The organism is Marinobacter sp. L-13, from assembly GCF_056857715.1.
In genome coordinates, this window is record NZ_JBSXNQ010000059.1 from 1 (window position 1) to 180,579 (window position 180,579).

Sequence of the window (180,579 nt, forward strand, 5' to 3'; positions counted from 1 at the left end):
GTGAGATTCCATAGTTACTGCCATCACCGGCAGAGCCACTTGTGAACGACTGCCAGGCCACTACAAAATTGCCACCCGGCAGGCCTGCGATGGCCGGTGACGCCTGAGTGCTTGCGGTTTCGGTATTGACCCTGAACTCGCGATCAATACGATTACCGGCCGCGTCATACTGTTGCGCGAAAATATCGTCTGCAGTGTTGCCATCGCGCCAGGCAACCGCAAAGCGTCCGTTGTCCAAAGCGGCAATAGCCGGTTCAGTCTGTAAATTGGACCTGGTCTCATTGACCCGGAATTCCCCGCCGACCGGGGCACCGCCGGCATCATAAAGCTGGGCAAAGATGCCACTACCCCTGCCATCGAGGCCACTGTCATCCCGCGAGGTGACCACAAAGGCGCCACCGGTCAGACCGGTAACAACCGCTTCATACTGAGAGCTCTGGATGTTGGTATTGACCTGGAATTCACCGCCAACCGCATTACCGGCTGCGTCAAAACGCTGGCCGAAGGTGCCCCAGCCATCACCATCACCGGCGCTGCCACTGGTCACCGACGTCCAGACCACCACAAACCCATCATCGGCCAGCGACGCCACGCCTGGATCGAACTGGTTGGAACTGGTCTGGGTGTTGACCTGGAACTCGCTACCCACAGTAGCGCCGGAGGCGTCGTAGCGCTGGGCGAATACACCGTCAGCGCTGCCATCAGCGTTACCGCCATCGCGGTAGGCGATTACGTAGCCACCATCATTCAATGCGGCGATGGCCGGCTCATACTGGGTGCTGGAGGTGATAGTGTTGACAATAAATTCCGAACCAACCGCTGAGCCATCGGCAGCATACTGCTGAGCCTTGATGCCCCAGCTTGACCCGTCGGCATTGGAATCCTGGTCCGTCCAGGTGACGACAAACCCGCCCCCGACAAGACCGGTGACCTGAGGATCCACCTGACTGCCCAGCACATTGCTGTTGACCAGAAATTCCGGTCCCACCAATACACCATCGGCGTTATAGCGCTGACCGAATACCCCGCTGGCAGAGCCATCCTGATCGTCAGATCCCCAGACGATGACATAACCACCATCGGCCAGAGCCGCCACGGCCGGATCTTCCTGCGATCCGCTGACAAAGCTGTTGGTCTGGCGTTCACCAAACACAGGTGCTGCGCCGTCGATCTCAGGCTCTATGTTTATGGTGAACAGATGGGGGTCGGAACTGCCGCCGTCGCCATCGCTAATCTGGACAGTGTACTGGCGAGAGGTAATCGGATCACTGGAGGTGTTCTGATAGGTCAGATTTTCGGCCAGTGCCTCCACCGCTTCAGCAGCGGCATTACTGTTGAACTCAACAATCAGGTCATCCCCATTATTGCCGTCGCTCAGGATGCTGCCTATAACGGTGCCACCATAAGACACACTGCTGCCGCTCACCCCGATCTCGCCGTTGGCGTTACCCTGGTTGCGGATACCCAACTGTTCCTGTGATTCGGCATCCAAACCAAACTGATCGGCCGAACCAAAACCAACCAGCCGGCTGACCACCAACTGGCCGCCCTCGAAATCGGCTGAATCCATATCGCTGACCGCGACAGCGCCGTTGGTATCAATCAGCTGAGGTGCTGCATTCAGGTCGTTTTCCAGGTAACTGACGACGCTGGGCAGGCCTTCCAGCTCAGGATCCGCCTGCACCGTGAAATCGGCGGCATCGCCGAATAAACGCTGGAACACCCCGTAACCACTGCCATCGCCAGCTGACCCGCTGGTGAAAGAACTCCAGGCGACGGCAAAGGTGTCGTTTGCAAGACCGGTAACCGTCGGCTGGTACTGGGTGCTGGTGAACTCCTGGTTGACCTGGAACTCCGCCCCCACTGGGGTGCCGGCGGCGTCGAATTCCTGCCCAAAGACGCCCCAGCCACTGCCATCCGAGCCGCTATTATCGGTCCAGGTCACCACAAAGCCGCCACCGGACAAGGCAGCAATAGAAGCGTCTTCCTGATTGGAAGCAGTCGTGGTATTCACCAACACCTCACCGGTCAACGCGGTGCCCGCAGCATCAAAAAGCCGGGCAAACACGCCATTACTGCTGCCATCTCCTGCGGAACCGCTGGTCGTAGATGTCCAGACCACCGCGAAATTGCCACCGGCCAGTTCGACAACCTCGGACTCGTCCTGCGTAGAAGCTGTTTCGACATTAACCTGGAACTCGGTGCCCAACGGCGTGCCGCTGGCATCATAACGTTGGGCGAACACGCCCAGACCGCTGCCGTCGCCGGCACTGCCCGAGGTGTTGGAGGTCCAGGTCACGATAAATCCAGTGCCCAGCGCCGACACCGCCGGATCATTCTGATTACTGGAAAACTCGGTATTTACCTGAAACTCGGAGCCGACCGGGCTACCGGCGGCATCATATCGTTGACCAAAAACCCCGTCGCCACTGCCATCACCTGCAGTGCCACTGTTGTTGGAATCCCAGATCACGACAAAGCCACCGCCGCTGAGGCCAGCGACCACCGGGCTATCCTGAGTACTGCTGGTTTCGGTGTTAACCTGGAATTCGCCACCGACACTCGCTCCCGCAGCATCGTAGCGCTGGGCAAACACACCCGAACCACTGCCGTCCTGACCGGTATTGGCGGTCCAGGAAATGACAAACCCGCCGTCATTCAACGCGCCGATTTCCGCCTGATACTGCTGCCCGATGGGTTGGGTATTGGCCTGAAATTCCGGCCCGATACGTTCGCCGGAGGCATTGAAACGCTGGGCGAAGATGCCATCGCCGTCGCCGTCCTGACCGGCAGACGTCCATACCAGCACGTAACTTCCATCCGTCAGGGTGGCAGAGGCTGGAGCATCCTGATCTGCGCTGGTGAACACATTCACTGGCCGTTCATTCAGCAGATCAGACGGCGGCTCATAAGGCGCCGGCGAGGCATCCTGGAAGCGCTGCATGAAGATACCGGAGGAGCTGCCATCCCCCGCAGTACCACTCGTTAACGAGCTCCACAGGGCGACGAAACCACCGCCTGCCGAGTGGGTCAGCGCCGGTTCGTACTGACTGCTGCTGAATTCGGTGTTGACCTGAAACTCACCGTCAACCCGGGCGGCACTGGCATCATACTGCTGCCCAAACACACCTGCACCGCTGCCATCGCGGCCGCTGTCGTCGCGCCAACTAATCACAAAACCGCCGTTATCAATGGCGGTAATCGCCGGTTCGTACTGGTTGCTGGATGTGCTTTCATTGACCCGGAATTGCTCACCCAACGGCGTGCCATCTGCCGCAAAGTGCTGGCCAAATACGCCCCAGGACGAGGCATCCAGAGCGGCCCGATCCGTCCAGGCCACCACAAAGGTGCCGTCAGCCAAGCCCGCCACCACCGACTCCCGCTGATCACCGGACACTCCGGTGTTCACCAAAAACTCGCTACCCACAGGGTTACCAGCCGCGTCGTAGCGCTGGGCAAAAATGCCTTGGCCGCTGCCGTCACCGGCAGAACCGGAGGTAGAGGACGTCCAGGTAACAACAAAACCGCCACCAGCGAGGCTGCTCACACCCGGCTCATACTGGAATGAACCGGTTTCCGTGTTGACCTGAAACTCAGTGCCGACAGGATTACCCGCCGCGTCAAATCGTTGACCTTGAACACCGGAAGAGCTGCCGTCCGAGCCACTATCATCACGATAGACGACAACAAAACCACCATCATTGAGTTCGGCAATCGCCGGTTCATACTGACCGCTAGATGTTGTGCTGTTAACCACAAACTCGCTGCCCTGAGACACGCCCGCATTGTCAAAACGCTGGGCAGACACCGCACTGGACGAACCATCGGTGCTGCTATTTTGATCCCTCCAGGTCACGACAAAACCGCCGCCCGTCAACGCAGCCACATCCGGTTGATCCTGGGCATTCACCGCTTGTGTATTGATCTGGAACTCCGTGCCGAGCGGCGAGCCGTCAGCGGCAAAGCGCTGGCCAAAGATACCGAAGCCACTGCCATCCGCACTGCCACCGCTGCTATCGGAGCGCCAAACGACAATGTAACTGCCATCAGACAAGGTCGCTGCTGACGGCTCGGATTGTTCCGCCGCCGTTTCTGTGTTGACCTGAGTTTCTGCCCCTATGGCTTCAACACCATCAACTTCCGGAATGATATTGACGTTAACTAACGCCGGTTCGCTTGTGCCGCCATCTCCATCGCTTACCTGAATACGGAACTGGCGGGTGTCTACCGGGTCATCTGAGGGGTTGGCATAGGTCAGGTTTTCGACCAGCGCTTCAACCGCCTCTACCGTCGCATTGCTGTTCAGGTCAATCTGCAGGTTGGATCCATTACTGCCATCGGAGGCAATGGTTCCGATGACGATGCCCCCATAGGTAACCGCTGTACCGGATACTCCAATCTGTCCTGCGCCGGGACCCTCATTCCTGACGCCCAACTGATCCTGTGTGGCGTCATCCGGTACGTTGAGCTGGCCCAATAAAGGCACGGGAATAATCTGCCGGGAAACCAGCACCATGCCGCCGTCAAAATCGCTGCTGTCCAGATCACTCAAAGCGACTGCCCCGTTGGCATCCAGCAGCTGCGGCGTCGTGTTGACATCCCCCTCAAACAAATCCAATTCAGTGTTAACGCCTTCCAGCGTCGGCGAGGCTTGGCTGCCGAAGTCTGCCGGCTCCCCAAACAACTGCTGGAAGATGCCGCCGCCACTGCCATCGCCAGCGGTGCCGCTGTTCTGAGAACGCCAAACCGCCACAAAGTTGTCGCCAGAAAGTCCCGCCAGTGCCACCTGGCTCTGGGTACTGGAGAATTCGGTATTGACCTGAAACTCGCCGTCGACCCGGCTGGCTGCCGCATCATACTGCTGCGCAAAGACGCCCGTGCCACTGCCGTCGCGACCACTGTCATCCCGCCAGCTAATGACAAACCCGCCGCCGTCCAACGCAGTGATGGCCGGTTCGTACTGGTTGCTGGAAACGTTTTCGTTGACCCGGAATTGGCCGCCCAGAACACTGCCATCCGCCGCATAATGCTGGGCATAGACACCGTAGTTAGAGGTGTCCAGCCCGCTCTGATCCGTCCAGGCCACCACAAAGGTGCCATCGGCCAGACCCGCCACCACCGATTCTCTCTGCTCGCCGGTCACTTCGGTGTTGACCAGAAACTCGCCACCCAGGGGGTTACCGGCTGCATCGTAACGCTGGGCAAAGATGCCCTGCCCGCTGCCGTCACCGGCAGACCCGGACGTAGCAGACGTCCAGGTCACCACAAAACCGCCGCCACTCAAGCCACTGACGCTGGGCTCGTATTGAAAAGAGCTGAATTCGGTATTGACCTGAAATTCACCCCCAACCGGGTTACCCGCCGAATCGAACCGCTGCCCCAGCACTCCAGAGCTACTGCCGTCCGCACCCCCATTATCCTGCCAGACTGCGACAAAGCCGCCGTCATTCAATGCGGCAATGGCCGATTCCTGCTGAGAGGAGCTGGTGGTGGTATTCACCAGGAACTCGCCGCCCGCGGGCAGACCGTCTGCGCCAAAACGCTGGGCGAAGATTCCCCAACTAGACCCATCTGCATTCGACGACTGATCGGTCCAGCTTACGACAAACCCGCCACCGTTAAGGCCAGTAACCTGGGCTTCAACCTGATCACCAAAAATCTGGGAATTGACGATGAACTCCGGCCCGGTGATCACCCCCTCGGCGGTATACCGCTGACCAAAAATGCCATAGCCGGAACCGTCCTCCCCGTCTGAATCCCAAACCACCACGTAACCGCCATCGGCCAGAGAAGCAACTGACGGCTCACGCTGTTCACCTTCCACAAAGCTGTTGACCTGGCGTTCGCCAAACACGGGTGCAACACCGTCCTGTTCCGGCGTGACGTTGACCTTGACCACCACGGGTTCAGATGTACCACCATCACCATCGCTGATTTGAATCCGGAACTGCCGGAATGGCACCGGATCGTCGGAGGTATTGGCGTAGGTTAGGCGCTCGACCAGCGCTTCTACGGCGGCTGCATCGGCATTACTGTTGAAGGTGATCTCCAGTCGGCTACCGTTGCTGCCATCTGAAACGATGGTGCCGATGACTCCCCCTTCGTAGGTTACACTGCTTCCGCTGACACCGATCTGGCCGGCGCCGACGCCCTGATTCTGAACGCTCAACTGATCCTGAGTACCATCATCGGGGCTCTCAAACTGATCGAGTATTGGTTCGAGCAGGCCCAGTCGAGTGACCAGCAGACTACCGCCGTCAAAGTCAGCTGAATCACTGTCCGCCACGTAGACAGACTGATTCGCATCCAGCAGCAGTGCGCCGGCATTCAGTGCTGCTTCCGAGAATGTCACTTCGGGCGTGAACTCCGATAAGATGGGCGAGGCTTGGCTACCAAAGTCTGCCGGCTCCCCAAACAACTGCTGGAAGATGCCGCCGCCACTGCCATCGCCGGCGGTGCCGCTATTCTGAGAACGCCAAACCGCCACGAAGTTGTCGCCAGAAAGTCCGGCCAGTGCCACCTGGCTCTGGGTACTGGAGAATTCGGTATTGACCTGAAACTCGCCGTCGACCCGGCTGGCTGTCGCATCATACTGCTGCGCAAAGACGCCCGTGCCACTGCCGTCGCGGCCACTGTCATCCCGCCAACTGATCACAAACCCGCCACCGTCCAACGCGGTGATAGCCGGTTCGTACTGGTTGCTGGAAACGTTTTCATTCACCCGGAACTGGCCGCCCAAGGCACTGCCATCCGCCGCATAATGCTGGGCATAGACACCGTAGTTAGAGGTGTCCAGCCCGCTCTGATCCGTCCAGGCCACCACAAAGGTGCCATCGGCCAGACCCGCCACCACCGATTCTCTCTGATCGCCAGTCACTTCGGTGTTGACCAGGAACTCACCACCCTGGGGGTTACCGGCTGCATCGTAACGCTGGGCAAAGATGCCCTGACCGCTGCCGTCCCCGGCAGACCCGGACGTGAAGGACGTCCAGGTCACCACAAACCCGCCGCCACTCAGGCCACTGACGCTGGGCTCATACTGAAAAGAGCTGAATTCGGTATTGACCTGAAATTCACCTCCGACCGGATTACCTGCCGCGTCGAACCGTTGCCCTTGCACACCGGCAGAGCTGCCGTCCGAGCCACTATCATCCCGCCAGACCGCGACAAAACCACCGTCATTCAGTGCGGCAATCGCCGATTCATACTGAAAGGAACTGGTCGTGGTATTGACCAGAAACTCACTGCCCGCGGGCAGCCCATCCGCACCAAAGCGCTGGGCAAAAACCCCATAGCCCGAGCCATCGGCGCTGGACACCTGGTCGGTCCAGCTCACGACAAAACCACCACCATCAAGGCCGGTGACCCGCGCGTCGACCTGATCACCAAAAATTTGGGAATTGACGATGAACTCCGGCCCGGTAATCACGCCCTCCGCAGTATAACGCTGAGCAAAAATCCCATAGCCGGAGCCGTCTTCGTTATCCGATTCCCAAATCACGACATAACCGCCATCGGCCAAAGAGGCGACCGACGGCTCACGCTGCTCCCCCTCCACAAAGCTGTTGACCTGACGTTCACCAAACACCGGTCCAACGCCGTCCGTGGATGGCGTGATATTGATGGTTACTATGACCGGCTCAGAAGTACCGCCGTCACCGTCGCTGAGCTGAATGGTGATATCCCGGGAAGCCACCGGATCGTCCGACGTATTCTCATAGGTGAGATTTTCAACCAACGCTTCAACACTGGTGGGATTGGCACTGGCATTGAGCGTGACCACCAGATCACCGCCGTTGCTGCCGTCTGACGTGATGGATCCGATAACGATGCCGCCATAAGTTACGTCGGTGCCTGACACACCAATCTGGCCGGCAGCGGTGCCCTGATTGCGGATACCGAACTGTTCCTGAGACTCTGCATCCTGTCCGAACTGATCAAAGATACCGAAACCGGTGATCCGGCTGACAATCAGGGTGCCTCCATCAAAGTTGGCCGAGTCTGCATCGCTGACTGCCGACGCACCGTTGGTATCAATCAGCTGCGGAGCGCTGTTGAGGTCGTTCTCATCATAGGTGACGTTGGTGTGAATGCCGTCCACTTCCGGGCTGGCCTGAATCGAAAAAGCAGCAGGATCGCCAAAGGTCTTGCTGAAGATGCCGTAACCACTGCCGTCACCGGCAGAGCCACTGGTAAAGGAAGACCAGGCGACCACATAACCGCCATTATCCAGCGCAGTCACCGTGGGCTGGTACTGGACACTGCTGATCTCTTCGTTCACCTGGAACTCAGAACCTACTGGATTGCCGGACGCGTCAAACTCCTGACCAAAAACCCCACTGCTACTGCCGTCTGCGCCACTCTGATCGGTCCAGACAATAACGAAACCACCGCCTGCAAGGGCGGTAATGGCGGAGTCCTGCTGGTTACTGCTCGTGGTGGTATTGACCTGTATCTCGCCACTAAGCGGTGTGCCACTGGCATTGAATAAACGCGCGAACACCCCGTCACTGGAACCATCCCCGGCAGACCCACTGGTTGCAGAAGTCCAGACCACCACAAAGTTACCGCTGGCGAGTTCAGTAACCCTCGGCTCGGTCTGATTGCCCGATGTTTCCAGATTGATCTGGACCTCCCCGCCGAGCGCTGTCCCCGTATCGCTGTAGCGCTGCACAAAAATGCCGTAGCCGCTGCCGTCGCCGGCAGTGCCACTGGTAAAAGACGCCCAGGCCACCACAAAACCATCCCCGAGAGGGCTGACACTGGGTTGAAACTGGGAGCTGGAAAATTCGGTATTGACCTGGAATTCACTTCCCACGGCATTGCCGGCGGCATCGTAGCGTTGCGCAAAAACCCCGTCGCCACTGCCGTCCAGGCTGCCGCCATCACGCCAAACCACCACATATCCGCCATCGGTCAGCCCTGTCACCTGCGCCTCATACTGAGAGCTAGAGGTGGAGGTATTGACCAACGCGACGCCACCTAAAGGCTGGTCGCTGGCATCAAACTGCTGTTTGTAGATGCCGGTTCCGCTCCCATCGGCGGCTTCCCAGGTCACCACATAACCACCTCCCGACAGAGCGGCCACTGCCGCTGTGTTCTGATCCCCGATGGCGGAGTCACTGATCTGAAATTCCGCACCGAGGCGGGCGCCGGACTCGCTGAAACGCTGCGCAAAGATACCGTCGCCACTGCCATCCTGATTCTGCGACGTCCAGACCAGGATATAGCTGCCATCGGCCAACGTGCGTATGACGGGCTCATCCTGATCACCACTGGTGTAGAGGTTCACCTTGCCCTCATCAAAGGGGTTGTCATCGAGTGAGTACTCATAGGTGGCCATGGCAAAGGATGAAAGCGGGAGAGTGGAAGTCGTACCCGAATTATCCATAATCGCCCAGTTTCTGCCCGCTTCGGTATGACCCAATTTGGTTGGGGATGCAGAAACCCTAACGCCCCAATGCTGGCCCAATGCCTCCAGCAGACGCACCCCACACTCCTGAGCTGAGACGCTGCACGCGATCAGCCCTAATCTCTTCCCGCGCATCCACTTTGAAAGCCCCAGGTTCAGACTTGTTCGCACTGCCAACTGGTTCGTATCAATCTCATGTGCCCCCAACTTTAATTTTCCGGGGGCGCCGTGACACAAAATAAAGTATTGACTGAATTCGCGACCTGCCGAGTTCAGATAGCGCTCCAATTTAAACAAGGCGTCATCATCACGCTGGACTAGCAAGATGTGGTCGGCTTTCAGTTCACCGGACAGGAGTAGTTCTATGCCTTTCAGTTCGGCGTCAGCAATGAGTAGGGTTTTGGATGGGTTATTGGTCTGAGAATTGAGTACCATGTTCACGTCGAGAACCCCTTCTAGAGTTTCAATCCATGAAGAACCCGGCGGCATGACACACGAATGCGCAGCACGAAATCCGGATGCGGGTGTTATTGGCACAAGGATTTACTGATCCATAATCCTTTACAGCATGCCCTCGGGTCGAGACGGCTTAAATCCCAATAATTCACTCAGGCAGGGTAATCGACCACTTGATGTGCTTGAGCAAAAACCAAACCACAAAGTTTTTTTTGCTGCGAAACAATAATTTATTTCTTAAAGATATTTGAAAACACCCTGTTTGGCCCAGATGCACGAGGATGGTGTAAATTTTTTGGACATTTCGTCATTCACCCCACACACCCAACCGACGCCTTAAGCAGGGGATATATTCAATAGGTTAAATACTGAATTAGTTGCACGGCTGCATGTCTCGGCATGCTCACGGCATGTAAAGTTCCTGGACAGTTGGAAACCTTTGCTGCTGAGTATTCAGTATATGAGTCACCACGACTTGTTGTTCCTATTTTTCTGGCATCACGTAAAGGCATTGGTGGAGGGGCGTAAAACAGCTAGACAGTCTAATTGGATAGGGCCTTTACATAACTCAATTTGATAAACCACGACCATGTCAACTTTCAGATGTTGTATGACCCAGATCGAATCTGATTGGTCCACTGATCCTAGAGGTTCTCGTCATGCTCCACTATGATCAACTCTTCCAGATCAAATCCCTCTTCTATTACCCGCTCCCTGAACGCCTCAATCGCCCCTTCGCTGACTTCCGGCGTGCGTGAGAGAAACCAGAGATAGTCCCGATCGTAACCGGTCACATAGGCATACGAATACTCTTTCTTGTCGAGCTCGAACACCACGTAAGAGGCGTAAAAGGGCCCAAAGAAAGACACCTTCAGATGGCCTGTGTTTTCGTCTTCGACAAATACGGCGCGGCCGTCAGCTTCCTCCCATTTCTCTTCTTCAGCGTTATACCCGCGGTTGATGACCTTTATGCTGCCGTCATCATTACGGCTGTATTCGGCACGAACATTGGTGAGACCGCGCTCGAAAGAATGGTCCAGGCGGGCGATTTCGTACCAGGTACCCAGGTAGCGGTCGCCATCAAAACCGGTGACTGGCTCCATGTCCTCCGGAAGGCCGGTGCAACCGGACAGGGCTACAAGCCCGGCTATCAAGGACCATCTTCTTAACACTGCCATCATCGTTAGCGCACCATTTTTAAATATCAGATACGAGAAGGGCCAGCAGTTGCTGGCCCTTGATTCATACGTTGTAAAAGTCCCGATACCAGTCTACAAATCGGGCAATCCCCTCCTCTACGGGAGTGGCCGGCTTGTACCCTACGTCGTCGATCAGATCATCGACATTGGCGTAGGTGGCGGGAACATCGCCGGGCTGCAAAGGAAGCAGGTTTTTCTCCGCTTTCTTGCCAACCCGTTCCTCAATAATCTCGATGAACCGGGACAGCTCAACCGGGTTGTTACTTCCGATGTTATACAACCGGTACGGCGCCTTGCTGGTGCCGGGGTCCGGAGTTGCACCGCTCCACTGATCGTTGGGCTCGGCCACATGATCCAGGGTGCGAATCACGCCTTCCACAATGTCGTCAATGTAAGTGAAATCCCGACGATGGTGGCCGTGATTGAAAACGTCGATGGGCTCTCCGGCGAGTATCTTCTTGGTGAAGATAAACAACGCCATATCCGGTCGGCCCCAGGGACCATAGACAGTAAAAAACCGCAGACCAGTGGTCGGCAGATTATAGAGATGGCTGTATGTATGGGCCATGAGCTCATTGGCCTTCTTGGAGGCCGCGTAGAGACTCAGCGGGTGATCCACGTTGTCGTGCACCGAGAACGGCATGGTCTCGTTGGCACCGTACACCGAGCTGCTGGACGCATAGACGAGGTGCTCGACCTTATTGTGCCTGCACCCTTCAAGGATGTTCATGAAACCAACGAGGTTGGCGTCCACATAAGCGTGAGGATTCTCGATGGAATACCGGACACCCGCCTGGGCCGCCAGGTGCACTACCCGCTCGGGTTTGTGCTCGGCGAAAAGGGCTTCCATGGCAGCGCGGTCAGCCACATCCTGACGGACTTCGGTAAAACCGGCTTTGTCGGTCAGGCGCTTCAGCCGCGCTTCCTTCAGGTTCACATCGTAGTAATCATTGACGTTATCAACGCCAATGACTTCATCACCCCGATCAAGAAGGCGATGAGCCAGGTGTGAGCCGATAAAACCGGCCGTTCCGGTAACAAGAATCTTCACGTGTCTCTCCCTGAAAAGACTGCCGGTCTCAGAACGAGACCCCGGCACTCACGAACGGTCCGCCTATCTCGACATCAAGCCGGTCATTGCCATCTTCGTAATCAATAGACATCTGACGATAGCCTGCGCGGAACTGGATCAATGAGATCTCGTACTGGCCGTAGGCGTTGAAATCGTGCAGAGAGTCACCGTCGAAGCTGATGAAGTTGCCCTCAGCACCTACGGAAACACCCGTTAGTGGCAGGTCGAAACGAGCGGCGAGGTAGCCCATGGGTATGACCGCATCGACCGTGGTTTCGTTCGAAGGCGTGCCTGTTAAGGCCTCTTTAACAATAAGCTCTCCGGACAGATCCCGTGCGGTAAGGCCAAGATCCAGGTTCACCCAGTTATCAAGCACCTCGTAGTAAAGAGTCAGATCCAGTTGCTCCAAATCGAGATCAGACTGAACATCAAGGCCACCAAAATTCACGCCGCCAAAGTTACCATTTACCTGGCCACGACCACTCTGCTGTACCAGAGTGTAGTTCAATCGAACATTGGGAAGCACCGGAATCGGATGCTCAAGATACAGGGACGCATTCGCATTCGAATCGCTGTCCAGGTTGAGGTCATTTTCTACATCAACCACATCACCGTTGTCAGCAGCCTGGCCGGACAGATCCGAATCCCAGTAACTTACACTGGCTCCAAGACCAACCACATCTGCCTGTGACACAGGCGCCACCAGAAACAGTGAACCACCTACAGCAAGCATCAGTTTACGCATGACACACCTTTTGAATTTGTTGTCAGTTTCAGTCAGTCGAACTGGATTCCCAGACGGCGCCCGACTTCTTCGTACGTTTCGATCACTTCGCCAAGCCCCTGACGGAAACGATCCTTATCCATTTTCTTGCGGGTTTCCTTGTCCCAGATCCGGCAACCGTCCGGACTGAATTCGTCACCCAGAACGATCTTGCCCTCGCAGCGACCAAACTCCAGCTTGTAATCCACAAGCAGCATGCCTGCCTCATCAAACAGGGCCTTGAGCACGTCGTTAACCCGATAGGTCAACGATTTCATCTGCTCCAGCTCATCCGCCGCGGCCCAGCCAAAGCTGACGGCCAGGGATTCGTTGACCATCGGATCGTGGAGTGCGTCGTTCTTGAGGAACAGTTCGTAGGTGGGCGGATTCAGTTCCTGCCCCTCCGCCACGCCAAGACGACGGCAGAGACTGCCGGCGGAAACATTGCGAACCACGCATTCAACCGGAATCATATCCAGCTTCTTGACGAGCGATTCGGTGGACGACAGCAACCCTTCAAAATGGGTCGGCACACCTGCCGCCTCCAGCTTCTCCATGATGAACGCATTGAACTTGTTGTTCACCATGCCCTTGCGATTGAGCTGTTCCTTTTTCTCACCGTCGAAGGCGGATGTGTCGTCACGGAATACCAGCACGAAACGTTCGGGGTTGTCGGTACGGTAGACGGATTTTGCCTTGCCGGCGTAGAGTTCTTCGCGTTTTTCCATTGGGGTCTCCGAAAAGCGGCCGCCTCTGGCGGCCTCTTCCTGAATCAGTATAGGTAATCGAACAGTTGCTCGAGCAGATCCGGCGTCGTCCGGCTGCCAGTGTAACCCGGAACGTCCTCGGCAGAGATGACAATGGCGTCGCTCTGCTGGCTAAGGCTGACTGTGTGAGTATGCTGGGGTGCGTCCTTGTCACTGAACCAGCTGAACCAGCCCGGATCCCGCTCGTCTTCGGTGCGGAAATCGACATGGAACCAGCCTTCACTGCGGTTCAGATCGACAACGGGAATGCCGGAATCTGTAAGTGCCCGGCTTACTTCCGCCCAGGAACGACCATAATCAAGCTCCATGCGGATCGCGACGGCTTCATCGTTTTCCGAGATCAGGCGAACCAACGGATCGCTGACCATTCCGGATGCCGCCCGGGAAAAGGACTTGGTTTCTTCACGCGCCCTGAGAAAGTCACCCAGATCGGACAGCAGGCGTCTCTGCAATTCCAGAGCCTGCTCGGAGGGATCAGAAACGCCAGTCCAGGGGATCAGCTCATCCGGCTGATCTTCAACATCAAGCCGGCGTACCTGCATCTCTGTGGTCTTGCGTCGCACACCGGGAGCCATCCGAACTTGAAGAACGACTTTCTGTTCGCCGGCAGATGGGTTATCCGACAGCTCTACAAGGTTTCGGGCACGCTTGCTGAAATTTGCAAGTTCGGTCTGCAGGATGCCCAACTGTGGACTGTCGAAGCCGACGCCAAGACCCCGCTCGGACAGATAGCTGTTTACCGCAGGCCAGATTCTGCCCGGCACGTCATTGACCAGGAGCCAGAGCCGACCATCCAGCTCTTCGATAACGTAGTTTTCATCAAGGATGTCCGATGTCATGTCCGGCGGACGCGGAATATCGGACGGATACATTTTGCTGGCGTCGGCCGGCTGGACATCACGGATGGGCATGGTCTGACTGAAACGGGAATCGTCGGCGGTCTCCGGCAATTCCAGTGGTTGTCCTTCCGTGGCATTCACATAGCGTTCGGAGCGGTCTTCAACCAGACTGCAGCCCGAGGCTGCTGCCAGAAGCAACAGCCCGGATGCGACAACAACGGGTTTGAACATCAGGGTACTACCGGTTCCTTTTAGAACCTGCATCAGGTTACTCCGGTGATGGGATAATTTAAGCAAACTCAGAGAACACCTGAGGCCTTGAGGGCATCTTCCACTTCGCCATGGAACTTTTCGCTGAGCACGGTCAGCGGCAGGCGGATGCCTTCCCCAATCATTCCCATATGATGGAGCGCCCATTTCACCGGGATAGGATTCGCTTCGAGGAACAGCTTCCGGTTAAGGGGCATGAGCAGTTCGTTCAAACGCTCGGTTTCTTCACGATTTCCGGCAACAGCGGCTTCGCACAGCTGGGACATTGCCTTCGGGGCGACGTTCGCGGTGACGGACACGTTGCCCTTGGCACCGGCCAGCATAAGTTCCGCTGCCGTTGCGTCATCACCTGAATAGACAGCCAGACGGCCGTCCAACGCTTCAATCAGTTCGGCACCCCGGGGAATGTTGCCGGTGGCGTCTTTGATGCCCACGATATTCGGAATATCGGCAAGCCGGAGCACGGTCTCGTTCAGCATGTCGCACGCTGTCCTGCCGGGCACGTTGTACAGCATCTGGTTCATGCCGGGGACGGCTTCGGCAATCGCCTTGAAGTGCTGATACAGGCCTTCCTGGGTCGGCTTGTTGTAGTAGGGAACAACGAGCAGGCAGGCATCTGCGCCAAGCTTATGGGCCTCGGCCGTCAGTTCAATGGCCTCACGGGTGCTGTTGCCGCCGGTGCCCGCAATAACCGGGATGCGACCATTAACACGTTTGATGATGTGGCCAATGGTCTGGCAATGCTCTTCCGGGTCGAGCGTTGCGGATTCGCCGGTGGTGCCCACAGCAACGATGCCGTGTGTGCCGTTTTCAATATGAAAGTCTACCAGCTTGTCCAGATCCTCCCAGTGGATGTCACCGTTTGGATGCATGGGCGTGACCAGTGCGACAAGGCTACCCGTAATCATAAAAGCTCCGTCCGAATAAAACCGATATGGTAATGTTGGGCACGAACTGACACAAGGGAATTAAAGGAGATGTCATGCCATCCGTTGAGTTAAACAAACCCGTACCGGATTTTGAAGCACCCGCTACCGGAGACCAGACTGTTCGCCTGGACAATCTGAAAGGTCAGAACGTGGTGATTTATTTCTATCCGAAAGACAACACCCCTGGCTGTACTACTGAGGGACAGGACTTCCGGGACCGGATGAAGCAATTTGAGGAGCTTGATACGGTGATTCTCGGCGTATCGAGGGACGGCCTGAAAGCCCATGAGAATTTCCGGGCCAAGCATGAGTTTCCCTTTCACCTGATTTCAGACAAGGACGAGGCCCTGTGCACCCTCTTCGACGTGATCAAGCTGAAAAAGCTTTACGGGAAGGAGTACATGGGAGTTGACCGGAGCACCTTCCTGATCGACAAGGATGGCGTGCTGCGGGCTGAATGGCGCGGCGTAAAAGTGAAAGGCCACGCTGACGAGGTGCTAGAGGCTGTCAAGGCACTTTAAGTGCCTGTCAGGCGCTTCCGGGTTCCGCCGGCGGCGCCGACTCCTTCACTGGCCAGGCAGCAAACACCGCCTTGAGCATGGTAGCCAGTGGAATTGCAAAGAAAACACCCCACAAGCCCCAGATTCCCCCGAAGAACAGCACCGCGACGATAATGGCCACCGGGTGCAGATTGTTCACCTCCGAGAACAGAATGGGCACCAGAACATTGCCGTCAAGCGCCTGAATGACACCGTAAATGACCATCACCCAGATGAACTGGCTGCCCCAGCCGAAGGCGAACAGGGCAATCACCGCAACAGGGATGGTGACGACGGCCGCGCCGATATAAGGAATCACCACACTCAGCCCCACCAACAGCGAGAGCAGCGCAGCGTAAGGCATCCCCAGCAGCTTGAAGGCAATGTAGGTGGCGCCGCCCACAATCAGGATCTCGACGGCTTTGCCGCGCACGTAGTTGGCGCACTGGAGGTTCACCTCGTGCCAGATCTGCAGCATCATCGGGCGCTGGGGTGGCAGCAGCCGGGCGATGGAGTTGAGCAGCACCTCCCTGTCCTTCAGGAAAAAGAACACCAGGATAGGCACCAGCACCATGTAGATCAGCAACGCCACGAGATCTGGAATACTGGACAGCGAGAACGACACCAGCCATTGGGTCATGTGCCCCACTTCCGTACTCACCTGACTGTAAACGGTGCTGACAGCTTCTCCGGAGATCAGGTGGGGATACTGCTGTGGCAACAGCTCAAGATAGGATTGCAGCTCCCGGATAATGCGTGGCGCCTCGCCGGCCAGGTTGCTCAACTGCGTCCAGATCAGCGGAAGCAGGCCAAACAGGAAGCCAACAAGCACGCCGAGGAAAACCAGGAAAACCCCAATAATGGAAACCGTCTCCGGGACGCCCAGCTTGTTGAGCTTGGTGACCAGACCCTGCAGAATAAAGGCCACAATCAGCGAGGCAATGGCCGGCGCAAGCATGGCACCGAACCAGATAACAAAAATGGTTCCTGTCACCAGTATCAGGAACAGGATGACCGCTTCTTCATCCGAGAAGTATTTGTGCGCGAGACCGCGTAATGTCCTGATCATTTACAGCTCCGAAATCTTAACCGCCGCACTTTATCACAAACCGGTACTGCCCGGCGGTTTCAGAACTGCTCATCAACTTGTGATCGGACATCTGCAGAAAGGCCGGAATATCCCTGGCGGAACCTGCGTCCGTAGCAATCACCTCGAGTTCTTCACCGGGCGCCATGCTGTTCAGTTCCAGCTTTGTCTTCAGCAGCGGCATCGGGCAGCGCAACCCTGAGGCATCAAGCGTTCGATCAACCATACTAGCGATTCACCATCACAAAATAATAAGCGGATTTAACAAGCAGGCATTATGCCGACAGTGATAATGTATTGCATCACAATCCTCGTTAACCAGAGGATCAGAACTTTTTATCGCAAACCGCTGTCAAACCGGCGATTTAGACCACAGGCACCCGGCTTTACATGATTGCTATCCAACCCAGATCCCTAACGCTACCGGCAATGGCCATCACCGCCCTGCTGGCCCTACTGCTCTTTTCAATGCCGGGCCATGCTCAGGAGAGCAGGCTGCCGAGCATTGGCGGTTCCGGTGGAGGCCTGATCGCGGGCCAGCAGGAATCGGATATTGGCCAGCAGGTAATGGTATCTATCCGCCGATCCGCCCCGAGGATCAGCGACCCCCTGGTGTATGACTACCTCAGCGCCATTACCTACCGCCTGGTGCCCTCGGCCCCACTCCAGAATCGGGACCTGACCCTGGCCTTGATCGACAGTCCTGCTATCAACGCATTTGCGGTGCCCGGTGGCATTGTAGGCGTTAATGGCGGTCTGTTTCTCAATGCTGCGACCGAGCAACAATTTGCGTCCGTTCTCGCCCACGAACTTGCTCACCTCAGCCAGCGGCATTTTGCACGGCGCATGGAGCAGCAGGAAACCAGCGCTCCGCTCACACTCGCCGGTATGATTGCGGGCATTGTTCTGTCGGCGGTCACCCAGTCTGACATCGGTTTTGCCGCCATTGCCGGGACCCAGGCCCTGGCCGCCCAGAACATGCTTGCCTACAGCCGCTCCCATGAACAGGAAGCGGACCGGGTCGGGCTGGACATTCTGGCCAGCGCCGGGATGGACCCTCGCGGCATGCCGGAAATGTTTGAAATCATGATGCGCCAGAACCGCATGCAGGGAAATCGACTGCCAGAGTATCTGTCTACGCACCCGTTAACCCAGAGCCGCGTGGCCGACACCCGGAATCGTGCCGAACAGTATCCAGATGAAAACATCCGGGACGGCCAGGAATACCATCTGATGCGCAGCCGGCTGCAAGTGCATTACGCGCCCTCCCCCGACGTAGCCGTCGAAACCTTTGAAGCCTACCTCGATCGGCCGGATGCCCAGAGAAACGATGCCATCCGGTATGGCTTGTCCGTGGCCTACCTCGAGGACCGGCAATACGAGAAGGCAGTGGATATACTGAACGATCTGCTGGCCACGAATCCGGGCCGAATCACCTTCCAGGTAACCCTCGCAGAGGTCAGGCTTGCACAAGATCGTGTGGACGAGGCTCGATCCACTCTGAAAGACGCACTGGCGAGGAATCCGGGGAACTATCCAATCACCCACACCCTCGCCCTCACGGAAATAGCCGATGGTAATGGCGCCGCTGCGGCGGAGCATCTCAAACAGCTGACCCGTCAGCTACCGGGACAGGAGCATCTCTGGCTGAAACTGGCCGAGGCGGAGGGCATGGCAAGGAATATTGTGGGCGTGCATCGTGCCCGGGCAGAGTACGATGTTCTGATGGGCGATCTGGAGTCTGCCGAGCGTCAGCTAAGGCAGGCTCAGGAGAAGTTGCCGGCCGGGGCGCCACAGAGGCAGATTGTGACCGAGCGGCTGGCAGAAATCACCAGCCGTCTGCACGCCAGGGCCAACAGCTGATCAGGCGTTGCCAGCAGCCTTGAGATTCATGTTGGCGGTAAAATCCAACATGCGCTGCAGAGGCTGCAGCGCTTTCTCTCTCAGTTCCGGGTCCACGAACACTTCCTGATCGCCCCTCTCCAGTACCTGTAGCAGATTCTGAAGGCCGTTCATCGCCATCCAGGGGCAATGGGCGCAGCTACGACAGGTAGCTCCATTGCCTGCGGTGGGCGCTTCAATCAGCGTTTTGTTCGGAGCCAGTTGCTGCATCTTATAGAAAATGCCGTTGTCAGTGGCAACAATGAACTTTTCGTTGGGCATGGTCTGGACAGCATGAATCAGCTGCGAGGTTGAACCCACAACATCCGCCATCTCAACAACGGCATCGGGCGATTCCGGGTGGACCAGTACCGCCGCGTCCGGATAAAGGGCCTTCAGATCCTCCAGCCCGCGGGATTTGAATTCCTCATGAACGATGCAGGAACCGTCCCAGAGCAGCATATCAGCACCCGTCGTTTTCTGGACGTAGTGCCCCAGGTGCTTGTCCGGCGCCCAGAGGATTTTTTCGCCGCGGGCATCCAGATCTTCAACAATAGCCTGGGCACAGCTTGAGGTAACCACCCAGTCCGCCCTCGCCTTCACGGCCGCAGACGTATTGGCGTAGACCACGACCGTGCGATCCGGGTGCTGGTCACAAAACTCGGCGAACTCATCGGCAGGACAGCCCACATCCAGGGAACAGGTCGCCTCAAGCGTCGGCATCAGAACGCGCTTTTCAGGATTCAGGATCTTGGCGGTTTCGCCCATGAACCTCACGCCGGCAACCACGATGGTGGAAGCCGAATGTTGGTTGCCAAAACGGGCCATCTCGAGGGAGTCCGCAACACAGCCACCGGTTTCCTCGGCAAGCCGCTGGATATCGGGATCGGTGTAATAGTGAGCCACAAGCACCGCATCCTGCTCCTTCAGAGCCGATTTTATACGAGCCTCCAGGTCGGACTTTTCGTCCGCGCTGAGCGGCTTCGGCTCGGCAGCATGCGCCAGGTGCTCTTGAACAAGGATACGGTCTTCAGCGTAAGTCATTACTGCGTCTCTGTATTGCGTGAACCCGGACATTATAACATTCATGCCCCAGGCTTAATGTTTCTGAAACAGTGCGATCATACACTTGTGATCGCTTTGCCTGTTCCCTGTTTACCTAGGTAGGAACGTATACGCAAAAAAAAAGAGCCCGGAGGCTCTTTTTTCACAAAAACCCGCAGGCTTCTGTTATTTGGTGGGTCGTGAAGGATTCGAACCTTCGACCAATTGGTTAAAAGCCAACTGCTCTACCAACTGAGCTAACGACCCGTAACTGGCGACCGAAGCCTTGACTTCAATCTATACCGAATGACTCAGCCCACCCGGTATTTCGTGTTTGGTGGGTCGTGAAGGATTCGAACCTTCGACCAATTGGTTAAAAGCCAACTGCTCTACCAACTGAGCTAACGACCCAAACGAGGCGCATATAGTAATGATTTTTGGCCGTTGATCAACCCCTTTTTCTCAGGTTTCTCAATATTTTTGCCGCGCCATACAATCAGCCGTTCTGGGACTCGAGAAACTTCCGTGCGAGGTCAGCAGCACTGCTGGACGGGTAATCATCAATCACAGTTTGCATGCTGCGCCGAGCCTGTTCTTTTTCGCCCAGGCGATCATGAGTTACGCCCAGCTTATAGACCGCATCCGGAGCCTTGCGATGGTCGGCAAAACGGGTAGCGACAATCGTGAACGCCTGTTTTGCCTGTTCGAGCTGCGGCTTGACCAGATAGACCTCGCCGAGCCAGTAATAGGCGTTGACCGTCAGATCCCCTTCCGGATATTCATCGATAAATTCGTATATCCGACTAATGGCCTCATCGTATTTTTTCTGATTACGAATCAGGTCCTGGATCTGCTCGTAGGCCTTTCGTTCTTCCGCATCGGGCTGGCGGTATTCCCTGGCCTCCCGGGCCTGGCCTGAGGCAGCAGAGCCACCACCTTCGCTGGCTTCGGGAGCCGGCTGTGATGCGACGTTTTCCGAGAGATCCAGAATACGCTGATCCAGATCGATATAACGGTCGCGCCCTTGCTGCTGCAGGCGGTTAATCAGGTGCCGCTGCTCCTCCACTTCGCCCTGAAGCCGTCTGACTTCACCCTGAAGCTGCTGGATCATGTAGAACAGTTCCGACGTCGCCTGACTGCTGTTGGCGTTACGCTGACTGTCCTGGGCTGATTGCGCCAGGGCCACTCCCGCCTGCCCGAGGGCAAGCGGAAGCACCACTGTCGCCATGAGGATTTTTCTCATGGTCGTTCCTGTGTGATTACTCAAATACGAGTTCTACACGACGATTCTGGGCCCAGGCGCTCTCGCTGGAACCCATCACGGCCGGCTTCTCTTCGCCATAGCTTACGGTCTCGAGCTGGCCACGTGAAGCACCGTTTACAATCAGGAAACGCTGAACGGCGTTAGCACGACGCTCGCCAAGGGCCAGGTTGTATTCCTTGGTACCGCGCTCGTCGGCGTGACCCTCAATGCGGACGTTCTGACCCGGGTTGTTGGCGAGGAAACGGGCATGTGCCACCAGGACATCGCGGGCTTCCTGCTTGATTTCAGCCGTATCGAAATCAAAGTAGAAGGTGGTGATTTCACGCAGGGCCTGTTGTTCGGCCTGCTTGCGAGCTTCCATACGCTCTTCTTCGGTCATGGCTGAAGAAGAAACACCGCCCTGGTCGTCACCTCCGTAAACAGTGGATCCACCTTCCTGGTCTACAGCAGCCACATCGGAACCATACTCGCCGCCTTCTTCGGAGGTACCACCGGTAGAGCTACAGCCCGCTACCAGACCGACGGACAACAACAGTGCGAACGCTTTTGATTGAGCTGAAAAATTCATGTTTTCTTCCTTTCAGTTGAGTGACGTTATTGCTTGAACAATGGCCAACACCGGAAAGCTCCGGGAGTCAGCGAACCAAAGGTCCCCAGGCGGGCTCACGGACATCGCCTTCGGATGCCGGCAAGCTGTATGCTGCTCCACCATCCGCGGAAATAACCGTGAGCACGTTGCTGCCATTCTGCCGGGTAGCGTAGATCAGCATCCGGCCATTGGGCGCGACACTGGGAGACTCATCAGACTCGGTGCGGGTTAGGATCGTTTCCTCCCCGGTTTTCAGTTCGGTACGGGCAATGTGAAATGCCCGATCGCGCTGGTGAACGTAATACACATAGTTACCGTCATTGTCGGGCCTTGGCCGAGCATTGTAACGGCTGCCGAAGGTGATACGACGAGGCTCCGCACCCGGTGTATCCATGTGGTAAATCTGCGGACCTCCGGACCGGTCCGACGTAAAGAAAATGCCCTTGCCAGTGGCGTCATAGCTCGGTTCGGTATCAATCGCCCAGTGGTTCGTAAGCTTGGTCAACTGCCGGGTATCGAGGTTCATCCGGTAGATCTCGGCATTTCCGTCTTTCGAGAGGGTCATCAGCAACGATCGGCCATCGTCGGACCAGGCCGGCGCCGAGTTGAGCCCCGGAAAGTCTGCCACTTTGGTGCGATTGCCGGTTGCAAGCTCATGAACAAAAATCACCGGTTTCCCTGTTTCGAACGACACATAGGCCAGCTTTTCCCCGTCTGGCGACCATGCCGGTGACAGGATGGGCTCCTGGCTTTCAAGCCGGATTCTGGCGCGTTTGCCGTCCACGTCGCTGACCTGCAGTCGGTAACGTGGTTTGCCATTGGCGGTATCAAGCGTGATGTAGGCAAGCTTAGTTGAGAAGGCACCCGGCACACCCGTGATGGCCTCATATACCTTGTCGCTGATGTGGTGAGCGAGCGAGCGCATATTGGAGGCAGGTGCCGCCGCAGTTTCACCGAGAATCCGTTCCTCGCGGTTTACATCGAACAGCTCATACCGGGCCTGAACACGGTCACCGCTTCGGCTGAGGGCCCCCACCAGGACATAGCGCTGGCCCAGCAGGCGCCAGTCCCGGAAATACACTTCCTCCCGCCTGGATGGCAGGCTCAGCATCTTCTCCGGAGGCAGAGTCCGGAATTCGCCTGTCATGGTCAGATCCGCCTGAACAATGCTGCTGACCTTGTCGCCAGCGGGCATCTGTCCAGACTCGGCGAAAGGCACCACTGCAACAGGAATGGCCGAATCCGCGCCTTCAGTAATCCGGATCAACAGCTCCGCCCGGGCTGCCGAAACCGCGAAAAAGATCAGGGCCGTGGCGGCAAGAAGCGTTCTGGACGGTTTGTGCCAAATCCGATGTGTCATGGTGTTATCCGCATCCTTATCTCAACCGGCGTGGGTTGAATTCAATCGTAAACTGTCGGAAATACCGTTCAAAGGTATCCCGATCATTGGGTATCGGGTAACGACTCAGGGAGCGCACCGCCCCCAGAGCAGAGTTATCGAACGCTGTATTCCCGCTGCTACTGACCAGCCGCACCCCGGCCAGCTCACCCGTCGGTAACAGCGTAATCTGGAGCCGCGCGGTCATCTCTTCAGTAGCCGAACTGGGCGGATACCACGCCTGGCTCAAGCGCTCACGGATCAGAGCCTGGTACTTCTCACTCTCCGACAGCATCTGGGCTTCCCGGGCTTTCGCAGCAGCCGCCTCTCTCTGGCGACGCGCTTCTTCCTCCCGAGCTCTCTGGGCTGCCTCCGCCTGGGCCTCCAACTGCTGTTCCCGGAGCTTGCGCTCTGCCTCGAGGCGCTTGCGTTCAGCTTCCTGGCGAGCCTGCTCCTCCTGGCGCTTGCGTTCGGCCTCTTCCCGCTTCCGCTGCTCTTCCTGGCGCCGCTTCTCTTCCTCGGCTTTTCGTTTTGCCTCTTCCTGACGGCGTTTTTCTTCCTCAGCTTTCTGCCTGGCTCGCTCCTTGGCCTCCGCCTCCGCCTTTTGACGGGCAGCCTCCGCTTCACGGGCTTTCCGGGCTTCGAGTTCTTTCGCCTCTGCTTCCTGACGCTCCTGCTCTTTCTGCTGCTGAAGCCTCTTTTGTTCTTCCTGCCGCTTCTGCTCTGCAATGCGACGGGCTTCTTCCTCCTGCCTTTGTCGTTCAGCTTCTTCCTTGCGACGCTGCTCTTCGGCCCGGCGTTCTTCGTCCCGCTTTTGCTGATCGACCGGCTCTACCACCGGGCTCGGTTCCGGCTCCTGCTGGGTAATCAGCCGGGCCGATATGCTCCTGGGTGCCGGCTCATGATCGGTGCTGGTCCACGACCAACCCGCAAGCGCAATGCCCAGAATCAACAGGTGCAACGTGACCGAGAGCGCCACCGGTGATTTCCATGGTGGCACGCCAGTTGTGGTTACTTCACGCTGGTGATCTCTCACAACACTCCTGCCCGCACCACTATCAATTGTCGTCCCGGGGTGATTCGGTGATCAGGCCGATACTACTCGCCCCGGCACCCTGCAATTCCGCCATCAACCGAACAACCGTGCCGTACGGAACATTTTCATCGCCGCGAACCAGAATCTCACTTGAGGCCCGTTGCGAGAGGATCTTGGAAACCTGGGCCCGCAAGTCAGACAGCGTCATAGGGTCACTGCCCTCGTCTCCGATCTCGACGTAGTACGCTCCGTTTGCATCAACCGAAACAATGATGGACTCAACATCCTTGTCAGACTGAATAGGATCGGAAGTGGTCTGGGGCAGATCAACCTTCACCCCCTGCGTCAGCATCGGGGCGGTGACCATGAAGATGATCAGCAACACCAGCATGACATCAATGTACGGAACCACATTGATTTCCGACATTGGCTTGCGCCGGTTTTCCGGCATCATTCCCATGCCCTTCATAAAGCAGTGCTCCCAAGCTGATCCCTGCCCATGAATTCAGCCACCATCATGCGGCACCCTTTTCGCTCTGATGCACGCGACGGTGAAGAATGCTGGAAAACTCATCGGCAAAGGTTTCATAGTTCTTCAGCAGCGCATCGGACATGGCCGAGAAACGGTTATAGGCGATAACGGCCGGTATTGCCGCGAACAGGCCCATGGCGGTCGCGATCAGGGCCTCGGAAATGCCCGGGGCCACCGTGGCCAAGGTTGCCTGCTGAACCTGGGCCAGGCCGCGGAAAGAATTCATAATGCCCCAGACGGTGCCAAATAGACCGATGTACGGACTGGTAGAGCCGACAGTCGCCAGAAACGGCAGGCTGGCTTCCAGGCGCTCATGCTCCCGGGAAAAGGCCACCCGCATTGCCCGCTGGGTACCTTCCATGACCGCATCGGCATCCCGGCTTTGCTGGCGCAACCGGGAAAACTCCTTGAAACCGGCCCGGAACAGGGATTCCATACCGGAAAACGGTGTTGGATCGGCGTTCACCTCCCGGTACAACTGCCCCAGATCCATGCCGGACCAGAAACGCTCCTCAAACGCCAACTGGGCCCTCTTGGCCTTCCGGAATACCTGTAGGCGCTGGAAAATCAGGGCCCAGGACATGATTGACGCCAGGGCCAGCAAAAGCATGACCAGCTGTACCAAGACACCGGCATTGGCAATGAGGTACCAGACTGAAAGTTCTGAATCCACTTCTTACTCCTGGCTCGTTCTGTTTATCGTTTCAGTGGGCTGGACATTCCTGGCCAGCAATTCCTGCATATTCGTCGGTAACCGGCGGGGACGACCGGAATCAAGCGCGATGCAGGCTACCCGCACATCACTGTCACTCAGCAACTTTCGGTCTTCGGCCCGCATCACACGCTGACGGAAATCCATCCAGACTCTACCAAAAGCCACGGGTTCCGCAGTAACCAGCAGTTCGTCATCAAGCTTGGCCGGCACCGCATAATGAATGGTCAGCCGTTGCACCACATAACTGATATTGTCTGCCAGACCCGCCCTGAGGCCAACGCCGCAACTGCGCACCCATTCGGTTCGGGCCCGCTCCATGTAATGGAGATATTTGGCATGAAATACGATGCCGCCAGCGTCGGTGTCCTCGATATAGACCCGAATCGGCAGTTCGAACCTTCCCTCTGGCGCCTGTTCAACCAAAAAGATCGTCCTCCCTGCCCGACTTCGGCGGAATCACGCCGAAATGCTGATAGGCGTTGGAGGTCACCATCCGCCCCCTGGGAGTCCGGACCATATAACCCTGCTGGATCAGGAAGGGCTCAAGCACATCCTCAATGGTGCCGCGCTCTTCACTGATCGCGGCAGCAAGGCTCTCGACCCCCACAGGGCCACCGTCGAATTTCTCGATCATGGCCAGCAGCAGGCGCCGATCCATGTGATCGAAACCCTGGTTATCCACTTTCAGCATGTTCAGTGCCTGATCGGCGATGTCAGAGGTGATACGACCGTCTGAGCGGACTTCCGCAAAATCGCGGACACGGCGCAACAGGCGATTGGCGATACGCGGGGTACCCCGGGACCGGCGGGCAATTTCGAACGCGCCTGCCTCATCGACGGCTACCGAAGACAATCGCGCGGAGCGCAGAATGATGCTGGTAAGATCTTCGGTGTTATAGAACTCCAGCCGTTGCACGATGCCGAAGCGGTCTCGCAGCGGCGAAGTCAGCAAGCCTGCCCGGGTGGTCGCCCCGACGAGGGTGAACGGCGGCAGGTCAAGTTTGATGGAGCGGGCGGCCGGGCCCTCACCGATCATGATGTCGAGCTGGTAATCTTCCATCGCCGGATACAGCACTTCTTCCACTGCCGCGCTGAGACGGTGGATCTCGTCAATGAAGAGAACGTCTCCTTCTTCGAGATTGGTCAGCATCGCGGCCAGGTCGCCGGCTTTTTCAAGCACAGGTCCAGACGTTGTCTTGATGGATACGCCCATCTCATTGGCGATGATATTGGCAAGGGTTGTTTTGCCCAGACCGGGCGGGCCAAAGATCAGAACGTGGTCCAGCGCTTCCTGACGACCCCGGGCCGCGGATATGAAAATATCCATCTGCTCACGGACCGTGGGCTGGCCAACATACTCGGCCAGCAGGGTCGGGCGAATGGCCCTGTCCTGTACTTCCTCATATTCACCGGCCCGGGCCGAGATCAACCGGTCGGATTCGATCATGGCATCACCCATAGTGTGGGAATCAACATCGTGCCTCACGTTTGCCCGCTATTCCAGCGCAGCCCCAATTGTACAAAGGGGTTAGCAGGTGTCACGTTACGCTCTCTACAGGTTCGCGACAGGTTCTGACGATCAGGCCGGAATCATGTTTCGCAGGGCCAGACGGATGAGCGTTTCACTACTCATTCCCTCCTCGGCCACTTTGCTGATGGCCTTGGCAGCCTCCTGGGGCTTGTAACCCAGAGCGATCAGTGCGGCTTCCGCCTCTTCAGTGGCCGCCGGCCCGCCAGCGGGGCCTTGTCCGCCCGGCTGCCCCACGCCTGTCGTCTCGGGCGACGTTGGCACAAATTGCCCTTCAAGTTGCCCTATCCGGTCCGCCATTTCAATAAGAAGCCGTTCTGCGGTCTTCTTGCCAACGCCGGGGAGCTTGACCAGTGAGGCGGAGTCACGATTCTCAACGCAGCGAATGAACTGCTGTGCGTCCAATCCGGAAAGAATGCCAACGGCTAGCTTCGGGCCAACCCCATTAACCTTGATTAGCAGTCGGAACAGGTCCCGGTCCAGGCTGGAAGCAAAGCCGTAGAGGCTCTGGGCGTCTTCTCGGACGGCAAAATGGGTGTGCAGGGTGACTTCATCGCCGGTCTCCGGCAAATGAAAGAAGGTGGTATAGGGGATGTCGACTTCATAGCCCAGGCCCGCGCACTCAACCAGCGCCTGGCCCGGAGCCTTTTCGACCAGAATACCTCGGATACGACCAATCAAGCTGAATCTCCTGTCGCTCCTGGGAGCGGTTTATTGTTGTCGCACGCGACCGCTTCGGACCTTTCCGGCGCCACTGGCCACCCGCAGGATACTCTGACTCATGTGGGCATGGCACATGGCGATGGCGAGCGCATCGGCCGCGTCTGCCTGGGGTTTGCGTGAAAGCGAAAGCAACACCTGAACCATGTGCTGAACCTGGGATTTGTCAGCGCCGCCCTTGCCGACCACCGCCTGCTTTACCTGCCTCGCCGAGTATTCATGAACCGCCAAGCCACTGTTGGCGGCACTGACGATGGCCGCGCCGCGGGCCTGACCGAGCTTCAGAGCCGAGTCAGGATTGCGGGCCATGAACACCTGCTCGATGGCAAATTCTTCCGGCCGATACTCTCCGATCAGGGTGGCAAGGCTCTGGAATATGGTCTGAAGGCGTTCAGCCATGGGCTTCTCGCCCACCCGGATACAACCACTGTCGATGTACTCGATGTGTCGACCATCTGCCCGAATGACGCCGTAACCGGTAATTCGTGACCCCGGATCAACGCCCAGAATTATCGCCACATCAATGCTCCTGACTGGTCAAAGCGATTCCATGATGTCGCCGGAGATATCCGCGTTATGGTAGACATTCTGAACATCGTCCAGATCTTCGAGCATATCAATAAGCTTGAGGATGGTTTCCGCGCCGTCCCGATCCAGCTCAACCCGCGTGGATGGAACCATGGTTACTTCAGCATTGTCCGGCACCAGTCCCGCATTGACCAGAGATTCCTTGACGTCCAGAAACTGCTCGGGTGTGGTTACGATTTCCCAGGAACCGTCGTCCTGGGCCGCAAGGTCTTCGGCGCCGGCGCTGAGTACGGCTTCCACCAGCCTGTCTTCTTCCCACTCCGGACCGTAGCTGATGATGCCCTGCTTGCTGAACAGGTAGGCGACCGATCCGTCGGTACCGAGATTGCCACCCATCTTGTTGAACGCGTGGCGGATTTCAGCCACAGACCGGTTTTTGTTGTCGGTCATGACTTCCACGAATATCGCCACACCACCGGGGCCATAGCCTTCGTAGGTCAGCTCTTCGTAGTTGTCATCATCGCCACCACCGGCGCCACGCTCAACCGCGCGCTCGATGGTGTCTTTTTTCATATTGGCGGTGAGCGCCTTGTCGATGACGGCGCGCAGGCGGGGATTATCATCGGGATTCCCCCCGCCCTGGCGCGCGGCCACGGTCAGCTCACGAATGATTTTGGTGAAGATCTTGCCCCGCTTGGCATCCTGTGCCGCCTTGCGGTGCTTGATGTTGGCCCACTTACTGTGACCCGCCATACAGCTCCTCCCTCAAATCACTGGTTTACTCGTTGCCCTCACCGGCTTCCGCCTTGTTGCCTTCAACCGGCTTTGACGGTTTACGCAGACGGATATGCAACTCACGCAACTGCTTCTCGTCCACTTCGCCAGGCGCCTGGGTCATCAGGCAGGTGGCACTCTGGGTTTTCGGGAACGCAATTACGTCACGGATGGACGTAGCGCCGGTCATCAGCATGACCAGGCGGTCCAGGCCGAATGCCAGACCACCATGGGGCGGGCAACCAAACTTCAGGGCATCCAGCAGGAAGCCGAACTTGGCGCGGGCTTCCTCTTCACCGATACCCAGGATGCGGAACACCGCTTCCTGCATTTTCTCATCGTGAATACGGATGGAACCGCCACCCAATTCGGTGCCGTTCAGAACCATATCGTAGGCACGGGACAGCGCGTTAGCGGGATCTGCGGCCAGATCTTCCGGGCTGCAGGAGGGCGCGGTGAACGGGTGGTGAATCGCCGTCAGGCTACCGTCCGGGGTTTCTTCGAACATCGGGAAATCCACAACCCACAGCGGTGCCCACTCGGACGTCAGCATGTCCAGATCGTGACCGATCTTGATGCGCAGTGCGCCCAGGGCCTCGTTGACCACATTGGTCTTGTCCGCGCCGAAGAACACGATGTCGCCGTCTTCGGCACCCACGCGCTCCATGATAGCGAGCGCAACGTCATCACCCAGGAACTTGATGATCGGGGATTGCAGGCCTTCTACGCCCTTGGAGAGGTCATTGACCTTGATGTAAGCCAGCCCTTTGGCACCGTAGATGCCTACAAACTTGGTGTAGTCGTCAATCTGCTTGCGAGTCAGCTCGCCACCTTTCGGTACGCGCAAAGCGGCTACACGGCCTTTCGGATCTTTTGCCGGGCCCGCGAATACCTTGAAGTCCACGCCTTCAACCAGATCGTTCACATCCAGCAACTCAAGCGGGATCCGCAGATCCGGCTTGTCGCTGCCATAACGCTGCATGGCCTCGGCATAAGGCATCTGCGGGAAGGACGGAAGCTCTACATCCAGAACATCCTTGAACAGCGAACGGATCATGTCCTCGTTCAACTTCATCAGGGTCTCTTCGTCAATAAAAGAGGCCTCAATGTCCACCTGGGTAAACTCCGGCTGACGATCCGCACGCAGGTCTTCATCCCGGAAACACTTGGCAATCTGGTAGTAACGGTCGACACCAGACACCATCAGCAGCTGCTTGAACAGCTGCGGCGACTGCGGCAGTGCGAAAAAAGAACCCTCATGGGTACGGCTCGGCACCAGGTAATCCCGCGCACCTTCCGGCGTAGCACGGGTCAGGATGGGCGTTTCCACATCCATGAAGCCGTTGCTGTCCAGATAGTTACGGATGTAGCTGGTTACCCGGGAACGGAAACGCAGGCGGTTGATCATTTCCGGGCGACGCAGGTCTACAAACCGGTAGCGCAGACGCACGTCCTCGCCAACGTCGACATGCTCATCCAGCGGGAACGGCGGGGTCGCTGCGGCGTTCAGAATGCTCAGCTCCTTGCCCAGAAGCTCAACCTGCCCGGTCGGCATGTTGTTGTTTTCTGTGCCAGCAGGACGGCGACGCACCCGACCGGTTACCTTGATCACGAACTCGCTACGGACTTTTTCCGCAAGCGCAAAGCTCTCAGGGGTATCAGGATCAACAACCACCTGAGACATACCATCCCGATCCCGCAGATCCAGGAAGATAACCCCACCGTGGTCACGACGGCGGTGGACCCATCCGCAAAGTGTGACTTCCTGATCGATGTGGGATTCGTTGATCCCACCGCAATAATGACTGCGCATACCGGTTCCCGTTACGTTTAATGTGTTCAAATATGGTGCGTGTTCTGGATCGCTTGAAAAATCGTGCGACCATAGCGGAAAAGCCGCCCATTATAAACACAATGGCGGTGAAAATCAGGCGTGCGGGCACGCAAATCAAGCGGTCGGATGACTGCAGGTTGGCAGCCGGCTAGAATGCTTCTTTTTTACCAGCAGATGGAGTCTGAACTTGGCCACCAGAGCGGAGCAAAAACAGAAAACCCGGCGGGCACTGATGGATGCGGCGCTCTCGCAACTGAGTGCGGACCGGGGCTTTGGCAGTCTGAGTTTGCGGGAGGTTGCTCGGGAAGCCGGCATCGCCCCCACGTCGTTCTACCGGCACTTTGCCGAGCTTGATGAACTGGGCCTGGCTCTGGTGGACGAAGGCGGCGTTGCCCTGAGACAACTAATGCGTCAGGCCCGCAAGCGGATTGCCCGTGATGGTGGCAGCGCCATTTCCACTTCTGTAGAAACCTTCATGGAGTACCTGGGCAACAATGCCAACCTGTTCCGGCTGATGCTTCGGGAAAGGACCGGGGTCTCCAAGCCTTTTCGGACAGCCGTAAAGGCCGAGATTGACCACTTTGTGACCGAACTGGCCGATGACCTGCGGCGGATCGCCGACGAGCAGAACAAGCCCCTCTCAGAAGCCAGGCTGGTGGCTGAGGCCATGGTAACGCTGGTATTCAACCAGGGGGCTGAAGCGCTGGATGCGACCGCTTCCGAACGTGATGAGCTGAAGGCCAAGCTGAAAACCGAGCTCAGAATGATCCTGGTCGGCTCCCAAACTCTGGCGAAACGCAACTGACCTCACTTTCGAACTAGACACCGGCCTCAAGCTCAGTAAGAACCGGGGCCAGTCTTAAGCGAACCTGCTCCAGCTCCTCATCGGAATAAGCAACCGGCGCCTGCTTGCCCCACACAGGGCCCGGCCAGGCCGGGTCGCCTTCGAACCGCACGATATGATGAAGATGAAGCTGGGGTACCATGTTGCCAAGGGCTGCGACGTTCATCTTGTCGCCGCCGAAGACATCCATCATGGCTTCGCTGAGCGCGGAGGACTCGCGGGCCAGCTGGTGCTGCTGGTCCGCCGACAACTGGTAGATCTCACGGATGCCGGCGACCACCGGCACCAACAGCACCCAAGGCCAGGTGCTGTCATTCATCAGTCGGATTTCACAAAGCGAGGTGCTTCCAAGGCCAATCGTGTCGGCCTTCAGTCGCTCGTGTAACCGGAAAACTGCCGGTTCGCTCATACTCATCCTCCGATTATCTGGGTTTACTCGGAGTGGAACTGGGTGCGGCCACGGCCAATGGCGTAGTAAATGAGGCCGTAGCGATCCAGCATTTCCGGCTCGTAGAGATTGCGGCCATCAAAGACCACAGGTTCACGAATGGTCGCAGCAATAGATTCGAAGTCTGGGGACCGGAACTCTTTCCACTCGGTGCAGATAGCGAGAACATCTGCCCCTTTAAGCGCCTGCTCTTTCGTGCCGCACAGTGTCAGGCCTTCCTGATCACCGTAGATTCGCTGGGTTTCCTCCATGGCCTCCGGGTCGAAAGCCTGTACCCTGGCGCCGGCTTTCCAGAGATCTTCCATCAATGTGCGGGAAGAAGCTTCGCGCATATCGTCGGTATTCGGCTTGAACGCCAGCCCCCAAAGCGCAACGACCTTGCCATTGAGATCACCACCAAAATAGTGGCTGATCTTGTCGAACAACACGTGTTTCTGGGCGTAGTTGACCGATTCAACCGCATTCAGCAAGCGTGCTTCGTAACCGCAGTCGCTGGCGGTTCGGGCCAGGGCCTGAACATCTTTCGGGAAGCAGGAACCGCCGTAACCGCAACCAGGGTAGATGAAGTGATAGCCAATCCGCGGGTCGGAACCAATGCCCCGGCGCACGGCTTCGATATCAGCGCCCAGTCGCTCTGCCAGGTTGGCGATTTCGTTCATAAAGCTGATTTTGGTGGCCAGCATGGAGTTGGCCGCGTACTTGGTGAGCTCGGCAGACCGCAGGTCCATAAAGATCATGCGGTCATGATTCCGGTTGAACGGGTAGTAGACCTCCCGCAGCAGTTCCGCAGCCCGCTCGCTGTCGGTACCGACAACAATGCGGTCAGGCTTCATGAAATCGTTGATAGCCGCCCCTTCCTTGAGAAACTCGGGGTTCGACACCACGTCAAAATCCAGCTCCAGGCCACGTCGGTCCAGCTGGGCGCGAACCGCAGCCCGGACCTTGTCGCCGGTACCCACCGGTACCGTGGACTTGTCGACAACCACCTTGTAGTCCTCCATGTGTTCACCAATGGAACGGGCTACGGCAGTAACATACTGGAGGTCGGCAGAACCGTCTTCATCCGGGGGGGTGCCCACGGCGATAAACTGGAGTGTGCCGTGACGAACGGCCTCCGCGCTATCTGTGGTGAAGGAAAGGCGGCCCGCCTCAACGGTGTGCTTTACGATATTTTCAAGGCCTGGCTCATAGATGGGAATCTGGCCATTCTTGAGCTTTTCAATTTTGCCCTGGTCAACGTCCATACACAAAACGTTGTGACCTACATCCGCCAGGCATGCGCCAGTAACCAGACCGACATAGCCGGTCCCAAAAATCGTAATTTTCATCCGTTAAATCCCGATACAAATACAGAAAAGTTATGGGGCGTCGTCAGCTTTTTTCTTCTGCCAGATCGCTTCCCAAGCCAGAGCTGTGCCGACAATGGTATCCAGATTGTCGTAATCCGGCTGCCAGCCCAGGGTCTGGCGGATAAGTGTGTTGTCAGCCATCAATGCTGCCGGGTCGCCGGCGCGGCGGCCGGTTTCGGTGACCGGAAAATCAACGCCGGATTGCGCCTTGACCACATCAATCACTTCCCGGACCGTAAAGCCGCGACCATAACCGCAGTTCATGACCTTCGAATGACCACCATCTGCCATGTAGTCCAGCGCCATCACGTGGGCCTTGGCCAGGTCTTCCACGTGGATGTAGTCGCGAATGCAGGTGCCGTCCCGGGTATCGTAATCGGTGCCGAAGACACTCATGCCTTCCCGCTGTTCCGTCACGCACTCACAGGCGACCTTGATCAGATGCGTGGCTTCAGGTGTGGCCTGCCCCAGCAGCCCTTCCGGATTCGCGCCTGCCACATTGAAGTAACGGAGAATCACATAATTGAGGCTGGAGGCTGCGGCCAGATCCATGATCATCCGCTCGCTCATCATCTTGGACGCGCCGTAGGGGTTGATCGGGGCCAGCGGCAGATCCTCAGTGAGCACCGTCTGCTTGGGCATACCATAGACGGCCGCGGTGGAGGAAAACACCATGTACGGCACTTCGTGCTTTTCGACCGCTTTCAGGAGGTTCAGGGTATTGCGGGTATTGTTGCCGTAGTACTTCAGGGGGTTGGCGACAGACTCCGGCACCACAATATTGGCCGCGAAATGCAGAACCGCCTCAAACCGGTGACGGGAGAACAGATCTTCGATTGCCGCTTCGTCGGCCAGATCCCCGACCACCAGTTCTCCGGCGGTGACCGCCCAGCGGTAGCCAGTGGAAAGGTTATCGAAAACAACGATATCGTGACCGGCCCGGCCCAGCTGACGGACCACGTGACTGCCAATATACCCGGCTCCGCCGGTAACGAGGACTTTCATAGGCGAAAACTACTCCTTCCCTGAATTCTGTTTGCGCAGACGCCGGATCTCTGCCCGTCGCCAACTGAAAAACTCACTGATCACCTGGCTGCACTTGTCGGACAACACGCCGCCAACGGCGGTCACGTCCCAGTTCAGATGGGGCTCTTCGAGTGTCCGGCGTGCAGACTCTATTGCACCGGCCTTGGGCTCACGTGCCCCATAGACAAGCCGACTGATTCTGCCGTGGACGATAGCACCCACGCACATGGTACAGGGCTCCAGAGTAACGTAAAGCGTGGCATCCGGCAGCCGATAATTGCCCACCCGGGCGGCGGCATCGCGCAGCGCCCTGATTTCGGCATGGGCCGTGGGATCGCAACCGGAAATCGGCGCGTTAAAACCCGCGCCGATTTCCTTGCCGTCCAGAACCACCACGGCACCAACAGGCACCTCGCCCTTTGCTGCAGCCTCACCAGCCAGCTGGAGCGCGCGATTCATCCAGCGCTCGTCTTCCGGCGTCGCCTCAGACATCGGACCGGCTCACCCGTCGATTATTCCCACTCGATGGTTGCAGGCGGCTTGGACGAAACATCGTAGGTCACCCGGGATACACCGGTGATCTCATTGATGATCCGGTTGGAAACGGTCTCAAGGAGATCGTAAGGCAGATGCGCCCAGCGGGCGGTCATGAAATCGATGGTTTCAACAGCACGAAGAGCCACCACGTATTCATAGCGGCGGGCGTCACCTACCACGCCAACCGACTTGACCGGCAGGAATACTGCAAAGGCCTGGCTCGTCTTGTGGTAGAAATCCGCACGGTGGAGTTCCTCCAGGAAAATGGCGTCGGCGCGGCGCAGGATATCGGCATATTCCTTTTTAACTTCACCGAGAATACGCACGCCCAGGCCCGGCCCCGGGAACGGGTGGCGGTAAACCATGTCGTAGGGCAAACCAAGCTCAAGGCCGATCCGGCGCACCTCATCCTTGAACAGCTCCCGCAGCGGCTCCACCAACTTCATTTTCATGGTTTCCGGCAGGCCGCCCACATTGTGGTGGGACTTGATAACGTGCGCCTTGCCGGTCTTGGACGCAGCAGACTCGATCACGTCCGGATAGATCGTGCCCTGTGCCAGCCAGTTCACGTCCTTGATATTGGCCGCTTCATCGTCGAACACGTCGATAAAGGTATTGCCGATGATCTTGCGTTTCTGCTCTGGATCATTGACCCCTTTGAGCTTCGACAGGAACAGGTCTTCAGCATCAACCCGAATCACTTTTACGCCCATGTTGCTGGCGAACATGTCCATCACCTGGTCGCCTTCATGAAGACGCAGGAGACCGTTGTCCACAAACACACAAGTCAGCTGATCACCGATTGCCCGGTGCAGCAGTGCTGCCGTCACCGAGGAATCGACGCCACCGGACAAACCAAGCAATACCTTGTCGTTGCCCACCTGCTCGCGAATTTGCTGAACCGCATCATCGACGATCTTGGCCGGCGTCCAGAGGGCTTCGCATTTGCAGATAGTCAGGATGAAATGCTCGAGAATCCGCTTGCCCTGCAGGGTGTGGGTTACTTCGGGGTGGAACTGGACGCCATACAGGTTCCGGCTGAGATCCTGCATTGCGGAAATTGGCGCGCTCTCGGTGGAGGCCAGCAGCTCGAAGCCTTCAGGCATCGCCACCACCTTGTCACCGTGGCTCATCCACACGTCCAGCAGCGACTCACCAGCCGGCGTCAGATGATCGGTAATATCCGCCAGCAGCGGACCCTTGGCGCGAACCTTCACCTGGGCATAACCGAACTCGCGTTTCTCGGAACTGGCAACGCGGCCTCCAAGCTGCTCCGCCATAGTCTGCATGCCGTAGCAGATGCCGAGAATCGGGATACCGCGGTCAAACAGCCCTTCCGGCGCCCGGGGACCGCCCAGCTGAGTTACCGACTCCGGACCGCCTGCAAGAATAATCCCCTTCGGATTGAACTCATTAAGCTCGTCATCGGTGATATCGAACGCTTTGATCTCACAGTAAACGCCGATCTCGCGAACACGGCGGGCAATCAGCTGGGTGTACTGGGAACCGAAATCGAGAATCAGGATGCGGTGGTCGTGGATGTTCTGGGCCATGGAGTCCTCGGGGCTGAATAAACAACGCGGCCCTCTGGGGGCCGCGTCTGGTAGGGCAATGGTTAACCGATACGGTAGTTGGGCGATTCTTTGGTGATGGTCACATCGTGCACATGGCTCTCACGCATACCCGCGTTGGTGATGCGCACGAATTCAGGCTTGGTGCGCATTTCTTCCATGGTGGCGCTACCGGTGTAGCCCATGGCAGCCCGCAGGCCACCAACCAGCTGGTGAACGATGTTACGCATCGGACCTTTGCAGGCAACGCGGCCTTCGATGCCTTCAGGAACCAGTTTCTCGATACCCTTACTGGCGTCCTGGAAGTAACGATCGCTGGAGCCCTGCCCCATGGCGCCGATGGAACCCATGCCACGATAGGCCTTGTAACTGCGGCCCTGGAACAGCTCCACTTCGCCAGGTGCCTCATCGGTACCTGCCAAAAGGCTACCGATCATGACGCTATGGGCGCCTGCGGCAATGGCTTTGGCAATATCACCGGAGAAACGGATACCGCCATCAGCGATTACCGGGACTCCGTGCTCTTTCAGCGCTGCTGCCACGTTGGAAACCGCAGAAATCTGGGGCACGCCAATACCCGCCACAATACGGGTGGTGCAGATGGAACCGGGGCCAATGCCTACCTTTACTGCATCCGCGCCGGCTTCCGCCAGGGCGAGCGCCGCGTGTGACGTGGCGATGTTGCCGCCAATCACCTGCACATCGGGGAAATTCTTCTTGATAAAGCGCACGCGTTCCATCACGCCACGGGAATGACCGTGGGCGGTATCCACCACGATCACGTCGACCCCGGCTTCGGCCAGTGCGGTAATACGGGCTTCGGTGTCGCCACCGGTGCTCACGGCCGCGCCAACTCTCAAACGACCCTGATCGTCTTTACACGCCAGCGGGTAATCTTTCGCCTTCTGGATATCCTTGACCGTGATCAGGCCGCGCAGCTCGAAGTTATCGTTAACAACCAGAACCTTCTCGATCCGATGGCGATGCAGCAGCTCTTTCACTTCCTCGAGACAGGCGCCTTCCTTGACCGTAACCAGCTTTTCCTTGGGCGTCATGATATCCCGAACCAGCGTGTCCATCCGGCTTTCAAAACGGATGTCGCGGCCAGTGACGATACCGATCAGGTCGTGGCCGTCCACCACCGGAAGACCGGAGATGCTGTTCGCCATGGTGATATCTACCAGTTCGCGAACCGTTGTCTCGGGCGAAACTGTAATCGGATCCTTCACCACGCCACTCTCGAACTTCTTGACCTTGCGGACGGCTGCCGCCTGTTGCTCAACGGTCATGTTCTTGTGCATGATGCCGATACCGCCTTCCTGAGCCATGGCGATGGCCAATTCTGCCTCGGTAACGGTATCCATGGCGGAAGACAGAAGAGGAATGTTGAGGGTAATACCCTTGGTCAGCTGGGTTTGCAGGCTAACCTCGTGAGGCAGCACTTCTGAATATCCGGGAACCAGCAGAACGTCATCAAATGTGAGGGCTTCTTCGGCAATTCGCAGCATTGGGATCCGCCTTTTGATCGTGCTAAGTTGGGAATTTCCGTGCCGTACCCGCGGCGGTACGACAAAGCAAAATCCTTAATCGATCTATTATAATGGGGCTCTCGAAGACAGTAAACCGGCCCTTTTTTAAGGTTCGATTGCATCTTTTTGAAATTTCGCTATTTTTACCCTCCCTCTTTTCGGCTATTGCGTATGTATAACGACGGATCAGGACCGGCGACGCCGCATCTTCAGGACACCCGCCCCCGGGCACTCAGCGTCAGCGAGCTCAACCACCAGGCCAGACACCTGCTGGAGTCCAGCTTCATGCAGGTATGGGTGGAAGGCGAACTCTCCGGATTTTCACGCCCCTCCTCCGGCCATTGGTACTTCTCCCTGAAGGACCGCAAATGCCAGGTTCGCTGCGCCATGTTCCGGGGCATGAACCAGCGTATCCGCGCGCTACCAAAAGAGGGTGATCAGGTACGGATCCGCGGCAAGGTGACCCTCTATGAGAACCGGGGCGATTTCCAGATCATCGTTGAGCATATTGAGCCGGCCGGGCTCGGCGCTTTGCAGCAGGCCTTCGAGGAGCTCAAGCGCAAGCTGCTGGCGGAGGGCCTGTTTGATCAGGCGAGGAAGAAACCACTGCCGTCCCTGCCCCGGCACATCGGTGTGGTTACCTCACCCACCGGCGCCGCGATCCACGACATACTGACTGTCCTGGCCCGTCGCTGCCCCGCCATTCCTATAACACTTTACCCCACGGCGGTGCAGGGCAAGGCCGCCACGGCCGATATTGTTGGCGCCATTGAAGCCGCCCAGAGCCACGGGGTTGCCGACGTGCTGATTATCGGTCGCGGCGGTGGCTCCCTGGAAGATCTCTGGTGCTTCAACGAAGAAGCGGTAGCCCGGGCCATTGCCGCTTGCCGGATTCCCACCGTTAGCGCGGTTGGCCACGAGGTGGATGTCACCATTGCGGATTTCGTCGCGGATCTCCGGGCGCCGACACCTTCGGCGGCGGCGGAAAAGATTTCACCGGACCAGTCTGACTGGCTCAGGCAACTCCGCGAGCGGCAATTCCGTCTTTCCAACGCCATGAGCCTTGCCCTGAAGCGCCTTGGCACCCAGCTCGGGCACCTGGGCGCACGGTTGCGGGACCCGCGACGGGAACTTCTGGAGAAAGCCCAGCGCATGGATGAACTGGAGCTGCGACTTCAGAAGGCTATCCGACAGCGCCTGACAACGGTGGGCGTGCGCAATGATCACCTGCGCCAGAGACTGGTCATGCAGTCACCCCGCCGCCAGCTTTCAGAGAGCCAGGAAGCGTTGCAGCGCGTGAGCGAACGACTGACCTATACCATCCAGCAGGGCCTGAAGCAGCGCCGGGACGACCTTGAACACGCGGCGCAGACCCTGAACGTGGTCAGCCCCCTGGCCACCCTTGGCAGGGGCTATGCCATAGTACGCGACAGCCAGGGGACGATTATCCGGGACACCTCGGAAATAGGCCCGGGCGATACCGTTTCCGCCCGGGTTGCCAGGGGTGAAATGACGGCAAAGGTGACTTCGGTCAAATCTGCAGACATAAACCCGCCAGACTAAGCCAATGGTCTACTAGTCCATGATTTCAAACGGCCTAAAGTTGTCAGGAAACGTATTAAAACAACAACAGGCACGATGAGGTGGAATGTATGGACTACCACTCAGAGTTCCGGCGGTCGATAGACAAACCGGACGATTTCTGGCGTGAACAGGCGGAAAAGATTGACTGGATTGAACCGCCCAAAACCATCTGGCAGCCAACGGACAATGGCCACGGGGAGTGGTTTCCCGACGGCACCCTGAACACCTGCGATGTCGCCCTGGATGCGAACATCCGGGCGGGCCGGGGCGACCAGAAAGCCCTGATCTACGATTCCCCGGTTACCGATACCCAGCGCTCGTACACCTATAACGAACTGACTGATGAAGTTGCCCGCTTCGCCGGCGCTCTGAAAGACCGAGGCATCACCAAGGGTGACCGGGTCATCATCTACATGCCCATGATCCCGGAAGCGGTCATTGCGATGCTGGGCTGCGCGCGGATCGGCGCTATTCACTCTGTGGTCTTTGGCGGCTTTGCTGCCCACGAACTGGCCGTGCGTATTGATGACGCCAAACCCAAGGCCGTGATTACCGCCTCTTGCGGCATCGAAGTCACCAAGCTCATTGAGTACAAGCCTCTGGTCAACAAAGCCATCGACCAGGCCAGCCACAAACCGGAAACCTGCATTGTTTACCAGCGCCCCCAGGTGAAGGCCGACCTTCAGGCTGGCCGTGACCATGACTGGAACGAGTTGATGAAGACAGCTGCACCGGCCGACCCGGTGCCCGTCAAGTCAACAGACCCGCTCTATATCCTTTATACCTCAGGCACTACCGGCAAACCCAAGGGTGTGGTGCGTGATAATGGGGGTCACGCGGTTGCGCTCAACTACAGCATGCAGCTGGTCTACGACGCCAAACCCGGTGATGTTTACTGGGCCGCCTCCGACGTTGGCTGGGTTGTTGGCCACAGCTACATCGTTTATGCCCCGCTGTTTGCCGGTTGCACCACCATCATGTACGAGGGCAAACCGGTGAAAACACCGGATGCCGGCGCATTCTGGCGGGTGGTTCAGGACCACAAGGTCAACATGCTGTTTACCGCCCCCACCGCATTCCGAGCCGTCCGCAAGGAAGATCCGGAAGCGGACCAGCTGTCACGCTACGACATCAGTTCACTGAAACGCCTGTTCCTGGCCGGCGAGCGCCTGGATCCTGCCACCTATGAATGGCTTAAGGAACATACCGGCCTGCCGGTCCTTGACCACTGGTGGCAGACCGAGACCGGCTGGGCTATCTGCTGCAATCCGGTGGGTATTGAAATGATGGCCACCAAGCCGGGCTCGGCGACCGTGCCCTCGCCCGGTTACAACGTTCAGGTCGTGGACATGAACGGCAGCCAGAAACCCGCCGGCGAGCAGGGCCAGATTGCGGTGAAACTGCCCCTGCCGCCGGGCTGCATGATGACGGTCTGGGGCGACGACGAGCGCTTCCGCAAAACCTATCTGGAGCCCATACCCGGGTTCTACAGTTCCGGCGACGGCGGCTTCATTGACGACGACGGCTATGTGTTTGTCATGGGCCGCACCGATGATGTAATCAATGTGGCCGGGCACCGCCTTTCCACTGGCGAGATGGAAGAAGTCGTAGCCTCTCATCCCGCCATAGCCGAGTGCTGCGTGGTGGGTGCTCACGATGACATGAAAGGGCAAATCCCCATCGGGCTGGTTCTCATCAAGGATGGCGCAACCATCGACCACGACGAACTGGAAGACGAACTGGTGGAGATGGTTCGCGACAAGATCGGCGCCATCGCCTGTTTCCGTCGCGCATTGGTGGTGGATCGACTGCCCAAGACCCGCTCCGGCAAGATCCTGAGACGGGTTATACGCCAGATCGCTGATGGCGAGGAATACTCGGTGCCCAGCACCATTGATGATCCGGCCATTCTGGAAGAAATCAGCGAGCAATTCCGCCACTGACAAAGGCGGCCTGCCCCATACCCGCCCCCGGTTAACGGGGAGCGGGCATTTTTTGTTCAATCAAATCCCAAGCCGTTGTTTTTGCCGACAATAAAACCTGCACGAAAGGTGCAAAAATTTCGTTGACGCCCCCCAAAGTCGGTCTATACTGAAATTGCTGTGAAAATACAGCGGTATTTGGTGAATGCGTTTCAACGTCCTGCCGAAGTGCTCTTCGTTGCCCCTTCCTCAGTACTCTCTGGATTTCTCAGCAACGATTCCATGTGGAATTTTGAAGGTCCCGTGAGGGCAAATTACAGAAAGACAGGAAAGATCAATGTCCGATACTAAAACCGGCCACGTTAAGTGGTTTAACGAGTCCAAAGGCTTTGGCTTCATCGCTCAGGACGGTGGCAGCGACGTGTTTGTTCACTACAGCGCAATCAACGCAAGCGGTTTCCGTACCCTGACCGAAGGTCAGCAGGTACAGTTCACCGTGACACAGGGTCCGAAAGGCCCGCAGGCGGAAAACGTTACCCCGGTCTGAGGGTTTACGCTCCGTCCTTTGCCCCTCACGGGCATCGGAAAACCAACAAGCCGGCACTCGTGCCGGCTTGTGTCGTCAGGACGGCAGGTTTTTCAGGCACCCGCCGATTCAGGTTCGGCTTCCGTCTCAGGCATTTCGATACCCACTGCCTGGGCGACTGCCGAAAACAAGGCCTGCAGGGTGGCAGATGTCGTGTCTTCGGCCAGTGCCGCAGCGCTGCAATGCATACCGTTTGCGGTCAAGCGAATACAGGCCAGTGCGTTGGCATTGGTGCCCTCACCCAGCGCAAACTCGTCGTAAGCCTCGATAGCAATGGAGATATCAAAGCGCATCTCCAGCGCCTCAGATACAGCCTCCACTGCGCCCAGCCCATGGCCATCCAGACGAACCGGCGATGCATCGCGACCCACCGACACCTCGGCATGCACACCCTCTTCGTCCCGGTGCAGATCGTAGGAGCGCAGTGCCCAATCGGCGTGGACTTTCAGATAGCGATCCTCGAACAGGCGATGAATGGTCAGTGAGTCAATCTCGCCACCGTTGGTTTCCGCCTCTCTCTGGACCACCTTGCTGAACTCGATCTGCAACCAGCGTGGCAGACTGATGTTATAATCCCGCTCCAGTACATAGGCGACACCGCCCTTGCCAGACTGACTGTTGATGCGAACCACTTCCTCATAGCGGCGACCAACATCGAACGGGTCGATGGGCAGATACGCGACGTTCCAGGTTTCGCCATCCTTTCGGCGCGCCAGACACTTGCGAATGGCATCCTGATGGCTGCCTGAGAAGGCGGTGAACACCAGTTCGCCGGCGTAGGGATGGCGTGGATGAGTGGAAATCTCCGTACAGGCCTCAACCACTTCGGTGATCTCCGCCATGCCCGACAGATCCAGCGTGGGATCAATGCCCTGGGAGTAAAGGTTCATGGCCATGGTCACCAGATCCATGTTGCCGGTGCGCTCACCGTTGCCCATCAATGTGCCCTCGACCCGATCGGCCCCTGCCATTACGGCCAGTTCGGCGGCGGCCACGGCACAGCCGCGATCATTGTGGGTATGCACACTGATGCTGATGTGTTCACGGCGCTGGATGTTGTCGCAGATCCACTCGATCTGGTCCGCAAACACGTTCGGTGTCGCCATTTCAACGGTGGCAGGCAGGTTGATAATCATCGGCTGGCCCTCTTCCGGACGCCAGACCTCACTCACGGCATCAATCACTTCCGCGGCGAAATCCAGCTCGGTACCGGTAAAGCTCTCCGGTGAATACTGGAACGTCCACTCGGTCTCCGGGTGGCGCGCGGCGATGTCGCGAACCAGTTTGGCTCCGTTGACGGCAATGTCCCTGATACCGTCACGATCCAGACCAAACACCTGCTCCCGCTGAACCGTGGAAGTAGAATTGTAGACATGCACGATTGCCTTTCGGGCGCCGGCCAATGCTTCATAGGTACGCTCGATCAGCTCAGGACGGGCCTGGGTCAGCACCTGTATCTTCACATCCTCGGGGATGCGATTTTCTTCAATCAGCTTGCGGCAGAAATCGAAATCCGGCTGGCTGGCAGCGGGAAAGCCAATCTCGATTTCCTTGAAACCCAACTTCACCAGCAATTCGAACATCCGCGTTTTCTGGGCAACAGACATGGGCTTCACCAGTGCCTGATTACCATCCCGAAGATCCACGGCACACCAGGTTGGCGCCTTCTCGATGACCTTGTCCGGCCAGCGACGATCGGTTTTGGCAACAGGTTTGAACGCAACGTATTTGCGATGATCGAAAGCCATGCGTGTAATTCCTTGCGGTTTCAGAAGTGAACTCTTTGATGGGTACAGGTTAACGCGAAAAAGCTGGTATTTGATTGCGAACTTGAGCGGGGAAGCGTATTTTCTAACCTATAAATTGCCTGATAAACGCCATTCTTGGAATTTTATGACCGAAAACAAGAAAACCCTCGCCAAAATTGACAAGATGGACCGCCGAATCCTCGAACAGATCCAGCAGGATGGCTCCCTGACCAACCAGGAGCTGGCTGAGAAAGTCGGGCTATCCCCTTCGCCCTGTCTCCGTCGTGTGCGGGCACTGGAGGATGCCGGTATCATCGTCAGAACCGTCACCATTCTGGACCACAAGAAACTTGGCCTTTCTCTGACGGCAATCATTCTGATTGGCATGGATCGGCATACACCCGAGCGTTTTGCGGCGTTTGAAGAGCAGGTTGCAGAGTACCCGGAGGTGCAGGAGTGCTATCTGATTACGGGCCAGGACGCCGATTACATGCTGAAGGTGGTGGTACCGGACATGGACCATTACCACCATTTCCTGCTGAACCGCATTACCCGCATTCAGGGCGTCAGCGGCGTGCACTCCAGCTTCGTACTCCGCCGAGTAATCGACAGTACTGCCCTGCCATTGGGGTACCTTTCCTGATTCAGGCGACAAGCTCGCGCACGTAAGCCCTTGCCATGCATTTGAGTTCTTCCACAAGTTGTCGACCCTGGGCGTCGGGCAGAGTTACCGCCAGCCGCAGGACAGTGCCGGCGGACCTTGGTAGCAAAAGGCTTGCTGTCCAGCGCCGATCATCAGGAATCCGTGGACATTCCTCCTTGAGTTTCCGGTCCAGATCGCGGGCGTTGGTGTACAGCTCTCTCAGATCCAGCTCCCTCAGCTCAGGCATTGCCTCTACACCACTCCAGATCGCCGAGTAGGCGGGCTCGTGGCGATAGAACTCATAAAACTGATCGATGAGAACGTCTACCGCATCGCTGAGGTTCAGTTCCTGCAACCGCTCCCGCAGAGCCAGCTCCATCTTCTCCACGTGCTGTTCGGCAATGGCATGGACGATGGCTGCCTTGTTGGGAAAGTAGCGGTAGAGAGAAGCCAGCGACATGCCCGATTGTCGGGCAATGGCTGACATGCTCGCAGCATCGACACCGGTCTCATGAAAAATGGCGGCGGCATGGCGAAGGATGGTGTTGACGCGCTCCCGGCTGCGGGCCTGAACCGGCCGGCGCCGCGGGGCGACATCAATAGATTCGTCGGTCATCATCTGTACCTTGTGCAACAGGCTCCGTACAATAATGGCCACTTTACGACAAATAAAGGCTCCGGCGGGCCAACCGCCGCCTGTCCATTAGTCTAACACTTCAGATTTATTACAAACGGAAGACACGATGCGAGCAAGCCGCTACCTGATTGCCACCCAGAAAGAGACCCCCGCCGACGCCGAGATCATCAGTCATCAGTTGATGTTGCGTGCCGGCATGATTCGCAAACTGGCCGCCGGGCTATACACCTGGTTGCCAATGGGCCTGCGTACCCTGCGCAAGGTCGAGCGAATCGTTCGCGAAGAAATGGACAAGAGTGGCGCTCAGGAAGTGTTGATGCCTGCGGTCCAGCCGGCCGAACTCTGGGAGGAATCCGGACGCTGGACCCAGTACGGCGGCGAACTGCTGCGAATGAAAGACCGTCATGGCCGTGATTTCTGTTTCGGACCGACCCACGAAGAGGTCATTACCGACCTGATCCGGAATGAGATCAGCAGCTACAAGGAGTTGCCAGCCAACTTCTACCAGGTCCAGACCAAATTCCGGGACGAGCGTCGCCCCCGGTTTGGCGTGATGCGCGCCCGGGAATTCCTGATGAAGGACGCTTATTCCTTCCATCTGAACGCCGAGTCCCTGAACGAAACCTACGAATTGATGCACCGCACCTACTGCGCCATTTTCGACCGTTTCGGCCTGGATTACCGTGCGGTACAGGCGGACTCCGGCGCCATTGGTGGCAGCGCATCCCACGAGTTCCATGTGCTCGCATCTTCGGGTGAAGATGACATCGTGTTCAGCACCGGGAGCGATTACGCAGCCAACATCGAGAAAGCAGAAGCAGTAGCCCCGAGCGGCACCCGCCCTGCCCCGGCCGAGGAACTCAAGGAAGTCGCCACACCGGATGAGAAAACCATCGAGGCGGTATCGCAGTTGCTGGGCATTGACGCCACCCGCACGGTCAAAACCCTGCTGGTGAAGGCGGAAGCCGACGAGGACGGCAACTCCGGGCTGGTTGCACTGGTTCTGCGGGGCGATCACACCCTGAACGAGATCAAGGCCGAAAACCTGGCCGGCGTTGCCGAGCCTCTGACAATGGCCACCGATGAGGAAATCGAACAGGCTGTCGGCTGCAAGCCCGGATCTATCGGACCGGTAAACCTCAACTTGCCCGTCATTGTGGACCGCAGTGCCGCGCATCTGGCTGACTTTGTCTGCGGCGCCAACCGGGAAGGCTTCCACCTTACCGGCGTGAACTGGGAGAGAGACGCTGCGCTTGAACGGGTGGAAGACCTGCGCAACGTGGTTGAGGGCGACCCAAGCCCGGATGGCAAGGGCACTCTGGAGATCCGGCGCGGCATTGAAGTGGGCCACATCTTCAAACTTGGCAACAAGTACAGCACTGCCATGAACGCCACGGTTCTCGATGAAAACGGCAAAACCGTGATTATGGACATGGGCTGTTACGGCCTGGGTGTTTCCCGGGTTGTTGCCGCAGCCATTGAACAGAACCACGATGAAAACGGCATCATCTGGCCCGATGCCATTGCGCCTTTCCAGGTGGCCATTGTTACCCTGAACGCCCATAAGTCACCGACCGTTGCCGAGGCCGGCGAAAAGCTTTATGAACAGCTACGCCAGGCCGGTTACGATGTGCTTCTGGACGACCGCAAAGAGCGCCCGGGCGTGAAGTTTGCCGATATGGAATTGATTGGTATCCCGCACCGGTTCGTGGTTTCCGAGCGTGGTCTGGCAGCCGGAACCCTGGAGTACAAGGGCAGAAAGGATGCGGAAAAACAGGATGTACCGGTGGCTGAAGCGCTGCCATTCCTGGTCAACGCATCGCCCCGAAAAGGGCTCTGATCGCTGTCCGCATGCGCGGACAAGCCTCTGACGGCACTTGCATAAAGCAGTGCCGTCAGGGATTTTCCCTTCCCGAACCACCGACAATCCCTGGCTCCATTTCCAGGGTGACACCGAACCGGTCAACCACTGACTGACGAACTTCTCTGGCGAGCTCCAGTATGTCGGCACCTGTGCCGCCCGAGTGGTTAATCAGAACCAGCGCCTGTCGGTTATGCACGCCCACCCGGGCATTCCGGAAGCCTTTCCAGCCACTCTGATCGATCAGCCAGGCCGCTGCCAATTTAACCCCCTGCTCCTGAGGATAAGCGACAATATCCGGGTGCCGCTCGCTGAGTGCCTCGAATGTTTCTCCGTCAACCACCGGGTTCTTGAAGAAACTTCCGGCGTTCGGAATCATATCCGGGTCCGGCAACTTTCGTCGGCGAATGGCCATTATGGCCTCTGCCACATGCAAAGGGTCGAGGGCGGTTTCCGCTGTATCACCGAGGTACTCCCGGAGATCCCGATATCCGAGCACCAGAGCACGTGAGCGGGACAGGCCCAAACGGATTTCGGTGATCACATAGCGACCCGGCATCTGTTTGAACAGGCTGTCGCGGTAGGAAAAACGGCACTGGGCGTTATTGAGAACAACCAGCTCACCCGAATTGCGATCCAGTGCAGTGACGGATTCCAGGCAATCGCCGAGCTCGACACCATAGGCACCAATATTCTGGACGGGCGCCGCTCCGGCCGTGCCCGGGATAAGCGCCAGATTCTCGATACCGCGATAACCGGCCCGGGCAGCATACAGGACCGCCTCATGCCAGTTTTCACCCGCACCAAGCACCAGGGTCGCCCTGTGGTCCTCAATGTGCTCCCAACGGCGGCCACGAATCGCCAGACGCACCACCAGCCCCGCGAAGTCACCCGCGAACACCAGGTTACTGCCGCCCCCCAGAATCAGGACTTCCTGATCCTCCGATGAGGCCCAGTCCAGGGACCTGACCAGCTCATCTGCGGTGTGAGCTTCGACATAAAAACGGGCTTTGGCCGGCACGTGCAGGGTATTCAGCGCCTCCAGCTCTATGTTTTCCCGAATTTCCGGCTGCTGACTCAAGCCAGGCGCCCCCGGATGTCCGCCAGCAGGCCCTCGCCGGCTTCCTGGATCAGGTCAAGCACGGTTTCAAAACCTGCGTCACCACCGTAATAGGGATCTGGCACTTCCTGATGGGCCGACTGACCGAACTCCAGAAACAGGGCTGGCCGGGTGCCGCCATTCTGATGCCATACGTCCTTGATGTCCGCCAGGTTCTGGCGATCCATCACCAGCACGTAGTCAAAGGTGTCCAGATCCTCCGGACTGAACTGGCGGGCTCGCAATCCACTGATGTCGATACCCCGGCGCCGGGCAGCCTCCTGGGCGCGGGCGTCAGGACTCTTGCCAATGTGCCAGTCACCGGTGCCGCAGGAATCGATGTGGACCTGCTCTGCAAGGCCCGCCTGCTCCACCAGTGAGCGAAACACACCTTCAGCACTGGGCGATCGACAGATGTTGCCCAGGCACACGAAAAGAACGTTTACCGGTTCAGCCATTCTCGCTATTCCTCTTCTCCAGCCAGCCTCGGACCCTATGCAAATCGGCATCGGTATCAACGCCGCCCGGCGGGTTGACCGCGGCCACATCCACGTGAATACGGGCACCGTTATAGAGCGCCCTCAACTGTTCCAGAGATTCGGTTACCTCGGTCGGCGCAGGCGCCCAGCTGACAAACTCGGCCAGGACGGAAGCACGGTAACCATAGATGCCGATATGCCGGAAATATCCGACATTATCCGGCAAGGCAGCGTCTAGCCCCGTCAGAGGTGTGCCCTCCTGCCACTGGTCCCGGGCCCACGGGATCGGCGCACGGCTGAAATAATGGGCGATCCCCCTGTGATCGAACACCACCTTGACCACATTGGGATTGAACACGTGCTCCGGATCGTGGATCCGCTCACACAGTGTGGCAATGGCGGCTTCAGGATAAAATTCCAGATTGTCGGCCACCTGATTGATCAGTTCGGGCGGGATCAGGGGCTCGTCACCCTGCACGTTAACGACCCGGTGATCCGGCCCAAAACCCAGCACCCGTGCAACCTCCTCAAGGCGGTCTGTGCCGCTGGCGTGATTGGGTGATGTCATCACTACTTCTGCACCAAAGCCTTCGCATGCGGTCCGGATCCGATCATCGTCCGTGGCGACAACGACCCTGCCTGCACGGCTTTCCGCGGCACGCTCACAGACATGCTGGATCATCGGCTTGCCGGCAATGTCTGCCAGAGGCTTGCCCGGAAGGCGGCTGGACGCATAGCGGGCCGGAATCACAACGGTAAAAGACATTTAGTAACCACCTGGCTGACTTGGGTTTAGCGCTTGTGCAGACGCTCATCAGTAGAGAGCGTCCGGGCCTCGGTAGCCAACATCACAGGAATCCCCTCGCGGATCGGGAACGCCATGGCGTCCTGGTAACAGACCAGCTCGGTTCTGTCCTCGTTGAGTTTCAGATCGCCCTTACACACCGGACAGGCCAACAGCGCCAACAGTTTTTTATCCATGTTGCTTACTCACTTGATATCAGGAAGTTAACGGCTCGGAACATTGGCGAACCCGGGCCAGAAACGCGTCCCGGAACGGCCCCGGCAATCTGGCCTCAACGGTGAGGCTCCAGGCATTATCGGGTGCAAATTCCCGGCATTTCACCGCGTCTTTTGCGGTCATGACTATCAACTCATCGGTATCACTGTTCAGATCCTCAGGACGGAAACGATGGTGATCCGGAAAGGCCGCTTCGGTAACATCGGCGCCAAGGGTTCTGAGTGTATCGAAAAACCGGGCCGGGTTTCCGATCCCGGCCACAGCTCTCACGGCCTTGCCCCTGAGATCGCCAACGGCTCTCGACTCCCCTGTTTTCAGGTGAACAAGGGTTGCAGGCTCAAGAATCATGGAAAATATCGCAGGGTGGTCAATGCCAACAAAGCTTTCCATGGCCTGCTCTGAAAGCTCTTTGCCATTTACAATAACAAAGTCCACAGAAGCCAGTCGCGAAACCGGCTCCCGAAGCGGGCCAACGGGGATCAAGGCGCCGTTACCGATGCCCCTTTGCCCATCAAATACCGACAGCTCCAGGTCTCTGGGCAACTTGTAGTGTTGAAGGCCGTCGTCACAAATCAGCACATCACCCAGGTTTTTCTCAAGAGCGTAATCGGCGCCCCGTCGGCGGCGCGGATCAACAACAACCGGGCACCCGGTGCTCAGCGCCAGCATGACAGGCTCGTCACCGGCTTCGGAAGGACTGGTCTCCGCCGCAACTTCCAGCGGGTACTGGACAGCATCGCCACCATAACCCCTGCTGAGAATAACCGGCCGCCAGCCATCGGATGCCAGTGCGGAAACCAGCCAGGCGGTGAGCGGCGATTTGCCGGTTCCACCGGCAGTGATGTTGCCAACCACAATGACCGGAACCGGGAGCGACGCATCTCTCGCATCCCAGGCGGCCCGACGGCGGGCTTCCGCGATGCTCCGGTACAGCCAAGACAGCGGTGCCAGAAAAGCCAGAGGGCGCTTCCTTCCATACCAGAGACGCTCAACCAGCGAACTCATGGCAGATTGCACCGCGCTCATGACTGCTCGCTGAACTGCATCTGGTGCAATTGAGCGTAAGCGCCGCCAGCGGCAAGGAGTTCGTCATGTCGACCGGATTCGGCGATCCGGCCGTTGTCCATCACCAGAATTCGGTCTGCTTTCTCGATGGTGGAAAGACGATGCGCAATGACCAGAGTGGTACGGCCCTGCATAACCGTTTCCAGCGCTTCCTGGATGTGACGCTCAGATTCCGTATCCAGCGCCGATGTCGCCTCATCAAGGATCAGAATCGGGGCGTTCTTGAGCAGCGCCCGGGCGATGGCGAGCCGCTGTCGCTGCCCACCGGAAAGCATGACTCCATTGTCACCGATCATGGTGTCCAGGCCTTCGGGCATACGATCAATAAATTCCAGCGCATGAGCCTTGGCGGCAGCCTCGCGGATTTCTTCGCGCGTGCAGTTCCGGAGAGAGCCATAAGCTATGTTGGCCGCGATACTATCGTTAAAAAGCACTACATTCTGGTTCACGAGTGCAATCTGGGACCGAAGCCCTTTCAGGGAAAACTCCTTTAGCGAATGCCCATCGATACGAATGTCACCGCCGGTGTATTCATAGAATCTTGGAATGAGACTCACCAGGGTGGACTTTCCGCTCCCTGAACGACCGACAAGTGCCACACTCTGACCGGCAGGAATGCTAAAGGAGATACCTTCCAGAACATTATCGAGCTGATCCCGGTACCGAAAGGCCACCTCATCAAACTCGATGTCGCCCTCAACGCGATCCGGCGAATACGTACCCGGATCCTGTTCCGGCGATTCGTCGATTGTTTCGAACACATCGTAAGCGGCTGCAACGCCCTTCTGGATCTTGGCGTGAACAGAGGTAACCTGACGGATGGGCTTGGCCATGGTCGTCGCTGCCGTAATGAATGCTACCAGCTGACCCGTGGTCATCTCACCGCGAATTTCAGGCGCCAGCATCATCCAGACCAATCCGGCAATGGCGATGGCCACCAGTACCTGAATCACCGGAACACTGATCGCCTGAGTGGATGCCATCTTCAAACTTTGCTTGAGGTTTCTATTGTTAACCTCTTGAAAACGAACACGTTCATAATCCTCACCACCAAAGGTGCGAACAACGCGATAGCCGGTAATCGATTCAGAGGCCACATGGGTTATATCGCCCATCGAGCCCTGGATCCGCTGACTGATCTTGCGGAAGCGTTTGCTGGCATAGCTTACAACCGCGGCAATGAGCGGCCCCACCGCCAGGAAAATCAGCGTGAGTTTCCAGTTGGTGTAGAACATGTAACCCAGCAGACCGACGATGGTCAGACCTTCACGGAGCGTGATGGTCACGGCGTTGGTCGTCGCCTCCGCCACCTGCTCGACGTTAAAGGTAAGCTTGGACACCAGCCGTCCCGCCGCGTTGTCATCGAAATAGCGGGAAGGCAGTGTCATCAGTCGATCAAACACATCGTTACGAAGCGCATTGATGACCTGACGCCCGACATAGCTGATGAAGTACTGGCTCAGGAAGGTGCCCAGCCCACGGAATGCGAAGACGCCAACGATAACCAGCGTCAGCATCAGACGATTCTGCTCGGTCGGATTCTCGATCGCCGCAATGACGTATTCCATGGCTGCCGCCATACCAGTCGATGCAGCGGCATAGATAATGTTGCCGAGTACTGCAAGGGAGAAGGCCAGCAGGAACGGCTTTACATAAGCGAGAAGGCGCTTGTAGGTATCCCAACTGCCCGCCGGCAGGCCGGCCGCAGGGTCTGGTATAGGCTCGGACACCTTCACTGGCTATCAGCCTCCCGCTCGGTAGTAATGCTGAGCTTGGCAAATCCGAGACGGCCGGCAACGTCCATGGCACGCACCACAAATTCATGGGGTGTGCGGGCGTCAGCGGTAATGATGAACGGAAGCGAGTTATTGCCTTCAGCCAGTTCACGGACACCCCGCTCAAGGGTTTCCCGCCGATTATTGACCAATGTGCGGTCGTTCAGGATGTACTGCCCCTCGGCATTGATCACCACGTCGATCTGCTGCACTTCGGATGCCGGCGCAGGCTCGCCACTGGCCTCAGGCAATTCAACCTGCAGATGGCTCTCGCGGGTAAAGGTCGTGGAAACCATAAAGAAAATCAGCAACAGAAACACCACGTCGATCAGTGGCGTCAGGTCTACCCCGACTTCCTGGCTCCTCTGGCGCTTGAACTTCACGGCGTTCAGGCTCCTTCCACGTCGATTTCGCGGTCTCCGTGCACTACCTCAACCAGCTTGATCGCTTCCTGCTCCATGCCGACGACCAGCTCATCCACTCTCCGGATAAAGTAGCGGTGGCAGATAAGTGCCGGGATGGCGACGCTCAGGCCAGCGGCCGTAGTAATAAGCGCTTCAGAAATACCACCGGCGAGGTTGCCGGCGTTGCCAACCCCGGCCAATTGGATCTCGGCAAATACCTTGATCATGCCAATGACGGTACCAAGCAGTCCCAGCAGAGGGGTGATCGTCGCAACGGTACCCAGCGGGTTAAGGAAACGCTCCAGATCATGGATGACCTGGCTTGCCTCGTGCTCGATGCTCTCTTTCATGATTTCGCGGCCATGCTTGGCGTTAAGCAGGCCACCGGCAAGAATCCGGCCCAGGGGTGATGACCCCTGCAGGGCTTTCAGTTTCCGGCCATTGAGTTCTTTCTTCTTGATCCAGCGCCATAACTCATTGATGGTCTGGGGGGGCGCGACCCTGGAGGCGCGAAGGGTCCAGAAACGCTCCAGAATGATGGCCAGCGCCAGAATGGAGCAGGCAACAATTGGCACCATCAGAATGCCACCGGCTTTCAACAGCTCGAACACGCTTGGTCTCCCTGATTGTTTGCAAGCCGCGCTACTTTAGCATAGCTACCCGTGGAGGCCACACCTGCAATGTCACGGTATTTTACATTGGTCACGGGCAAGCCCCGAACCACCGATCCAGAACGACGAGCCATGCCGCATTTCCTTTAATACCAGCTTTTTATCGACAACGGTCATCTCGACGCTGCCTGAACATGCTGTGTTCAGCGGCACCGCTCCGACCCCGGCGTAACGTGCGGTTACCGTCGGGTGGGGATGACCGTACCGGTGGCGATAACCAGCGGTATAGATGACCCGATCTGGTCTCAGCACGCGCACCCAGGGTTCGGAAGATGAGGTTTTGCTCCCGTGGTGGGGCGCAACGAGCACGCGAGTCGAAGGAACCTGAACGTCCTCTCGGCCAGCTATATAAGCCAGATACTCTGCCTCCACGGGTTCGGTAATATCTCCCGGCAAGAGCCACTCAGTTCCGGAGTCAGGGTGGTAGATACGCAACACACAGGAAGCGTCGTTGCCCTCTTGAGCGCCTTCACCCTGCCAGAACTCGAGGACCAATCCTCCCAGCCTTTCTTCAGCCTGTTTGCAGGCTTGCACAGGCAGTTCGCCAACCTGCTGTCTGACCGGCGCAGGCTCACCAGCAATCACACGGCCGACACTGACGTTCCGGGAAAGCTCCGAGATGCCACCGGCATGATCGCTGTCGGCGTGGCTGATCACGAGGGTGTCAATTCGCTTGATTCCTTCAGCCGCCAGATTGGGCACAAGCGTGGATTCGACGGCCGAAAACACGCCGGGCACGGCGGGACCGGTATCGTAGACAAGAACCTCGCGCCCGTGTCGGACCAGAACTGAAAGACCCTGCCCAACATCCCATACCCTTACAACTGGCACTGCCACGTACGAATTCCTTTCGGAAGAAGGAGCCGGATACACCAGCCACAACACCGCAGAAAGGACCGCCACAAGCCGGAACATGGCGAACGGCATACACAATACCGCGACGCTCAGCAACGCCCAGCCAAACAGCTCCGGGACACCAGCCCGGATGTCCGGCGCCTGCCACTGCGCAAGCCACATGAGCCATTGCCACAGAACACCGAGGGTTAGATCGAATATTGGCAGGAACAGCTGGGCGGTGCCTGGGACTACGGCGGCAAGCAACCCACCCGCGACAAGCACTGGCATAACCACAAGGGATACCCAGGGAATTGCGACCAGGTTGGCCAATAAACCTACCAGGGGCTGACCCTGCCCCAGTATTTCGAGGATTGGCCATAATCCGCCAAAAACCGCGAGCTGGGCCAGGACGAGTCCTCTCAGCCACCCGGTTCCAGCCAGTCGCGACGAGAATACAGTGATCAGGGTGGCAACCGCAGCGAACGAAAGCCAGAATCCCTGGTCCAGGGGCGCGAAAGGGTCCAGCACAAGAACGGCAGCCAACGCGGCCAGGAAAACGTTCCAGACCGGGGCCTGACGACTCATCAGTACCAGCCACCCACCGGCCACAACCATCACCAGAGCCCTCTGGGTTGGAACGGTAAATCCCGCCGCCAGGGCATAAACCAGACAGCAGAGGATAACCGCCAGGAAGGCAAACCAACGCCTTGAGCTATCGCTGACTATTTGTGCCGGAACAGTCAGCAACAGTCGCCGGCACAGAAACCCTGCCCCCAGGGCGATCAGACCCAGGTGCAGGCCCGATATGGCAACCAGGTGAATGGTGCCGGTCGCCTTGAGCACATCCCAGTGCTTCTGTTCCATGTGGCCGCGATGACCTATGAGCAACGAAGAAACCAGCGGAAAATGACGGGCACCGCCAAATTGCTCGATGGTCCATTGGTGAAGCAAACGATGCAGCTTCCGGTACTGGCAATGGACGAAACACCCGACATCCCGGTCAACCTTCACGCTACGAATGCTGCCCGTGGCCCGGTAGCCCTTGCGAAACAGCCAGTCCTCGTAGCGAAAGCCCGCGGGGTTCAGGGAGCCGTGGGGGCGCTTGAGCACAACTTCCAGCCGCAAACGTTGGCCCGGGAGCCGCTCCATTCCGTGACCGTACCAGGACAACCTGAGCAGGTCCGGCATCCTTGCTTCCTCTCGGGTCGGGATGGGAAGGTTGTGCCACTGGGTGACACAGAAACTGAAACGTAAACTGTTGAAGCTACCGGGCGAAGGAATATCACATACGTATCCCGAGACAGAGAGACGCTCGCGTTCCAGGCTTGCCGGCAGAACCGTTGAAAGCCGGTCACTGGCATGCCACGAGGCCCAGGAGAGTCCGACCATGAGGCCAAGAGCAGATACGAATGCGGAGCTGGCAAAGGTCGGGGAAACGCAGATCCGGCCGAAGGCCAGCAGTGGTATCGCGGCTATCAACCACGTGGGAGGTGGCAGTATCGACAACCAATACAGTAAGATAACGCCACAAGAGAAGGCGATAACGCCCAGCGCTGCGGAACCGGAGTCGCCCGAAGGGCCCACCGGTCTGTTGATACTTCCGGACAATCCTTGTCCTCCTGTATGTCACAAACACCGGCAACATCCGATGAGCCGGTCTACTAACTCCGTCTAAAGGCAGAACTTCCAATGCCAAAGAAGTTCATGAAACGCTATCTGCCCTCACCAGAGAAGGTGCAAGCGATGCAGTCGCTGAGCTTTCTGGGCGATATCCTTCATGAACCGAACCTGTGGCACATCAACCGTCATAGTGTTGCGCGGGCCTTTCTCGTCGGCATCTGGTTCTGCTTTATTCCCATGCCCTTCCAGATGCTCGCGGCGGCCTTTTTTGCCATCTGGTTCAATGCCAACCTGCCGCTTTCAGTGGTCCTGGTATGGATCAGCAACCCTGTAACCATGCCGCCGATGTTCTATTTCAACTACAAGATTGGCGCCTGGGCTCTGGATCGGCCTGTACTCAGTTTTGATTTTGAGCTCTCGTGGTCCTGGATCAGCGAGCGGCTGCTGGATATCGGCATTCCCCTCTATCTCGGGTCCCTGGTGGTCGCAACGGTTTCCGCTTGCGTGGCCTACCTGATTATCCAGTATCTATGGCGCCGGAAAATTCGCTCTGACTGGCAGGTGCGACGCACCGCACGACTCAGACGCCGTCGTGAGGCTGATCAGGCTTCCTGAATCAGGCGACCCTGCTCAAGCCGCATAACACGCCCCAGGCTTCTGGCCATTTTCATGTCATGGGTGACCATGACAAAGGCAATACCCAGCTGATCCCTCAATGACTCGATCAGCGCCTGCACCCCTTCTCCGGTATGTTCATCCAGGTTGCCCGTCGGTTCGTCCATCAGAACACAGTCCGGTTCGTTGACCAGTGCCCGGGCAATGGCCACCCGCTGGCGTTCGCCACCGGACAGCTCGCCGGGTTTGTGATCCAGCCGTTCGGCAAGCCCAACCCGCTGCAGCAGGCTGGCCGCCTTGTCCCTCGACCTGGATACCGCCATACCGCCCAACGCACAAGGCATCATCACGTTTTCCAGAGCGGTGAACTCCGGCAACAGGTGATGGAACTGATAGACAAACCCGAGATGGGCATTCCGGAACCGGGCGCGCCGTCCCTCGGAAAGCCGGTGAATGTCTTCGCCACAAATGGAAATCTGGCCGGAAGATGGCTTGTCGAGCCCGCCCAACAAGTTGAGCAACGTGGTTTTTCCGGCACCACTGCTGCCCACAATGGCAACCGTCTCCCCCTGTGCGACTTCGAGCGAGATATCCGAAAAAATGGTGAGCTTGCCGAGACCCTCGTTATAGGTCCGGGTCACCTGACGGCAGTCTATTACCAGGGCAGAGTGTGCCATTGCGGATTGTTCCTTACTCATAACGAAGCGCCTCCGCCGGATCCACCCTGGAAGCCCGCCAGGCCGGATAAATCGTTGCCAACAGACTCATGGCGAGGCCGGCGCCACTGATGATAAACACGTCCTGCCATTGCAGCTGGGAAGGCAGATAGCTGATGAAGTAAACGTCCGCGCTCAGGAACTGGTGGCCGAGCGCTCCCTCCAGCCAGGAAATAAAGGCACTGATGTTGAGCGCTCCGAAAACGCCCAGCGCCGTGCCAACAATGGTTCCGAAGATACCGATGACCGCCCCCTGAACAATGAAGATCCGCATGATGCGTCCCGGTGTTGCCCCCATGGTCCTGAGGATGGCGATGTCACCGGTTTTATCGGTAACCACCATCACCAACGTGGACACGATATTGAATGCAGCGACAGCCACGATAAACATCAGCAGCAGGCCGATCATGGTTTTCTCCATGCGGATGGCCTGGAACAGGTTGCCGTGGGTTCGGGTCCAGTCGGATACGTAATACCGGCCGCCCAGCGACTCAGCAGCCTGCTGCGACACCCTGGGAGCGGCAAAAAGGTCATCCACCAGCAGGCGAATACCCTCGGCTTTGCCCCCGGTCCGCATGAGCTTGGCGGCATCATCCATGTGAATCAGGGTGTAATTGCCATCCAGTTCTGCCCCGACACTGAAGATGCCTTTGACCGTGAACCTTTTGAGCCTGGGCAGGACCCCGGCCGGCGTAACCGAGGCTTCCGGCAGGACCACGGTTACCTTGTCACCGATCTGAAGACGCAGGCTGGCCGCCATCAACCGACCGATGATGATGCCGAATTCACCAGAAACCAGATCGTTGAGACTGCCTTCGACCATGTGGTTTTCAATGATGGAGACCGTTCGTTCCTCCTCCGGGAGAATGCCGTTAAGCACGACCCCGCGAACATTTCCACCGCCGGTAACCATACCCTGCCCCTGTATGAAAGGCGCAGCAGCCAGCACGCGGGGGTGCTGCTGCATCTTCGCGTCGATTGATTGCCAGTCGTCGAGCGGCCCGGCGCCCTGAATGGTAGCGTGGGGCACCATCCCGAGAATTCTCTGCTTAAGCTCCCGATCGAAACCGTTCATGACCGAGAGCACGATGATCAGAACCGCAACTCCCAGCATCAGCCCGATTATGGAGGTCAGGGAAATAAAGGAAATGAAGTGATTGCGGCGTTTGGCGGCCGTGTAACGCAAGCCAATATAGAATGATAAGGGTCTGAACATTGAGAGGTGCCTATTGCTACCTTCCGGTCTGTCGTGGTCTGGTTTTCCCGGGTACCTTCCAGCACGACGGGAAACTGCTAAACTGTTCTGTACCAAATAAAAAATCAGCCTTCCGGAGCCGCGATGCAGTCGTCCGACATCCCCAACGAACCGGTGGACTATTCACCCGAACGGCGGGACTTTTTCCGCATTGAAGACCGGATCGGCCTGGAGATCCGCAAGCTGGCGCCTGGCACCGCAATGGAAGAAGATGCCTTCGACGGCGACCATCTTGAGAGCCTGAAAGCTGAATTCAGGCGGCTGGATCAGGACGTTAAATCCCAGCTTGCCAGCCTTGCCGACAAAGACCGGCTGCTTACCGGACTGATCAAATCCCTGAACGGCAAGCTGGACACGCTTGCGCGCATTATGGCCTTTGAGCAAAATCCGTTGCAACCTGAGGACTGGCAGGAAGTAACCCTGAGCGAGGGTGGGCTGTCGTTCTTTAGCAGCACCCCTGCCTGGCAGCCGGGAGACCGGCTCGCTGTTCGAATGACCCTCCCACCCGAACTTTTCCAGCCCCGCGCAGTTGCCCGAGTTATTGAGGTACACCCCGATTCGTCAGGCGGAGCAAGGGTCCACACCGAATTCGCCCGGATTGAGGACAGCGATCGCCAGCAAATCGCACGACATGTGATGCGGTGGCAGATTCGACAGCGTCAAAAGGAGTAGACTGGGGAAAAACGAGTGACTTTTGCTAATCTTTTTCGGATATTACGCTTTATCCATGTCCTCCCGAGGACATCAGTTTTCATGGAGACCCATCAATGAGAAAGCAAACTACCCTGTTCGGCGCACTGGCAGTGACTGCCACACTGGCCCTTTTCCCGATGATGTCCGCGGTAGCTGAAGAAGTCCGCGTGCCAGTTGGCACCCAGGCCGATCGCGACCAGGCCAGCTTCCCCGGCTCTGGCATGAGCCAGTCATCAGTGCGCGCTTCCTGGGGTGCACCCGTGGAAATTGAAGGTCCCGTGGGCCAGCCACCGATTACTCAGTGGCACTATCAGGGCTTTATCGTGTATTTCGAAGGCGACCGGGTTATCCATACCGTTCTCAAGCCGAATCGCTGAAGGCCCGAGGGGCCTTTCCAGGCTGGAAATTCCCTTCCCATGTCCTGACGTTCAACCAATCGTTGGTTAGAATGGCGTCTTTTATGATTCAAGGTGACGTAGTGACAACCAAACGAGTGTTGCCCGCAGAGTGGGCGCCGCAGAGTGCCATCATGCTGACCTGGCCCCACCCGGGAACCGACTGGGCAGGCCTGATCGACGAAGTTGAACCGGTGTTCCTCGACATCGCGAAAGCCGTACTCCCACACGAACACCTTGTCATCAGTTGCGAACACGTTGTCCGCCTTCAGGAGCTAGAACGGGACCTCAATCGGTACGCCGAGGACAATGGCTTTCCGGGACGCGTGAGATCGGTTCCGGCACCGGCGAATGACACCTGGGCCCGCGACCATGGACCCATCACCATTCTTACCGATGAAGGGCCGACACTGCTGGATTTCAGGTTCAACGCCTGGGGCGGAAAGTTCCCCTGGGAAAAGGACGATGCGTTAAATAATCACCTTTTCAATGCTGGCGTCTTCGGCACAACCAGGATGCAGCAGGTCGGTTTTGTGCTGGAAGGGGGTTCATTTGAATCGGATGGTGAAGGCACCCTGCTGACCACATCCGAGTGCCTGCTGACGCCCACCCGAAATCCGGCCATGGATCGCACGGCGATTGAACAGCTGCTTTCCGAGGTGCTGGGAATCCGGCGGATTCTCTGGCTCAACCACGGCTATCTTGCCGGGGATGACACCGACAGCCACATCGATACCCTCGCCCGATTTTGCGCCCCGGATCACATCTGCTACGTGAGTTGCCCAGATGTGGCGGATGAACACTACAGCGCGTTGGCGGCCATGGAGGAGGAACTTCAGGAGTTCCGCCAGGCCGACGGCGCCCCCTACAAGCTGACGCCTCTGCCCTGGCCTGATGCCATTCATGATGAGGATGGTGAGCGTCTTCCGGCCACCTATGCCAACTTCCTGATCATCAACGAAGCGGTTTTGCTTCCCGTTTACGGCGTTGATCAGGATCAGGACGCCATTGCTGTCATGAAAGAGATCTTTCCGACAAGAGCAATAGTGCTGATCAATTGCCGGCCCTTGATTCGTCAGCATGGCAGCCTTCACTGTGTAACCATGCAAATTCCGGCCGGAGTAGTCAGTTGATGAGCAGTGAGTTGCGCAAAAGCCAAATCAATGTTGCCGCCATCCAGCAGGCCTGTAGCAGCGACAAGGCCGCCAGCCTCGCCACTACCGAGAAACTGGTTCGTGAGGCCGTAGCCAGTGGCGCCAACCTGGTGATCCTCCAGGAACTTCACGCCACCTTATATTTTTGCCAGACCGAGGAAACGTCTGTTTTCGAGCTGGCAGAGCCGATTCCCGGCCCTACCAGCAAGCGCCTGTCTGACCTGGCCCGGGAACTGGGTATTGTGCTGGTTGGATCCATTTTCGAACGTCGTATGAACGGCGTGTACCACAACACGGCGGTTGTATTTGAGAAAGACGGCTCCCTGGCAGGGCTGTACCGGAAAATGCACATTCCGGACGACCCGGGTTTCTATGAAAAATTCTACTTCACGCCCGGTGACGCCCAGTTCAACGATGGCCGCAGCGGTTTCACGCCTATCGATACGTCTGTCGGCAGGCTCGGCGTGCTGGTGTGCTGGGACCAGTGGTACCCCGAGGCCGCAAGGCTGATGGCTCTGGCTGGCGCCGAGATCCTGATCTACCCCACTGCGATCGGCTGGGATGTAACGGATGACCCCGATGAACAGGCGCGTCAACTGGACGCCTGGGTCACCGTGCAAAGGGGCCATGCCGTTGCCAACAACCTGCCAGTCGTGGCTCCGAACCGGGTAGGCACCGAACCCGACCCCTCCGGGCACAGCGACGGCATCCGTTTCTGGGGCAACAGTTTTATCTGTGGCCCGCAGGGTGAGTTGCTGGCCCGGGGCGATGACAGCTCCGAATGCATCCTTGCCGTCACCCTGGATCGCAACCGCAGTGAATCGGTTCGCCGTATCTGGCCGTATTTGAGAGATCGCCGAATAGACGCCTACGGCGACATCCTCAAACGCGTAAGAGACTGAGCCCCGAATGAAAAGACTGGTCGATACCGTAGTCAGTGAACTGAACCAGATACTCCTGGGCAAAGACCAACAGGTACGCCTTGCCCTCTGCGGGCTTCTGGCCCGGGGGCACCTGCTGATCGAAGATATCCCCGGCATGGGCAAAACCACTCTTTCTCATGCCCTGGCCAAGGTGATGGGGCTGACGTACCAGCGCATCCAGTTCACCAACGACCTGCTTCCGGCGGATGTGCTGGGTTACTCCATGTACGACAAACAGGCCGGCAGCCTGGTATTCCACCCCGGCCCGATCTTTGCCCAGGTGGTGTTGGCTGATGAAATCAACCGGGCATCACCGCGAACGCAGAGCGCTCTGCTCGAAGCCATGGAAGAACGGCAAGTGTCCATCGAGGGCGAGACCCGGCCACTGCCCCATCCGTTCTTCGTGATTGCCACGCAGAATCCCATTGAGCAGGGCGGCACCTATCCCCTGCCCGAGTCCCAACTGGACCGGTTCCTTATGCGTCTTCGCCTCGGCTATCCGGACCCACGGGCCGAGCGGGAGCTGCTGGAGGGCGAAGACCGTCGTGCCATGATCGAAAAGCTGCCGACCCTGCTCTCCCAGGCCGACCTGAAAACCCTGCAGGAAGGCGTCACCCGGATAACCGCCAGCCCGGCTCTTCTGGATTACGTGCAACGGTTGCTGGAACAGAGCCGGAGAATGCCCGGCCTTCTCTACGGGCTTTCGCCCCGGGCGGGATTGGGACTGGTGCGGGCCGCCAAGGCGTGGGCTCTGATGGAGGGGCGTCATCACGTGCTGCCTGACGACATCCAGGCCGTGTTCCCTGCAGTGGCGGCCCACCGTCTCGAACAGGGCGAGTCCGGCAAAAGCGCGGAAAGGGTTCGTCAGCTGTTGGCAACTGTTTCTGTGCTTGAGTAAATAGCAAGGTTTTATAAGCGGAATTGGCCAAAACGAATGGCAGACCGCGCCTTTCATGTTAGCCTTTGCTCCTTTCCCCGAAGCGTCTGGCCCTGAAACCGGGGCCCGGCAACGTACGGCTTTTTCAGTGAGAGAATTCCCAATGAGCGACACCAAACATTCCCGACTGATCATCCTCGGTTCCGGCCCCGCAGGTTACACCGCTGCCGTTTACGCAGCCCGCGCCAACCTGAACCCGACCCTGATTACCGGTATTGAAGTCGGCGGCCAGCTCACCACCACCACCGACGTCGACAACTGGCCCGGCGACAACGACGGCGTTCAGGGCCCGGAGCTCATGCAGCGCATGCTCAAGCACGCCGAACGCTTCGAAACCAGCATCGTCTACGACACCATCAACGAAGCCGACCTCCGTAACCGCCCATTCCGCCTCAAGGGCGATGGCGGCGAGTACACCTGCGACGCCCTGATCATTGCTACCGGCGCCTCCGCCATGTATCTCGGCCTCGAGTCTGAAGAGAAATTCAAAGGCCAGGGCGTCTCCGCCTGCGCCACCTGCGACGGCTTCTTCTACAAGAAGCAGAAAGTTGCCGTTATTGGCGGCGGTAACACCGCGGTGGAAGAGGCTCTGTACCTCTCCAACATTGCCGACGAAGTGACCCTGGTGCACCGCCGCGACAGCCTGCGTGCCGAAAAGATCCTCCAGGACAAACTGTTTGAAAAGGCCGAAAACGGCAACGTCAAGATCGTCTGGGACCACACCCTCGACGAAGTCCTCGGCGACGGCACCGGTGTCACCGGTATGCGCATCAAAAGCACCAAAGACGACTCCACCCGGGAAATGGACCTGGCTGGCGTATTCATCGCCATCGGCCACAAGCCCAACACCGACCTGTTCCAGGGCCAGCTGGACATGGAAAACGGCTACATCCGCATCCGCTCCGGCCTCGAAGGCATGGCCACCCAGAGCAGCATTCCCGGCGTATTCGCCGCCGGCGACGTAGCCGACCACGTCTACCGCCAGGCCGTCACCTCCGCCGGCTTCGGTTGCATGGCCGCCCTGGATGCGGAAAAGTTTCTGGATCAGCAAGACTGATTATGCTTGAGTAAAGAAAAGGAACGCGAACTCAAAAGTTTGCGAAGGTCGGTGGGAGCCGCCTTCTGAAACTGTGCGGAGCCATGGATGGCGGAGCCAAGCGTACAAGGACGTATTCACAGCGTGTTTCAGAAGGCGGCTCCCACCGGCCGGTACTCTGTAAAATAGAACCGAAACATTGCAGTAATTGCCGGAGAAGGATGACCTCACTACCCTGGCTAGACCCGGACCAACTCTGGTTCCCCCCCGCCAACGAAGCCCTGGACGACCCGGACGGCCTTCTTGCCCTCGGCGGCGACCTTTCCACCGAGCGACTCATACTGGCCTACCGGAACGGCATCTTCCCCTGGTACAGCGACGACCAGCCCATTTTGTGGTGGTCACCGAATCCGCGGTGTGTCCTTTTTCCGAACGAAATCCACGTTTCACGGAGCCTGCGCCGGACCCTGAACCAACAACGCTTCCAGGTAACCGCAGACAGACACTTCGGACGAATCATCCGCCTTTGCGCCTCAACCCGTGCCGAAGGTACCTGGATTACCGAGGAAATGATTGCCAGCTACTCAGAGCTGCATCGCATGGGCGTCGCCCACTCCATCGAAATCTGGAACCAGCGTGGTGAATTGGCCGGTGGCATGTACGGACTGGCCATTGGCAGGTGTTTCTTCGGTGAATCCATGTTTTCTCTGGAAACCAACGCGTCCAAAGTTCTCATGGTTCACCTGGCGCACCAGTTACAGCTCTGGGGCTACCGGATCATGGATTGCCAGGTAGAGAGCCGGCATCTGCTTACCATGGGCGCACGGACTATTCCACGGGAAGAGTTTTTATCTATACTCAGGATGAGCATCGATCAGAAACCGGATCAGACCGACTGGACCTTCCGATGGCGTTGGCCCGGGCCGGAGGAGTGAATGAGCAATCTCAGAACCCTGGTGTTCTTCGCGACACCACCGCACGATTGCAGCTACCTGCCAGACCGCGAGGCCACCACCATGTTTGTGGATCCGCGGGCTCATATCGACAAAAAGCTTTACAGCCAACTCACGGCTCTCGGCTTTCGCCGCAGCGGATCCCACTACTACCGCCCTCACTGTGAGCAGTGCAATGCCTGCATACCGGTTCGGTTGAAAGTTGATGATTTCAAGCCGGACAGAAGCCAGCGGCGTGTTCTCCGGAAAAACAAGGATTTGCAGTGCACCATGGTGCCCGCCACCTTTGCGGAAAGGTATTACCAGCTCTACGCCAATTACATCGAACAAAGGCACAAGGACGGAGACATGTACCCGCCGACCAGGGAACAGTTCACCTCGTTTCTGGTAGAAGGCGCAACCGATTCCTGGTTTCTGGAAATCCACCAGGGCGAACGGCTGGTAGGGCTGGCAGCAGTCGATCTTCTGGACGATGGCCTTTCGGCCATCTATACAGTTTTCGATCCTGATCTGGAGGACCGCAGCCTCGGCACCTTCGCAATCCTCTGGCAAATTGAGGAAGCCCGCCGCAGGGGGCTTCCTCACCTGTACCTCGGTTACTGGATCAAGCAGTGCCGAAAAATGAATTACAAAACACGCTTCCGACCCATCGAAGCACTGAGAGACGGGCACTGGCGTGAACTGGACGCAGGCTAACTTTGCCAAACGCCGATAAATCAGGCAGAATTGCGCAATTTAGAATCACCAGAAGCATATTCAAACGAGGTTTCTACTGAATGCCGAAATCAGATGCCATTGAAATGGAAGGCGTTATTATCGATACCCTTCCAAACACCATGTTCCGCGTTGAGCTGAGCAACGGTCATGTTGTGACAGCCCATATCTCCGGAAAGATGCGCAAGAACTACATCCGCATCCTGACAGGTGACAAGGTCAAGGTTGAGCTGACTCCCTATGACCTGAGCAAGGGCCGGATCGTATATCGCGCCCGTTGATGCTCCCATGACATCTGAAAGCCCCTTCGGGGGCTTTTTTTCGTCAGGGCACAAAAAAACCGCTGCCGGTTACCCGGACAGCGGTTTTTCTTTAATCGAGCCTGCCTCAGACCGCCTCTGCAGGCTCGTCCTCGTACTCGAATACCAGCTCGTCATCCCGCAGGTGGATGAAGACATCCCCGCCTTTCTCTGAAAGGCGCCCGAACAGGATCTGCTCGGCCAGCGGCCGCTTGATCTTGTCCTGGATCAGGCGGGACATCGGGCGGGCGCCCATGGTGACGTCATAGCCCTTCTCGGCCAGCCAGGCCTTCGCCTCGTCATCCACATGCAGAACAACATGCTTCTCGTCCAACTGCGCCTGCAGCTCGGTGAGGAACTTGTCCACCACGTGGGTGATGGTATCGATCTGCAGGTCGCCGAACTGGATGATACCGTCCAGGCGATTGCGGAATTCCGGCGTGAAGGTCTTGCTGATAATTTCCATGCCGTCGGTGCTGTGATCCTGCTCGCTGAAGCCAATAGAGCGACGAGCCATGCTCTCGGCACCGGCATTGGTGGTCATTACCAGAATCACGTGGCGGAAATCTGCCTTGCGGCCGTTGTTATCCGTCAGCGTGCCGTGATCCATGACCTGCAACAGGAGGTTGAACACTTCCGGATGAGCCTTCTCGATCTCGTCCAGCAGCAGGACACAGTGCGGATGCTTGTTTACCGACTCGGTCAACAGGCCGCCCTGATCGTACCCAACGTAGCCGGGAGGCGCACCGATCAGCCGTGATACGGTGTGCCGCTCCATATACTCCGACATATCAAAGCGTACCAGTTCGATACCCAGAACCTTCGCCAACTGCTTGGTAACCTCGGTTTTACCGACACCGGTCGGCCCTGCGAAGAGGAAGGCACCCTCAGGCTTCTCGGGGGCCTTGAGCCCGGCGCGAGCCAGCTTGATAGCAGTGGACAGCGATTCGATGGCCGGATCCTGACCAAAGACCGTCATCTTCAGATCCCGCTCCAGATTCCGCAGCAGATCCTTGTCGCTGGTAGACACGTTCTTCGGTGGGATACGGGCAATATTTGCAACCACATCCTCGATCTCGGTGACATCAACGGTCTTCTTTCGCTTGCCTTCCGGCTGCAGCCGCTGGCGCGCGCCCGCCTCGTCAATGACGTCAATCGCCTTGTCCGGCAAGTGCCGATCGGTGATGTAACGGTCGGACAGCTCTGCAGCCACCCGAAGCGCCTTGTCGGTGTATTTGAGATCGTGGTGCTTTTCAAAATTCGGCTTGAGGCCCTTCAGGATCTGGTAGGTGTCCTCAACACTGGGCTCGTTCACATCGATTTTCTGGAAACGGCGCGCCAGGGCGCTGTCTTTCTCGAAAATACCCCGGAACTCCTGGAACGTCGTTGAGCCAATGCACCGGATTTCACCCGAACTGAGCATGGGCTTCAACAGATTCGACGCATCCATCACGCCGCCGGAGGCAGAGCCCGCTCCGATGATGGTGTGGATCTCGTCGATGAACAGGATCGCGTGGTTTTCTTTCTTGAGTTCGGCAAGCAGACCTTTCAGACGCTTTTCGAAATCGCCGCGGTACTTGGTTCCGGCCAGCAGGGCACCCAGATCCAGCGAGTAGACCACCGCATCGGAAATAATATCGGGGACCTGTCCGTCGACGATACGCTTGGCGAGCCCCTCTGCGATGGCGGTTTTGCCAACCCCGGCCTCGCCGACCAGAAGCGGATTGTTCTTCCGGCGGCGTACAAGGATCTGCACCACCCGCTCGACTTCGTGTTCACGGCCGATCAGCGGATCAATGCGGCCCTGACGGGCCTGCTCGTTCAGGTTGGTGGCGTAGCTTTCAAGCGGCTTGGATTGTCCGCCTTCCTCGCCAGCCTCCTCGTGGGACGCCTGATCGTGACTTTCCTGATCTTCTGCGCCCTGAACCCTGGAAATGCCGTGGGAAACAAAGTTGACCACATCAATGCGGGCGATGCTCTGTTTCTTGAGCACATACACCGCCTGGCTTTCCTGTTCACTGAAGATGGCCACCAGCACATTGGCGCCGGTTACCTCTTTCTTGCCCGAGGACTGCACATGGAACACAGCCCTTTGCAGGACTCGCTGGAACCCCAGTGTTGGCTGGGTCTCGCGCTCACTGTCGCTGCTCGGAATCAAAGGTGTGGTGGAGTCCACGAATTCGACAAGCTCTTCCTGAAGCCGCTTGAGGTCTGCACCACAGGCTTTCAGGACGCCCACTGCCGATTCATTATCCAGTAGGGCCAGCAACAAATGCTCCACAGTCATGAACTCATGACGCTTGTCCCGGGCATTCTTGAAGGCCGTATTCAGCGTAATTTCTAGATCTTTGCTCAGCATGGGCCACCCCAACGTCTATCAGTCCGCACGTTCAATCTCGCAAAGGAGCGGATGTTCGCATTCCGAAGAATACTGGTTCACCTGTGCCGCCTTTGTTTCCGCGATGTCCCGGGTATATACCCCGCATACAGCTTTTCCCTGTGTATGGACGAGCAGCATCACCTGCGTCGCCTTTTCCTCATTCATTCCGAAGAACTTCATCAACACATCGACCACAAAATCCATGGGCGTGTAATCATCGTTCAGAAGCACCACCCTGTATCGCGCCGGGCGCTTGAGAGCGGGCTTCTCGGGAGCAACGCTGAGGTCATCCTGTCGCCCCGGTTGTTCGTCCTCCCCCTGATTGAATACTAGTAGAGAATTTTCGATAGTCCGCATCATTCCTTACCGGTTTATCGGTGCCCTTGTTAAATGTGGATGTCCGCCCCGGGGTTTTCAAGCGGGGCATGAGATATTTATCAATACGAACATGATACCGCTTCCAGACTGCGTTCAACCACACATTCCAGGCATAGAAACTATTGACTCACCGCAATGATTGGCCGAAAGTTAAGTTGCAATGTAAAATAATGTAAATCCATGCAAGGTTTGTGTAACAGGATTCGGACCGACTGTGCGACGGCGCCGATAGGCACACAGAGAATTAACAAAAATAGAGACAGCAAAAGAACAGGGGAGTTCATCATGCCAAGAGGCAAGGTCAAGTGGTTCAACAATGCCAAAGGGTACGGATTCATCATCGAGGATGGCTGCAGTGACGACCTGTTTGCGCACTTCTCTTCGGTGCAAATGGACGGCTACAAGACCTTAAAAGCCGGCCAGGCCGTAACCTTCGACAAAAAGCCCAGCGACAAGGGCATTCACGCAGTCAACATAGTTCCCGACGAGCTGCCTGCCAGCAAGGCGCAAACTGACGCCAGCAGCGACTCTGCCGGACAATCCGGCCAGCAGGAATCAGGCAGGGACGGCTATCCGCCCCGTGCAGTCAACGCCTGACCTGTTCTGGTAACGCAAAATCACACCCACCGGTCGTCTGCTGGTGGGGGTCTCTTTTTTTGTCCTTCAAAAAACGTCGGGTGACAGGTCCCCCTGGGCGGTGGCGCCCGCCCTACTTTGCCAGCCTTCCTGTTTGCAGTACGCTGCACTGCTCAAAGACAGCGGATATCCGGGAAAGACCTGCGCATGGCCGAACTCGTGCTTTTCAATAAACCCTTTCATGTTCTGAGCCAATTCACAGACGATGGCGCTTCCGGAAGTAAACCACCTCGCGCTACCCTGGCAGATTACGTGCACATCCCGGGCATATATCCGGCCGGACGTCTGGACTACGATTCCGAGGGCCTGCTCCTTCTGACCGCTGAAGGCTCCCTGCAACACCGCATAGCGTCACCATCACTGAAGATGCCAAAGACCTACTGGGTGCAGGTAGAAGGAAACATTTCTGAAGAAGCACTGAGACACCTGGCTAGCGGTGTGCAGCTCAAGGATGGTCTGACCCGGCCGGCAAAAGCCGACAGAATGCCTGCCCCGACGGTCTGGCCGAGAGTGCCTCCGGTGCGTCATCGGGATAACATTCCGACGAGCTGGATTGAACTGACGATAACCGAGGGCAAGAACCGGCAGGTACGTCGAATGACCGCTGCCGTCGGGTTTCCGACACTTCGCCTGATCCGGTATCGGATTGGTGACTGGACCCTTGACGGCCTCGAATCCGGAGCCCATCGAACGGTCACCGTCAATTTACCCGCTTCACCAAAACCAACCCGCCGCGGCAACGCCGCTGGCGCCCGAACCAGGAGAAACCGGAAATCATGACCTGGACACCCCATGCTACCGTGGCCGTCATAGTCGAGGATGAAGCCGGCCGTTACCTGATGGTTGAAGAGATCAGCGGCGGCAAGGTTGTTTTCAACCAGCCGGCTGGCCATATCGAAGAAGATGAAGCCATTCTGGATGCCGTTCGACGGGAAACCCTTGAAGAGACAGGCTGGAACATAGAGCCCATACACTTCCTTGGCATTTACACCTACAAGGCTCCGGCCAACGGCGTTACCTACTATCGTTTCTGCTACGCTGCGCGGGCTGGCGACCGGGTTACTGAACAGCTGGACGATGGCATCATCGCCGCCCACTGGCTCACCCTGGATGAAATCCGCGCGCTGGGGGACAAACTGCGCAGTCCGCTGGTCATCCAGTGCATAGAAGATTACCGAAACGGCCGGCGATACCCGCTGGACGTGGTGGTGGACGCGCAGACGCCACCCTCGGAAAGATGATAAACTCGCGGTTTTTTAGTCGGTAACGAAGCTGTCATGACCAACGCACCCGAAGCCTCCTCTCCAAACAGTAACGCCAACACGCGTGTGATCGTCGGCATGTCCGGCGGCGTGGATTCTTCAGTGGCCGCCTGGCTTCTGAAAGACCAGGGCTATCAGGTTGAAGGCCTGTTCATGAAAAATTGGGACGAGGATGACGGCACCGAGTACTGCACAGCCATGACAGATCTGGCCGACGCCCAGGCCGTTGCCGTTGCCATCGGCATCAAACTGCACACCGCCAGTTTTGCAGCCGAGTACTGGGACCGGGTTTTTGAGCACTTCCTCTCTGAATATCAGGCCGGACGAACACCCAATCCGGATATTCTTTGTAACAAAGAAGTGAAATTCCGGGCTTTTCTGGACTATGCCATCACCCTTGGTGCCGACTATATTGCAACGGGCCACTACGCCCGGCAACGGCCGATTGCTGGTTCAACGGGCAAGGCCCAACTCCTGAAGGGACTGGATCCGAACAAGGACCAGAGCTATTTCCTGCATGCCGTCTCCGGCGACCGCATTGCGCGGACCCTTTTCCCGGTCGGCGAGCTGGAAAAACCGGAAGTCCGCCGTATTGCCGAGCAACAGGGTTTCGTTACCCATGATAAAAAAGACTCCACCGGTATCTGCTTTATCGGCGAACGCAAGTTCAAAGACTTCCTGAAGCAATACCTTCCGGCCCAGCCCGGCGACATTGAAACACCGGACGGCCAGAAAATTGGCCGGCACCAGGGCCTTATGTATCACACCATCGGCCAGAGACAGGGCCTGGGCATTGGCGGTCTCAGTGAATTCGGGGACGAGCCCTGGTATGTGGCGGAGAAAGACCTCAGCCGCAATGTGCTTGTTGCGGTTCAGGGCAAACACCATCCCCTGCTCTTTTCCCGTGGCCTCGTATCCGGTCCGATCGACTGGGTTGCCGGAGAGGCACCTGCTGGACATTTCCGCTGCAAGGCCAAGACCCGTTATCGCCAGCCGGATCAGGATTGCCAGGTTCTGTTGATCGACGGCGGTGTCCGCGTCGATTTTGACGACGCCCAGCGGGCTGTCACGCCCGGGCAGTCCGTGGTTTTCTACGACGGCGAGGTGTGCCTTGGTGGCGGCGTTATTGAGCAGACCTGGCGTGACGACGAACCACTTCCAGACCGTCTGACCGGCACACGTTCCGAGGAACAGACCGCATGAGCCGCTCACTCAAGGATCAGACCCTGGCGTTGGCCGGGGTATTCCAGGCCGCCAACCTGGTCCAGCAGATTGCCCACAATGGCCAGTGCAACGAGGCCAGCCTGGAAACATCTATCCGTTCCCTGTTTGCCACCAACCCCGAGAACACACTGGACGTCTACGGAGGCGAGCTTCGCGATATCCGCGAAGGCCTCGTCACCCTGTCCTCGGTGCTCAGCCAGCAGTCACGGCAGCAGGACATCGAAGTTCTGCGCTACGCCCTCAACCTGATCCAGCTCGAATCCAAACTGAATCGCCGCTCTGACATGCTGGACGTGATTGGCAGTCGCATTGATCAGGCCAGGCACACCGCCAGCCACTTCGGGTACACACACCCGAACCTGATCAGCAATCTGGCTTCCGTCTACGCCGATACCATCAGCACCTTTCGCCAGCGTATCCAGGTGAGCGGTAACCCCTCTGTGCTCCAACGCGAGGAGAATGCCGCGAAAGTGCGGGCACTGCTGCTGGCGGGTATCCGTTCCGCAGTGCTCTGGCGCCAGACCGGCGGCCGACGCTGGCAACTGATCTTTGCCCGCAAGAAAGTGATCGGGCTTGCCAAAGAGCTTGCCGAAGAAGCCAATCGCTCCCTCTACCACTGACGGCGCTGATTCAGAGCCGGCGGTGGTGTATGATATGCACCCCTATTTTCTTTTGATCCGATTCTTTGATGACTTGAGAGGTTTTCGATGGAACTCACCGCCCTGACCGCCATTTCCCCGGTCGATGGACGCTATGGCAACAAGGTCAGCGTCTTCCGTGAAATTTTCAGTGAGTATGGCCTGATCCGGAACCGGGTGACCGTCGAGATCCGCTGGCTACAGAAACTGGCCGCTCACCCTGGCGTGGCCGAGGTTCCTGCGTTTTCCGCCGACGCCAACGGCTTCCTGGACCGTCTGGTGAGCGAATTCAGCCTGGAAGACGCAGAGCGTATCAAGGACATCGAACGCACCACCAATCACGATGTGAAAGCGGTGGAGTACTTCATCAAGGAAAAGATCGCCAGCGTTCCTGAGCTGCACGCTGTCACGGAATTTGTTCACTTCGCCTGCACTTCTGAAGACATCAATAACCTCTCCCATGCGCTGATGCTGCGGGAAGGCCTGGACCACGGCCTGCTACCGGCCATGGACCGCGTTGTCGACAAGTTGGCGCAGCTTTCTCATGACCATGCCGAACAACCGATGCTGTCGCGCACTCACGGCCAGACGGCCTCGCCCACGACCGTGGGCAAAGAGCTGGCGAACGTCGTTCACCGTCTGCGGCGCCAGGTAAAACAGATCGGGGAAACCGAGCTGTTGGGCAAGATCAACGGTGCCGTGGGTAATTACAACGCCCATCTCTCCGCCTATCCGGAAATCGACTGGGCCCAGAACGCACGGGAGTTCATCGAGAGCCTCGGGCTCGACTGGAACCCTTACACCACCCAGATCGAACCGCACGATTACATTGCCGAGCTGTATGACTCCGTCGCTCGCTTCAACACCATCCTGATCGATCTGGACCGTGACGTCTGGGGCTATATTTCCCTCGGCTACTTCAAGCAGAAAACGGTAGAAGGCGAAGTAGGCTCTTCGACCATGCCCCACAAGGTCAATCCCATCGATTTCGAGAACTCCGAGGGCAACCTTGGCATCGCCAATGCGCTGTTCAGCCACCTCTCTGCCAAACTGCCTATATCACGCTGGCAGCGGGATCTGACCGACTCCACCGTACTGCGTAACCTGGGTGTTGGCTTTGCGCACAGCTTGATTGCCTACGAAGCCACCCTAAAAGGCCTGGGCAAACTGGAAATCAATCCGGCCCGACTGGATGAAGACCTGGACCATGCCTGGGAAGTGCTTGCCGAGCCGATCCAGACGGTGATGCGCCGGTACAATATCGAAAAGCCCTATGAAAAACTCAAGGCATTGACCCGTGGCAAGGCAATGACGCCGGAAGTGATCAAGAATTTCGTTGAGAGCCTCGACATTCCAGATCAGGCCAAGGCCGAACTGATGGCTTTGACGCCGGGCCGTTACATCGGTAACGCAGTCGATCAGGCACAAAACATCTGAAACCGGGAGTAACACCCATGGACATGCTTGGCGGACTCACACCCTCTGAATTTCTGCGGGACTATTGGCAGAAAAAGCCGCTGGTTATCCGTCAGGCGTTTCCCGATTTCCAGTGCCCGGTCAGCGCTGATGAACTGGCCGGCCTGGCCTGTGAGGAGGGCGTCGAGTCCCGGATTGTGATCGAAAATGACGATGGCAAGCCCTGGCAGCTCCACAACGGCCCCTTTTCGCCGGACCGGTTCAGCAGCCTGCCCGAACAGGACTGGACGCTCCTGGTGCAGGGGCTGGACCACTGGGTGCCCGATATTGCAGATTTGCTGGAACACTTCCGCTTCATCCCCAATTGGCGCCTGGATGACATTATGGCCAGTTTTGCCCCGAAAGGCGGCAGCGTTGGCCCCCATTACGACCAGTATGATGTATTCCTCCTCCAGGCCCAGGGCCACCGCCGGTGGACGTTTGGAGGCCATTGCGATCATACCTCTCCCCGCGTGGAGGGCACTCCGCTGCGCATTCTGAGCAGCTGGGATGGCGAAGAAACCGTTACTCTGGCACCCGGTGACATGCTGTATCTGCCGCCGGGTATTGGCCACCATGGAGTGGCCGAGGATGACTGTATCACGCTGTCGGTTGGCTTCCGTGCACCCACCGTGGATGACATTCTGACCGGATTTACCGATTTCCTCTGCAGCCAGTCTGACGCCTCAGATCACCTGAACGATCCGGATCTGAAAATACAGGACAATCCGGGCACGATTCAGCCGGATGTGGTTGACCGCCTCGAGACCGTTATTTGGGAAAAACTTGAGGACCGCCGGCAACTGGCCCTCTGGTTTGGCCAGTTCTCAACGGCGCCCAAGAGCATGGATATTGTCGTGCCCGCGGAGGAGCCTGCGTCCACCGGAGACGTCGCCGAAGCAATACACGCGGGCGAGCAGCTGCGGTGGAACGAAGGCTCACGTTTCGCGTACTACGAGTTTGCCAGCGAAACCGCCCTGTTTGTGGACGGCGAGCAGTTCCTGCTCAAGGGCGATGCCCAACCGTTTGCTCCGCTTCTCTGCTCGGGGGCCCGCGTCGATATGCCGACCCTCGCCCGGCTCTCCGAAGACGAAGCATTGCTTGGGCTTCTGACCACCCTCTACAATCAAGGCTCGATTTACTTCGAATAAGCTTTATGAGCATCCGGTTTCGCAAATACAGCTGGCAACTGGCCCCGGCATCCATCCGGGATATCCGCCAGCAGGTGTTTATTGAGGAACAGAAAGTCCCGCCGGAGCTGGAGTGGGATGAAACCGACGAAATTGCCGATCACTATCTGGCAGTGCTGCCAGACAATACCCCGGCAGGCGTGGCACGACTGTTTTCAACCCTTGAAGAGACCGGCCACATCGGTCGCATGGCGATCCTGCCCCAATACCGCGGACAGGGTATCGGGGAAGCATTGCTCCGGCACCTGATCGCAGAATCGGCTGACCGTTTTGCCGAGCTCAGGTTGTCTGCCCAGGAGCACGCCATTCCTTTTTATCAACGGTCAGGCTTCCACGTCTGTTCGGGCGTTTACGACGACGCCGGCATTCCCCACTTTGACATGCGTAGCCTGGCACCGGGACTCGCGGCCGAGGGCCTTGGCTCCCGGGACCGGCCGATGATTCTGGGCAGCGACACAGACTCCTGGCTGTTTGATACCGAGGCCAGGCTACTGGGGCTAATGGATTCGGTGGTTGGCCAGGCCGGCCAGCGCATCTGGCTGTATGACCGCCTGCTAGAACACGATCTGTATGACCGGCATCGTTTCCGGGAGCTGATCTCCGCCCTGGCTCGTCGGCATCGGCTCAGCGAAGTCAGGTTGCTGATCCATGACGATAAGCCGCTGGTGAAACGTCGACACACACTGGTCGAACTGATGCGCCGGCTGCCGAGCCGCATGGAACTTCGACTGGTCAACGAGGACTACCCGGTTGAGGACCAGCCCTTCATTATTGCGGACCGTGAAGGCGTGGTGTACCGACATGATTTCTACAAGCCAGAGGGTTTCGCCAAGTTCTCGGACGGCGGCCGCGTAAAGCTCTTGTCGGAAAACTTCCAACGCATGTGGGATGCAGCCCGCCCTTCCCTGGAGCTTCGGGAACTACCGCTCTGAGTGATGGGCCTGGGGCGCGTCCGGCGCTTCGAACCTGGCCCCGAACGGAGCAAACTCGGTATCCACCTCAGTAGCCACCTCAGCAATCAGTTTGCGCAGCCATTGATGGTCCGCGTTGTGCTGCAACAGTGGGCTCCAGGCCATTTTCAGCTCGAACGGTGGAATCTCGAACGGAGGCACCTTGACCACAAGATTCGGGTTGTCTTTCTGCAGCCAGGCTGCCCGGGATGGCAGCGTGGCAATCAGGTCATGCTGCTCGGCCAGCAGCATTGCAACCTGATAGTGACGGGTGAAAACGGAAATCTGTCGCTTGCGCCCCATTCTCGACAGCGCCTCATCAACCCAGCCCAGTCGCTGGACATCCTTTGGGTTTACACCAACACCAACACCAAACCCGGTCTTGCTGACCCAGATATGGCTGGCGTCCAGATAGGTGTCCAGGGTGAAGGGCTCCTTCAATACCGGGTTACGGGCGTTCATCAGGCAGGCAAAATACTCGGTCCAGAGGGTCTTCTGATGGAAAGACTGGGGGATCTTGTCGAACCGGTTGATCGCCATATCCAACCGCCCCTGCTCGACATCCAGGAAGCTGACGTCACTGGGCGTGAGCACATCCAGGGTGACGTGCGGCGCTTCCTGACGGATCCGCCTCAGAACCCGGGGCATCAGGCAGGATTCGGCATAATCACTGGCCATAATCCGGAACACGCGCTGGCTTTCAAGAGCTGAAAAGGGTGTCTTATCTTGCACGGCCTGTTCAATATCCGACAGGATTCCCCGCACCAGCGGTTGTAGTTCACGCGCGCGCTCCGTGGCCGTCATACCCTCACTGGTTCGCACCAGGAGCGGATCACTGAACAGATCCCGCAATCGCTTCAAACCATTGCTCATGGCAGGCTGGGTAATACCCAGGTGGTTCGCTGCCTTGGTCACATTCCGCTCGCGCAGCAAGACATCCAGGTACACGAGCAGGTTCAGATCAACACGGGAAATATCCACAAAAACTCCGGAACGCCAGAACAACAGGAAAAGCGAGGCTCATTCACGAGAGCAATATACATGATAGCGAGGATTCACGTAATCAATCAGCAACACGAACTTTCACATTTGAAAACGGATCTGGAGCGGTATTTCTGCTAGTCTTTCGGATACTTGCTGAATAATATCGGTGTTTTGAGGCCGGTTTGTACACCCGCCATCATTTGATCCTGAAGCCGGAGTCGTTACTGACAAAATGGATACCACTACGATCGTCCTTCTGCTGGCGGCCATCGTTACCGTCTCGATTGTCATTATTGTGCTCAGTCAGATGCGGGAACGCGCCCGCATTGAACGGGCGCGCAAGATTACCGCTCAGGAAGACGCCTATAACAGGGCCAATCGCCTGCTGACCGAAATTCCAGGCCAATACCTGACAGCGGATCTGAAACTGCTTCTGATTAAACGCATGGAAGAAGCTTGCGCGGAGCTGGCCGGCCTGAAGTCGAACCTGCCGGTCAAGGAATGGCAGAAGTCCGCTGCAGAACTGAAAACACAGATCGTTGAAAAGCGCGACACCACCACGCCAGTCAAGATTGATTCCGCGGAAAAATCGAATTACGTCAAGGAATTGCTTCAGAATCTGTTCAAGATGATTGAAGCCATGCACAAGAGCGGGCGGATTGATTCGGCCACCGCCAAGAAAAACCTCAAGTATGTGCTCTTCCTTGTCCACAAGACCCACGCGGATCTTCATGTGTTTCAGGCCCGGGACTATGTTCGCCAGAACCAGATCCGGAAGGCCATTCATGCCTATCACCTGGCCAGTACCGAAATGGGTAAATCCCGCGACAATCCACTTGCCATGAAAGCAGTGAAGAGCTTCCGGACGCGCATTCAGGAACTTGAGGCCATGAGTGCAGAGGGTAAGGAAAGCCCGCAGGGAGAGTCCAAACTGGACCGAGAGTGGGATACTTTTCTCCACGACGATGAGTGGAAGAAAAAGGCCGATTACGACGACTGAAGGTACCGAACGGGTCGCTGTGAGAGGCCCGTCAACAGGGACAGTGCAAACCCGTGAGCAACGGCTTCAAACAACGGCTTTCCTATAGACTGACTCGAGACACGGTCCTCGTTGCCATGGCCCTCGGGCTGGTGCTGAATGTGGTCCAGATTACCCTGGACTACTTTAGCGCGAAGGATTCCATGGAGAAGGAAATCCATGCGCTGATCGATATCAGCAACAGCCCGGCCTCCCAGATTGCCTACAACATCGACGTCCGCCTGGCGGAAGAGTTGCTCGACGGCCTGCTTCGCCATCCCGCGACCATTGATGCCCGGATTACCGATAATGACGACGAGACCATGGCAGCATCCAGCAAGAGCAGCCCGGTCTCGCCCTATCGCTGGGTCAGCGATCTGCTGTTCGGGCCGGATCGCGTATTTCGACAGGAGCTCCGGGTTCCGCAACTTGAGGATCTGCCACTTGGGCATCTGATCGTCACCATTGACACCTATCACTATGGGGCGCTCTTCCTCCAACGAGCCGGATACACGCTGATCAGCGGGCTACTGAAAAGCCTGATCCTGTCTGCAGCTCTCCTTGCCATTTTCTATTTTGTGCTGACCCGTCCCATGCTCAATGTGATCAGCGCACTGAGCCAGGTGCGGGCTACCTCTCCGGAAAAGGTCAGGCTTCCGATCCCGGCAAACCATCGGGAAGACGAGATCGGGACCATGGTTGGCATCATCAACCAACACCTGGAAACCATCGATTCGAGCCTTGCACAACTCCGGCACGCCGAGAGTGCCATGAAAAACTACTCCACCCAGCTTGAGCAGGAGGTGGCGGACCGGACCCGGGAGATCTCCGAAAAGAACGATGCTTTGCAGCGTGGTAATCGCGCCCTGGTCAAAGCCAAGGAAGATGCAGTTCGCCGGGCGCGGGCACGGGCCAATTTCCTGGCCAGCATGAGCCATGAGATCCGGACTCCGCTCAATGGAGTTCTCGGGATGCTCGGCCTGGCACTCGAGGGCGAGCTGGATTCTGCCCAGCGCAACAGGATAGAAATTGCCCTGAACGCCGGTGAAAGCCTGCTCGGGCTGCTTAACGACATACTGGACATCTCGAAAGTGGAGGCCGGCAAACTCAGTCTGGAAAACATCCCCTTCAGTGTCCGGCACCTGATCGAAGAGTGCGCGACACTCCATGCCCAACAGGCGCGGCGCAAGCGTATTCACCTGGTCACCGAAATCGATCCGGATCTCCCTGAAGACTTCCTGGGAGACCCGACACGGGTACGCCAGGTGCTCAACAACCTCCTGAGCAATGCCATCAAATTCACGGACGAAGGCAGCGTGAAACTAGAGGCAGCCTACTCCGGGGGTAGCCTGAGAATCGATGTCGTGGATACCGGGATCGGTATGTCTACTGAGGGCCTGCACCGGATTTTCTCACCCTTCTCCCAGGCTGATGCAGAGACCACGCGGCTTTATGGGGGCACCGGTCTCGGCCTGACGCTCTGCCGTCAACTTGTCGAACGTATGCATGGCCAGATTCTGGTGGACTCCCGGGAGGGCAGCGGCACACACTTCACCGTTACCCTGCCCCTGCCGGTTCATGAAGCCAGCGAAGATTATGATCTGCCCCGCGTGGATTCCCGCCTCAAGGACATTGGCATAGCGATGGCAATACCACCGGACAACCCACACCGGTCTGCGATCGAAGCCCAACTTCGTAAATGGGGCATCCCGATACGCGGCGCGAGCAGACACCCGGATGGAATTCTACTTGCCCTTGCCAACGCCGGAGACGAAGAAACCCTGGCATTCGCCGACAACTGGCAAGGCGCCGGCGTCGTACTGGTGGACTCTTCCGGCACCCTGCCCCCTGCCCTGGGGCAGCAACAGCTGCTCTCGTTGCCATTGCGTCGGGATGAATTGCTACGTTGCCTGCTTCTGGCCGCAGGGCTGCTGGACAGCGAGGAACAAACGGCCAACGCCGTGGAAGACGATGAGCAAACCGGCGCGGAGGCTTCCCTGAAAATCCTTCTGGTGGAGGACAATCAGGTCAACCAGATGGTGGCCGCCAGCCTGCTCAAGAAACTCGGCCATCGCACAGATCACGCAGAGAACGGCCTCAAGGCCATACAGGCATTGGAAAGCAACCACTATGACCTGGTGCTGATGGATTGCCAGATGCCGGTTATGGACGGCTACGAAGCAACACAGAGGATTCGGCAAAACCCCGAATGGAAAAACCTGCCGATCATCGCTGTTACCGCAAATGTGATGCAGGGCGACCGCGAGGACTGCCTCGCCTCAGGCATGAACGACTACATTACCAAGCCGTACAAGCGCGAAGAGCTCAGGACGGTCATCGACCGCTGGCGCCCCGCGATTTGACCGCGGCCTTCAGGCCGGTAACAGTTTCTCGATGTCGGCCCGAATATCCTCCGGCTTGGTTGTAGGCGGATAGCGACGGACTACCTTGCCATCGGGAGCTACCAGGAACTTGGTGAAGTTCCACTTGATCTTTTCCGACCCCATCAGTCCCTTGGCTTCATGCTTGAGAAAACGAAACAGTGGGTGTGCGCCATCACCGTTGACTTCGACCTTGGAAAACATGGGGAAGTCGACCCCGTAGTTGAGACTGCAGAACTGGCTAATTGCATCCTCGTCGCCCGGGTCCTGATTAAGGAACTGGTTGCAGGGAAAACCCAGAACCTCAAACCCCTTACTCCCCAATTCGTTGTGCAGGGACTGCAGGCCTTCGAATTGCGGTGTGAAACCACATTTACTCGCGGTATTCACGATCAGGAGCACCTTGCCCCGGTACTCTGCCATGCTTTGTTCATTACCCTTGATATCCCTTACCGTAAAATCGTAGACCGTCTCGCCTGCCATGGAGCTCTCCCTTCGATGTTTGTGTTCGTCGTGACTCCATTGTTCACAACACAGACCAAAAAACCATGGCAATGCAGGCTCTACGGCGATCATTTTTAAAAACCGGTTCAGGTTTGTGTGCTAAATCTGCCTTAACACGACACAATTCATCATAATTCCCCTGTTGCCGCCGGGCCTCGCTCCGCTAGAATAAAGGCCTCTCGTATTGGCAGGTGCCATTTTTCGATCTCAAAAGAAGGACGTCCGGGTCTTATGCAGAACTACTACAAATCCGCCAAGCTGGATAACGTGTGTTATGAAATCCGTGGCGTGGTTCTGCGGGAGGCACGCCGGCTAGAGGAAGAGGGTCACCGGGTACTCAAGCTTAATATTGGCAACCCTGCAGCGTTCGAACTGGATGTCCCGGAAGAAATCCAGCAGGACGTCATCTACAACATGCACCAGGCCCAGGGCTATGTGGAGTCGAAGGGGTTGTTCTCCGCCCGCAAGGCGGTCATGCACTACTGCCAGCAGCGGGGTATCGACAAGGTCGATATCGACGATATTTTCCTGGGCAACGGCGTCAGCGAGTTGATCGTTATGACGATGCAGGCCATGTTGAATACCGGCGACGAAGTCCTGATCCCGGCCCCCGACTACCCCTTGTGGACCGCAGCCGTCACACTTTCCAGCGGCAAGCCCGTGCACTATCGCTGCGACGAACAGCAGGACTGGTTTCCGGATATTGACGATATCCGCAAGAAGATCACCCGGCGGACCCGTGCCATTGTTCTGATCAACCCCAACAACCCGACCGGGGCCGTGTATTCAAAGGAGCTTCTCGAGCAGGTCATCGAACTGGCCCGCAAGCACAACCTGATTATTCTGTCGGACGAGATCTACGACAAGATCCTCTATGACGGTACCCAGCACATCTCGACCGCCTCGCTGGCCGACGACGTGCTGTTCTTTACCTATAACGGCCTGTCCAAGAATTACCGGGCTGCGGGTTACCGCTCGGGCTGGATGATCGTCAGTGGAGCAAAACACCGGGCGAAAGATCTGATCGAAGGCATCGACATGCTCTCGAATATGCGCCTGTGTGCCAACGTTCCGGCCCAACTGGCCATTCAGACAGCCCTGGGAGGCTACCAGTCCATCAACGATCTGGTGGCGCCAGGCGGGCGGCTCTACGAGCAAAGGGAAACCGCCTGGCGCATGCTTAACGACATTCCGGGCGTGAGCTGCGTCAAACCCCAGGGTGCGCTTTACCTGTTTCCGAAACTGGACCCCAAGCACTTCCCTATCGTGAACGACGAGAAACTGGTTCTGGACCTGCTGTTGCAAGAGAAAATCCTCCTGGTGCAGGGGTCGGCCTTCAATATCGATGACAGGCAGCACCTGAGAGTCGTGTTCCTGCCCAGGGAAGATACCCTCGAGGATGCCATGGGCCGGCTCGGCAATTTCCTTGGCCAATACCAGCAATAACGGGGAAAACCATGGCGGATATTCACGTCGAGGAATTCTACAAGGATGCGGCCATTGCCCTGGTGCAGTTGTATGGCGCCTTTCCCAGGCGCATCAACCTGTTTGTCGAGGACATTGCCGGCCCGGATGAGCCGGACGAATTTGGCCTGCACAGCAAGCGACACATGGCCTGTTTCGGCGCCCTGCTCTGGCTCGCAGAGGAAGGCCTGCTCCGGTACGTCGACACCATCCGCCAGGAGGCTCTGGACCAGGCGGTTCTGACCAGAGACGCCTTTATCCGCCTGAGCGCGCCGGCGCCAGAGACTCTGACCAGCGAATTCGGAATCCCCGAGGAAACGGCTGCCGGTAATCTGCCCCCTTCCGTTCAGGAGGATCTTTCCACTCACATCCACCTGATTCGCAGGGCGCTGCGCGGGGGGAACTCCGCCCGAATCAGCCAGATCATGCAGGCAACCTTTTTTGCCGACCGCGGCAATTATTAAATCACCGTAAGCTCGTTGATTGATTGAACCGCGACCGCATATAACGGTCTGAATAGCGGCTTTATTTTCTTTGACGAACTGATCAGGGCACCAACATGCGTATTCTGCTGTTTCTGGCAACCAACCTTGCTGTCATCCTTGTCGCGAGCTTTACACTGCGGCTGTTGGGCGTGGATAGCTACCTCGCCCAGAATGGTATTCAGTATGGCTCTTTGCTGGCCTTCGCGGCGGTCTTCGGATTTGCCGGCGCCATCGTGTCTCTGCTGATCTCCAAGCGAATGGCCAAGTGGAGCACCAAGGCCCGGGTCATTGATTCCCCGCGCACTCCTGCCGAACGCTGGCTCGTGGATACTGTGGCGCAGCTGGCCAAAAACGCCGGTATCGGCATGCCGGAAGTCGCGATTTTTCCTGCGTCCCAGTCCAATGCCTTTGCAACGGGCTGGAACAAGAACGACGCACTAGTCGCGGTCAGTGAAGGGCTTTTGCACCGCTTTAACAAGGATGAGATTCGGGCGGTCCTGGGCCACGAAATCGGCCATGTTGCCAATGGTGACATGGTGACACTGGCGTTGATTCAGGGTGTGGTGAATACCTTCGTCATCTTCGCGTCCCGGGTGATCGGCTCCTTTGTCGACCGGGTGATTTTCAAGAATGAAAGCGGACATGGCCTCGGCTTTTTCGCGGTCAGCATCGTTGCCGAGATCGTCCTGGGCATACTTGCCAGTACGATCGTGTTCTGGTTCTCCCGCCGGCGGGAATTCCGGGCCGACATCGCTGGCGCCCAACTGGCGGGGCGCACAGCCATGATCAGCGCGCTTGCAAGACTGAAACAGGAAAGTGAAGTGCCGGATCAGATGCCGGATTCGCTCCAGGCATTCGGCATCAATCGCGGAGCCCGGGGCGGCCTGAGCGCCCTGTTTATGACTCATCCGCCCCTGGAAGACCGGATACAGGCATTGCAGCACGCCAAGCTGTAAAAAAACGGGGCCCGAGGGCCCCGTTTTTTGTTGTACAGGTGAGACTCGTTCAGATTTTCAACTTGAACCCAATGGCCCGGAAACTGTCCTGCAGCGATTTGCTGGTGCCCTTGAGCTGAATCTTGAGACTGGAACACTCCCGACGGACCGGGTAATCACGACGGAGCCTGTCAAAAGCCGCACCTCGCTCTTCAACGGATCCGGTCATGGCATTCCGCAGCCGGGCATCGTCGGGACGAGGGTCATAGCAAGCCCTCAGCGCAATGCGGATGGCATCGTCTTCGTCGGCCGAGCTGGTAAAGGAAATCTTGCTGAGCGCCGGCTCGGGTAAAAACTGGCCGGCTTTCTTGCGAACCGGCAAGCCCAGAAACTGGCTAAGCGCCTGGTAGATCATTTCCGTCCCCTGAACCTTGCCTTCGAGGCTGTATCCGGCGATGTGCGGTGTCGCCAACCAGACCCGGTCAACCAGTTCGGGGTGAATCCTCGGCTCCTGTTCCCAGACATCCAGCGCCACGGTCGGCGCGTTACCCTGGTCAAGCCGGGCCAGCAATGCTGACGAGTCGATGACTTCTCCACGACCAGCATTGATAAGGAGCTGATTTGCGCCCAGAGCCTCAAGCTCGGGATGACCAATCATATGCAGCGTGGGATGGTCGCCTTCTCGTGTCAAAGGTGTGTGAAGGGACACCACATCACACTTCATGGCCTCTTCCAGCGACACAAATTCCTGGTCGTCCTCTTCCCGATCCGCCCTGGGCGGATCACAGAGGCGCACATCAAATCCAAGGCGTTCCAGTTTGTGGGCCAGTTCGCCACCGACATTGCCGACCCCGACAATACCAACACTGAGCTGGGACCAGTCAGCAAGGCCACGCCGCTCGGCATGCAGCGAAAGCACAGACAACACGTACTCGGCAACACTGTTGGCGTTGCAGCCGGGCGCCGCCGAGAAGCGAATACCCGCGGCCTCGAGCCAGTCGAGATCGACATGGTCGGTACCGATGGTGGTTGTGCCGACAAACCGAACCCGACTGCCCTCCAGGAGCTCACGATTTACCCTGGTGACGGAACGAACCAGCACGATATCGGCATCCCGGACATCCTCGTTCGACATGGAACGGCCGGATACCCGGCGAATCTCTCCGATATCGCCGAAAAAGGAATCCAGTAAGGGAATGTTTTCGTCTGCTACGATCAACATGATGATATTCGGCCCTGTCAGTTCCTGCGCTGACGCTGATTGCGCCCACCCTGACCACGTCCACCGCCACCCTGCGGGCGACGACCGCGCTTGCGGGTAATTGGCGGATTGTCCATCGGCGCCATGAGCGCCTCATCGGGCACGGCAGTCTTCAGCTTCTGGCTGATGTAGGTTTCGATGGCGGGAAGCGCGAACGAGTCATCCTCACCGGCAAAACTGATGGAAACCCCGTGTTTGCCAGCCCTGCCTGTGCGGCCAATCCGGTGCACATAATCTTCGGCATTATCAGGCAGATTGTAGTTGAAAACGTGGGTGACGCCGTTGACGTGAATACCACGGCCAGCCACATCGGTGGCCACCAGGACCTGGATGCTGCCTTTTTTGAACTGGTCCAGGGTTTTGAGGCGCTTGTTCTGGGCTATTTCGCCTGACATCAGGGCAACTTTGACCCCCTGGTTCCTCAGATCTTCTTCCAGGTCGCGGCACTGATCCCGACGGTTGGCAAATACCAGCGCCTTTTCCACTTCCGGCCGCTTCAGGAAATTGACGAGCACCGGCAGCTTTTCATCGTCGCCCACCAGGTAGACGGTCTGTTCAACCCGCTCCGCCGTTTTCTGCTCCGGTTCAATTTCGACAAACTCCGCGTTGCTGGTCCACATGGAGGCGAGGTTCAGCACGTCCTGGTTGAACGTGGCACTGAACAGCAGGGTCTGGCGCTCCTCTTTGGGTGTGCATTTGCGGATAATGCGCTTCACATCGGGAATGAAGCCCATGTCCAGCATGCGATCAGCCTCATCAAGGATCAGGATGTCGAGCTGGTCCAGAAACACGTCCTGGGATCCGAGAAAATCGATCAGACGGCCCGGGGTAGCAACCAGAATGTCGACGATCTCATTCTGCAGCTGATCGCGCTGCTTGTCATAGTTCATGCCACCGACAACGGTTACTACGTTGTGGCCGGTATGCTGGCACAGTTGCTCAGCGTCTTTCGCGATCTGCATCGCCAGTTCCCGGGTTGGCGCCAGGGCCAGAACCCTCGGCTCGGAGGCAAAACGGTCCTTTTCGGGAATCGGGGTTTCCAGCAAACTCTGGATCGCCGTAATCAGAAACGCAGCGGTTTTGCCGGTGCCCGTCTGCGCCTGACCAATCAGATCTTCGCAGGCCAGTGTCCAGGGCAGTGTTTCGGCCTGAATGGGTGTGCAGTATTCAAAACCAATGGCCGTAATGGCATCCAGCAAACGTTTGTCGAGGTTCAGATCGCTGAATCTCAGATCGCCGGTGTGTTTTGGGTCAGATGTCATAAAGTCTCAGTTTTCCTGGGAATGTCCTGATTCAGAATATAGCGGAGCGATACGTCGGGCATCTTCATGCCAGCGTTCTTCTAGGATTTCTCCGGTACCGTAAAATGTGGCCAGCGAGTCAAAAAATCTCTGGGCCCGGGGCGGCAACCCCTGTTCCAGATACTCACCTGCCTGGTCTCTGACTCTTTGCCGAAACCGCTCCTCATCGGCGGCGCCAACGCCGGAGAGGTTGTCCACGCTGATGTGAAAACGGGACCCTGCAGCCACCGAAAACAACCACTCAATGGCCTGGGGCTTGACCTCAACCTGCTCGAACGCCTGTTGCTGCTGCAGTGTCCGGCCATCCGGACAGTACCAGTAACCATAGTCATGAAGTGTGCGCCGGTGCTCACCAGCAATACACCAGTGGCTTATTTCATGCAAAGCACTGGCATAATAGCCATGAGCGAAAACGACCTGTGCGAGACCTTCCGGATCGCTGGCAGGCAAGTATTCAGGTTCATCACTGCCTTTGACCAGAACTGTCCGGTATGCTTCCCGGAAAAGGTCATTAAACAGCATGATAAGATCATTTGGACTGTGATTCATTGGGTGGCTATTGTGCGACTTTACCGCCCCCAATACCAGAGGGAACTTTGACAGTCACGTCGTGTCCATGGCTGGCGTGCGCCGGCGCCGATTGCGGTGTAACAGTCGCAATTGAAAAGACTCTGAACAGAGAGACACCAACCGGGAAATCTTACAATCAATGATGGCTTTTGCTGCAGTAACGACGATAAAACGCCCATGGGCAAATCCTCTGGGCCTGATTCTGGCACTCGCCCTTGTGTGTTTGAGTTCCCCCTCCGCCTGGGCACTCGGCGGCAATGGAGGCTCGCTTTTCGGTGGCCAGGGTAGCGACTTTCTGCCCGTCGACGAAGCGCTGCCCTTCAGTTTCTCGACCGACGCTGACACCGTGGTTCTCTCCTGGAATATCACGCCCGGGCACTACCTGTATCGCGACCGGATCAGCATCACCGCGACAAATCCCGAGGTAAGCCTGGGCGAACCCGCTTTCTCGGCGCCAGGCACGGTGACCGAGGACGAATTCTTCGGAAAAACCACCGTTTTCTTTGATCCCGTTGACGCCCGTGTGCCTGTCGCACTGCCTGCTGGCCTTCGGGAAGCCGAACTTCAGGTAACCTACCAGGGCTGCGCCAAAGCAGGCTTGTGTTACCCGCCCCAGACCCGGGATGTACTCTTCTACCAGGGTAGCGGCGGATCCGGCTCACAGACCGCCGCAACACCTGGTTTTGCGTCAGGCGACAGTGTTCCCGTCGACACGGAAACCGCCACCGGCCTCGCCGGCTTTCTGGCCCAGCAATCCACCCTGGTCATTGCCGGTGTATTTTTGCTCCTCGGGTTGGGACTCACCTTCACCCCCTGTGTGTTGCCCATGGTCCCGATTATTTCCTCACTGGTTTCCGGCAGAAACACCCGGACAACCGGCCATGCCCTGCTCCTGTCCGGTAGCTATGTGCTGGGCATGGCACTCACATACGCTGCGGCCGGCGTGCTGACCGGCCTGCTGGGGGCCAGCTTCAATCTTCAGGCACAATTGCAGTCACCCTGGGTTCTGAGCGTCTTTGCGCTGATGTTTGTCGTTTTCGCACTGTCGATGTTCGATCTGTTCGAAATCCAGCTGCCTCGCTTTATTCGCGAACCACTCAATGATGCCAGTCACCGGCTCACGGGGAGTCGGGTATTCAGTATTTTCGGTATCGGCGCCCTGTCAGCGCTGATCGTATCGCCCTGCGTATCTGCGCCACTCGCTGGCAGCCTGCTGTACATCTCGACGACCCAGGACGCCGTAATCGGCGGGGTTGCCCTGTTTGCGCTCGGACTTGGAATGGGCATTCCTCTGATTCTGGTGGCGGTGGGTGGCCGGAAGCTCCTGCCAACAACTGGCCACTGGATGACCGCCGTGAAGCACTTTTATGGTGTGATGTTGCTGGCCGTCGCCATCTGGCTGGTAGAGCGCCTGGTGCCGGGGTGGCTGGCATTGACCCTGTGGGGCCTCCTGGTCGCCATCACCGGCGTTCAACTGGGGGCCTTTGACGCTGCCAAGGCGGGCTGGGAGCGCACTCGTAAAGGTCTGGGCCTGGTCCTCTTCGCCTATGGTCTGGCGTTACTGGCAGGCGCCGTGGGTGGCGCCAATGACCCATTAAAACCTCTGGCACCATTCACCATCGCCTCAGCATCGTCAGGCGGCATTGGGACCGCTGGCATTCAGCACGCTGATTTCGTGCGGGTCGAACGCCCAGCGGATATTCAGGCGATGCTAGAACAGGCTCGTGAGCAGGGCCGGCCCGTGCTGCTCGATTTCTACGCCGACTGGTGCATCTCGTGCAAGGTGATGGAACGCAATGTTTTCAGCAAACCGGATGTAATCCAGGCGCTCAGCCCCTTCACCCTGCTTCAGATCGACATGACGGACAACACGCCCGAGCAGCAGGCCATGCTGGACGAACTGGGTCTGTTCGGGCCGCCAGCCATACTATTTTATGGCAGCAACGGGCAAGAACTTGCCCAACGAAGAGTGCTGGGCGAAATGGATCGGGAGGAATTCCTTGGTCACCTGCAGACGCTGCAGCCGGAAGTCTGACTGACAAAATCGCTATTGTCCCCGGCGTATCAGGTAGATAAACAGATCATCCTCTTCCAGCTGTTTCACCAGTTCATGGCCGAGAAACTGGCAGAACCTCGGTATGTCCCGGGTGGTAGAGGGGTCTGTCGCCACAACCCGCAACACGCCACCAGGTTGGACATCGTTGATTCGATTATGAAGCATCATGACCGGTTCCGGGCAGAAAAGGCCCCGGGCGTCCAGCTCAAGGTCGTAGTCAGTTGCGGTCACACGTCGTCTCCTGTCAATGAACCTGATTTTTCGTAAAAACCTGCTAAATTATTGTTTATAACAGTTAAACCACTTGGAGGTTTCTCATGATCCGGGTTCTGATCGAACGCCATATTGCCGAAACCCTTGAAACAGCCTACGAAGAACGGTCGCGCAAGGTTCTGCAGCAGGCTGTCAGTGCCCCCGGTTTCATTTCTGGCGAAACCCTGCTCGATAGCCACGACCCCAATCACCGGATAACACTGGCGAACTGGCGCTCCGAAGCAGACTGGGATCGATGGTTTCACTCCGATGAGCGCCGTGAACTCATGCTGGAGCTTATCCCCATGATGGACGAAGAAGAGCACATTACAGTGCTGGAGCAAAGCGCCTTTTAACCCGTCCGCTCGATGAAACAGGTTATTTCTTCCCTGTCATGGTAAAGGTGGCGGGCTTTAAGGCGAAAACCGATGCCCGCCTCTTTCAAGCCATCAACGAGAATGTTCCGGCAAATCAGCCACTCGTCATAGCGCTTTTTCATAGGCAACTTCAGATTGAACACCGTGTAACGGCAAAGGCCTTCACCTAGCCAGGTCACAGCCAATTTTGCCGTTTTCCGGGGCTGATCCACAATGTCGCAGACCATCCAGTCGATGCCGCGCCTGGGCCGCCAACCATAACCATCCGCCTCAACATGCTCCACCTGCCCAGAGGCCATCAATTCAGGGTTCATTGGGCCGTTGTCCACTGCGGTTACCATCATCCCCTGACGCACAAGCTGCCAGGTCCATCCGCCCGGAGCGGCGCCAAGATCCGCGGCCTTCTTGCCACCACCAAGGTAGTCCAGCTCCTGTTCCGGAGGCAGAAACACCTTCCAGGCCTCTTCGAGCTTGAGGGCAGAGCGACTGGGCGCTGATGCCGGCAGCCGCAGGCGCGGGATGCCACCAACGTAACGTGCCCGGTTATCCGCCAGACTGAAACCGACGACCGCCGACGTAAAATCGGGGAGGAAAACCTCCAGACGCGCCGGCGCAGGAGCATTCTGGTCAGCCTTCAGGAGACCGGCTCCCCGCAAACCGCGGGAGAGCGGAGACACCCACTTTCGGGCAAAGTTTCCAAGGTCTCCATCCGCGTTGTTTTCGGGTAACCGGACTTCCAGCCGCGCACAACCCGGAAAACCGCGCCCAAGTCCACGGATTCCCTCGATAACAGCACCGACCCTGTCAGTCTCTGGCAGGCTGAATTGCCCGAGAACGACAATCCAGTCACGGACGAAGACCAGCTCCTCAAGAGACAGACGAGCCATCACATCATCGGCAGTTTCCGGAGCTGCCGGGTAGAAGCGCACCAGCCCCTGGTCTTTCAGGGGCTCGAAATACCCGAAAATACCTCGCTCCGTGGCTGAGTCGGTCATTTCACGGCCGGCTTCGGTTTCAAAGCCTGGCCGGCAAAACACAAGAATCTGTTCCATGCATTTCCTGAATCAGGGTCGGAGACCAACCCGTAAAAGTTGAAACTGTTTAACAGCTTAGATTGTCTTCTCTGGCTACACTTCCCGCTCTGATAACCGCGGGAAGCCATGAATGTCGTCCGTTTTGCGTTTGATTGCCATTCTCTGCCTTTTGCTGGCCCCTGCCCTGGCGCTGCCAGACACGGGTTCGATGGCGTCGGACTGCCCTGTCCTCGAGGCCACCGATACTGCTGCCCGCGCTTCCCTGATGCAATACGTTTGCTATTACAGTGCGCCGCCGGGCGCGCCCGGACATGAAGCAAGGAATCCGGACCAACTCCCCCGAAATATCGTTTGGACCCCTGCAAACGGCCGGGACCTGGTATTCAGCCACACCAAATCCGTTTACTGGGTACACCTGCACGTCAGGAACTCAGGCGCTGAGCGGGCCGCCTGGTATCTGAAACTCAACTACCCGCTGCTGGACGAAGTCACATTCTGGCAGACGGGGAATGATACTACAGAGACACTGGTTACCGGAGATCAACGGCCTTTCGGGTCCAGGGCGGTAGACTACCGGTACTTTCTGCTTCCCGTCACACTGGATGGCGGTGAAACCCGGTCCCTGACGATCCGGATCCACAGCAATGGCGCTCTGAACGTGCCGCTCAGCTTTGAAACCCCGGCGGAAGTCATTGCCCGCAGTAATCATCTGACACTGACCCACGGGCTATTCTACGGCGCGCTCCTGGTATTTGCGGTCTTCAACCTGTTGCTGTTTTTCAGCTCCGGCACCGGCTATTACTTCTACAACGCGTTTTACCTGGGAGCACTCGGACTCTTTCTGTTCGCCATGGGCGGCTTCGCGAACCAGTACTTCTGGCCAGACAACCCGGGCTTTGCCAATACATCCATCCCCCTGTCTTTGTCCCTTTGCGCCCTGGCCATGATCCTTTTCGGCCGGTCCTTCCTGGAAGTAGACCGCGGAACCATCTCGGAAACGGTCCTCAAAGGGCAGGCCTGGTTCTGCATTGGCTTCCTGGCACTGACACTGATACTGCCCTACAACAAAACCATTCTGCTCAATACCGTTCTCGCACTGACGGTTATTTCAAGCCTGTTCATCATCGCAGCGGTTCGTTGGAAACAGGGGTATCAGCCGGCTATGTGGTATCTGCTGGCCTGGCTGATCATGCTCGTTGGTGGTCTGATCTATGCTCTGGCGGCTTTTGGCTATCTGCATGACTTTCTTGCACGGGAGGCGCTGATGCAATCAGCAGTGGGAGGACAGGTGATCCTGCTGAACTATGCGATGGTGCAAAGGTGGCGTCTGCTTAACCAGAAGCTTCTGGACGTGGAACACAATGCAAGGACAGAACTGGAATTCAAGGTGCATGAACGTACCGCGCAGCTGCGGAACACCATGCGGGAACTGGAAAAGGCCAACCGCAAGCTATCGACACTGAGCCTGAACGACGCCCTGACCGGCCTTTACAATCGAAGGCACCTGAACAACATATTTCCGGAATTGTGCGCCGAAGCTCGGCGCACGTCCCAGCCACTGACCCTGGCGCTGGTCGATGCCGACCATTTCAAGAACATTAACGACACCTGGGGCCATGGTTTTGGGGACAGCTGCCTTCAGTTCATCGCCGAAATGCTGACCCGGCACGTGAAACGCCCCCGGGATGTTGCCATCCGATTCGGTGGTGAGGAGTTTGCGTTACTGCTGCCCGGAACCGATGCAAACGGAGCTTTGAATGTCTGTTCTGCATTGCTGCAAGACATCGCCAGGACGCCACTGCTCTCCCCAGACGGCACCAAAGTGAGAATAACCCTCAGCGCAGGTATCGCATCACTCGACTCCGGAGAGACCCAGAACCAACTGTTCGAGCGGGCCGATGAGGCCCTGTACCGTGCAAAAAGCAAAGGCCGCAACCGCGCTGAGCTCTCTGAGGCTGTCGGGGTGCAGTAGAGATGAGGCTCAAAGCCGCTCGTCCACAAAGATCCGGGTTTCCCGGGCAGCCGCCACGATCAGCTCCTTTTGGGTCTGTGGCTGGCTTTTCAGCGGCTGGAAATCATGATTACCCCCTTCCAGCCAGAGCAAACGGATTCCCTCCAACTCCTGCTCATGGCCAGCCATCTCGGACGGTTTCCCGAACGGATCCCTTGTCCCCTGAAGCACCAGCATAGGGCAGCTCACATCCTGGAAGTGCCCGGTACGCCAGCGGTCGGGCTTACCGGGCGGATGGAAGGGATAACCAAAGCAGGCGACACCATCAATACCTTCCCGACGGCTCGCCAGAATGCTTGCCATGCGTCCACCCATGGATTTGCCACCCACCAGTACCCTGCTGCCAGATCCGCAATCTGATCGAACCTGGTCGACCACCCGGGTAAAACAGTCCAGCAACACGTGCTCTCTGTCGGGCGGTCGCTTCTTTCCATCCAGACGCCTTTTCTGCATATACGGGAACTCAAAACGTACTGTCTCAATGCCCTCTTGCTCCAGCGCTGCCGAAAGCTCCTCCATGAAGGTCGAATCGGCCGGCGCACCCGCGCCGTGGGCCAAAATCAGTACAACTTTCGGCTCATTCCCATAGCCTTTGGTCTTAATCAACTCCACAGAATTCACCTCATCCAGTTAAGCGACTATTATTGCACTCAGGCAACACACATTCCCTTAGCTGAAACAACTCCAATAACGGCACTGAAAAGGAAGCCATGTTGCTGATTTCGGCGCATTTGACGGATGTCAGGACTTGACCTGAGTCATTGCAAACAGCTAATCGTTTCTCCATACTTGCGCCCGCATATTTCCCCACTTTAAACCCATTGGTAAGGCTATGAGCACAGTAAATGCAAACCTGACATACAACTACAAGGTGGTGAGACAATTCGCCATCATGACAGTGGTATGGGGTATTGTAGGTATGGCGCTGGGTGTGCTGATTGCAGCACAGCTGGTCTGGCCGTCCCTCAACCTCGACCTGCCCTTTACCCACTTCGGCCGTCTCCGGCCGCTGCATACCAACGCCGTTATTTTCGGCTTTGGTGGAAGTGCCCTGTTTGCTACCTCCTATTATGTCGTTCAGCGCACGTGCCAGGCTCGACTGATTTCGGATAGCCTGGCTGCGTTCACTTTCTGGGGCTGGACGGCGATCATTGTCGCGGCAGCCATTACCCTGCCATTGGGCCTTACCACGTCGAAGGAATACGCCGAACTGGAGTGGCCGATCGATATCGCCATTGCGGTCGTCTGGGTGACGTACGCTCTGGTGTTCTTCGGAACCATCATGAAACGGGCCACACCGCATATCTATGTGGCTAACTGGTTCTATGGCGCCTTTATCCTGACCGTTGCAGTGCTTCATATCGGGAATAACATGGCGCTGCCAGCCGGTGCGTTCAAGTCCTACTCTGCCTATGCGGGCGTTACCGACGCCATGATGCAGTGGTGGTATGGACATAACGCAGTAGGCTTCTTCCTGACCGCAGGTTTCCTGGGCATGATGTACTACTTCGTTCCCAAGCAGGCCAATCGTCCGGTCTACTCCTATCGCCTGTCGATCGTTCACTTCTGGGCCCTGATCGCAACCTATGTATGGGCCGGCGGCCACCACCTGCACTACTCCGCCCTGCCGGACTGGGCACAGACAGCCGGCATGGTGATGTCCCTGATTCTGCTCGCACCTTCTTGGGGTGGCATGATCAACGGCATGATGACTCTGTCAGGCGCATGGCACAAACTGCGCACTGACCCGATTCTGCGCTTCCTGGTGGTTTCCCTGTCGTTCTACGGCATGTCCACCTTCGAAGGTCCGATGATGTCCATCAAGACCGTGAACGCACTCTCCCACAACACTGACTGGACCATCGGCCACGTTCACTCCGGTGCTCTGGGCTGGGTAGCCATGATCAGTATCGGCGCGGTTTATCACCTGGTACCGAAGCTTTGGGGACTCCAGGGCATGTACAGCACAGCGATGATCAACGTGCACTTCTGGCTCGCCACTGTGGGCACCGTACTGTACATCGTTGCAATGTGGGTTAACGGCATCATGCAGGGCCTGATGTGGCGTGCGGTTAACGAAGACGGCACGCTGACCTACAGCTTCGTTGAATCTCTTGAGGCATCCTACGCTGGCTACTTCGTCCGGTTCCTCGGCGGCGTCATCTTCCTGTCAGGCATGCTGATCATGGCTTACAACGTGTACATGACCGTGCGTCAGAAAGATGCGGTTGCGCAAGATAACGCGGCAACTCAGCCGGCGTAACGGGAGAGAGATCAGATGAAACACGAAATTGTCGAAAAAAATATTGGTCTGATGATCGTACTGATCATCCTGACCATCAGTGGCGGCTTTCTGGCCGAAGTAGTGCCTCTGTTTTTCCAGAAAGAAGTTAACGAGCCGGTAGAGGGGCTTGAGCCCCTGTCAGCGCTCGAACTGGAAGGCCGGGACATCTACATCCGCGAAGGCTGCCATGTGTGCCATACCCAACAGATCCGCCCGTTCCGGGCGGAAACCGAGCGGTATGGCCACTACTCCGTTGCGGGCGAGTTTGTTTATGACCGCCCGTTCCTGTGGGGCTCCAAGCGCACCGGTCCGGATCTGGCCCGTGTTGGCGGACGCTACTCCGATGCCTGGCAGCGCCAGCATCTGTACGACCCGCGCAGCGTAGTGCCTGAATCCAACATGCCGGCATTCCCCTGGCTGTTTGAAGACAAGGTCGACCACAGCAAGACCGCTGCCAAGCTGGAGACACTTCAGACTCTGGGCGTGCCCTACACCGACGAGCAGATTGCCGAAGCAGCCGCTCAGGTGGAAGGTAAATTCGAAATCGAAGCGCTGGTCGCGTACCTGCAACAGCTGGGTACTGTGATTTCAGACAGACGGTGAACCATGGATATTAATGAGTTACGCGGCATTCACACACTTCTGGTAATGGCGGTTTTCCTGGGAATCGTCTGGTGGGCCTACAGCGCCCACCGCAGGAAGGCCAACGACGAGGCAGCTCACCTGCCCTTCGACGATGACGACGTGGAAAAGCGTACGCTCGAACAGGAAAAAACGGAGAAAAAAGAATGAGTACCTTTTGGAGCATCTGGATCAGTGTGATCGTGCTCGGTACCGTGTTCGGCTGCTGGTGGCTGCTTTGGGCAACCCGCAAGAGCCAGACAACCGATACCGAAACCGACCGCACCATGGGCCATTCCTTTGATGGCATTGAGGAATACGATAACCCACTGCCAAAGTGGTGGTTTTACCTGTTCCTGGCCACTTGTGTTTTCGCCCTCGGTTACCTGGCCCTCTACCCGGGACTGGGCAACTATAAGGGTCTGCTTGGCTGGACTTCCACTAATCAGTGGGAAGCAGAGGTCGCCGAGGCCGAGGAAAAATACGGCCCGATATACGCCCAGTACGGTGAGACTCCGGTTCCCGAACTGGCCGAGAACAGCGATGCCATGAAAATAGGCCAGCGTCTGTTCGCCAACAACTGTGCGGTTTGCCACGGCTCTGCCGCTCGTGGCCAGGTTGGCTTCCCCAACCTGACCGACGACGATTGGCTGTGGGGCGGAACACCGGAAGCAATCCTGGAAACCTTGCACAATGGCCGTATGGGTAATATGCCGGCCAAGGGCACCATGCCCGGCATGACCAACGAGCAGGTGGATCAGGTTGTGAACTATGTTCTGAGCTTCAGCGGTCGGGAAAAAGACGCCGAAGCTGCCAAAGCAGGCGAACAAGTTTTCGCTCAGGCCTGTGTGGCCTGTCATGGCCCCGAGGGCAAAGGCATGGAGGCCATGGGCGCCCCCAACCTGACGGACAACACCTGGCTGTACGGATCCAACTACGAGTGGATCAAGGAAACCGTGATGAATGGCCGTCAGAATCAGATGCCCGCTCAGCAGGGTCGCCTCTCAGAGGATCAGATTCAGATTCTGGCAGCTTACGTATACAGCCTGTCTAACTGAGTCACCCGGCCGGGGGTTGCCCCGGACCGGTCTTTTCAACCCTGTGTCTGCCCTGCGGGCACAGGCTTGAAAAGATCAGCAGTCCCAGGGCCTGTTGTCCCGCATTACAGTTTTTCTGGAGGTAACGATGAGCAGTGAGATCCCGGTCAAACAGGTTGACCCATCCTCTGATCCCTCCGGCGACAACAATAAATCCGGAACCGTCGAACTCTACGCCAGCCGCAAGAAAATTTACGTAAAGGAAGTTAAAGGCTCCTTTCAGCGAATCCGGAATGTCAGCCTGACCATGTTGATGGGCATGTATTTCCTGTTTGTCTGGATTACGCTTGACGGGCAACCACTGATTTATTTCAATCTGCCAGCCCGCGAATTTCACCTCTTCGGCGTTACCTTCTTTCCCAAGGACTTTATTCTGCTTTCGGGCACGCTGATTATCGCCGCCTTCGGTCTGTTCTTCGTCACAACTCTGTTCGGCCGGGTCTGGTGCGGCTATACCTGCCCGCAAACCGTCTGGACCTTTATCTTCATGTGGGTCGAGGAACGGATCGAGGGCAGCCGTAACAAGCGCATGAAGCTGGACAAATCTCCCCGATCAGCCGGGAAACTGGTCAAAAAGTCCGCCAAACACGCCGTCTGGCTGTTGATTGCCCTTGCCACCGGCCTGACCTTTGTTGGCTACTTCTACCCTATTCGCGAGCTGCTGGGCGACCTTTTCACATTACAGGCAAATGGCTGGGCCTACTTCTGGGTTGGTTTTTTCACCGTTGCCACTTACCTGAATGCGGGCTGGATGCGGGAGCAGGTCTGCCTCTACATGTGCCCATATGCCCGCTTCCAGTCGGTGATGTTTGACCCCGACACTCGCGTGGTTTCCTACGATCCGAATCGTGGCGAGCCCAGGGGCGGCCGCAAAAAAGGCGTGGATCCGGCCGAGGCCGGTCTGGGCGACTGTATCGACTGCGGCCAGTGTGTTCAGGTATGTCCTACGGGCATTGATATCCGGGACGGCCTTCAGTACGAATGTATCGGCTGTGCGCTGTGCATTGATGCCTGTGACGAGATCATGGACAAGATGAATTACCCGAGGGGGCTGATCCGTTACACCACGGAGAATGAACTTGAAGGCAAGACCTCCAAACTCCTGCGACCAAGAACCTTCGGTTATGGCGCGGTGCTGTCACTGATGATTGCCGCGATTATCTTCACCATCGCCACCCGTGTGCCAGCCCAGATGGATGCTCTTCGGGATCGCGGTGCTCTTTACAGTTTCAATGGCGAGGGGCGGATTGAGAACTCCTACACCCTAAAAATCGCCAACATGACCGAAGTTCCCCAAACCTTCACTCTGTCAGTGACTGGCCTGGAGGGGATCCGGATCCTGACGGACACTTCGGTAACCGTTGAAAGTGGTGAAAACCGCTCACTGCCGACCGTAGTCGACGTGCCGCCGGAATCCATCACCGAATCCAATAACGATATCCTGTTCAGGGCACAATCCGAGACCGATTCTTCGCTGAGCCTTGAAACTGAAAGCCGATTTGTCGGTCCAACGCGCTGATCGTCGATCGTGCAGCACTGACCGTTTGAATGAGACATTGATTTATGACTACTGAAACACCCGTAGCACCCTGGTACCGCCAACCCTGGTTCTGGTTCCTGCTGATTTTTCCGGGGGCGTCCATCATTTACTGCGCCGTTGCCATCACTATCGCTGTCAGCACAGAAAATGCGATGGTCACCGACGACTGGTCCAAAGAAGGGCGCGGAATTAACATGTCCATAGCAAGAGACCAGAAGGCGGAAGATCTCGGTATGGAGGCCCAGATTGATTTCCAGAGCAAAAATATCACCGTCAACCTGAACACCGTTGAGGGTCCGGCGGATTTCCCGTATCTGATCCTGAACCTGTTCCATCCAACGCTTTCCGACAAGGATCGCACTGTTCAATTCCAGCAAATCGCTCCAGGGCGCTTTGCCGGTAAGCTCCTCAATGACATAGACGGCCGCTGGTACTACGATCTACGGGGTCCAGCTAACGAGTGGCGATTAAAAGGCGAAGCCTGGCTGCCAGCTGAAGACGGAATTACAGTCAAGGCCGGGGGGTCTGCCCAAGGTTGACCAGGCTGGATTGCTTTCACTGCGGTGAGCCAGCGGACGGTGAGCCGCCCATCACCCTCGAGCTCGAAGGTTCTACCCGTCACTTCTGCTGCCAGGGCTGCAAAGCGGTGTGCCAGACCATTCGCAGCGAGGGTCTCGCCGGGTTCTATGATTTCCGGACCAAACCGGCCGTTACCCCAAAGCAGCTGACCCCGGCGGAACTGAACCGAATCAGAGAGCTTGATCACCCTCTGGTTCAGGAGTCGTTTGTTGCACCGGTAAAAGGCGCACAGGAAGCGCAACTGCTGATTGGTGGCATCACCTGTGCCGCCTGTATCTGGCTGCTTGAAAACCATATGAAGCAGCAGCCCGGTGTCGACTCCTTCTCGGTAAACCATACCACCCAACGTGCGCGCCTGGTGTGGTCCCCGGATCAGGTTCGGCTGAGTGACCTGCTGATCGCGATCCACGAGCTCGGCTACACCGCCCGCCCCTACCAGGCAGACGAGGCGGAACAGGCGCTCAAGGCCGAGCATCGGTCCATGCTCATCCGCCTCGCCATTGCCGGAATCGGTTCGTTCCAGAGCATGATGCTGGCGTTTCCCCTTTATTTCGAACTGGTCAGCGAGCTGTCGCCCGAGTTCGTCAGCTTCTTTCGCTGGTTCAGCCTTCTGGTCGCTACCCCCGTGGTGCTCTTCAGCGCTGCACCTTTTTTCCGCAATGCCCAACGGGATATCCGCAGCCGGCATCTGACCATGGATGTGCCGGTTGCCATTGCCATCGGACTCGCCTACCTCGCCAGCGCGTGGGTAACCGTCTTTGGCGGCGAGGAAGTGTACTTTGAGTCCGTTTGCATGTTCACCTTTTTCCTCCTGCTCGGGCGCTACATTGAAGTTCAGGCCCGCTACCGGGCAGGCCTGACAGGCAATGCGCTTGCAGGGTTTCAGCCGACCGTCGCCACACTGGTCCAGGGCGATACTACCGACATTATCCCTGCCCATAAGATCCGGCCAGGCGATATCGTTCGTGTGCGCCCCGGCGAAACCCTGCCCGTCGATGGCGAGATTGTGCGGGGAGAATCAACCCTGAACGAAGCAGCCTTAACCGGGGAATACCTCCCTGAAACCCGCCATCCCGGGGATACTGTCCACGCCGGGAGCGTAAACGGGGAAAATCCGCTCGATGTCAGGGTGGTCAAGGCCGGCACCCAGACACGGCTCTCAGGCATTCTGCGAGTGCTGGACCGCGTGCAGTCGGAAAAACCGCGCGTTGCAATGATGGCCGACAGGATGGCCGGAAAATTCGTCGGGCGGGTTCTGATTCTGGCACCAGTTGTCTGGATAGGCTGGTGGCTGGCCGGTGCCGACAACGCCTTCGACATCACACTTTCTGTTCTGGTGGTGACGTGTCCCTGCGCGCTCTCCCTGGCGACACCGACTGCCATTACCTCGGCAACAGTCAGGCTCCGGCGGCTTGGTTTTCTCCCGACTCGGGGGCATACCCTTGAATCAATGAACACGATTGACACCGTGGTCTTCGATAAAACCGGGACACTCACACGGGGCGAGCTCAGCCTGGCCGGCACCACAATCGTTGGCAGCATGGATGAGCAGACTTGCCTCAAGCTTGCCGCGGGCCTGGAGAAATACTCCGAGCACCCCATAGCCAAAGTATTTCACCGTCGAACCACTGCTGCGGTCGAACATGTGGAAAATCACATTGGCGGTGGGCTTTCAGGCCGGCTGGGAGACCTGCAGCTGTTCATCGGCCACAGGGGGTTTGTCGAACAACATACCACCGCGCCAGCGCCACAAAAGGATCCGCATCAGGGTATGGAAATCTGGCTGGCCTCTGACCACGAGTGGCTGGCCTGTTTCAGGCTCGACGACCAGCCCCGTGACGATGCCCGGGCAGCCATCAAAGCTCTTCAGGATTCCGGCATTCGCACCCTGCTCCTCAGTGGCGACCGTTCCGGGCATGTAAACCAGGTGGCAGACATACTGGGCATTGACGAGGCTATCGGACAAGCCTCCCCAGAAGATAAACTGGCTGTGCTGGAGAAGCTGCAAGCCGAGGGCCGGCAAATTATGATGGTGGGCGACGGTCTGAACGATCTGCCCTCTATGGCTGGCGCCGGAATTTCGGTGGCCATGGGCACGGCTGCCGACCTGACCCAACTGAAAGCTGATGCAGTACTGCTGAATGGTCAATTGCTGCAATTGGTCGAAGCCCTTAAAACCAGTCGCCAGACCCAGCGCATCATCCGCCAGAATCTATGGTGGGCTCTCATATACAATGTGCTGGCGCTTCCCCTGGCCGCGGCCGGAATGGTCCCACCCTGGCTGGCAGCAATTGGCATGTCTCTCAGCTCTCTGGTGGTCGTTCTGAATGCGCTGCGGCTTGGCAAGGCACCGAGTCGGAAGAGTCAGGACAATCTCGCGGTTGGCGCCCAGGCGTTGTCCTGATACCGTGAACTTCTAATCTTTTCTGCGAGGTTGCACCGTGCAAATCGTCATGTTTCTGGTCCCGGTGATGCTCATACTGGTGGCGGTAGGCGTCGCCCTGTTCACATGGTCGGTCAAGAACGGTCAGTACGATGATCTCGAAGGCCCGGCGCATCGGATACTTTACGATGACGACAAGGATATGATCCCGGACGACGCTCGCACCGACAAACCGGCTGCCGGGGAGCCAACCCCGGAGCAAACAGCTGAAGTCAGCGATACCGCTGATACGGGTGAGGATAAGTCCCAAAAAGGATGAATCCGGAACTCTACCTCAGTTACCCGAGCGCCTTCCTGATCGGATTGCTAGGCAGCACGCACTGCCTCGGCATGTGCGGCGGCATCAGCGCTTCCCTCTCCATGGCCCTGCCTGTGGGCCGGGGGTTCCGGTTCCGGCAAACGGTAATGCTTCTGGCCTTCAACTTCGGGCGCATCGGCAGCTATGTCCTGATCGCAACACTGGTTGCGCTGGCCAGTACCTCGGCCGCCAGCCAGTGGGCCTCTGCCGGCCTGGTGCTTCGGACCCTGGCAGGGCTGCTGTTGATCTTCATGGGTTTGTCCATGGGCCAGTGGTGGCAGGGAATTCGCTACGTTGAGCGGGTGGGTGCTCCAATCTGGGCGCGCCTCTCCCCGCTGACCCGCCGCTTCCTGCCCGTGAATCACGGCGGACAGGCACTTGCTCTTGGAGCGCTCTGGGGCTGGCTGCCCTGCGGACTGGTATACAGCACGCTCGGTTGGGCAGCATTGCAACCGACAGTGGGCTCGGCCGCGCTGACCATGCTGTTTTTCGGGCTCGGCACGCTTCCCTCCATGTTGGCCACGGGTTTCGCGGCCAACTGGATCCGGGGTTTACAGAGCCATCAACTGTTCCGGAAGGTGACCGGCGGCCTGCTTATCCTGTTCGGACTCTGGACACTGCCTTTCCTGCATCTGGCCGGACACTAGCCGGCTAGATATTCAGGACATCCAGGCGACCGAAGTCAGTTGCGGTCTCGGGTTCAGCCGTCTGTACGGCCTGGCGCTTGCCACCGAGGCGCTTGCCTTCCTTGAAATCGTAGAGATTGGTATCCGCCAGGTGCGAGGGTTCCACATTGCACATGGCCCGGAACATGGTTTCCAACCGTCCGGGATGCTGCTTGTCCCAGCTCTGGAACATATCCTTGATCACCTGGCGCTGGAGATTCTCCTGGGAACCACACAGGTTGCAGGGGATGATGGGGAATTCGCGGAGACCCGCGTAGCGGGCGATGTCTTTTTCCCGGCTGTAGGCCAGCGGCCGGATAACCGTGTTGCGGCCATCGTCACTGTGCAGCACCGGAGGCATGGACTTCAGCTTGCCGCCGTAAAACATGTTCAGGAACAGGGTTTCCAACAGATCGTCCCGGTGGTGGCCCAGGGCAATCTTGGTAACCCCATGCTCTTCCGCGAAATTATAGAGAATTCCCCGGCGTAGACGGCTACACAGGCCGCAGGTCGTCTTCCCTTCCGGCACTTTTTCCTTAACAATGCTGTAGGTGTCCTTCTCGATGATGTGATACTCGATACCCATGGAGGACAGATATTCGGGCAACACCTCTTCCGGAAAGCCGGGCTGTTTCTGATCAAGGTTGACGGCAATCAGCTCAAACGAAACCGGGGCGCTCTTCTGCAGGTTGAGCAGAATATCGAGCAGTGCGTAAGAGTCTTTGCCGCCGCTGAGGCAGCACATGACTTTGTCGCCGGCTTCAATCATCGAGAAATCGGCAATCGCCTGCCCGACTTCGCGGCGCAGACGTTTCTGCAGCTTGTTCAATTCCAGTTTCTGGCGGCGCTCCCGCTCTGGGTTGATAGACTGTTCGGAACTGGCGATCATTGCTTCGGACATACCAACTACGTTCATAAGGCAAGTGGACGTGGGATTATACGCGTCACATGGATTCAGGGACAGGATACCGACATGGATATGTTGCAATCGGGTGAAGAGATCACAGGCAAACGGGAACAGAACCGTATCCGGAACCGCAGGGCAATCCTGCATGCCGCCCGGGAGTGTTTTCGCGAGCGGGGGTACGAAAACTCAACCATCCGCGACATCGTTCGGCGAACGGGTCTTGCAGCCGGCACCTTCTACAATTATTTCTCAAGCAAGCAGGATATTTTCGCGGCCTTGCTTACCGACTTCCTGACCAATCTGAACAACAATCTCAGCCAACAGCGGCGGGCAGCCGACAATCCTGAGGATTTCATCCACTACGCCTACCTGGCCCTCTATACCGCGACCGCCCGGGATCCGCTGGTGTATGAACTCGCTCACCGCAATGACCGGGCACTTCGGGAACTGTTCGGTTCGGATATTCTCGGCCTGGCCATGTTATCTCTGGAAGAAGATGTTCGCGAGGCGATGGAACGCGGGCTTCTTCCCCGGATTGAGTACGAGTACCTGTGCGCCGCTTTTTTCGGCGTCGCCTACGAGACCAGCCTGACGCTGGCAAGGCGCGCCCACAGCAACCCGGAGTCGGCGGATGCGGAAGCGTTAACGGCGACCCGGTTCTCCACCGCCCTGTTCATGGGTGGACTTCCGCAGGTGGCCGCACTTCCCTGATGGGCCGCAGTGCCCTAACATGAGTCCTATGACAGACAGCCATTCTCCCATCAATGCTTCTCATCCCAGGACTGTGGATGATGATGACTGCCTGGAGCAGCAGATTCAGCACCTGCTGGTGGCCGTTGAGCACGAACTCAGATCGGCACCGGCGGGCTTGAATGAATTATCGCTGATCAAGGCGCTTCAGAGACCGCCCTGGGAACTGCTTGGACAGGTTGTTTTCAGCGAACCGGAAAAACTCTATCCGGTGCATTTTCTGTTGTTTCACGTGCTCTACCGTCTTCGTGACCAGTTATCCGAAACCGGCGAGAGCCTGAAAATTTCGCCCTTGAGCATCCGGATCGAGTCACAGTCGGTGGTCGGTGGCGAAGGGGTTCCGGACAGTGTCGACACACTTCGTCAATTCTATCTGGATCTTTCCCAGTACCGTCTGCCGGAGGAAGCCATTCAACAGATGATGAATGATTTCTGGGCAGGTGCTCCAGGCCAGGCACCGGCGCAATCCGAAGCCAGGGAAGCCGCCGAAGTACTGGGATTTCAGGCTGTCCCTACAGACTTTCCAACGGTCAAACAGCGATTCCGCCGGGCGGTCATGCACGCTCACCCGGACCGCGGCGGCAAGACCGAAACCATTCAGCATCTCAATCAGGCCTTTGCGGTACTGAAAGCCCACTTCCGTCACAGCATCTGACCGGCCTTTTCGATCTGGCCAGGGCCGATAAATACAGGAGACGATATGCCGCTCACAGCATTCCTGAAACTTTCCCTTCTCGTCGCGATTACGGCGACCGCCATCTCAGCCCGCGCTGACCTCGTTGTCCTGCAGTATCATCATGTCAGTGATTCAACGCCGCCCGCTACCAGCACGTCTGTGTCTCTTTTCGAGGGCCAACTGAACATGATCTTGGATCTGGAGCTGGACGTTGTGGATCTACAGCAAGGCACCGAAACAACGCTGGCCGGTACCGATGGGCAAGGTAATCACATCGCCATTACCTTCGATGACGCCTACGACTCCGTCTACCATACGGCGGCGCCGCTGCTGGCCGACAAGGCCTATCCCTACACGATTTTTGTAAATACAGAAGCCGTTGGCCGAAACGGCTACATGACCTGGGATCAGATTCGGGAGTTGGCCGAACGTTCGGGCGTAACGATTGCCAACCACAGCGCTGACCATGGGCATCTCGCCCGGAAACCGAACGAAAGTCAGAGTGACTGGCAAGCCAGGGTTACCAGCAGTCTCGACTCAGCCCAGGGGACCCTCTCCAGGGAATTGAAGGCGCCTGCACCCATGTTTGCGTACCCTTACGGCGAGTTTGACGAAGCACTGGAGCGCAAAGTGGCCGAGCGGGGCTGGTACGGTTTTGGCCAGCAATCCGGCGCCATCGGCCAACAAACCGAGAAAACCCGATTGCCGCGTTTTCCGATGGCAAACGCCTACGGACAGTTGGGGAGCCTTGAGAACAAACTTCGCAGCAAAGCCTTCCCTGTTGATACCGGCGAGCTGCCGGACGGGGTGATCTCGGAGAATCCGCCCACCCTGGTTTTCCCGCTGGTTGAACCCATTGATGCCAACCGGTTGACCTGCTTTGCCTCCGGTCAGGGACGTATCGACTTTGACGTGACTGATGGCAATGTGGAAGTAAAGGCCCCTGAGGCCTTCAATAGCCGGCGATTCCGCTACAACTGCACCCACCCTGCGGGCGATGGCAGTTACTACTGGCTATCCCAGCAGTGGCTGGACCTGAGCAAACCTGAAGACTGAACCCTCACTCCTCCACCTGCATCAGGCCAATTTCACCGTGCCTGATGTGGGAAATTTTCTCGGGGCCGGCACGGGTCTCTATAACGGTCTGGCCCTCCAGGTCCTGCTCTCGGGTAAACAGGACAAGCCAACGCTCTCCCTGGCCCGGAAAAGCAGGAACCCATGCTTCCAGATAGCCGCGCCGGTGCCAGTTCTCGGGGGTAAAATCCATAACCAGGTCTGTTACCAGCCTTAACGGCGCCATCTTCTCATCGAGAAACACCAGGGAGGGCACCACCACCCCGTCTTTGGCATAGGAGCGCAGGCGTATGACAAGACTGCCGTGCTTATCCGCGTCCGGAAGTGCAATCAGTTGATAGGGGCTGGTTCCGGTAAGAAACGGATATGTAGCTGAACGATCCGAGAGGGTAACGCCAAACTCCCGTCCCGATTGCCACCCTTGTCGACTGGCGGCATCCATGGAATCGCAACAGGTCGCTGAAAACCGGGCAAAGAAATCGTCTGTTGAAGCCTCAATGCCCAGGATGGCAAAGGCGTCCGGATCATAGCCCTCTACCGGAGCGTGGCCTGCGCCATCGGGACCTGCACGGTAAACGCTGGCTTCGGTGATCTGAACGGGTGGCTCCACCAGCCCTTTCTCAAGATCAGAGCGGATGTCCGGCCGGTAATAGCTGACCCGGACATTGCCCTCGGCGTCTCGCCAGGTGAAATAGGGTTGCCGCTCCCCCGGCCGAACGTAGCCATCTTTTTCAAGCTCGCCGGCATCCGGGTAGTTTTCGAGTGTGTACTCGGTGTTTTCCTGCGGTCCTGACTCCGGGCTCGCCCCACTATCTGACTGCACCGGGTGTTTCTCGGATTCCGGATCGCGCTGCTCTTCAGCTACCTCTTCAACTACCTCTTCAACTACCTCTGCAGACTCACGATTCAAGTCTTTCTGCTCGGCTCCGGTTATCGGTGAGTATCGAACCCTGCCCTGCTCGTCTACCCACGTGAAATAACCTTCCCGTTCCGACACCGTAGACCCGCCAATCTGGCAGCCTCCGAGAACTGCTGCCAGAGAAAGGCACAAGGCTGATTTCCGTAAAGAGCCGTTAATCACTGCGAATGACTACCCTCTGGTCAATGGCACCACTCAGAACTTGGTCCGGAAACTGAGGCCCGCCATCACAACCCGTAGCGAGGTTTTGACATCCAGGCCTGCATAGGGGTTGTAGATAATGTTGGTGATGTTGTCGCAGTTCAGATTACAGCTGGTGTCCGTGGGAATCGACTCCACCGAATGAAGATAACTGAGATTCATGTCGATTTCGGTGTCCTTATCCCACTGGTACCCCATACCGATGCTGTAGAGGTTTGCCCCACCGAATGGCGCCATAACCTGTCGCTGATCATCCGGGATAACCGAATCCCGTATTTCCACGCCAGCACGCAGGTCCAGACGGGAAGACGCATGAAACTCCATGCCAAACGCCCAGTTCCACTGGCTCTTGAAACCCAGGGGCAACCTCAGGGTATTCGGCGTGGCATTGTCCGGCGACAGGATCCGGGCCGCATTGAGAAACTCCAGATTACGATCAAACCGGAAAACAAAGGCGTCCCACTGTTTGTAATCGGTCCAGCCAATGTCGGCGTTGAGGGTCAGTTTCGGATGCACGTCAACACTGATACCAGTCTGGAAGTGCTGGGGATACACCAGATCCATACTGACGTTGCCGGATTCCTTGGGCGCACCGGACGGAAGACTCAGGATCGCCGAGGTAATCGCACCCAGCACCGATCCGTTAACTCTCTGCCAGAAGCCGGACCAGTCATCGGTGTACTGGATTTCGAAGGTGCCCTTCATGTTCATTTCAGCTTCAGAGGTATAGCTCGCCCCCCAGCTGAACCAATCAGTTGGCTCCCACATCACCCCTAGTGCATAGGTGGGTGACAGGGTTTCCTGAACGTTGATACTCAGAGCACCGATATCGTCCCAGGGACCGACATTACCGCCACAAAGCGCTAGCCAGGGCTGCAGGGGCTCGTCACCACTCTCGCAGTTGAATGCGTCCTGCAGAACTTCAGCCACCCCCAGCAGCAGGTTGGGCGCCCGCATGTACTGGTCTGCCGCGATTCCCATATGGGACAGGTGGATACCGGCACCCACGGACCAGTCGTCATTGATTTCATAACCGACCGTGGGTGAGAGATAAGTCGTGCGCTGCAGCGCCGTGGCCTGGGGCTGGTAACGGCCAGGGTCATCCTTATCACGGTAGAAACCGGCTGCCAACGGCAGGTAAAAGGCATTCCCGAAGGTCAGTTTGGAGCCCGGCGGGTTGATACTGATACCTGCTGACGGCGCCAGGGCCGGTCCCGGGGGCGCGCGGAGAATACCGTAACCCGGCAGATACAGGGCCACGTTGTTGGTATGGCTGCGGGTATTGGCAACCGGGTCCCGCTGCTTTCCGGTCAGTGGATCCGTTTCAAGGCCGTCGATACCGAAAATCTCATAGCCTTCCGGTGCCGTGAAATCCGCGTCAATGTCCAGATAGACGCTCATCAGATTCACTTCCAGCTGACGCCCGTCCAGTTTGGTCAGGCCAGCAGGATTGTAGTGAATCGCCATGATCCCGGGCGGATCGGCGGTCACGGCGTTGCCAAGTGCCAGTGCCTTGGGATGAATGGTCAGGTTCTGCGCCAGCTGGGCCTGGGCACCGCAAGAAAGGGTCGTGGCAACCAGTGCCGCGAGAATCTGACGGTTGTGGTTTCTCTGTCCCATGAAATCCTTCCCTTCCCGTAGATCGTCAACGACACCAATCACTCTTTGAGACCGGAGAAGTTAATGGGCAGGGAGACCCCCAGGGAGAAGTCCGGGGCATCCTCGGTAAGACCGATACCCAAACTCGTGTTTACAATGGTGGTATCACTGATACGGGTCCCCAGAGACATGCTCATAAACCCCGTCATCTGGTCCTGGGCGACGGCCTGGTCGCCATTCGTGAAGGTCAGGACGGTTTCGTCGCTGTAGCTGAGCTGGGCCGAGATGCTGAGAGAAATGTCGTAGGACAGGGAGTAGGCGAAACCGGCGGACCCGGAGAGCCCGAAGCCAGGGTCCACCTCTTCCAGAAGACGTGCACCACGCACCTGCTGCAGATCTTCAGCCGGCAAGTTATAGGTGGCGCTCACTGAGCCGAACACCACCACCGGATCCAGGACCTTGGACAGGCTCGCTCCACCCCCGATGGAATAGTAGCCACTGCCGGTGGACAGCTGCTCGTTGATGTCTATCTCGTAGGGGCTGACGCCGGTCTTTGTGGAGAGGGTTCCGAACAAGGTGGTCGACATCTTGCCTGGAACGTAGGCAAATGGCTGCCAGCGCCCGGTAAAAGAAATATCGCCAAAATCATAGATATTCAGCTCGTCCTGAGTGTCGTATTTGACGACCAGCGGAATACGGGTACCCACCGTCAGGTTGTCCAACAGGCCGTAATCGTAGGAAAAGGAATTGGTGAAGCTGTGGGTTGCCGACGGCACCACGTCCAGGTTTCTCACTGATCCATTGGTGATGGCCAGATCCAGCCGCTGGTCTGCCGTGTAGGAATAGTCGAACGAATAATTCAATGAATGGGAACCCTTCTTCTGCAGCGAATAGTTCTTCTCTGCAGCCTGGAACACCTCTTCAAGCTGTTGTGAAGCGTCCTCGTCTCCTTCCTGCTTGGCCAGCGCTTCCCGCGCCTGGTCCACACTCCCTTCCTGCGCCAGGGCCATGCCCGGAAGCAGACCTGCCGTGGAAACAAGGATAAAACCTCGCACAAACCAACGATTCATCCTGACTCCCTTATTTTATTTGTAGTGTTCCTGCCCCGGGGATTACCCGGCGAATTAGTTACGACGGTAGTGCAACTGCTTTCGGGTGTTTTCTACACTGCCGTCGGGATTGTTTTTCTGGCGTTCCAGCAGATTCTGGATCCGCCGCTGGGTGGATTCGTGAAACGCCGGTATCCGTTCCAGCGCCAGAAGGGTCATTGTCTGGTCATCCACGAAGCGAAGGTCTTCCTCCTTCAGCTCGAGGTTATCCAGGGGCTTGTCACTGCCCGGAAAGACGATGAAAAGCACGTTGTCGTCCCACTTCTCCTCGAACTGGGCCAGAGTAAAGGAGATATTGCCGACTGAAGGATCTGCCAGGTAGGCGCGCCCGTCGCGGATCGTCCGTAACACCACGAAATGCTTGAAGCCCGCGTGGTGGATGGGCACGATCGCCGGGTGATCGAGGTCCCTGAGGTCATCGATGGTGGCCCGGAAGCCGCCTGACGGGTAACCGAGTGCCGTCACCAGCCGCTTCATATCGAGCATGGAGAACGCGCGCCGCTCAACGATGCGCTCACTTTCGCCGTAGTGGAGCAGCCCCTCCATGACCTGTCGTTCTGACAAGGTCCGTCCGAGATAGAAGTTCAGCACCGTGGTCAGCGCCGCGCTTCCACAGCTGTAGTCATAGGCCTGACGCACGATATTCCGGAACTTCTGTTCAACCAGAGGCTCCACCCTGACGTCGGAGCGCAATTCAACAGGACTGGAATCCACATCCTGCTCAATGACGATCTGGCCCTTCTCAAAAGGCTCCACCACGGTCGCTTCCTGCACCATGGTGAATGTAAGAATGGATCCAGCGAGCACCAGCAGCATGTCAGACGAAGTCCCTGTTTTTATTGGCCACGTTATTAAGCGGGTTACATGTTGTTACGGTAAGATACCGAAAAGCCTGCGCCCTTAAAGATAACTGTGCCTCAAATCTGTCGCTGCAGGAGGGGCCTTAGGAAGGGGATTTGAGAACTGTTTCATGACATGGATGGGAATCGGGAAGCAGGCCCGGTTGCCGGGCCTGCCGTTCAAAAGGTAAAGACCACGCCGAGTAACAGGTAGCTCAGGGCAGTTACCACGACAATGCCCATCAGATTGAGAGCAAACCCGGCTCTGATCATGTCGCTGATCTGCATGTGACCACTGGAGAACACGATGGCATTGGGTGGCGTGGCCACCGGCATCATGAAGGCACAGCTGGCCGCGATGGCGGCAGGCACAGTGAGTAGTAACGGTGACACGCCCTGACTCAGGGCCAGCGCCCCAGCAACGGCAGAAACGCCGCCGCGGTTGCGGTATTGCTGGTAACTTCGGTCAGAAAGATGATGATACCCGCCACCAGAACAATCATGACAAGGGTTGGCAGGGCGCCGGCCATGCCCAGCCCGAAGTCGCGCCGGGTCAGCCACCACCAGGCCAGGGCCAGCATGACAACCGTCACTGGAACCCCCAGCAACATCCATTGGGCAAAGCCCACAGAAATACCCTGGTTTTCGCTCAGGTAGGCCGCCAGCAAGGCATTTGGCGGTGTGCCGATAAGTGTGGCAATACCACCGATACTGGCGGAATAGGCGATAGCCAAAAGGAGGGCCGTGGCGTAACGCCGAATGCCCTCGGGATTGTCATTGCTGTTCATCATCGCCACCACCGACAGACCAATCGGCAGCATCATGATGGCTGTTGCAGTATTGCTGACCCACATGCTCAAAAACGCGGTTGCCAACATGAACCCGGCAATCTGCCGCCGGGGTTTACTGCCAACGGCCTTCAGCGTCATCAGGGCGATCCGGCGATGCAGGTTCCATCGCTGCATCGCAAGCCCGAGTGTGAAGCCCCCCCCCAGGAACAGGAAAATGATCGGATTGGCATAGGGCTCGGTGGCTTCACCAACCGTCCCGAGCCCGAGCGCGGGAACCAGCACGATTGGCAGCAAGGCAGTGGCGGGAATCGGAATGGCTTCGGTAGACCACCAGGTAGCCATCAGCAGCATCAACCCCAGCGCCGCCCAGGCTTCCGCGGCCATGGTTTCCGGAGGTGGGAGTATGATGGTTGCCAGCAGAAAGGCAGCCCCGAGGATCAGTCCAATGACCTGGCTGCGGGGCAGCCCCTCGGCCTGTTTGTCAGCGTTGAGCTCTTCGGACATACAGTTCTATTCCATCATTCAGACATTCAACATCAGCAGGCGGGCGAAACGTCAGAGCGCCTGAAGCTGGCGATCATGAAAACGCCCGAGCAGGATAAGAGCCAGAATGGCGCCGGACAAGGCCCAGGCCATATCCGACTGGGTATCCCAGACGTAGCCCTGTGTGCCCAGAAAGGCCTCGGCCGCTTCGTCACTGAGCAAGGCCACCCACCATTCAATCAGCTCGTAAAAGGCGCTTAGCGCCAGACAGAAACAGACGATGAAAAACGCCGCCCAGCGGCGACTGGAGAACACGTCGAAGCGAATGACCACTTCCCTGGCAATGATTGCCGGTATAAACCCCTGTGCCAGGTGGCCAAGCTTGTCGTAGTTATTGCGCTCCCAGTCAAACCAGTCCCGAAACCAGTCGAACAAAGGTACTTCCGCGTAGGTATAGTGCCCTCCAACCATCAGGATGACGGCGTGGACCAGAATCAGGAAATAGACAAGAGGCGTCAGGGGATAACGGAAGAAACACCAGACAACCAGCACAAAACCAATGACAGCGGGCAGGACTTCCAGCGCCCAGGTGGCCCGATCCCTGGGTCCGATGGCAGACCAGACAAAGACTGCAAGAAAGACCACCACCCAGACGGCGGGCGCAAATCGCAGGTTCATAGGTTTCCTTTTGTACGTGGTTATCCAGACGCACCGGCGCGCAGGAAGTGGCCATAGCCAGGCTCCCGGCCCAGGGCAGCTTCAACCTCACCATCCGTTACCGCGGGTCGGCCGTTGATCAGCACCTCTCTGATACAACCAGGCACCCGGTTGACCATTCTCTCCAGTCCGAAGTTTTCCATCTCGGCCCACTCAACCTGTTCCAGATCCTGATCAAGGCCACGGGGGTCCAGTACCGTTATATCGGCCCGATCACCTTCCCTGATATGACCCGCATCAACTCCAAGCCAATCTGCCTGTTCGCCGGTCAGTCGATGTACGGCACGTTCCAGCGACATGACCGGCTCACTCTCCACATGGCTTTCCTAAACCAGCTTGAGAAACCGCAGAGGCAGATTGTAGAACGCCATATTACGGATGTGGGCGCCGGCATCGGAAAAGGTGATCAGGGCACCGGGATTGGTGACCATTTTCCGGAGCCGATCCTTTCTGTGGTTGCCTACCGTGGTGAACCAGCGCAGTGAACGGCCATGGGCAACCACCATGTCGAGAAAGAAATCGACCACATGGATGCCACGGTCGGCCGCCAGCTCAGCAAAGTTGCGGCCAACCACGCTTTTATCCGGGCAGTCGAGAATAACGGCATCGCCGAAATCCCTCTGCCATACCCGGGGCGAGAGCTTTTCCTTATAGAACTTCCGGAATTTCCGGCGGTACTGTTCGTCCTTGAGGAGATCGTTGCGCTCAAGCTGATCCCGAATATCCAGGGCCATTTCACCGGCACCGAATTCTTCGAACAGCACGATATCCATGCCATCGGCATAGACCGTGAACGGTGTCGGGAGCAGCTGCCAGCGAAAATTACCTCCAAAGCTGTTGGCCAGCCATCCGACCAGACTCGCCATTGGTTTGACCGTGGGGTTACCCTTGAGGTCGATCATCGCAATGAGGGTTGTTTTCAGCGGCTTTCTCAACCAGCCCAGGGTCTCTTTCAGGTACTGGGTCACCTGCAACGGATTGGCCGCATTCGGTGCGCCCTGGTGCACCCGCCCGTACCGGCGCAAAAGTGCATTCAGACGGCTGACCTCCCGCCAGCGGGCGTAAGTGCTTGGCAGGCTCTTGGACCACTCCCGGTCACCATCCACCTTGTCCCATTTCAGGCACATGGTGGAAAGACCGAGAAAGCCCTCCTGCAGAGCCTCCTCAAGGAGGGCTTCCATTTGTCTTTGCTCTTCTGATGTCGGAGTCACGCCCCGGTCGGTGGCGCGATGCAGCCCCATAACGGCAGTTCTCAGATCACTGTGGCCGAGAAAGCTGATGACATTGGGCCCCAGTGGATGCTGGTCCATGAACGCCACCCACGCTTTTGGTGTCTGCCAGGACTTGTGCTGCTTCAGAATGGGCAGCACTTTTTCCCTCGGGACCGTTTCCACCCGGGTAAAAATATCCGAGGCGTCCTCCGGATCGGAACAGACCATGCTCAGGGAACAACTGCCGATCAGCACCGTGGTGACACCGTGACGCACGGATTCAGACAGGGACGGCGCTACCAGCAACTCGGCATCGTAATGGGTATGGGTATCGAGAAATCCCGGCGTTACCCAGCAACCGCTGGCGTCAATCGTGCGCGTCGCAAGGCCGGGTTCGGGCTGCTGGTCAAAGACTTCGGCAACCCGCCCATCTTTGATGCCAACATGGGCGATGCGTGAGGGGCCGCCGGTACCGTCAAAGTAGCGGCCGCCGAGAATAAGCGTATCGAACTGGTTCACCGTGCCAGTCTCCTTTTTGTTTTTATGTGCCGTCAGTCTAGCCAGCCAAACGTGATATGTCCTCTCATTTTAGCCGGCGGACCGTGCAATGCAGGCCATTAACGAAGACGGATACGGCTGCCGTCTTCAAGCTGACGATCCGGGTGTCGGACGACGTTGTCTGCCTCAGTCAATCCTTCCTGGATAACTGTATGAAATCCGTTTGTGCGACCGACCGACACGTCTGTCAGAACCGCAATGTCATCGACAACGCGGAATACCTGGTGCTGCCCATCAGTGACAAAGATGGCGGATTCCGGAACCTGAAGGACATTGTCGGAACGCCAGAGCAGAAACTCGGCGTCTACCCGATAGCCGTCCCCCAGGCTTTGCCAGGCATCAGCAGGACTGGTGATATCCGCAACTACCTGTACCCGCCTTTCTTCCACACCCAGGGCCGACACGTCCTCGAATCCAACCGGCTCAACGCGCCGGACCGTAGCGTCCAGGGTGCCGCCACCCCACCCGGTGAGGCGCGTCACCATACCGGGTTGGAGATTCACGGCATCAAAACTCAATACATCCACAACCACCTCAAGCGCCCCGGGATCCCCCAGTTCCAGAATGGCTTCACCGGCCTGAATCACACCCTCGCTTTTTCGAACAATTCCCAAAACAGAGCCGTTTACAGGGGACCTGACCGGCACACGTTCAACCGCTCCATCGCCGTTCGCACGCGCGGCAGACACCTCAAGGCGCGTTCGGGCCGCTGCCAGTTCGTGGGCCATCACTTCTTCGTCAAAGCGCGCGGAACGCAGAATGGCCTGGGTTCTGGCCGCAGTGGCCCGGGCCTGCTGCAAACGCTCGTCGGAAACAAAACGATCATCACTGAGTGCCTGGAGGCGGGCCAGCTCACGCACGGCGAGGTCTGCTTCAGCCTCGGCCGCCGCCACTTTTTGACGAGTGGAGTTCAGCGCCGAGCGGGCCGACTGCACCTTGGCCTCCGCTTCGGCCCGACTTCGGGCATCAAGGGTGCTGGCAGGCATGGGGTCAACCTCCGTCAGCAGCTCTCCCGGAATCACCGGATCCCCCACTTCCAGCAATACCCTGTGCAGATAGCCGGCAACCGGTGATGAAACCACGTATCGGTCACGCACCCGCGTTTTGCCCTCCTCCTTGATAGTGATTTCCATGGGGCCACGGGTTACCGGCGCCAGATCCACCCAGACCGGATCGGGTCGGATCGTGACCACAACTGCAACACTGGCGAGCATTACGAACACCCCCCAGAACAACCATTTTCCGGCAAACCCTTTTTTCGCCATAACCTCAGTTCACTCCCCGGTTGCTTTCGCACCTATTCCCGTGTTTTCAACACCGCTACAAGATCCAGCCGTTTCAGGCGCCACCAGGCAATAACCCCGGAAGCGATCGCCGATACCACCACGACCAACGCGGACATGCCAAGTGTCTGGCTGGTGATCGTCAAGGGCACCCGATACAGTTCGGTTTGCATGGCAGTAACGATCATGAGCGCCAGACCCTGGCCAGTCAGCCAACCGAGGGGAATACCCAGAAACAGCAAGAGCGCAACCTCTCCCAACAATATATGCGCAACTTCATTCTGGGTGTATCCCAGCACTCTCAGGCTCGCCAACTCCCGACCTTTTTCCGCCAGTGAAATCCGGATCGTGTTGTAGACCACTCCAAAAGCGATGATTCCGCCCATCAGGCTGTTGAAAAAGGTGAACGTCAGGAAGGTTCTCGCCAGGGTGTCGTAGAAGCTGTCGAGCATGGCCTGCCGGATGCTCAGGCCAAGCACTCCCGGGGTTTCGCGAAGACTGTTATAAACTTCCGAAGCCTTGTCCGGGTCCAGGTTGATCAGGGCCTGATTGATCAGGGGCCCGTCCCCCAGTGCCCGGTTGAGGGCATCCAGATCCATGTAGGCACCAACCCCGAGAAACTCGCTGGTGATACCGGCGACCGGAACCATAACCGTTCGGCGGTCGCCCTCCAGGAGCTCCAGCTGCAGAACATCTCCCGGACCGACACCCAGTTCATCGGCCAGAAAATCGGTCAACAACAACCCCTCCCTGGGGAGCGGAACCGGCTGCAGGTCACTGTCGATGACAAATTGCAGGCGCGCCTCGGAGGGTATTCCGGTGACTGCGCTTCGCCACTCCCGATGGCCGGAAACAAGACGTGCCGGGACCGAGCGTCGCCCCTCCACGTAACGTATCCCGGCTTGCCGCTGCAAGCCGAACAACGCCGCGCTGTTCACCGGATCAATAAAGGTCGCGGACAGATCCTGTTGCTGAACCCGTGCAAACTGCGTGTGGACCATCAGGGACACCGAGTCGAACTGGAAGTTTCCCACCATCACGATGGCAGTGGCCATAGCGACCCCAGTCATGGATAACAGGGTCCGAACCGGACGACGGGAGAGCTGGCGCACGATCATTCGGGAGGGCTGGGCGAAACGGATTCCCGAGAGCAGCTTTTCCACTATGGTCACCCGGTACCTGGCGGGCCCCTCAGGCCTCATGGCTTCAGCGGGTGGCAGTGCCGCTGCCTGCCTGATGGCTCGCCAGGCACCGAGCCAGGCGACCACAATTGTCATCAACCCCAGCAGCACAACCCATGCGGGGTCAATGCGAAACAACAGCCCCGGAAAGCGGTAATAATCCATGTACAGTTCGCCGAGAGAGCGTCCAAGCCATAGGCCAAGGCCAAGCCCCGCCAGCAAACCGATGACGGCAATCACGATGACCAGTTCGCTGTAATGCCAGGCGATCTGACGGTTGCTATAGCCGAAGGCCTTGAGTACCGCGACGATATCCCGTTGGGTGCTGATCAGACGGCCAATCACCACATTCAACAAAAACATGGCGACACTCATGAAAATGAGGGGGAAAACCGTCGCCATGGTTTTCAGCTGATTGAGCTCGTCACTCAGAAAACGGTGGGAAAACTGGTCGTCCCGGCCAAAAGCCCCCGTTGCCCCATACCGGGCCAGCAATCGATCCAGAGCATCAATGACGGAGGCAGCAGAATGGCCAGGCTTGAGCGTCACCACCAGGCTGTTGAGAGCGCCCCGCATATCCATGGCGGATTCCAGGGACTCTCTGTTCATCCAGAGAACACCATACCGCTGATAGTCCGGCAGCATACCGCCCGGAGGAATGACGTAGATGAATTCCGGTGACTCAACAATGCCGGTTATCGTAAGAGCCTGCCGGCGGCCGTTGATAATGGCTTCAAACTGATCTCCCAGAACCAACTCATGCGCTTCGGCAAAGCTTCCGATAACTGCGATCTCCTGGCTTCGACCAGCAGCCGGGAGCCGTCCCTGGCGAATAAAAAGGCGGTTGACGTCAGGCTGACCTTCCGGCGGAACAGACACCAGGCGAGCCGACACCGGATCCGGAAACCCGGGTATTTCCAGTTTCGCAGCGCCTTCGACCCTCCCCTCGTACCTGGCGATACCAGGCAGCGCAGCGGTGTCCTTGAGAGTATGGCGTGGAGCCCGTTTGACCGGCGCAAAGACCTCGGCAAATTCGTGTTGTTCGTAATACTGGGCTCTGGTTGCCAACAGCGATGAATAGTTCACGAGAGACATCACGCACACGCCCACGCCTCCGGCAATAACCAGTGCGATGGCCAGTACCTGACCGCGCATCTGCCAGAGTTCCCGCCGTAACTTTACGTTCAGAACCGTGTTCAATCCCTTCGGGGACATCGCTGTTACTCTTCAGTACCGTTACCAGGACAGTGTACGGGGATCCTGGCGACGCTCATTAAGACGCTCACCGCTGATGTTGCCGTCCGAGAGCGTTATCACGCGATCCGCCATGCCGGCGATGGAAGCATTGTGGGTAATGATGACGGTAGTCGTGCCGGTCTCCCGGTTGGCTTTGTCCAGTGCCTCGAGCACCAATACGCCGGTGGCGGAATCGAGGGCGCCGGTTGGCTCGTCGCACAGGAGTACATCCGGTCGTTTGGCAATGGCCCGGGCAATGGCAACGCGCTGCTGTTCACCACCGGAAAGCTGGGCCGGAAAATGGTCAATGCGGCTCTTGAGCCCAACCAGTTCAAGTGCCTCTTCCGGCGTCATTGGATTGGTCGCTATCTCGGTCACTGCCGCCACATTTTCCCTGGCGGTGAGGCTGGGAATGAGATTATAGAACTGGAACACGAAACCCACGTGTTCACGGCGGTAACGGGTGAGTTCGCGGTCGCCGGCAGTACTGAGATCAAAATCCCGATACCGGACTTCGCCGGTCGATGGCACATCCAGCCCGCCAAGAATGTTAAGGAGTGTGGATTTGCCAGAACCGGAAGCGCCCAGCATGACGACCAGTTCGCCGCCATAGAGATCCAGATCTACGCCACGGAGGGCATGAACCTGAACCTCCCCCTGATCATAGGTTTTCGTCAGGCCCCGGGTCTGGAATACGGCCGAGCCGGTCGTGGATGCCTGCAGTGGCTCCATGGTGTCACTCAGTCTTCGGCACAATCCACGCAAACCGTGGTATAGGGCAGAACCTGCAAGCGGCGTGGGTCAATGGCCTCGCCGCAGGATTCGCATTCGTCACCCACACCGTTATCAATCCGAGCCAGTGCATGTTCAATCTGAGCGAGTTCGGAACGGGTTTCGGTTTCCAGCGAATCGACCACTTCGTCGTTCTGGGTCTGGGTAGCCTGCTCCTCGAAATCCTTGTCTAACGCACCCCCTTCCCGATGCTGATGCGCCTCATAACGGGAAAGTCTGGCCGTCAGGTCGGCTCTCAGTGTTTCAAGTTCGGATTTCCGGTTGGTCATATGGCGCCTCCTGCCTTGCCGGGAAAACATGTTCCTACAGTAAAGCATAAGCTGAACCCGGGATTGATGCTTGTCAAAATTGCGTCACGCAGGATGAGGCAGAATAGAATTCCATCAAATCCATACGCAAAGGAGTTGTGACCATGAACACCGAGCTTTTCGAAAAAGCGACCCGTCTGAACGAAACCCTGTTCGAGCAATTTGGCAAGGCTGCAGAAATGCAGATGAACGCCTTCCGACGTTATGCCGATGTCACCATGGAGCAGGCTAAAAAGGTGTCTGAGGTCCGTGATCTGGAGAGCCTGAAAAGCCTGACTGGCGATCAGGCGGAGACCCTGAAATCACTGAGCGAGCAGTTCACCGCAGACTGGAAAGCCTGGCAGGACTACTTCAACGAAAGCAGGGAGCAGATTCAGAAGGTGTTCGAGAAAGCACCCGAGGCATCGGCCAAGCCCGGCCCGAAAACCGCCAAATAAGGGATAGTTATGTTCGGTCTCGATACGCTCGGGAAAGCCGTAGGTCAGCTCGTCAACGGCTTCGAAACCAACGTCCGCCAGGGACAGCAGCAACTGGAGAAAGCATTGGGAGATGCTGGCGTCCTGGATGCGGCAACGCTCTCCACGATAACGGAAATGTCCGATGCCTACCGCACAATGGCCGAGGACCTGCTCCTGCACCCGCTCCGGTTTGCAGGAGCGGAACTGGATCTGGCCCGCAAACATGCCGCGCTGGGGCACTACACCCTTGCACGGCTCGTGGGCAAGCATAAGCAGCCCGTTGTCGAACCAGAGGCCGACGACCGACGCTTCCAGGCCGAGGAGTGGCACAAGCATCTGCCTTTTGATGTCCTCCACCAGGCCTATCTGATCAACTCACAGGCCTTTCTGAACTGGGCGGCCGGCATGGAAGGGATTCCCCCGGCAGGACGGGACCAGATGCTGTTCTACGCCCGACACCTGACCAGCGCACTGTCGCCATCGAATTTCCCCGCCACGAATCCGGAAGTGCTCAGGATTACGTGGGAACGCAAAGGGATGAACCTGATTGACGGTGGACGGCAGCTGATCGAAGACCTGCGGCAGAATCCTTCCCTGTTCAATGTTGGGATGACAGATCGCTCTGCCTTTGAGGTAGGACGTAATCTGGCAACTACCCCTGGCAAGGTCGTGTTCCAGAACGAACTGATGCAGTTGATCCAGTACTCGCCAACAACAGAGACCGTCAGCAAACGCCCGTTGCTGATTGTTCCGCCATGGATCAACAAGTACTACATCCTGGACCTCACCGCCAGGAACTCCTTTATCCAGTGGTTGGTCAACCAGGGACAGACTGTTTTTATTATTTCCTGGCGAAATCCCGGGCCCTCCCTGAGGGACAAAGGCTGGGAAGACTATATGGAACTCGGGCCACTAGCGGCCATGGATGCGGTTACCGAAGCCACCGGCGAAGACCAGATGAATCTGATCGGCTATTGCATCGGTGGCACCCTGCTGGGCTCAACATTGGCCTGGCTCAAGAAAAAAGGCCGTGATCCGGTAGCCAGTGCTACCTATCTGACGACACTTCTGGACTTCTCGGACCCTGGCGGAATCGGTGTCTTCATTAACGACCACTCGATCCGGGGTATTGAGAAAATGCTGGAGCGCAAGGGCTACCTGGACGGCCGCGCTATGGCGTTCACGTTTAACCTGTTGAGAGAAAACGAGCTGTTCTGGTCGTTCTGGACCAATAACTACCTTAAAGGCCAGAAGCCCGCGGCTTTTGACCTGCTCTACTGGAACACCGATGGCACCAACCTGCCAGCGCGAATGCACAGTTACTATCTGCGACAGATGTACCTGAATAATCGTCTGGTGAAGCCAGATTCCCTGAATCTGCTCGGCGAGTCCATCAACCTGTCCGAAATCGATGTACCCTCTTTTTTCCTTTCCGCCAGACAGGATCACATCGCCAAATGGAAAACCACCTACAAAGGGGCGCTGGCCCACGGCGGTGATGTCCGCTTTGTGCTCTCCGGCTCCGGCCATATCGCTGGCGTGATCAACCCGCCCTACAAGGAAAAGTACGGCTACTGGACCAATGACACCCTGGTGCCGGATGCAGACGCCTGGTTCGAGAAGTCCGAACACCATCCGGGATCCTGGTGGCCTCACTGGCTCGAGTGGATTGCCCGTTTCTCAGACGGCGACGTGCCGGCTCGCATCCCCGGCGAAGGGAAACTTCCTGCGATTGAGGACGCACCCGGCAGCTACGTCAAAGTCAAAGCTGCGGAGGCCGTGAAGCAGTAGACCTCTGCGTGGCCCGCATTCCTGCGGGCCAGCGTATCTCGCCCCGCTTCCGCCGTTGTGGCACTATGGCCCGCTTGATGAACGGCGGAGAACCTCCCGATGTTTTATACCACCCTCGCGGCGATCGTGGTCGCCATGATCCTGTTTGCCTGGCTCGGACTGAGAGCCCGTCTCGCCGACGGCGGACTGGATGACTATGTAACGGCAAGAAACAGTCAGGGAGCCAGGGCCCTCGGACTGTCTTTCCTCGCTTCCGGCATGGGCGGCTGGATACTGTTTGCCCCGCCTGAGGTTGGCGCACTGGTCGGCCCTCTGGCTCTGGCTGGCTATGCCCTGGGCGCCGCCTTGCCGTTTATCGTGTTCGCTTTCTGTGGCCCCGCTATTCGCCGCTTCCTTCCGGAAGGACGCAGCATCGGCGAATTCGCCAACGCCTGTTATGGCAATGGCGTACGCCGCTACGTTTCGACGATCTCGGTGCTCTACATGCTTTGCTTTCTCACCGCGGAGCTTACTGCCATTGGTGCCATAACGTCGCTGCTTTCCGGTATTGATGGCGGCATTGTGGTCATTGGCGTTGCCATAACCACGCTGGTATACACCGCTGTCGGTGGTCTCAGGGCCAGCATCGTTACCGACCAATGGCAGGCGCTGTTGCTGATCGGCTTGCTGGCTATCGTCAGTTTTGTTGCCGTAGGCAAGCTTCCGGACGCAGCACCCGCAGCGCTACCGGATATCCCCGCGCCGGCGGCCCTGAGCGTGGCGCTGACCCTGGTGATTGCCGTCACCGCCGCCAACCTGTTCCACCAGGGATACTGGCAGCGTTTATGGTCGGCTCGTGATACGGACGCCCTGAGCCGCGGCGCGTTGCTGGGCGGCGTGGTCACCATCGCCGTTGTCGCCGTGGTTGGCGGCCTGGGAATACTGGCGGCCATGAGCGGCGCCGACCTTGGCAGCCCGCCGATTCCGTTTTTTGCCTTGCTTGCTGATGCGCCGGCCTGGCTCGCTTTACCGGCCCTGATCCTGGCCATCACACTCGTGGCATCCTCGGTGGATACCCTGCAGAACGCACTTGCGTCGCTGGCGGTTACCGAAAAACAGGGGTTGTCCATTGTCAGTGCCCGATGGTTTACCGTGCTGCTGATGATTCCTGTGGTTCTGGTGGCACTTCAGGGGATTTCCGTGCTGCGGCTATTTTTGATCGCAGACCTGCTTTGCGCCACGGCGGTTCTGCCTGTACTGATGGGGCTCTGGGGAAAAATGACCACGAGGGCGGCGATCCTGGGCTGTCTGGCGGGACTTTTCGGCGCGATTCTGCCCGGATGGATTACCGGTGGCAGCCTGATGGCCGGATTGGAAGCTGCCAGCTTCCCCGGCAGCATTCCCACCCTGATGCCTTTCGTTGGTGCCCTGGTAGGCTCCGGACTGGTCAGTGTCGTGATCGCGACCACAACCCGGAAACGCTAAGCGGCATCCTTGCTGTCCAGCGCCCTAGCTGGACAGCAATTCGATCGGATAACGGATCTTGGTTTGATCAACGCCCGGTCGGGCCCCGAAATCCACCAACCTCAGACGATTGCAGATCTTGCTCTCCAGCGCCGGCTCATTGAGTGTAGATTCCACCACCGAACAACTCGATACTGCACCGTTCGGCTCAATGACCAACTCTGGGGTAACACTTCCCTGCAGCGACGGTTTGCGCCGAAGCTCCCGGTTGTAGATGCTGTAGATCGCGGATTTGTTGGCATCCATGGTCCGGCGCAACTCTTCCTTGCTCCGGGTTCTGGCCGCAGTTTCCTGCTGTTCCTTGCGTGTCGCCTCTTTCACCGCAGCAACTCTCTCTGCTTCGGCAACTTCCGCGCGCTGACGCTCGGCCAGGGCGACCTGACCGGCCTCCCGGTTGAGCGCTTCCTCGTTCACCCCACTGCTCTTCGCGCTCGCGGTCGCGCGCGAGGCCAAAGTATCACCGGTTTTGCGGGCAATAGGTTCCGCTGTATTGGCAACCGGGCCATCCAGCTTGACCGACTCCGCCAGCGAACTGAGTTTCTTCAGTTCGTTCCCCATTGCGAGAATACCGGTATTCTTTGCCTTCTCCCTCGCCTTGGCGACCTCTTCAGGCTTGGGTTCTGGCTTGGGCTCCGGTTTTTCGGCTACCTGAGGCTCCGGCTCGGGTTCCGGCATCACCGGTTCAGGAACCGGCTCCGGCTTGGGCTCTGGTTTGGCCTGTTCCACCGGCTTTTCCTCAGGCTTCGGCGGTTCGGGCTCCGGCTCGGGCATCACCGGTTTTGGGGGCTCCTTTTTCTCGATGATCAGCTTGGCCAGCTGAGGCGGCAGAGCTTCCTGTTCCTGCCTGTCACGTTCTGGCAGCTCTACCCAGCTGACATAACCTGCAATTGCAAGGAACAATGGCATCACAAAAACAGCGGCAGCCAACAACCGCTTACGTTCACCACGCTCCTGATTCCAGGGCAATCCGTACCGATAATCCATCATGGTCAGGCTCCCTGTTCCGCACGCTGATTAACCGCCAGGGAAATACTGGCGTAACCGGCGTCCACACAGGTGGACATGATTTTTTTCAGCAGCTCGTAGGGCAGTTCGCGGTCTGCGAGAATGGTAATGGGTCGACCCGCATCCGGGGCAGGTGCCGACGAGCGACTGGCCTGATAGTCCAGTTCCTGCTTCAGGGCAGGCTCCACCTGTCCGTCAAACGTCTGGAAGGCGTCGCGTTTCACTACCAGCCGACCGTTCACCAGGATATCCCGGTCCGTGACGGTCAGGGCCAGGACGTCACCAGGGGGTTGCTGAGCGGTGGAATCCGGCAGTTTGATAGTGTTGTTCTGGTTCAATACCTGTACGTCGGAGGAGGAGTTCACCATCAGGAAGAACACCAGGATGGTGAAGATATCCATCAACGAAACCAGGTTCATCTTTCCCTGGCTTTTATTGCGCCGGTAATGGCGTTTCTGGCGGCGGGCCTTGGCAGATTCTTTCATGAACTCACCTCCGCGGATCCCGAAGGCTGTGCGGGCGCATCGCCGAGAGAGATCTCGGGGAACAGCTCCGCTTCAACCACACTACCAGCCACAACCGCCTCGTATGAGCGCACCGTGTCCATCACCGAGACAAGAGACTGATAGGACGTCTGCCGGGACGGCATAATAATCACATCCTTCTTGTCCGGCACACGGCTCTTGATTTCCTTCATGACATCCTTGAGCAGAACGAAATCATACTCGCCCTCGCGCTGGGGGATGTTCTTGATCACGCCGCCCTGGTTATCCGCAACGACCAGGCGATCCTCATAGATCACCACCTGGATCTGCAGCTCTTCCGCCTGCTCGCCCGACAGGCTCTCACCGGTCGGGAAGTTGAGTTCCAGAACGCTGGTGTGGGCGAACACCATATTCAGCAGCAGTACCGGCACCAGCACAATCATGAGATTCATGAAGGGCGTGATGTCGAGATCGGCCTCACTTTGTAGGCGACGATGTTTCCGTCTCATGGCCTGACATCCTTCTGGCTGGTTATCAGGCCGGGCTACCGGCCGGAGTCGCTACCTGTGCCGGCGCAGCGGCATTCTGTCCCTGTGGTTGAGCGGCGGTCTTACTGCCGGAACCATCGCTGAGGAGGTTCAGGACCTTGATGCCCGCCATCTCAAAGCTGTCGACGATCTCATTGGTCTTGGTCTGCAGCAGTGAGTGGATCAGCAGCATGGGAATTGCAGACATAAGGCCGAAGGCGGTGGTGTTCATGGCAACCGAGATACTCTGGGACAGAAGGCTCGCCTTCTGGGCCGGATCCGCTGCAGCTACCGCCGTAAACGCTGCAATCAACCCGATAATCGTACCCAGCAGGCCAAGCAGCGTGGCAATGTTGGCCAGCGTTGCCAGATACTGGGTGCGCTTTTCCAAACGCGGCATCACATCCAGCAACCCCTCTTCCATCGCGTATTCGATCTCTTCACGACCCTGGCGGCGGGCCAGGCGCTGAAGGCCGAAGCCGATCATGGTCGACATGGCACTGCCGGATTCCTGGGTGTAGTTCAGGGCGCCCTTCAGGTCACGCTTGGCGATCATCTGATGCAGGCGGTTGAAGTCCCGACGGTTGGTCAGTTTCTGGGCGGAAAGGTAAACGTAACGTTCAATGGCAACAATGAGTCCGACAATCAGCACAACTGCAATCGGAAACATAAAAAAGCCACCTTCCTGGAAGAAGCGAACGGCGGTATCGATCATTTTCTGGGCACTCCATGGTCCGGTTTTCAGATCAGTCTAAGCGCGTCACTCCCCTGCAAGGGTAAGTTCGCGAAAGTCTGTGTGAGGGTTTGTTTAATCTTGCGCAGGAACACACTCATGGCGTGACAGGCATCACACTCTACTGCCCTGTGCTGGCCTGGGTCTGTTTGATAAACGCTTCGTGGTACTTGATAAAACGCTGGAACTCATAGCGTTCCAATGGCCGGAGACCCTGATCAACCATCAGGCGTTCTTCTGGCGCACGCAACTCGTCCACTTCCGGTGGCTGCCAGGGCACCAGATACATCACCGTAGGCACTTCCTGATCGCCACGGATTCGCGTGCCCTCAATGGTAACCACACCCGGGGCGTCCTGGGCGAAGACCATCGGCGCCGTGGGCACCAGCGCGGAAACTGCCAGAGCGATTAGCGCGAGACGTTTCATATCACATAGTCCACATCAGATTCTGTTTTTGGCATCGAAGATCCAGTCTTCCAGTCTGGGGTGCGGCTCACTGGCCGCGGACTGATAACGCTCATAAAGGTCAACCGCCTCGGCAGGTTTACCCAGGTAGATGTCAAGCAGGAAGGCCAGATTAAGGATAGCAGGCGCGTAATTCGGATCAGCAGACAGTGCCGCGCGATAATACCGTTCTGCTTCGTCGAATTCTCCTGCGTTCCGGGCAATTACTCCCAGATGATTCAGCGCCTGCACATTTTCAGGATTCACCGCCAGCGTGCGTTCAAACCAACTTTTCGCGGTCTCGGTATCCTCTTCGTGGAAAGCAATAATGCCAAGGTTGGCCATGGGGCCGGCTTTTCCGGGGTAGTCGCTCGCCAGTTGCTCGAATCGGGTTTTGGCCTCGGCGAGATTTCCCTCCTCCATGGCACTCACGGCCTTGGCGAATGACGCTTCCAGTGCAGTCTGCTCAACTTCTGCCTCAGACTCCGGCGGCGCCGGCGCCGTCACACACCCCGAAAGCGAAAACATCACGAAAAGACAGAGTCCGCAGGCCTTAATCGAGCCCATAGACAACCCCCTGGGTAACTTCTTCTTTCCGATAACGTCCGGGCAACAGGGCTTTCAAGGCCTCGTAACTGCGCTTGACCCATTCATCGAAAATGCCCTCCCGGGCCCGCCGGATATTCTGCTCGTGGATATCGATGGCGTTGTCCTCAAACGGGTAGGCCTGCTCTTCCAGGAGAAGCTCGTACTGAGCCAGTTCAAGCTCGCTCAATCCGGTGGGCCGCTCCGAGTCCATGAGATCGGCACCGAGGCGTGCATAGATGTGGGCGATCTGGTAACCAGCCTCGGTTGCAAATGATGAAAGGCCATAGCTGGCCGTCTTCTTGTAGGCGTTGACCGCTCGTTCAAGCGCATCGGTCTTCGCTGTCATGCTTTGATTGAGTGGCAGAGTCAGCCTGATGCCGTCATACCGGGCAAGGGCGTCGCGGGCGAGGATTGCAGAGGCTGACGCCGCAAGGTACCGCATGCGATCGTCCGCGGCGTCCGGGTCCCGGTCCACCGTTTCCATCTGCTTTCGCAACCAGTAATCCCTGCTTTCGGCATCCCCGTCTTCCTGATAGAGCTCAGCCAGCCGATTGGCCGCTTCCATGTAGACGTCCGTCGGCTCGGGGTGGCTGTTAGCGTAATTTCGCCAGGTATCAATCGCCTTCTCCTGGTTGCCGGCCTGATCGTACAGTTCTGCTGCAATCAACAGGTTTTCCCTTCGCTCTTCCGGCGTCTTGGCGAGGGAGACCATTTGCTGGAGTTCGTCGGCGGCTCGCTCCCACTGCTCCGTTTCACGGTAGGCCAACGCCAGTTTTGCAGGGACTGTGTCAATCAGCTCGTGATTGGGGAAAGACCGCCTGAAACTGGTCAGCACACCGATGGCCTGCTCCCAGAGATTGGCAGTGATAAGAAGCGAGGCAGCATCGTATTCGGCGTTTGCCCGCAGAGCGGATTCTGGAACGGCCGTGCCGACTCGCAGGAATTCGCTCACCGCAGCCTCCACATTTCCGGCATCAGCTAACTGCTCCGCCTGTCGATAGACCGCGGCTGCCAGATTTTCACGAACGCCGCTTCTGCGTTCATCGTCTTCGGCCATTGTTGCCAGGGCGTCACGATAAGCCTGTTCCGCCTCGGCGTATCGGGCCAGTTCGGAGAGGCTGTGCCCGGATAACAGCAAAGCTTCCGTCGTCAATTCATCCGGGGGCGTGGGTTGCCAGGTAACAAGTCGGGCCGCCATATTGACGGTCTCTTCCCAGTTGTTCAGGTCAAATTCACGCTGCAGCGCAATGTAATACACCGCCGGCGCCCGGGCGTCGCCGGGAAACGCATTTGCGAACCGCAGCCGGTTCAGTTGTTGCAGCTCCTGATAGGCCATCCGCTCCGATACCGGTTCACTCTCCCAGGTTTGCGAGTACTCCCGGAATGCCAGCACCGATGCATACCCGGCTTCAGCTGCCCGATCGGCTACTGTGTCTTCCGGATAGTCATAGGCCACGCGTTCGAAAGCTGCGATTGCTGCCGGCCAGTCTTCCAGCTCCAGGTAAGTCTCACCCAGAAGGAACAGCCGCTCCGGTGTACGGGGGTGGTCCGGGAAGGTAGCCGCAAATTCGGCGTAATAACTGGCGGCTTTGCGGTAATGATCGTCCGCCTGCTGATCATCCTCCGCCTCCCCTGCCAGCAGGTACTGGCGGTCCGCCAGTTCCGGCAACAGTTGTTCCAGTTGTTGCTCGATAAAGCCAATTGCATCGGGGCCAGCTGACTGCCAGTAATCGCTGTAGATTCCGTAAAGGCTGACAAAGCCGGCCTTTCGTTCAGGGATCGTACGGGTGAAACCGGCCAGCTCAAGGGTATCAATGATCCGGATGTGGTAGCGCGGCGCCCAGGGACTCTCCGGATGGTCTTCTATGTAGGCTTCGAAGACATCGATGGCATCACTGTATTGCTCTCTCTCGAGCAAGAGCTCGCTGTAGCGGTCGTAGACCAGGATTTCGTAGGGGCGACCACCCGTTTGGCGGAAAAGCGCCTGGAGGGTTTCCGCTCCGTCAAGGTACGACAGGGACAGCCCTACCACCCTGAACAGATCTTCGATCAGTGTCTGGCTTCGCTGATCCACGTCCGCCACCGGCCTGCCCTCGGGCATGACAAGATCAAGCACTTCAACGTAACTGAAGAGCGCTTCCTGGTATTGCGCCTGCTTGAACAGACTCCAGCCCTTCATGTAATGCGCGTTCACCAGGAACGAGGGATCGGCCATGCGTTCCTGGCTCGCGAGGGTAACCTCGTCGAAAGCCTGTTCCGCTTCCCCGTATCGACCATCGATAAACAACAGATCGCCGCGGCGGAATTGAGCCTCAACCCAGTATTCTGAATCCGGGTAGCGGCGAACCAGAGTATTCAGGGCTTCAAGCTGCTGCGGCGTCGCGCCTCGAAGCTCCCAGGCTCTGGCAAGCTGATAATAGATCTGGTCATTGCCCTCACGCTCTGGATATTCCGACAGAAGACGCTGGTAGGCATCGATGGCGCCGGACAGTTCATCGACAGCCGAATCCGCCATTTTCCGCTCCGCACGCTGGAATTCCAGATCGGCCAACCGATGCCTGATGGTAACCTGCTTGCGGGGATCCTCTACGAGTGGCAAAAGCGCCTTGTAACTGTCCATTACCGTTTCAATGGAAACATCTTCTGCGGGGTCGCTGACCGCCGCTGCATCTGCACTTTCCTGCCGCGTTTCGATTGCCGGAAGCGCAGCCAGTGTGCCCTCACGGACTCGCGGCATTTCTTCGCCACCGGCAGGCATCATCGACTGCAACATCTGGCAGCCACTCGCCATGACAAGGGCCCCAACCATGAGGAGGCCTTTAACAGTCCTGCCGGCCATCCGATTATTCATCACCGGCACCTGCATTTTGCGATGCGCGGAACAACTGGTCCGCCAGCCTCGCCTGGGCGTGGCGAGAGGCCAGCAGGTATCCATTAAGCTCCTGTTGCTGGGCAGCCAGCATCCGATCAACCTGCGCCAGGAGTGTTTGCCGGGCACTGCCTAATGCCTCGGACACCTCTGTTCCAAGAGTCGCGAGTTCCCGTTCGCTGGCAGCGATCCGCCGAGCCAGTTCCGCATGGCGGGCATCATCGGCCATCAGGCTTTCAACCCGTTGCCGCTGGGCCTGAAAGCTTTGCATCTCGCGATCCAGTTGCATGAGCTGTTTTTGCGCCGCCCAGCGATTGATTCCATAGTCATCCGCAATCCACCAATCGAAGTAGGCACGCATCCGCCGATACGTCGCACGCTGCCTGGCGGTCGTCGCGTCGTCAGGCAAATCCGCCAGAGTTTTCTCAACCTCAGCGAGCTTGTCTCTAAGCGCTTTTTGTTGCGAGGTCATGAAGAATCCCGCATCTTCGTCTGCCAGCGCCGAGGAAACTCTGTCCGTGAAGTCCTCGTGCAACTGCTGCCACTGGTCTGCCTGTTGGGTTTCGAGTGCCCGACGGGTCTCGGCAATACGAATCTGCCGTTGCTGCTCACGGGTCTCCAGCATGATCCGGAACGATTCAAACCTGGACTGCCGCTCGGCGATGAAGGTCTGCATTCGGTAGAGTTCGTTCAATTCGGCAAGCGCCTGCTGGAACGTTTCCGAAGCCAGCACTTCCGCCATACCAGAATCGAGGGGCTGCACGCGCAGCCGGCCATAGGAATCTGTAAGAATCCCATCGCTGTCACGGCTGAACTCAAGCTGGGCCATCAGACTTTCTTCATTCAGCCGATCCCGGATATTGTCGAGCTCCCTGATACGGGCCTCGTAATGGTCGGCTGCCTTTTTAAACGCAGGCAATGCACGCTGTGGAGCGTTCATCTGCTCAAGAACATAGGCGCGGGCAAAGGGAACCTGCTGGCGCCAGGGCAAAAACAGTTCACGGTTCGCGAGAGTATCAAGGGCGTCGAGAGCCCTCTCCGGCCTGCCCTGGCCCGCCGCGGCAACGGCGTAGTCAAAGAGAGCCTGATCGGCGAACACGCCGGTCAGTGGCATGGCTCCCAGGACCTCCAGAGCTGCCTCAAACTGGTTATCACGCAGGTACAGGCCCGCAAGCGAGAGGCGAGCGCGGCCCAGCAGGCCCTCCCGTTCGGCATCTGGCTCGACGGAGTCAATGGACTGGTCGAGGATGGCGATGAGCTTTTTCAGTTCCTCTTCGGCGGCAGCTACGTCTGCCGCATCGAGAGCGGAGACCGCGGAATTGTACCGGAGGTAAAGGGACCAGATGTCCGTTTCGTCCAGCTGCTCCCGAAGCGAAGCCAGTTCGGGTTCATCATCAGGGCGGGCAGACATCATGACCAGCCGGGAGCGCAGATAAATCCATTCGCGGAAAAGATCGTGGTCGGCCTCGGCCAGTATCTCGCCATCCACACGATTGAGGTTCTCACGTGCGAGCGCCTGATTCCCCTCGAGGTAAAACACCTTACCGAGATAGAACCAGGCCTGGTTGCGAACATCAGGCGACAGATTGCTGCCGGCGCCATCGGCCCCGAGTAGCTGCGTAAACAACCTGCTCGCCTCTCGGGTCATCCCCCAGGACAGCATGAGCCCGCCCTCGACGAGAGCCGGATGATCTCCGTGTCCCTTGATGCCGCCCCGTTCGCGTGCCACGGCCAGCTGGGTCAAAGCCTCGAAGGCGTTACCCTGATGGTATTCGTACAGCGCCCAACCATAACGAAGGTCCTTCGCCCGCTCGGGTTGCGCCTCATCGGCATGGATCGGGGTCATCATCAGCCACAGTAGGGCACCCGCGTAAATGAACGGGCGTCGACCTGAGGACTGGCTTGCTTTCAATCCCACGACGCGCCTTACTCCCACTCCACAATGGATACGGAGGGTTGGTAGTTGGAGGAGCGATCTTCAACGCGGATTTCCAGAGCGGCCGTTCCAGTGCCCTTCTCAAACTCCAGGGAGGCCGCCTGCTTGTAAGGCCGCTTATCCGGGCCGATTCCCTCAACAAACGCCGTCATCTCATGGACGCCGGTTTTCAGGTTGCCGACGTATAGCCGCTGCATGCCGCCGCGTTCAAGGGCAGTCACCTGTCGCTCCGTATACAGGTGGGAAGCAACAATCTCGTCGTCGACTTTCAGTTTGACCGCATCCAGCTTCAGAAACTTCCCGGCATCAACGCTGAGAAACACGGCAACCTGGGTATTGGCTGGAAAAAGCAGATCTTCCTCAAGGATAAACAGGTCACGATTCAGGCGTATCACTTTCTTCTTGAGCGCCTCCACCTGCTCGGCGACGGCTGTATCATCTTTCTCCGCCCCGGGATTGGTCTGGGCAAATGCGGGGGCTGTCAGGGCGAGGGTCAATGCCGCTAAAAGCACCGGAAATCGGGAGTTCAAGCAAGTGGCCATGGTCGTTCTTCCTGCATGCTCAGTATTCAAGAATCAACGACGCCCGGGTTACGTAGGCATCGAAGGAATATAGGGGTTCTTCGCCGGGGAGAAAGTCACCTGCTGCGGTGACATCCCGGAAGTTGTCATATTCAAAATTCAGCCAGTCCACCAGTAAGCTGAACTGCAGGCGATCGATGCCGGGAAGCGACGTCTGCTTCCATTCGTAGACCGCGCCCACCGCCAGGGTTGTCCCGGATAGGGAGCTGAGTTCCTTGTCACGGGCCAGGTGTGTCTGGGAGTTCTCGAACGGGAAAAGATCGCTGTAAAAGTCCGCTTCGCTCTGGCTGTAGTAACGAATGGAACCTTCAAGGGTCCAGTGCTGGTTCAATCCGTGCACGTATCCCAGTTCGACCGTGTGGGCGTTGATGCCCCAGGTATCGGAAAAATAACGGTATTCACCGCGAATTGAGGCGCGATATGGCAGATAATAAAGCGCTCGCATGGCCACGGAGGTACTTGTTCGGGTTTCCGGATAACGCTCCGGTTGGTACAGGAACGCTGTGGAATCGTTCGGGTCGATGTAGCGGTTCTGTCGGTAAGGGTTCTGCAGGAAGCCCTCATCCGTAACCACCTCAAGATCCAGGCCTACCAGGCTGTTGCGGGTGACGACCTGACTCAGTCCGAGCTGATAGTTCCGACGATCAGCTTCCTCGCTGAAGGAATCGTTGCCAACCCGGCCCACTTCATCCCAGCCGCTGGCATAGCCCATGGTTACTGTGGACATGCCCCCGAAAAACTCCTGGCTGAGCGAGAAGTAAACGGTGTTGGCTTCGTAATCGTTTTCGGAACTGTTGGTGAAACCCAGACTCAAAATGGACTTATCGTGCAGGTAATCGACACCAAAGGTGTACTCGTTGCGTTCTTCCTCGTAGGGGCTCGCCGTGGCCAGAACGTCCACAGAGGCAGCCGAAACGGAGTCAACATAGTACTGGCCGGAAAACGAAACCGACGAGCCAATACCCTTGCGCACCAAAACTGAGGGGCCATCGATGACCATGCCACCACCGTCATAGCGGTGGTAGAGAACATCCACGTTATCCACTGGCAAGGTCGCCGCAATCGCCTGTTGCCCGGCCAACATCAGCACGAACAGAGCGCAGACGGAGCGCACTAACCTTTTGCCGTCAGTTACAGCCACAGCCACCCCCAGAACCGCCTTCTGCTCCCCGCGCAGACTCCCGGACCTGATAGACGTGATGCATGTAGGAATCCGCCTTGCCATGGCGGCTGAGACTCATGACCGGATCCGCCAGATTATCCCGTTCATAGGGTTTTACCCACGGCTTGATTGAGCTGCATCCAGAGATCGTGAAGGTCGCGACCAAAAGAGCAGAGGCAGTGAAGATCGACAAATTACGCATAAACGTTCCGTCCGAAAATTATTCGCGCACCAGCTCGCGAATCTGCTGTTCGTACTCGTCTTCGTAACCCGGCTGATAGCCGTAGTGGAGATACCGGGCATTACCATCGCGATCGATCATCACGGTCGTTGGCATAGCCTGGACTTCATAAAGCTCGCTCACCGAACTCTCCGGATCGTAGAGGATCGGGTAATTCACGGGTACCTTGTCCAGGAAGCGATGGGCCTCTTCCCGATTCTCATCCACATTGACCGCCAGAATCGTGAAGCCGAGATCCTTGTATTGGCTGTAAAGCTCATCCATCAGCGGCATTTCCTGGCGGCAGGGACCACACCATGATGCCCAGAAGTTCAGCATCACCACTTCACCACGATGGTCCTCCAGCCTCAGGTTTTCGCCGGAACGGCTTTCCAGGGTGAAATCCGGAGCTGGCACATTGATGGCCTCGGCGCCCGCCATGGGGCTAAGACAGGCCAGGACGCCCGCCACCGCCAGTGATTTTATGGATGCTTTCATAACCATTGCTCCTGTAATCAGAAAAAGACCGACAGGCCAGTGCTGACCTCTGTGTTCATGGAGGTTTTCTCGGCCCCAAGAACATCTATTCGGTAGTAGTGCTGCCTTACGCCAATCTGAACTGCAACGCTGTCCGTCAACAGAACCTGGTAGCCCGCGCCGGCATTCAGGGTAAACCGGGTGTCACCCGCAAAATCGGTAGCGCCGGCACCCGCAATCAGATAAAAATTGGTGTTGAACGCGTAGTTCTCGGTGAGGAAGGCCTCGCCCGGAAGCACGTTGTAACCCAGGTTGATGTTGTAATAGCTGTAATCCCGCTCGCTGTCGGTAAGCACCTCCACGTTACCGGCCAGCTTCTCGAAACTGGTTTCTCCACCCTCCGCGAAGCCGACTCCGGCCTCGAAAAAGAAGGACTCGCTGAGGTGGTAGGTGAGCTTGCCGCCATAAAGCAGCGACGACTCGAAGTCCTCGATATTGAGCACGCCCACAAAAGCGCCAATTTCAAAGTTCTCGGTGTCAATCAGCGCCTCGGTGACCGGCACCGGGGTAACATCCGGCTCGATCAGCGGCCGATCATCCTGGGCCTGGGTTGCTGTGGCTATGCATAGCCCTGCCCCGAGACACAGCGTTTTCAGAAAAAGATGCTTAGTCCGATTTTCCATTCTGTCGCTTCTTCGTTGGTGGACCGGGTAGTGAACACTTTGTAGTCCTTCACTTCGGCACGGATGAAATATCGATCGGTGATGTAGGCGCGGATGCCAAGCCCTGCATGGCCAATGCTGTTATCCCGTTCTTCGGGCTGAGCCAGAGTGGCCTTGGGATCAACCCAGATGTGCCCGACCCCCAGGGTAAAAAAGGGTGATACCCGCCAGTCAGGAAATGGCTGATGCACCAGATTCGCATTAACCATCCTAATTTCCGAGGCGCTGCCCAGAATCTGAGAAGCCCAAAGCTCGGCGGACAGGTTTCTGGTCATCCAGAAGCCGCCGTAGCCTGCCGTGACAGCGGCACCGTCAAACTCCCCCATCATCAATCCGGCTTCCACCCGCCGGCTTTCAAAAGCCTCAAAATCCGGCACCTGAAGATCCACACGATTACCCGTGGCATCCACCGTCTGCGCAATATCCGCAACCGCTATCCAACCCTCCCGGCCACGGGTATCCGTCACTTTGATCCAACTTGTCTTGCGCTGGAGAATGGTCAGCCATTCCCCCTTTTCGCTGGTATGAAAAACCGGATAGCCCGTTGCCGGTCCGGTTCGCCAGGACACATAGGGCTCCGCCACCTGCACTTTCAATGCATCGTCTTCAGCCTGCCCCCACAGCCAGCCGGCCCAGCTCTGGGCCGGCAACAACAAAAGAAACATAAGAATGGCGATGGGCATGGTGCGAATTTCAGTCCTTGGATCAGTCTTCCGGAGCGTCGAACGGATTGTTGAAATACTGGCCGCCAATATCCAACCACTCTGCAATCAGTCGCAGTTCGGCGGGCGAGAGGAAATCCCTGTGTGAACCGTCGTCGGCGAATACGTCGAAGAAACGACTGGCACGAGCACCGTTGACGGACATTGAAGCCTGCACCGGCACAGTTACCAGGATGGGTTGTTCATCTCCGTTGGCGTCCAGAATGGGATTGCCTTCTTCGTCCCTCAAAACCTCCCCGGAGTCCACGAGCACATCGATCAGAGCGCCGTTCACCAGTTCCTGCTCACTGTCCGGGAAAAGCAGTTCTCTGTAGGCGTTGAAGTGTAGCGGTTCATCGGGTGACGGGCCATCGCCCAGATCCAGTTGTCCAGCCGGCACTTGCTGAGCGTCCGCCGCATCGGTGTCCGTATGGCAACTGGTACAGGTGTAGTCATCCACGACCGCCATGGTGTCCGGGTCCAATACCTCCCGATTGACGCTCCACAGCGGATGAATATGCTGCTCGTAGTTGATCACAATCCGGCAATTCGGCGCCCAGTCGGTTGCACAAACGCCGGATATCGGCGGCGGTGTCTGCAGATCGGCATAGGCGTAGGCAAAGCTGTCAGGCTTGGGATCCACGGCATCTCCGGACCATTCATCGGCATAGACCACATCCGGCGTCGGCCGGCGAATCTCGTTGATGCGGGCAAACACCTGAGCCATGGTTTCACCCATGTCGGCAAACAGAGCCGGGTCGGTATTCGGGAACGGAAGGCTGGTGGTTGCGGCCCCACCCCACACGGACGCTGGACCGGCATCCGGTCTGCCATGGGGTGTCGGACTGTTCGGGTTGTGGCACCCTGAACATTCAAGGGTCTCGCCGGGGCGCACCGTGAGCCAGTTCTGGTGCCGGTTGCCCATAGCGCCACCAACACGCTGGCCTTTCTCATCGAGAATACTGATGGCAAATGCAACATTGGCGGGCACCGCCACCTTCACTGACCCATCGGGCTCTATCGGCACGTAGCCCAGTATCTCCCGCATCAGCTGAGCCCGGCTGCGGCCAAAGGCGCTGTTGTCGAAATCCCGGACGTTCTCATCGGGGATGGCCACGGGCTTTTCCAGTCGAAGGAATCTTGCCGGGCGATCTTCCGGCGGCGTTTGCAGCGGATCAGCCATTGCAGCAATACCAGTCGGCGTGGTGTCCACTCCATCGATATCATAGACGCTTCGAATGTGCAGGACGCCGTAGCCGGCATCGCCGAGGGCCCCCTCATCACCCGTGAACTGGGATTCCGGGATGAACCCTTCCAGAGGCCGCTCCTTCATCAGGACCGCCTCATCAAACTGAACGCCCTCTACCGGCGGGACCACCGGCCGCTGGGTTTCGCTGTTGATATCCAGAAGCCACAAACCGTAGACGGGCTCTGCGGGTTGATAGTCTTCGGATTGCAGGCGATCTTCCGTGCAGTTCACAATCCGGTCGGTCGCTGTTTCACGCAACCGGCAAGGTGTCCAACTGACCAGGTAGCGGTTGGTACCATCAAGCAGCGGTGAAACCGATGCATAACTGCCTTTCAGCGACAGTTGGCCATCCAGGCCCACGCCGGGCACAAGCGAGCGCTGGCCCGAACCTTCGGTGCCATCGAGACGAAGATTGGCCTCAACAAATTGGTCAACATCGACTTCCGCCAACACAGACGCGTAATCATCTGTTTCAAACGGCCTTAGCTGCACCAGCAGATTGCCGCTGTCTGATTTGCGTGGCTGCAGGTACTGTATGTCGTTCGCTTCTGGAACCGAATCGTGGGAGTGACGACCGAAAAGATAATTCAGGCCAGTGCCGTCAGGGTTGACGCGGTAGAGGTTTACACCGTTGTTCCGGGTTTGGCCGGCATTATCCCAGCGGCTGAACACAATGGTGCCATCATCCGCCACCATGGGGTCGAGGTCGTGGCTCTGATTGAAGGTGATCTGTTCAATGTTCTGACCATCGTCGTCCATCACATGCAGAACAAACCCGGGGCTATCACCCTCCTCGTCCAGACCGGAATACTGGGGTTTGCCTTCATCAAGCAGCACCGCCTTGGAAATCCGCTGACGGGTTGACGAGAAAACGATTCTGCCATCAGGCAGATAGGCTGGCGCAACGTCCTGCCCGGCCCGGGCGGTAACGTCCGATTCGATGATCCGGCGCAGGATGTCGGTACTAACGTCGTATTCCCAGATATTCCAGGTTGGCTGATCCTCGTCGTCTGCGTCCTCGATTTCCGGCGCACGCATGGCAAACAGCAGTCTGGAGCCGTCGTGGGAAACGTGGAGATCTTTCACGTCGTAACGCAACTGACCATTGTCATCAAGGAATTGCGGCCCCGCGAATGCTCTGGAGGCAATATCCTGCGTCTCGGCGTCCGCAGTGGCACTGGCCTTCAGAAACAGACGCGCTCCGGGGCGGAAAGCGCTCGGGTCGGCCAGGTTGTCCTCGACCAGGGCCCCGGTGTTTTCGTCAAAAAGTAGAGCCCGTTCGACATAAGCCACAGGGTTCTCGACGACAACCGGATCCGCCTGCTGACTGTCGCTGCTCGAAAGACAGCCAGACAGAGCTGCAAGCGAGCCGAGTGCGACAGCCAGGCGAGTACCGCGGGAGATGTTTAGAGTGGGCGACTTAATTTCCAACGTGAGAAACCCTGTTTCGGATGACATTCCATGACATAAATTAAGTCGGTTCCGCTGGCAGGCTCCAAGGGTTTTACGTAACGCAATGTAATAACGTGGCCTACGACTCAAAACGAAGGATATAGCAAGCCGTAAACTTTTAACAATTGTCAAAAAGCATTAATGTGCACATGCTAACGATCACCGAGGGAAAGGACATGACCGCCCGGAACAGGATCAGAAGCCTGCTTTGCAAGGCTTGCAGTACCGCAGTTCTCGTCGCATTGGTGTCTGGACAGGCCAGCCTTGTTCAGGCTGGCCCCAGGGAGCAGGCCAAAAGAATTCACGATCGGGTCGCCGGCGTGCCACCCTCTGAAGTCGTCCTTGACGATATGGCGAGCGACATAGAGTCCGGCAGAGCTATTGATGCCGCCTTCACGGCCATGCAAGACAGCGCTTTCTACGACGTCACCCTGAAGAATTTTGCAGCCCCCTGGACCAACGAGGCGATGTCAAAGTTCGTGCCCCTTAATGATTACATTGCCACGGTGATTGGCCTGGTGCGGGACGGGGAAGACTTCCGAAAAGTTCTGTATGACGATGTTCTTTACATCGGGAATGCATCCCTGAACCTGCCAAACTACTCTACCAGCAACAACAACCACTACGAATCCCTCGAGAACAGTGGAGCCAGCCTTAAGGACAACCTGGAGCGGGTAAACCAGTCGACCTACACGGGCCTTCCTCCCTCGGCCACCGCCGGCGTCATTACATCAAGAGCTTCCGCCCGGGCTTTCTTCAGTGCCGGCACCAACCGGGCGATGTTCCGCTTCACACTGATCAATCACATGTGCAACGACCTGGAGCAGGTTGCGGACGTTACCTTGCCCACGGACCGCATTCGCCAGGATGTTTCCCGCAGCCCGGGTGGTGACAGCCGGGTATTCCTGAACAACTGCGTTGGCTGCCACACCGGCATGGACCCCATGACCCAGGCGTTTGCCTACTACGACTACGAGTATGACGCCAACACCGACCCCGATGGAGAACTGGGCAGACTGGTCTACAACGCCATTGGCGAAACAGATCCAGAAACCGGCTCCAGGGTTCAGGCCAAGTACCACATCAACTCTGCAACCTTCGAGCAGGGCTATGTGACACCTGACGACAGCTGGGATAACTACTGGCGCCAGGGCGCCAATCGCCGACTGGGATGGGATCCCTCACTCCCGGGTTCCGGCAGCGGTGCCAAGAGCCTGGGTATGGAATTCGCGAATTCCGAGGCCTTCGCAGAGTGCCAGGTCAAGAAGGTGTTCGAGAATGTCTGCCTGCGACCTCCCTCCGACAGCGCAGACCGTTCGCAGGTAAGCAGTATGGTTGCCAGCTTCGCAAGTCAGGGTTACGACCTGAAGCAGGTATTTGCAGAATCCGCCGTGTACTGCATGGGGGAGTGAGGACGCTATGAAAACATTTAAAGGAATTTCCATGAGCTCCCTCAAGTCGGTCCTTGCTGTCACTGGCCTGGCGCTTCTGCTTTCAGCCTGTGGTGGCGAATCCACGGAACAACTGCCGAATACCTCCCAGAATTCCGGCACGGTTACCTACAATGGGCCTGCCCCCTCGACGGATGATGTAGCCAACTTCAAGCGCACCGTGTGGGACAACCTGGTCACCCAGGATAAATGCGGCGCGTGCCACGGCTCCAATGGCCAGGCACCCACGTTCGTCAATGAGCAGGACGTTAACCTTGCTTACGCACAGGCGAATTCTATTGTTAACCTGTCTGATCCATCCCAGTCCACAATGGTGACAAAGGTAGCAGGTGGCCATAATTGCTGGCTCCAGAGCACGTCAGCCTGTGTGGACATTCTCACCACCTATATTTCCAACTGGGCAGGCGGGTCAGAAGGCTCTGCCAAAACCGTGGAACTTCGCGCTCCTGCGCTCAAAGAACCGGGTGCCACGGTTGCCCTTCCGACTGACACTGGCCTGTTTTCCACCACGGTATACCCCGAACTCAGACAGTATTGCAGCGACTGCCATGCTGATGGTGGCCAGACCCCTTACATTGCCAGCGCCGATGTCACCACTGCCTACGATCAGGCGAAAAGCCGTATTGATCCTATGAATCCGGGCGCATCCCGACTGGTCGAACGTCTGCGCTACGACTTCCACAACTGCTGGGACGACGACTGCGAAGCCTCAGCCGATTTGATGGAACTGAAGATTCTTGAAATGGTCCAGGATCTGAGCGCCCAACCCGTGGACCCGGCAATCGTTGCCAGCAAGGCACTCAACCTGCAGGCAGACGGCCTGCTCGCAAACTCCGGCGGCCGGTTTGAAGACAACGTGATTGCCCTGTACGAATTCAAGTTTGGTGAAGGCCAGACTGCCTTTGATACCAGCGGCGTCTCGCCTGCACTGGATCTGACCCTGAGCGGAAACGTTGACTGGGTTGGCGGCTGGGGTATTGACCTTGGTCCGGCAGGCGAAAACGAGCAGGGTTTCATGATCCCGGCGGGCAAGGCCCAGGGCAGTACCACCGCAAGCCGGAAGCTGCACACCCTGCTGACCGCCTCCGGCGAGTACAGCATCGAGGCCTGGGTCGCCCCCGGCAACATCACCCAGGAAGATGCCCGCATCGTGACCTACTCGGGCTCATCCACCACTCGCAACGTTACGCTCAGCCAGTCGCTCCAGCGTTACGAAGTGCTGCATCGCAGCACCACCAGCGATGAGAATACGCCTTTCGCGACCCGGGACGCCGACATGCTCCTGCAGGCAACCCTGCAGCACGTGGTGGTGAACTACACCCCGGCAACCGGGCGCCAGATCTTTGTAAATGGTGTCCCAACCGGGGATGTCGACCCGGACGACGGCGGACTGCTGACTGAATGGGACGACAGCTTTGCCCTGGTGCTGGGCAACGAGACCGATGGTAACTCGCCCTGGCAGGGCGCGATCCGCATGGTCGCCATCCACAATCGTGCGCTGACACCGGAGCAGGTCCAGGCCAACTTCGAAGTGGGCGTTGGCCAGAAGTTCTATCTCCTGTTCGGTGTCTCTCACCTGATCGACGTGCCCGAGAGCTTCATCGTGTTCGAAGTCAGCCAGTTCGATAGCTATGCCTACCGATTCACCAGTCCCTTCTTCATCAGCCTTGATGACTCGGCCGAACCATCGAACATCCCGCTGCGCGGCATGCGACTGGGCATCAACGGCAAGGAGGCAACTGTTGGACAGGCCTGGGCCAACCTGGACGTTGTCCTGGACAGCGGCAGTTATGAGCCCGGCGCCGGGCAACCGCTCTCCTCTCTGGGCACCATCATTGCGCTGGAAAACGGGCCAGGGAACGACGAGTTTTTCCTGACCTTCGACCAGCTGGGCGGTAACAACTTTGCCCGCTCCGAGCCGTCGCTGCCGCCTCAACCGGCGCCATCAGACCAGGAGCCGTCATCGGAGATCGGCTTGAAAACTTTTGACGAGATCAACGAGTCCATGTCTCGGATGACCGGTGTACCGACCACGCATTCGAAGGTTTCCGAGAAATTCAACACTGTTCGGCAGCAACTCCCGACAGTGGAAACAATCGAGGGCTTCCTTTCGTCTCATCAGATGGCGATTACCCAGCTGGCAATTCAGTATTGCGACGCTCTGGTTTCCAGCGACAACCTTCGGCAGGAGATTTTCGGCAATTTCAATTTTGCGGCACCGGCAAACACCGCATTTGAAGGTGGCGGAGAGGATCTCATAGTGGGAGCGCTCCTCAGTAGGTTTGTCGGAAACGATCTGGCATCTCAGCCTACAAATGAGACAGTCGCTAATGAGCTCAGCAATCTAATCAATGGCTTGACCAGCTGTGGTGCAAGCTGCGGCCCTGACCGAACCGAAACGGTCGTCAAGGCAAGCTGCGCAGCTGTGCTTGGCAGTGCCACCACCTTGGTTCAGTAAAGGAAGTCGATCATGTTTATACGCAAATCACGAAAGAAGCCTCTGGCCAATGGCAGTCCACTACTCCATGACGACCACGGCAAGCCCAGGACACGTCGCGAGTTTATCGCGCAGGGTCTTATGGCAGGCTCGGCTACTGTTTTCGGTGCATCTCTTTTCAGCCTGTTCGGTAACCCGCGGATGGCGTCCGCCGCGCTTTCTCCAGACCTACAAACCTTGAAAGAAAGCTGTGGTATAGCGCTGCAGGGCGCAGGCAAGATTCCATTTATCTGCTTTGATCTAGCGGGCGGAGCCAATATTGCCGGCTCCAATGTACTGATGGGTAAATCCGGTGGGCAAATGGACTTCCTGAGCACCGCAGGCTACAACAAACTTGGTCTTCCCGGTGACATGTTGCCCAACGATCCGGCGTTCGTGAACACGGAGCTGGGCCTCGCATTCCATTCAGACAGCGGCTTCCTACGCGGGATTCTTCAAAGTACTAGTCCCGGCACCCGGGCGGCAACAGACGGAGCCATTATTGCAGCTCGCTCGGAAAACGACACCGGCAATAACCCACACAACCCGATGTACGGCATCCATCACGCGGGTGCCGACGGCTCCCTGCTCTCTCTCATAGGGTCCCAGAGTTCGGAATCCGGCGGTAACTCGCTGGCACCGATGAACCTGATCAATCCGGAGGTTCGCCCCACCAAGATTGACCGGCCCTCAGACGTTACCGGCCTGGTAGATGTGGGCGACCTGATCGGCATTCTGGATCAATCAGACGCGGTCGCCGTGATGGAATCCATTCAGCGCATCAGCGACGCCAAGATGAACCAGGTCAACACCGGCATCTCTACAGACGACGTCGTCAAAGATCTGGTTCGCTGCGGCTACATCAAGAGTGCAGACCTGGCAGACCGCTTCGGCGATCCGGCAGAACTGGATCCAGAGCTGGACCTCGAAATCGTGGGCCCTACCGGCATCTTCACCCGCGATGAGTTCAATAATAACCGTGAGTTCCGCAAAACTGCGTCTGTCATGAAGCTGGTGCTGAACGGCTACGCTGGCGCCGGCACGATCACCATGGGCGGCTACGACTACCATACGGGTGAGCGCGGAACCGGCGAACGTCGTGATGAACAGGCCGGTCGGTGTATGGGCGCCTGCCTGGAATACGCAGCCCGGGTAGGAATGCCATTGATGCTCTATGTGTTCAGTGACGGCTCGGTGTCGAGCAACGGCCGAATCGACGATTCCATGGACGGTCGTGGCAAGGGCGAATGGACCGGCGACAACCAGCAGACGGCCGCCTCATTCTTCCTGGTTTACAACCCGGCGGGCCGCCCCACTCCGATTCGCAGGCAGATCGGCTTCATGCGCTCTGATGCGTCGGTGGAAACTGCCTCCAGTCCTGCGGCCAACAACGTCAACCAGTTGGTTCAGACCGTGCTGCTCAACTACATGGCATTGCACGGGGAGCAGGGTGACTTCGGCACCCGTTTCAACGGCCACGGGCTGGGCAATGGGACATCTCAGGACAGCCTGATTGCGTTCTCGAATGTCGTGAACGGCACTATCGGAAATTGACAGAAACTGCTCGTTCCGCCCCTAGTCTGATTGGGGCGGAACGAGGCCTTCTGAAACATGCATCATGCGCTGATCATCGATAACCACAACATCGATACCCTTCAAACGCTCAATCATCTCCAGTCCCTTTTTGGGCCCGAGCACGAAAACCGCCGTGGAGAGGCCGTCGGTTGTTAACGCATCCTCGCCGATAATGGTCACGCTTTGGACACCCTGGACCGATTTGCCGGTCTCAGGCGACAGGATGTGATGAACCCTTTCTCCCGCCTCATCCACGAAGAACCGCTCGTAGTCGCCGGAGGTGGACACTGCCACATCCTCGAGCGGCAAAACCACCGCGTTGCGCCCTTCTGAACGGGGGTCCCGAATGCCCACGTACCAGGGCCGGCCCCGCTTGTCCCCTAACAGTCGCATGTCGCCGCCAGCACTCAGCCGGGCATGGCGAATGCCAAAACTGACCAGACGCTCGATTCCCAGATCCACTGCATACCCTTTGGCGATGCCACCGAGGTCTACCAGAATCCCTGCCTGCCGGTATTCGACCGTCTGATCATCCTCATCAAGAATCACATCCCGAAAATTCACCCGCGGCAAGCCGGATCGAAGCTCCTCGTCCGTGGGCTTTTTGCCGGCCCTGAAGTCATACAGGTAACCCACTGAGCCAAAGGTGATGTCGAAGGCGCCCTGGCTGAGTAGAGAAACCTCCCGTGCTTTTTCAATCACCTCGAACAACCCGTCACTGACTTCTACTGGCCCGTCGGGTGCATTGAGGTTGAGCCTGGAGACCTCCGACTCTTCCCGATAGCGACTCATCTGTTCATCAACCTGATGAAAAACCGCCAGCACCTCTTTGCCAACCCGGTTCGCCAGCTCTTTATCCTCCGCCCAGAACTCCAGTTCGATAGGCGTGGTCATTGCAGTATCCGAAAACCGATACCACTCGGCGCTGGCCGACATCGGGACGATGACAAGCCCCATTGCCGCCAAAAGAAACGAGAGAGTCGATCCAAGTCCGAATTTCCTGCGCTTTATAGTTACCAAGACCCACAAAACTCCATTGGCTGCAGCGAAGCCCACACCGGGCAATTCCGGAAAGTATATCCATTTCTTCGGCTGCAGCCGAACCGATTCATGGGAACAACATAGGCCAGACAAGATGCAGATCACTAACCTACAATTTGTTACCCAAAATTCCACTTTTGTCCCATTGTTGGCCTCATAATCAGCAGAGACACTAGCGTTGCTTAACAAATAATCAAAACAATGATTGGCAGCCCTTTTCCCCATTGGCGCTGCAATTCCGGAGGCCAACCTGAATGAACGTCAGAAAAGTACTCTTTTCTGCTTGTCTGCTGTTGCTGGCGAGCACTACTGTGTATGCCGAAACCCTTAAAATCGGCCTGAACTACCCGCAGACCGGTCGTTACAAGGATCAGGGTCTGCAACAACGTCTGGGCGCCTTTCTGGCGCTTGATGAAATCAATAAAGCCGGTGGCGTGATGGGGCGTCAGCTGGAGCTGGTGATCAGAAATACCCGCGGTGACCCTGCCCAGGGCGCAAAGAACACCGCAGAACTCATCGACCGTGAAGGCGTCCAGATGGTGTTCGGCGGTGTGTCCAGCGCCGTTGCCATTGCCTCAGGCAAAGCTGCTCGCGATCGCAACCGGATCTACTTCGGCACGCTGACCTACTCGAACGCCACCACCGGCGCCGAAGGGCATTCATACATGTTCCGTGAGCCCTACAACGCCTGGATGACTGCAAAGGCGCTCAGTCAGTATCTGACCACCAATCATGCGGAAGACGATTACTTCTACATTACCGCCGACTACACCTGGGGCTGGTCTGTGGAGGAGTCTGTTCGCAAGTTCTCGGGAACCGAAGACACTGACCGCCATCAGGGCGTGAAAACCCCTTTCCCCCGGGCACTGATTACCGATTTCAGGGAGGCGCTGGAGCAGGCAGAGGCCAGTAACGCCAAGGTTCTGATGATGGTCCTGTTCGGCGACGACATGGTGAGAGCACTGAATGTTGCCTACGAAATGGGCCTTACCAAGAAAATGCAGATTGTTGTGCCCAACCTGACCCTGGGCATGGCTCGGCAGGTAGGTCCCACCATTATGGAGGGCGTTATCGGCGGCTCGCCCTGGGTATGGAACGTACCCTACGAGCTGAACTATCCGAGAGGAAAGGAGTTTGTAGAAGCCTTCTCAAACCGATATGAAATGCGACCATCCACCGCTGCGGCCTCGGCCTACAGCATTATTTATCAATACAAGGATGCGGTGGAACGTGCCGGTACCACCAATACCGCCAGCCTGATCCGGGCCCTGGAGGGACACAGGTACACTTTCCTAAAAGACGAACAGTACTGGCGCGAATTCGATCACCAGAATGTCCAGACGGTGTATGTGGTTAAGGTAAAACCGCGCAACACAATCATTGCTGACGAATACAGTTCCGATTATTTCAGCATCATCGATTCAATGCCGGGTGACCAGGCGGCGCAGACCCGGGAAGAATGGGAAGAGCGGCGCCGGGAGGCTGGAAAACCGCTCAGGCTCTAAACAGTCCCTTAGGGAACTGGAGAAAAATGTCTGGAAAAACATGACTCCGCCTGCCGCAACTTGAGGATCGCGTTGCGGCAGGCATTGTGATTCCGAAAAGCGACTTGCCTTAGCGCGCCTCTTCCCAGGTTTTCAGCAGCTCATCATAGGCAACGGTTTTGCCCTGCGGCTTCTCGTTAGCCAGCTTCGGCTTGGGTGCACCGGGCTGGTCAAGCCAGTATTGCGGGTCGCGCGGCTCGTTCAGCTTCGGACCACAGGTCGGTTGAACATTGGCACGCTCAAGGCGCTCCATGACCCGATCCTGAGCCTGAGCGAGGCCGTCGAGGGCTTCCTGAGGAGTGGCTTCACCACTGGCCGCCTGGGCAATGTACTGCCACCAAAGCTGGGCGAGTTTCGGATAGTCTGGCACATTGGTACCGGTCGGTGACCACTGCACACGAGCCGGGCTCCTATAAAACTCCACCAAGCCGCCGAGCTTCGGCGCCATTTCAGTCATCGCCTCAGATTCAATGTCGGACTCGCGAATCGGCGTCAGGCCGGCAATCGTTTTCTCCAGAGAGACGGTCTTGGATACGGTGAACTGGGCGTACAGCCAAGCTGCAAGGCGACGTTTCTCAGGCGTGGAGTCCAGGAAAGTCCAGGAACCTACGTCCTGATAGCCCAGCTTCATACCTTCTTCCCAGTAGGGCCCACGGGGAGACGGTGCCATCCGCCATTTGGGGGTGCCATCCTCATTTACAACGGGCAGGCCGTCCTTGATCATGCTCGCGGTAAAGGCGGTATACCAGAAGATCTGCTGGGCAACGTTGCCCTGTGCGGGAACGGGACCGGCCTCTGAAAAGGTCATGCCCTGAGCTTCGGGGGGCGCGTACTCACGCAGCCAATCCACGTATTTCGTAGTGGCATAGACAGCCGCAGGCCCGTTCGTTGCACCACCACGGCTAACGCTGGAGCCGACCGGGTGACACTCTTCAACCCGAATCCCCCATTCGTCCACCGGCAAGCCGTTGGGCAGGCCCTTGTCGCCAGCACCCGCCATGGAGAACCAGGCATCAGTGAAACGCCAGCCCAGAGACGGATCTTTCTTGCCGTAATCCATGTGGCCGTATACTCGCTCACCATCAATTTCCTTCACGTGAACCGAGAAGAACTCGGCAATATCCTCGTAGGCAGACCAGTTAACCGGCACACCCAGGTCGTAGCCGTAAATTTCCTTGAATTGCTCTTGCAGATCTTCACGTTCAAACCAGTCGGCACGAAACCAATAAAGGTTCGCAAACTGTTGCGAAGGCAACTGATAGAGTTTGCCATCCGGCCCAGTCGTAAAGTCGAGCCCAATGAAATCATCAAGATCCAGGGTAGGCAGGGTAAGATCTTTACCGGAACCGTTCATGATGTCCTCAACGGCCACCACCTTTCCATAGCGAAAATGGGTACCAATCAGATCTGAATCATTCACGTAGCCATCATAGATATTTCTTCCAGACTGCATCTGGGTCTGGAGCTTCTCGATGACATCCCCTTCCTGAATCAGCGTGTGAGTCAGGTTGATCCCGGTGATCTCGGAGAATGCCTTGGCAAGGACATTGGACTCATATTCGTGAGTCGCTATGGTTTCGGAAACCACGTTGATATCCATGCCACGGAACTGCTCAGCGGCTTTGATGAACCACTCCATTTCCTTGAGCTGCTCTTCCCTGCTCAAGGTAGAGTTTTTGAACGCTTCATTGACCCACTTCTCAGCCGCTTCACTGTACTGATCGGCGCTGGCATGCAGGCTCAAACCCATGCAGGCGACACCAACGGCGGCGCTGAGCAACAGGGTCCTCGGATATTTGTTGTTGTTGAACATATCCAACCTCGTTCGACATTTAATGAATGGAACGAAACAGCCGTGTTTCGTGTCCGCAGTTATAGCGCTCTTTCTGGTCGCTATTCTTTTTTGCCGGAATCTATCGTGATCGATTCCGATCATTCAAACAAAATTAGTTCGTTTTCGAAATCATTACAAGAAGTCCTGAATCTTTTTTAGGACCAGGATTTTCGAAAAAACACCATACGAACATCCCTTGTCGATACTCACCCCCAACGCAGCAAAACCAGGAGCCAAACCACAGAGACAGCGAGCGCCACCCAAAGGGTGATATCGCTGACCGCCAGGAAGCTCAGATGTATATATGCTGCCGAAAGCAATCCAATAAACAACCGATCCCCGCGGGTGGTGGCTATCGGCAGAAACCCCTTCCTCTCGGTGCACGGGGAGACAATTTCGTAAACCGTCATTACCGCCAGAATTCCCGCAATCACGGCAAAGAAGATGGCGACGGTCGGAGTCCAGTTCATCCAGGCAATCATAAAACGTCTCCTTACACGCGTCCGAGGGCGAAGCCTTTGGCAACATGGTTACGAACGAACCAGATCACCAGCAGGCCGGGAATGATGGTTAGCGAACCGGCGGCAGCCAGAACACCCCAGTCGATACCGCTCGCCCCTATCGTTCGGGTCATGATCGCCCCGATCGGCTGGGCATCCACGGACGTTAGCGTCCGGGCCAGCAGCAGCTCCACCCAGGAGAACATGAAGGCAAAGAAAGCCGTCACCCCGATCCCGGAACGAATCATCGGCAGGAACACCTTCACGAAAAATTTCGGAAAGCTGTAGCCATCAATATAGGCCATCTCGTCATACTCACGGGGGACACCGGACATGAACCCTTCCAGAATCCAGACAGCCAGGGGCACGTTGAACAGGCAGTGAGCAAGCGCCACCGCAATATGGGTGTCGAACAGGCCGATAGATGAATAAAGCTGGAAGAAAGGCAGCAGGAAGACCGCCGGCGGCGCCATCCGGTTGCTCAACAGCCAGAAGAACAGGTGCTTGTCACCCAGGAACTTGTAACGGCTGAACGCATAGGCGGCAGGCAAGGCCACAAGCAACGTGATCACCACGTTGATGGACACGTAGATCATCGAATTGATGTAACCGTTGTACCAGCTGGGATCCGTAAAGATCACGGCATAGTTATCCAGGGTGAAATTCTGGGGCCAGAGGGTAAGCCCCCCGAGAATTTCCTGATTGGTCTTGAACGACATGTTCAACAACCAGTAGATCGGAGTCAGGAGCAGCAGAATAAACAGCGTAATCCCGACGTTTTTTGAACGTGTCTGTCTCATCACACTCTCCTTATTTTTCTTTGTCGGCGTGCGTAATGGCGGTAAAGAAGAGCCATGAAATCAGCAATACAATGAGGAAGTAGATCAGCGAGAACGCAGCCGCGCGACCCAGATCAAACTGCCCGATTGCCATGGTTGTCAGTGTCTGGCTCAAGAAGGTTGTGGAGCTGCCCGGGCCGCCACCGGTAAGCACAAACGGCTCAATGTAGATCATGAAGCTGTCCATGAACCGCAACAGCACTGCGATGATCAGAACACTCTTGAGCCTGGGCAGCTGGATATACCGGAACACCGCCCATTTCGAGGCACGGTCAATTTCCGCCGCCTGATAGAAGGCCTCCGGAATCGCCCTCAGCCCGGAGTAGCAGAGCAAGGCGACCAGCGGCGTCCAGTGCCAGACGTCCATCAGCAGAACCGTCAGCCACGCATCGAGGGTGTCGCCAGTATAGTTGTAATCAATCCCCAGCTGATTGATGCCCCAACCGAACAGACCGATGTCGCCCCGGGCGAAGATCTGCCAGATGGTGCCAACTACGTTCCAGGGAATCAGCAGCGGAATGGCCAGAAGAATCAGGCAGAGCGAGCCCTTGATGCCGGATTTGGGCATCATCAGGGCGACTCCGATACCCAGAGGTATCTGGATCAGAAGTACCGCACCAGAAAATATGAACTGGCGAATCAGGGAGTCCTGCAGGCGCTCGTCGGTCAGCACTTCCTTGAACCACTCCGTGCCCACGAAGAACGCCTGGCCCGGGCCAAAAATATCCTGGACCGAGTAATTCACCACGGTCATCAGGGGAATCAGCGCCGAGAAGGCAACGAGAAGAAATACCGGCAGCACCAGCCACCAGGCTTTGTTGTTTTGTACCTTTTGCATCACTGTTGCTCCTGTACCAGGAATTCATCCACATACAGCTTCAGCCACTGCTTCGGGAACGAAAGATGAACCCGGCTGCCGATCGATGCGGCGAAGTCCTCGCTCTGCCGGACTTTCATGTTCTCGTGATCAAGCTGAACGGTAACAATCTTGTAGGTGCCCAGATCTTCCACATCCAGAACTTCGGCCTCGAAGGTGTCGTCCGAGGCAACCGGTGACACTTCCACGAATTCAGGCCGAATTCCGATCTTGATGTTGGTGGATCTGGTCCGCTTCAGGACATCAACCTGCCAGGGCTGAAGTGCTACAACCGTGCTTCCGAAGCACACACCCCGTGGGCACCGCTGAACCTCGACGAGATTCATGCCGGGGCTACCGATGAAGAACCCCACGAATGTGTGATTGGGCTGCTCGAATAGCTCGGTTGGGGTACCGAACTGAACAATCTGCCCGCCGTACATCACGGCAATCTTGTCGGCAAAGGTGGAGGCTTCGAGCTGGTCGTGGGTGACATACACCATGGTGATGTCGAACTGTTCATGAATCTGCTTTAGCTTGCGGCGCAACTTCCACTTGAGTTGCGGATCGATAACCGTCAGTGGCTCATCGAACAGAATCGCAGAAACGTCCTCCCGCACGAGGCCACGCCCCATGGAGACCTTCTGCTTCTCATCCGCGGTCAGATTCTTCGCCTTCTTGTAGAGCTTGTCCTCGATTTCCAGGACTTCGGCGATCTCATGAACGCGGGCTTTGATCTTGGACGCGGGCACCTTGTTGTTCTTGAGGGGAAACGCCAGGTTGTCGTAGACAGTCATGGAGTCGTAAATGACCGGAAACTGAAAAACCTGGGCAATGTTCCTGTCTCGTGGGGACAGCTCGTTAACCCGCTTGCCGTCGAACAGGACATCGCCCTCGGAGGGCTGAACCAGGCCGGAAATAATGTTCAGCATGGTGCTTTTGCCGCAACCGGACGGCCCCAGCAGTGCGTACGCCCCACCCTTGTGCCAGACGTGGTCGAGCTGACGGATGGCGTAATCATCCGGCCCTTCCGGCCTGTCACTGTAACTGTGGGCAAGTGACTTCAATTGAATTTCAGCCATCAGACAGACCCTCCTGAAACCTGGGACGGTGTGTGCACCAGTTGCTCGTTATTGTCGAAGACGAACAGTTTGTTGATCGGCAGGTACACCTTGATGGGCGAACCTGTGTGGTACTGATGCACGCCCATCAACTGCAACACCATTTCGAAGTGACTGTTCTCCACATGCATGAAGGTTTCGGATCCACTGATCTCGCTGAGCTCCACCTCCATGGACATTTCCAGATCATCATCGCTGGTGGGAACCAGGCCAATATGGCTGGGACGAATCCCGAACCAGTAATCGCCGGGTTTCAGCTTCGCCAGCTCCTGCGTGAGTGCATGGTGGGAGTACTCGTCGAAGGTCACCTCGGTTTCGGACACCCGGCCTCGAATCATGTTCATCGGGGGTTCACTGAACAACTGTGCAGCAAGCGTGTTCACAGGTGCGCGGTAGACATCCATCACCGGCCCGGTCTGAACCACCTGGCCCTCGTGCAACAGTGTGGTAGTGCCACCGAGTGCCAGGGCTTCATTGGCCTCCGTGGTGGCGTACACCGCAATGCACTGGCGCTCGCGGAACAGGTCCCGCAGTTCCGCCCGAAGCTCTTCTCGCAGCTTGTAGTCGAGGTTAACCAGGGGCTCATCGAATAGCACCAGGGTGGCATCCTTTACCAGGGCCCGGGCCATGGCGGTCCGCTGCTGCTGGCCACCCGACAGTTCCAGTGGGTAGCGCTTGAGCAATGGATCAATCCGAAGCATGGACGCCGTTTCCTTTACCCGGCGATCAATCTCGGACTCCGCCATCTTCGCCAGCCGCAGCGGCGAGGCGATGTTTTCGTAGACGGTCAGATTTGGGTAATTGATGAACTGCTGATAGATCATCGATATGTTGCGGCTCTGCACGCTCTGCCCTGTGACGTCCTCACCGTTGTAGATCAGACGGCCGTTATCGGGCTTGTCCAGCCCGGCCATCAGTCGCATCAGCGAGGTCTTTCCGGCCAGTGTCCGGCCGAGCAGAACATTAAAAGAGCCTGCCTCGAAGGTGAGGTTGGCATCCCGTATGTAGTCGACGCCGTCGACCTCACGGGAGAGATTCTCCAGTGTTAAGGACATAGGCTTTCCTTTTTGTTCTTGTGGAAACGCGCTTCGAGACCGACGTAAATCAGCCGCGCAAATTCGATTTCGAACTCTCTACGCAAAGGACATACCACATTGCGCAAGCAAAGAAATTGATTCGCTTATAACGTTGTTTTAAAAAGCTTTTTCTCTACATGCAAATTTCTCATTCGAAAACCAAAATGTTCGTTTAGCAATATTGTGTTCAAACTGAACATTGACCTGAACAGCATTTGCACAGATTATTGAGCATCAGCTTTGGCACAATTGCCCGCGTAAGCTGCTCGAATGTCGACCAAAACAACGAACGAATGCTTGAGTGACGACTGATGAGAAAAAACGAATATGCGGATTACCGGAGCGTTATTGCCGATTCTTGGAACCGTTGTATTGCCTGGGGCCTTGAACACGACCATGAGCCAACACCGCTTATGCCGGAATCTGCCCGACTGGAGGAAATAAACCGCCAGTACAGCGAATTGCTCTCGGTGACCGAGGCTGAGGTTCTCCCCTACTACCGGAACGTACTTTCCAGCAGCCGATGCCTCATTCTGCTTGCCGATCAGCATGCCACGGTACTGAACAGCTGGGGTGATGAACGTATCACCGAGACCCGCCTGAAACCCTGGTTCCAGGCGGGTGCGAACTGGCAAGAACAGAATTGCGGTACGAACGCCATTGGCACCTCTATTGCTGTTAGTGCGCCCGTCCAGATTCAGCGAAACGAACATTTTCTGAAAACGAACCGGAGCATCATTGGTTCTGCGGCACCCATTTTCGGTGCTCACAGGCAGATTGCAGGGGTTCTCAGCGTATTCAGCGACGCTTACCTGCCACAGGCCCACACCCTCGGCATGGTTCGGCTACTTTCACAATCTGTCGAAAATCGTCTCATCAAACGTCAGTTTGGCCCCGATCATTTTCAGATTACCCTGAACACCACGGCGGATAACTTTGACAGCCCCTGGTCGGGCATCCTGGTTTGCGATGATTTCGGAAAGATCATTGCAAGCAACCAGCGAGCGGACCAGTTACTGGGAATGAATACCGTCGAGGCCCGCCTGGATGAGTTATTTACGAGCCGCCGGCATCAAATTCTTGAGCATCCAGAAACTGAAACCTTGCAACTGACCACTCGCAGCAAGGTGCGACTGAGCGCCAGGATCAAACGCCCTACAAGGGTTAACGAAAACCCGAATCGGATCGATCGGTTATCTCAGTCGAACGAGGGCTGCTATTCAGATGAGCTGCTGGGTATCGACAACCTGGAGTTCGGTGATTCGGCAGTAAAGCGTTGCGCTACACAAAGTCTCAAAGTACTTCAGCGGGGTGTCCCGGTTCTTATCACCGGCGAGACAGGGGTCGGCAAGGAAGTGCTGGTCAAGGCCCTTCACCGGGCATCCCACCGAAAGGATCAACCACTGGTCGCGGTTAACTGCGCGGCCATTCCGCCGGAACTGGTTGAGTCGGAGCTGTTCGGTTACGAAGCCGGCGCCTTCACCGGCGCCCGGGCGCAGGGTTCGCTGGGCTTTATTCGAAAGGCCCACAAAGGCATCCTGTTTCTTGATGAGATTGGCGAAATGCCCCTGTCGGCCCAATCCAGGCTGCTACGGGTACTCCAGGAACGGCTGGTTACGCCAGTGGGTTCTACCGACAGCGTTCCCGTTGATATTCTGCTGGTTACCGCAACCAACCAACCACTGGGCACACGTATCGAAAGCGGCCATTTCCGGGCGGACCTTTACTACCGGATCAACGGGCTATGCGTGGAACTCCCTGCGCTCCGAAACCGATCCGACAGGTCGCTGCTGATACAGAACCTCTATTCCCGACACCGTGACCCTGGTCAATCGGAACAGCTGTCTCCTAAAGTGCTTTCGGCCTTTGAGAACCACCCTTGGCCGGGTAATATCCGCCAATTGGTGAACGTGTTGCGGGTGGCGATCGCCATTGCTGACGGGGAAGATGTGCAGGTATGGCATTTACCGGAAGACTTTCTTGCAGAATTCGAGACCGCCGCAGGCGAGGAATCCGATCCACGGATAGCGGAACCACGAGCCCCGGGCGTTGAGGTTGAACAGGAGGATCCACTCGCCACAACTCTCAAGGTGTACCGCAAGTGCACTGGCAACGTGTCACAGGCAGCGAGAGAGCTGGCCATCAGCCGAAACACACTATACAAGCGTCTTCGGGAATTAGGGGTTCGCTAAACCGCGTTTCCGCAACATCGTATCGTCAAAGCTTCTGAACTGCCTGGATCCAGCCATCGTAAAGCTTGTCCCGGTTCTGCTTCGTCATGACTGGTTCAAAATTCCGGTCACAGCACCACAGATCCGAGAGTTCCTCAAGAGAGCCATAGACTCCGGCTTTCAGGCCGGCTAGGTAGGCAGCGCCCAGCGCAGTAGTTTCAACCAACGACGGGCGATCCACCCTCGCACCGAGAATGTCAGCCAGAAACTGGAGCACCCAGTTGTTGGCCACCATGCCACCGTCAACTCTGAGGTTGACCGGGCGAATGCCGTCTTTTTCCATGGCTTTCTGCAGATCCTTGGTCTGATAGCAAACAGACTGCAGGCCCGCCGTGACAATCTCTTTTATACCGGTATCGCGGGTAAGACCGAAAATGGCGCCTCTTGCATTGGGATCCCAATAGGGCGCGCCGAGTCCTGTAAATGCTGGCACCAGATATACTCCGTGGTCCATGGGCGTACCCTCTGCGAGCGGCTCTGTTTCACAAGCATTCCGGATTAGCTGAAGTCCGTCTCGCAGCCATTGAATGGTTGCGCCCGCGATAAAAATACTGCCTTCCAGGGCGTAGGTAGGCTTACCGTTCAGCCGATAGGCCACCGTTGTGAGCAAGCGGTGTTTCGACTGCAAAGCTTTGTCCCCAGTGTTGAGCATCAGGAAACAACCGGTTCCGTAGGTGCTCTTCGCCATGCCAATGCCGAAGCAGGTCTGACCAAATAGAGCGGCCTGTTGATCTCCAGCAATACCGAGCACCGAGGTTCCGTTAAGGGCTCCACCCTCTGTGATCTCTCCGAACTGATCGGCAGAGTCCATCACCTCCGGCAACAGCGATTCGGGAATGCCGAAAAGCTCCAGGAGCTCCGGATCCCATTTCTGGTTGTGAATGTTGAACAGCATCGTACGGCTGGCATTGGTCGCATCAGTGCGATGCTCTCGGCCACCGGTTAGTCGCCACAACAAAAAGCTATCGACGGTACCGAATGCGAGCTCACCGCGCTCCGCTCGTTCCCGCACTCCGTCGACATTTTCCAGAATCCAACGGATCTTGGTGGCCGAGAAATAAGGATCAATCAGCAAACCGGTCTTGCTGTTGACCCAGGGTTCGAGCCCTTCACGTTTCAGGGACTCGCAGTAGGAGGCGGTTCGCCGGTCCTGCCAGACGATAGCGTTGTATACGGGCTCTCCGGTATTCCGATCCCAGACTACCGTGGTCTCGCGTTGGTTGGTGATGCCTACGGCAACCACTTTACCGCAATCACCACACTCTTCGGCCATTACCGCGTCACAGGTCTGCTGAACCGATGACCAGAGATCCTCCGGATTGTGCTCAACCCAGCCGCTTGCCGGGAAATGTTGGGGAAACTCTTGTTGGCGGATAGCGTGTATGTTGCCCAGTAGGTCAAAGAGTATGGCACGGGAACTGGTTGTACCTTGATCGATGGAAAGTATGTACTGACTCATGGTATTTCGACCTGGGTTTCTTATTTTTTCGCATTTTTGCTTTTTTGAACATAAATTCCAAGTAGTTTTCACTTAAAGCGCGCGTCCAACTCGCCGAACCTTTTAAAGAAGCTGCATAACCCGCTGAAAACTACTAAGCTTTAAAACTGTTTTCGGACGCACAGTATTTCGCATGAGAAAAATGATAAAGCGGAGGAGGCTTTCATGGCACAGCGTCGCCGACAGGATCTTATTATGGAGCTGATCCAGCAGAACGGTTTTGTCACGACCGAACAGCTGGTGGACCAATTCAAGGTAACGCCCCAGACGATCCGCCGGGACCTGAATGAACTCGCCAAGGAGAAAAAGCTCCGCAGACACCATGGCGGAGCAGGCATTGACTCCAGCACAGTCAACACCGCCTACCAGGCTCGAAAGATAATGGATCTGGAAGCCAAGGAACGAATTGCACAAGCGTTGGTGGAGCTCATCCCTGACAACTCCTCCATGTTCATCAATATCGGCACCACCACCGAGACCATCGCTAAGGCTCTGCTTGAGAAGAACAACCTACAGATAGTTACCAACAACCTGCACGTTGCGTCCATTCTTTCGGCCAAAGAAGATTTCCATGTAATCATCGCTGGCGGAGAGGTGCGCAACCGTGATGGCGGAATTGTCGGTGAAGCTACCATGGACTTCATCAATCAGTTCAAGATGGACTTCGGCATCATTGGAATCAGCGGTATTCACAATGATGGTTCCCTCCTCGACTTCGATTACCGCGAAGTCCGAGTCGCTCAGGCAATCATCGCCAACTCCAACCAGGTCCTTCTTGCTGCCGACCACTCCAAGTTCGGACGAAATGCCATGGTCCGTCTCGGTAACATTTCCCAGGCCGATCATGTGTTTACGGATCAGCAACCTCCCGTAGAAATCCGTCAGTTGCTGAACGAACACAACGCTCAGCTCCATATCGTTTAATAGTTTTTCGCTTGTTCCCCTCTGCGAAAAGGTGATCGCGCTACGTTTTTCGTTTTTTTTCTATTTTTTCCTTTACGAATATATATGCCTTTCGCATAATAGCGATATACCGCATATTGAACACTGAAAAGTGCGCATCGCAACAAAGCGCCTTTTCAGAGTCGTCAGGAGATGACCAACAATGGCTATGGAGCATGAGCAGTTTGACGTTATCGTCGTTGGTGGCGGAGTCAACGGCACGGGCATTGCCATGGATGCGGCGGGACGGGGACTGAAAGTTCTGCTTTGCGAAATGAATGACCTGGCCTCAGCCACCTCATCAAGCAGCAGCAAGCTGATACATGGTGGGCTGCGGTACCTGGAACATTATGAATTTCGCCTGGTCCGGGAAGCCCTAGCCGAGCGCGAGTCTCTGCTTCGCAACTCACCACACATCATGTGGCCCATGCGTTTCCGGCTGCCTCACCGCCCTCACCTGCGGCCAGCCTGGATGATTCGCACCGGCCTGTTTCTCTATGACCATCTGGCAAAACGGGAAATCCTTCCGGGCTCCCGCTCGATCAAATTTGATGAGAAGGACCCTCTGAAGCCCGATATCACCAAAGGCTTTGAATACTCGGACGGCTGGGTAGACGATGCCCGTCTCGTGGTGCTGACCGCAAAGAAAGCACAGCAGTTTGGCGCACAGATACTGACCCGCACCAAATGCGTCAAGGCAGAACAGGGCTCAAAGGAATGGGAGGTCACACTTCGTGATATGACCAACGAAACCGAAAAAACGGTATCGGCGAAGGCTATTGTGAATGCCTCTGGCCCCTGGGTAAGCAAACTGTTCGGTGAGACTCTTTCAATGCCGGCGCCCAAGATGATTCGCATGGTGAAAGGCAGTCATATTGTGGTACCGCGCATGAACAAGGGCACCGAGGCCTATATCCTTCAGAACGAGGACGAGCGGATCGTTTTCGTCATTCCCTACGAGGACGAATTCTCACTGGTGGGCACCACCGACGTCGATTATGAAGGCGACCCGAAAAAAGCAAAGATCTCACCTGAAGAAACCGACTATCTCCTGAACATCGTAAACTCCCATTTCAAGCGGCAACTGGAGCCTTCGGATGTGATTTGGTCCTACTCTGGCGTGCGGCCCCTGATGGACGATGAACAGGAGAATGCCCAGAAAGCGTCACGGGACTACTCCTTTGAGGTCAATAGTGAAAAAGGTAAGGCGCCGCTGATTTCGGTATTCGGAGGCAAGATCACCACCTATCGCAAACTGGCCGAAGCCGCCACGGACAAGCTGTGCCAGTTCTTCCCGGAAGCCGGCGGTCGCTGGACCAAGACTGGTGTTTTGCCGGGCGGAGACTTTGCCAATCATGAAGCACTGGAAGAAACCCTCAGACGTGATTTTCCCTGGCTCTCCGAGAAGGTGATCAGTCGCTATGTGCGTACCTACGGCACAACCAGTTACGACATTCTCCATAATTGCCACTCAATGGACGATCTGGGCGAACACTTCGCAGGAACCCTCTATCAACGGGAAGTCGAGCACCTGATAAAGAACGAATGGGCGATGACCTCGGAGGATATTCTCTGGCGTCGTACTAAACAGGGACTTTATTCGAGCGACGCGGATGTGGAAGCACTGGACCGCTACCTGATGAAAAGCGCTTGTGCCGACACTCGCAAGACTTCGCTCCATCACAGCGCCTGAACCCCTCCGGTCACTGTTGCTCCGGCCCAAGAAGCAGGGCAACTCTTTGTTGCAGCTGGGGCACAACCTCGTCTTCGAACCATGGATTCCGACGCAGCCAGAGGTTATTTCTTGGGCTGGGGTGAGGCATTGGGACTATCTCTGGCCAATACTTCTGCCAATGCTCAACATTGGCCGTTACGGACTGACGACAGTCCGGCAGATGCCAGGTGTGCGCATACTGCCCGATAACAAGAGTCAGACCTATGTCTGGCAGATGATCCAACAGTAAATTGCGCCAGGCTGGCGCGCACTCCGGCCGCGGCGGAAGATCCCCGGATTTTCCGGTACCCGGATAGCAAAACCCCATCGGCAGGATCGCGAGCTTCTGCTCGTCATAGAAGGTATCCCGGGTAACCCCCATCCATTGCCGAAGCCTATCGCCGCTGGGATCGTTGAAGGGCAGCCCGGTTTCATGCACGCGCCTGCCCGGAGCCTGCCCGACTACGAGAATTCTGGCGCTTTCAGATATCTGTATGACAGGCCTCGGCCCGCGTGGAAGGACGTCGGCGCAAATCGTACACGCCCGCACGCGCCGAACGAGGTCATCGAAGGGAAGCCGGGAAAGGTCCTCTGTCATGAGTGTTCCGTTATCAGGGTGATTGCATATACCGTCATTTCCCGTAACGATAGAGGCACAATCACGACACAACAAGTCTCGAAGGACACATCATGAATGCGAAAGCAGGCTCTCTCCCGCTGCCGGAAATCGATATCGAAGAGTTCCGGAAAGTTGTTCGCACGCGCCGCTCCATCAGGCGCTTCACCGATGAGCCGATTCCTGAGGCCGTGCTTGAGGATTGCCTGGAACTGGCAACCCTGGCTCCGAATTCCAGTAACCTTCAGCCCTGGGAATTTTTCGTTGTCCGCACGCCGGAGCTCAAGGCAAAACTCGCCCACGCCTGTCTTGGCCAGAATGCAGCGAAAACCGCCGCTGCGCTGATCGTAGTGGTTGCCCGACCGGATAGCTGGCGGGCTCATGCACGGCAAGCTCTTGAGGATTGGCCAGAAGAAAAACTGCCGCCCATCGTCGAAAAATACTACCGTAAAGTCGCCCCCATTCATTACAACCAGGGGCCGCTTGGTATTCTGGGTTTAGCGAAAAAAGCGGCAGGCCTTGCGGTGGGAATTACCAGGCCGGTGCCCCGGGGGCCCTACTCCAATTGCGAGATGAAAATCTGGGCTACCAAATCCACAGCCCTGGCTGCCCAGAACCTCATGCTTGCGCTCCGCGCCCACGGGTATGATTCCTGCCCCATGGAGGGTTTTGACGAGCATCGAGTGAAGAAGCTGATTAATCTGCCCGGAAAAGGACTGGTAACCATGGTACTGGCAGCCGGCCGACGAGCAGAAAACGGCGTCTATAACCGCCAGTACCGTTTTGATCAGCGCCAGTTGGTGCATTACCTCTGATCCGGCAATGGCAATCCGGCCTCAGACCTCCGGATTGCCCAGTGCCTCGGCAGCCCCCAGCAGGCCGGTGTAGGGCTCGGTGACTACATAGACAGGTGTAAACTCCAGCAGCGGGCGCATTCTTCCTTTATCCTCAAAGCCATTTCGGAACGGGCTTTCGAGAAAGAACTCGAGGAAACGGGGCAGGATTCCGCCACACAGGAAGACACCGCCCGTGCTACCCAGGGTCAGAACGCCATTGCCGGCTACCCGACCGAGAATTTCACAGAAATGGCTGAGCGTGTGGCGGGCCAGCCTGTCAGTGTTTTCTACCGCAGCCGCGGTGATTTTCTCCGGCGCATCCAGTGGCGCCGCAACGCCCTGAATCTCTGCATGGGCCTGATACAGGTTCAACAAGCCCTGACCGCACAGAATCCGTTCCACGGAAACCCGGCCAAACCGGGCCTTCAGAATCCGCAGCACAGACATTTCGGCATCGTCCGTGGGCGCGAAATCCACGTGGCCACCCTCGGTCATCAACGGCACCCAGCCATGCTCGATGGGCACTAACCCTGAAACACCGAGCCCGGTTCCCGGACCCATCACCAGCCTGGGGCGCCGGCTGTCACCGGGGCCGCCGCAAACATGCACCAGATGGTCGTTCGCAACGTGAGGAACGCCGAGGGCCATGGCGGTAAAATCGTTGATCACCTTGAACCTGGACCAGCCAAACTGTGCCCGAACTTCTTCGGTATCAAAAAGCCAGTGGTTGTTGGTCATCCGAACCTGGGTCCCGCGAACCGGTGAGGCAACAGCCAGACAGGCCCCGTCGACCTCCGAAACCCCAACCCTAGCCAGGTAATCCCGCACTGCGTCATCGAGGTTCGCATATTCTCCGCAGGGCAAAATCTTGATGGCGCGAGGCTGCACGGTTCCCTCTTCTACCAGTGCAAAACGCGCATTGGTGCCACCAATATCACCGACCAGTGAATAGTGTGTTGCTGTCATGCCTCGTGATTCCAGAAAAAGCTGGCCCCTTCCTCGGGATTGCTGGCAGCGCGACGCATCCAGCCGAACAACTCCCGACCGTAGCCGTGATGATATCCGCTCAAGTCCGCTTTTTCAGATTCCCGGCTGGCGAAGTCCTGATCATCCACGCGGATGGCAAGAACACCACTTTCGGCATCCAGACAAACCATGTCGCCATTCTTGACCTTGGCCAGCGGGCCACCGTCCAGCGCCTCCGGGTAGACATGGATCGCCGCAGGTACCTTGCCCGACGCACCGGACATACGGCCATCCGTCACCAGACCAACCTTGAATCCGCGATCCTGCAACACGCCAAGGTAGGGGGTAAGCTTGTGCAGCTCTGGCATGCCATTGCTCTTGGGACCCTGGAAACGGACGATCACAATACAATCCCTGTCCAGATCTCCCGCCTCAAAGGCTGCCTTGAGTTCGTTCTGGTCGTTGAACACAACGGCGGGCGCTTCAACTTTACGGTGCTCCGGGGCAACGGCAGAGACCTTGATAACGCCCCGACCAAGGTTGCCATCAAGCACCCTCAGCCCACCATCGGGTGCAAACGGCTCGGCAACCGGGCTGAGCACATCCGGGCGAAGGCTTTTTTCCGGCGCTGGCTTCCACACCAGTTGCTCATCCGACAACTCCGGCATCTCGGTATAGCGCTCAAGGCCATAGCCAACCACTGTGTTCACATCGTTATGCAGGTATCCGCCGCTCAGCAGCTCCCTGATCAGGAACGGCGTTCCGCCAGCCTCGTGGAAAGCATTCACGTCTTCCTGCCCGTTAGGGTAGATCCGGGTCATGGACGGAACCACGGAGGAAAGCTCGGCGTAGTCGTTCCAGTCGATGATGATCCCCGCCGCCCGGGCAATCGCTATCCAGTGAATGGTGTGATTGGTGGAACCGCCAGTAACCAGCAGCGCCACCAGAGCATTGACGATGCTCTTTTCATCCACCATATCGCCCAGACCCAGCTCGCCACCGTGAGGCTTGGACAGCCTGATCACCTGCTCGGTCGCCGCCCGGGTAAGCTCATCACGGAGCGGCGTATTGGGGTTCACAAACGCCGACCCCGGCATATGCAGGCCCATGACTTCCACCAACAGCTGGTTGCTGTTGGCGGTGCCGTAAAACGTACAGGTGCCGGGGCTGTGATAGGACTTGCTCTCGGCCTCCAGCAATTCTTCCTTGCCAACCTTGCCCTCGGCGTAAAGCTGGCGGATCCGCTGCTTTTCCTTGTTCGGGAGCCCTGAAGGCATCGGCCCTGCGGGGACCAGAATGGTAGGGAGATAGCCGAAGCTCAGCGAGCCGATCAGAAGGCCAGGCACAATCTTGTCGCAGATCCCCAGAAGCAGCGTGGCATCGAACATGTTGTGACTGAGGGCCACGGCCGTACTCATGGCAATGGTGTCCCGGGAGAACAGACTCAGCTCCATACCCGGCTGGCCCTGGGTTACGCCGTCACACATGGCCGGCGTACCCCCGGCCACCTGAGCCACCGACCCCATTCCACGGGCCGCCTCCCGAATAATATCCGGGAACTTTTCGTAGGGTTGGTGGGCCGAAAGCATATCGTTATAGGCCGTTACCATGGCCACGTTGGCCTTGTTCATGAATTTCAGGGTGTCTTTGTCGCCCTGATTACAGGCCGCGAAACCGTGGGCCAGATTGCCGCAGGACAGAGAGCTCCGGTGTGGAGACTGGGCTTTGAGGGCATTCATGCGGTTCAGGTAATCCTGCCGCGTTGGGCGACTGCGCTCGATGATTCTCTGGGTAACCTTATCTACGGTCGGGTGCATGGTGGGCTCCATTGCGTAATTTATTAGAGTGGTCGTTTTTAGACGTAATTTTACTTCCTTTTTTTGGCATTTCCACCGGTTAATCGTTCATTTCTTCTTTTTTTGTTGTTATATTTACTACATTACTGAGGTAAAACGAACAAAAAACGACCACCCAAGGAGTCAGACAATGACGATCCGTATCGCAATCAACGGTTTTGGCCGCATCGGTCGCAATGTTCTCAGAGCATTGTATGAAAATAACTACCGGAGCCAGCTACAGGTTGTTGCCATTAACGACCTTGGCGACGCCGAAACCAACGCCCATCTGCTCAAGTATGACAGTGTTCATGGTCGATTTGAGGCCGATGTCAGCCACGACGCCGAATCCCTGACCGTCAACGGGGACAGGATTGCCATTACCGCTCTCCGCAATCCCGAGGAACTGCCCTGGAAAGATCATCGTGTTGATGTTGTTTTCGAGTGTACCGGCCTTTTTACCAGACGCGACAAGGCAGCGGCGCACCTGAAGGCCGGCGCCCGCAAGGTCATCATCTCGGCGCCCAGCCCCGATGCGGATGCAATGATCGTTTACGGCGTAAACCACGAAACACTGACCGCCGACCACGACATCATTTCCAACGCGTCCTGCACCACGAACTGCTTGGCACCGGTTGTTGAAGCCCTGCAAAAGACCATTGGCATCGAGAGTGGCCTGATGACCACCATCCACTCCTACACCAACGATCAGAAGCTGAGCGACGTTTACCATTCCGATCTCTATCGGGCACGCTCTGCCACCCAGTCGATGATTCCAACCAAGACCGGCGCTGCTGCCGCCATTGGCAAGGTTATTCCGGAGCTTGAGGGCAAACTCGATGGCCTGGCGGTTCGGGTACCCACCATTAACGTATCACTGGTGGATTTCGGCTTCATTGCCAGCCGGGAAACAACTGCAGAAGAAGTGAACGAAGCGGTCAAAGCAGCTGCCGAGCAAAATCCGGTTCTTGGCTATAATGTCGAGAAACTGGTGAGCGTGGACTTCAATCACAATGCGCTCTCCAGCATTTATGACGCCAACCACACACGGGTTCTGGGTCGTCACGTAAAAGTCATGGCCTGGTACGACAATGAATGGGGTTTCTCGAACCGGATGCTGGATAATGCCCTCGCACTGATCAATGCCGGCCAGTAAATCTGGCCGTTCCGGCTGATTCCGCTACTCTGTTCGAGACCATTTTGAAGAACCAAAGGACACCAACCATGCTCAGGCGTACCAAGATTGTCGCCACCCTCGGCCCCGCCACCGACTCACCGGAATCCCTCGCGGCCATTATCGCCGCCGGTGTAGACGTTACCCGACTTAACTTTTCCCACGGCAGCGCCGAGGAGCACATCGGCCGCGCTCGCCGGGTTCGCGAAGCAGCAGCGGCCCAAGGCCGGTTTGTCGCTTTGCTGGCCGATTTGCAGGGCCCCAAGTTGCGCATCGCACGGTTCTCGGAGAACAAGGTCACCCTCAAGGCAGGCCAGACGTTTATCCTGGACGCTGCCATGGACAAGGAGGCGGGTACCGAGGAAAAGGTCGGCATCGACTACGAGCAACTGATCGAAGATGTGGAACCGGGAGACATTCTGGTTCTGGACGATGGCCGCATTGAGATGGAAGTGCAGTCGGTCAGCGACCACAGCATCACTTCCACCGTGCTTATCGGAGGCCCGCTCTCGAATAACAAGGGCCTGAACAAGCGCGGCGGCGGCCTGTCCGCCGAGGCGCTGACGGAGAAAGACAAACAGGACATCGTGACGGCCGCCAAACTGGGCGCGGATTACGTGGCGGTTTCGTTTGTGCGTACTGCCGAGGATATGCACATCGCCCGGCGCCTGCTGAAAGAGGCCGGCTCCGACGCAGGCCTGGTCGCAAAAATTGAGCGCGCGGAACTGGCCGATGATGTGGAAGCCCTGGACGCAGTAATCGAAGCATCCGATGCGGTCATGGTTGCCCGCGGCGACCTCGCCGTTGAAATCGGCGACGCCCAGTTGGTGGGCGTACAGAAGCACATCATCTCCCGCGCCCGCGTTCTCAACCGCGCGGTGATCACGGCCACGCAGATGATGGAGTCGATGATCACCAGCCCGATGCCAACGCGAGCCGAAGTCTCAGACGTTGCCAACGCGGTGATGGACTATACCGATGCAGTGATGCTGTCTGCGGAAACGGCCGTGGGTGATTATCCCAAGGAAGCAGTCGAAGCCATGGTGCGCATTTGCCTGGGCGCAGAGAAGCATCCGTCGATGCATCAGTCCAAACACCGCATTCACGAGAGCATGGAGGAAGTTGATGAAGCTATCGCTCTTTCCGCCATGTACGCCGCGAACCACCTTGAGGGTGTCTCGGCCATTATCTGCATGACCGAGACGGGTGCCACGCCGAGGTTGATGTCCCGCATCAAGTCGAGCCTGCCAATCTTTGCGTTTTCGCGCCATCACTCCACCCAGCATCGGGTCGTTATGTTCCGTGGCGTTCAGACGGTGCCTTTCGATTCAGCCAAGATTCCGAACGAGCGGACCAATGCGTTGGCGGTGTCGGAGCTGGTGAATCGCGGGGCAGTCAAGGATGGTGATCTGGTGGTGATTACCAAGGGTGACTATGTGAATGCCCAGGGTGGGACCAATACTATGAAGATTGTTCGGGTTGGTTCTGATATTCGCTGATTCTCTTTTTCTTTCCAGCCCTCTGTCGCTTGGCGCTTGACCTTGTAGCCTGAGGGTCTGTGCCGGCGGCAGTGGGGTTCCCCTTTCCAAAAACCGCTACGAGCACATCCATGTGCGCTTGGCTGTGGCCATCCTTGGCCACAGACATTTTTGGAAAGGGGAACCCCACTCCCTCCTTCAGAATTTTCCAGTTATCTCGGTCTGACAGCTTCTCGAATATTAAGAAAGCAGGATGTAGATCGGATTAACCGCAGGCGTTATCGGAAGGTATGACAAGCACTTTGGGGCAGGGTTTCCGGGAATGTCGCTGGCCAAGGATGGCCAGCGCCAAGCGCACATGGATGTGCTCGTAGCGTTTCCCGGGAGCCCTGCCCCAAAGCGCGTCCACTCCAAAACTTCCAGTCTGGGAAACCAAGTCGGAAGTCAGAGATCAGCCAGACTCCCCCGCGCAATCTCCGTAATCTGCGACCAGTCTTTGGCCGCCACCACGTCCGCTGGGGTCAACCAGGTGCCACCAACGGCCTGGACGTTGCCGAGGGCCAGGTAGTCGGCTGCGGTGTTGCGGCGTATGCCGCCGGTTGGACAGAAGGTGACGTCCGGGAATGGCCCGCTGAAGGCTTTGAGGGCCGGGATGCCGCCGGCGACTTCGGCGGGGAAGAATTTGAATTCGCGGTAGCCGAGGTTATAGCCAACCATCATTTCCGAGATGGTGGCAATGCCTGGCAACAGCGGGGCCTCGGAGGTCAGGCCGAATTCCAGGATGGCTTCGGTTACGCCCGGGGTGATTACGAACTGGGCGCCAGCGGCCTCTACCTGTCGGTACTGGGCAATGCTGGTAACGGTGCCCGCCCCGACCCACGCATCCGGGATGGCTTTGCGGACTTCTTCGATGGCTTTTAGGCCGTGTTCAGTGCGCAGGGTAATTTCGAGGACGTTGATGCCGCCATCAACGAGAGCCTGGCAAAGGGGCACGGCGTCGTCGAGGTCCTGAATGGCGATGACCGGCACCAGGGGTGAGGATTGCAGTACTGCCCTGACGCGCTCGCGATGGTAATCGGAAAGTTGGCTCACGGTTTTCTCCATAACAAATGTCGGGCGTTTCAGGGACTCCAGAACACCTGGAGGCCTGGTTTCAGGAAAGCTCTGATTGGCATCTCGAGCACCTTGTCCGGTTCAGACATAGCACGGTCCAGTGTCTGCAGTTTGTCCTCGCCCTTCAGATGCAACGCGGTGAACCGGGCATCTCTAAGGGGTGGCCAGGTCAAGGTGATGCGTTTCTGCGGCTGCGACGCGGGCGTGGCGGGCGCAACGATTTCCTGGCATCCAGGATTCATCGCACTTTCCAATTCGGGTGCGTCGGGAAACAGTGAGGCGGTATGGCCGTCGTTGCCCATACCAAGAATCAGCACGTCGATGGGCAGGGCCAGGTTCGCGAGCTCGGCCTTCACTCGCTCAAGACCCTCTGAGGGTGTCGCACCAGGCTGTTTGAGCGACAGGAACCGGGCCGAGGCCGCCTTATTCTGCAGCAGGTTCTCCCGAACCAGGCGGGTATTGCTGGCGTCATCGTTTTCTTCCACCCAACGCTCATCCGCCAGCAGAACGTCTACCCTGCCCCAGTCCAGATCCTTGCCGGACAGCGCTCTGAAAAATGGCAGCGGCGTGGAACCGCCGGATACCACCAGGCTCGCCCTGGGCTCTTCTCTCAGGCGGGCCGTCAGAAATCCCGCCACGGCAGCAGCAAGATCCAGGGCCACGCCATCAGCCGTTTCACCTGAACGGTCGCTGACACCCTCGGGCAAACGCAGATCACACATCTTCATACCAGCTCCTGCCATCCCGGGTAATCATGGCGATGGAAGCAACAGGGCCCCAGGTTCCCGCCGCGTAACGTTTTGGCGGCTCGCCGCCATCCTTCCAGTTCCGAATAACCTGATCGACCCAGCGCCAGGCATACTCCACCTCGTCACGGCGCACGAACAGGTACTGGTTACCCTTCATTACCTCCCAAAGCAAACGCTCGTAGGCATCGGGAATCCGATCGGTAACAAAGGTCTCAGAAAAGGTGAGCTCCAGAGGGCCTTGACGAAGTCGCATGCCCTTATCCAGGCCCTGGTCCTTGGTGAGGATCTTCAGGGCCATGCCTTCGTCAGGCTGAAGACGGATAATCAGCTTGTTGTTGGCGAGGTGCTTCTGGTCCGGATCAAAAATGTAATGCGGCGCAGGCTTGAAGTGGATGATGATCTGGGACAGCTTTTCGGGTAGGCGTTTACCAGTGCGAATGTAAAACGGGACACCCGACCAGCGCCAGTTGTCGATCTCTGCTTTCAGGGCAACGAAAGTTTCAGTAGCGCTGCCCTTGTTTGCCCCCTCCTCCTCCAGATAGCCGGGCACCGGCCTGCCGTTACTGGTGCCGGCGGTGTACTGGCCACGCACCACGTAACTGTCCATCATATCGGGCGTAATGCGCTTCAAGGCCTTGAGAACCTTGACTTTCTCATCCCGGATGCTGTCGGCAGACAGGTCCGAGGGCGGGTCCATGGCGATCAGGCACAGCAGCTGAAGTAGGTGATTCTGGATCATATCGCGAATCTGGCCAGCTTTGTCGAAATAGCCCCACCGCCCCTCGATGCCAACGCTCTCGGCCACCGTGATCTCCACGTGGGAAATGTGGTTCTGGTCCCACTGGGAGGCAAACAGGTTATTGGCAAAACGCAGAGCGATCAGGTTCTGGACCGTTTCCTTACCCAGGTAATGATCAATCCGGAACAGCTGGTTCTCGTTGTAGACCTCGCCAAGCTCATCGTTGATCACCTTCGACGACTCCAGGTCGTGACCGATCGGCTTCTCGACCACCACCCGCGTCTTCTCGGTGCAGCAACTGGCGGCCCGCAGGTTTCGGGCTATGACGCCATACATGGACGGCGGGGTGGCCATATAAACAATAAGCTCATTATTGGCGTCATCACGCCACTCGTTGAGCACAGCAAATGCATCGGGTTCGTTAAAATCCAGAATCTGGTAATCGACCCGCTTCAGAAAGGATTCGGCCAGTCCAGCATCGAACTCTTCCGGCTTTACGTACTGCTTCAGCTTGTCAAACAACTGCTGGCGCACGGTTTCGGTATCGGCCTCCGTCCGGGCAATAGCCAGCACCCGGCTGCCGTCGGCCAGGAGGTGGGCTCGCTCCAGCTGGTACAGGGCCGGAAACAGTTTTCGCTGGGCGAGGTCGCCCAACGCTCCGAATAGCATCAGGTCACAACGGGTATTGATCTTGTTGACCATTGGTTCCTTCTCTCTGGTGGGCAGTCCGTCGCAAAAACTCGACGACCGGACTCGATGTAGTAATTTTAAACAAATAATGACATCCAAAAATCGTTTTTCCAAGAAAAAACTGCGTTTCGTGATACTTTTACTACCCCAAAACCGGTAAAAAAGCGGTATAATCACCGCGTTTTCAAGACAACGACCGCCCATGATTCAGGGAGTACCATTGATGGCCGCGAACCAGGCGCACCGTGACGACAATCTGCTTGAGGACATCCAGTCCAGGCTGGAGACCCTTAACAAATCCGAGCGGAAAGTGGCCGAGGCCATTCTCCGTGACCCAAGCGCGGCCACCCGTTACAGCATAGCTGCCCTGGCGAGAGCCGCCGACGTCAGCGAACCCACCGTTAACCGTTTCTGCCGGGGTTTCTCGGCAACAGGTTTCCCGGATTTCAAGATTCGCCTCGCCCAGAGTATCGCTACCGGCACCCCCTATATCGGCCAGAACGTGGAGCCCGACGACACCGTTGCCGAATTCGCAGACAAGATCATGCTCAGTACCATTGCCAGCCTGGACAAGGCTCGGCAAGCGCTCGACCCGAAAGCCCTGGCAACGGCCATTGATTACCTGATCCAGGCCAAACAGATCAATTTCTTTGGCATGGGCGGATCTGCTGCTGTGGCTATGGATGCCCAGCACAAGTTTTTCCGCTTCAATATCCCGGTCATGTCCTACGACGACGCCCTGATGCAGCGCATGGTGGCGGCCGGAGCAAACGTGGGCGATGTTATCGTGCTCATTTCCTACACGGGCCGCACCCGGGAAACCGTGGATATCGCACAACTTGCGCGGGCCAACGGTGCTACGGTGATCGGTATCACCAACCCCGATTCCCCCCTGGCGGAAAGCTGCACGGTGGTGCTGGGCGTCACCGCGCCGGAGGACACTGAGGTCTATATGCCAATGTCCTCTCGGATCATTCATCTGAGCGTTATCGACATTCTTGCAACCGGCGTAACCCTCAAACGCGGCGCGGATTTCCTCGGGCACCTCAAGAAGATCAAGGAAAGCCTCAAGCCCACCCGCTTCCCACCGACCTGAGCCTCAGTGCCACAATAGAAGAGGTCAGCAGATACAAGAAAGCCCGGGCATTCGCACCGGGCTTTTCGTTGATCGCGGGGCGCCATTCGGCGCCTTTTTCATGAGGCGGATATCAGGGTCTCTCGACCTCCGCCCGGTTTCGAAGGAACTGCTGGTACGCAGCGTATTCCCTCTGGCCTTCGAGAGATGCCAGGAATTCCCGAAGCTGGTTCAGTTCGGTGCCATCTTCCGAGACCTGCCCGTCCGTGACCTCGTCCAGCGCGATCACCGCGGCAGAATTGGCCATCACAGCCTTGCCAAACCGGGCGCCATCCGCCGGGCGCGGCAAAGAAAACACCTGCTGGAGAATGGCGGGACCTGCCTCGGACGCGTTCCGTGCCAGCCCTTCATAGCTGGACCACTCACCAATACCCTCGGGGCTCTCACCTGACTCAAGGTCAGCGATAATCGCGTCAGCCCTTTCAGAAAGAGCTTCCCGCGTCTTGCGCTGCTCCAGCGTCGTCCGGATCTGATCGCGAACCTGATCCAGGGGCAGCTGCTCGGCTTCATGATACTTATTCACCCGGGCAACGACAGACACGTTGTCACCCACATCGATCAACTCGGTGTTGTAACCCGCGTCGAGGACATCTTCGGAAAACAACTGTCGTACCAGACCGGCGTGGTCAAACGGCGCCTGACCACCGTCACGGGTAACGCCGTTGGCCTCCCGCACCTCAAGCCCGAGCTCTTCGGCAGGGCCGGCCAGATCATCGGCGGCATACGCGGAGTCGGCAAGCTCTGCCCGGACTTCAGCAAACTGCTCACGAGCCTTTTCACGGGCCAGCTCACGACGGAGCTGGTCTTCCATTTCATCCAGAGACGGCACCTCGGACTCCCTGACATCCTCGAGGCGAATAAGATGAACCCCGAACGATGTCCGAACCGGCTCGGAAACTTCGCCTTCCTCAAGGGCAAACAGGGCTTCCTCGAAGGGCTCGGCGTAAATGCCACGACCGGCATAGCCCAGGTCGCCGCCGTCTTCGGCCGAAACGGTATCAATGGAATACTCCCGCGCCAGGTCAGCAAATGACTCCCCGGCCGCCAGGCGCTCCTGGATCGTTGCCATGGTTTCGTCTGCGTCACTGCCCTCTTCGATCAGGATGTGGGACGCCCGACGCTCCTCACTGGCCAGATCGGCAGCCTGCTGCTCGTAATAGGCCTGAAGCTCCGCATCGTCAACTTCAATGCTCTCAGCAAGGGCACCCAGCGAAAGCGTGATGTAGGCAGCGTCTACACGCTCCGGCTGCTGAAACGCACCCGAGTTTTCTTCATAAAAGGCTTCAACGTCAGCATCAGAAACCGATACCGCGTCCGCCACTGAGCTGGCAGGAATATCCAGTACCCGGAAACTGCGTGTCTGGTTCTGAATCTGGAGCAGCTGCTCGGCATTCTCATCCGCCACCAGGCCACTCTGAACGATACCCGCACGGATCTGGTTCACCACATATTGCTTGCGCATGGCTTCCCGAAACTCGCCCACGCCCATGCCCATATTACGGACTGTGGCCACAAAGCGGTCGCGATTGAACTGGCCATCCACCTGGAACTGCGGCATCTGGGTAATCAACGCATCGATATCAGCATCATTGAGCTCCAGTCCCTGAGCGTTGGCATCCTGGATCAGGACCTGCTCCTGGATCAGGGAATCCAGAACGTCTGTGCGAATCTGGTCTTCGTCAAGCATCGAGGGATCCGGGTTTTCCATTCTGGATAGCCGGCGCTGGCTCTCCATCTGGACCACGCGGAGAAACTCCCGCTCGGTAATATCCTCGCCGTTGACGGTTGCCACCTCAGGCTCGCCGGAGAAGCCGCCGACAATGGCGTCCATCCCCCAGATGGATAGCGACACAATAAGAAGACCAATGATGACCTTGGCGATCGTGCCCTGGGCATTGTTCCGAATATCTTGAAGCATGTTTCTCCCGGATCCCTGTTCAAGGTAGTGCAGTTTTATTCGTTTCAGCGCGCGGCGAAGGGCGGACCTAACGTAAAAAGGCGCACCCGGTGTGGAATGCGCCTTGAATTCTTCTTGGGTGGCTTCCTGCGACAGAAGCCACCGGAGAAAGAACCGTTACTTAACGGCGTCTTTCAGGGCCTTGCCTGCTTTGAACCCAGGCACTTTGGAGGCCGGAATCTTGATCTCGGCACCAGTCTGCGGGTTACGACCGGTACGAGCAGCACGCTCTTTTACGGAGAAGGTACCAAAACCGATCAGAGTTACCTGATCGCCTTTTTTCAGGGCACCGGTGATTGAGTTGGTCATTGCGTCCAGAGCACGGCCAGCGGCGGCTTTGGAGATATCTGCGGACTCTGCAATTGCATCGATAAGTTCGGACTTGTTCACACTAAACCCCTTCGATTTCAGGTTGAAGATGTTATAGGTTGGTTTGTTTTTTCTCGGACGTTCTCGACTATCGCATAAGCGGTCGGAGAATTCCATTCTTCACTTTTCTTATTCCTTTCGGCTTTATACCGGCATTCGGAATAGGGACTGACTGCGCGGGAGCCCTTGGTATTGGCTGCTTCACGGCGAAACAGTTATACCAATGGGCTCTCAGGCATGTCAACAACTCATCAAGGCTTTAATGTGTATTTATGCGCTCTGACGCGTCGCCTTCTTCGTCACGCGGCTTGCCAGAACCCGTTTCCGGAGATGAATCTTCAGCCCTGGGCTCGGGTGGATAGGCCAGTGCAATATCCAGCACTTCGTCGATCCACTTCACAGGACGAATCTCCAGCGACTCCTTGATGTTTTCAGGTATCTCCTTGAGATCCCTGACATTCTCATCCGGAATGATCACCGTCTTGATGCCACCCCGATGCGCTGCCAGAAGCTTTTCTTTCAACCCACCGATGGCAAGAACACGTCCACGCAGAGTGATTTCACCGGTCATTGCAACGTCGGCGCGAACCGGAATCTTGGTCAGAGAAGAAACCAGCGCTGTGCACATACCGATACCGGCACTGGGACCATCTTTCGGTGTCGCACCCTCCGGTACATGCACGTGCAGATCGTGCTTCTCGTGGAAATCATCGGCAATTCCAAGACCGGGTGCCCGGCTACGTACCACCGTCAATGCCGTCTGGATGGACTCCTGCATGACATCACCCAGGGAACCCGTCTTCACGACCCGGCCCTTGCCAGGCGTGAGGGCGCACTCAATATGCAGCAGTTCGCCACCCACCTGGGTCCAAGCCAGACCGGTCACCTGACCAATCTCGTTCTTTTCCTCGGCGAGGCCGTACTTGAATTTTTTGACCCCCGAGTAATCTTCGAGCATGTCCTGCGTGAGAGTGACAGAGACCTTCTCTCCGCTCTCCACATGGTCACGCACCACCTTGCGGCAGATCTTGGCAATCTCGCGCTCCAGGCCACGTACACCGGCTTCACGGGTGTAGTAGCGGATCAGGTCGCGAAGGGTGTCCTCTGGCAACTTGAGCTCATCCTTGCGCAGGCCGTTGGCCTTGATCTGCTTCGGCAACAGATAACGCAGCGCAATATTGACCTTCTCGTCCTCCGTGTAACCCGGGATACGGATGATTTCCATCCGGTCCAGCAGGGCGGGAGGAATGTCCATGGAGTTGGAGGTACACACGAACATCACATCGGAGAGATCGTAATCCACTTCGAGGTAGTGATCGTTGAAGGTGTGATTCTGTTCCGGGTCGAGGACCTCCAGCAGCGCTGAGGCCGGATCACCACGATGATCCATGCCCATCTTGTCAATTTCATCGAACAGGAACAGCGGATTCTTCACGCCCACCTTGGACAGCTTCTGAAGAAGCTTGCCGGGCAACGCACCAATGTAGGTCTTCCGGTGGCCGCGGATTTCAGCTTCATCACGCACGCCGCCCAGGGCCATCCGGGTGTACTTCCGGTTGGTCGCACGGGCAATGGACTGACCGAGCGAAGTCTTGCCCACACCGGGAGGACCAACCAGGCAGAGCACAGGACCCTTGACCTTCTTCACACGGCTCTGAACCGCAAGGTATTCGAGAATACGCTTTTTGACTTCATCGAGGCCATAGTGGTCCCGATCGAGAATTTCACGGGCTTTTTCGATGTCGTGACGGACACGGCTGCGCTTCTTCCAGGGAATCGCCAGCATCCAGTCAATATAACCACGGACGACGGTCGCTTCCGCAGACATCGGAGACATCATCTTGAGCTTGTTCAGCTCCGTTTCAGTCTTTTTGCGGGCCTCTTCCGGCAATCCGGCTTCTTCCAGCTTCTGCTCAAGCTCTTCGAAGTCGTTGTTGCCTTCGCCCAGGTTACCCATCTCTTTCTGGATAGCCTTCATCTGTTCGTTCAGGTAGTACTCGCGCTGGCTGCGCTCCATCTGCTTTTTCACGCGGCCACGGATGCGCTTCTCAACCTCGATCAGGTCGATTTCGCCATCCAGCTTACCGAGCAGCAAGTCCACCCGCTTGCGGATATCCAGCGCTTCCAGCAGTTCCTGCTTTTCCGGAATACGCATTTCCAGGTGAGCAGCCATGGTGTCGGCCAGGCGTTCAAGCTCCTCAATACCGGTGAGAGCATTGGAGACCTCGGAAGGGACCTTTTTGGAGAGTTTCACGTACTTCTCGAAGTCGTCCATCAGGGTCTTTATCAGGACCTCCTGCTCGCGCTCGGGCAGCCCTTCTTCATCCATCAGGACAGCGCCACCGGACAGGTACTCACCCTCGGAGATATCGCTGATGGTGGCTCGGGCGTTGCCCTCTACCAACACCTTGACGGTGCCATCGGGCAGGCGAAGCATCTGCAGAACCGTTGCCAGCGTGCCCATCTCGAACACATCCTTCGGACCCGGCTCATCAGTAGAGGCGTCTTTCTGGGCTACCAGGAGGATTTCCTTGCTTCCTTCCATCGCGGCTTCGAGAGCCTGAATGGATTTTTCTCGGCCCACAAACAGTGGGACCACCATGTGCGGAAACACCACTACGTCACGCAGCGGAAGCAGCGGGTACTCTTGCACGGCATCTTCGGGTATACGGGTCATTGGGAATCCTCTGACGGTATTTCTTTCAGCATATCACCCTTCATTGGGGCGCCCGCAAAAATTGCAATCTTTTTACCAAACGAAACAGGGCAGGAATATCGCGATACAAAAACGCGAAAAGGGGCGTTGCCGCCCCTCTTCATTTCAACCGCTAACCTAGACTCAATCCTCGGGCACAGCCTTGGCGTGATCACTGCTGGCGTAAATCTTGAAGGGCTCGGAGTCCCCGCTGATCACGCTCTCATCGATCACCACTTTGGTCACGTCATGCTCAGAGGGAATCTGGTACATGGTGTCCAGAAGCGTCGCTTCCATAATGGAACGCAGACCACGGGCGCCTGTCTTTCTCTCCATGGCCTTGCGGGCAACAGCCCGAAGCGCATCTTCACGAAAATCAAGCTCGACCCCTTCCATATCAAACAGCTTCTGGTACTGCTTGGTCAGGGAGTTCTTGGGCTCGGTCAGAATCTGCACCAGCGCTTCTTCATCAAGTTCGTTTAGGGTTGCCACTACCGGCAAACGACCCACAAACTCCGGAATCAGGCCGTACTTCACGAGGTCCTCGGTCTCCACATCCTTGATAACGTCGCCGGTGTTCTTGGCATCGTCCTGACTGGCAACCGAAGCAGAGAAACCGATGCTGTTCTTCTCGGTACGCTCGCGAATTACCTTGTCCAATCCGGCAAAGGCGCCACCGCAGATAAACAGCATATTGCCGGTATCAACCTGCAGGAATTCCTGCTGCGGATGCTTGCGACCTCCCTGCGGCGGGACCGATGCAACGGTACCCTCGATCAGCTTCAACAGTGCCTGCTGAACACCCTCACCGGAAACATCCCGGGTAATGGAAGGGTTGTCAGACTTGCGGGAAATCTTGTCGATCTCGTCAATGTAGACTATGCCCCGCTGAGCCTTGTCGACATCGTAATCGCATTTCTGCAGCAGCTTCTGGATGATGTTCTCGACATCCTCACCAACGTAGCCGGCTTCAGTCAGCGTGGTGGCGTCGGCGATCGTGAAGGGCACGTTCAGCATCCGCGCCAGAGTCTCGGCCAGCAGAGTTTTACCACTACCGGTTGGGCCAATCAGCAGAATGTTACTCTTGCCTAGCTCGACATCACCCTTGCCTTCGCCATAACGCAAACGCTTGTAGTGGTTGTAGACCGCCACCGACAAGACGACCTTGGCCCGATCCTGACCAATCACGTATTCATCAAGGGTATTGCGGATCTCGGCCGGTGTAGGAAGGCGATCGCTCGGCTCTTCCTGTGCATTCTCCTGGATTTCCTCCCGGATAATGTCATTGCACAGGTCGACACACTCGTCGCAGATGAACACCGAGGGCCCTGCAATGAGCTTTCGGACTTCATGCTGGCTCTTTCCACAAAACGAGCAGTAGAGCAACTTGCCGTTATCGTCGCCCCTGCCGTTTCTTTCATCTGCCATTGAAATACCTCTGATCTCGTTTTGCCGGCGTCACTGCCTGATACGCCGGCCAAGTATGATGCGATTACTTCCAGTATTATTTATTCGGTACGCGCTTATCAAGTATTGAATCGATCAGCCCATACTCTTTCGCCTGAGCCGGATCCATGAAGTTGTCACGGTCCGTATCCTTGGCGATAGTCTCCAGATCCTGACCGGTGTGATGGGCCAGGATCGAATTCAGGGTATGACGAATCTTCAGGATTTCACGGGTGTGAATCTCGATATCCGTTGCCTGACCCTGATAGCCACCCAGCGGCTGGTGGATCATCACTCGGGAGTTCGGCAGACACGCCCGCTTCCCGGCAGCACCGCCCGCCAAAAGGAAGGCACCCATGCTGGCCGCCTGGCCAACACAAAGTGTGGCTACATCCGGCTTGATAAACTGCATGGTGTCGTAGATAGACATACCTGCAGTTACCGAGCCGCCGGGGCTGTTGATATAGAGGTGAATATCCTTGTCCGGGTTTTCAGACTCGAGGAACAGGAGCTGGGCCACAATCAGATTCGCCATGTGGTCCTCAACCGGACCCACCATGAAGATCACCCGCTCCTTGAGCAGACGGGAATAAATGTCGAACGACCGCTCGCCGCGAGCTGTCTGCTCGATAACAATCGGTACCAGTCCGGAATTGGTAACCATTGCGGGACCATCAATTGGTTTCTGCGTCATGATGCGCCTGAACTCCTTATGGACAATGGGTCGTGGACTCGCGCCACGGCAGTTTCAATAAAGTTGCACCCCATACTTTGCCAGCAGCGGCCCCAGATGAAAACAGCCGGGCATGCCGGCTGTTCTCAGGGGTCGGCCTTCGGGACCGGCTTTCTACTCCGATCCCGGGCAAAATCAGCGCTGGGGCTGACCGGCCTGAACGGCCTCTTCATATTTGACTTTCTTTTCTTTGACCTGGGCCTGCTCCAGCACGTGGTCAACAACTGCATCTTCCAGGACTGAAGACTCAATCTGAGACTTCTGCTCCGGGTTGCTGTTGAAGTGTGCAACCACTTCTTCTGGCTGTTCATACGTAGACGCGATCTCCTGGATCTTTTCGTCTACCTTGGCCGGGTCGGCTTTCAGGTCGTTTTTCTTGACCACTTCCTGGAACAGCAGGCCAGTCTTCACGCGGCGCTCAGCCTGCTCCTGGAAAATTTCCTTGGGCAGCTGCTGCGGATCAATCTGGCCGCCGAAACGCTGGACGGCGTCCTGACGGAGACGATCGATTTCCTGATCAACCAGGGCAGCCGGAATATCCAGCTCAGTGGTTTCCAGCAGACCGTCAACAACGTCGTTCTTGACCTTGTTGGAAACCGCCTGCTTGAGCTCGCGCTCCATGTTCTTTTTGACTTCTTCGCGGAAAGTCGCTTCGTCTTCGGCATCAATACCGAACTTCTTGAAGAATTCGGTGTCGAGTTCCGGCAACTGCGGCTCTTCAACCTTGTGAATCTTGATCTCGAACTTGGCCGGCTTACCCGCCAGATCTTCGTTGTGGTAATCCTCCGGGAAGGTAACCTCAATTTCCATGTCTTCGCCGGCCTTACCACCAACGATGGCCTTCTCAAAGCCCGGAATCATCTGGCCGGAGCCCAGAGTCAGACGATGGCCTTCAGCGGCTCCGCCTTCGAATTCTTCACCGTCGATAAAACCTTTGAAGTCAATGGTCAGCACGTCCTTGTTTTTGGACTTGCGCTTGACTTCTTTCATGGTGGCCTGCTGACGACGCAGGTTGTCGATCATGTTGTCGACATCTTTGTCGGTGATCTCGGAAGTCAGCTTCTCGACTGAAATCTTGCTGAGATCGCCCAGCTCGATTTCCGGCAGCACTTCGAAGATGGCGACAAATTCAAGGTCTTTGCCCTCTTCCATGGTCTTTGGCTCGAACTTCGGCCAACCTGCCGGGTTGATATCCTGTTCCTGCAGTGCCTTGATGTAGTTGTCGCGCATAACCTCGCCAACGATTTCCTGGCGGACGCTGTCACCGAAACGACGCTTGACGACGCTCATGGGCACCTTACCCGGACGGAAACCGTTCAGGCGCACGGTACGCGCTGTTTCCTGCAGGCGTTTCTGGACCGCCTGGTCGATTTCCTGGGCGGGCACACCAATCGTCATTCGACGCTCGATGTTGGAGGTCGTTTCAACAGACACTTGCATGGAAGATCCTCAAATTACAGGTTCGGTATGTGAATGAAATTAAACCTAAAAGTCCGGTCCCAGGGAGATTCCCGGAAAAGGACCGAAAATTAAAAGCCGGTAGTTTATCATGCTTTGCACCGCCGAGAGAATCACCCTGCAATGCAGTTTGATGCTGCACAGTCACGGGACCGGCCGAATCTTGAAGACAGAGATGGGGACGAAAGAGAAAAAAGAAAGGGGTGGTGCGCGAGGAGAGACTCGAACTCTCACGGGTTGCCCCACTGGAACCTAAATCCAGCGCGTCTACCAGTTCCGCCACTCGCGCACAACAGAATGAAGAATGCCCGATGGCAAGCCTGCCATCAATCTATTCAACAAACGCGGAATCTACTCTGAAAGAAAAGTGGGGTGGACGAAGGGGATCGAACCCTCGACCGCAGGAGTCACAATCCTGAGCTCTACCAACTGAGCTACGTCCACCACATCGGGACATGCCTTTACTTTTCAACTTTGCTGGTTACGGTCGCTCCGGCGCGGACCAAGCCAACGACTTGATGGCGCGCCCGGCAGGACTCGAACCTGCGACCACCCGCTTAGAAGGCGGGTGCTCTATCCAGCTGAGCTACGGGCGCTTAACCGTTCGCCCACCTGAACATTCAGAAATTTGGTCGGGGTAGAGAGATTCGAACTCCCGACATCCTGCTCCCAAAGCAGGCGCGCTACCAGACTGCGCTATACCCCGTCTGAACTGAACAACAAGTGCCTCAGCAAAGTTGGCGCGCATATTACCGGCGCCGGAGGGTCCCGTCAACACGTATTTCCAAATTCCCTGAAACAACAGTCTCTTCAGTGACAGAGCGCCCTGACAAAAGTTCCGGCGCGCGCCGCCCAGACAACCGTCCAATTGGAGTTCCGGCGGAAGCATGAGACAATGCCGACCCTTCAATTTACCGATGCCCAACCGACAAGACGAGACATGACCGCCAAACTGATCAACGGAAAAGAGATTGCCGCCGAAGTAAGACAGCAAGTCGCCGCAGGGGTGGAAGCAAGAACCCAACAGGGGCTCAGGGCGCCCGGACTGGCCGTAGTCCTGGTCGGCAACGATCCCGCATCCCACGTTTACGTGGGCAATAAACGGAAGGCGTGCGACCAGGCGGGAATCCTCTCACTCTCATACGATCTGCCGGAAGACACTTCCCAGGAAGCGCTGGAAGCACTGATTGATGAGCTGAACGAGAACCCCACCGTGGACGGGATCCTGGTGCAACTCCCCCTGCCCTCGCATCTCGATGCAGATCCGATTCTGGTAAAAATCCGGCCAGATAAAGACGTTGATGGCTTCCATCCATACAACATCGGTCGCCTGATGCAGCGTAAGCCCACCCTGCGCCCCTGCACACCGGCCGGCATCATTACCCTGCTCGACAGCATCGACACGCCCTACAAGGGCCAGCACGCCGTCATCGTTGGCGCCTCCAACATCGTCGGCCGCCCCATGAGCATGGAGCTGCTATTGAAGGGTGCCACGACAACCGTGTGTCACCGATTCACGCCGGATCTGGAGAAATTTGTTCGTGAGGCTGACATCCTCGTTGCAGCCGTCGGCAAGCCAGGCCTGATCAAGGGCGATTGGGTAAAACCGGGTGCAACCGTGATTGATGTGGGCATCAACCGGATGGACGACGGGAAACTGCATGGCGACGTTGATTTCGCAGCCGCTTCGGAGCGCGCGGCCTACATAACGCCGGTTCCCGGCGGCGTAGGGCCGATGACCATCGCCACCCTGCTGCAAAACACCCTCTATGCGGCTGATGTCTTGCACAGGGACTAAGCCCGGAGTCAGGGTTCAGGCCCTGCCTGATCCGACGTGCCAATCGGGATAGGGGGGAGCCATGAGGCTCCACCCCTCCCACACCACCCGGCATGCGGGTCCGCACCGGGCGGTTCGAGACGTTGAGGGTTCACGAGAGTCTCGGCACTCCCAACCGGTCGAAGTAGGCAATCGTCAGGAC

159 protein-coding genes, 6 tRNA genes and 1 pseudogene are annotated in these 180,579 nt (G+C 57.3%); 61 read left to right on the plus strand and 105 right to left on the minus strand.

From position 1 onward, the window contains the following. From AC13DD_RS13520 to dapA, 7 genes are all read right to left on the minus strand, one after another. A partial coding sequence (locus AC13DD_RS13520) for a DUF4347 domain-containing protein (RefSeq protein ID WP_482931274.1) occupies positions 1-9,901 on the minus strand: 9,901 nt, incomplete at its 3' end. Positions 9,902-10,512: 611 nt separating this feature from the next. Further along, positions 10,513-10,971, minus strand: coding sequence for a lipocalin family protein (locus AC13DD_RS13525; protein ID WP_227497702.1), 459 nt, complete (start codon positions 10,969-10,971; stop codon positions 10,513-10,515). A gap of 139 nt (positions 10,972-11,110) precedes the next feature. Next, the gene (locus AC13DD_RS13530) at positions 11,111-12,118 is read right to left on the minus strand and encodes an NAD-dependent epimerase (protein ID WP_008169101.1); all 1,008 of its coding nucleotides are present in this window, start codon (positions 12,116-12,118) and stop codon (positions 11,111-11,113) included. A 28-nt stretch (positions 12,119-12,146) separates the two neighbouring features. Further along, on the minus strand, positions 12,147-12,884 hold the full coding sequence (locus AC13DD_RS13535; protein WP_014577378.1) for a TIGR04219 family outer membrane beta-barrel protein: 738 nt from the start codon (positions 12,882-12,884) through the stop codon (positions 12,147-12,149). Between the two features lie 32 nt (positions 12,885-12,916). Beyond that, positions 12,917-13,630, minus strand: a complete 714-nt coding sequence (purC, locus tag AC13DD_RS13540) for a phosphoribosylaminoimidazolesuccinocarboxamide synthase (protein ID WP_008169108.1) — start codon at positions 13,628-13,630, stop codon at positions 12,917-12,919. A 44-nt stretch (positions 13,631-13,674) separates the two neighbouring features. Continuing rightward, complete coding sequence (gene bamC / locus AC13DD_RS13545) at positions 13,675-14,772, minus strand: outer membrane protein assembly factor BamC (RefSeq protein ID WP_482931275.1); 1,098 nt, start codon at positions 14,770-14,772, stop codon at positions 13,675-13,677. A gap of 35 nt (positions 14,773-14,807) precedes the next feature. After that, a complete protein-coding gene (gene dapA, locus AC13DD_RS13550) occupies positions 14,808-15,686 on the minus strand; it encodes a 4-hydroxy-tetrahydrodipicolinate synthase (RefSeq protein ID WP_053112172.1) in 879 nt (292 codons plus the stop codon). Positions 15,687-15,760: 74 nt separating this feature from the next. Between dapA and AC13DD_RS13555 the strand changes: the two genes are divergently transcribed. Further along, complete coding sequence (locus AC13DD_RS13555) at positions 15,761-16,228, plus strand: peroxiredoxin (RefSeq protein WP_482931276.1); 468 nt, start codon at positions 15,761-15,763, stop codon at positions 16,226-16,228. Positions 16,229-16,235: 7 nt separating this feature from the next. Here the strand turns inward: AC13DD_RS13555 and AC13DD_RS13560 are convergent, their stop codons facing one another. Together AC13DD_RS13560 and AC13DD_RS13565 are read right to left on the minus strand one after the other, a co-directional pair. Continuing rightward, positions 16,236-17,315: an AI-2E family transporter gene (locus AC13DD_RS13560; RefSeq protein WP_008169115.1), complete on the minus strand. Its 1,080-nt coding sequence runs from the start codon at positions 17,313-17,315 to the stop codon at positions 16,236-16,238. A 16-nt stretch (positions 17,316-17,331) separates the two neighbouring features. Further along, on the minus strand, positions 17,332-17,559 hold the full coding sequence (locus AC13DD_RS13565) for a sulfurtransferase TusA family protein (RefSeq protein WP_008169116.1): 228 nt from the start codon (positions 17,557-17,559) through the stop codon (positions 17,332-17,334). Between the two features lie 203 nt (positions 17,560-17,762). Here AC13DD_RS13565 and AC13DD_RS13570 point away from each other — a divergent pair, with 203 nt between their 5' ends. Then, on the plus strand, positions 17,763-19,196 hold the full coding sequence (locus tag AC13DD_RS13570) for a M48 family metalloprotease (protein ID WP_338354972.1): 1,434 nt from the start codon (positions 17,763-17,765) through the stop codon (positions 19,194-19,196). Here AC13DD_RS13570 and nadA read toward each other — a convergent pair whose 3' ends face one another. The 15 genes from nadA to aspS all read right to left on the minus strand — a co-directional run bounded on the left by nadA (position 19,197) and on the right by aspS (position 31,135). Further along, on the minus strand, positions 19,197-20,258 hold the full coding sequence (nadA, locus tag AC13DD_RS13575; protein WP_014577384.1) for a quinolinate synthase NadA: 1,062 nt from the start codon (positions 20,256-20,258) through the stop codon (positions 19,197-19,199). A 191-nt stretch (positions 20,259-20,449) separates the two neighbouring features. Next, positions 20,450-20,525 (minus strand) — tRNA-Lys (locus AC13DD_RS13580). A 68-nt stretch (positions 20,526-20,593) separates the two neighbouring features. Further along, positions 20,594-20,669 (minus strand) — tRNA-Lys (locus AC13DD_RS13585). A gap of 85 nt (positions 20,670-20,754) precedes the next feature. Next, positions 20,755-21,501 (minus strand): tol-pal system protein YbgF, encoded by a 747-nt coding sequence (ybgF, locus tag AC13DD_RS13590; RefSeq protein WP_482931277.1) that lies wholly within the window; start codon positions 21,499-21,501, stop codon positions 20,755-20,757. Positions 21,502-21,517: 16 nt separating this feature from the next. After that, the gene (gene pal, locus AC13DD_RS13595; RefSeq protein ID WP_008169120.1) at positions 21,518-22,090 is read right to left on the minus strand and encodes a peptidoglycan-associated lipoprotein Pal; all 573 of its coding nucleotides are present in this window, start codon (positions 22,088-22,090) and stop codon (positions 21,518-21,520) included. Positions 22,091-22,157: 67 nt separating this feature from the next. After that, positions 22,158-23,471 (minus strand): Tol-Pal system beta propeller repeat protein TolB, encoded by a 1,314-nt coding sequence (gene tolB / locus AC13DD_RS13600; RefSeq protein WP_014577386.1) that lies wholly within the window; start codon positions 23,469-23,471, stop codon positions 22,158-22,160. 16 nt (positions 23,472-23,487) lie between these two features. Beyond that, positions 23,488-24,468 (minus strand): cell envelope integrity protein TolA, encoded by a 981-nt coding sequence (gene tolA, locus AC13DD_RS13605; RefSeq protein WP_482931318.1) that lies wholly within the window; start codon positions 24,466-24,468, stop codon positions 23,488-23,490. Between the two features lie 79 nt (positions 24,469-24,547). After that, positions 24,548-24,994, minus strand: coding sequence for a protein TolR (gene tolR / locus AC13DD_RS13610; protein WP_482931278.1), 447 nt, complete (start codon positions 24,992-24,994; stop codon positions 24,548-24,550). 46 nt (positions 24,995-25,040) lie between these two features. Next, entirely contained in the window at positions 25,041-25,730 is a 690-nt protein-coding gene (gene tolQ / locus AC13DD_RS13615) for a protein TolQ (protein ID WP_008169128.1), read from the minus strand. Positions 25,731-25,733: 3 nt separating this feature from the next. Next, complete coding sequence (locus tag AC13DD_RS13620; protein ID WP_459421488.1) at positions 25,734-26,195, minus strand: YbgC/FadM family acyl-CoA thioesterase; 462 nt, start codon at positions 26,193-26,195, stop codon at positions 25,734-25,736. Next, complete coding sequence (gene ruvB / locus AC13DD_RS13625; RefSeq protein WP_008169131.1) at positions 26,188-27,219, minus strand: Holliday junction branch migration DNA helicase RuvB; 1,032 nt, start codon at positions 27,217-27,219, stop codon at positions 26,188-26,190. The genes AC13DD_RS13620 and ruvB overlap by 8 nt, the downstream gene beginning before the upstream one ends. A 132-nt stretch (positions 27,220-27,351) precedes the next feature. Then, positions 27,352-27,981: a Holliday junction branch migration protein RuvA gene (ruvA, locus tag AC13DD_RS13630; RefSeq protein ID WP_008169133.1), complete on the minus strand. Its 630-nt coding sequence runs from the start codon at positions 27,979-27,981 to the stop codon at positions 27,352-27,354. A gap of 30 nt (positions 27,982-28,011) precedes the next feature. Continuing rightward, positions 28,012-28,539 carry a crossover junction endodeoxyribonuclease RuvC gene (gene ruvC, locus AC13DD_RS13635; RefSeq protein WP_014577393.1) on the minus strand — a complete coding sequence of 176 codons (528 nt, stop codon included), beginning with the start codon at positions 28,537-28,539 and terminating at the stop codon, positions 28,012-28,014. A gap of 18 nt (positions 28,540-28,557) precedes the next feature. Then, entirely contained in the window at positions 28,558-29,301 is a 744-nt protein-coding gene (locus AC13DD_RS13640; RefSeq protein WP_062782619.1) for a YebC/PmpR family DNA-binding transcriptional regulator, read from the minus strand. Between the two features lie 25 nt (positions 29,302-29,326). Next, positions 29,327-31,135 carry an aspartate--tRNA ligase gene (gene aspS / locus AC13DD_RS13645; protein ID WP_482931279.1) on the minus strand — a complete coding sequence of 603 codons (1,809 nt, stop codon included), beginning with the start codon at positions 31,133-31,135 and terminating at the stop codon, positions 29,327-29,329. 208 nt (positions 31,136-31,343) lie between these two features. On the opposite strand from aspS, the gene fabR reads away from it, so the two are divergent. Then, the gene (gene fabR, locus AC13DD_RS13650; RefSeq protein ID WP_008169141.1) at positions 31,344-31,961 is read left to right on the plus strand and encodes an HTH-type transcriptional repressor FabR; all 618 of its coding nucleotides are present in this window, start codon (positions 31,344-31,346) and stop codon (positions 31,959-31,961) included. Between the two features lie 13 nt (positions 31,962-31,974). On the opposite strand, the gene AC13DD_RS13655 is transcribed toward fabR, so the two are convergent. The 6 genes from AC13DD_RS13655 to guaB all read right to left on the minus strand — a co-directional run bounded on the left by AC13DD_RS13655 (position 31,975) and on the right by guaB (position 38,439). Beyond that, positions 31,975-32,415 (minus strand): HIT domain-containing protein, encoded by a 441-nt coding sequence (locus tag AC13DD_RS13655; protein ID WP_476157367.1) that lies wholly within the window; start codon positions 32,413-32,415, stop codon positions 31,975-31,977. A gap of 17 nt (positions 32,416-32,432) precedes the next feature. After that, positions 32,433-33,776: a UDP-glucose dehydrogenase family protein gene (locus AC13DD_RS13660; RefSeq protein ID WP_014577397.1), complete on the minus strand. Its 1,344-nt coding sequence runs from the start codon at positions 33,774-33,776 to the stop codon at positions 32,433-32,435. A gap of 30 nt (positions 33,777-33,806) precedes the next feature. Next, on the minus strand, positions 33,807-34,802 hold the full coding sequence (gene galE, locus AC13DD_RS13665; protein ID WP_482931280.1) for a UDP-glucose 4-epimerase GalE: 996 nt from the start codon (positions 34,800-34,802) through the stop codon (positions 33,807-33,809). A gap of 9 nt (positions 34,803-34,811) precedes the next feature. Beyond that, positions 34,812-35,315, minus strand: a complete 504-nt coding sequence (gene tadA, locus AC13DD_RS13670) for a tRNA adenosine(34) deaminase TadA (protein WP_482931281.1) — start codon at positions 35,313-35,315, stop codon at positions 34,812-34,814. A 20-nt stretch (positions 35,316-35,335) separates the two neighbouring features. Beyond that, positions 35,336-36,913 carry a glutamine-hydrolyzing GMP synthase gene (gene guaA, locus AC13DD_RS13675; RefSeq protein WP_008169149.1) on the minus strand — a complete coding sequence of 526 codons (1,578 nt, stop codon included), beginning with the start codon at positions 36,911-36,913 and terminating at the stop codon, positions 35,336-35,338. 62 nt (positions 36,914-36,975) lie between these two features. Beyond that, positions 36,976-38,439 (minus strand): IMP dehydrogenase, encoded by a 1,464-nt coding sequence (guaB, locus tag AC13DD_RS13680; protein WP_008169151.1) that lies wholly within the window; start codon positions 38,437-38,439, stop codon positions 36,976-36,978. A 192-nt stretch (positions 38,440-38,631) separates the two neighbouring features. On the opposite strand from guaB, the gene xseA reads away from it, so the two are divergent. The 3 genes from xseA (at position 38,632) to AC13DD_RS13695 (ending at position 42,513) form a co-directional block, all read left to right on the plus strand. Continuing rightward, positions 38,632-40,023 (plus strand): exodeoxyribonuclease VII large subunit, encoded by a 1,392-nt coding sequence (xseA, locus tag AC13DD_RS13685; protein ID WP_482931282.1) that lies wholly within the window; start codon positions 38,632-38,634, stop codon positions 40,021-40,023. Positions 40,024-40,112: 89 nt separating this feature from the next. After that, entirely contained in the window at positions 40,113-41,987 is a 1,875-nt protein-coding gene (locus AC13DD_RS13690; RefSeq protein ID WP_482931283.1) for a propionyl-CoA synthetase, read from the plus strand. Between the two features lie 316 nt (positions 41,988-42,303). After that, positions 42,304-42,513 carry a cold-shock protein gene (locus AC13DD_RS13695; RefSeq protein ID WP_008169155.1) on the plus strand — a complete coding sequence of 70 codons (210 nt, stop codon included), beginning with the start codon at positions 42,304-42,306 and terminating at the stop codon, positions 42,511-42,513. A 92-nt stretch (positions 42,514-42,605) separates the two neighbouring features. Here AC13DD_RS13695 and leuA read toward each other — a convergent pair whose 3' ends face one another. Continuing rightward, positions 42,606-44,300 carry a 2-isopropylmalate synthase gene (gene leuA / locus AC13DD_RS13700; protein WP_273158090.1) on the minus strand — a complete coding sequence of 565 codons (1,695 nt, stop codon included), beginning with the start codon at positions 44,298-44,300 and terminating at the stop codon, positions 42,606-42,608. A 145-nt stretch (positions 44,301-44,445) separates the two neighbouring features. On the opposite strand from leuA, the gene AC13DD_RS13705 reads away from it, so the two are divergent. After that, on the plus strand, positions 44,446-44,943 hold the full coding sequence (locus AC13DD_RS13705) for an Lrp/AsnC family transcriptional regulator (RefSeq protein ID WP_008169158.1): 498 nt from the start codon (positions 44,446-44,448) through the stop codon (positions 44,941-44,943). Position 44,944: 1 nt separating this feature from the next. Here AC13DD_RS13705 and AC13DD_RS13710 read toward each other — a convergent pair whose 3' ends face one another. Next, complete coding sequence (locus AC13DD_RS13710) at positions 44,945-45,559, minus strand: TetR/AcrR family transcriptional regulator (RefSeq protein ID WP_482931319.1); 615 nt, start codon at positions 45,557-45,559, stop codon at positions 44,945-44,947. Between the two features lie 127 nt (positions 45,560-45,686). On the opposite strand from AC13DD_RS13710, the gene AC13DD_RS13715 reads away from it, so the two are divergent. Continuing rightward, positions 45,687-47,420, plus strand: coding sequence for a proline--tRNA ligase (locus AC13DD_RS13715; RefSeq protein WP_482931284.1), 1,734 nt, complete (start codon positions 45,687-45,689; stop codon positions 47,418-47,420). A 55-nt stretch (positions 47,421-47,475) separates the two neighbouring features. Here AC13DD_RS13715 and murB read toward each other — a convergent pair whose 3' ends face one another. The 9 genes from murB to AC13DD_RS13760 form a co-directional block, all read right to left on the minus strand. Then, entirely contained in the window at positions 47,476-48,522 is a 1,047-nt protein-coding gene (gene murB, locus AC13DD_RS13720; protein WP_482931285.1) for a UDP-N-acetylmuramate dehydrogenase, read from the minus strand. Beyond that, on the minus strand, positions 48,519-48,998 hold the full coding sequence (locus tag AC13DD_RS13725; RefSeq protein WP_053112211.1) for a low molecular weight protein-tyrosine-phosphatase: 480 nt from the start codon (positions 48,996-48,998) through the stop codon (positions 48,519-48,521). The genes murB and AC13DD_RS13725 overlap by 4 nt, the downstream gene beginning before the upstream one ends. Then, complete coding sequence (kdsB, locus tag AC13DD_RS13730) at positions 48,991-49,785, minus strand: 3-deoxy-manno-octulosonate cytidylyltransferase (protein ID WP_482931286.1); 795 nt, start codon at positions 49,783-49,785, stop codon at positions 48,991-48,993. The genes AC13DD_RS13725 and kdsB overlap by 8 nt, the downstream gene beginning before the upstream one ends. A 26-nt stretch (positions 49,786-49,811) precedes the next feature. Then, positions 49,812-50,000, minus strand: coding sequence for a Trm112 family protein (locus AC13DD_RS13735; RefSeq protein ID WP_008169170.1), 189 nt, complete (start codon positions 49,998-50,000; stop codon positions 49,812-49,814). A gap of 19 nt (positions 50,001-50,019) precedes the next feature. Next, positions 50,020-51,066 (minus strand): tetraacyldisaccharide 4'-kinase, encoded by a 1,047-nt coding sequence (gene lpxK, locus AC13DD_RS13740; protein WP_482931287.1) that lies wholly within the window; start codon positions 51,064-51,066, stop codon positions 50,020-50,022. Beyond that, entirely contained in the window at positions 51,063-52,841 is a 1,779-nt protein-coding gene (msbA, locus tag AC13DD_RS13745; RefSeq protein ID WP_482931288.1) for a lipid A export permease/ATP-binding protein MsbA, read from the minus strand. Before msbA ends, lpxK begins: the two co-directional genes overlap by 4 nt. Next, positions 52,838-53,263 carry an ExbD/TolR family protein gene (locus AC13DD_RS13750; RefSeq protein ID WP_008169176.1) on the minus strand — a complete coding sequence of 142 codons (426 nt, stop codon included), beginning with the start codon at positions 53,261-53,263 and terminating at the stop codon, positions 52,838-52,840. Before AC13DD_RS13750 ends, msbA begins: the two co-directional genes overlap by 4 nt. 5 nt (positions 53,264-53,268) lie before the next feature. After that, on the minus strand, positions 53,269-53,895 hold the full coding sequence (locus AC13DD_RS13755) for a MotA/TolQ/ExbB proton channel family protein (RefSeq protein ID WP_008169179.1): 627 nt from the start codon (positions 53,893-53,895) through the stop codon (positions 53,269-53,271). A 72-nt stretch (positions 53,896-53,967) separates the two neighbouring features. After that, positions 53,968-56,400: a DNA internalization-related competence protein ComEC/Rec2 gene (locus AC13DD_RS13760; RefSeq protein WP_482931289.1), complete on the minus strand. Its 2,433-nt coding sequence runs from the start codon at positions 56,398-56,400 to the stop codon at positions 53,968-53,970. 81 nt (positions 56,401-56,481) lie between these two features. Here AC13DD_RS13760 and AC13DD_RS13765 point away from each other — a divergent pair, with 81 nt between their 5' ends. Next, positions 56,482-57,027, plus strand: a complete 546-nt coding sequence (locus tag AC13DD_RS13765; RefSeq protein ID WP_008169186.1) for a DUF2062 domain-containing protein — start codon at positions 56,482-56,484, stop codon at positions 57,025-57,027. Here the strand turns inward: AC13DD_RS13765 and AC13DD_RS13770 are convergent. Both AC13DD_RS13770 and AC13DD_RS13775 read right to left on the minus strand, forming a co-directional pair. Further along, a complete protein-coding gene (locus tag AC13DD_RS13770; protein WP_014577413.1) occupies positions 57,015-57,704 on the minus strand; it encodes an ABC transporter ATP-binding protein in 690 nt (229 codons plus the stop codon). The genes AC13DD_RS13765 and AC13DD_RS13770 overlap by 13 nt on opposite strands. A gap of 13 nt (positions 57,705-57,717) precedes the next feature. Further along, the gene (locus AC13DD_RS13775) at positions 57,718-58,959 is read right to left on the minus strand and encodes a lipoprotein-releasing ABC transporter permease subunit (protein WP_008169188.1); all 1,242 of its coding nucleotides are present in this window, start codon (positions 58,957-58,959) and stop codon (positions 57,718-57,720) included. A 123-nt stretch (positions 58,960-59,082) separates the two neighbouring features. Between AC13DD_RS13775 and AC13DD_RS13780 the strand changes: the two genes are divergently transcribed. The 9 genes from AC13DD_RS13780 (at position 59,083) to infA (ending at position 66,084) form a co-directional block, all read left to right on the plus strand. Beyond that, complete coding sequence (locus AC13DD_RS13780) at positions 59,083-59,670, plus strand: PilZ domain-containing protein (RefSeq protein WP_008169189.1); 588 nt, start codon at positions 59,083-59,085, stop codon at positions 59,668-59,670. A 95-nt stretch (positions 59,671-59,765) separates the two neighbouring features. Next, positions 59,766-60,068: a hypothetical protein gene (locus AC13DD_RS13785; protein ID WP_008169190.1), complete on the plus strand. Its 303-nt coding sequence runs from the start codon at positions 59,766-59,768 to the stop codon at positions 60,066-60,068. Positions 60,069-60,169: 101 nt separating this feature from the next. Then, on the plus strand, positions 60,170-61,219 hold the full coding sequence (locus tag AC13DD_RS13790) for an agmatine deiminase family protein (RefSeq protein ID WP_482931290.1): 1,050 nt from the start codon (positions 60,170-60,172) through the stop codon (positions 61,217-61,219). After that, positions 61,219-62,142, plus strand: a complete 924-nt coding sequence (locus tag AC13DD_RS13795) for a carbon-nitrogen hydrolase (protein WP_008169193.1) — start codon at positions 61,219-61,221, stop codon at positions 62,140-62,142. Before AC13DD_RS13790 ends, AC13DD_RS13795 begins: the two co-directional genes overlap by 1 nt. A gap of 7 nt (positions 62,143-62,149) precedes the next feature. Continuing rightward, positions 62,150-63,061 carry an AAA family ATPase gene (locus AC13DD_RS13800; RefSeq protein WP_482931291.1) on the plus strand — a complete coding sequence of 304 codons (912 nt, stop codon included), beginning with the start codon at positions 62,150-62,152 and terminating at the stop codon, positions 63,059-63,061. 142 nt (positions 63,062-63,203) lie between these two features. Then, a complete protein-coding gene (trxB, locus tag AC13DD_RS13805) occupies positions 63,204-64,157 on the plus strand; it encodes a thioredoxin-disulfide reductase (RefSeq protein WP_104270080.1) in 954 nt (317 codons plus the stop codon). A 200-nt stretch (positions 64,158-64,357) separates the two neighbouring features. Beyond that, positions 64,358-65,071 (plus strand): leucyl/phenylalanyl-tRNA--protein transferase, encoded by a 714-nt coding sequence (aat, locus tag AC13DD_RS13810; protein ID WP_014577421.1) that lies wholly within the window; start codon positions 64,358-64,360, stop codon positions 65,069-65,071. Then, complete coding sequence (locus tag AC13DD_RS13815) at positions 65,072-65,785, plus strand: arginyltransferase (RefSeq protein ID WP_008169199.1); 714 nt, start codon at positions 65,072-65,074, stop codon at positions 65,783-65,785. A gap of 80 nt (positions 65,786-65,865) precedes the next feature. Then, a complete protein-coding gene (gene infA / locus AC13DD_RS13820) occupies positions 65,866-66,084 on the plus strand; it encodes a translation initiation factor IF-1 (RefSeq protein WP_008169200.1) in 219 nt (72 codons plus the stop codon). 106 nt (positions 66,085-66,190) lie between these two features. Here the strand turns inward: infA and clpA are convergent, their stop codons facing one another. Together clpA and clpS are read right to left on the minus strand one after the other, a co-directional pair. Further along, the gene (clpA, locus tag AC13DD_RS13825; protein WP_053112223.1) at positions 66,191-68,461 is read right to left on the minus strand and encodes an ATP-dependent Clp protease ATP-binding subunit ClpA; all 2,271 of its coding nucleotides are present in this window, start codon (positions 68,459-68,461) and stop codon (positions 66,191-66,193) included. Between the two features lie 18 nt (positions 68,462-68,479). Continuing rightward, positions 68,480-68,839, minus strand: coding sequence for an ATP-dependent Clp protease adapter ClpS (clpS, locus tag AC13DD_RS13830; protein WP_008169202.1), 360 nt, complete (start codon positions 68,837-68,839; stop codon positions 68,480-68,482). 306 nt (positions 68,840-69,145) lie between these two features. On the opposite strand from clpS, the gene AC13DD_RS13835 reads away from it, so the two are divergent. From AC13DD_RS13835 to AC13DD_RS13870, 8 genes are all read left to right on the plus strand, one after another. After that, positions 69,146-69,457, plus strand: coding sequence for a cold shock domain-containing protein (locus AC13DD_RS13835; RefSeq protein ID WP_014577425.1), 312 nt, complete (start codon positions 69,146-69,148; stop codon positions 69,455-69,457). 186 nt (positions 69,458-69,643) lie between these two features. Beyond that, positions 69,644-70,276, plus strand: a complete 633-nt coding sequence (locus AC13DD_RS13840) for a pseudouridine synthase (RefSeq protein ID WP_041645279.1) — start codon at positions 69,644-69,646, stop codon at positions 70,274-70,276. Then, the gene (locus tag AC13DD_RS13845) at positions 70,273-70,737 is read left to right on the plus strand and encodes an NUDIX hydrolase (protein WP_041645280.1); all 465 of its coding nucleotides are present in this window, start codon (positions 70,273-70,275) and stop codon (positions 70,735-70,737) included. The genes AC13DD_RS13840 and AC13DD_RS13845 overlap by 4 nt, the downstream gene beginning before the upstream one ends. Before the next feature lie 36 nt (positions 70,738-70,773). Next, positions 70,774-71,961, plus strand: a complete 1,188-nt coding sequence (gene mnmA / locus AC13DD_RS13850) for a tRNA 2-thiouridine(34) synthase MnmA (protein WP_273158071.1) — start codon at positions 70,774-70,776, stop codon at positions 71,959-71,961. After that, positions 71,958-72,602, plus strand: a complete 645-nt coding sequence (gene hflD / locus AC13DD_RS13855; RefSeq protein ID WP_008174761.1) for a high frequency lysogenization protein HflD — start codon at positions 71,958-71,960, stop codon at positions 72,600-72,602. The genes mnmA and hflD overlap by 4 nt, the downstream gene beginning before the upstream one ends. Before the next feature lie 87 nt (positions 72,603-72,689). After that, positions 72,690-74,057 carry an adenylosuccinate lyase gene (gene purB / locus AC13DD_RS13860; RefSeq protein WP_482931292.1) on the plus strand — a complete coding sequence of 456 codons (1,368 nt, stop codon included), beginning with the start codon at positions 72,690-72,692 and terminating at the stop codon, positions 74,055-74,057. 17 nt (positions 74,058-74,074) lie between these two features. Continuing rightward, a complete protein-coding gene (locus AC13DD_RS13865) occupies positions 74,075-75,226 on the plus strand; it encodes a JmjC domain-containing protein (RefSeq protein ID WP_482931293.1) in 1,152 nt (383 codons plus the stop codon). A 5-nt stretch (positions 75,227-75,231) separates the two neighbouring features. Beyond that, the gene (locus AC13DD_RS13870) at positions 75,232-76,197 is read left to right on the plus strand and encodes a GNAT family N-acetyltransferase (protein WP_062782559.1); all 966 of its coding nucleotides are present in this window, start codon (positions 75,232-75,234) and stop codon (positions 76,195-76,197) included. Here AC13DD_RS13870 and AC13DD_RS13875 read toward each other — a convergent pair. Beyond that, positions 76,186-77,196, minus strand: coding sequence for a LysR family transcriptional regulator (locus AC13DD_RS13875; RefSeq protein WP_039882066.1), 1,011 nt, complete (start codon positions 77,194-77,196; stop codon positions 76,186-76,188). The genes AC13DD_RS13870 and AC13DD_RS13875 overlap by 12 nt on opposite strands. 235 nt (positions 77,197-77,431) lie before the next feature. Here AC13DD_RS13875 and AC13DD_RS13880 point away from each other — a divergent pair, with 235 nt between their 5' ends. After that, positions 77,432-78,199 (plus strand): hypothetical protein, encoded by a 768-nt coding sequence (locus AC13DD_RS13880; protein ID WP_014577434.1) that lies wholly within the window; start codon positions 77,432-77,434, stop codon positions 78,197-78,199. A gap of 53 nt (positions 78,200-78,252) precedes the next feature. Next, positions 78,253-80,580, plus strand: coding sequence for a hybrid sensor histidine kinase/response regulator (locus AC13DD_RS13885; RefSeq protein ID WP_482931294.1), 2,328 nt, complete (start codon positions 78,253-78,255; stop codon positions 80,578-80,580). Positions 80,581-80,589: 9 nt separating this feature from the next. Here AC13DD_RS13885 and AC13DD_RS13890 read toward each other — a convergent pair whose 3' ends face one another. Continuing rightward, positions 80,590-81,081: a glutathione peroxidase gene (locus AC13DD_RS13890; protein ID WP_053112237.1), complete on the minus strand. Its 492-nt coding sequence runs from the start codon at positions 81,079-81,081 to the stop codon at positions 80,590-80,592. A gap of 252 nt (positions 81,082-81,333) precedes the next feature. Here AC13DD_RS13890 and AC13DD_RS13895 point away from each other — a divergent pair, with 252 nt between their 5' ends. The 3 genes from AC13DD_RS13895 (at position 81,334) to htpX (ending at position 84,007) form a co-directional block, all read left to right on the plus strand. Continuing rightward, positions 81,334-82,548 carry a pyridoxal phosphate-dependent aminotransferase gene (locus AC13DD_RS13895; protein WP_014577437.1) on the plus strand — a complete coding sequence of 405 codons (1,215 nt, stop codon included), beginning with the start codon at positions 81,334-81,336 and terminating at the stop codon, positions 82,546-82,548. Between the two features lie 11 nt (positions 82,549-82,559). After that, entirely contained in the window at positions 82,560-83,030 is a 471-nt protein-coding gene (locus tag AC13DD_RS13900) for a hypothetical protein (RefSeq protein WP_053112241.1), read from the plus strand. Between the two features lie 95 nt (positions 83,031-83,125). Further along, on the plus strand, positions 83,126-84,007 hold the full coding sequence (gene htpX, locus AC13DD_RS13905; RefSeq protein WP_482931295.1) for a protease HtpX: 882 nt from the start codon (positions 83,126-83,128) through the stop codon (positions 84,005-84,007). Between the two features lie 49 nt (positions 84,008-84,056). On the opposite strand, the gene pdxB is transcribed toward htpX, so the two are convergent. From pdxB to AC13DD_RS13920, 3 genes are read right to left on the minus strand one after another with little or no spacing between them, the layout of a single operon-like run. Beyond that, positions 84,057-85,208, minus strand: coding sequence for a 4-phosphoerythronate dehydrogenase PdxB (gene pdxB, locus AC13DD_RS13910; protein ID WP_104270074.1), 1,152 nt, complete (start codon positions 85,206-85,208; stop codon positions 84,057-84,059). 17 nt (positions 85,209-85,225) lie between these two features. Beyond that, on the minus strand, positions 85,226-86,509 hold the full coding sequence (locus tag AC13DD_RS13915; RefSeq protein WP_053112247.1) for a DEAD/DEAH box helicase: 1,284 nt from the start codon (positions 86,507-86,509) through the stop codon (positions 85,226-85,228). Positions 86,510-86,515: 6 nt separating this feature from the next. Next, on the minus strand, positions 86,516-87,070 hold the full coding sequence (locus AC13DD_RS13920; RefSeq protein WP_482931296.1) for an elongation factor P hydroxylase: 555 nt from the start codon (positions 87,068-87,070) through the stop codon (positions 86,516-86,518). A gap of 187 nt (positions 87,071-87,257) precedes the next feature. On the opposite strand from AC13DD_RS13920, the gene dsbD reads away from it, so the two are divergent. Beyond that, a complete protein-coding gene (dsbD, locus tag AC13DD_RS13925) occupies positions 87,258-89,153 on the plus strand; it encodes a protein-disulfide reductase DsbD (protein WP_482931297.1) in 1,896 nt (631 codons plus the stop codon). 12 nt (positions 89,154-89,165) lie between these two features. On the opposite strand, the gene tusA is transcribed toward dsbD, so the two are convergent. Continuing rightward, the gene (tusA, locus tag AC13DD_RS13930) at positions 89,166-89,405 is read right to left on the minus strand and encodes a sulfurtransferase TusA (protein ID WP_014577444.1); all 240 of its coding nucleotides are present in this window, start codon (positions 89,403-89,405) and stop codon (positions 89,166-89,168) included. Between the two features lie 86 nt (positions 89,406-89,491). Between tusA and AC13DD_RS13935 the strand changes: the two genes are divergently transcribed. Next, positions 89,492-89,782, plus strand: coding sequence for an antibiotic biosynthesis monooxygenase family protein (locus AC13DD_RS13935; RefSeq protein WP_014577445.1), 291 nt, complete (start codon positions 89,492-89,494; stop codon positions 89,780-89,782). Here the strand turns inward: AC13DD_RS13935 and rlmM are convergent. Beyond that, the gene (gene rlmM / locus AC13DD_RS13940; RefSeq protein WP_482931298.1) at positions 89,779-90,855 is read right to left on the minus strand and encodes a 23S rRNA (cytidine(2498)-2'-O)-methyltransferase RlmM; all 1,077 of its coding nucleotides are present in this window, start codon (positions 90,853-90,855) and stop codon (positions 89,779-89,781) included. The two genes, AC13DD_RS13935 and rlmM, sit on opposite strands and share 4 nt — an antisense overlap. A 112-nt stretch (positions 90,856-90,967) precedes the next feature. Between rlmM and AC13DD_RS13945 the strand changes: the two genes are divergently transcribed. Further along, positions 90,968-92,809, plus strand: a complete 1,842-nt coding sequence (locus AC13DD_RS13945; protein ID WP_482931299.1) for a sensor domain-containing diguanylate cyclase — start codon at positions 90,968-90,970, stop codon at positions 92,807-92,809. Positions 92,810-92,818: 9 nt separating this feature from the next. Here the strand turns inward: AC13DD_RS13945 and AC13DD_RS13950 are convergent, their stop codons facing one another. Next, positions 92,819-93,460, minus strand: coding sequence for an alpha/beta family hydrolase (locus AC13DD_RS13950; protein WP_482931300.1), 642 nt, complete (start codon positions 93,458-93,460; stop codon positions 92,819-92,821). A 220-nt stretch (positions 93,461-93,680) separates the two neighbouring features. Between AC13DD_RS13950 and ccoN the strand changes: the two genes are divergently transcribed. The 9 genes from ccoN to AC13DD_RS13995 all read left to right on the plus strand — a co-directional run bounded on the left by ccoN (position 93,681) and on the right by AC13DD_RS13995 (position 102,357). Next, the gene (ccoN, locus tag AC13DD_RS13955) at positions 93,681-95,111 is read left to right on the plus strand and encodes a cytochrome-c oxidase, cbb3-type subunit I (protein WP_008174734.1); all 1,431 of its coding nucleotides are present in this window, start codon (positions 93,681-93,683) and stop codon (positions 95,109-95,111) included. A 15-nt stretch (positions 95,112-95,126) separates the two neighbouring features. After that, the gene (ccoO, locus tag AC13DD_RS13960) at positions 95,127-95,735 is read left to right on the plus strand and encodes a cytochrome-c oxidase, cbb3-type subunit II (protein WP_008174732.1); all 609 of its coding nucleotides are present in this window, start codon (positions 95,127-95,129) and stop codon (positions 95,733-95,735) included. A gap of 3 nt (positions 95,736-95,738) precedes the next feature. Next, positions 95,739-95,924: a CcoQ/FixQ family Cbb3-type cytochrome c oxidase assembly chaperone gene (locus AC13DD_RS13965; protein ID WP_008174730.1), complete on the plus strand. Its 186-nt coding sequence runs from the start codon at positions 95,739-95,741 to the stop codon at positions 95,922-95,924. Then, positions 95,921-96,811 carry a cytochrome-c oxidase, cbb3-type subunit III gene (gene ccoP, locus AC13DD_RS13970; protein WP_405420265.1) on the plus strand — a complete coding sequence of 297 codons (891 nt, stop codon included), beginning with the start codon at positions 95,921-95,923 and terminating at the stop codon, positions 96,809-96,811. The genes AC13DD_RS13965 and ccoP overlap by 4 nt, the downstream gene beginning before the upstream one ends. A 127-nt stretch (positions 96,812-96,938) precedes the next feature. After that, positions 96,939-98,369, plus strand: coding sequence for a cytochrome c oxidase accessory protein CcoG (gene ccoG / locus AC13DD_RS13975; RefSeq protein WP_092029823.1), 1,431 nt, complete (start codon positions 96,939-96,941; stop codon positions 98,367-98,369). A gap of 44 nt (positions 98,370-98,413) precedes the next feature. Beyond that, the gene (locus AC13DD_RS13980) at positions 98,414-98,929 is read left to right on the plus strand and encodes a FixH family protein (RefSeq protein ID WP_008174725.1); all 516 of its coding nucleotides are present in this window, start codon (positions 98,414-98,416) and stop codon (positions 98,927-98,929) included. After that, positions 98,926-101,373, plus strand: a complete 2,448-nt coding sequence (locus AC13DD_RS13985) for a heavy metal translocating P-type ATPase (protein WP_008174723.1) — start codon at positions 98,926-98,928, stop codon at positions 101,371-101,373. Before AC13DD_RS13980 ends, AC13DD_RS13985 begins: the two co-directional genes overlap by 4 nt. A gap of 37 nt (positions 101,374-101,410) precedes the next feature. Beyond that, on the plus strand, positions 101,411-101,671 hold the full coding sequence (ccoS, locus tag AC13DD_RS13990) for a cbb3-type cytochrome oxidase assembly protein CcoS (RefSeq protein WP_039882065.1): 261 nt from the start codon (positions 101,411-101,413) through the stop codon (positions 101,669-101,671). After that, positions 101,668-102,357: a sulfite exporter TauE/SafE family protein gene (locus AC13DD_RS13995; protein ID WP_092029825.1), complete on the plus strand. Its 690-nt coding sequence runs from the start codon at positions 101,668-101,670 to the stop codon at positions 102,355-102,357. Before ccoS ends, AC13DD_RS13995 begins: the two co-directional genes overlap by 4 nt. Before the next feature lie 4 nt (positions 102,358-102,361). On the opposite strand, the gene ttcA is transcribed toward AC13DD_RS13995, so the two are convergent. Continuing rightward, the gene (gene ttcA, locus AC13DD_RS14000; protein WP_092029827.1) at positions 102,362-103,276 is read right to left on the minus strand and encodes a tRNA 2-thiocytidine(32) synthetase TtcA; all 915 of its coding nucleotides are present in this window, start codon (positions 103,274-103,276) and stop codon (positions 102,362-102,364) included. Positions 103,277-103,348: 72 nt separating this feature from the next. Here ttcA and AC13DD_RS14005 point away from each other — a divergent pair, with 72 nt between their 5' ends. The 3 genes from AC13DD_RS14005 to AC13DD_RS14015 are packed head-to-tail and all read left to right on the plus strand — an operon-like array spanning position 103,349 to position 105,764. Next, the gene (locus AC13DD_RS14005) at positions 103,349-103,993 is read left to right on the plus strand and encodes a TetR/AcrR family transcriptional regulator (RefSeq protein ID WP_405420275.1); all 645 of its coding nucleotides are present in this window, start codon (positions 103,349-103,351) and stop codon (positions 103,991-103,993) included. A gap of 28 nt (positions 103,994-104,021) precedes the next feature. Next, the gene (locus tag AC13DD_RS14010) at positions 104,022-104,687 is read left to right on the plus strand and encodes a DNA-J related domain-containing protein (RefSeq protein WP_405421001.1); all 666 of its coding nucleotides are present in this window, start codon (positions 104,022-104,024) and stop codon (positions 104,685-104,687) included. A gap of 45 nt (positions 104,688-104,732) precedes the next feature. Further along, positions 104,733-105,764, plus strand: coding sequence for a polysaccharide deacetylase family protein (locus AC13DD_RS14015; protein WP_273017221.1), 1,032 nt, complete (start codon positions 104,733-104,735; stop codon positions 105,762-105,764). A 4-nt stretch (positions 105,765-105,768) separates the two neighbouring features. Here AC13DD_RS14015 and AC13DD_RS14020 read toward each other — a convergent pair whose 3' ends face one another. The 12 genes and pseudogenes from AC13DD_RS14020 to AC13DD_RS14075 form a co-directional block, all read right to left on the minus strand. Further along, positions 105,769-106,833 carry a MalM family protein gene (locus tag AC13DD_RS14020; RefSeq protein WP_092029834.1) on the minus strand — a complete coding sequence of 355 codons (1,065 nt, stop codon included), beginning with the start codon at positions 106,831-106,833 and terminating at the stop codon, positions 105,769-105,771. Between the two features lie 63 nt (positions 106,834-106,896). Next, positions 106,897-108,522: an OmpP1/FadL family transporter gene (locus AC13DD_RS14025; RefSeq protein ID WP_482931301.1), complete on the minus strand. Its 1,626-nt coding sequence runs from the start codon at positions 108,520-108,522 to the stop codon at positions 106,897-106,899. Positions 108,523-108,560: 38 nt separating this feature from the next. Then, positions 108,561-109,571 carry a hypothetical protein gene (locus tag AC13DD_RS14030; protein WP_008174703.1) on the minus strand — a complete coding sequence of 337 codons (1,011 nt, stop codon included), beginning with the start codon at positions 109,569-109,571 and terminating at the stop codon, positions 108,561-108,563. A 54-nt stretch (positions 109,572-109,625) separates the two neighbouring features. Further along, positions 109,626-110,426, minus strand: a complete 801-nt coding sequence (locus AC13DD_RS14035) for a C39 family peptidase (RefSeq protein ID WP_092029837.1) — start codon at positions 110,424-110,426, stop codon at positions 109,626-109,628. Between the two features lie 203 nt (positions 110,427-110,629). Continuing rightward, positions 110,630-111,744, minus strand: a pseudogene (locus AC13DD_RS14040) (SLC13 family permease). Positions 111,745-111,795: 51 nt separating this feature from the next. Further along, on the minus strand, positions 111,796-112,401 hold the full coding sequence (locus tag AC13DD_RS14045) for a DUF2238 domain-containing protein (RefSeq protein ID WP_008174699.1): 606 nt from the start codon (positions 112,399-112,401) through the stop codon (positions 111,796-111,798). 20 nt (positions 112,402-112,421) lie between these two features. After that, the gene (locus tag AC13DD_RS14050) at positions 112,422-112,739 is read right to left on the minus strand and encodes a hypothetical protein (protein ID WP_482931302.1); all 318 of its coding nucleotides are present in this window, start codon (positions 112,737-112,739) and stop codon (positions 112,422-112,424) included. 27 nt (positions 112,740-112,766) lie between these two features. Then, a complete protein-coding gene (locus tag AC13DD_RS14055; RefSeq protein WP_482931303.1) occupies positions 112,767-114,170 on the minus strand; it encodes an N-acyl-D-amino-acid deacylase family protein in 1,404 nt (467 codons plus the stop codon). A gap of 98 nt (positions 114,171-114,268) precedes the next feature. Continuing rightward, positions 114,269-115,474: an efflux RND transporter periplasmic adaptor subunit gene (locus AC13DD_RS14060; RefSeq protein WP_008174693.1), complete on the minus strand. Its 1,206-nt coding sequence runs from the start codon at positions 115,472-115,474 to the stop codon at positions 114,269-114,271. 32 nt (positions 115,475-115,506) lie between these two features. Further along, positions 115,507-117,888 (minus strand): ABC transporter permease, encoded by a 2,382-nt coding sequence (locus AC13DD_RS14065; protein WP_482931304.1) that lies wholly within the window; start codon positions 117,886-117,888, stop codon positions 115,507-115,509. 21 nt (positions 117,889-117,909) lie between these two features. After that, on the minus strand, positions 117,910-118,641 hold the full coding sequence (locus tag AC13DD_RS14070; RefSeq protein ID WP_008174689.1) for an ABC transporter ATP-binding protein: 732 nt from the start codon (positions 118,639-118,641) through the stop codon (positions 117,910-117,912). A gap of 8 nt (positions 118,642-118,649) precedes the next feature. Continuing rightward, positions 118,650-118,970 carry a TraR/DksA family transcriptional regulator gene (locus AC13DD_RS14075; RefSeq protein WP_008174687.1) on the minus strand — a complete coding sequence of 107 codons (321 nt, stop codon included), beginning with the start codon at positions 118,968-118,970 and terminating at the stop codon, positions 118,650-118,652. A 143-nt stretch (positions 118,971-119,113) separates the two neighbouring features. Between AC13DD_RS14075 and AC13DD_RS14080 the strand changes: the two genes are divergently transcribed. From AC13DD_RS14080 to AC13DD_RS14090, 3 genes are all read left to right on the plus strand, one after another. Beyond that, the gene (locus tag AC13DD_RS14080; RefSeq protein WP_008174685.1) at positions 119,114-119,446 is read left to right on the plus strand and encodes a phasin family protein; all 333 of its coding nucleotides are present in this window, start codon (positions 119,114-119,116) and stop codon (positions 119,444-119,446) included. 9 nt (positions 119,447-119,455) lie between these two features. After that, entirely contained in the window at positions 119,456-121,258 is a 1,803-nt protein-coding gene (locus AC13DD_RS14085; RefSeq protein WP_053112290.1) for a PHA/PHB synthase family protein, read from the plus strand. Between the two features lie 99 nt (positions 121,259-121,357). Beyond that, on the plus strand, positions 121,358-122,722 hold the full coding sequence (locus AC13DD_RS14090) for a sodium:solute symporter family transporter (RefSeq protein ID WP_273070466.1): 1,365 nt from the start codon (positions 121,358-121,360) through the stop codon (positions 122,720-122,722). Between the two features lie 24 nt (positions 122,723-122,746). On the opposite strand, the gene AC13DD_RS14095 is transcribed toward AC13DD_RS14090, so the two are convergent. The 15 genes from AC13DD_RS14095 to AC13DD_RS14165 form a co-directional block, all read right to left on the minus strand. Further along, positions 122,747-123,748 (minus strand): AgmX/PglI C-terminal domain-containing protein, encoded by a 1,002-nt coding sequence (locus AC13DD_RS14095; RefSeq protein ID WP_482931305.1) that lies wholly within the window; start codon positions 123,746-123,748, stop codon positions 122,747-122,749. Positions 123,749-123,750: 2 nt separating this feature from the next. Beyond that, positions 123,751-124,251 carry an ExbD/TolR family protein gene (locus AC13DD_RS14100; protein WP_008174676.1) on the minus strand — a complete coding sequence of 167 codons (501 nt, stop codon included), beginning with the start codon at positions 124,249-124,251 and terminating at the stop codon, positions 123,751-123,753. Next, a complete protein-coding gene (locus tag AC13DD_RS14105; RefSeq protein ID WP_092029849.1) occupies positions 124,248-124,760 on the minus strand; it encodes an ExbD/TolR family protein in 513 nt (170 codons plus the stop codon). Before AC13DD_RS14105 ends, AC13DD_RS14100 begins: the two co-directional genes overlap by 4 nt. 25 nt (positions 124,761-124,785) lie before the next feature. Beyond that, positions 124,786-125,493 (minus strand): MotA/TolQ/ExbB proton channel family protein, encoded by a 708-nt coding sequence (locus AC13DD_RS14110; protein WP_014577476.1) that lies wholly within the window; start codon positions 125,491-125,493, stop codon positions 124,786-124,788. A 139-nt stretch (positions 125,494-125,632) separates the two neighbouring features. Further along, positions 125,633-125,938 (minus strand): hypothetical protein, encoded by a 306-nt coding sequence (locus AC13DD_RS14115; protein ID WP_273070472.1) that lies wholly within the window; start codon positions 125,936-125,938, stop codon positions 125,633-125,635. A 15-nt stretch (positions 125,939-125,953) separates the two neighbouring features. Further along, positions 125,954-126,523 carry a tetratricopeptide repeat protein gene (locus AC13DD_RS14120; RefSeq protein ID WP_482931306.1) on the minus strand — a complete coding sequence of 190 codons (570 nt, stop codon included), beginning with the start codon at positions 126,521-126,523 and terminating at the stop codon, positions 125,954-125,956. After that, positions 126,510-129,395, minus strand: coding sequence for a tetratricopeptide repeat protein (locus AC13DD_RS14125; RefSeq protein ID WP_482931307.1), 2,886 nt, complete (start codon positions 129,393-129,395; stop codon positions 126,510-126,512). The genes AC13DD_RS14120 and AC13DD_RS14125 overlap by 14 nt, the downstream gene beginning before the upstream one ends. Further along, the gene (locus tag AC13DD_RS14130; protein WP_482931308.1) at positions 129,388-131,262 is read right to left on the minus strand and encodes a hypothetical protein; all 1,875 of its coding nucleotides are present in this window, start codon (positions 131,260-131,262) and stop codon (positions 129,388-129,390) included. Before AC13DD_RS14130 ends, AC13DD_RS14125 begins: the two co-directional genes overlap by 8 nt. A 77-nt stretch (positions 131,263-131,339) precedes the next feature. Further along, the gene (locus AC13DD_RS14135; RefSeq protein WP_092029852.1) at positions 131,340-131,891 is read right to left on the minus strand and encodes an AraC family transcriptional regulator; all 552 of its coding nucleotides are present in this window, start codon (positions 131,889-131,891) and stop codon (positions 131,340-131,342) included. A gap of 19 nt (positions 131,892-131,910) precedes the next feature. Further along, positions 131,911-133,071, minus strand: coding sequence for a DUF3570 domain-containing protein (locus AC13DD_RS14140; protein ID WP_039882068.1), 1,161 nt, complete (start codon positions 133,069-133,071; stop codon positions 131,911-131,913). Continuing rightward, entirely contained in the window at positions 133,058-133,294 is a 237-nt protein-coding gene (locus AC13DD_RS14145) for a DUF4266 domain-containing protein (protein ID WP_039882064.1), read from the minus strand. Before AC13DD_RS14145 ends, AC13DD_RS14140 begins: the two co-directional genes overlap by 14 nt. An 18-nt stretch (positions 133,295-133,312) precedes the next feature. Next, positions 133,313-133,816: a TlpA family protein disulfide reductase gene (locus AC13DD_RS14150; RefSeq protein ID WP_014577483.1), complete on the minus strand. Its 504-nt coding sequence runs from the start codon at positions 133,814-133,816 to the stop codon at positions 133,313-133,315. A gap of 11 nt (positions 133,817-133,827) precedes the next feature. Beyond that, positions 133,828-134,472, minus strand: a complete 645-nt coding sequence (locus tag AC13DD_RS14155) for an outer membrane beta-barrel domain-containing protein (protein WP_008174661.1) — start codon at positions 134,470-134,472, stop codon at positions 133,828-133,830. Beyond that, positions 134,442-135,194: an SH3 domain-containing protein gene (locus tag AC13DD_RS14160; RefSeq protein WP_014577485.1), complete on the minus strand. Its 753-nt coding sequence runs from the start codon at positions 135,192-135,194 to the stop codon at positions 134,442-134,444. Before AC13DD_RS14160 ends, AC13DD_RS14155 begins: the two co-directional genes overlap by 31 nt. 22 nt (positions 135,195-135,216) lie before the next feature. Further along, positions 135,217-137,892 (minus strand): HzsA-related protein, encoded by a 2,676-nt coding sequence (locus AC13DD_RS14165; RefSeq protein ID WP_482931309.1) that lies wholly within the window; start codon positions 137,890-137,892, stop codon positions 135,217-135,219. A gap of 197 nt (positions 137,893-138,089) precedes the next feature. On the opposite strand from AC13DD_RS14165, the gene AC13DD_RS14170 reads away from it, so the two are divergent. Genes AC13DD_RS14170 through AC13DD_RS14180 form a run of 3 tightly spaced genes read left to right on the plus strand, consistent with a single transcriptional unit; the run spans position 138,090 to position 143,394 of the window. Next, complete coding sequence (locus AC13DD_RS14170) at positions 138,090-139,325, plus strand: hypothetical protein (RefSeq protein WP_039882063.1); 1,236 nt, start codon at positions 138,090-138,092, stop codon at positions 139,323-139,325. Positions 139,326-139,356: 31 nt separating this feature from the next. Continuing rightward, positions 139,357-141,822 (plus strand): LamG domain-containing protein, encoded by a 2,466-nt coding sequence (locus tag AC13DD_RS14175; protein ID WP_482931310.1) that lies wholly within the window; start codon positions 139,357-139,359, stop codon positions 141,820-141,822. A gap of 12 nt (positions 141,823-141,834) precedes the next feature. Further along, positions 141,835-143,394, plus strand: coding sequence for a general secretion pathway protein GspF (locus AC13DD_RS14180; RefSeq protein ID WP_288365383.1), 1,560 nt, complete (start codon positions 141,835-141,837; stop codon positions 143,392-143,394). Between the two features lie 21 nt (positions 143,395-143,415). Here AC13DD_RS14180 and AC13DD_RS14185 read toward each other — a convergent pair whose 3' ends face one another. Next, positions 143,416-144,309, minus strand: coding sequence for an FAD:protein FMN transferase (locus AC13DD_RS14185; protein WP_008174651.1), 894 nt, complete (start codon positions 144,307-144,309; stop codon positions 143,416-143,418). Positions 144,310-144,710: 401 nt separating this feature from the next. Between AC13DD_RS14185 and AC13DD_RS14190 the strand changes: the two genes are divergently transcribed. Beyond that, complete coding sequence (locus tag AC13DD_RS14190; RefSeq protein WP_008174649.1) at positions 144,711-145,961, plus strand: substrate-binding protein; 1,251 nt, start codon at positions 144,711-144,713, stop codon at positions 145,959-145,961. Positions 145,962-146,070: 109 nt separating this feature from the next. Here the strand turns inward: AC13DD_RS14190 and AC13DD_RS14195 are convergent, their stop codons facing one another. From AC13DD_RS14195 to AC13DD_RS14220, 6 genes are all read right to left on the minus strand, one after another. Continuing rightward, positions 146,071-147,813: an ABC transporter substrate-binding protein gene (locus AC13DD_RS14195; protein WP_008174648.1), complete on the minus strand. Its 1,743-nt coding sequence runs from the start codon at positions 147,811-147,813 to the stop codon at positions 146,071-146,073. Between the two features lie 227 nt (positions 147,814-148,040). Next, positions 148,041-148,316: a DUF2160 domain-containing protein gene (locus AC13DD_RS14200; protein WP_008174646.1), complete on the minus strand. Its 276-nt coding sequence runs from the start codon at positions 148,314-148,316 to the stop codon at positions 148,041-148,043. 11 nt (positions 148,317-148,327) lie between these two features. Beyond that, positions 148,328-149,134, minus strand: coding sequence for a carbohydrate ABC transporter permease (locus AC13DD_RS14205; protein WP_008174643.1), 807 nt, complete (start codon positions 149,132-149,134; stop codon positions 148,328-148,330). Between the two features lie 10 nt (positions 149,135-149,144). Continuing rightward, positions 149,145-150,011, minus strand: coding sequence for a carbohydrate ABC transporter permease (locus AC13DD_RS14210; RefSeq protein ID WP_053112341.1), 867 nt, complete (start codon positions 150,009-150,011; stop codon positions 149,145-149,147). Continuing rightward, positions 150,011-151,111, minus strand: a complete 1,101-nt coding sequence (locus AC13DD_RS14215) for an ABC transporter ATP-binding protein (protein WP_482931311.1) — start codon at positions 151,109-151,111, stop codon at positions 150,011-150,013. The genes AC13DD_RS14210 and AC13DD_RS14215 overlap by 1 nt, the downstream gene beginning before the upstream one ends. Continuing rightward, positions 151,111-152,205 (minus strand): ABC transporter ATP-binding protein, encoded by a 1,095-nt coding sequence (locus tag AC13DD_RS14220; RefSeq protein WP_482931312.1) that lies wholly within the window; start codon positions 152,203-152,205, stop codon positions 151,111-151,113. Before AC13DD_RS14220 ends, AC13DD_RS14215 begins: the two co-directional genes overlap by 1 nt. 332 nt (positions 152,206-152,537) lie before the next feature. On the opposite strand from AC13DD_RS14220, the gene AC13DD_RS14225 reads away from it, so the two are divergent. After that, positions 152,538-154,418 carry a sigma-54-dependent Fis family transcriptional regulator gene (locus tag AC13DD_RS14225; RefSeq protein WP_104270049.1) on the plus strand — a complete coding sequence of 627 codons (1,881 nt, stop codon included), beginning with the start codon at positions 152,538-152,540 and terminating at the stop codon, positions 154,416-154,418. 25 nt (positions 154,419-154,443) lie between these two features. Here the strand turns inward: AC13DD_RS14225 and glpK are convergent, their stop codons facing one another. Continuing rightward, entirely contained in the window at positions 154,444-155,916 is a 1,473-nt protein-coding gene (gene glpK, locus AC13DD_RS14230; protein WP_008174634.1) for a glycerol kinase GlpK, read from the minus strand. 204 nt (positions 155,917-156,120) lie between these two features. Between glpK and AC13DD_RS14235 the strand changes: the two genes are divergently transcribed. Together AC13DD_RS14235 and glpD are read left to right on the plus strand one after the other, a co-directional pair. Further along, complete coding sequence (locus AC13DD_RS14235) at positions 156,121-156,879, plus strand: DeoR/GlpR family transcriptional regulator (RefSeq protein WP_008174631.1); 759 nt, start codon at positions 156,121-156,123, stop codon at positions 156,877-156,879. A gap of 181 nt (positions 156,880-157,060) precedes the next feature. Continuing rightward, positions 157,061-158,590 carry a glycerol-3-phosphate dehydrogenase gene (gene glpD, locus AC13DD_RS14240; protein WP_008174629.1) on the plus strand — a complete coding sequence of 510 codons (1,530 nt, stop codon included), beginning with the start codon at positions 157,061-157,063 and terminating at the stop codon, positions 158,588-158,590. 10 nt (positions 158,591-158,600) lie between these two features. Here the strand turns inward: glpD and AC13DD_RS14245 are convergent, their stop codons facing one another. Further along, positions 158,601-159,209, minus strand: coding sequence for a uracil-DNA glycosylase family protein (locus AC13DD_RS14245; protein WP_104270048.1), 609 nt, complete (start codon positions 159,207-159,209; stop codon positions 158,601-158,603). Positions 159,210-159,301: 92 nt separating this feature from the next. On the opposite strand from AC13DD_RS14245, the gene AC13DD_RS14250 reads away from it, so the two are divergent. After that, complete coding sequence (locus AC13DD_RS14250; RefSeq protein ID WP_088556982.1) at positions 159,302-160,042, plus strand: nitroreductase family protein; 741 nt, start codon at positions 159,302-159,304, stop codon at positions 160,040-160,042. 21 nt (positions 160,043-160,063) lie between these two features. On the opposite strand, the gene AC13DD_RS14255 is transcribed toward AC13DD_RS14250, so the two are convergent. Both AC13DD_RS14255 and edd read right to left on the minus strand, forming a co-directional pair. Next, entirely contained in the window at positions 160,064-161,029 is a 966-nt protein-coding gene (locus tag AC13DD_RS14255) for a glucokinase (protein WP_482931313.1), read from the minus strand. Further along, positions 161,026-162,846: a phosphogluconate dehydratase gene (gene edd / locus AC13DD_RS14260; protein WP_482931314.1), complete on the minus strand. Its 1,821-nt coding sequence runs from the start codon at positions 162,844-162,846 to the stop codon at positions 161,026-161,028. Before edd ends, AC13DD_RS14255 begins: the two co-directional genes overlap by 4 nt. Positions 162,847-163,015: 169 nt before the next feature. Here edd and gap point away from each other — a divergent pair, with 169 nt between their 5' ends. Both gap and pyk read left to right on the plus strand, forming a co-directional pair. After that, on the plus strand, positions 163,016-164,020 hold the full coding sequence (gene gap, locus AC13DD_RS14265) for a type I glyceraldehyde-3-phosphate dehydrogenase (protein ID WP_482931315.1): 1,005 nt from the start codon (positions 163,016-163,018) through the stop codon (positions 164,018-164,020). Between the two features lie 68 nt (positions 164,021-164,088). Then, positions 164,089-165,537 (plus strand): pyruvate kinase, encoded by a 1,449-nt coding sequence (gene pyk, locus AC13DD_RS14270; RefSeq protein WP_008174617.1) that lies wholly within the window; start codon positions 164,089-164,091, stop codon positions 165,535-165,537. 423 nt (positions 165,538-165,960) lie between these two features. On the opposite strand, the gene AC13DD_RS14275 is transcribed toward pyk, so the two are convergent. The 3 genes from AC13DD_RS14275 to zwf are packed head-to-tail and all read right to left on the minus strand — an operon-like array spanning position 165,961 to position 168,819. Further along, positions 165,961-166,620, minus strand: a complete 660-nt coding sequence (locus tag AC13DD_RS14275) for a bifunctional 4-hydroxy-2-oxoglutarate aldolase/2-dehydro-3-deoxy-phosphogluconate aldolase (protein ID WP_176443034.1) — start codon at positions 166,618-166,620, stop codon at positions 165,961-165,963. A 17-nt stretch (positions 166,621-166,637) separates the two neighbouring features. Next, complete coding sequence (gene pgl, locus AC13DD_RS14280; RefSeq protein ID WP_482931320.1) at positions 166,638-167,351, minus strand: 6-phosphogluconolactonase; 714 nt, start codon at positions 167,349-167,351, stop codon at positions 166,638-166,640. Next, positions 167,344-168,819: a glucose-6-phosphate dehydrogenase gene (gene zwf, locus AC13DD_RS14285; RefSeq protein ID WP_482931316.1), complete on the minus strand. Its 1,476-nt coding sequence runs from the start codon at positions 168,817-168,819 to the stop codon at positions 167,344-167,346. The genes pgl and zwf overlap by 8 nt, the downstream gene beginning before the upstream one ends. Positions 168,820-169,030: 211 nt before the next feature. Here zwf and AC13DD_RS14290 point away from each other — a divergent pair, with 211 nt between their 5' ends. Continuing rightward, a complete protein-coding gene (locus AC13DD_RS14290) occupies positions 169,031-169,903 on the plus strand; it encodes a MurR/RpiR family transcriptional regulator (protein WP_008174607.1) in 873 nt (290 codons plus the stop codon). Between the two features lie 112 nt (positions 169,904-170,015). Here the strand turns inward: AC13DD_RS14290 and AC13DD_RS14295 are convergent, their stop codons facing one another. From AC13DD_RS14295 to AC13DD_RS14340, 10 genes are all read right to left on the minus strand, one after another. Continuing rightward, positions 170,016-171,860: a SurA N-terminal domain-containing protein gene (locus AC13DD_RS14295; RefSeq protein WP_008174605.1), complete on the minus strand. Its 1,845-nt coding sequence runs from the start codon at positions 171,858-171,860 to the stop codon at positions 170,016-170,018. 156 nt (positions 171,861-172,016) lie between these two features. Beyond that, the gene (locus tag AC13DD_RS14300) at positions 172,017-172,289 is read right to left on the minus strand and encodes an HU family DNA-binding protein (RefSeq protein ID WP_008174603.1); all 273 of its coding nucleotides are present in this window, start codon (positions 172,287-172,289) and stop codon (positions 172,017-172,019) included. A 238-nt stretch (positions 172,290-172,527) separates the two neighbouring features. Further along, positions 172,528-174,945 carry an endopeptidase La gene (gene lon, locus AC13DD_RS14305; protein WP_482931317.1) on the minus strand — a complete coding sequence of 806 codons (2,418 nt, stop codon included), beginning with the start codon at positions 174,943-174,945 and terminating at the stop codon, positions 172,528-172,530. Positions 174,946-175,107: 162 nt separating this feature from the next. Further along, positions 175,108-176,391 carry an ATP-dependent Clp protease ATP-binding subunit ClpX gene (gene clpX, locus AC13DD_RS14310; RefSeq protein ID WP_008174598.1) on the minus strand — a complete coding sequence of 428 codons (1,284 nt, stop codon included), beginning with the start codon at positions 176,389-176,391 and terminating at the stop codon, positions 175,108-175,110. A gap of 76 nt (positions 176,392-176,467) precedes the next feature. Beyond that, the gene (gene clpP / locus AC13DD_RS14315; protein ID WP_039882061.1) at positions 176,468-177,103 is read right to left on the minus strand and encodes an ATP-dependent Clp endopeptidase proteolytic subunit ClpP; all 636 of its coding nucleotides are present in this window, start codon (positions 177,101-177,103) and stop codon (positions 176,468-176,470) included. Between the two features lie 174 nt (positions 177,104-177,277). After that, complete coding sequence (gene tig, locus AC13DD_RS14320) at positions 177,278-178,582, minus strand: trigger factor (protein ID WP_008174593.1); 1,305 nt, start codon at positions 178,580-178,582, stop codon at positions 177,278-177,280. Between the two features lie 222 nt (positions 178,583-178,804). Beyond that, positions 178,805-178,889 (minus strand) — tRNA-Leu (locus AC13DD_RS14325). A 79-nt stretch (positions 178,890-178,968) separates the two neighbouring features. Next, positions 178,969-179,044, minus strand: a tRNA-His gene (locus AC13DD_RS14330). 75 nt (positions 179,045-179,119) lie between these two features. After that, a tRNA-Arg gene (locus tag AC13DD_RS14335) sits at positions 179,120-179,196 on the minus strand. Between the two features lie 33 nt (positions 179,197-179,229). After that, positions 179,230-179,306: transfer RNA gene (locus AC13DD_RS14340), tRNA-Pro, on the minus strand. A gap of 234 nt (positions 179,307-179,540) precedes the next feature. Here AC13DD_RS14340 and folD point away from each other — a divergent pair. Further along, positions 179,541-180,398, plus strand: a complete 858-nt coding sequence (gene folD, locus AC13DD_RS14345; RefSeq protein WP_041645301.1) for a bifunctional methylenetetrahydrofolate dehydrogenase/methenyltetrahydrofolate cyclohydrolase FolD — start codon at positions 179,541-179,543, stop codon at positions 180,396-180,398. The last annotated feature ends 181 nt before the right edge of the window (positions 180,399-180,579 follow it).

Excerpts from the sequence above, each read along its gene's own strand:
- AC13DD_RS13725 (WP_053112211.1), bottom strand. The coding sequence starts at position 48,998 with ATGGCTGAACCGGTAAACGTTCTTTTCGTGTGCCTGGGCAACATCTGT.
- AC13DD_RS14130 (WP_482931308.1), bottom strand. The coding sequence starts at position 131,262 with ATGATGACCCCGATCCATGCCGATGAGGCGCAACCCGAGCGGGCGAAG.
- AC13DD_RS14145 (WP_039882064.1), bottom strand. The coding sequence starts at position 133,294 with ATGCGTAATTTGTCGATCTTCACTGCCTCTGCTCTTTTGGTCGCGACC.
- ccoG (WP_092029823.1), top strand. The coding sequence starts at position 96,939 with ATGAGCAGTGAGATCCCGGTCAAACAGGTTGACCCATCCTCTGATCCC.
- AC13DD_RS14150 (WP_014577483.1), bottom strand. The coding sequence starts at position 133,816 with ATGGTTATGAAAGCATCCATAAAATCACTGGCGGTGGCGGGCGTCCTG.
- AC13DD_RS14250 (WP_088556982.1), top strand. The coding sequence starts at position 159,302 with ATGAATGCGAAAGCAGGCTCTCTCCCGCTGCCGGAAATCGATATCGAA.
- trxB (WP_104270080.1), top strand. The coding sequence starts at position 63,204 with ATGAGCGACACCAAACATTCCCGACTGATCATCCTCGGTTCCGGCCCC.
- AC13DD_RS13735 (WP_008169170.1), bottom strand. The coding sequence starts at position 50,000 with ATGGATAAAAAACTGTTGGCGCTGTTGGCCTGTCCGGTGTGTAAGGGC.
- tadA (WP_482931281.1), bottom strand. The coding sequence starts at position 35,315 with ATGTCTGAGGCGACGCCGGAAGACGAGCGCTGGATGAATCGCGCGCTC.
- AC13DD_RS13895 (WP_014577437.1), top strand. The coding sequence starts at position 81,334 with ATGCAGAACTACTACAAATCCGCCAAGCTGGATAACGTGTGTTATGAA.
- folD (WP_041645301.1), top strand. The coding sequence starts at position 179,541 with ATGACCGCCAAACTGATCAACGGAAAAGAGATTGCCGCCGAAGTAAGA.
- AC13DD_RS14035 (WP_092029837.1), bottom strand. The coding sequence starts at position 110,426 with ATGCTGCTGGTGCTCGCTGGATCCATTCTTACATTCACCATGGTGCAG.
- kdsB (WP_482931286.1), bottom strand. The coding sequence starts at position 49,785 with ATGTCTTTTACCGTTGTGATTCCGGCCCGCTATGCGTCCAGCCGCCTT.
- pyk (WP_008174617.1), top strand. The coding sequence starts at position 164,089 with ATGCTCAGGCGTACCAAGATTGTCGCCACCCTCGGCCCCGCCACCGAC.
- glpK (WP_008174634.1), bottom strand. The coding sequence starts at position 155,916 with ATGAGTCAGTACATACTTTCCATCGATCAAGGTACAACCAGTTCCCGT.
- AC13DD_RS14190 (WP_008174649.1), top strand. The coding sequence starts at position 144,711 with ATGAACGTCAGAAAAGTACTCTTTTCTGCTTGTCTGCTGTTGCTGGCG.
- gap (WP_482931315.1), top strand. The coding sequence starts at position 163,016 with ATGACGATCCGTATCGCAATCAACGGTTTTGGCCGCATCGGTCGCAAT.
- AC13DD_RS14105 (WP_092029849.1), bottom strand. The coding sequence starts at position 124,760 with ATGAGACGGAAACATCGTCGCCTACAAAGTGAGGCCGATCTCGACATC.
- AC13DD_RS14100 (WP_008174676.1), bottom strand. The coding sequence starts at position 124,251 with ATGAAAGAATCTGCCAAGGCCCGCCGCCAGAAACGCCATTACCGGCGC.
- edd (WP_482931314.1), bottom strand. The coding sequence starts at position 162,846 with ATGCACCCGACCGTAGATAAGGTTACCCAGAGAATCATCGAGCGCAGT.
- AC13DD_RS13695 (WP_008169155.1), top strand. The coding sequence starts at position 42,304 with ATGTCCGATACTAAAACCGGCCACGTTAAGTGGTTTAACGAGTCCAAA.
- AC13DD_RS14030 (WP_008174703.1), bottom strand. The coding sequence starts at position 109,571 with ATGAATCGTTGGTTTGTGCGAGGTTTTATCCTTGTTTCCACGGCAGGT.
- AC13DD_RS14065 (WP_482931304.1), bottom strand. The coding sequence starts at position 117,888 with ATGTCCCCGAAGGGATTGAACACGGTTCTGAACGTAAAGTTACGGCGG.
- AC13DD_RS14005 (WP_405420275.1), top strand. The coding sequence starts at position 103,349 with ATGGATATGTTGCAATCGGGTGAAGAGATCACAGGCAAACGGGAACAG.
- AC13DD_RS14160 (WP_014577485.1), bottom strand. The coding sequence starts at position 135,194 with ATGCCCATCGCCATTCTTATGTTTCTTTTGTTGTTGCCGGCCCAGAGC.
- clpP (WP_039882061.1), bottom strand. The coding sequence starts at position 177,103 with ATGACGCAGAAACCAATTGATGGTCCCGCAATGGTTACCAATTCCGGA.
- AC13DD_RS14255 (WP_482931313.1), bottom strand. The coding sequence starts at position 161,029 with ATGACAGCAACACACTATTCACTGGTCGGTGATATTGGTGGCACCAAT.
- AC13DD_RS14010 (WP_405421001.1), top strand. The coding sequence starts at position 104,022 with ATGACAGACAGCCATTCTCCCATCAATGCTTCTCATCCCAGGACTGTG.
- AC13DD_RS13660 (WP_014577397.1), bottom strand. The coding sequence starts at position 33,776 with ATGAAAATTACGATTTTTGGGACCGGCTATGTCGGTCTGGTTACTGGC.
- dapA (WP_053112172.1), bottom strand. The coding sequence starts at position 15,686 with ATGATTACGGGTAGCCTTGTCGCACTGGTCACGCCCATGCATCCAAAC.
- tolB (WP_014577386.1), bottom strand. The coding sequence starts at position 23,471 with ATGACACATCGGATTTGGCACAAACCGTCCAGAACGCTTCTTGCCGCC.
- AC13DD_RS13765 (WP_008169186.1), top strand. The coding sequence starts at position 56,482 with ATGCCAAAGAAGTTCATGAAACGCTATCTGCCCTCACCAGAGAAGGTG.
- mnmA (WP_273158071.1), top strand. The coding sequence starts at position 70,774 with ATGACCAACGCACCCGAAGCCTCCTCTCCAAACAGTAACGCCAACACG.
- tolR (WP_482931278.1), bottom strand. The coding sequence starts at position 24,994 with ATGAAGGGCATGGGAATGATGCCGGAAAACCGGCGCAAGCCAATGTCG.
- AC13DD_RS13555 (WP_482931276.1), top strand. The coding sequence starts at position 15,761 with ATGCCATCCGTTGAGTTAAACAAACCCGTACCGGATTTTGAAGCACCC.
- AC13DD_RS13870 (WP_062782559.1), top strand. The coding sequence starts at position 75,232 with ATGAGCATCCGGTTTCGCAAATACAGCTGGCAACTGGCCCCGGCATCC.
- AC13DD_RS13980 (WP_008174725.1), top strand. The coding sequence starts at position 98,414 with ATGACTACTGAAACACCCGTAGCACCCTGGTACCGCCAACCCTGGTTC.
- htpX (WP_482931295.1), top strand. The coding sequence starts at position 83,126 with ATGCGTATTCTGCTGTTTCTGGCAACCAACCTTGCTGTCATCCTTGTC.
- AC13DD_RS14295 (WP_008174605.1), bottom strand. The coding sequence starts at position 171,860 with ATGCTTCAAGATATTCGGAACAATGCCCAGGGCACGATCGCCAAGGTC.
- AC13DD_RS13525 (WP_227497702.1), bottom strand. The coding sequence starts at position 10,971 with ATGGAGCCAGTCACCGGTTTTGATGGCGACCGCTACCTGGGTACCTGG.
- purB (WP_482931292.1), top strand. The coding sequence starts at position 72,690 with ATGGAACTCACCGCCCTGACCGCCATTTCCCCGGTCGATGGACGCTAT.
- hflD (WP_008174761.1), top strand. The coding sequence starts at position 71,958 with ATGAGCCGCTCACTCAAGGATCAGACCCTGGCGTTGGCCGGGGTATTC.
- bamC (WP_482931275.1), bottom strand. The coding sequence starts at position 14,772 with ATGCAGGTTCTAAAAGGAACCGGTAGTACCCTGATGTTCAAACCCGTT.
- AC13DD_RS14085 (WP_053112290.1), top strand. The coding sequence starts at position 119,456 with ATGTTCGGTCTCGATACGCTCGGGAAAGCCGTAGGTCAGCTCGTCAAC.
- AC13DD_RS14235 (WP_008174631.1), top strand. The coding sequence starts at position 156,121 with ATGGCACAGCGTCGCCGACAGGATCTTATTATGGAGCTGATCCAGCAG.
- rlmM (WP_482931298.1), bottom strand. The coding sequence starts at position 90,855 with ATGGAACAGATTCTTGTGTTTTGCCGGCCAGGCTTTGAAACCGAAGCC.
- galE (WP_482931280.1), bottom strand. The coding sequence starts at position 34,802 with ATGAAAGTCCTCGTTACCGGCGGAGCCGGGTATATTGGCAGTCACGTG.
- aat (WP_014577421.1), top strand. The coding sequence starts at position 64,358 with ATGACCTCACTACCCTGGCTAGACCCGGACCAACTCTGGTTCCCCCCC.
- AC13DD_RS13775 (WP_008169188.1), bottom strand. The coding sequence starts at position 58,959 with ATGTTCAGACCCTTATCATTCTATATTGGCTTGCGTTACACGGCCGCC.
- AC13DD_RS14225 (WP_104270049.1), top strand. The coding sequence starts at position 152,538 with ATGAGAAAAAACGAATATGCGGATTACCGGAGCGTTATTGCCGATTCT.
- purC (WP_008169108.1), bottom strand. The coding sequence starts at position 13,630 with ATGGAAAAACGCGAAGAACTCTACGCCGGCAAGGCAAAATCCGTCTAC.
- nadA (WP_014577384.1), bottom strand. The coding sequence starts at position 20,258 with ATGACTTACGCTGAAGACCGTATCCTTGTTCAAGAGCACCTGGCGCAT.
- clpS (WP_008169202.1), bottom strand. The coding sequence starts at position 68,839 with ATGCGGACTATCGAAAATTCTCTACTAGTATTCAATCAGGGGGAGGAC.
- AC13DD_RS13815 (WP_008169199.1), top strand. The coding sequence starts at position 65,072 with ATGAGCAATCTCAGAACCCTGGTGTTCTTCGCGACACCACCGCACGAT.
- ccoO (WP_008174732.1), top strand. The coding sequence starts at position 95,127 with ATGAAACACGAAATTGTCGAAAAAAATATTGGTCTGATGATCGTACTG.
- ybgF (WP_482931277.1), bottom strand. The coding sequence starts at position 21,501 with ATGAGAAAAATCCTCATGGCGACAGTGGTGCTTCCGCTTGCCCTCGGG.
- AC13DD_RS13840 (WP_041645279.1), top strand. The coding sequence starts at position 69,644 with ATGGCCGAACTCGTGCTTTTCAATAAACCCTTTCATGTTCTGAGCCAA.
- AC13DD_RS13560 (WP_008169115.1), bottom strand. The coding sequence starts at position 17,315 with ATGATCAGGACATTACGCGGTCTCGCGCACAAATACTTCTCGGATGAA.
- ccoP (WP_405420265.1), top strand. The coding sequence starts at position 95,921 with ATGAGTACCTTTTGGAGCATCTGGATCAGTGTGATCGTGCTCGGTACC.
- AC13DD_RS13780 (WP_008169189.1), top strand. The coding sequence starts at position 59,083 with ATGCAGTCGTCCGACATCCCCAACGAACCGGTGGACTATTCACCCGAA.
- AC13DD_RS14155 (WP_008174661.1), bottom strand. The coding sequence starts at position 134,472 with ATGGAAAATCGGACTAAGCATCTTTTTCTGAAAACGCTGTGTCTCGGG.
- AC13DD_RS13710 (WP_482931319.1), bottom strand. The coding sequence starts at position 45,559 with ATGACCGACGAATCTATTGATGTCGCCCCGCGGCGCCGGCCGGTTCAG.
- AC13DD_RS14290 (WP_008174607.1), top strand. The coding sequence starts at position 169,031 with ATGGCCGCGAACCAGGCGCACCGTGACGACAATCTGCTTGAGGACATC.
- pdxB (WP_104270074.1), bottom strand. The coding sequence starts at position 85,208 with ATGTTGATCGTAGCAGACGAAAACATTCCCTTACTGGATTCCTTTTTC.
- AC13DD_RS14060 (WP_008174693.1), bottom strand. The coding sequence starts at position 115,474 with ATGGCGAAAAAAGGGTTTGCCGGAAAATGGTTGTTCTGGGGGGTGTTC.
- AC13DD_RS13935 (WP_014577445.1), top strand. The coding sequence starts at position 89,492 with ATGATCCGGGTTCTGATCGAACGCCATATTGCCGAAACCCTTGAAACA.
- AC13DD_RS13865 (WP_482931293.1), top strand. The coding sequence starts at position 74,075 with ATGGACATGCTTGGCGGACTCACACCCTCTGAATTTCTGCGGGACTAT.
- AC13DD_RS13705 (WP_008169158.1), top strand. The coding sequence starts at position 44,446 with ATGACCGAAAACAAGAAAACCCTCGCCAAAATTGACAAGATGGACCGC.
- lon (WP_482931317.1), bottom strand. The coding sequence starts at position 174,945 with ATGACCCGTATACCCGAAGATGCCGTGCAAGAGTACCCGCTGCTTCCG.
- tig (WP_008174593.1), bottom strand. The coding sequence starts at position 178,582 with ATGCAAGTGTCTGTTGAAACGACCTCCAACATCGAGCGTCGAATGACG.
- clpA (WP_053112223.1), bottom strand. The coding sequence starts at position 68,461 with ATGCTGAGCAAAGATCTAGAAATTACGCTGAATACGGCCTTCAAGAAT.
- AC13DD_RS13845 (WP_041645280.1), top strand. The coding sequence starts at position 70,273 with ATGACCTGGACACCCCATGCTACCGTGGCCGTCATAGTCGAGGATGAA.
- AC13DD_RS13835 (WP_014577425.1), top strand. The coding sequence starts at position 69,146 with ATGCCAAGAGGCAAGGTCAAGTGGTTCAACAATGCCAAAGGGTACGGA.
- AC13DD_RS14025 (WP_482931301.1), bottom strand. The coding sequence starts at position 108,522 with ATGGGACAGAGAAACCACAACCGTCAGATTCTCGCGGCACTGGTTGCC.
- glpD (WP_008174629.1), top strand. The coding sequence starts at position 157,061 with ATGGCTATGGAGCATGAGCAGTTTGACGTTATCGTCGTTGGTGGCGGA.
- AC13DD_RS13690 (WP_482931283.1), top strand. The coding sequence starts at position 40,113 with ATGGACTACCACTCAGAGTTCCGGCGGTCGATAGACAAACCGGACGAT.
- aspS (WP_482931279.1), bottom strand. The coding sequence starts at position 31,135 with ATGCGCAGTCATTATTGCGGTGGGATCAACGAATCCCACATCGATCAG.
- AC13DD_RS13995 (WP_092029825.1), top strand. The coding sequence starts at position 101,668 with ATGAATCCGGAACTCTACCTCAGTTACCCGAGCGCCTTCCTGATCGGA.
- AC13DD_RS14070 (WP_008174689.1), bottom strand. The coding sequence starts at position 118,641 with ATGGAGCCACTGCAGGCATCCACGACCGGCTCGGCCGTATTCCAGACC.
- AC13DD_RS13640 (WP_062782619.1), bottom strand. The coding sequence starts at position 29,301 with ATGGCGGGTCACAGTAAGTGGGCCAACATCAAGCACCGCAAGGCGGCA.
- AC13DD_RS14205 (WP_008174643.1), bottom strand. The coding sequence starts at position 149,134 with ATGAGACAGACACGTTCAAAAAACGTCGGGATTACGCTGTTTATTCTG.
- AC13DD_RS14185 (WP_008174651.1), bottom strand. The coding sequence starts at position 144,309 with ATGACCACGCCTATCGAACTGGAGTTCTGGGCGGAGGATAAAGAGCTG.
- AC13DD_RS13920 (WP_482931296.1), bottom strand. The coding sequence starts at position 87,070 with ATGCTGTTTAATGACCTTTTCCGGGAAGCATACCGGACAGTTCTGGTC.
- AC13DD_RS14115 (WP_273070472.1), bottom strand. The coding sequence starts at position 125,938 with ATGAAACGTCTCGCGCTAATCGCTCTGGCAGTTTCCGCGCTGGTGCCC.
- AC13DD_RS13565 (WP_008169116.1), bottom strand. The coding sequence starts at position 17,559 with ATGGTTGATCGAACGCTTGATGCCTCAGGGTTGCGCTGCCCGATGCCG.
- AC13DD_RS14215 (WP_482931311.1), bottom strand. The coding sequence starts at position 151,111 with ATGGCTGAAATTCAATTGAAGTCACTTGCCCACAGTTACAGTGACAGG.
- AC13DD_RS14195 (WP_008174648.1), bottom strand. The coding sequence starts at position 147,813 with ATGTTCAACAACAACAAATATCCGAGGACCCTGTTGCTCAGCGCCGCC.
- AC13DD_RS14080 (WP_008174685.1), top strand. The coding sequence starts at position 119,114 with ATGAACACCGAGCTTTTCGAAAAAGCGACCCGTCTGAACGAAACCCTG.
- zwf (WP_482931316.1), bottom strand. The coding sequence starts at position 168,819 with ATGGTCAACAAGATCAATACCCGTTGTGACCTGATGCTATTCGGAGCG.
- AC13DD_RS14120 (WP_482931306.1), bottom strand. The coding sequence starts at position 126,523 with ATGGGCTCGATTAAGGCCTGCGGACTCTGTCTTTTCGTGATGTTTTCG.
- dsbD (WP_482931297.1), top strand. The coding sequence starts at position 87,258 with ATGATGGCTTTTGCTGCAGTAACGACGATAAAACGCCCATGGGCAAAT.
- leuA (WP_273158090.1), bottom strand. The coding sequence starts at position 44,300 with ATGGCTTTCGATCATCGCAAATACGTTGCGTTCAAACCTGTTGCCAAA.
- AC13DD_RS13900 (WP_053112241.1), top strand. The coding sequence starts at position 82,560 with ATGGCGGATATTCACGTCGAGGAATTCTACAAGGATGCGGCCATTGCC.
- AC13DD_RS13570 (WP_338354972.1), top strand. The coding sequence starts at position 17,763 with ATGGCCATCACCGCCCTGCTGGCCCTACTGCTCTTTTCAATGCCGGGC.
- AC13DD_RS13795 (WP_008169193.1), top strand. The coding sequence starts at position 61,219 with ATGAGCAGTGAGTTGCGCAAAAGCCAAATCAATGTTGCCGCCATCCAG.
- AC13DD_RS14095 (WP_482931305.1), bottom strand. The coding sequence starts at position 123,748 with ATGATGGATTATCGGTACGGATTGCCCTGGAATCAGGAGCGTGGTGAA.
- AC13DD_RS14135 (WP_092029852.1), bottom strand. The coding sequence starts at position 131,891 with ATGGCCACTTGCTTGAACTCCCGATTTCCGGTGCTTTTAGCGGCATTG.
- AC13DD_RS13915 (WP_053112247.1), bottom strand. The coding sequence starts at position 86,509 with ATGACATCTGACCCAAAACACACCGGCGATCTGAGATTCAGCGATCTG.
- pal (WP_008169120.1), bottom strand. The coding sequence starts at position 22,090 with ATGAATTTTTCAGCTCAATCAAAAGCGTTCGCACTGTTGTTGTCCGTC.
- lpxK (WP_482931287.1), bottom strand. The coding sequence starts at position 51,066 with ATGAGCGCGGTGCAATCTGCCATGAGTTCGCTGGTTGAGCGTCTCTGG.
- AC13DD_RS13890 (WP_053112237.1), bottom strand. The coding sequence starts at position 81,081 with ATGGCAGGCGAGACGGTCTACGATTTTACGGTAAGGGATATCAAGGGT.
- ruvB (WP_008169131.1), bottom strand. The coding sequence starts at position 27,219 with ATGATCGAATCCGACCGGTTGATCTCGGCCCGGGCCGGTGAATATGAG.
- guaB (WP_008169151.1), bottom strand. The coding sequence starts at position 38,439 with ATGCTGCGAATTGCCGAAGAAGCCCTCACATTTGATGACGTTCTGCTG.
- AC13DD_RS13770 (WP_014577413.1), bottom strand. The coding sequence starts at position 57,704 with ATGGCACACTCTGCCCTGGTAATAGACTGCCGTCAGGTGACCCGGACC.
- AC13DD_RS14275 (WP_176443034.1), bottom strand. The coding sequence starts at position 166,620 with ATGGAGAAAACCGTGAGCCAACTTTCCGATTACCATCGCGAGCGCGTC.
- AC13DD_RS14015 (WP_273017221.1), top strand. The coding sequence starts at position 104,733 with ATGCCGCTCACAGCATTCCTGAAACTTTCCCTTCTCGTCGCGATTACG.
- AC13DD_RS13800 (WP_482931291.1), top strand. The coding sequence starts at position 62,150 with ATGAAAAGACTGGTCGATACCGTAGTCAGTGAACTGAACCAGATACTC.
- guaA (WP_008169149.1), bottom strand. The coding sequence starts at position 36,913 with ATGGCCCAGAACATCCACGACCACCGCATCCTGATTCTCGATTTCGGT.
- AC13DD_RS14175 (WP_482931310.1), top strand. The coding sequence starts at position 139,357 with ATGAGCTCCCTCAAGTCGGTCCTTGCTGTCACTGGCCTGGCGCTTCTG.
- AC13DD_RS14090 (WP_273070466.1), top strand. The coding sequence starts at position 121,358 with ATGTTTTATACCACCCTCGCGGCGATCGTGGTCGCCATGATCCTGTTT.
- xseA (WP_482931282.1), top strand. The coding sequence starts at position 38,632 with ATGTATAACGACGGATCAGGACCGGCGACGCCGCATCTTCAGGACACC.
- AC13DD_RS13880 (WP_014577434.1), top strand. The coding sequence starts at position 77,432 with ATGGATACCACTACGATCGTCCTTCTGCTGGCGGCCATCGTTACCGTC.
- AC13DD_RS14180 (WP_288365383.1), top strand. The coding sequence starts at position 141,835 with ATGTTTATACGCAAATCACGAAAGAAGCCTCTGGCCAATGGCAGTCCA.
- AC13DD_RS14210 (WP_053112341.1), bottom strand. The coding sequence starts at position 150,011 with ATGCAAAAGGTACAAAACAACAAAGCCTGGTGGCTGGTGCTGCCGGTA.
- AC13DD_RS14050 (WP_482931302.1), bottom strand. The coding sequence starts at position 112,739 with ATGTCGCTGGAACGTGCCGTACATCGACTGACCGGCGAACAGGCAGAT.
- AC13DD_RS14110 (WP_014577476.1), bottom strand. The coding sequence starts at position 125,493 with ATGATCGATACCGCCGTTCGCTTCTTCCAGGAAGGTGGCTTTTTTATG.
- AC13DD_RS13535 (WP_014577378.1), bottom strand. The coding sequence starts at position 12,884 with ATGCGTAAACTGATGCTTGCTGTAGGTGGTTCACTGTTTCTGGTGGCG.
- clpX (WP_008174598.1), bottom strand. The coding sequence starts at position 176,391 with ATGGCAGATGAAAGAAACGGCAGGGGCGACGATAACGGCAAGTTGCTC.
- infA (WP_008169200.1), top strand. The coding sequence starts at position 65,866 with ATGCCGAAATCAGATGCCATTGAAATGGAAGGCGTTATTATCGATACC.
- AC13DD_RS13945 (WP_482931299.1), top strand. The coding sequence starts at position 90,968 with ATGTCGTCCGTTTTGCGTTTGATTGCCATTCTCTGCCTTTTGCTGGCC.
- ccoN (WP_008174734.1), top strand. The coding sequence starts at position 93,681 with ATGAGCACAGTAAATGCAAACCTGACATACAACTACAAGGTGGTGAGA.
- AC13DD_RS14220 (WP_482931312.1), bottom strand. The coding sequence starts at position 152,205 with ATGTCCTTAACACTGGAGAATCTCTCCCGTGAGGTCGACGGCGTCGAC.
- pgl (WP_482931320.1), bottom strand. The coding sequence starts at position 167,351 with ATGTGTGATCTGCGTTTGCCCGAGGGTGTCAGCGACCGTTCAGGTGAA.
- AC13DD_RS14045 (WP_008174699.1), bottom strand. The coding sequence starts at position 112,401 with ATGAACCTGCGATTTGCGCCCGCCGTCTGGGTGGTGGTCTTTCTTGCA.
- AC13DD_RS13785 (WP_008169190.1), top strand. The coding sequence starts at position 59,766 with ATGAGAAAGCAAACTACCCTGTTCGGCGCACTGGCAGTGACTGCCACA.
- AC13DD_RS14170 (WP_039882063.1), top strand. The coding sequence starts at position 138,090 with ATGACCGCCCGGAACAGGATCAGAAGCCTGCTTTGCAAGGCTTGCAGT.
- AC13DD_RS13965 (WP_008174730.1), top strand. The coding sequence starts at position 95,739 with ATGGATATTAATGAGTTACGCGGCATTCACACACTTCTGGTAATGGCG.
- AC13DD_RS14075 (WP_008174687.1), bottom strand. The coding sequence starts at position 118,970 with ATGACCAACCGGAAATCCGAACTTGAAACACTGAGAGCCGACCTGACG.
- AC13DD_RS14200 (WP_008174646.1), bottom strand. The coding sequence starts at position 148,316 with ATGATTGCCTGGATGAACTGGACTCCGACCGTCGCCATCTTCTTTGCC.
- ttcA (WP_092029827.1), bottom strand. The coding sequence starts at position 103,276 with ATGTCCGAAGCAATGATCGCCAGTTCCGAACAGTCTATCAACCCAGAG.
- AC13DD_RS14245 (WP_104270048.1), bottom strand. The coding sequence starts at position 159,209 with ATGACAGAGGACCTTTCCCGGCTTCCCTTCGATGACCTCGTTCGGCGC.
- AC13DD_RS13715 (WP_482931284.1), top strand. The coding sequence starts at position 45,687 with ATGCGAGCAAGCCGCTACCTGATTGCCACCCAGAAAGAGACCCCCGCC.
- AC13DD_RS13655 (WP_476157367.1), bottom strand. The coding sequence starts at position 32,415 with ATGAGTATGAGCGAACCGGCAGTTTTCCGGTTACACGAGCGACTGAAG.
- AC13DD_RS14125 (WP_482931307.1), bottom strand. The coding sequence starts at position 129,395 with ATGAATAATCGGATGGCCGGCAGGACTGTTAAAGGCCTCCTCATGGTT.